The sequence below is a fragment of the Flavobacterium aquicola genome, assembly GCF_003385115.1.
Lineage (GTDB): Bacteria > Bacteroidota > Bacteroidia > Flavobacteriales > Flavobacteriaceae > Flavobacterium > Flavobacterium aquicola.
This window is the reverse complement of sequence record NZ_QUNI01000011.1, coordinates 1-176,307: the sequence shown is the minus strand read 5'-3', so window position 1 is coordinate 176,307 and position 176,307 is coordinate 1. Positions and strand designations below refer to the sequence as shown.

The 176,307-nt window shown below is 33.4% G+C and carries 149 protein-coding genes and 1 tRNA gene; 75 read left to right on the top strand and 75 right to left on the bottom strand.

The genetic code is table 11. The features are described 5' to 3' along the window. From C8P67_RS17185 to C8P67_RS17175, 3 genes are all read left to right on the top strand, one after another. Window positions 1–1,123, top strand: a 1,123-nt coding sequence (locus C8P67_RS17185; protein WP_211319926.1) for a thioesterase domain-containing protein, incomplete at its 5' end; no start/stop codon positions are given. A gap of 41 nt (window positions 1,124–1,164) precedes the next feature. After that, a complete protein-coding gene (locus C8P67_RS17180; protein ID WP_115814414.1) occupies window positions 1,165–2,205 on the top strand; it encodes a MupA/Atu3671 family FMN-dependent luciferase-like monooxygenase in 1,041 nt (346 codons plus the stop codon). 157 nt (window positions 2,206–2,362) lie between these two features. After that, complete coding sequence (locus C8P67_RS17175) at window positions 2,363–3,151, top strand: phytanoyl-CoA dioxygenase family protein (protein ID WP_115814413.1); 789 nt, start codon at window positions 2,363–2,365, stop codon at window positions 3,149–3,151. A gap of 445 nt (window positions 3,152–3,596) precedes the next feature. On the opposite strand, the gene C8P67_RS17170 is transcribed toward C8P67_RS17175, so the two are convergent. After that, on the bottom strand, window positions 3,597–4,058 hold the full coding sequence (locus tag C8P67_RS17170; RefSeq protein ID WP_115814412.1) for an Lrp/AsnC family transcriptional regulator: 462 nt from the start codon (window positions 4,056–4,058) through the stop codon (window positions 3,597–3,599). Window positions 4,059–4,243: 185 nt separating this feature from the next. On the opposite strand from C8P67_RS17170, the gene C8P67_RS17165 reads away from it, so the two are divergent. After that, on the top strand, window positions 4,244–5,236 hold the full coding sequence (locus C8P67_RS17165) for a bile acid:sodium symporter family protein (protein ID WP_115814411.1): 993 nt from the start codon (window positions 4,244–4,246) through the stop codon (window positions 5,234–5,236). 241 nt (window positions 5,237–5,477) lie between these two features. Here C8P67_RS17165 and C8P67_RS17160 read toward each other — a convergent pair whose 3' ends face one another. The 6 genes from C8P67_RS17160 to C8P67_RS22170 form a co-directional block, all read right to left on the bottom strand. After that, a complete protein-coding gene (locus C8P67_RS17160) occupies window positions 5,478–6,506 on the bottom strand; it encodes a methionine synthase (protein WP_115814410.1) in 1,029 nt (342 codons plus the stop codon). Between the two features lie 23 nt (window positions 6,507–6,529). After that, complete coding sequence (locus C8P67_RS17155) at window positions 6,530–7,537, bottom strand: DUF1852 domain-containing protein (protein ID WP_211319925.1); 1,008 nt, start codon at window positions 7,535–7,537, stop codon at window positions 6,530–6,532. 601 nt (window positions 7,538–8,138) lie between these two features. Then, complete coding sequence (locus C8P67_RS17150; RefSeq protein WP_115814409.1) at window positions 8,139–8,921, bottom strand: GLPGLI family protein; 783 nt, start codon at window positions 8,919–8,921, stop codon at window positions 8,139–8,141. A 4-nt stretch (window positions 8,922–8,925) separates the two neighbouring features. Beyond that, on the bottom strand, window positions 8,926–11,724 hold the full coding sequence (locus C8P67_RS17145) for an outer membrane beta-barrel family protein (protein WP_115814421.1): 2,799 nt from the start codon (window positions 11,722–11,724) through the stop codon (window positions 8,926–8,928). Window positions 11,725–12,664: 940 nt separating this feature from the next. After that, window positions 12,665–13,399 (bottom strand): TRADD-N-associated membrane domain-containing protein, encoded by a 735-nt coding sequence (locus tag C8P67_RS17140; RefSeq protein WP_115814408.1) that lies wholly within the window; start codon window positions 13,397–13,399, stop codon window positions 12,665–12,667. 110 nt (window positions 13,400–13,509) lie between these two features. Continuing rightward, window positions 13,510–13,650, bottom strand: a complete 141-nt coding sequence (locus C8P67_RS22170) for a hypothetical protein (RefSeq protein ID WP_211319924.1) — start codon at window positions 13,648–13,650, stop codon at window positions 13,510–13,512. A 734-nt stretch (window positions 13,651–14,384) separates the two neighbouring features. Here C8P67_RS22170 and C8P67_RS17135 point away from each other — a divergent pair. The 11 genes from C8P67_RS17135 to C8P67_RS17085 all read left to right on the top strand — a co-directional run bounded on the left by C8P67_RS17135 (window position 14,385) and on the right by C8P67_RS17085 (window position 25,064). Then, window positions 14,385–15,242, top strand: a complete 858-nt coding sequence (locus tag C8P67_RS17135) for a helix-turn-helix domain-containing protein (protein ID WP_115814407.1) — start codon at window positions 14,385–14,387, stop codon at window positions 15,240–15,242. Between the two features lie 18 nt (window positions 15,243–15,260). Next, a complete protein-coding gene (locus C8P67_RS17130) occupies window positions 15,261–16,316 on the top strand; it encodes a serine hydrolase domain-containing protein (RefSeq protein ID WP_115814406.1) in 1,056 nt (351 codons plus the stop codon). A gap of 53 nt (window positions 16,317–16,369) precedes the next feature. Beyond that, window positions 16,370–17,155, top strand: coding sequence for a subclass B1 metallo-beta-lactamase (gene bla, locus C8P67_RS17125; RefSeq protein ID WP_115814405.1), 786 nt, complete (start codon window positions 16,370–16,372; stop codon window positions 17,153–17,155). 38 nt (window positions 17,156–17,193) lie between these two features. Continuing rightward, the gene (locus C8P67_RS17120; protein ID WP_115814404.1) at window positions 17,194–18,036 is read left to right on the top strand and encodes a carboxylesterase family protein; all 843 of its coding nucleotides are present in this window, start codon (window positions 17,194–17,196) and stop codon (window positions 18,034–18,036) included. Window positions 18,037–18,279: 243 nt separating this feature from the next. Beyond that, the gene (locus C8P67_RS17115) at window positions 18,280–18,942 is read left to right on the top strand and encodes a dienelactone hydrolase family protein (RefSeq protein ID WP_115814403.1); all 663 of its coding nucleotides are present in this window, start codon (window positions 18,280–18,282) and stop codon (window positions 18,940–18,942) included. Window positions 18,943–19,434: 492 nt separating this feature from the next. After that, window positions 19,435–20,769 (top strand): phage integrase SAM-like domain-containing protein, encoded by a 1,335-nt coding sequence (locus tag C8P67_RS17110; protein WP_115814402.1) that lies wholly within the window; start codon window positions 19,435–19,437, stop codon window positions 20,767–20,769. Between the two features lie 77 nt (window positions 20,770–20,846). Next, complete coding sequence (locus C8P67_RS17105; protein ID WP_115814401.1) at window positions 20,847–21,629, top strand: hypothetical protein; 783 nt, start codon at window positions 20,847–20,849, stop codon at window positions 21,627–21,629. A gap of 105 nt (window positions 21,630–21,734) precedes the next feature. Further along, on the top strand, window positions 21,735–22,022 hold the full coding sequence (locus C8P67_RS17100) for a MerR family transcriptional regulator (protein WP_147298251.1): 288 nt from the start codon (window positions 21,735–21,737) through the stop codon (window positions 22,020–22,022). Window position 22,023: 1 nt separating this feature from the next. Then, entirely contained in the window at window positions 22,024–22,311 is a 288-nt protein-coding gene (locus C8P67_RS17095) for a hypothetical protein (RefSeq protein WP_115814399.1), read from the top strand. Further along, a complete protein-coding gene (locus tag C8P67_RS17090) occupies window positions 22,301–23,845 on the top strand; it encodes a DNA primase family protein (protein ID WP_115814398.1) in 1,545 nt (514 codons plus the stop codon). The genes C8P67_RS17095 and C8P67_RS17090 overlap by 11 nt, the downstream gene beginning before the upstream one ends. 127 nt (window positions 23,846–23,972) lie before the next feature. Further along, window positions 23,973–25,064 carry a DUF6371 domain-containing protein gene (locus C8P67_RS17085; RefSeq protein WP_115814397.1) on the top strand — a complete coding sequence of 364 codons (1,092 nt, stop codon included), beginning with the start codon at window positions 23,973–23,975 and terminating at the stop codon, window positions 25,062–25,064. A 15-nt stretch (window positions 25,065–25,079) separates the two neighbouring features. On the opposite strand, the gene C8P67_RS17080 is transcribed toward C8P67_RS17085, so the two are convergent. Then, window positions 25,080–25,544: a hypothetical protein gene (locus C8P67_RS17080; protein ID WP_115814396.1), complete on the bottom strand. Its 465-nt coding sequence runs from the start codon at window positions 25,542–25,544 to the stop codon at window positions 25,080–25,082. 90 nt (window positions 25,545–25,634) lie between these two features. On the opposite strand from C8P67_RS17080, the gene C8P67_RS17075 reads away from it, so the two are divergent. Continuing rightward, window positions 25,635–25,853: a helix-turn-helix domain-containing protein gene (locus C8P67_RS17075; RefSeq protein WP_115814395.1), complete on the top strand. Its 219-nt coding sequence runs from the start codon at window positions 25,635–25,637 to the stop codon at window positions 25,851–25,853. A gap of 377 nt (window positions 25,854–26,230) precedes the next feature. Here the strand turns inward: C8P67_RS17075 and C8P67_RS17070 are convergent. After that, window positions 26,231–26,304: transfer RNA gene (locus C8P67_RS17070), tRNA-Arg, on the bottom strand. A 95-nt stretch (window positions 26,305–26,399) separates the two neighbouring features. Here C8P67_RS17070 and C8P67_RS17065 point away from each other — a divergent pair. Beyond that, window positions 26,400–26,912 (top strand): adenine phosphoribosyltransferase, encoded by a 513-nt coding sequence (locus tag C8P67_RS17065; RefSeq protein ID WP_115814394.1) that lies wholly within the window; start codon window positions 26,400–26,402, stop codon window positions 26,910–26,912. Window positions 26,913–26,957: 45 nt separating this feature from the next. Here C8P67_RS17065 and C8P67_RS22370 read toward each other — a convergent pair whose 3' ends face one another. The 6 genes from C8P67_RS22370 to C8P67_RS17035 form a co-directional block, all read right to left on the bottom strand. Next, window positions 26,958–27,098: an SsrA-binding protein gene (locus tag C8P67_RS22370; protein ID WP_115814393.1), complete on the bottom strand. Its 141-nt coding sequence runs from the start codon at window positions 27,096–27,098 to the stop codon at window positions 26,958–26,960. A gap of 78 nt (window positions 27,099–27,176) precedes the next feature. After that, window positions 27,177–29,051, bottom strand: coding sequence for a M56 family metallopeptidase (locus C8P67_RS17055; protein ID WP_115814392.1), 1,875 nt, complete (start codon window positions 29,049–29,051; stop codon window positions 27,177–27,179). Between the two features lie 6 nt (window positions 29,052–29,057). Beyond that, window positions 29,058–29,417: a BlaI/MecI/CopY family transcriptional regulator gene (locus C8P67_RS17050; protein WP_115814391.1), complete on the bottom strand. Its 360-nt coding sequence runs from the start codon at window positions 29,415–29,417 to the stop codon at window positions 29,058–29,060. Between the two features lie 26 nt (window positions 29,418–29,443). Next, entirely contained in the window at window positions 29,444–31,246 is a 1,803-nt protein-coding gene (locus C8P67_RS17045) for a M56 family metallopeptidase (protein ID WP_115814390.1), read from the bottom strand. 9 nt (window positions 31,247–31,255) lie between these two features. Continuing rightward, window positions 31,256–31,615 carry a BlaI/MecI/CopY family transcriptional regulator gene (locus C8P67_RS17040; RefSeq protein WP_115814389.1) on the bottom strand — a complete coding sequence of 120 codons (360 nt, stop codon included), beginning with the start codon at window positions 31,613–31,615 and terminating at the stop codon, window positions 31,256–31,258. Between the two features lie 291 nt (window positions 31,616–31,906). Further along, window positions 31,907–33,118, bottom strand: a complete 1,212-nt coding sequence (locus tag C8P67_RS17035) for an MDR family MFS transporter (RefSeq protein ID WP_115814388.1) — start codon at window positions 33,116–33,118, stop codon at window positions 31,907–31,909. A gap of 144 nt (window positions 33,119–33,262) precedes the next feature. On the opposite strand from C8P67_RS17035, the gene C8P67_RS17030 reads away from it, so the two are divergent. The 5 genes from C8P67_RS17030 (at window position 33,263) to C8P67_RS17010 (ending at window position 37,178) form a co-directional block, all read left to right on the top strand. Next, complete coding sequence (locus C8P67_RS17030; RefSeq protein ID WP_115814387.1) at window positions 33,263–33,865, top strand: DUF1684 domain-containing protein; 603 nt, start codon at window positions 33,263–33,265, stop codon at window positions 33,863–33,865. Beyond that, window positions 33,865–34,521, top strand: a complete 657-nt coding sequence (locus C8P67_RS17025; protein ID WP_115814386.1) for a TatD family hydrolase — start codon at window positions 33,865–33,867, stop codon at window positions 34,519–34,521. Before C8P67_RS17030 ends, C8P67_RS17025 begins: the two co-directional genes overlap by 1 nt. Before the next feature lie 18 nt (window positions 34,522–34,539). After that, window positions 34,540–35,256 (top strand): tRNA threonylcarbamoyladenosine dehydratase, encoded by a 717-nt coding sequence (locus C8P67_RS17020; protein ID WP_115814385.1) that lies wholly within the window; start codon window positions 34,540–34,542, stop codon window positions 35,254–35,256. Window positions 35,257–35,323: 67 nt separating this feature from the next. Then, a complete protein-coding gene (locus C8P67_RS17015; RefSeq protein ID WP_115814384.1) occupies window positions 35,324–35,977 on the top strand; it encodes an HAD family hydrolase in 654 nt (217 codons plus the stop codon). Window positions 35,978–36,332: 355 nt separating this feature from the next. Further along, complete coding sequence (locus tag C8P67_RS17010; RefSeq protein ID WP_115814383.1) at window positions 36,333–37,178, top strand: DUF2911 domain-containing protein; 846 nt, start codon at window positions 36,333–36,335, stop codon at window positions 37,176–37,178. A 93-nt stretch (window positions 37,179–37,271) separates the two neighbouring features. On the opposite strand, the gene C8P67_RS17005 is transcribed toward C8P67_RS17010, so the two are convergent. Next, window positions 37,272–38,024, bottom strand: coding sequence for a DUF1349 domain-containing protein (locus C8P67_RS17005; protein ID WP_115814382.1), 753 nt, complete (start codon window positions 38,022–38,024; stop codon window positions 37,272–37,274). Window positions 38,025–38,127: 103 nt separating this feature from the next. Here C8P67_RS17005 and C8P67_RS17000 point away from each other — a divergent pair, with 103 nt between their 5' ends. Next, window positions 38,128–38,892 carry a response regulator transcription factor gene (locus tag C8P67_RS17000; protein ID WP_115814381.1) on the top strand — a complete coding sequence of 255 codons (765 nt, stop codon included), beginning with the start codon at window positions 38,128–38,130 and terminating at the stop codon, window positions 38,890–38,892. 171 nt (window positions 38,893–39,063) lie between these two features. On the opposite strand, the gene C8P67_RS16995 is transcribed toward C8P67_RS17000, so the two are convergent. Further along, window positions 39,064–40,797 (bottom strand): sodium:solute symporter family transporter, encoded by a 1,734-nt coding sequence (locus tag C8P67_RS16995; RefSeq protein ID WP_115814380.1) that lies wholly within the window; start codon window positions 40,795–40,797, stop codon window positions 39,064–39,066. Between the two features lie 112 nt (window positions 40,798–40,909). Beyond that, entirely contained in the window at window positions 40,910–43,441 is a 2,532-nt protein-coding gene (locus C8P67_RS16990) for a PIG-L family deacetylase (RefSeq protein ID WP_115814379.1), read from the bottom strand. A 283-nt stretch (window positions 43,442–43,724) separates the two neighbouring features. Between C8P67_RS16990 and C8P67_RS16985 the strand changes: the two genes are divergently transcribed. After that, the gene (locus tag C8P67_RS16985; RefSeq protein ID WP_115814378.1) at window positions 43,725–44,678 is read left to right on the top strand and encodes an alpha/beta hydrolase; all 954 of its coding nucleotides are present in this window, start codon (window positions 43,725–43,727) and stop codon (window positions 44,676–44,678) included. A gap of 41 nt (window positions 44,679–44,719) precedes the next feature. Here the strand turns inward: C8P67_RS16985 and C8P67_RS16980 are convergent, their stop codons facing one another. The 8 genes from C8P67_RS16980 to C8P67_RS16945 all read right to left on the bottom strand — a co-directional run bounded on the left by C8P67_RS16980 (window position 44,720) and on the right by C8P67_RS16945 (window position 52,000). Continuing rightward, window positions 44,720–46,537: a BamA/TamA family outer membrane protein gene (locus C8P67_RS16980; protein WP_115814377.1), complete on the bottom strand. Its 1,818-nt coding sequence runs from the start codon at window positions 46,535–46,537 to the stop codon at window positions 44,720–44,722. An 88-nt stretch (window positions 46,538–46,625) separates the two neighbouring features. Further along, a complete protein-coding gene (locus C8P67_RS16975) occupies window positions 46,626–47,723 on the bottom strand; it encodes an AI-2E family transporter (RefSeq protein WP_115814376.1) in 1,098 nt (365 codons plus the stop codon). Between the two features lie 226 nt (window positions 47,724–47,949). Next, on the bottom strand, window positions 47,950–48,495 hold the full coding sequence (locus C8P67_RS16970) for a hypothetical protein (RefSeq protein ID WP_115814375.1): 546 nt from the start codon (window positions 48,493–48,495) through the stop codon (window positions 47,950–47,952). A 43-nt stretch (window positions 48,496–48,538) separates the two neighbouring features. Beyond that, window positions 48,539–49,072: a mechanosensitive ion channel domain-containing protein gene (locus C8P67_RS16965; protein ID WP_115814374.1), complete on the bottom strand. Its 534-nt coding sequence runs from the start codon at window positions 49,070–49,072 to the stop codon at window positions 48,539–48,541. A gap of 6 nt (window positions 49,073–49,078) precedes the next feature. Next, window positions 49,079–49,660, bottom strand: coding sequence for a Maf-like protein (locus C8P67_RS16960; RefSeq protein WP_115814373.1), 582 nt, complete (start codon window positions 49,658–49,660; stop codon window positions 49,079–49,081). Then, window positions 49,653–50,579, bottom strand: coding sequence for a geranylgeranylglycerol-phosphate geranylgeranyltransferase (locus C8P67_RS16955; RefSeq protein WP_115814372.1), 927 nt, complete (start codon window positions 50,577–50,579; stop codon window positions 49,653–49,655). Before C8P67_RS16955 ends, C8P67_RS16960 begins: the two co-directional genes overlap by 8 nt. Before the next feature lie 148 nt (window positions 50,580–50,727). Beyond that, window positions 50,728–51,255 (bottom strand): KdsC family phosphatase, encoded by a 528-nt coding sequence (locus C8P67_RS16950; protein ID WP_115814371.1) that lies wholly within the window; start codon window positions 51,253–51,255, stop codon window positions 50,728–50,730. Further along, window positions 51,239–52,000 (bottom strand): Rossmann-like and DUF2520 domain-containing protein, encoded by a 762-nt coding sequence (locus C8P67_RS16945; protein WP_115814370.1) that lies wholly within the window; start codon window positions 51,998–52,000, stop codon window positions 51,239–51,241. Before C8P67_RS16945 ends, C8P67_RS16950 begins: the two co-directional genes overlap by 17 nt. A 222-nt stretch (window positions 52,001–52,222) precedes the next feature. Between C8P67_RS16945 and ccsA the strand changes: the two genes are divergently transcribed. Further along, a complete protein-coding gene (gene ccsA / locus C8P67_RS16940; RefSeq protein WP_115814369.1) occupies window positions 52,223–55,444 on the top strand; it encodes a cytochrome c biogenesis protein CcsA in 3,222 nt (1,073 codons plus the stop codon). An 863-nt stretch (window positions 55,445–56,307) separates the two neighbouring features. Beyond that, window positions 56,308–56,853 (top strand): glutathione peroxidase, encoded by a 546-nt coding sequence (locus tag C8P67_RS16935; protein WP_115814368.1) that lies wholly within the window; start codon window positions 56,308–56,310, stop codon window positions 56,851–56,853. Between the two features lie 82 nt (window positions 56,854–56,935). Here the strand turns inward: C8P67_RS16935 and C8P67_RS16930 are convergent, their stop codons facing one another. Further along, window positions 56,936–57,724 carry an anti-sigma factor gene (locus tag C8P67_RS16930; RefSeq protein WP_115814367.1) on the bottom strand — a complete coding sequence of 263 codons (789 nt, stop codon included), beginning with the start codon at window positions 57,722–57,724 and terminating at the stop codon, window positions 56,936–56,938. Next, window positions 57,724–58,254 (bottom strand): RNA polymerase sigma factor, encoded by a 531-nt coding sequence (locus C8P67_RS16925; RefSeq protein WP_115814366.1) that lies wholly within the window; start codon window positions 58,252–58,254, stop codon window positions 57,724–57,726. The genes C8P67_RS16930 and C8P67_RS16925 overlap by 1 nt, the downstream gene beginning before the upstream one ends. 228 nt (window positions 58,255–58,482) lie before the next feature. Here C8P67_RS16925 and C8P67_RS22425 point away from each other — a divergent pair, with 228 nt between their 5' ends. From C8P67_RS22425 to C8P67_RS16905, 4 genes are all read left to right on the top strand, one after another. After that, window positions 58,483–59,133 (top strand): DUF4331 family protein, encoded by a 651-nt coding sequence (locus C8P67_RS22425; protein ID WP_115814365.1) that lies wholly within the window; start codon window positions 58,483–58,485, stop codon window positions 59,131–59,133. A gap of 31 nt (window positions 59,134–59,164) precedes the next feature. Further along, a complete protein-coding gene (locus C8P67_RS22420) occupies window positions 59,165–59,722 on the top strand; it encodes a DUF4331 family protein (RefSeq protein ID WP_115814364.1) in 558 nt (185 codons plus the stop codon). A gap of 72 nt (window positions 59,723–59,794) precedes the next feature. Then, complete coding sequence (locus C8P67_RS16910) at window positions 59,795–61,090, top strand: tetratricopeptide repeat protein (RefSeq protein ID WP_115814363.1); 1,296 nt, start codon at window positions 59,795–59,797, stop codon at window positions 61,088–61,090. Window positions 61,091–61,099: 9 nt separating this feature from the next. After that, on the top strand, window positions 61,100–63,316 hold the full coding sequence (locus C8P67_RS16905; protein ID WP_115814362.1) for a TonB-dependent receptor: 2,217 nt from the start codon (window positions 61,100–61,102) through the stop codon (window positions 63,314–63,316). A 67-nt stretch (window positions 63,317–63,383) separates the two neighbouring features. Here the strand turns inward: C8P67_RS16905 and C8P67_RS16900 are convergent, their stop codons facing one another. The 3 genes from C8P67_RS16900 to C8P67_RS16890 all read right to left on the bottom strand — a co-directional run bounded on the left by C8P67_RS16900 (window position 63,384) and on the right by C8P67_RS16890 (window position 65,256). Then, on the bottom strand, window positions 63,384–63,578 hold the full coding sequence (locus C8P67_RS16900; RefSeq protein ID WP_115814361.1) for a hypothetical protein: 195 nt from the start codon (window positions 63,576–63,578) through the stop codon (window positions 63,384–63,386). Between the two features lie 100 nt (window positions 63,579–63,678). Continuing rightward, the gene (locus C8P67_RS16895; protein WP_115814360.1) at window positions 63,679–64,626 is read right to left on the bottom strand and encodes a tRNA dihydrouridine synthase; all 948 of its coding nucleotides are present in this window, start codon (window positions 64,624–64,626) and stop codon (window positions 63,679–63,681) included. A 129-nt stretch (window positions 64,627–64,755) separates the two neighbouring features. Next, window positions 64,756–65,256: a GNAT family N-acetyltransferase gene (locus C8P67_RS16890; protein ID WP_115814359.1), complete on the bottom strand. Its 501-nt coding sequence runs from the start codon at window positions 65,254–65,256 to the stop codon at window positions 64,756–64,758. A 138-nt stretch (window positions 65,257–65,394) separates the two neighbouring features. Between C8P67_RS16890 and menD the strand changes: the two genes are divergently transcribed. The 3 genes from menD to C8P67_RS16875 all read left to right on the top strand — a co-directional run bounded on the left by menD (window position 65,395) and on the right by C8P67_RS16875 (window position 68,557). Beyond that, window positions 65,395–67,056, top strand: a complete 1,662-nt coding sequence (gene menD / locus C8P67_RS16885; protein ID WP_115814358.1) for a 2-succinyl-5-enolpyruvyl-6-hydroxy-3-cyclohexene-1-carboxylic-acid synthase — start codon at window positions 65,395–65,397, stop codon at window positions 67,054–67,056. A 162-nt stretch (window positions 67,057–67,218) separates the two neighbouring features. Beyond that, the gene (locus C8P67_RS16880; RefSeq protein ID WP_115814357.1) at window positions 67,219–67,560 is read left to right on the top strand and encodes a DUF2853 family protein; all 342 of its coding nucleotides are present in this window, start codon (window positions 67,219–67,221) and stop codon (window positions 67,558–67,560) included. A 142-nt stretch (window positions 67,561–67,702) separates the two neighbouring features. After that, on the top strand, window positions 67,703–68,557 hold the full coding sequence (locus tag C8P67_RS16875; protein WP_115814356.1) for a CvfB family protein: 855 nt from the start codon (window positions 67,703–67,705) through the stop codon (window positions 68,555–68,557). Between the two features lie 45 nt (window positions 68,558–68,602). On the opposite strand, the gene C8P67_RS16870 is transcribed toward C8P67_RS16875, so the two are convergent. Continuing rightward, on the bottom strand, window positions 68,603–69,442 hold the full coding sequence (locus tag C8P67_RS16870) for a hypothetical protein (protein ID WP_115814355.1): 840 nt from the start codon (window positions 69,440–69,442) through the stop codon (window positions 68,603–68,605). Window positions 69,443–70,431: 989 nt separating this feature from the next. Next, entirely contained in the window at window positions 70,432–71,286 is an 855-nt protein-coding gene (locus tag C8P67_RS16865) for a DUF3943 domain-containing protein (RefSeq protein ID WP_211319923.1), read from the bottom strand. Between the two features lie 688 nt (window positions 71,287–71,974). Between C8P67_RS16865 and C8P67_RS16860 the strand changes: the two genes are divergently transcribed. The 6 genes from C8P67_RS16860 to C8P67_RS16835 all read left to right on the top strand — a co-directional run bounded on the left by C8P67_RS16860 (window position 71,975) and on the right by C8P67_RS16835 (window position 84,157). Beyond that, complete coding sequence (locus C8P67_RS16860; protein WP_115814354.1) at window positions 71,975–75,145, top strand: SusC/RagA family TonB-linked outer membrane protein; 3,171 nt, start codon at window positions 71,975–71,977, stop codon at window positions 75,143–75,145. A gap of 11 nt (window positions 75,146–75,156) precedes the next feature. After that, entirely contained in the window at window positions 75,157–76,791 is a 1,635-nt protein-coding gene (locus C8P67_RS16855) for a RagB/SusD family nutrient uptake outer membrane protein (RefSeq protein ID WP_115814353.1), read from the top strand. A gap of 17 nt (window positions 76,792–76,808) precedes the next feature. Beyond that, window positions 76,809–78,182, top strand: coding sequence for a glycan-binding surface protein (locus C8P67_RS16850; RefSeq protein ID WP_115814352.1), 1,374 nt, complete (start codon window positions 76,809–76,811; stop codon window positions 78,180–78,182). 65 nt (window positions 78,183–78,247) lie between these two features. Beyond that, window positions 78,248–80,440: an endo-1,4-beta-xylanase gene (locus C8P67_RS16845; RefSeq protein ID WP_115814351.1), complete on the top strand. Its 2,193-nt coding sequence runs from the start codon at window positions 78,248–78,250 to the stop codon at window positions 80,438–80,440. 120 nt (window positions 80,441–80,560) lie between these two features. After that, a complete protein-coding gene (locus C8P67_RS16840) occupies window positions 80,561–82,189 on the top strand; it encodes a GH35 family beta-galactosidase (protein WP_245980486.1) in 1,629 nt (542 codons plus the stop codon). A 42-nt stretch (window positions 82,190–82,231) separates the two neighbouring features. Then, window positions 82,232–84,157 (top strand): sialate O-acetylesterase, encoded by a 1,926-nt coding sequence (locus tag C8P67_RS16835; protein ID WP_115814350.1) that lies wholly within the window; start codon window positions 82,232–82,234, stop codon window positions 84,155–84,157. Between the two features lie 191 nt (window positions 84,158–84,348). Here C8P67_RS16835 and C8P67_RS16830 read toward each other — a convergent pair whose 3' ends face one another. From C8P67_RS16830 to C8P67_RS16820, 3 genes are all read right to left on the bottom strand, one after another. Then, window positions 84,349–86,970 (bottom strand): glycoside hydrolase family 3 C-terminal domain-containing protein, encoded by a 2,622-nt coding sequence (locus tag C8P67_RS16830; RefSeq protein WP_115814349.1) that lies wholly within the window; start codon window positions 86,968–86,970, stop codon window positions 84,349–84,351. 133 nt (window positions 86,971–87,103) lie between these two features. Continuing rightward, window positions 87,104–87,430, bottom strand: a complete 327-nt coding sequence (locus C8P67_RS16825) for a SemiSWEET family sugar transporter (protein ID WP_115814348.1) — start codon at window positions 87,428–87,430, stop codon at window positions 87,104–87,106. A 117-nt stretch (window positions 87,431–87,547) separates the two neighbouring features. Then, window positions 87,548–88,312 carry an XRE family transcriptional regulator gene (locus C8P67_RS16820; RefSeq protein ID WP_115814347.1) on the bottom strand — a complete coding sequence of 255 codons (765 nt, stop codon included), beginning with the start codon at window positions 88,310–88,312 and terminating at the stop codon, window positions 87,548–87,550. Window positions 88,313–88,449: 137 nt separating this feature from the next. Between C8P67_RS16820 and C8P67_RS16815 the strand changes: the two genes are divergently transcribed. The 3 genes from C8P67_RS16815 (at window position 88,450) to C8P67_RS16805 (ending at window position 91,406) form a co-directional block, all read left to right on the top strand. Beyond that, complete coding sequence (locus C8P67_RS16815; RefSeq protein WP_115814346.1) at window positions 88,450–89,814, top strand: exonuclease domain-containing protein; 1,365 nt, start codon at window positions 88,450–88,452, stop codon at window positions 89,812–89,814. A gap of 30 nt (window positions 89,815–89,844) precedes the next feature. Next, a complete protein-coding gene (locus tag C8P67_RS16810) occupies window positions 89,845–90,453 on the top strand; it encodes an alpha-ketoglutarate-dependent dioxygenase AlkB family protein (protein WP_115814345.1) in 609 nt (202 codons plus the stop codon). A gap of 95 nt (window positions 90,454–90,548) precedes the next feature. Continuing rightward, window positions 90,549–91,406 carry an esterase-like activity of phytase family protein gene (locus tag C8P67_RS16805; protein ID WP_115814344.1) on the top strand — a complete coding sequence of 286 codons (858 nt, stop codon included), beginning with the start codon at window positions 90,549–90,551 and terminating at the stop codon, window positions 91,404–91,406. Window positions 91,407–91,448: 42 nt separating this feature from the next. Here C8P67_RS16805 and C8P67_RS16800 read toward each other — a convergent pair whose 3' ends face one another. After that, on the bottom strand, window positions 91,449–95,183 hold the full coding sequence (locus tag C8P67_RS16800; RefSeq protein ID WP_115814343.1) for a metallophosphoesterase: 3,735 nt from the start codon (window positions 95,181–95,183) through the stop codon (window positions 91,449–91,451). A gap of 25 nt (window positions 95,184–95,208) precedes the next feature. On the opposite strand from C8P67_RS16800, the gene C8P67_RS16795 reads away from it, so the two are divergent. Continuing rightward, a complete protein-coding gene (locus C8P67_RS16795) occupies window positions 95,209–96,393 on the top strand; it encodes a Pycsar system effector family protein (RefSeq protein WP_115814342.1) in 1,185 nt (394 codons plus the stop codon). Window positions 96,394–96,508: 115 nt separating this feature from the next. Continuing rightward, window positions 96,509–96,940, top strand: a complete 432-nt coding sequence (locus C8P67_RS16790; RefSeq protein WP_115814341.1) for a glycine zipper family protein — start codon at window positions 96,509–96,511, stop codon at window positions 96,938–96,940. 71 nt (window positions 96,941–97,011) lie between these two features. Here C8P67_RS16790 and C8P67_RS22360 read toward each other — a convergent pair whose 3' ends face one another. The 3 genes from C8P67_RS22360 to C8P67_RS16775 all read right to left on the bottom strand — a co-directional run bounded on the left by C8P67_RS22360 (window position 97,012) and on the right by C8P67_RS16775 (window position 101,744). Beyond that, window positions 97,012–98,562 carry a hypothetical protein gene (locus tag C8P67_RS22360; protein WP_245980485.1) on the bottom strand — a complete coding sequence of 517 codons (1,551 nt, stop codon included), beginning with the start codon at window positions 98,560–98,562 and terminating at the stop codon, window positions 97,012–97,014. An 80-nt stretch (window positions 98,563–98,642) separates the two neighbouring features. Then, window positions 98,643–101,012 carry a GAF domain-containing protein gene (locus C8P67_RS16780; protein ID WP_115814340.1) on the bottom strand — a complete coding sequence of 790 codons (2,370 nt, stop codon included), beginning with the start codon at window positions 101,010–101,012 and terminating at the stop codon, window positions 98,643–98,645. Window positions 101,013–101,267: 255 nt separating this feature from the next. Further along, window positions 101,268–101,744 carry a hypothetical protein gene (locus C8P67_RS16775; protein WP_115814339.1) on the bottom strand — a complete coding sequence of 159 codons (477 nt, stop codon included), beginning with the start codon at window positions 101,742–101,744 and terminating at the stop codon, window positions 101,268–101,270. Between the two features lie 457 nt (window positions 101,745–102,201). Between C8P67_RS16775 and C8P67_RS16770 the strand changes: the two genes are divergently transcribed. Next, a complete protein-coding gene (locus C8P67_RS16770) occupies window positions 102,202–103,230 on the top strand; it encodes a rod shape-determining protein (RefSeq protein WP_115814338.1) in 1,029 nt (342 codons plus the stop codon). A 16-nt stretch (window positions 103,231–103,246) separates the two neighbouring features. Here C8P67_RS16770 and C8P67_RS16765 read toward each other — a convergent pair whose 3' ends face one another. Together C8P67_RS16765 and C8P67_RS16760 are read right to left on the bottom strand one after the other, a co-directional pair. Beyond that, the gene (locus C8P67_RS16765) at window positions 103,247–104,299 is read right to left on the bottom strand and encodes a glycoside hydrolase family 130 protein (RefSeq protein WP_115814337.1); all 1,053 of its coding nucleotides are present in this window, start codon (window positions 104,297–104,299) and stop codon (window positions 103,247–103,249) included. 244 nt (window positions 104,300–104,543) lie between these two features. Further along, complete coding sequence (locus C8P67_RS16760) at window positions 104,544–104,915, bottom strand: SpoIIAA family protein (RefSeq protein ID WP_115814336.1); 372 nt, start codon at window positions 104,913–104,915, stop codon at window positions 104,544–104,546. A gap of 223 nt (window positions 104,916–105,138) precedes the next feature. On the opposite strand from C8P67_RS16760, the gene C8P67_RS16755 reads away from it, so the two are divergent. Next, a complete protein-coding gene (locus tag C8P67_RS16755; RefSeq protein WP_115814335.1) occupies window positions 105,139–105,378 on the top strand; it encodes a hypothetical protein in 240 nt (79 codons plus the stop codon). Between the two features lie 113 nt (window positions 105,379–105,491). Here C8P67_RS16755 and C8P67_RS16750 read toward each other — a convergent pair whose 3' ends face one another. The 3 genes from C8P67_RS16750 to C8P67_RS16740 all read right to left on the bottom strand — a co-directional run bounded on the left by C8P67_RS16750 (window position 105,492) and on the right by C8P67_RS16740 (window position 108,036). Then, the gene (locus tag C8P67_RS16750; RefSeq protein WP_115814334.1) at window positions 105,492–105,932 is read right to left on the bottom strand and encodes a hypothetical protein; all 441 of its coding nucleotides are present in this window, start codon (window positions 105,930–105,932) and stop codon (window positions 105,492–105,494) included. A gap of 58 nt (window positions 105,933–105,990) precedes the next feature. Beyond that, window positions 105,991–107,757 (bottom strand): ATP-binding protein, encoded by a 1,767-nt coding sequence (locus C8P67_RS16745; RefSeq protein ID WP_115814333.1) that lies wholly within the window; start codon window positions 107,755–107,757, stop codon window positions 105,991–105,993. Window positions 107,758–107,880: 123 nt separating this feature from the next. Then, window positions 107,881–108,036: a Rieske 2Fe-2S domain-containing protein gene (locus C8P67_RS16740; protein WP_115814417.1), complete on the bottom strand. Its 156-nt coding sequence runs from the start codon at window positions 108,034–108,036 to the stop codon at window positions 107,881–107,883. A 189-nt stretch (window positions 108,037–108,225) separates the two neighbouring features. Between C8P67_RS16740 and ligD the strand changes: the two genes are divergently transcribed. The 3 genes from ligD to C8P67_RS16725 all read left to right on the top strand — a co-directional run bounded on the left by ligD (window position 108,226) and on the right by C8P67_RS16725 (window position 112,261). Next, window positions 108,226–110,784, top strand: coding sequence for a DNA ligase D (gene ligD, locus C8P67_RS16735; RefSeq protein ID WP_115814332.1), 2,559 nt, complete (start codon window positions 108,226–108,228; stop codon window positions 110,782–110,784). Window positions 110,785–110,876: 92 nt separating this feature from the next. Next, window positions 110,877–111,446 (top strand): Crp/Fnr family transcriptional regulator, encoded by a 570-nt coding sequence (locus tag C8P67_RS16730; protein ID WP_115814331.1) that lies wholly within the window; start codon window positions 110,877–110,879, stop codon window positions 111,444–111,446. A 77-nt stretch (window positions 111,447–111,523) separates the two neighbouring features. After that, on the top strand, window positions 111,524–112,261 hold the full coding sequence (locus C8P67_RS16725; protein ID WP_115814330.1) for an SDR family NAD(P)-dependent oxidoreductase: 738 nt from the start codon (window positions 111,524–111,526) through the stop codon (window positions 112,259–112,261). 96 nt (window positions 112,262–112,357) lie between these two features. Here the strand turns inward: C8P67_RS16725 and mnmE are convergent, their stop codons facing one another. Beyond that, window positions 112,358–113,767, bottom strand: a complete 1,410-nt coding sequence (gene mnmE / locus C8P67_RS16720) for a tRNA uridine-5-carboxymethylaminomethyl(34) synthesis GTPase MnmE (protein ID WP_115814329.1) — start codon at window positions 113,765–113,767, stop codon at window positions 112,358–112,360. Window positions 113,768–113,964: 197 nt separating this feature from the next. On the opposite strand from mnmE, the gene C8P67_RS16715 reads away from it, so the two are divergent. From C8P67_RS16715 to C8P67_RS16700, 4 genes are all read left to right on the top strand, one after another. Then, complete coding sequence (locus tag C8P67_RS16715) at window positions 113,965–114,792, top strand: universal stress protein (protein WP_115814328.1); 828 nt, start codon at window positions 113,965–113,967, stop codon at window positions 114,790–114,792. A 147-nt stretch (window positions 114,793–114,939) separates the two neighbouring features. Further along, complete coding sequence (locus tag C8P67_RS16710; RefSeq protein WP_115814327.1) at window positions 114,940–115,779, top strand: universal stress protein; 840 nt, start codon at window positions 114,940–114,942, stop codon at window positions 115,777–115,779. Between the two features lie 133 nt (window positions 115,780–115,912). Then, window positions 115,913–117,685: a MutS-related protein gene (locus C8P67_RS16705; RefSeq protein ID WP_115814326.1), complete on the top strand. Its 1,773-nt coding sequence runs from the start codon at window positions 115,913–115,915 to the stop codon at window positions 117,683–117,685. Window positions 117,686–117,893: 208 nt separating this feature from the next. Further along, complete coding sequence (locus C8P67_RS16700) at window positions 117,894–119,123, top strand: TMEM143 family protein (RefSeq protein WP_115814325.1); 1,230 nt, start codon at window positions 117,894–117,896, stop codon at window positions 119,121–119,123. 122 nt (window positions 119,124–119,245) lie between these two features. Here the strand turns inward: C8P67_RS16700 and dnaN are convergent, their stop codons facing one another. The 5 genes from dnaN to C8P67_RS16675 all read right to left on the bottom strand — a co-directional run bounded on the left by dnaN (window position 119,246) and on the right by C8P67_RS16675 (window position 124,231). Further along, window positions 119,246–120,364 carry a DNA polymerase III subunit beta gene (dnaN, locus tag C8P67_RS16695; protein ID WP_115814324.1) on the bottom strand — a complete coding sequence of 373 codons (1,119 nt, stop codon included), beginning with the start codon at window positions 120,362–120,364 and terminating at the stop codon, window positions 119,246–119,248. Between the two features lie 105 nt (window positions 120,365–120,469). Next, complete coding sequence (gldG, locus tag C8P67_RS16690; RefSeq protein WP_115814323.1) at window positions 120,470–122,155, bottom strand: gliding motility-associated ABC transporter substrate-binding protein GldG; 1,686 nt, start codon at window positions 122,153–122,155, stop codon at window positions 120,470–120,472. Beyond that, on the bottom strand, window positions 122,155–122,880 hold the full coding sequence (gene gldF, locus C8P67_RS16685; protein ID WP_115814322.1) for a gliding motility-associated ABC transporter permease subunit GldF: 726 nt from the start codon (window positions 122,878–122,880) through the stop codon (window positions 122,155–122,157). Before gldF ends, gldG begins: the two co-directional genes overlap by 1 nt. Before the next feature lie 110 nt (window positions 122,881–122,990). Continuing rightward, window positions 122,991–123,287 carry a putative quinol monooxygenase gene (locus tag C8P67_RS16680; protein WP_115814321.1) on the bottom strand — a complete coding sequence of 99 codons (297 nt, stop codon included), beginning with the start codon at window positions 123,285–123,287 and terminating at the stop codon, window positions 122,991–122,993. Window positions 123,288–123,400: 113 nt separating this feature from the next. After that, complete coding sequence (locus C8P67_RS16675) at window positions 123,401–124,231, bottom strand: SAM hydrolase/SAM-dependent halogenase family protein (protein ID WP_115814320.1); 831 nt, start codon at window positions 124,229–124,231, stop codon at window positions 123,401–123,403. Window positions 124,232–124,364: 133 nt separating this feature from the next. Here C8P67_RS16675 and C8P67_RS16670 point away from each other — a divergent pair, with 133 nt between their 5' ends. The 5 genes from C8P67_RS16670 to C8P67_RS16650 all read left to right on the top strand — a co-directional run bounded on the left by C8P67_RS16670 (window position 124,365) and on the right by C8P67_RS16650 (window position 129,074). Then, window positions 124,365–124,622, top strand: coding sequence for a hypothetical protein (locus C8P67_RS16670; RefSeq protein ID WP_115814319.1), 258 nt, complete (start codon window positions 124,365–124,367; stop codon window positions 124,620–124,622). 145 nt (window positions 124,623–124,767) lie between these two features. After that, window positions 124,768–125,721, top strand: a complete 954-nt coding sequence (locus C8P67_RS16665; protein ID WP_115814318.1) for a PhoH family protein — start codon at window positions 124,768–124,770, stop codon at window positions 125,719–125,721. A 261-nt stretch (window positions 125,722–125,982) separates the two neighbouring features. Continuing rightward, a complete protein-coding gene (locus tag C8P67_RS16660; protein WP_115814317.1) occupies window positions 125,983–126,822 on the top strand; it encodes a Cof-type HAD-IIB family hydrolase in 840 nt (279 codons plus the stop codon). Window positions 126,823–126,947: 125 nt separating this feature from the next. Next, window positions 126,948–127,904, top strand: coding sequence for a phosphoribosylaminoimidazolesuccinocarboxamide synthase (locus C8P67_RS16655; protein WP_115814316.1), 957 nt, complete (start codon window positions 126,948–126,950; stop codon window positions 127,902–127,904). A 30-nt stretch (window positions 127,905–127,934) separates the two neighbouring features. Continuing rightward, window positions 127,935–129,074, top strand: coding sequence for a glycoside hydrolase family 26 protein (locus C8P67_RS16650; protein WP_115814315.1), 1,140 nt, complete (start codon window positions 127,935–127,937; stop codon window positions 129,072–129,074). Window positions 129,075–129,174: 100 nt separating this feature from the next. On the opposite strand, the gene C8P67_RS16645 is transcribed toward C8P67_RS16650, so the two are convergent. From C8P67_RS16645 to porX, 6 genes are all read right to left on the bottom strand, one after another. Beyond that, complete coding sequence (locus C8P67_RS16645) at window positions 129,175–129,549, bottom strand: DUF4258 domain-containing protein (RefSeq protein WP_115814314.1); 375 nt, start codon at window positions 129,547–129,549, stop codon at window positions 129,175–129,177. A 36-nt stretch (window positions 129,550–129,585) separates the two neighbouring features. Further along, a complete protein-coding gene (locus tag C8P67_RS16640) occupies window positions 129,586–130,779 on the bottom strand; it encodes an alanine dehydrogenase (protein WP_115814313.1) in 1,194 nt (397 codons plus the stop codon). Window positions 130,780–130,870: 91 nt separating this feature from the next. Next, window positions 130,871–131,347: a GNAT family N-acetyltransferase gene (locus C8P67_RS16635; RefSeq protein ID WP_115814312.1), complete on the bottom strand. Its 477-nt coding sequence runs from the start codon at window positions 131,345–131,347 to the stop codon at window positions 130,871–130,873. A 9-nt stretch (window positions 131,348–131,356) separates the two neighbouring features. Further along, on the bottom strand, window positions 131,357–131,764 hold the full coding sequence (gene tsaE, locus C8P67_RS16630) for a tRNA (adenosine(37)-N6)-threonylcarbamoyltransferase complex ATPase subunit type 1 TsaE (RefSeq protein WP_115814311.1): 408 nt from the start codon (window positions 131,762–131,764) through the stop codon (window positions 131,357–131,359). Window positions 131,765–131,816: 52 nt separating this feature from the next. Next, a complete protein-coding gene (locus C8P67_RS16625; protein WP_115814310.1) occupies window positions 131,817–132,734 on the bottom strand; it encodes an alpha/beta hydrolase in 918 nt (305 codons plus the stop codon). A gap of 129 nt (window positions 132,735–132,863) precedes the next feature. Continuing rightward, window positions 132,864–134,417: a T9SS response regulator signal transducer PorX gene (gene porX, locus C8P67_RS16620; protein ID WP_115814309.1), complete on the bottom strand. Its 1,554-nt coding sequence runs from the start codon at window positions 134,415–134,417 to the stop codon at window positions 132,864–132,866. A 146-nt stretch (window positions 134,418–134,563) separates the two neighbouring features. Between porX and C8P67_RS16615 the strand changes: the two genes are divergently transcribed. Continuing rightward, window positions 134,564–135,418, top strand: coding sequence for a DMT family transporter (locus C8P67_RS16615; protein ID WP_115814308.1), 855 nt, complete (start codon window positions 134,564–134,566; stop codon window positions 135,416–135,418). Between the two features lie 146 nt (window positions 135,419–135,564). Here the strand turns inward: C8P67_RS16615 and C8P67_RS16610 are convergent, their stop codons facing one another. The 4 genes from C8P67_RS16610 to C8P67_RS16595 form a co-directional block, all read right to left on the bottom strand. Continuing rightward, entirely contained in the window at window positions 135,565–136,425 is an 861-nt protein-coding gene (locus C8P67_RS16610; RefSeq protein ID WP_170141479.1) for a nuclear transport factor 2 family protein, read from the bottom strand. A gap of 82 nt (window positions 136,426–136,507) precedes the next feature. Beyond that, complete coding sequence (locus tag C8P67_RS16605; RefSeq protein WP_115814307.1) at window positions 136,508–137,377, bottom strand: helix-turn-helix domain-containing protein; 870 nt, start codon at window positions 137,375–137,377, stop codon at window positions 136,508–136,510. A gap of 140 nt (window positions 137,378–137,517) precedes the next feature. After that, window positions 137,518–137,889 (bottom strand): DUF1801 domain-containing protein, encoded by a 372-nt coding sequence (locus C8P67_RS16600; protein ID WP_115814306.1) that lies wholly within the window; start codon window positions 137,887–137,889, stop codon window positions 137,518–137,520. Between the two features lie 7 nt (window positions 137,890–137,896). Continuing rightward, window positions 137,897–138,355 (bottom strand): GyrI-like domain-containing protein, encoded by a 459-nt coding sequence (locus C8P67_RS16595; RefSeq protein WP_115814305.1) that lies wholly within the window; start codon window positions 138,353–138,355, stop codon window positions 137,897–137,899. A 242-nt stretch (window positions 138,356–138,597) separates the two neighbouring features. Here C8P67_RS16595 and fabG point away from each other — a divergent pair, with 242 nt between their 5' ends. The 4 genes from fabG (at window position 138,598) to C8P67_RS16575 (ending at window position 143,441) form a co-directional block, all read left to right on the top strand. Beyond that, complete coding sequence (fabG, locus tag C8P67_RS16590; protein ID WP_115814304.1) at window positions 138,598–139,344, top strand: 3-oxoacyl-[acyl-carrier-protein] reductase; 747 nt, start codon at window positions 138,598–138,600, stop codon at window positions 139,342–139,344. 73 nt (window positions 139,345–139,417) lie between these two features. Beyond that, entirely contained in the window at window positions 139,418–141,445 is a 2,028-nt protein-coding gene (locus C8P67_RS16585; protein ID WP_115814303.1) for a hypothetical protein, read from the top strand. 62 nt (window positions 141,446–141,507) lie between these two features. Continuing rightward, complete coding sequence (locus C8P67_RS16580) at window positions 141,508–142,404, top strand: LysR family transcriptional regulator (protein WP_115814302.1); 897 nt, start codon at window positions 141,508–141,510, stop codon at window positions 142,402–142,404. Between the two features lie 71 nt (window positions 142,405–142,475). After that, window positions 142,476–143,441, top strand: coding sequence for a YeiH family protein (locus C8P67_RS16575; protein WP_115814301.1), 966 nt, complete (start codon window positions 142,476–142,478; stop codon window positions 143,439–143,441). Window positions 143,442–143,447: 6 nt separating this feature from the next. Here C8P67_RS16575 and C8P67_RS16570 read toward each other — a convergent pair whose 3' ends face one another. Beyond that, complete coding sequence (locus tag C8P67_RS16570) at window positions 143,448–144,401, bottom strand: hypothetical protein (RefSeq protein WP_115814300.1); 954 nt, start codon at window positions 144,399–144,401, stop codon at window positions 143,448–143,450. A 159-nt stretch (window positions 144,402–144,560) separates the two neighbouring features. Between C8P67_RS16570 and C8P67_RS16565 the strand changes: the two genes are divergently transcribed. After that, on the top strand, window positions 144,561–145,565 hold the full coding sequence (locus C8P67_RS16565; RefSeq protein WP_115814299.1) for a zinc dependent phospholipase C family protein: 1,005 nt from the start codon (window positions 144,561–144,563) through the stop codon (window positions 145,563–145,565). A 74-nt stretch (window positions 145,566–145,639) separates the two neighbouring features. On the opposite strand, the gene C8P67_RS16560 is transcribed toward C8P67_RS16565, so the two are convergent. Both C8P67_RS16560 and C8P67_RS16555 read right to left on the bottom strand, forming a co-directional pair. Beyond that, window positions 145,640–147,739, bottom strand: coding sequence for an LTA synthase family protein (locus tag C8P67_RS16560; protein WP_115814298.1), 2,100 nt, complete (start codon window positions 147,737–147,739; stop codon window positions 145,640–145,642). A 28-nt stretch (window positions 147,740–147,767) separates the two neighbouring features. After that, window positions 147,768–149,312, bottom strand: a complete 1,545-nt coding sequence (locus C8P67_RS16555) for a hypothetical protein (RefSeq protein ID WP_115814297.1) — start codon at window positions 149,310–149,312, stop codon at window positions 147,768–147,770. A 154-nt stretch (window positions 149,313–149,466) separates the two neighbouring features. Here C8P67_RS16555 and C8P67_RS16550 point away from each other — a divergent pair, with 154 nt between their 5' ends. From C8P67_RS16550 to C8P67_RS16510, 9 genes are all read left to right on the top strand, one after another. After that, complete coding sequence (locus C8P67_RS16550) at window positions 149,467–150,630, top strand: 2-isopropylmalate synthase (RefSeq protein WP_115814296.1); 1,164 nt, start codon at window positions 149,467–149,469, stop codon at window positions 150,628–150,630. A 35-nt stretch (window positions 150,631–150,665) separates the two neighbouring features. Next, window positions 150,666–151,781 carry a 3-isopropylmalate dehydrogenase gene (gene leuB / locus C8P67_RS16545; protein WP_115814295.1) on the top strand — a complete coding sequence of 372 codons (1,116 nt, stop codon included), beginning with the start codon at window positions 150,666–150,668 and terminating at the stop codon, window positions 151,779–151,781. 270 nt (window positions 151,782–152,051) lie between these two features. After that, entirely contained in the window at window positions 152,052–153,725 is a 1,674-nt protein-coding gene (gene ilvD / locus C8P67_RS16540) for a dihydroxy-acid dehydratase (RefSeq protein ID WP_115814294.1), read from the top strand. A gap of 69 nt (window positions 153,726–153,794) precedes the next feature. Then, complete coding sequence (gene ilvB / locus C8P67_RS16535) at window positions 153,795–155,483, top strand: biosynthetic-type acetolactate synthase large subunit (protein ID WP_115814293.1); 1,689 nt, start codon at window positions 153,795–153,797, stop codon at window positions 155,481–155,483. A gap of 6 nt (window positions 155,484–155,489) precedes the next feature. Continuing rightward, the gene (gene ilvN, locus C8P67_RS16530; RefSeq protein WP_115814292.1) at window positions 155,490–156,008 is read left to right on the top strand and encodes an acetolactate synthase small subunit; all 519 of its coding nucleotides are present in this window, start codon (window positions 155,490–155,492) and stop codon (window positions 156,006–156,008) included. A gap of 77 nt (window positions 156,009–156,085) precedes the next feature. Next, the gene (ilvC, locus tag C8P67_RS16525) at window positions 156,086–157,558 is read left to right on the top strand and encodes a ketol-acid reductoisomerase (RefSeq protein ID WP_115814291.1); all 1,473 of its coding nucleotides are present in this window, start codon (window positions 156,086–156,088) and stop codon (window positions 157,556–157,558) included. Window positions 157,559–157,984: 426 nt separating this feature from the next. After that, window positions 157,985–159,895: an acetate--CoA ligase gene (gene acs / locus C8P67_RS16520; protein WP_115814290.1), complete on the top strand. Its 1,911-nt coding sequence runs from the start codon at window positions 157,985–157,987 to the stop codon at window positions 159,893–159,895. 394 nt (window positions 159,896–160,289) lie between these two features. Then, window positions 160,290–160,667 (top strand): ankyrin repeat domain-containing protein, encoded by a 378-nt coding sequence (locus C8P67_RS16515; RefSeq protein WP_115814289.1) that lies wholly within the window; start codon window positions 160,290–160,292, stop codon window positions 160,665–160,667. 89 nt (window positions 160,668–160,756) lie between these two features. Further along, complete coding sequence (locus tag C8P67_RS16510; RefSeq protein WP_147298250.1) at window positions 160,757–161,293, top strand: hypothetical protein; 537 nt, start codon at window positions 160,757–160,759, stop codon at window positions 161,291–161,293. A gap of 85 nt (window positions 161,294–161,378) precedes the next feature. On the opposite strand, the gene C8P67_RS16505 is transcribed toward C8P67_RS16510, so the two are convergent. Further along, entirely contained in the window at window positions 161,379–161,981 is a 603-nt protein-coding gene (locus C8P67_RS16505; protein WP_115814287.1) for a DUF2238 domain-containing protein, read from the bottom strand. Window positions 161,982–162,211: 230 nt separating this feature from the next. Beyond that, window positions 162,212–162,859: an NAD(P)-dependent oxidoreductase gene (locus C8P67_RS16500; protein ID WP_115814286.1), complete on the bottom strand. Its 648-nt coding sequence runs from the start codon at window positions 162,857–162,859 to the stop codon at window positions 162,212–162,214. 135 nt (window positions 162,860–162,994) lie between these two features. Here C8P67_RS16500 and C8P67_RS16495 point away from each other — a divergent pair, with 135 nt between their 5' ends. Then, window positions 162,995–163,351, top strand: a complete 357-nt coding sequence (locus C8P67_RS16495) for a winged helix-turn-helix transcriptional regulator (RefSeq protein WP_115814285.1) — start codon at window positions 162,995–162,997, stop codon at window positions 163,349–163,351. A gap of 193 nt (window positions 163,352–163,544) precedes the next feature. Here the strand turns inward: C8P67_RS16495 and C8P67_RS16490 are convergent, their stop codons facing one another. The 9 genes from C8P67_RS16490 to C8P67_RS16450 all read right to left on the bottom strand — a co-directional run bounded on the left by C8P67_RS16490 (window position 163,545) and on the right by C8P67_RS16450 (window position 175,389). Continuing rightward, window positions 163,545–163,928 (bottom strand): hypothetical protein, encoded by a 384-nt coding sequence (locus tag C8P67_RS16490; RefSeq protein ID WP_147298249.1) that lies wholly within the window; start codon window positions 163,926–163,928, stop codon window positions 163,545–163,547. Between the two features lie 100 nt (window positions 163,929–164,028). After that, the gene (cydB, locus tag C8P67_RS16485) at window positions 164,029–165,066 is read right to left on the bottom strand and encodes a cytochrome d ubiquinol oxidase subunit II (protein WP_115814283.1); all 1,038 of its coding nucleotides are present in this window, start codon (window positions 165,064–165,066) and stop codon (window positions 164,029–164,031) included. Between the two features lie 10 nt (window positions 165,067–165,076). After that, window positions 165,077–166,429 (bottom strand): cytochrome ubiquinol oxidase subunit I, encoded by a 1,353-nt coding sequence (locus C8P67_RS16480; protein WP_115814282.1) that lies wholly within the window; start codon window positions 166,427–166,429, stop codon window positions 165,077–165,079. 234 nt (window positions 166,430–166,663) lie between these two features. Then, the gene (locus C8P67_RS16475; protein WP_115814281.1) at window positions 166,664–169,762 is read right to left on the bottom strand and encodes an efflux RND transporter permease subunit; all 3,099 of its coding nucleotides are present in this window, start codon (window positions 169,760–169,762) and stop codon (window positions 166,664–166,666) included. Window positions 169,763–169,765: 3 nt separating this feature from the next. Continuing rightward, a complete protein-coding gene (locus C8P67_RS16470; protein ID WP_115814280.1) occupies window positions 169,766–170,851 on the bottom strand; it encodes an efflux RND transporter periplasmic adaptor subunit in 1,086 nt (361 codons plus the stop codon). Between the two features lie 12 nt (window positions 170,852–170,863). Further along, the gene (locus C8P67_RS16465; RefSeq protein WP_115814279.1) at window positions 170,864–172,111 is read right to left on the bottom strand and encodes a TolC family protein; all 1,248 of its coding nucleotides are present in this window, start codon (window positions 172,109–172,111) and stop codon (window positions 170,864–170,866) included. A gap of 84 nt (window positions 172,112–172,195) precedes the next feature. Further along, window positions 172,196–173,557: a HAMP domain-containing sensor histidine kinase gene (locus C8P67_RS16460; protein ID WP_115814278.1), complete on the bottom strand. Its 1,362-nt coding sequence runs from the start codon at window positions 173,555–173,557 to the stop codon at window positions 172,196–172,198. Then, the gene (locus tag C8P67_RS16455) at window positions 173,554–174,234 is read right to left on the bottom strand and encodes a response regulator transcription factor (RefSeq protein WP_115814277.1); all 681 of its coding nucleotides are present in this window, start codon (window positions 174,232–174,234) and stop codon (window positions 173,554–173,556) included. The genes C8P67_RS16460 and C8P67_RS16455 overlap by 4 nt, the downstream gene beginning before the upstream one ends. A gap of 66 nt (window positions 174,235–174,300) precedes the next feature. Beyond that, entirely contained in the window at window positions 174,301–175,389 is a 1,089-nt protein-coding gene (locus C8P67_RS16450; protein WP_115814276.1) for a M42 family metallopeptidase, read from the bottom strand. A gap of 83 nt (window positions 175,390–175,472) precedes the next feature. Between C8P67_RS16450 and C8P67_RS16445 the strand changes: the two genes are divergently transcribed. Further along, window positions 175,473–176,132, top strand: coding sequence for a DUF4294 domain-containing protein (locus tag C8P67_RS16445; RefSeq protein ID WP_245980483.1), 660 nt, complete (start codon window positions 175,473–175,475; stop codon window positions 176,130–176,132). Window positions 176,133–176,307 lie beyond the last annotated feature (175 nt).

Below are 176,307 nucleotides of genomic sequence, written 5' to 3'. Positions count from 1 at the left end.
CAGTAATGGAAAACTGGATAAAAAGGCTTTACCGGATCCGGATGGTTCAGAATTATCCAGCAAAGAATATGCAGCACCCCGCAATGAAACGGAAGAGCAGTTAGCTGTTATCTGGCAGGAAATATTAGGAGTTGATAAAGTAGGAATTCATGATGACTTTTTTGAATTGGGGGGGCATAGTTTATTAGTTATAAAATTAGTTTCCTTTATTAATGAGGTATTCTCTACAGATATCAGTATTAATATGGTCTTTGAATACTCAACGATTTCTGAGTTTGTTGATAATATGAATTCAGTGAATCATTTCAAAGAAAGCCTTATGGTTCCTTTGCAAGAAAAAGGAACTCTAAACGCTATATATCTAACTCCACCAGGGAGCGGAACAGTTAATTGCTATATTGAACTGACAAAACTATTAGGAAAAGATCAACCTGTTTATGCATTTCAATGTTCAGGATTATATGGGGAAGCTCCAATTTTAAAATCTATTGAAGAAATGGCCTCAGGGTTTATTACAGAAATGCAAAAAAAGGATCCGCATGGCCCTTATCGACTTGGAGGATATTCATTTGGAGCAACCGTAGCTTATGAAATGGCAGTGCAATTACGAAATGGCGGATTTCACGTCGAAGAACTAGTGATTTTTGATGGAAGAGTTTCATTTGAAGATAATAGTAAAATTGATGAAGACCAATTATTTCGGGAATTTTTAGAAAACCAAACAGAGGTATTTGGGGACGACTTTAATTTTTCAGATTTAGCTCTTGAAGAAAAATCTAAAGAAGAACAACTCGAAGCAGTGAGTAAATTGCTAAGGGAGTCAGAATTTAAACTAAGAGAGAAGGAAGTAAAAGGACGTTTAGAAGTTAATTTCTACAATGAAAATTGTTCCTATTTATACAAGGTAGAAGAAAAACTAAATACACAAGTTATTTTGTTTAAAACAACATATGCAGATTTGGATGGAAAAATAGTTTTTAACGATGATGATGTTTATGGATTTGACTATGGGTGGAATAAATATACTAATAAAGAAGTAATAGTACATTCAATATCTACAACCCATGATGCAATTTTAAATAGAGAAAATGTTGAGCAAATCGCATGTATCTTAAAACAGTAAGTAATAATAATCAGGCAGATAATTTAAAAAAGTAAAAATACATGGAATTTGGAATTATGTTTTTCGCTAGTAGTGAAGATTCCTTATCGGGAAATATTTATGATTTGGTAAAAAAGTGCGCTATCTATGGTGATGAAAATAATTTCTCATCTATTTGGGTTCCAGAACGTCACTTTACAGAATTTGGAGGAATATTTAATAATCCGGCAGTACTTCAAGCAGCTCTAGCAAGTATAACAACAAGAATAAGACTAAATAGTGGAAGTGTAGTTATGGCACTTCACGACCCCATACGTGTGGCAGAAGAATGGGCAATGGTTGATAATTTATCTAATGGACGAGTTGGATTATCAGTAGCTTCAGGATGGAATCCAGATGATTTTGTTTTTTTCTCACAAAATTATAAAGACAAACATAAGGTAATGTATGAAGGAATATCTAAAGTTAAAAAATTATGGAGAGGAGAATCTATAGAGCGATTAAGTGGTAATGGGAAAAAGGTAGATATCAAAATATATCCATCTACAGTCCAAAAAGAAGTACCATTTTATCTAACGGTAAGCGCAAATTCTGAAGGATTTAAAAATGCAGGTAAATTAGGATTTAATATTCTGACTTCAGTTCTAGATCAAACGGTAGAAGAGTTGTCAGTGAAAATAGACCTTTATCGACAAGCACGTAGAGAAAACGGTTTTGATCCTAAAACAGGTAAAGTTACTTTGATGTTACACACATTTATTGGGTTAGATAATGAGATTATAAAAGAGGAAGCAAGAAAACCATACTGTAATTTTTTAAAACGAAATAAAAAATTATTTGAAGGAATGGCTTATAATAGAGATCGTGATTTTTCATTGGATTCTTTATCTGAAGAGGATCTAGATGATTTTTTGAATTTTTTATATGAAAGATTTGCTAATACAAAAGGATTGATAGGCAGTAAAGAATCTTGCATCGATCTAGTACGAAAAATAACAGGGGCCGGAGTGGATGAAATAGCCTGCTTACTTGATTTTGGTCCTTCGTCTGACCGAATATTCGAAAATTTAAAATACATAACTGAATTAAGGCAGTCCTTGTAATTGACTAAATACATATTAAAACCGGGATTCATCGAGTTTTTATAATGTGTTTAGTCAGTTTTAAATATGAAAAAAAAAACATTGAAAAATTATTAGGATTTTTATTAATTAATAATTTTATTTGTAAGTATAATATTGATTTTAAAAGTAAAAAGAAATGGATGAAAATCAAATCGAAAGTTATAATCGGAATGGTTATATCGTAATTGAGGATATGTTTACTTTAGAGGAAGTGAATGTATACAAGAATGAAGTATCTTATTTTGAAAGTAAAAAAAAATTACCAAATGTTATTTGTGAGGATAACAAGATTCGTTCTGTATTTGCTCCTCACATGCATTCACAGATATATGCAAATCTGTACAAGGATTTTCGATTATTGAACATAGTACAAAATTTAGTAAAAGAAAACTTATATTTGTATCAATATAAATTAAATCTTAAAGAGCCATTTTTAGGTAAATGGTGGGAGTGGCACCAAGATTATCCCTATTGGCACTTCGATGATGGTGTGTCAACTCCAGATATGATTTCAGCAATGATTTATTTAGATGATGCAAAGTCTTATCAAGGCCCTTTAATGGTTATTCCAGGATCACAAAAAGAAGGTATAGCTAAATTTAAGGATAAAGGGAATCTCGATAAAAATGATATATTAAATTCGCTTAGCTCCAACTTAAAATTTACTGTTGATGATACTATTGTTAAAACATATGCAGATCAAAACGGCATTCAGGTCTTAGAGCTTAGAGCCGGATCAGTTGTTTTTTTTCATCCCAACTTATTTCATGCTTCTACAGGTAATCTTTCTCCATATGAAAGAGACACTGTTATTATAACTTATAATAGTATTAATAACTTGCCGGTTTCGGAAAATAGTAGACCAGATTATATTTGTTCTAAGGATAATAGTGTTTTGACTGAAATTGAGAAAATTGTATTGTAAATTGTCCGCAAAAAGCGGATTAATTTAGTCAAAAAATAAGAGGGTATTTTTTCTAAGTTAAAAACTTATGTAAAAACTAAGAAGCATAAAAAAAAGCTAAATCGAAAGATTTAGCTTTTTTTGTGACCTTGATGGGACAAATTATGATAAATTTTATTGAAGATTTGAAGAGATTGGCCTATTAAAGGTAGAGGCTGTCTTTGAGTTGCTTCAGCAATTTGGTTTAGATGTCCCATTGGGAATTGATGGAAAAATTTTATCACTTAAATAATTTGACATTAATTGCAATTATCGGTGTTAAATGATTAAAAAATCAATAACTAATAATTTATAAAAGCACTTTATATAGTTGAAAAATTGTCCGCCTTTGTTTCTTTTAGATTTTGATTGTTTGAAGACCTGTTGCTGCTGATACAAACAGGACTTTTTTTATCGAGACAATACATTATAGACTTATATTATGCAGATTTTTTATTTCGGACATTACAAAAGTACTCTGCGTACTGCCGATACTTTCGACAGATCCTAATTTATTGAAAACGAAATTCTGGTATTGTTTCATGTCCTTTGCGAATACTTTTAGGATAAAATCATAATCTCCAGAAATGTTATAACACTCCACTACTTCGTCAATTTTCAGGATGTCCTCAACAAAACTGTTTCCGATATTTCGGTCATGCTGTTTGAGCTTTATATTGCAGAAAACGATAAAACCATGGCTAAATTTTTCATGATCAATTAGTGCAATATACTTTTTGATGTATCCATTATTTTCCAGTTTTTTTACCCGCTGTAAAACAGGAGTAGGTGAGAGGTTTACTTGTGCGGCCAGTTCCTTTATGGTATAGCTGGAATTGTTTCCCAGTATCTTCAGCAAAAGCAGATCGGTAGTATCGAGTTCTTCCATAGCAAAAAAATCTTTTTAAGTTTCAAAAATACATTTTTAAAAGTAAATAACACTTGTTTTGTGTGGTAATACAGCTGAATTCTCTTAAGTGAGAACATCGGCCAGCTTTTTTAGTTGTATAAGGTAACTTTGTATAGAGAATGAAGCTGAATAAAATTTCAGTAAAGTAATATAATAAGAGCACATTGAAAAAGTTATTGAACGTATTAAGTAAAGCAGGTTTCGACGGTTTCCTGTTAATGATAGCCACCATGATTCTGCTGGCTTATTTTTTGCCGCAACCAGGAATGATCAAAGAACCTGTTTCGCTGGAAGAGATTGCCAATGTAGGCGTGTCGTTTATTTTCTTGTTTTATGGCGTGAGGCTGAGTGTTGAGAAACTTAAAGCTGGGCTTGCCAACTGGAAAATGCACATTGTCGTTCAGCTGACAACCTTTTTATTTTTTCCGCTTATCGTTTTGGTATTTCGCCCTTTGTTTGTCAATGCTGGCTTCGAACTGCTTTGGTTAGGTGTGTTCTTTTTGGCAGCTTTACCGTCCACAGTTTCCTCTTCCGTGGTTATGGTTTCCATCGCCAAGGGTAATATTTCTGCAGCTATTTTCAATGCTAGTATTTCCAGTTTGATTGGAGTAGTGGTAACGCCACTCTGGGTTGGGCTGTTCATCGCTTCTGCAACAGGTGATTTTGATACCACTGATATCTTCATAAAGCTGCTACTTCAAGTCTTGCTGCCTGTTATTATCGGTATAAGCCTCAACTCCCGTTTTGGCGCTATTGCCGAAAAATATAAGAAACAGCTCAAATATTTCGATCAGGGAATTATCCTCACCATTATTTACACGTCGTTTTCCAAGTCATTCTCCGAACATCTTTTTGAAGGCTTCACTGCCCTTGAACTTGCCGGACTCGCAGTAGGAATGATGGCCTTGTTTTTTGCTGTATTTCTTTGTGTTGGACTGCTCAGCCGCTTGTTTGGCTTTTCAGAAGAAGATCGTATTACGGTATTATTCTGCGGATCTAAAAAGTCATTGGTACACGGCACCGTCATGTCAAAAGTACTCTTTCAGCACAGTACCATCACCGGTATCATATTGCTGCCATTAATGCTTTACCATGCCTTTCAATTGATTGCTGCCAGCATCATCGCTCAGCGTATGGCTCGACGAAAAGAAGTATAATTTTTTATTTATGGCAGTGTTCTTTCTTCTTTTTTGGTAAAGAATCTCAATGCGGAGGTTAGCCGTTTGCAGCTACTTTTAACTGTCTGCGATCACAGGATAGCGGTTTCTTGACACTTGATTGAAGTTTCTTTGTAGAATGTATTGAAGAAGCAATAGTCTCTAAATTATTTGACCGTCTGCAGAGTCGCTACGCTAAACTCCACAGACGGTCAAAAAGAATACTATTTATAAATTGGAATTACATCCCAAATTCTTTGCGTATAATTTCTGCTCCAGCGCTTAAAGCACTTAGCTTACCTCTTGCAACGTTTCGCGCCAAAGGAGCCATACCGCAGTTTGTACTAGGGTAAAGATTTTCGATATCTACAAATTTAAGAGTTTTACGCAGGGTATCAGCTACTTCTTCAGGTGTTTCGATACTATTTGTTGCTACATCGATAGCTCCGACCATTACTTTTTTGCCACGAACGAGTTCAATCAGATTAAGAGGCACCTTTGAGTTATGGCATTCTAAAGACACAATATCAATATTAGATTTTTGAATTTTCGGGAAAATTTCTTCGTATTGACGCCACTCTGAACCCAATGTTTTTTTCCAGTCATTATTAGCTTGTATTCCATAACCGTAGCAGATATGTACTGCAGTTTGGCACTTTAAACCTTCAATGGCTTTTTCTAATACTGCCATTCCCCAATCGTTAACTTCATCAAAGAACACATTAAATGCAGGTTCGTCAAACTGGATAATATCTACCCCTGCATCCTGCAGTTCTCTTGCTTCTTCATTTAGTGCTTTCGCAAATTCCCAAGCCAATTTTTCCCTGCTTTTATAATGGTTGTCGTATAACGTATCTACCATTGTCATTGGTCCAGGCAAAGCCCATTTTATTGGTTTTTTAGTCAGTGTACGTAAAAATTTAGCATCATCAACAAATACTGATTTTTGACGTGCAACCTCGTCTACAACCATAGGAACATTCGCATCGTAACGGTCACGAATTCTTACAGTTTTACGATTTTCAAAATCTACACCGCTTAAATGCTCGATAAAAGTGGTTACGAAATGCTGGCGTGTCTGTTCACCATCACTAATTATATCGACTCCTGCCAAATGCTGTTCCTGTAAAGAAATGCGCAAAGCATCTTGCTTCCCTTCAATTAACTGATCTCCTTCTAATTTCCAGGGCGACCAAAGTTTTTCGGGTGGTGCAAGCCAGGCAGGTTTGGGTAAACTTCCAACGATTGAGGTTGGTAAAAATTTCTTCATATAAATATTTTTAATGTGTTGTATTAATTAAGATCAAAATTGGCAGACCACTGTTCTAAGACACCTTTGTGAGGTTTAATAAATTGCTCTTCTGCATATTTACCCTGTTCAACAGCCAGTCGGCTGCGTTCTTCGCGGTCATAATCAACGCGGGTCAGTGAATAATCTTCGTGTTTAAGGTTAGGCTGATAGATTTTCCCAGCCACTGAATTTGCATTGTAAATTTCAGGGCGATAAATCTTCTGGAAAGTCTCCATCGTGCTGATTGAGCTGATTAGCCCAAGATCAGTATAATCAGCAAGCAGATCTCCGGAATGATAAAAAGCCATCGGCGCTACACTATTATGAGGCATGAAAAAACGAACTTTTAAGCCCATTTTAGAGAAATATTCATCAGTGAGGGAATACTGATCCTGCAGATATTCAAAACCCAGAACCGGGTGATGATACTCAGTTCGAGTATACGTTTTGTTGCTCGATACACTTAGACAAATGATCGGTGACATCTTAAAGTATTCTTTATAAGCAGTTGAATTTACAAAGCACTTATATAATTTTCCGTGCAAATCACCAAAGTTTTCAGGAATACAAAAATCAGATTTATTTTTATTGTACTCGATCAATAAAATACTGAAATCATAATCGCGTACGTAAGAAGAAAAATTATTCCCCGCAACACCTTCAATATGCTGGCCGGTTTTACGGTCAAAGATATTCGTTTTTAAAACTTCAATCAACGGCAGATTGTTACTACCATTCTTATCATCAATACTCATCGTTACTGTGATGATTTCAAGTTCTACAAGATAACGATCTGCTTTTGGATTATCCAAATGAGCCAATGCATTAAATCGATTGTTAATCATATTTAAGGCATTACGTAAGTTTTGCTGGCGATTAGCTCCTCTAGCCAGGTTTGCAAAATTGGTTGTCAGACGCGTTTCATTTGATGGGGAGTAGTTTTCATCTAAACAAGTGCTATTTAGCGTGAACGCAAAATCATAATTGATGGTATTTTGGGTAGTTTCCATATATTTCTTTTTCGTTTATACTGAATCTTCTAATATGACAGAATCATTTAATTGCTTGTAGTTATTTTATGTAGCAAATTTCAAAATAAAAGATTTATAAGTCAAGTTTGTCTTTTAAATAAGGTAATTACTCTGTTTTTTTGTGTTTTTAAGGGTAAATAATCTTTTTTGGAATATTAATAATAAAAAAAGAGATAATTTATCTTTAAAGAACTTAGATGTGATTGATTGAAGTACTTAAAAAAGATGCTAAATAAACTACTATGGAATAGAGAATAGTATAAAATTATCTACTATATCTATTTGTTGAAGAATATATGACTTAAAAAAGATGGTTTTATAGAAAAATATAGAGGTGTTGTAAATACTGAAAAAGTAGGGGACTACCTAATGTTTATTTGTAATTTTTGCTGCTCCTCAGGTTTTCGTATCGTCCCGTTAAAACTCATAAATTAGAAAGGAAAAGCATAAAAAAAACGTTAAAACAGAAGTTTTAACGTTTTAAGAGTGACCTCTACGGGACGGCTCCGTTGATATATTCTGGAAGTGTCGGGAACCATTTAGATTAGTCTTTGTGTAAGAAATAAGTTTTAACAGCTAGTTATAAAGAGTAGGCTTGTAATGTTTTTCTTGCCCATTTTCCCCAGTCTTTCAAAGCATCCAAAAGTATTTTGCTTAGTCCTTTATTGTCAACAGGTTTACCTTTAATTGGTGGGGCTAAATCTTTGTCAGAAACTGGAATTTCTGTAACTTTTGTAGCAAACCATGTCATATTTTCATGTGGCATGGCCAATCCTAGAATTGTTCCAGGTAATCCTGTAAACGACTCAGGGCCACCAGCAAATGGAATTTGAATAGTGTAATAGGCAACAACATAAACAGAATCGAGAACTATGGCATTTGCTCTGCGGCATTCATAACCTGCAATTTCTCTTGTTTCATCGGTAATTTTCCAATCAATTTTGCGTAAACTGTCTTTAACTAAGTATAAATCGTCATAAACATTTTTTTGTGTAATACTGGTTTTTGTATCAAGATCTGTGGCGATTACATTTTTTAAATTAGCCATTGCATCGTCACCAATCCAGCTGTTGTTTGCTGATTGATTTGTTTCATCCCATTTGTATAAACTCTTGTTTTTTGAAAAACTGAGAATGCTTTTTGTAGTTTTAAATTGTGGATTGGTTTTTTTATAACTTTCAAAAGCAGCTTGATAATAACTTTCAGTTTCTCCTTTTAGTTTTTTTGTAATCAAAGCATACATATTCGATTTTTTCTCATATTCGATTACGCCATTTTGCACAAAGTGTTGATTTTGTGCAAAAATATTGCAGCTTGTCAATGCAATTATTAAAATTAAGATTCGATTTATTATTGTTTTCATGGTTTTAGTTTTGTTTAATTTCTCCTCCGCCCATTTTGCTGAAATCCCAGCTTACAGAGAACATAAAGTATCTTTGAATAGTGGTATATGTACTTTGGTTAATGTTCCCATTATACGCTGTACGATTGAATCCTACATTTTGGTTCAAAAGATCTCTTCCCGTTATAGAAACTCTTAAATTATCCGTTTTTAAGAATTTTTTGGTGATAGATGCATTCCAGATAAAACGTTCAAAAGTTTCCTGAATCACCTGCGTTTTTCCATTATATTGATAATTACCATCTGTGCTGATTTCTAGTTTAAAAGGTAATTCAACACTGGTCCAGAAATCTCCATTAAAACCCCATCCATTACTATCACTATTTTCGTTGATGCTTGCAGTAGCAACGTTGTAAGCAGGCCCGAAGCTGGTATTGAAATTGTATTTTTTTTCTTTATACTTTGATAAGTTTAAATTAAAGGAATAACTAGAATTTTTAGTTTGATTCAGTTTTGTATTTATGTAATTATAGTCTACATTTTTGTTGGCGCTTAAACCAATTCCTGCTGTCATGTCTATAGCTTTGATTGTTTTGCCAAAATTACCATTCAAATAATAACTTGTTGCAGCTTTGTTTTCTAGGTTTACAAATTGAGAAATACTTTGTCCTCTATCATTTGTAATCACATTACTTATTATTGGATTTAGCGTAAAATTATATGATCCATTAACCGAAAAATATTGATTGCTGAGTACTTTATACGAATAATAATTTCCTCTAAAATTATTTTTAAAAGAAGGATCTAAATTTGGATTACCTACAATCGTATTTAATTGGTTTTGATTATTTCCTATCGGCTGTATTTGATCTAGTGTCGGCTGATCAGTGTTTCCGTTATACGAAAAACGCAGTACTTCTCTTTGTTTAAAATTGTATTGATAGTTTATCTGAGGCATGTAGTTGATAAATTTTTGCTTAAAAGAGCTATCTGTATAAACATCATATTGTTTAAAGTTTACACCACTAAATTTAGAACCAAAAGAAAAAATAGTTTTATCTTTTTTATAATTAAAAATCGCTCCCAGTTGATTTATCGTTTGGTCTAATTCATAATTATTACTAAAGATGGGATCCAAAGCATTATAATCGCCGTTTGGAGATTTATTAAAAGATTTACGATCAGCTTTTCCGCTACTAGCACTGAATCCATAATTAAGAACTGCTGTTAGACTTTTAGATAGGGGTTCGGTATAGATTAAATTTGATTTAAAAGCTGTATTGCTAATATTGTTGACTTTATTTTGATCGACTACTTTGGTGCTGTCTGGAGTAATTACGGATGGTGTAAAAAATTCAGCTCTAGAATTTAAATACCCATCACTTTTGCTGTCTGTATTTGATTGGCTTAAATTAAGAGATAATGTTCGGCCCGCTTTTTTAAGTCTTTTGGTTGCTAAAGCGTTTATATTAAATGTTTTATCATCAACATCGTTTGTAGTTGTCTGTTTCGAATTATTCAATTGGTTACCTTGTTCGTCAGTACCTTTTCGCATTTCTGCATCACTTGAATTACTTTTTTTAAATAATCCATCTACATTTAATTTTAAAGTTAAAGTAGTATCAATTTTAATTTCATAAGCTAGATCAAGTTTATTTTTAGTCATGTTTTTCTCAAAACTCTTGTCTGAAGTATTATAAATACTGCTGGAACTTAAATTTTGCTGGTTAATATCATTGCGGTCTCCTGAAAGTTTGATATCGCCAATTTTATAATTTATATTGATAGATTCTTTATCGCTGTTCCATTTATTGTCAAAATGTATCCCACCAGTTTGAGCTACTGGAATTCCTTCACCATTAAATTGTCCGTCCCAACTATCTAATTCATCATTTCCATTGTTTGAAAAATAAATACCTCCGTCATCAGTTACTTGATAACTGCTTTGGCCATATTTATCTTTATCTCCCCAACCTAATCCTACTTGTCCTGTGTTGCCAAAAATGCCATAAGCTGCTAATTTTTTCTTATCCCAAAATTTATTAATCATGGCTTGACCTTTGTAATAGTTATCAGTTCCTCCTCCGAGTTCTACTTTCCCAAAATGACCATTTTTTTTGTCTTCTTTAAGTTTAACATTTAGAGTTTTGGTTTTCTGACCATCATCAATTCCTGTAAAAGCGGCTTGATCACTTTTTTTGTCATACAATTGTACTTTATCAACCATGTCCGCACGTAGATTTTTTGTAACTAAAGTGGGATCATCGCCAAAAAATTCTTCACCATCAACCAAAACTTTAGTTACAGTTTCACCTTGGGCGGTAATTTTTCCATCCTTATCAATTTGTATTCCTGGGAATTGTTTTATCAGATCTTCCACCTTTGCATTGGGTTCTATTTTAAATGCTTTTGGATCAAATTCTAATGTATCGCCTTTGATTTTCATGGCGGCTCTATTGCCTTTTATAATTACTTCGGATAGTAATCTTCCTTTATCAGCCAAATTAATTTTGCCATAATCTTTGATTAACGTTGTGGAATCAACAGAAAATTGATCTACAAAATCAGCATATTTGGGATAAGAAACCAGTAAAATAAATTTACCGGCTTTAATATTATTCAGCTCAAAAGAACCATTTTCTTTAGCTCGTGTAAATTTTACTAAAATAGAATCTTTTGCTCTTAACAAAGAGACTGAGGCGTTGGTTAAAGCAGACTTGTTTATAGTATCTGTTATCTGACCTTTAACTGTTCCTGATATTTGTGCCTGTAAAGTATTTGATAAAAAAAGAAAGCAACATAATAATAGTATTGTTTGTCTCATTAATTGATATGGTTTTAAAAAAATAGGCATTATTATTCTATTCTATTTTTTGAGAAAAGGAAATAAAATGCAATTGTTGTGTGATTTGTTTTTGGATGAAGCAAGATTTTAGATTCTAAAATAATTGAAATAGAAATAGAATCTTTTGAGACAGGTTTGCTAAAGTAGAGTGATTTGATTTTACGAAATTCATGTTTTTTGTGAGGTTTTGATTGTTTTTGATGAGGATTTTAATGATTCTAGTTTATTGTTAGTATAGTTTGAAATTGATTAAAAATACTACAATATTAAAAATACTTTATTAATATTATCATAATTAAATATTAAAATTAATCGATCGCATGTACGAATAATTTTTATATTTAGTCGAAAAATTAATGCGGAAAATCATTACTATTCAAATTCTGTATATTCTGCTGGCAGTATATTTTAAGTTTAGGTTAGTTATCGAGATGTTGAAGAAATAATGAAGATTAGGGCGTGATTGTAAATCATGCTGCGATCCAGCAGTAGGTTTATAAATTTGTACTTTTGATTGAATTAGGGATGGGGAAGACAAAAGGTCAAAGTGATGGCAGGCTGGAAATTGGATAAAATCTATATCGAAGTAAAAAGTATTTTGTGCCTTTTATATAGGGTAGTAGATAAATTAGGTAATACGGCATGCTATCTTTTTAGGAACTGTTTCACTATACGTTCCAATCTTTTGTGCCGAACATCAGGTACAAAAGAGTATTTACTGGTACCGGGGCTAATAGGGTAGGACTGTTATTTTGTTGTAAATCAAAGCATCATTTTGTTTAGAATTTTTGATTTAAAAAAAAGCGTCAATTGAAAACAATTGACGCTGCTGTGGTGACCTCGACTGCAATGTTTTTAAGTTGTTAAGTATCGCGTAATCAATGCATTGTGTTTTTAAATAGGGTTTTATTGGGAAGTTTTATTTTTTAACTGTGTACAGATCAATTAGCTTTTTTGAAAGTTCAGCTTTTGTTTCTTCCTTTAATTGAAGGTGTGATTCATTTATTGTGTCAATAATTTGTACTGACATTCCAACTGCGTTAATGCGTTCTAAAACGGTCACATATTCTTTTGCCTGCTCCATCACCGATTTATATACAAACAAAAATGTTGCTCCAATAAAATTCACAATTAAACCAGCAATTGCAACAACAATAGAACCATTCAAATTTTTAGGCTCCTGAAATACCATTACGGATCCGTAAATAATCAATCCAAATCCTACAACCATTACAAAGACAGATAAGTTAAATATTGATGATACTTGACTTATATTCCTATTCAAATAACTTTCAAGTTTTATTCTGGCTAAATCCCATGCTAATTTAGGTTCTTTAGGATGTTGAGCTACTTTTCTTTCTTGTTCAAATATTAGTTTTTCATTTATTTCAATAGCAAAGTTCCGATTGTATGAAGACCCTCTAAATATTAAAAATATACCACATACTATTTGAAAAATTGATACAACATATAGAACTTTCTTTTGATTGTGGAATTCATCAGGAAACAGATTATCTGCAATAAAAATAAAAACTATACCAGATATTGTGGATATTATACCAACCAATAAATAAAATAATAAATTTCTATTATCATTCTTTTTAGTATTTTTAAATGAGTCTATTAACTTACGGGGAGTAGGTATTATTTCCATATTTATTCATTAGGTATATTATTAATTATCTCAATCAACCGCTCCACCAGTTCGCTATCCATATTACCGACCACAATATTCAATTCTTCTTCTTCCTGGTTATTTTTCATTTAGCATTTTTTTATAAAGTCAATTGTTTTTCCTTTTTGCAGGTATTTCAAAAATGCTTTGTAGCCTGGATCTAACTTTTGGTATTCTGAATTTGGTTCGTTTAATATTCCGTAATCACTTTCTTCTAGCATTTCATTCATCATGGAGGTTCTAATCTCTATTCATTGGCAAAATCACTTGGGCTATCCACTTTTTTTATTCTAATAGAATTGTAAAGGATTAAAAATATGAATTTAAGTCATACATAAGAATATTTTTCACAAAAAATTGTAAAATATGTGTTTTACTGTTGATAAAAAAAGGGTAGAGAAATACTATCAAAAAGGTATAAAAAAAAACGCTAAATCTTACGATTTAGCGTTTTTTAGTGACCTCGACGGGACAAATTTCAACATCTTTTTTGGATGATTTGAAGAAATTGGCTTTCTATATGTAGTGTCTGTCTTCCATTGGCTATGTAAATTTGGTTTAGATGTCCTGTTGGGGATCCATACAAAAAATATATAAACTCAATTTGTTTACCACATTAAACTATTATACAATTCTACAAATATTATGAAGGATTTGAACAGATTCTTATAGTTAATGTAGAATTGTCTTTCATTGTCTCTATGAATTACTGTTTCGGATTTAAGAATAAAGCTATTTGATTTTTTTTGGTTAGATAAGTCTTTCGTAATTTTTGTGGTAAAAATATCAGGGTTAATCATTAGAATATGTTACTTTCCTAAAAAATACGAAAAATCCTGTTTTTATATTAGCAGTTTATTATATTTGTTTTAAGCAACAGAAGTTTTTTCACAGACTAAAGTCGATAACAATCTCATTGAACCAATAGTAATTAAAACAACTCTTAAATTATAATAACAAGTTAATGAAAATAGCTTTTTACCAACCTAAAAATAGCATTCTAAGAAAATATATGGAAGGTTACTATTTTATGACTCCTGATGATTCTCATCAACCATTTCACTACCTCACTTTTCCAAATAATTTTTTTATTCTTTCTGTCGCAATTGGCAGTCAGATCATGACTGAAGATAACCAAATTATAATCTCCCATTCCGCTGAAAGCGAGATAATAGCAGATTTTCTGGCACGTTACACAAGACCAATTGAAATTCTATATAAAGATCCCGTACCAGAAATCACCATTTATTTTAAGCCTTCGGGCATCAATCATTTTATTAATAAGGCTTATCTGCTATTCGGGCAGAAAACGGCAATCAATTTCAATCCCTTTCCTGATTTTTATGAAACAATGAAGGGTATATTGGAACTGAATGATCGAACACTCCAAATAGAGCTGCTTGAAGAATACTGGCTTTCAAAATTTGAACAAAAAGACCTTCAATTGATCGAGGATATTTTACTGGATATAGAGTCAGATCTGAAAATTTCAGACATTGCTTCAAAGCATACTATTTCAAGGCAGCATCTTAATACTCTATTCACAAAAACAGTCGGAAAACCCTGTTCTGAATATAGAAAAATCTATCGTTTCAGGTCGACAATTGAAAAAAAGAAGGACACAAAAAAACTGACACAGCTTACATATGACAATCTATTTTATGATCAATCTCATATGATAAAAGATTTTAAAGACCTTACCAAGGTAAGTCCTCAATCTTTCTTTAAAAAAATAGATGTAGACAAAAAAAATATTTGGCTATATATATATAGACTTTACATTTTTACAATTTTCGCTGTCGTGATAAGACTACTTTCGTAATCTCATTAGGGGAAAAAAATGAAACAAAATTTCAAACTTGCATTTTTTACAATCATCATTTTATTTGCAAGTTGCAACTTATCGGCACAGCAAAAAGACAATTACTCAACAAAAATCGACAGTTTGCTGAAAACCAAAAATCCAAGAAATTTTAATGGAGCGGTTATTATTCAGCAAAAGGGAAAATTAAAATATGCAAAAGCGTTTGGGTTTGACGATTTCAAAAAAAAAACTTCGCTGAAAGTCGACGATAAATTCTCTACAATGTCGCTGGCAAAACAATTTACAGCAACACTTATTTTACAGCAAGTAGAAAAAGGAACGATTGATTTGCAAGCACCTATTCGTGAATATTTGCCAGATTTTAAATATTCCTGGGCAGACACGGTTACCGTTCATCAGCTGCTGAATAACAGTTCGGGTTTGTACAGCGAAAGTTTGGACAAACCCCTAAAGTTTAAACCTGGAACGGCCTTTAGTTATTCAAACGTTGGTTATTATGTGGCTGGATTGGTTTTGGAAAAGCAAAGCGGGAAAAATTTTGAAACATTAGTAAAAGCACTATTCAAAACATGCAAAATGAGGAACAGCTATTATCCGAATGAAACCAACAGCCAATTTTTGACGAAAGGACATTTAATAAAGAAAGATGGAACAATAAATCAATTTGATAAAATAAGCTTTACAATTGACCAGTATTGGGGAAGTCATTTAATTGTATCCGCACAAGATTTGGCAAAATGGAATGAATGTTTACACAACGGTAAATTATTAAAGTCAACTACTTATAAAATGATGACGGGTTATTCAATAACCAATACGCATATTCTTTTTAGCGAAAAACCAATTGGATATGGGTATGGATTACGTATAAACGATAAAGAAAATATACTTGAAATCGGACACACAGGCTTTCATCCAAGTGAAGGATTTACAGCGGTGAATTTATATTATCCTAAAACAGATACAAGTGTTATTGTTATGGAGAATCAGGCGAACGAAAATTTTGAGATTGCCTATTATTTTGAACAGCAAATTAGAAAAATTATAAAAAACAGTCAGCTTTTAAAATAATCCTAATTCATGACACTAGACAACTTTCACACTCAATAATCTTAAGAACAGATATGAATCAAATTTTTAGATTACCATTTCTTGGAATATCAATTCTATTTTTAAACAGTAATTCAACTTTGATTGTTATAAATCAAAATGGAAAACAATCCGATGAAAATGAATTGCCTAAAGTGATTTATAAATCAGGCGATTTTGTCATAACGCAATTAACTGAAAATGCATTTGAACATAAGTCTTTTCTGCAAACAAAGAGTTCCGGGAAAGTGCCTTGCAACGGAATGATAGTGAGAAACAGTGGTGAAGCAGTTATCTTTGATACAACATCCGACAGTCTTTCCTCTGCGAAATTGATTACTTGGGTAAAGGAAAAATTACACTGCAAAATAAACGCTATTGTGCCAACACATTTTCATATTGACAATTTGGGTGGGTTGAAAGCATTTGAACAAGCGGGAATTCAGTCATATGCTAATTTTAAAACCATTGAATTTGCAAAAGAACGAAATGAAAATTTACCACAAAATGGTTTTGCGGATTCGCTTGTAATAAAAGTTGGAAGCAAGAAAGTCATAGCAAAATTTTTTGGAGAAGGTCATACACGTGATAACATAGTTGGATATTTTCCTTATGAAGAAATATTATTCGGTGGCTGTTTAATAAAAGAGATCGATGCTACCAAAGGCAACCTTGCAGATGCAAATGAAAATGAATGGTCAAAAACGGTAGCAAAAATAAAAAAATCATATCCCAATATTAAATACGTAATTCCAGGGCACGGACAATATGGTAATCAAAAATTATTAGATTATACTATCGAATTATTTAAAAAACATTAAGAATATTCCACAATAAGACAACCTTATAAAAAAACACAATGGCAAAGAACTTTTTTATTTTATTCATTTCTACAATTTTATTAATAGGCTGTTCGACAAATAAAGAACAATTCGGAGAAAGTACTATTGAAAATGCTACCGGCACAGCTTTATCGAAAGATGAGTTTTCTAAAATCAGGAGTTTAAACAATGAGACTTTCGATACGGTAAATTTTGTAAGTAGAGAGAAAGTAGGACTCAAGTATCGCTTATATAAGCCCAAACAGCAAAAAATAAGTAAATCATTCCCATTAGTAATCGTGTATCCTGGTTCCGGGAGGCCCATTGGAACTGATAATAGTTCTCAATTGGGGGTTTTACCAAAACTATTTGCAAGTACAGAAATACAAAATAAATATCCAGCATATGTTTTAGCGCCGCAATTCTCTGAGCGGTCTTCAGACTATGAAACCGACAATAAAAGAAATCTGCTGTATTCAAAACCTAGAGCTTCCCTAAATTCAGTAATGCAGCTTATAGACTCGCTAAAATCAAATTTAAATATTGACAGTAAAAGAATTTACGTAGTTGGATATTCTATGGGCGGTTCGACTGCAATTAATTCATTGGCATCAAGACCGGATCTTTTTGCAGCAGGAATTAGTATTTCTGGCATACCGCAGTTTGATAAAACAGAAAAGCTGAAAACAATTCCCATTTGGCTTATTCATGGTCTTGATGACACAGAAAACCCGATCAACAGTGATGAGCAATTTTATAAAGAAATGAGCGCTAATATCCGTTTTTGGAAATTAAAGGGAACAACCCACGATAATGTATTTACCACTACGATTTTAGGAGAAACATTACCGGAATGGTTGTTCAAACAGCATAAGAAATAAAACTGCTGCTGATACCGATTTTGCAAAAATAAAAATTTCAAAAAATACCAGATATGATGTAGTTACGAATTTTAATCAGTTGAATTCCTCGAGGCTCTGCCTCGGGGTTGAAGAGGAAAGTTTGAAAACCTAAGGTTTTCATAAAACTAAAAATTTACTCTCTTCCGCTTGATACCTCGACGGCTCTGCCTCGGGGTAATTCATTAAAAAGATTTTATAAAACAAATTAAACAAAACTTACCTATGAAACAATTACCAAAGTTATTCTTTACCTTTTTACTTATTATGTTTTTTGGTTGTACTGGTTTTAGCCAAGAAAAAGCAATTGCCAGTGACCAACGTTATATTTTCTTTTTTCATAATGGTTTTATTGAGCAAAATGATCTTAGTGTAGCACATCCTGAATATGGAAAAGCAGAATACAATGAAATTTTAGATTCCTATAGAAAGGATAATTTTATTGTTTTTAGTGAAATTAGAAAGAAAGATACTGATGTTCATAAATATGCAAAAAAGGTAGTCAAACAAATTAAAGTATTACTAAAAAAAGGTGTTTCGCCAGGTAAAATAACCGTAATAGGAACTTCGAAAGGGGGGTACATTGCACAATACGTATCAACTTATCTGGCAAATCCAGAGGTGAATTTTGTTTTTATCGGATGTTTCAGGGATGTCGATATTGAAGAATGGCCTGATATTAATTTTTGTGGAAACATTCTAACTATATACGAACAATCAGATGTATTGGGCGTTTCAGCTATTAGAAGAAAAGAAACTTCGAAACTTAAAGTAAATCATTTTAAGGAAATAGAGTTATATACTAATCTTAAGCATGGCTTTTTATATAAAGCCTCAGACGGATGGATTGCACCTTCTAAAAAATGGGCAAATGGGAACTATGAATAGTGCACATAATTTGACAAACCTGTGGAAAAAAGTAAACAATTTTGGACTCAGTTGATCCGTAATTAATTAGGTACAAGTAGGAGAGTGGTTTATAAGATTATAGACCTTGAAAATTAGTTCAGCAAAATTTAGAAAAATGTTAGTCTTTGTTTTAACTCATTCAATGTTTTCGAATTCTTTTAAGTTATCTTATTTAAACGGAAAAATGATTTAAAGGTAATTTCTTTAGTAGTCGAAATAAAAAAATGGCGCCAATTGTCTTCAATTGACGCCATTTGGCTGTAGTGACCTCGACTGAACTACATTAATTGCAGTCTATTAAAATCATTTTCATTTTAAATATTGCAAACATACTCATATTCATAGTGTTTTGTTAGGGTTTGAGAATAATTAATTTGTTAAATTGATTGTTTTAAAATGTAACTAATTGCATTTAATCGTACGACTATCGTACAAATTAACTATTTTTGTATTGTTCAAAATATCAATACTATGGCAACAGTTAATTTTTTATATCGTTCTACAAAAGAGAAAGCAAATTTACACGTCCGTTTATTGTATCGTTTCAATGAAAATGATTTTGTTTTTGGAGCAAATACGAAATTTGAAACTACAAAATACTATTGGAGCAAAGAGCATAAACAAAGGAAGTTTAAAAAGACAAGTGATGTTGTTGAATCTAATAAAATTCAAGATATTAAAGCTAAACAAAACGAAGTTGATACCGAACTCAATAAAATTGAAAGCTATATCTTAAATGCGTTTAATACTGTTAATCCTGATGAAGTAAACAAAGAATGGTTGCAAAATCAAATTGACCATTATTACAATCCACCACTGGAAGCCGAACCCTTACCAAAAGGACTTTTAAAATACTTTGATTATTTTATTGAGTGCAAAAAAAACGAGATTACAAACGGGACATTAAAAAAATATAATGTTACTAAGCACTTATTACAACGCTATGAAAAGGATAATAAAACGGTAACTCAAATTATAGATGTTAATGAAAAATTCAAATTAGATTTTGAAAAATATTGTTTAAAGAATAATTACGCACCAAACACAATTTCAAAAGATTTAAGAACCTTAAAAACCGTTTGTAACCACGCCAAATATAACGGTATTAAAACGAGCCACCAATTAGATACAATTAAGACCCCGAACTATAAAACGGAAAAAATTTACTTAACATTTGATGAACTTCAAAAGATTGAAAATGTTGACAAAAGAAAATTAAACGATAATTATGACAATGCAAAAGACTGGCTAATTATTTCGTGTTATACTGGGCAAAGAATTAGTGATTTTATGCGTTTTACAAAAGATATGATACGTTATGAGAAAAACAAAGAGGGTGTTTTAAAGCCTTTTATTGAATTTACTCAAGTCAAGACTGACAAAATTATGACCGTAGCATTACACCCAAAAGTTATTGAGTTACTGAATAAAAGAAACGGTAATTTTCCAAAAGTTATTTCAGATCCAAAATATAATTTATTTATTAAGCAAGTTTGCAGAATTGCTAAAATTGACCAAAAAATAAAGGGTAGTAAATTAAATGACCTCAACAAAGAAGATGAAACAGAAAAGAAAACCAAAAACAAAGATGAGGTAAAACAATATCGTAAAGAATTGGGAATATTTCCAAAATGGGAATTAATAACCTCACACGTTGGAAGACGTTCTTTTGCTACAAATTTTTATGGTAAAATACCAACAACCTATTTAATGAATGTTACAGGGCACAGCACCGAGGTTATGTTTTTAAATTACATAGGCAAAAGCAATAAAGATTTAGCAATGGAATTAACCAATTATTTTTAATTTGCAAAAAATAAATCTTTTATTTTAGCTAGATACTTTACATAGTTTACATTTTTACAGGCAAAACAAAAATTCAAATGAAAGATGAAATTACCAAGTTTTTCGGGAACTTAGAAAATATTACTGATTTTTCAATTAGTAAACAGATACGAAAACAAACTAATAATTTAGATCCAAATGAATTTTGTAAGTTGAGTTTAGAATATAAAAAGTATTGTGGAAGTCGAGTATTTCACGAACAAATGTTACCAAAAAAAACAGATGAACTTTCAGCATTAGAAAAAATCACAAAAAATGATCCTGATTTTTTTTCAATTTTACCAGTAAAATATTATGTTTTTGAAAACGGTAAAATTCAACAAAAAATAGGAGCTATAAAACCAAACCCTAGATTTAACTTTAATTGTAAATATTTATATTATGAATTTGAAAGTTTTCAAAACATTATGCACGAATTATTTGAAATAATAAAATCAAAGGAAACAGCCACCGCCTCGCCTCAACAACCCAAAGACTTTAAAATTTATGCAGTTAAAAAACTTGAAGTAAAAGAAACAGTCGAACACCCAGAGTTTGACCCCAATTTATGGAATAAAGATTGTTTTGAATTATTCAAATATCTTTACGATCACTATTATAAAAAGTCTAAAAGAGAACTAACAAATATTTGGTTTTATTTAAAAGGTCATACAAATGATACTTTTGTTTTAAAAGCCACAAAAGATGAATACATAGAATTTATATTTGAAAGCTATCATAAAAAAATAACCAATTTTGATAAAGCAGAAAATAAATGGAATGAAAAAGAATTACCTACATTGAAAGATCATACCATAGATTTCAAAGATACTTTGAAATAAATTGCAGAAAACGCAAAAAACACTTAAAACACGTTTTTCAACTCTTTTTTGACCATACAAACCAAACCCACATTTGCAATGTTATTAATTTTAAACATTGTAAAAATGCAAAATTCAATTATTCTACAAAATTTAAGTCGTGAAGATTTAACGGACTTAATCGGAAACGTTTTTGATACAAAATTCAAAGACATTCAAAAAATCCAAAACACCCAAACCGAAAATAATGACCTGATGACTAGATCAGAGGTTTTGGAACTACTACAAATAAATGCATCAACATTATGGCATTATCAAAACAAAGGACGTATAACCGTTTATAAGATTGCTAATAAGTGTTTCTACAAAAGAAATGAGATAATGCAGTCTTTAATTGCCTTAAAAAAAATGTAGTATGAAAAAACAGGCAATTACACTGGAAAATCTTTTGAATAAAGCTAAAAAAGATTTCAAAATTATAATTATTGATTTTTTGAATTTTGCCCCATTTTCAAAACAAATGATCCCAAAACTTAGATTTATTCCCGAACCTTATTTATCGGAGTATTTCAAAGAATTATTAGAAGAAAAAAAGATTTTTGAAGTCGGAGTTTTTTATTGCAATGTTTCTAAAACCGAACAACCATTTTACGGAACTCAAAAAGTATTAACTATTTTTAAAAGTCTTCAAAATGGAAAATAATTTCAAACAAGTAGTTTCAAATGACATTGAAAACCTTGTAAACGGCTTAGAATCGAGTCAAAAAACAACTGATGACATTTTACAGGAACTTATAAAAAACATTGGTAAAATAGATTTTAAATTGCTGGCTTTTCCTGATAGTGAAGACGTTCAAAAGAAAATCAAAGTATTAGAATCAATTCTTTTAAAAAGCGGTGAGTTAACCGAAAAACAACAAACTGAATTTAACAGTTTAGACATTAAACTAAAAGGTTCAAAACTTACAAAAAATCATTATTTAATACTTTGTATTGAACAACTTCTTAAAATTGCTATTGCTAACAAATGGGGTTTGTGCAAAAAAAACGGCTTTATTTATTTGTACAATGGTAGTTACTGGAATGAGATAGACAAAGAGCGGTTTCAATTCTTTTTGGGTAATGCAGCTTTGCAAATGGGAGTTGAAAAATTCAAAGGAAAAATTCACACGTTCAAAGATGAGTTATTCAAACAGTTTTTAGCAGACTCTTATTTGCCTACACCAAAAACAAAAAGCAATAGTGTTTTAATCAATTTGCAAAACGGAACTTTCGAGATAACGCCAAAAAGTCAAAAATTAAGACCATTTGAACAAAAAGACTTTATTACACACCAATTGCCGTTTGAGTACGAACCCGAAGCAACCGCCCCACTATTTCAAAAGTACTTAGATGAGGTTTTGCCTGATCCTGACAAACAAAAAGTTTTTGGGGAATATTGCGGTTATATTTTCATTAAACCAAGTGTTTTAAAACTTGAAAAAATGCTTATTTTATACGGTTCTGGAGCAAATGGCAAAAGTGTTTTTTTTGAGATACTTAACGCCCTTTTGGGAAGCGAAAATATAAGTAACTATTCATTGCAAAACCTTACTAATGATAACGGTTATTTTCGTGCCAAAATAGGCAATAAATTAGTAAACTATGCAAGTGAGATAAACGGAAAACTAGAAACCGATATTTTTAAACAAATGGCAAGTGGCGAACCTATCGAAGCTCGTTTGCCTTATGGAGAGCCGTTTATATTAAATGAATATGCAAAATTAATATTCAATTGTAATGAACTACCTAAAGACGTAGAACACACCAACGCATATTTCAGACGGTTTTTAATTATTGGTTTTGATGTTACTATTCCTGAAGACAAACAGGACAAACAATTGCCTCAAAAAATTATCAAAAATGAATTATCGGGGGTTTTTAACTGGATTTTGCAAGGTTTAGATAGGGTACTGGAGCAAAAGAACTTCAGTAAATGTGAAGCGATAGACAACGCCCGAACCGATTACGAAAAGCAAAGTGATAGCGTTCAATTATTTATAAGCGAAAACGGATTTAATAAATCAACAAACGATTATATTTTAATTTCTCACTTATACCCACAGTATAAAAACTTTTGCTTTGAGGACGGTTACAGACCAGTAGGGAAAATAAAATTTATTCAAAGATTGAAACACTATAAAATCTCTATTGATCGCATTACGGTTGGTAATGTAGCCTACATTACTAATCAATAAGAAAAATAAATGTTTTTGTTTTGGCTACATACTTTACATACTTTTCATTAAATCAATTTTAAAAAATGCAAAGTATGTAAAGTATGCAACTGAAAAAACAATCTTTTTTTAACTAAAAACGGATAATTTGGAAATTTTTAAATACACACTCAGCAAAAAAGGGAAGTTTATTTGTCCTAATTGCCAACAAAAAACTTTTGTCAAATACATTGATATTGAAACAAAAAACTATTTAACTGATGACTTTGGTAAATGTGATAGGGAGCAAAACTGTAATTATCATAAAGCACCGCCCAAAGGTAAAAAGGCTTTTTGTATTCCTTTTTTATCATTGAAAAGTATTTCAGACAAAGCTATTAAATTGACCGATAAGAATGGCATAATTTCAATAATACCAAAGTCGCAATTACTGGAGCAAACAAAAAATGATTGTTGGATTTCAGAATGGTTTTTAAAAACCTTAACTATAAATTATTTGTCAAATGAAAATAAATATTTCAATTCTGATGAGGTGGGATTTATAAATCAGGTTATTGCCAAAGAACCAACGTCCGAAGTTTTACCAAGTTTTCACGGCTTGGAATTATTGAATAAAATGTATTTCAAAGAGCCAAAAGATGACAATTTAACCGAGTTCTTAAAAACAAAATTTTCTACTGATGAGGTTAAAAAAGCAATGCAAAATTATTTTATTTCAGGAACAAACCATTTTTGGAATAATTCAACAACCTTTTGGCAAATTGACGACAAAGAGAAAATTCACGGTTGTAAGATTATGCAGTACGATAGAGATACAGGCAAAAGAATAAAAAAACCTTACAATCGTATCAACTGGCTACATAATGCAGTCAAAGAGCCTAATTTTAATCTTTGTCAATGTTTATTTGGATTACACCGAGTTAATGAAGGCTATCAAAAAACAATTGCAATTGTAGAAAGCGAAAAGACGGCAATAATAATGAGTATTTTTATTCCTGATTACATTTGGTTAGCTACTGGAAGCAGACAGAATTTAAAATTAGATTTATTGAAACCTATCAAAAAAAAAAATATTGTTTTGTTTCCTGATAAAGGGGAGTTTGTAAATTGGCAAAAGAAAGCCAACGAATTAAAGGAAATAGGTTTTAAAATTGCAGTTAGTGAGTTGATCGAAAAAACCGATTTTGCAAACGGCTTTGATTTAGCAGATTATTATTTTAAACAAAAAGGCGAACCATAACGGAACGCCTTTTTTTTATTCAAACCATTTGACAACTTTTATAATATTTCCTAAAGTATCTTGTTGAATTACTACTTCTTGCTTTATTACCCCACCGAAACCATTTTTAGCAGTAAAAACTGTTTTGACTGATAGAAAATCGCCTGTATCTATATAGCTTGTTGTTATATGCTCATAACTTTCAGGATCGTTTAAACTTTCTTTAATTTTCTGTTCCAAAACAATATTTGAACCGTCCCACGGATGAAATAATTTTTCAATGTTTTGTTTATGAATTTCGGCTTTTGTAAGTTTTACTTCGGGTTCAGAATCACAAGTACATTTAAAGAGTAAAAATAGTAATGTAAGCAAAATTATTGGAACAATAATTTTTACTTTTTTACCGTCTTCTTTTACTTTTTGTTCTACTATTTTCTTCTTTTCCTCATCTGATAACTTATTAAATTTATTGATTTTTTCTAATTCTGTTTGGTTTTTCATTCTTAAGTTTTTTATAATTTATTACAAATATAATTAAAAAGACACATTTGTGTGTCAAGTTCTTTTGTAAGATTAACGCAATTTTAAATTGTGTTAGAAAATGACGAAATAAAATTGATTCAATCCATTGGGGAAAAAATAAGGAATAGAAGATTAGAAATAAATCTATCTCAAGAAACGCTTTGTTATGATGCTAACATACCTAGAAACCAAGTTGGGCGTATAGAAAGAGGTGAAATAAATACCACAATAGTTACCTTGCATAAAATATGTAAAGCACTAAAAATGGATATTAAAGAATTATTTTAAAAAATCCAGTTTTATATTAAAAAGGCGTTCCGTTTGTTTATATGGTTCGCCTTTTTGATTTAAATAGTAATTTTACAGTCAATTCAAAAGGTACGCACAAATATAACCAAAAGCTATCATTAGTGCGCACCAAATAATTTTAATCTATTTAGATGTTTTGGGGGATCTACGCACCGTAATTTGAAAAGCTCTAGGGAGAACCTATGACCTTTTTCAGAATGTAAAGTGTGTAATGTATGTAGTAGAAACAGAATATTTATTATTGTACAAATATCTCTTAAAATATAATTTTTACATCATCGTACGAAAATCGTACAAATATGTAAGTAAAAAATCCTTAAACTACTGATTAACAGTGTGTTTAAGGATTTTTAGAGTGACCTCGACTGGATTCAAACCAGTAACCTTCTGAGCCGTAATCAGATGCGCTATTCAGTTGCGCCACGAGGCCATTTTGCTTACTTGTTCTGTGAACGTGTTTGCGGGTGCAAATATAGGAATAAATATGTATCTTGCAAGCATGAATCTGTATAAAAAATAAAAAAAATGAGCTTGAAAAAATATATACGTGATATTCAGGACTTTCCAAAAGAAGGAATTGTGTTTAAAGACATCACTCCGCTGTTAATTGATCCAAAAGCGCGGAAAGAATGCCTGGAATTACTGGTTTCATCAGTAAAAGATAAAAAGATTGATAAGGTGATTGGGGCTGAAAGTCGTGGTTTTTTTTTCGGAATGCTTTTAGCAGAGGAACTAAATGCTGGTTTTGTTCCGGTAAGGAAACCTAATAAGCTGCCTTTTGAAACCATTTCTGCTTCCTATGATTTAGAATATGGTACTGATTCGCTGGAAATTCACACTGATGCCATCCAAAAAGGTGACAGAGTTCTTATTCACGACGATGTTTTGGCCACTGGCGGAACTGCAAAAGCTGTCTGTGAATTGGTAGAAAAATTGGGAGGCGTAATCGTTCAGTGCAATTTCCTGATGGAATTGACTTTTCTGAACGGAAGGGAAAAGATAGCCGGAAACGAGATTTTTGCAGCAATTAATTATTAGTATTAAGATCTCAGAACCCAGTTCGCAGATTATTGCAGACTGTATTTAATCAAGAGCTCTTTTCGTAACATAATAGCGATAGCCGATAATAGCCATTTGCCACTTTTTAGCTTTCGTGACGTCTAATCCTTGTTTAGTGAAACTTGGTAAAATAAGTCTGTTGATTCGGGCAAGAATTTTAAACATAGCGGTATATTTTTATCAAAGGTATAAAAAAAGACGATCTTGATGAGAGATCGTCTTTTTCGTTTTTTGTTAATAGAATTATTTATTATCTTTTTTATCGGCTAAATATTCTTCCATCTGTTTGTCAAAAGCCTTCATTTTTTCATTGAAAACTTCCATTTCTTTATTAAAAGGTTCCATTTGCTTATCAAATTCTGCCATTTGTTTGTCAAAAGCTTCCATTTGAGGTTCTAGCTTTTTCATTTTAGCATCATAGTCTTCCATTTTCTTTTCAAAGTCTTTCCATGCTTTTTTATCTCCGTTTATAGGATCTCCTTTCGGTGCTTTTGGAGCTTTGGGAAACACAGGGGCTACAGGCGTTTTAAATTTCATAACTGGAGCAGTAGGAGGAACTGGAGGAACTGGCATATTTTTGTCCTGATAATGTGTTCCGTTTTTGGTCGTAATTCTAATTGCTTTTTTTCCAAAACTATTAGTGACATCCATTCTTTCAATTGAGCCACTTTCTAATTGATCTAATTCATTTTGAGAAGCTTTATTTCCATTGATGTAAATCTCATTCATATCACCTATTGAATATTTACCAGTAATTATTCTGATTTCTTTTTTCTCACCATTTTTAGTAACATTCATGGTAGCAATTTCTTTAGGATCTAGTTTGTCCATTGCGGTTTTATCTGATTTCTCTTCATTAATATAAATTTGAGTATCAGCAGAAATAGGTGTATTAGACGAAACAACATTATTTGCAACAACTAACTTTTCAACAGATTTATCCTCTTCAATAAAATCAATACTAATTTTTCCATTCGAGTCTTTGGTGATAACTATGCCAAAAGGTTTTATGGCTTCAGAACTATTTACATTTCTGTTGTTAGAAATCTCAGTTCCTTTTCTTAATTCAACAGTTATAGCTGTGAGTTCATTATTTGCGTTTCTCTTTGTTGCCGAAAATTGAACTGCAATACCATAATTTTTAGAGATTGTTTCCGCTTTTTCTTTTAATTCAGCTTCTGTCGTATTCTTTGTGATTTTATATACATCAGCATCATTTGAAGCTGTTTGTTCAGCTTTTGGCTTCTGATTTTTCTCTTTAGCAATAACTTCCATTTGGAAAGAAAATACAAAGGCTGCCAATGCTGGAATAATCAAAGCATACTTCCATGAATTCCATTTTTTTGATTGATTTTTGTTTAACATAACGATTCGTTTTTTGATTAATGATTGATAAAAATGATTGGTAAGCACAACACAATTTTCGTGTGCTGTTATTTTTAAAAGCGTGAGCTGATACGCTTTCTTGTCTGAAATATTTTTGGAGGCTTCACTGTCGGCTATAAATTCCAAGTTTTGCAGAATTGCTTTTTTGTACAGCCAGATAAATGGATTGAACCAAAAAAGGATACAAAAGAAACGCGTGATCAAGACGTCTATCGTGTGATACTGTTCGCTGTGAATTTTTTCATGTTCCAATATGCTTTCCATTTCGGCTTCGCTGTATAGTGATGAGTTGTAAACGATGGTGTTGAAATAAGAAAAAGGAGCAATATTTTCTTTAAGATCAATGAATTTGTGGTCTGCCTGCTGTTGAGTGGTCTTACCTTTTAAAACGCGGTTAAGGTTATAAAAGTCTAATGCAAACTGCACTAAAAACAGTACTATTCCAATTATGTAAGCAACTGCAAGAACCAGATACCAGTTTATTTCAAAACTTTCCTCTTGAACTGCTGTCATAGGAATTTTTGACCAGTCAATGTCTGATGGTGTTGGATCTACCCAGACAATAGTGGTGAAAACTATCCATGGCAAAATAAGGGATGTGAATAAACCCGCTAATAAAAACCATCGATTTGCGGTAAAGAAAGTCTCTTTTCGCAGCAGGAAGTAATAAGCCAGAAAAAATAGGGCTATCAGCCCGCTGGATTTTGCTATATAGATGAATAGTGTTTCCATATTGAATTATTGTTTTTGTTCGATCATTGTAAGGATTTCACGTAATTCTTCTGCCGAAATTTTCTCTTCTTTGGCAAAAAAGGAAACCATGTTTTTGTATGAACTGTTGAAATAGTTATCAATAGCAGTACTCATAAAACCTTTTCGGTAATCTTCGATACTCACAATTGGAAAGTACTGATGCGTGTTTCCAAAAGCATTGTGATTGACATAACCTTTCTCTTCAAGGTTTCTAATAATAGTTGAAAGCGTATTGTAATGAGGCTGTTCTTCTGTTATTTCGGCCATGACTTCTTTTACGAATGCTTTTTTCAGCTTCCATAAAATATGCATGATTTCTTCTTCTTTGTTAGTTAACTTTTGCATGATATATAAGTTTAATAAGAATAGAATTAATTGTTTTTATATTTAACGTCGATAATTCCATTCAGGGCTTTTTTTCCATATTTATCTACAGCAATTTTTTTATTTTCTTCGGATGCATTTTTAATATCAGATTGCATTATCGATTCAATATTGTTAGGATTTATCTTTTCGAAAGTTTGATAATCGCTTAATTTACCATCGATTATAATTACTGCTTTTTTATAATCAATTTTTTTATCGTCAATAGTTCTTTCAATAATAGTTTTTGATCCATTGCTGCCATAACCCACTTTCCACGTACTATTTTGATTAGTCTCTGGAATTATTTTTTTTGTAACAATTTCAATTACATCATTTCCACCGACATTTCCATATTTAAGTACCGCCTGTGTGCTATTATAGACAGTCATACTTTCTATTTTAGCAGGGTTAATGTCGTCTAGACTTACATTGGCAGGAAGAACTGTTCCATTTACAATTATTATACTTTTCTTTATTAAATCATTTTTTGAGGTAGGATCATTAGCAGTTTGAGTTGTTTTTACGGTTGTGTTATCATCACCTATTTTGGGAAATTTTTTGGTAATTATTCGGATTTCTTGTTTGTCATTATTCTTGTTGACATTCATTGTGGCAATTTCTTTTGGATCCAACTTGTCCATATCTGCTTTGGTTGATTTTACACCATCAATATAAATGTCATTATCGATAATTTTAACTGTTTTGGTATGCTGGTTAGTATTTTTGGTAGTTACCAGCATCATTGGATTATTTGAATTTTTAATGATATCCATTTTGATAATATCATTGGAATTTAGTTTAGCTAAGTCGCCCTCACTTGATTTTTCTCCATCAATATAGATTTCTTTCCCTTTTGATACGTTAGCTAAATCGCGCTCCATTTTAAATGAAGTTAAATTGGTAGTTTCTGATTTAACTTCGCTTTCTACTTTTGTATTTGTTTTTTCCTGAGCGATCACTTTGACTTGGAAGAAAAATACAAAGGCGACTAATGCTGGAATTACTAAAGCATACTTCAAGGAATTTCTCTTGTTTGATTGATTTTTGTTTAACATAACGATTCGTTTTTTAATTAATGATTGATAAAAATGATTGGTAAGCGCAACATAATTTTCGTGTGTTGTTATTTTTAAAAGCGTGAGCTGATACGCTTTTTTGTCTGAAATATTTTTTGAAGCTTCGCTGTCTGCGATGAATTCAAGGTTTTGCAGTATGGCTTTTTTGTACAGCCAAATAAAGGGATTGAACCAAAATAGTATGCAGAAGAAACGTGTGATCAAGACGTCTATCGTGTGATATTGTTCACTGTGGATTTTTTCGTGTTCCAAAATACTTTCCATTTCGGTCTCGCTGTACATTGATGAATTGTAAACGATTGTATTGAAATAGGAAAAAGGAGCAATATTTTCGTTAAGGTCTATGAATTTATGATCTGCCTGCTGATGGGCGGTTTTTCCTTTTAAAATGCGTTTCAGGTTATAAAAATCCAATGCAAACTGGGCGAAAAACAGAATTATTCCAATTATATATGCAATTGCTGCAATAAGATACCAGTTGATTTCGAAACTTTCCTCTTGTACAGGTCTAATCGGAATTTTTGACCAGTCAAAATCGGTTGGCGTTGGTTCTACCCAAACAATTGTTGTAAAAACTATCCAAGGCAAAATTACGGATGTAAGTAAACCTGCTAAGAGAAACCAGCGGTTTGCTGTAAAGAAAGTCTCTTTTCGCAGCAGGAAGTAATAAGCCAGAAAAAACAAGGCTATCAGTCCGCTTGATTTTGCAATATATATGAATAGTGTTTCCATATTGATGAATTATTGTTTTTGTTCGATCATTGTAAGGATTTCGCGTAATTCGGCAGCCGAAATTTTCTCTTCTTTTGCAAAAAAAGAAACCATGTTTTTATAGGAGCTGTTAAAATAATTATCGATAGCGTTACTCATAAACCCTTTTCGGTAATCCTCGATACTCACAATTGGAAAGTACTGATGCGTGTTTCCAAAAGTATTGTGATTGACATAACCTTTCTCTTCAAGGTTTCTAATAATAGTTGAAAGCGTATTGTAATGAGGCTGTTCCTCGGTGATTTCGGCCATGACTTCTTTTACGAATGCTTTTTTCAGCTTCCATAAAATATGCATGATTTCTTCTTCTTTGTTCGTTAATTTTTGCATGATGATTTAATTTGAAACAAACATACAACTATATTTATAGTTTACAAACTATAAATATAGTTATTTAACTAATTTTTTAGTTTTTATTCTGTTTTGTTGAGTCCGGCAGCGGTTAGGACAAGGGGATTTCCCTTGAAAATACTGAATTTGTTGATAATTGTATTGCGTGAGTGATAAGAGTAAGCTGCCGAAGCAGCACGGATAGCACGACAGTATTAAGGAAAAGGGCCGTATAAACGTTCAGAATATCTTGGCCCTTTTTCTTAATAGTGGCACGCCCTAATTATTATTTTATTCGTTGTGTACCATTTTGTTAAGCCAAAAACAGCAGAGCAAAGAGAACGCGCCCAATGTTCCCATAATAAGCCAGTTGACTTGGTAGTTGTAATGTGCGATTATTTCCAGACCCGTCTTAGAACTAACAATATGCGCAAGGCTGAAACTCATGGTATAATAGCCCATGTATTGTCCTTCCTGACCTTTTGGCGCGCGGTTGAGGGCAACCGCATTAACGAATGGGAATGAAAAGATTTCTCCAAATGTGAGTAATATGATACTAATTACTAAAACTCCTACCCATGAATCAAGCAGCAAGATGTAATACCCAAGGGTTATGAATAAGGAACCAATGGCGATACTCTTGATTTTGTTCGTTTTTTTTCGTTCTAATCTGCTTACAATGGGCATTTCTAAAAGGAAAACCAATAGTCCGTTGATGGAAAGCAGCATTCCGGTCTGGAATTCACTTAGTCCAAATTTTTCATTGTGATACAAAGGCAAAGTCGAAAATATTTGCAGAAATACCATAAAAGTTACAAAACTGATAAAGAGCAGTAACCAGAAAGCTTTGTCTTTAAAAATTGATTTTGGAACACTTGATGCGACTGTATGATCGATAGCCTCCGGGATTTTCTTTTTTTCCTTAATACAAAGAGAAAATATCAATATTGCAATAATACAGGTACTTCCGTCAACCCAAAACAGTCCTTCGTATCCCATACCTATAATAATTAATCCTCCTAAAGCCGGGCCTGCTGTAAATCCTAAATTAACGGCCAAACGGACTAAAGAAAGTGCACGGACTCTGTTTTCGGGTTTGGCGTATACGCTTAAAGAGACAAACATGGCGGGGCGAAACATGTCGGAAATTGCCATGATAATAAACATACCAAAGCATAATCCCCAAAAAGTTGTAATGTACTGCAGCAGAATAAATAAAACGCCGCTGGTAAAAAGGCTGAAAATCATGATTTTATAAAAACCGATTTTGTCACTCAATTTGCCTCCAATCCAAGAGCCCAGCATGGAACCCAATCCAAAAGCAACCATAATCCATCCTACCTCACCGTATGTAAAATTCAAATCCTCTTTTAAATATTTGGATAAAAAGGGCAGCACCATAGTACCGGCTCTATTAATGAAAGTGATTAAAGCAAGTATCCAGACTTCGCGTGTGAAACCTTTAAAATTATTGATGTAGCGGCCAACGGCAGTTCTAAGCATGGGAAATAAATTCTGTGTACACAAATCTACAAAGTTTTTTGGAGCTTACTAATTTTATTAGACTGCGTTCGATATGCTGTTTATATAAGTCATAAACTTTGTGGCTTTGTAACTTTAGACTATTTTTGCATCAAATTTATAATTATGAGAGTTATAATAACTTTGATTTTAATAACAGCGTTCAATTTTACCTTTGCTCAAGAAAAATTTGATAAGACTATTGTCGAAAAATTTCAAAAAGAGCTTAACGCAGAATATGCTGACGCAAAGACCAGCCCGCTTACAGAAGAAGATTTGGCAAAATTCAAGTCATTAGATTTTTATCCAATAAATGAAAAAGCGTTCGTTAAAGCTCAGTTTATAAGGACAGAAAAAGAAAAACCATTTGGGATGCCAACTTCCACAGCTAGAAAACCAATGTATGTAAAGTACGGAGAAGTTCATTTTCAGCTGGAAGGGAAAGAGTTTAAACTGAATGTGTATAGAAATATTGAACTTTCTAAAAAGGAAGAGTTCAAGGATTATTTGTTTTTACCATTCTCAGATCTGACTTCGGGTAAAGAAAGTTACATTGGAGGCAAATACATCGATTTAAAGATTCCGGCCGGTAACACGATTGTTATTGATTTTAATTTGTCGTACAATCCATATTGTGCTTATAACCATAAATATTCGTGTCCAAAAGTGCCTTTGGAAAATGATTTGGAAATCGAAATCAAAGCTGGTGTAAAGAAGTTTCATGATTAATGAAGTTTTTCAATTTACATACTCATAAAGTTTCTAATCAGGAAACAGTTTTAGAGGTGGTAAATCAATATCCGCAGGAATTTGATGCTTCAATTCCATTTTATTCTATTGGAATTCATCCTTGGTATATTAACGAACAAAGACTTGAATCTGATCTGCAGATTATTGAAACTAAAATGCAGAAAAAAAATTGTCTCGCTCTTGGCGAATGTGGTCTGGACAAACGAATTGAAATGCCATTTGAACTACAGCAAAAAGTCTTTGAAGAACAATTGATATTGGCCCAAAAGTATAACAAACCAGTTATAATTCATTGTGTAGCCGCTTTTCAGGAAGTAATTGATGTAAAAAAAAGATTGAAAATAACAGTACCGATGCTGATTCATGGTTTTTCAAAAAACAGACAAGTTGCAAAAGGGCTAATAGATAATGGATTTTACATTTCATTTGGGAAATATTTGCTGCAGAATCCTAAACTGGAAACTGCTTTTCTAAGTGTTCCCAGCGATCGGATTTTTCTCGAAACTGATGCAACTGAGGAAAGAATAGAGGCAGTATACGCTTTGGCAGCCCGATATAAAAATATAGCAGAGGAAGATTTACAGCATATTATAAAAAATAATTTTGAACAGGTTTTTAAGAACTTTAAACCTTAAACTTTTAAACAAAAAAAAATGGCAGAGTGGACAGAAAGAGCCGAATTATTATTTAAAAAAGAAGGATTGCAAAAATTGCAGAATGCACACGTAATGGTTGTAGGTCTTGGAGGAGTTGGTTCCTTTGCGGCCGAATTTCTGGCTAGAGCAGGAGTAGGAACAATGACAATTGTAGATGGAGATGTTGTTGATATTACCAATATAAACAGGCAGTTGCCAGCTTTACATTCTACTGTGGGACAGCCAAAAGTGACTGTAGTAGGCGATCGTTTAATGGATATAAATCCAGAACTGAATTTGATACGAGTGAAAGAATTTCTATCGCCGGATCGGGCTTATGAAATTGTTACCAATGAATATGATTATGTTTTGGATTGTATTGACAGCGTTACTCCAAAATTGAATTTAATCATTTCTGCCAAAAGAAAAAAAGTCCGAATCGTAAGCAGTATGGGAGCTGGCGGTAAAATGGATGCTTCCAAAGTAAAAGTTACTGATATTAGCAAAACAGTTAACTGCCATTTAGCTAAAACTATCAGGAAACGATTGAAAAAAGAGAAAATCAATAAGGTAAAAGTGGTTTTTTCTTTTGAAATTCAAGACGAATGCAGTCTGCGCATGACCGATGGTTCAAATTTCAAAAAGTCATTTTATGGCACAAATAGTTATATGCCGGGACTATTCGGATTGTATGCTGCCGAAACTGTGATCCGATTTTTGCTTAAAAAAGAATAAATGGTTTAACTGTTTAATCGTTTAAACGGTTAAACAAATAACCCCTTAAACGATTAAATATTTTTTTATGATACAAACAGTAATTTTTGATATGGATGGTGTAATTGTAGATACCGAACTCGTACATCGCTATTCATATTATAAACAATTTGGTGAACTTAATATTGAAATTCCAGAGGAGATGTACACTTCATTTACAGGACTATCAACCCGTAACACCTTTCAAAAAATAAAAGATCATTTTCAGTTAGAGCAGGACGTTGAAGATTTGATTTTGAGAAAAAGATCTATTTTCAATGATGCCTTCGACAACAAGGAAGACTTGGCTTTGCTGGATGGTGTAGAAAATTTAATTAAAGATTTTCATCAAAATGGAATGCAGCTGATTGTAGCTTCCTCAGCTTCAAAAGTGACAATAAACAGGGTTTTTACACGTTTTAATCTGCATCAGTACTTTACACATATTGTAAGCGGTGAAGATTTTCCACAGTCAAAACCGCATCCGGCTATTTTCCTGCATGCAGCTTCTTTATCTGTCGCGCCTAAGGAAAACTGCATTGTGATTGAAGATAGTACCAATGGAGTAAAAGCAGCAAAAGCAGCATCTATTTTTTGTGTAGGCTATAACAGCTTTCATTCCAAAGATCAGGATTTGACATTGGCTGATGTTGTAATTAATCATTTCGACGAGCTGAATTTTGAAATAGTATCACAATATTAATTGTTCTTCTCAAAATTTATAAATTAAGAAGATATCGGATTTCGAAACAGTAATACATACTTTTATAAGTAAGATATTTTATTTTTTGGAGTAATATTTTGCGATTTTTCATAATAGTAATTTTTAATATGACTATTGTTCTAAAGAAATACTTATCGGTTTAGTTACATTACAAATTTAAATTTGAAAGCTTTTTTTGTCGTTATATAATTTTTATAAAAGTTTATATTATTTCTGATTTTGCAGTTTTTGCAGGCATAATTTATACGATAAAAACTAATTTTCAGTTAAGAAATAATTAACGTTTAAAGCTGTCTAAATTTGTAAATTTGGATGCAAACAAAAAAAAACACATATGAAAAAGATTCTTATTGCTTTTGCTTTTATAGTAGCACCTTTAATTGCTGAAGCTCAGTTAAAAACACCTCAGGCAAGTCCTAAATCTACAGTGTTCCAAACTGTAGGACTGACTGATGTAGAAATAGTATATTGCAGACCTGCAGCTAGAGGAAGAGCTGTTTTTGGCAACTTGGTTCCTTTTGGAAAAATTTGGAGAACAGGAGCTAATGAAAATACTATAATCTCTTTTAGCGAAGATGTTGTGATAGACGGGAAAACGCTGCCAAAAGGAAAATACGCCTTGTATACGGTTCCTAAAATTGAAAGCTGGGAGGTAATTTTTTATTCGACTATAAACAATTGGGGAAATCCTGAAGTTTGGAATGAAGCGAATGTTGTTTTGAGAACAACTGTAAAAGAAGAAGCATTGTCTAAACCAGTTGAATCCTTTACTATCGGTATTGGTAATCTTACATTAGACTCAGCGACTTTAGATATGGCTTGGGAAAACTCATCAGTTTCTATGAAATTTATAGTTCCTACTCAAAAAGAGGTTTTGGCAAATATTGAAAAAGTATTAGCTGGACCAACATCTGCTGATTATTTTTCTGCTGCACAATACATTTATCAGTCTAATGGTGATAATGCAAAAGCATTGAATTATATGGACAAAGCTATGGAATTGAGTACTGAAAAACCATATTGGTACACTCGTCAAAAATCATTGATTCAGGCAAGAGCAGGTGATAAAAAAGGAGCAATTGAAACAGCAACTCTTTCTCTTGCTGCTGCTGAAGCTGCTAAAAATCAGGATTATGTAAAAATGAACAGAGAAAGTATCTCTGATTGGAGTAAAAAATAATTCTATATTTCTTTTATAAAAAATCCCGTATCGTCTGCTAAAACGATACGGGATTTTTTATTACACCAAGTTATTATTCTGAATACTACCGTTTTAGATTCCTAAACGAAAGTCTGTTACACTTTTCTGCTCGAGGCTAATGTCTTCAAAATAACTTGTGGTTCCTTTATCCACAGGGCATTGGGCACTGATTCCTGTCCAGATTTCTGAAGGATAATTGTTTTTGTATAAACGAACCATCTGCCAGTTTTTATTATCAAGGGAATAGTAGCTTGCAACCGTTTTTGTATCTGATGAAATTTTCATGTAAACTGTTTTTCCCTGCACGACATCGTGATTGTTATCATCAGAAGTTCCTATTGTACGCACAGTCACAATTCTGTGATTACCTCTTTCATCCTGTTCGAAACAAAATTTTTGATAAAAACTGTCATTGGCGTACAAATATAATACTCCAGCATTGTACAACCCGCTTTCGGTAAACTCTGGACTTACTTTTGCTATTAGTGTAAATGGTTTTGTGTTATCGAGTTTAGACAAAAGGATTGGAGCGGTATTATTTGACAGTTTATTATTTGGATCTGAGAAATAGTCCTTTTTCTCTCCCACATGAAAAAGGATATTTCCTTTTGTATCTGGTTTTGCCAGTGTATCTGCACCATTAATTGCTTTGGTAAAATGAATACGGTCTAGTTTGATATCACATGGAATTCCGCGGACAATCGCAGAATCTTTTGTTTTAGAAGTAATGCTTTCTGCAGTATTGTTTTCTTTGCTGCTATTGTTGCAGCCAGACAGTAAAATAATTTCGAAAATACAGCAATAGATTAGGAATTTAGATTTCATAAATTTTTTGTTTAAAGAATAAATAGTATATTTTAGTTTTCAAATTTACTTTCCGTTTCCAATAACGGCAATAGCTAAAATTAACCATTTTTTTAAAACCGTTATGACCAATATTTCTATAGAAGATCAATTAACTTCCACATTGTTAAAGCAGACATTTTTAGATGGAGAAACGCAGGATATAGAAGATTATAAAAAGCTGGCTGCTTCCTATGTTTCTATTGAGCAGTGTGTAGCCGTACTTTCAGATTTTCAGGCTGACTGCAGTTATATTTATGCTGGCAATTTTGGTAAATTTTTTGGACTTCCGTCAGAGGATTTGTTTATCGATTCAGCTTTTGAAGACTGTATATTCAATAAACTGCATTCGGATGATGTGACTGAACGGCATGCTTTGGAACTTCATTTTTTTCAATACCTTAAAAATCTGCCCGAAGAGGAATATCGTAATTACAGTACTTTTAGCCGTCTGCGAACGTTAAATGGAGAAAATTATATTAATCATCGAACCATGTACCTCAAAAAATCGCCTAATGGAAGTATTTTAGTTGCCCTGTGTTTGTATGCTCCATCAGCTAATCTAGAATTTAGAACCGGTATCGATGGTAAAATTGTAAACATTCAGACAGGAGAAACCATAACAGCAGAAAAATATAAACCTTATGTACAAACACTTCTTTCAAAAAGGGAATTGGAAATTTTGAAATTTGTTGCAAAGGGAAGCAATAGTGATCAAATTGCTGCTATTTTGAATATTTCTGTTTACACAGTTCGCCGTCACAGACAGAATATAATTCAAAAAATGCAGGTTGCTAACACGACAGAAGCTTTAAGAACAGCCTTTGTCATGGGATTAATAAGTATATAGATTTATAAAAACAAGAAAGTCTTTATAAGTGTCATTTAAATTTTTCTAGTTTTAAAGAAGGTAAATGGTAGAATTTCACTATCATATAATTCAAAACGCACTAATTTTCGATTTTCATTTGATATAGGTACATGCAAAGTTTATTGTTAGCAAAAGAACCGTCAGTTTTCATTAGTTTACTTGTAATTCATTTTGTTCTTCATCCTTAAATATTGTCGTTTGAAACAGATATGACAAGACGATAGTGAGTAATGCTCCAATAAAATTAAGCCACAAATATCCAAGTTTTTCTGACCCGCTTGGGTATATTAAGTTAGTAAAATAGTATATCACAAAAATCGCTGTCTGACTGATTACAGCACTGTAAAAGATGGATTTTCCGCCTATTTTTTTAATGTAAAAACCAACAAGAAAAATTCCTAAAACTGTGCCATAAAAAATAGAACCAATAATGTTTACGAGCTGAATTAAGTTCTCAAAAAGGGTTGCAATACAGGCAAATCCTATGGCTATAATTCCCCACATAAGCGTGAATAACTTAGATACATTTAGGTAATGTTTTTCACTTTTTTCTACTTTAATATTACGTTTATAAATATCAATAGCAGTTGTAGAAGCTAATGCATTAAGACCAGAAGCTGTCGATGACATAGCGGCCGAGATTATTACCGCCAGTAACAAACCTATAAGTCCTTTTGGTAAATAATGCAGAATAAAATAGAAAAAAACATAATCCTTATCGTTTGTTTCTGCTTTATTATCTGCTTTAGAAATAATTTCACGGGCTTGTGCTCTTAGCTCTTTTTCTTTTAAAGCCAAATCCACTAATTCTTTTCGAAGGGTAGGATTGTCAAAATCTTGATTTAGCTGGTCGATATATAGTAAATTGACTACTTTTTCATCTTCGGATAGTTTATCTAAATCCTTTTGCAGTTTTTGGTATTCTTGTCTGTATTTTGAGTTTTCAACAGTAACCTTATTGTTTGGATTGAAATTTAAAGGAGTTCCGTTGAATTGAAAAAACACAAAAACCATTACGCCGGTAAGCAATATCAAAAACTGCATAGGCACTTTCAAAAGCCCGTTCATAATTAACCCCATTTGGCTTTCGCGAACAGATTTTCCTGAGAGATAGCGCCCTACTTGTGATTGATCTGTGCCAAAATAGGCCAGTGCCAGAAAAAAACCGCCGGTAATACCGCTCCAAAAAGTATATTTTTCATCAAGATCAAAGGAAAAATTTACAATATTCATTTTTTGATTAGCACCAGCAATATGCAGTGCGTTGTCAAAAGTCATATCATTTGGCAGATAATCTAGAATAAGAAAGAATGTAATCACCATTCCGGACAAAATCACAAACATCTGCTGTTTTTGAGTAACGTTTACCGCTTTGGTTCCTCCCGAAAAAGTATAAATAATAACCAAAATACCAATAATGATATTCATATACGTAAGATCCCAGCCAAGTAATGCTGATAAAATGATAGAAGGCGCATAAATAGTAATTCCGGTTCCAAGTCCTCTCTGAACCAAAAATAAAATAGCAGCTAATGAACGCGTTTTGAGGTCAAATCTTTTTTCTAAATATTCGTAAGCAGTATATACTTTGTATTTATGATAAATTGGAATAAAAGTGACGCAGATTACAACCATGGCAATAGGTAATCCAAAGTAAAACTGTACAAATCCCATTCCGTCATGATAGGCTTGTCCTGGTGTTGAAAGGAAAGTAATAGCACTCGCCTGAGTTGCCATCACCGAAAGCCCGACAGTAAACCACGGAGTTTCATTGCTGCCCAGAATATAATCTTCAACATTCTTGCTGCCCCGTGTTTTCCAAGCACCATAAATTACGATAAATAATAGTGTTATTATCAGTACAATCCAGTCAAATAATTGCATAGCTTAAGAGTATAATTTCATAATTAAATAGAAAATAATGATAAACAAGGCATTGGCAATCAGAACTAATGTGTAGCTTTTTGACCAAATTTTAGGATTCTTCAAGTCCATATTATTGTTTTATTTTTTGGTTAGGAATACTTACCGATGATTTGATTGAAATTAAATTGGATAATAATTTATAAGCGCCGGGAACACCTTCCGGCAATTCTCTAAAAAAGCTTAATCCTGTGTAAATATAATTCCCTTTTCCATAAGGAGCAATCAGCAAAGCACCATCTTTTGGACTTTCTCCTTTATCATTTGATGATAGAATAGGAGTAAAGGCTTTGTCAAATTCTTTTGGATAATATAATCCCTGCTCTTGTTTCCAGCCTTTGAAATCATTTTGGGTAATCGTATTAGGGTAATTCAAAACGGGATGATTGGGCGCTAGAAAACGTACTTCGGCATTTTCTTCGGTTACACGGTCATTAGAAAGTTTTAGCGGATATGGAGCTATTTTTGAGGTAACTAATTCGCCATTGGTATTGTATTGTACGATCATTGTTTTGCCGTTTTTTACAAAATCAAATAAAATATCCTGTTTGTAGGCCAATGATTTTACAGTGTTGTAGGCGCGTATTCCTGTCATAACAACATCAAATGATTCTAATTTTTCAGGAGTTATTTCTTCTGGTTTAATGATTGTTACATGGTATCCCATTTGTGTTAAACTCTGAGGTACTTCATCACCAGCTCCCATAATATAGGCAATTTTTTCATGATTGGTTTTCAAATCAGTTCGAATGCATTTTACTTCGGCGGTTTTTAGAACTTGTTGTTTTGTAATGTGATCATAATTAATGATAATCTGTTCTTTGTCATAAGAAACATTGTCGATTACAGCGATGCTTTTAGCAACAGCTTCACTCACTTGTGCAGGCGGCGTAACTTCAAAATAAAACGTTTGCTCCATTCCTTTTTTGTCAAGCTGAAAAGGAATTGTTTCAGGTGATATTTTCCAGTCTTTTGGTAAATCCAGCTTTAAATTTCCTTTGACAGCATCTTTTCCAGATTTTAAAGTTATGCCCACATATTTTGGCTGTGTATTTGGAAAAAGCAATACTTTATCTTGAATAGTACTAGTTATTTCGGGAACAATATCTAAGAAATTATACATTTCTCCTTTTACGCCATCATTGTATTTGTAAACTACAGTACGCTCAAAAGGGATTTCGACATTATTAATTTTTACATTAAAAATTACTTTTACTTCTCTAATAATATCTGGAATCCCAATGTTTTTTTGATCTTCAACGGTGTAAAGACCGACAGTTCCTTTTTCTTTTAGCCAATACGGCTGCGTATAATTGATAGATTGCGGTAATTGCAGATCCAGAGCATTGTTTTGGAGAATATTATTTTTTAAATTAATATTCAAAACCGTAGTTTTTTGTTCTGGCAGAGCAGTGACGCTTAATAATTGCATGTCTACTGGGCTTCGGTTTATAGCTTCTAGATTAAGTTTTACAACACTTCCAGGAGTTGTTTCCTGAGTGTTAGAAACCGCTTCTAAAAATAGACCGGAACAGTCAGCAATTATTTTTTTTATTTCTTCGGATTTTATTGCTTTCCAATGAGTTTCATTTAATGCTTGAATCATTCCATACGCTTTAACTAAATCAGCAATGCTGGCAGATGGATTCTTAAAATCATATTGAGCGGCAATAGTGCTGATCAATTCACCAATAGGTTTTCCGCCTTTTACTCGATTCCAGCTGGTATCAATTCCTTCAAAAATGGAGGCTTTATTTTGTAAAGGCTCACCTTTTAGATATTCCAGATATTCAGTGTCTTCACCACGGGATCCTGTACTTCCAAATCCCTGAGACTTATGACTGCTGCGGCTTAATGCAGCTATTTCTTGATTTGAATTTCCTAAAACAGGGTAATAAACGCCTGTCTGAATAGATAATAAATTGGTTTTATTTGCTGCATCAAATTTTTCTTTACTGCCATAAAACCACCAAGAGGTATTAAAAAAAACTCTTTTTGGCTGCCATGGATGTTCTAATTGTAACTGCTCTGGATACGCTTTAGGATTATTAGCTAAATCAAATCCTTCCATGCTCAGCATAGCAGATGATGTATGATGACCGTGCGTGGTGCCTGGCGATCTATGATCAAACCTATTAATGATTACATCTGGCTGAAATTTTCTAATTACCCAAACTAAGTCGGCCAATACTTTTTCTTTATCCCAAATCTGCAGCGTTTCATCTGGATTTTTAGAATAGCCAAAATCATTGGCTCTGGAAAAAAACTGTTCTCCGCCATCAATTTTTCTGGCTTCAAGAAGTTCCTGTGTTCGGATGACACCTAATAGCTCTCTCAATTGCGGTCCAATTAAATTTTGGCCGCCATCGCCTCTTGTTAAGGATAGATAACCAGTTCTGGCATGAACATTATTGGCCATATAGGAAATTAAGCGAGTATTTTCATCATCGGGATGAGCGGCGATATAGAGTACTGAGCCTAGAAAATTAAGTTTTTGAATCTGATTATATATTGCTGCTGAACTTGGTTTTTGCGGTTTTTGGGCATTTGTTATTTGTACAGAAAGGAAAAAGAGCAAAAATGATTTAAAAAAAAGCTTTCGCATATAACAGGTTTTATAAATTTTCTAAGTAAACGGATAGATTAGTTCAAGTCCAAAAATACTAATTAAATAATGGGAATATTTGTGTGTAATTCTGAAAGTTATGTTAATATTTTAAAATTTCGCCAGCCTAGCTGTAATCGTATTCGTTTTTATATTTAGAAAATCAATAAAAAATTGTGCTTTTTTATGTTAATTAATTAAAATAGAATGCTAAATTTGAGAACATGGTTACTTGAATTTTTAGAATCAATTTCCCCCTTTTCTACAATTTAAACTGGCTGCAATGAAAGTATATTACAAAGAGGATGTTTTAAAAAATGGTTTTAAACAAGCAGTAATTACACAGCAAGATGATTATGAAGGGAATGTTGTAATTACACTGATTAGAAAATCCACCAAAATAAAGTCAGCTAAGTGTATTTTATATATTCATGGTTTTAATGATTATTTTTTTCAAGAAACGGCTGCCGAAGAATTCTTGAAGAAAGGCTATAATTTTTATGCTTTGGATTTAAGAAAATATGGACGGTCTATTTTACGAAATCAAAAGCCAAATAACGCAAAGCATTTGTCAGAATATTATGAAGATATTGACCAAGCGCTGCATGTGATTAGAGATGAAGGTAATACACAAGTAGTTCTTTTTGGACATTCTACCGGCGGTCTCATTATAACATTATACGCGGCCGTTCGAAAACAGTTTCCGCTTTTTGATGCATTAATCTGCAATAGTCCTTTTTATGACTTTAATGTACCTTGGATTCAAAAGAAAACCGTAATTCCTATTCTTTCCTTTTTAGGAAGACAAAATCCTAATTTGGCATTGCCAATTGGTTTTTCAAAGTTTTACGGCAAAAGCCTTCACACAAGTGATTATGGTGAGTGGGATTATAATTTACAATGGAAACCACACACAGCTCCCTCTATAAATGCAGGATGGATAAATGCTATACATGAAGGCCATTTGCTAATTTCAAGAGGGATTTCTATAAATAAACCAATTTTAATACTTCATTCCGAGCGTTCCGTTTATCCTTCAAAATGGAGTGAGGAAATGTTTGAAGGTGATGCTATTTTGAATGTGAAAGATATTATAGAAAAGTCCAAATTAATTGACTCGCCCTCTAAAGAAGTAGTTGGTTTTAAGTCAGCTATGCATGATTTGGTTTTGTCAAAACTCCCCATCAGGAATTTAGTATTTAAAACTATTTTTGAGTGGCTGGAGAAAAGTTTATAAGAGTTTTTATTTAAGTGAAATCAAAAATAAACTTTGAAGAACTAGTTGTATTCAACGATTCTAGGCTTAGCCAATTCAAAACTTTGCAGGCCATAATCTGAAGTTTCAAAAGTATTTGTTTTAATGACATTGTTTCCCTGCAAAGGAATATTTGGATAATAAGAAAATGATAACTGGAAAGAGCTAAATACCAAGTAATCATTGCTGATTAGCAGTCCGATAGTTAATTTGGAATACGCTTTATTTCTAGTCATAGAATTATTTGCGTCTCCCAATACAGCAATTGAATAATTAAAAAAAGGATTTAGGCGAAATCCCCAAACGGCGTTTGGAGCATACGTCTGTGTCTGCAGTGATAAAATCATTTTATTTGTTCCGTATACCGCAGCGTTAAAACCTGCTAAACCATATTCTTCGTTTATAGTAAGTTTATCACCAATAATATCTTCGTGATTAATGCCTATAACTACTTTTGGGTTAACAAATTGACGCAGTTTCCAATTCCCGATACTATGCAGTTTTGTAAAATAATTGGCTTCAAATAGAAATGACGATTGATACGTTTTAGATTTCTGAAAAAAAGTTCCTGCTTCAAAATTCATGCTTAAGAAACCCAGCCTGTAATAATTTCCAAAAGAAAACTGACCGCCTAAATAAGGTCTCCAAGCAGTATTTTTGTACTGATAACCGCATGTTAATCCATAAATTTTACCAATTGGAACATCTTCAGTCATTCCGTTTCTAAAAATATAACTATCTTTTATAAATTTACGCTTATTGATTCCAACGCCGCTTAAAAAGAGTTTTTCATCAGAATAAAATTGGTTTGGATCATACACATCAGTGGGGCTTTCTATATAGTCGACATTTAAAAAACGGCCTGTAACAATCAGATTTGTTATTTCACTTTTTTCGTCTTTAAATATTTTAACTGATTTTCCTCCCCAAAAATCTTGAGAATTATATTTAAAATTTTGGGAGCTATAGGATAAATCGGGTGCCTGTAAAGTATCTCTTCTAAATTCTTGTCCGACAAATATACCGCCTGCCCATTTTGTTAACGGAGAATAAAAAGCGCGTTCAACATCGATACTTTTAGAATAATTTTCATCTACATCCATTTTATAATGTAATACCGTGCTTATGAAAGAGTTTTTAATATTTGGAACAGAATAGGTCACTTCGTTACCATTCTGGCCATCATCAAAACGATTTGTAAAACGGTAATCAAGCTGCTGGCCGGTCCCAAAGAAATCTTTTTCTTTTACGCCGACAGAAACCTTATCAGCTGATATGGAAAAGCGAGGAATCGTACTCCAGGAATCTAAAACACGAATGGTGACATCTACAGAGTCAGCGTTTTTGCCAGCTAATTCCTTTGATATTCTTACGGCGCTGATATATTTTTGAGAACGAATGATACGTTCCGATTCCTGAGTTTTAAAATCATTATAAGGAGTATTTTTTGCAATGAGCAATAAATTATAAATTGCAATTTTTTTTGTTTTTAAATGCAGTCTGTTTCCGGCTCTTTCTCCCCAAAATTTTGGTATTGCAGTGGTATCTGCAACTGAGTGTCCGAAAGGATCCAAAGTTACAATATTTATTTTTCTGATGATTTTTCCATCGTAGTTTATTGTGTCATTTTGTACTAACAAATCTGCTTTTTTCTTTGGTTTTCTGGATTTAAAGAAAAGTTTATGAAGTGTTTTTGTAAAATTATTTTTTTTTGAATAGTTCCGGATTTTGGCGTATACTTCTTCCGTGCTATCCTTTTTTTTCTGAGCCGTCTGAGCGTAATTGCTTTGAATGCAAAAGCACAAAAAGATTAAAACGATTGTTTTTTTTGTTAAAGACATTCAGGTAGTTTTTTGCTCGAATTAAAGGATAAATTTCTTAGTGAGATTTAATTTATTTATTAAAAAATACTGTCGCAATCTACATGATTTAATTTTCTAATTTAGTTTTTCGAGTTTTCCACATGAATCTTTTGGGCATATGATTTCCCATCAGATAGCCCCAAGGTTCTAAAGATTCTATTCTGTCAAAAATAATTTTTAAAATTGCTAAAAACGGTATGGCTAAGAACATTCCTGAAATTCCTGCTGCGGTCCCGCCAACAATAATTCCTATAATGGACACAAAGGCATTAATCTCTACTTTAGAATTAATGATTAAAGGAACAAGAATATTATTGTCTATTAGCTGGACTACAATGTTTACAATTAAAATTCCCAGAACTAAAGATGTTTCTGCTGTGCCAGTTAGTGATGCTAATAGTGTAATCACTCCTGCTATTAAAATACCGATGTAAGGAATTAGATTTAAAATACCCGTTATAAGTCCCAATAGAATAAAATATTTTACACCAATTATCCAAAGTCCTAAACTCGTTAAAACCGAAACGATAATCATTTCAAAAAGTAAGCTTACAATATATTTATTTATTGAAATTTTTATTTGTGACAAAATATCTTTTAAAATCAGATGATTTTCCTGAGCTGTTAATTTTGAAAGAAAAAGAATGAAATGATCTTTATACAATAAGAATAAAAATGTATAAATCGGAATGATCGTGCTGTCTAAGAGAAGATCACTGATGGATATTATTGCAGACCCAATTGAACTGGTTCCGTTGCTTACAGTATCTTTAGCAGCATCTTTTATATACTTTTTTTGTTCCCAAATACTTATATTAAAACTGTCTTTTATAAATTTATGAATATCAACTATAAATGAATTTACATTTTTTTTAATAGTCTCAAAATCATTTGCCATGTCTGTAACTTGATAAGAAATGAAAACGAGAACACTTATAATAACTGATACAAAAAGAAGAACACAGATTATTGATGCAAGATGTCGGGGAAATTTTAATCTGACATTTAAAAACGAGAAAACAGGAAGCAGTAAAATAGCAAAGAGGAAAGCCATCAAAATTGGAGTAATGATGTCTTTTCCAATGTAAAAAATAAATGCAAAACATATTAGACTTAAAAGTATACAGGTCAGTCTAGCAGAGAAAGGCAGTTTTAGCGCATCCATAGATATGTTTAAAAATGTAAAGAAGAGATTAAAAATTCATCATCAAAATTGATCATTTCTTAAATAAATTATGCTGCAGTTTTTTTTTATTAATTTACAAAATTTCCATTCAAAAAAGTAAAACCTTTTGGTAAAATTATCGGTGGTATCTCCGTTTATTCTTTGATGAAATTAAAAACAAAAAGAGCACCTCATTTGATGCTCTTTTGTTTTTTATAAAGGGTTTTTATTTGTGTTTTCCTTTTCCATGTTCTTTACCGCCGTGATTTCCATTATCATGATGGTCATGGTGATCGTCATGATCGTGATTGCCGTTATCATGATTTCTGTGATAGTCATTGTGTGAATAGTAATCTCTTCTGTTTTTTTGAGGTTTTCCTTTGTATCCTTTGTAGTATTTAACTTTGTGAGAATTGAAATATACGTAAGGAGCATTACCATGATAATCAGTTAAAACAACTTTATAACCATTATATAAATTGTAATTTCTGTAATGGGATGGCAATCTTTGAGAACGAATCCATTTTCCGCCGCCAAAATAAATGTACTGCGCTAATCTTATGTCATAGTACATTTGAATGTCAGGAAGATAATAGTATTCCATATTATCATATCCTACAGGTCCCCATTCAGGAGGAGAGGCAACTACCACTCTTGGTGATGCAACTACAACAGGAGGAGGTGTCCCGATGTTTACATTTACAGACACTTGTGCCTGTGCCGAACTCACTGATAAAAAGAGTCCGATAATTATTAATTTCATTGTTTTCATAGTATTTAAATTTAGAGTTGGGTTTAATAAAAATAATTAGGAGTTAATCAACAAACTCGCTGTTTGTATGTAATGGTTTCTTAATAATTGAAATTCCTTTTTGAAAAAACAGATTATTAGGATAGATGACTATTTCTCCTTCCTTGGATCGCAGTGTTACATGAAAGGCACCAATATCTTCAATTTCGCCTTCTACTAAGTAATCTTTATCGTGAATTAATATTGCATCTCCAATTTTAAAGGGAAATGAGAAAAACAAAATAATACCTGATGTAATATTACTTAGGATAGACCATTGTGCAAACATTGCTACCCCAATTACCGTTGCTATTGATGATATTGTGATAAAAATATCTTTGGCCTGAACCCCCCAAATTAAGATAAGGGTAATAAAGAACAAAATGGTAATAAGAACGTTAATATATTTTATAACTAAGTTGGTTCTTCTTTCAATAATTTCGCTTGTCTTAGCGTATCTTCTTATTATTTTGGAAACAAACGCACGAGACAAAAAGACCACCAGTATCAGTATGCCTGTACTGATTTCCTCTTTGATGTAATGATTAAAAAAATCCATTTCTTTTTATAAATTGCTTAAATAATTATATACTTTATCTGTCGGCATTCCCATTACATTGGCATATGATCCTTCAACTTTTGCAACGCCGATAAAACCAATCCATTCCTGTATTCCATAGGCTCCCGCTTTATCATAAGGTTTATAATTTTCTAAATAATAAAGGATCGATTCGTCACTTAACGCATTAAATGTAACTTTTGTTGTTTCATGTATTAAATTAAAAGATGTTTTTGTCTTAAAACAAACCGAAGTTATTACTTCATGAGTCGTATCCGATAATGATTTTAAGATTTCAAAAGCATCTTGATGATCCTTTGGTTTACCTAAAGCGCAATTTTTGTGCCAAACAATAGTGTCGCTTGTAATTAATATGTCATTATGCTGTAGTTCTCCTTCAAAAGCATTGGCTTTCAGTACTGCTAGATAGTTTGTAATTTCTTCAGCTTTTAATTCGGGAGGGAAGATTTCTTCGATTTCTTTTAATCGGATTTCAAAATCCAAGTCTAAATCTTTAAAAATCTGCTGTCTTCTTGGTGACCCCGAAGCAAGTATAAGTTTATAGTTTTTTAGTTTTTCTTTAAGCATGATGAAGAATATTATAAGTGACAATTGCAATCGAGAATAATCCAGATAAAATAATGAGTTTTAAAACAGTACTTAAATGATGAAAGTCCTGGCTTTTTTTTGCATCGGCCATTTTTACTGCAAAATAGATTAATGGAGCAACTATAAATATCAGAGCATATAATGTGGCGAAATAAAGATCGTTCGCAAAAATGTAGGTTTTAATATAAAATATAACCATCACCAAGGGAATTATACTTAAACCTAAAACCACTTTTGAAGTACGCTGTATACCCAAAGCAATAGGTAAAGTATTCATTCCCTGATTGTAATCTCCGTTAACATCTTCCAGATCTTTTACAATTTCTCTAATAAAATTAATTACAAAAGCAAAGATGGCATAATCCAGAAGTATAGAAAATAAGTCGGCCATAACGATTTTATTTTCTGGATTGATAACAGGCAAAAGATCAAAAACTCCAATGATTATGACACTGAAAGCAAGTAAAAGAGCGACAACAAAATTTCCAACAAGCAGCATCTGTTTTAAGCTTGTGGCATAAAGATATAATGTTGCAGAAATAACAATAAAGATTGCTGCAAATCCTGGCTTTGCAATGACATTCGATAAATAAAAACCAGTGCTCACTCCTAGAACAGTCACAAAAAAATATACATTGTAGGCTGTGACTTCAGATATGCTTTTACCAACTACAACCTGATTAGGCTTGTTATCATTGTCAGTCGCCTGATCCATAATATTATTAATTACATAGCCGCCAGCCGCTATCATGACCGTTGCTAATACTAACAAAAGATACTGCCAATCATTAAGTGCCAAAGGAATACTTTGAAAATTTAAAAAACCATATCTAAATAGCAGCTGCATTAAAGCCAGCATCAGCAGGTTTTGGTAACGTATTAATTTGAGGTATTTCATTTTTAATTGTAAATGATTAATTGTAAATGATTAATTGTAAATTATAAATGATGAATTATAAATGATGAATTATAAATGATGAATTAAATTAATTAACCATTGACAATCAATAATTAACCATCAATCATTAATCATTAATCATTAATAATTAATCAAGTTTTCCATCAAAATGAGTAGACCATTTGCCTTGTACTTTCATTACCTGTTCAATAACATCACGAACAGCGCCTTTACCGCCTTTAATGTGTGAAATATATTTTGAAATTGATTTAATTTCGGGAGCTGAATCTTGCGGGCAAGTTGGTAAGCCAACTAATTTCATAACGTGGTAATCTGGAATATCGTCTCCCATATACAAAACCTGTTCTGAATTGATATTGTTAGCATCAGTGTATTCTTTGAATGTTTTTACTTTGTCCGGAGTTCCTAAATGAATATCAGTAATCCCAAGATTTCTTAACCGTACTCGAACCCCTTCGTTGCTTCCGCCCGAAATGATACATACGTTATAACCGCTTTCAACAGCTGCTTTCAAAGCATAGCCATCACGGATATTCATTGTTCTCAGCATTTCTCCATCATTAGTAACAAAGACAGAACCGTCAGTAAGTACGCCATCTACGTCAAAAATAAACGTAGTAATATCATTCATTATTTCTTTATAGCTTTTTGCCATGATTTTGTATTGATTGTGTTAGTATTTTATAAATTGCTGATTGATTTTCATTGGATAAAAAAGATTCATGTGCCGCAATTGTCGAAATGTCGTTGCGTTTTGCAGGGCCAGTCTGGGCATCTTTAGGCGAAAGTGTCAATAATTTTTCGGCAGTTTCAAGAATCAAAGGTTTTAAAATATCAAAAGAGACATGGTTTTCCTGACAGATATCGTTTCCTAATTGGTACAGATAATTAGTGAAATTATTAACAAAGACTGCTGCTACATGCAATGCTTTCCGCTGATGAGAGTCAATGGATTTCACATTGTCAGATATAGAAACTGCTGCTTTTTCCAGCACAGTATAGTCGTTTTCAGACTCCGTTTCCAAGCAAAACGGAACTGTTTTAAAATCAATTGGTTTTCCTTTTGTAAAAGTCTGTAAAGGATAAAACACACCTTTTCTATTTTTACTGTTTAGTGCTGCGAGCGGTGCACTGCCGGATGTATGAACAACCAGACGGTTTTCAAAAGGCAATTGCGAAGAAACATCTGTAATGGCATCGTCTGAAACTGATATTATGTACAAATCGGCTTCTGCCAAAGCGTTCCAATCATTGGTAATTTTGCTCGAATCGAGATTAGGAATAACTTGTTTTGGGTTTCTCGAAAATACCTGAATGATTTCAACCGCATCGCTTTTTGCGAAAGCCTCAATCAGGTGCTGCGCCACATTTCCAGAACCGATAATTGTAATTTTAATCATTTGGCAAAATTAACAAAAAAAATGAAGAGTTGAATCCCTAATTTAGCTACTTTGGAACAACCGCTAATTCGCAAATTTTTAAAAAATTACAATGCTGCAGTCTGTGAATTTGTGTATAAATAAATACCGTATTTTTGGTTTAAATTAACAATTGAGTCTTCAAACAAATGGACATTTTTAAGTATTTTTGCGACACTTTATACAAACGAAATTTATTCCCAAATGGATAAAAAATTATTCTCTGTACTATTCTCAACTCGATTAATGGCCATATTGTTCTTAACCTTTGCAATTGCAATGGGAACCGGAACTTTTATCGAAAGCAAATACAATACCGATACTGCTAGAATCTTAGTTTACAATACTTGGTGGTTTGAAGCTATTATGGGGTTCTTTATGATCAATTTCCTTGGAAACATCAAGCGTTATAATTTATTAAGAAAAGAAAAGTGGGCGACTTTACTGCTTCATTTGGCTTTTATATTCATAATTGCCGGTGCTTTTATTACCCGTTACATCAGTTTTGAAGGTATGATGCCAATCCGCGAAAATGCGGCCGAAAATCAATTTTATTCAGATAAAATGTTCCTAACACTTTTTGTTGATGGAGAGCACCAAGGAGAAATGAAACGCAGGGTTTTTGAAAAAGCGGTTTTGCTTTCACCTGTTACCAATAATGATTTTACAATGAAAGGTGATTTCTCGGGGAATAATTTTGAGGTACGTTACCAAAATTTTATTATGGGTGCCAAAGAATATGTAAAACCTGATCCAAAAGGGACTTTGTATTTGAAGTTAGTTGAAGCAGGTGATGGAGGCAGAGAGGAACATTTCTTAAAATCGGGTGAGGTTCAAAATATACACAATGTTCTTTTTGCATTAAATAAACAAACTGAGGGTGCTATAAATATTATAACTACTGATGGTGAGTATAAAATTCAAATGCCTTTTGAAGGGAATTTTATGCGAATGGCTGATAAATTACAGGGAAAAGTTACTAAAGATATTGTACAGCCACTGATGATGCGCTCATTGTACAGTATTGGAGATATCCGTTTTGTTTTTCCGGATCCAGCTGTGACAGGGATAATTGACTATGAAACCAAAAATGATTTTAAAGAAAAAAATCATGATGATGCTTTAGTTGTAAAACTGATTGCCGATGGTAAAGAAGAGTTGGTAACATTATTAGGTTCTAAAGGTAAAGTTGGAGATTCTAAAACCGTTAAAATTGGGAAAACTGAATATTCTTTTTTCTATGGAAGCAAGGCATATGTGCTGCCATTCAAAATAAAACTAAATGATTTTATTGCCAGTAAATATCCAGGTACAGAGAAAAGTTATTCATCATTTGAAAGCCAGGTGACTGTTCAGGATTCGGTTAAACCATTTGATGCCAGAATTTATATGAATCACGTTTTAGATCATGAAGGTTATCGTTTTTTTCAATCTTCATTTGATCCAGACGAAAAAGGAACTGTATTATCTGTCAACCATGATTATTGTGGAACGACGATTACTTATATTGGTTATTTTTTATTGTTTTTTAGTATGATGGCTATTATGTTTGTCAAAAATTCCCGTTTTGCCGATTTGAAAAGAAAATTAGAAGCTGTGAAAAAGAAAAAAGCAAATCTTATCACGATTTTAGTTCTGTTTTTAAGCATTTCAGGATTTGCTCAAGAACACAATCATGATCATGAACACGACCACGATCACAACCATACAGCTGAAAAGGCAGGGGAGGCACATTCTGAAAGCACAGTTCATGTGCGGGTAAAACCTACGCAGAAACAATTAGACTCTGTATTGACGTCATTTACTGTTACACCGGAACATGCTGCAAAATTTGGAAGACTGATTATTCAGGACGCTGGCGGAAGAATGAAGCCTATTAATACTTTCTCATCAGAATTGCTTCGAAAAGTAAGTCATTCCAATACTTATAAAGGGATGAACTCCGATCAAGTATTTTTATCAATGACACAAAGCGCGCAATTGTGGATCGAAATTCCGCTTATTTATATTAAGTCAGGAAATGATAGTATTCGTAAAATTATCGGAATTGATTCCAAAGATCAATTTGCTCCTTTTATCGCTTTCTTTGATGAAAAAGGAAATTATAAATTATCACCTTATTTAGATGCTGCCTACAAAGCAGGAAATCCAAATCAGTTTGAAAAGGATTTTGTTGAAACTGATAAGAAAGTAAATTTGATGGAATCGGCTTTGAGCGGAAGCATTTTACGAATTTTCCCTGTGCCAAATGATCCAGGAAATAAATGGATATCCTATCTCGAACTGGAACATGCCGGTTTAAAAGGAATGGATTCTACATATACCAAAAGTATTCTGCCTCTTTATTTTGGAACGCTGAGTCACGCAATCGAATCAAAGAATTATAAAACTGCAAATGAACTGCTGGAAAGTATTAACGGTTTTCAAAAGAAATTTGGAAGCAAAGTAAGACCGAGCGAGGAAAAAATAGACTTAGAAATTGCATACAATAAATATGATCTTCTTCAGAAACTGCCTTTTGCTTATCTATTTGCAGCAATTTTGATGTTAGCATTTACGATTATTCAAATTTTTAAAGATTCAAAGCTAATACGTATTTTAGTTAACTCAATGCACATTATTATTGCAGTATTTTTTCTGCTTCATACTATAACATTAATAGCACGCTGGTATATTTCGGGACATGCGCCATGGAGTAATGCTTATGAGGCGATTGTGTATGTGGCTTGGGCAACAATGTTTTTTGGTTTAGCATTTGATATAAAATCAAAATTAACCGTTGCTTCGGCAGCATTTGTTACAGCGATGATACTTGCGGCGGCTTATGCCAACTGGATTGATCCGGAAATAGCTAATCTGCAGCCAGTTCTTAATTCCTATTGGTTAATGATTCACGTGGCTGTTATTGTGGCTAGTTATGGACCATTTGCTTTAGGAATGATTCTAGGTTTTGTATCGCTTCTTTTGATCTTTTTTACCAATGAAAATAACAAAGCTAAAATGGCATTGAATATTAAAGAAATCACCTATATTAATGAAATGGCATTAACAATCGGCTTGATAATGCTGACTATTGGAAACTTTCTTGGCGGACAATGGGCAAATGAAAGCTGGGGACGCTATTGGGGATGGGATCCTAAAGAAACCTGGGCCTTAATTAGTATTATGGTATATGCTTTTGTAATTCATGCCAGATTTGTCCCTTCATTAAGAGGAAAGTGGATTTTCAATTTAATGAGTATGTTTGCCTTTATATCAATTCTATTCACCTATTATGGAGTTAATTTTCATTTAGTAGGACTGCATTCTTATGCTAGCGGCGAAGCACATTCTTTGAGCTGGATATGGTATTCGCTGGGGACAATTTCTGTCATAGGAGCTGCAACTTATCCAAAATATAAAAAGTTTTACAGTAAGAATAAATAATTATAAAAATTAATTTAAATTTTAAAAAGGCCAATCTATGATTGGTCTTTTTTATTTGAAGACAATATTAAAAAGAAGGTTAAAGCTTACTATTTATTTAATTTAATGTTTTTAAGCGATATAATATTAGTTTTTATAGATTAATGGCACGATAATTGAAATGTCTGATTACAGATAATATTATGAGTAACATATCTTTAAAAGTTAGTAGGTTATTTTCATGGTTTTTTACAGTTAGTTAGATTAAGGTTGAATACTTATAAAATTATCCATTTTGTTTGTTAAGATGCTCCACTTTGGAGCATCTTTTTTTTGTAAATCTTAGAACAAAATTATTCAGAATTTGGAACATCGAAATGAATCAAATGAGCAAATTTAATTAGCATCGTGTAAATGTGGTATTAAAAACAGTATCCTTATAACCTTTTTTGTGTTATATCTTTCTTGTTTTTAGATACTTATGCGATTTGTTTGATTTGTAAATAGCTAATTTTACTTACAAATTATATTGTTTTTTGTGTTGATAGACTATTTTTTATTAGGATTAAGATTATATTTAAATAAATAATATGTATTTTATCGATAAAATATGCTTTTTAAATTAAGCAGTTATTTTAAATTGTATATTTGGTCATCTATTCAAAAAAAGATAATTTTTATAGATTTGTAATTTTTTATAGATTTAGTAGGTTAGGTTTAGGGAAACAAATTACATGGGGGAATCTTATAAAAATTATCGATTAAAAGAGGTTTTTCTTTTAAACCTCTTTTTTTTATGCCCGACAATTTCTGTTCCTAACTCAATTTTAAAATAGTGGCTAATAATAGATATATTTGTTTAATTTTATATCAAAATAAAAACCATGAAAAAAATAATAGCTGCTTTCTGTGTAATGTTCCTTTTTAATATTCAAATTCAGGCACAAGTGAAACAAAATATTTATCAATTTAAAGTAGAAGATCTTAATGGCAAAACTTTTGATTTCGCCACTTTAAAAGGGAAAAAGGTAATGATCGTCAATACTGCTTCAAAATGCGGATTGACACCTCAGTATAAAGATCTGGAAGCTTTATATAAAGAATATGCTTCCAAAGGTTTTGTGATTGTTGGTTTTCCAGCCAATAATTTTGCTTCACAGGAGCCGGGGACCAATGAAGAAATTGCTAGTTTTTGTCAGTTAAACTATGGAGTTACCTTTCCTATGATGGATAAGGTTTCAGTAAAAGGGGACGATATGTGTGCCGTTTATCAGTTTTTGACTCAAAAATCTAAAAATGGATTGGAAGATTCTGAAGTAAAATGGAATTTTCAAAAGTACCTTATCAATGAAAAAGGAGAATTAGTAAAAGTAATTTCGCCAAAAACATTACCAACAGACCCAGAAGTGGTGAATTGGATTAAGGCTTAATTTGTTGTTCTTATCGATTAAAATAAAAAAGGTTCAATTATTTGAACCTTTTTTATTTGTGTTAGAAAAAAATATTCTTCTTTTAAACTTTTCCTAAAGTATATAACTGCTCCATTGTTGGTGAAGGACTTCCGCCTTCTGGTTCTAATGTTATTCCAAAAGCTTCGGCAAAACCAGTATCGCTGACTTCGAATATTTTTTGGTCGTTAGCATCGAAATTTGCCAGTAATCCAATGCTTGTAGGTGTTAAAACTGGTGCTAATTTCAAAGCCCATACTTGGTAAACCTTTCCTTTTGGTGGTTTCGGCAGACCCGATGCATCTACATATACAGCTTTGGTTTCTTTATTCCAGTATATTTTTGCGAATGAAGCAGGGGAGACAGTCTGCCCGCCCAAGCTTACTACAGTATTTTTTGGATCACGAATGACAGCCAGACTCGTTTCGATAGTTTTGTTTTTTATACCTAATGAATCTACTGTTTTAATCAGATTTTCTTTTTCAGAATTTATTTCAACTACTTGATTGTTGGTCTCATTGAGCTGCTGATATTGATAGCCAATGCCTAATAATAAAACTACAGCGGCAGCCCAGCCGATATAAGTATATTTTGATTTTGGCGGAGTCATTTCGACTATTTTCCCATGTTTCAGTTCTAATTTGGCTTTAATTTTTTCATAATTAGCAACCGAATGAAATGGAGAAAAAGTCGAAGATAAGGCCACAATAGCTTTCTCGATTGAAATAATTTCATCGTTTATTTCACTGTACTCTTTTGCCAAAGCAGCAATCTCTATATTTTCTGTTTCGCTAAGCAAACCATAAACATAAAGCTCTAAAATTCCGGAGTCTATATATTTTTTTGTATCCATTATAATTTTAAATAAAGTCGTAAATCGTTAATGCAATTTCTGTTTTGTGTTTTAACAGTTCCCAAAGGAATTTCTAATTCTTCCGAAGCTTCTTGCTGTGTATATCCTTTAAAAAATAACAGATCGATAATCTGTATACACTTGGGTTTAAGTTTTTTTACAAATTCCTGAATTCCGATAGCGTCAATCTTATGAGACAGTTTATTGCTGTCGTCTAATAGATTTACGAAATTATCCGAAGAAAGGTTTTTTTGACTGTTATTAAAATTTTTGGAACGAAGTTTATCTATAGATGTATTGCGTGCAATATTAATTATCCAAGTGTAAAAACGCCCTTTGCTTTCGTGATATGAATCGATATTCTTCCAGATTTTAACAAAAACTTCCTGTAAAACATCTTCGGCTTCTTCTCGATTTTTGACTAAAGTATTGATGACTGCAAACAAACTTTTAGAATACATATCGTATAAATGCGTAAAAGCTTTTTCATCCTTACTGTAAATTAAAACTAATAATTCTTCTTGCGTCATGGTGTATGGATTTGTGAATTACAAACATATACAAATCATTTCAATTCCTGACATTTTTAATAATTATCGAAAATAAATAAATCTGATTTTAAAATTTAATATTTTTTAAAATTTTAAAACGATGATAATCAATCGGTTGAAATTTATTTTAACTTTTTTTTTGATTTTTTAAAACCAAAAGCAAGCCAATTGCGTAAATGCTTTTATAACCTTTTAAATTATAATAAAATGAAAAAATCAAAATTAGTATTAGGACTTTCATTCTTGGCTGTGTCAGGATTAGTTCTAATTGCGGCGGATCACATTGATGCGCCTTCAGTGACCGGTAATGCGGCAGACATTACAGACATGTTCACTTTTCAGGGGCAGGATACCAATAATTTAGTTTTTGCTGTTAATACCCAAGGATTGTTATCTCCTAACAAAACAGCTGAAGCCGTATTTAATGAAAATGTGATGATCGAAGTCAATATTGACAATACAGGCGATAATGTTGAAGATCTAGTAATTCAGGCTATAAAAAGAGGTGATAAAATGTATTTCTTCGGACCTTATAAACCTTCGATGACAGGGAAAAGCAGTTCAATAGATGTAAGTAAAGCTTCTGGAGACGTTGCAATTTCTACTTATAAAATGAATCCGGTAACAGCTTCTAAAAACGGAATGAAGTTTTTTGCAGGACCAAGAGACGATCCATTTTTCTTTGATTTAGGTCAATTCCAGAAAATTTTAGGAGGAACTGCAACTGGATTCAATAATCCGGGCATAGACACTTTTGCAGGTACAAATGTTTTGTCGGTTGTTGTTGAAGTGCCAAAAGCAATGCTGGGAGGTTCAGGAACTTTGAACGTTTGGGCTGAAACTAAGAAAAAACAATAAGAAATAGTATTAAAAACTAAAAGATAATAGTATGAAAACGAATAAATTAAAAATGATGACAATCGCACTTGCAGTAGCATTGGTTTCTGCAAATTGTGATAATAACGATGACAATAATACTAATACAGGAAACGAAATGATGGATTTTTCCGGAACATATGTACAGCAGGATCAAATGGCCAGGCCAGCAATAAACACTGTTTTTATTGCATCTGGACAGCCAAAAGATGATTTTAATGCCGCTATTCCATCCGCTATGGGGAGCAAATATCAATCGATTTTTCAATCGAGACTGATGGCTTTGAATCCAGCTTATGATATGAATGCTTTGGGACAATCAGCTGCTGCGTTTACAGGACTTTTGGCTACAGATGTACTGAATGTATCTACGACTAAAAAGACCACTTTTTTTGATGGGACAAATGTTCTAACAGGAAGAGCTTTGGCTGATGATGTAATTGATGTTGAATTGTTATTGATTTTTGGCGGTTCAGCCGGAACTTCAAATCCTCAATTGACTTCAGATCACGTTGATGCTAATGATATAGCATTTGGAACCAATTTTCCATATTTAGCAACAGCTTGGTAATTTTATTAAAAACAGAACAGGTTCCTACTGCTTGTTCTGTTTTTATTTTCAACAACAAACAAATAAGTTATTATGAAAACAGTCAAAAACATTTTGGTATTGTTACTTGTTATAGCGCTAGCAAGCTGTAGTAATAAACCAAGTGATCAAATTACAAATGCTGACGATTATGATCAATATTTGAATTTAATAGATAATAAATCACTTGATTTAGCTCACAAAGAAATTGTTTTTTGGGAAGATAAATTAGATAGAGCTCCAAATCAAAGTACTTATTTGGGACAATTAGCAACCAATTATGCTACAATTTTTGAATATACTGGAGCCATTGAAAATTTGTATAAAACAGAAGCGCTTCTAGAAGAAGCCAATAAAGCCAATAATTACGGCAGAGTAGGAACTTTGCGTTCTTTGGCCAGAAATTATATTTCACAGCATCGTTTTAAAGAAGCTTTAGTTTTGGCTAATAAGGCTTTTGCAATTGGTGAAGGAAAAAAAGAAACTCAAAAATTACTTTTTGATGTGCATATGGAGCTGGGAAATTACGATGAAGCAGTCAAAAATCTTGAAGCGATCAAAGACTTTAATGATTATGATTATTTAATTCGGATTGCTAAATGGAACGATCACAAAGGCGATTTACCAACAGCCATACAATTTATGGAGAAAGCCAGAACGATTGCCGAAAAAGAAGACAATAAAACACTGCGAATTTGGTCTTACTCTAATTTGGGCGATTTTTATGGTCACGCAGGGCGTATTCAAGACTCTTATAATAGTTATTTACAGACATTGAAATTAGATCCAAATTATTTCTATGCGTTAAAAGGAATTGCATGGATTGTTTTTTCGCACGAAAGAAATACTGCCGAAGCAAAAAGAATAATTGAAACAATTTCCAAAACACATAACACGCCCGATTTTTATCTGCTGAAAGCCCAGATTGCGCAGTATGAAGGGAATTCTGCCGAAGAAAATATAAATACAGCTGCGTATTTTGCAATGCTGAAAACTAATAATTACGGTGCTATGTACAACAAATACAATGTTTTATTATTCGCAGATAAAAAAGAAACAGCTCCAAAAGCATTAGAAATTGCTAAAATAGAAGTGGATCACAGACCAACACCAGATTCGTATGATTTATTAGCATGGTCGTATTATAATGTTGGAAATGTTAAAAAAGCGCTGGAAATTGCTCAAAGCCATGTGGCTGGGAAATCCTTTGAGCCCAGAGTGCAATACCACTTAGCAGCTATTTATAAATCGAATAATTTTAGCGAAAAAATTCCGTCTATTAAGAAAGAACTTCTAAAGAGTACTTACGAATTAGGTCCGAATTTTGAAACTAAAATTATTCAATTATAAAATTCCCCTATGAAAAAAACGCTGTTGATTCTAATCGCTTTTATTGGCTTGTATTCTCACGCCCAAACTGTAAATGGAAAAATTATTGATGCTTTCGGGCACCCAATAGAAAATGCGTATGTACTAAATACCACCTCTGAAAGTCATGCGCATACTAATGAGTTGGGTGTCTTTAGCATCGAAAAAACAACTGCCGAAAATATTTTGAAAATCAGTGCTTTGGGTTATAAAAAGACAACTTATACAATAACCAATGATACGGTTTTGATTACTCTTGAAGCGGATAGTTTTCAATTATCAGAAGTTATCATCCAGCCAAAATTGTCGGCTATGAATGTGATTACCAAGATTGATTTGGAAACTTCGCCTGTCAATTCCACACAGGAAATATTGCGTAAAGTTCCTGGTTTGTTTATAGGTCAGCATGCGGGCGGAGGCAAAGCGGAGCAGATGTTTTTGAGAGGATTTGATGTGGATCATGGAACTGATGTAGCACTTTCGGTTGATGGAATACCAGTAAATATGGTTTCTCATGCGCACGGGCAAGGCTATTCGGATTTGCATTTTGTAATTCCGGAAACTGTCGACAAAATAGATTTCGGAAAGGGAACGTATTATGCCACTAAGGGTGATTTTAACACGGCGGGTTATGTTGATTTTAAAACCAAGGATAAACTGGAAAACAGTAGTATTGGTGTTGAAATTGGTCAGTTCAATACTTTTAGAACCATCGGTTTATTTGATTTATTGGGTAAGCAAAAAATGCAGAGTGCTTATTTGGCAACCGAATATATTATGACTGACGGTCCGTTTGATTCGCCTCAAAATTTTAACCGAATTAATATTTTAGGTAAATATTCTGCTGTTTTGGATGATAATAGTACTGTTTCTATTTTAGGTTCGCGCTTTTCAAGCAAATGGGATGCTTCCGGACAAATTCCACAGCGATTGGTTGATGAAGGGACAATTTCTAGATTTGGCTCGGTTGATGATACCGAAGGAGGAAATACTTCCCGAACTAATTTTAATGTCGCGATAAATAAATCAATAGATGCAAATACTTTCTTGAAAGCGAATACTTTTTACAGCAATTATCAATTTGAACTGTACTCGAATTTTACATTTTTCTTGGAAGATCCAATAAATGGCGACCAAATTCGTCAAAAAGAAGACAGGAATATTTATGGGATAAATGCTGAATTGAATAACAAGCATCTTTATGGTGAAACCGAAGTTTTATACCAAGTTGGTGTTGGTGTCCGCAACGATCAGACAAAAGATACCGAATTATCACACACAGTAAACCGAAATACCACTTTGGAACAAATAAAATTAGGCGATATCGATCAATCGAATATGTTTACTTATTTGAATACCGAAATTACTTTGGGCAAGCTGATTATAAATCCTGCGGTTCGATTGGATTATTTTAAATTCAATTATTTGGACAAACTACAGGTTAATTATGAACCACAAACTCAGGATAAGGTAAAAATTTCTCCCAAGTTAAATTTCATTTATTCTGAAAATAACGATTTACAGTTTTTTGTAAAATCAGGGATGGGATTTCACTCCAATGATACCAGAGTTGTGGTTGCGAATAGCGGAGAGGAAATTTTGCCAACTGCTATAGGCACTGATGTTGGTACGATTTGGAAGCCTTTTCCAAAATTGATCGTTAATTCGGCTTTATGGTATTTGTATTTACAGCAAGAGTTTGTGTATGTTGGCGATGCCGGAATTGTTGAGACTAGCGGGAAAACCAAAAGAATGGGGCTGGATTTAGGTTTGCGTTACCAATTGAATGACTTTTTGTTTTTTGATTTTGATGGAAATTATACTCACGCCAGAAGCATTGACGCCCCAAAAGGAGAGAATTATATTCCGCTGGCACCAGCATTTACAACTACAGGCGGAATCAGTTTACAGAATTGGAAAAACTTTTCGGGTGGAATCCGTTATCGTTATATGGATGACAGACCTGCAAACGAAGACAATTCGATAGTTGCAAAAGGCTATTTTGTTGCTGATTGCAATCTAAATTATACCTACAATAAAAAGATAATATTTGGTATTTCGATTCAAAATTTATTCAATACCAAATGGAATGAAACCCAGTTTGCCACCGAATCACGATTACAGAATGAACCTGCACCTGTCGAAGAAATTCATTTTACGCCAGGAACCCCTTTTTACCTCAAAGGAATGATTACCTATAACTTTTAAATCTCAGAATTTAATTTGTTTGTTGTGGAGTCTGTTGTTGCTAGCGACAGACTCCTTTTTTATTTTTTTACGATTCGTCCTTGGTTGTTCGCACCAAACTTATTCCCGAAGTAAAAAATACAATTCCTAAGATTCCGTAAATAATTAATGATTTAACATCTCTTGTTCCGCCTGATGTATCTGCAAATATTACTGCTGTGTAAATAAGCCCTGCTATACCAAGAATAGTAAGCAATCCTCCGAAAAATCTTTTTAGGTTCATGACGATTTTGTTTAAGATTATATGCAAATTTATTAGCATAGTCACTCAAAGGCGTTACATATTTATTGCAGAAACTTATAAGATTTAAGGATTGGTGCGGTTACTTTTCCTTGGCAATAATTTCCTTAACTGTAGCTTCGTAATTTCGAATGCTTTTTGCTTTTTTGATGTTTTTGTGGACTTTATGAGGATTCGAAAAGATAACCGAAAAGTACTCCCACAGATGGTGCATTTTCAACAAAATATGAGTTTGCCCCGATAAAGATTCGCTATAACCTTCATATAAAGTATCGTGAAAGGCACTGAATAATTCCATTTTATTCTTAGGGTATTCAGTAGTATTATTTTTTATCATGCTAGGCAAAAACGGATCAGCAATTAATCCTCGGCCAATCATCCAGTGGTCTATCGAAGGAAAACGCTCCTGCATTTCATGAAATTTAGCCACCGAAGTGATATCGCCGTTATAATACAGTTTGTGTTTAGTGTTGTCAATGCATTGCTGAAATGCATCTAAATGAACACCGCCCTTGTACAACTGCTTGCCTATACGGGCGTGAATAGCAATATTTTTTATTGGATACCTATCCAAAATTGGTAAAACATCTAGAATTTCTTCGGTAGTATCGTATCCCAGACGCATTTTCATAGAAACGATAATATCTGTTTCGGAATGTGCTCTATCCAGAATGTTATTGATTTGTTCAGTATTTTTAATCAATCCAGAACCCATTCCAGATTTGGTTACCATTGGATAAGGACAGCCCAGATTCCAGTTCAATTCTTTGTATCCCAATTCTCTAACATATTTGGAAACAAATAAAAACTCCTCGGCATCATTGGTAATAACCTGCGGAATTACTTCTAAAGTGTTATTGTTTTCAAGTAGCAGATCACGTTCATAAGATGATTTAATAACCAGTTTTCCGTTCAATCGGATGTAAGGAGAATAGAAAGTGTCTATTCCTCCGAAATATTTATTTTGAGCATTTCTAAAACGAAAATCGGTAAATCCCTGCAGGGGTGAAGAAAGCAGTGTGAAACTCATAGTGTTTTATAAAAGTTGCAAAGATACTATAAAGTTGCATGTCATAAAGTCCAAAGTTGAAAGTCATAAAGTCAAAGCTAATGTCGCAATAAGAAGACTTTGCAACTTTCGACTTTAAGACTTTTGACTTTAAGACTCCAATATCAACTGCATAAAAACCGAATGTAACCAGCGGTCAAATTTATAAGCAGAATCTTTAATTACTCCAACGGTTTTGAATCCAAATTTCTCATGAAAATCGATACTGCTTTGGTTTTCTTCGTCGATTACGGCAATCATTGTGTGCAGGTTTTGTTTTTTTGCCAATTCGATAAGTTCCTGCAATAATAATTTGCCAATTCCTTTTCCGTGAAAATCATTGTCCACATAAACAGAATGTTCAACGGTATATTTATACGCTTCCCGAAATCGGAATTCACCATACATTCCAAAACCAGCGACTTTACCGTCTGTTTCGGCAACAATTACGGGGAAGTTCTTCTTGATTTTATCGTCCAAAAAAGATTTCTGCAGTTCATAACTTCGAATGTTATAATCATATATGGCAGTCGAATGCAGAATGTTATAATTGATAATGTCTAATATCGCTTGCGTATCCTCAGTTTGATAAGGTCTGATGGTAATTTTCATGGAAGTTTTATTTGTCGTTCAAAATTATGAAAACTATGACCAAAATCAGCAGAAAAGCTTCAGCAACTTTGTAACTTTGCAAAACAATTTTAGAAGTTTTCTTTAAACTTTTAAACATTAAACTTTTAAACCTTTTAAATGATTTATCCCAAAATACCATTAGCACAAAGCATTCTTCAAATATTTTTAGCCAAAGAAATCACCAACATTATCATATCTCCCGGTTCTAGAAATGCACCTCTCACGATAGGTTTTGCCAGTAATCCCGCTTTTCAGTGTTACAGCATCGCCGATGAGCGTGCCGCCGCCTTTTTTGCTTTGGGAATTGCCCAGCAGACCCGTAAACCTACAGTGGTGGTTTGTACGTCGGGTTCGGCATTACTGAACTATTATCCAGCTTTTGCGGAAGCGTTCTACAGCGAGATTCCGCTTATTGTTATTTCGGCAGACAGACCGCAAAGCAAGATTGATATTGGTGACGGACAGACCATTCGTCAGCAGAATGTTTTTGAGAATCATTCGCTGTACAATGCTAATTTACTCGAAGACGCTTCAGAAGAAAACGACATAAAAATAAATGAAGCGATTAATACTGCGATCGACAAAAAAGGACCGGTACACATCAATGCTCCATTTGAAGAACCTTTATATGAAACTGTTTCAGATTTAAGTGTCAATAGTAAAGTTTTCGCTTCCGCAAATGAACCGCAGACTGTTGATTTGGAAGATTTAAAAAAGTATGCTGATATTTGGAACAAAACTTCCCGAAAATTAGTTTTGATAGGTGTTAACGAACCTAATTCAATTTCGGAAGCAACTATTGAAGCTTTGGCTCAAAAGGAATCAGTGGCGGTTATGACGGAGAATACTTCGAATGTGCATCACGAAAGCTTCATTACCAGTATCGATACAATCATTACACCTTTTACAGCTGAAGATTTTGAGGCATTTCGTCCAGAAATTTTGATCACTTTTGGCGGAATGGTTGTTTCCAAACGTATTAAAGCTTTCTTGAGAAAATACCAGCCAAAACACCATTGGCACATTGACACATTAAGAGCGTATGATACTTTTGGCTGTCTGACAAAGCATTTCGAATTGGATCCTAATACTTTTTTTAATGCTTTTTTGCCATTGACATCAAAAGTGGAGAGTGATTATTTTTCCCGATTTGATACTCTTAGAAAATTCCGTAAAGAAAAACATGACAGTTATTTGTCCAAAATTCCTTTTACAGATTTCAAGGTTTTTGAGAAAGTAATTGAGAGTCTTCCTAAAAACAGTCAGCTGCAGATAAGTAACAGTTCAGCTATACGTTATGCGCAGTTAATTCCGATAGATTCATCGATTGAAGTATTCTGCAACAGAGGAACCAGCGGGATTGACGGAAGCACTTCGACAGCAATTGGAGCTGCGGTTGCAAATGGTAAACCAACCGTTTTTATCACTGGCGATATTGGGTTTTTATATGACAGTAATGCGCTTTGGAATAATTATATCCCCAAAGACTTTAAAATCATCCTGATTAATAATGGAGGAGGAGGGATTTTTAGAATTTTGCCTGGTCACTCAGAAACTCCTGTTTTTAATACTTTTTTTGAAACATTCCATCATCTGACGGCTGAACATTTGGCAAAAATGTTTGGTCTGAATTATTTTACGGCAAATGATGAAGAGAGTATGATAAATGGATTGGATTCCCTGTATGCTCAAAATGACAGACCAAGCCTGCTGGAATTTTTTACTCCAACATTAGAAAATAATAATATTTTATTGCAGTATTTTAAGGAGTTAATGTAATTGTAGTAATAAGGCTTAAATATTGTGTAAGAACAATTCTCGATATAAAAAAACGTTTAAAATCATTTTATGAAAAAATAATGAATAAAAATCGCACACATAAATAAATAAATTATTAAATTTGAGATAGTTATATATTCTAACCAACTTAATTTTATTATTATGAGTGCAAAAGATGTATTAATTGTAAAATATGCCACTGACTTAAAAGAAAAATGTGGAATTAATCCAGACATGGAACTATTAACAAAAGTGACGATAGGCTGTGGCCCGTCTATTTATAATCCTGATTCGTCGATAATAGCAGGCACGCTGCAATCAGAAATAGTAACAGTAAAGAAAAATTTTTTAATAAAAAAATTAGGTTTGCCCGATGGACCAGCTCTTAAAGCAGGAATTGATACTGTATTAGAACAATATGGAAAATCAAATAAAAATAAGTACCGTGCAGTTGTTTACTATTTACTAACGCTGCATTTTCAAAGAGAAAGTGCTTACAATTAAATTCAAGTGTATTATTTGCAAAAGCGTCTATAATAAGACGCTTTTTTTATTAAAAATGTTTTATAAATCACGTTTTCAAACTTCGTATCTTTGCGCTTTATAAAATAGTCCGTTAAAAAAGACGGCAAAGAATTTTAAGATAATGATTGAAATAGGAAAATACAATACACTTACTATATTACGTGATACCAAAGTTGGTCTATTTTTGGGAAATCCAGAAAAAGACCCAGAAGGAATACATGATATACTGCTGCCTAATAAATATGTGCCAAATGAATTTGAAATAGGTGAGGAGCTTATTGTTTTTGCGTACTTGGATCACGAACAGCGCCCAGTTGCGACAACTTTAGAACCTTATATTTTTCTGAATGAGTTTGCTCTTTTACGAGTAAATTACATTAACCAAATTGGAGCATTTATGGATTGGGGAATGGAGAAGGATATTCTGGTGCCATTCAAGGAGCAGGCGCGGCCTATGGAGAAAGGCAAGCGTTATTTAGTTTATTTATTTTTAGATGAAAAAACCAATCGTTTAGTAGCCTCCAGTAAATTAAACCAATTTTTAAAGAACGATCACCTCACTGTTGAAAAAGGTGAAGAGGTTGATTTAATTGTATCGCACATTACAGAATTGGGCATCAATGTTATCATCAATGAAAAACACAAAGGACTGCTTTATAAAGATGAAGTGTATGATGATGCTATACGTACCGGAGATCGTATGCGCGGCTACATAAAAACTATCAGACCTGATAATAAGATTGATGTAGCACTACAAATTCAAGGGTATCAAAGCATAGAACCGAATGCTGAAAAAATCATGGATGAATTAAGGGCAAGCAGAGGTTTCCTGCGGTTAACTGATAATTCACATCCAGAGGATATTAAAACAGTGCTAAAAATGAGTAAAAAAACCTTTAAAAAGGCAATTGGCGCTTTATATAAAGAAAAGCTAATTGAGATCAAAGAAGATGGAATTTACTTGGTTTCTGAGTAAACAAAAAAGCTAATCACTGCGATTAGCTTTTTTTTTGAAAAAAAGTCATTTGTTTTTATTTACACTTTCAGATTTTAGGATTATGCTCTTTATGACGGTATCCAATTCTTCGCCGGAAATAATTATATTATCTAAAAAAAATATTTTTTCATCTTCGGTTATAGGAGTGTTTTTTAAAAGTTCGGCAATAGCCAGTAAGCGTGATAGCGGTGCTCTGACTACATGCGACTGTATCCAGGTTATTTCTTGTAATAAATTGTTTTGGTTTTCTATTTTTTGAGTATAAACAATACTTTCTCTAAGACTGTCATCCAGACCAGTGAACAGTTTAGGTATTAATATACATACTAAAAAACTAAGGAAAATCAAGTTTGAAAAAACGGCAAATAGTACATTTATATTAGAGTCTTTGTCCGGAATTGTTATGAAATTATAAGAGTATAAGATAATATATGTAATAGAAATAAAAAGATTTAATAGTGCTGGTATATATTTGTTTTTAAAAGAATATATAAAAACCGACAGAAAGCAGGAAGCAAGTAAATAAAGTGTACTGTTGATACCCACATAGTATAGCAGAAAAAAGCTAAGAATGTAGGTGTTGGCTATAAATAGCAGTTTTCGGTGTTTTATCTGAATCCCTTTTTTGAATCCAACTACAGCAATATTAGAAACACAAAGCAGGTCAATAATTGTCATTACGTAGTGACCAGAATCGATTGCCCATATAACAGACGGTATTAGGGCAATTAAACTTAGCGGCATGATGTAAATGATAATATTAGAGAACATATCATCCCGCCAATATTTAAAATCTTTGTTTTGATTTAAAGAATTAAAGATAGTAGTCTTAATAACCGATGTATATTTTTCCCAAATGACCATTGTTTTTGTCTAGTAAGTTAATAACCAAAGGATAAGCAACTTGTACTGATAAGTAAATATAATTAAATTATACTAAAAGTTGTAATAAAAAAAACAAGCTTTTGTAAGTATTATTTACTTATTGAATTTGGATAGATATTTTTTCAACTATTTCAAAAATAAGCAGATGAGGCAGAATATCAAAATTATCAATTTCATTGATAAAAAAGTAGTCAAAGTAAGCGACTCTTCAAAAAAAACGATTTGTAATTTCCAGAGATGATTTTTGCGGTTCTTGAATAAAAAAAGAAAGACTAGTTAATTTTAACTAGTCTTTCTCTTCTTATTTTTATTTATGCCGTATAGACTTAAATAAAAATAAAACTCTTTTGTACATTTTCAAAAGTATGTTTAACCACATTTAATACTATAGGTATATGTATACCAGTATTTACAGCTCGTAAATCACTTTATTAAATGGATTGTCTATAAATCAAAGTATCGTTATAATTGTCAAGGTATAAATTTCACATTACGACCATTGGTTTATCTATACATTGAAAGTTTACATTCTTTATACAATTTCTTGTTATACCGCAAAATTATTGGATTGTAAATCTTTTACTTAACCCCTAGGTGTTACTTTTTATCAATTGTAATTTTTAACAAATACTTTATTTATCGGCTTATGATTTAAAATGGTTTTTGATAAAATTATATAATTTAAAACCATAAAAACTAAAGCGACAATAATTTTAAATTCACTCAAAAAAAATCATTTTTAAAGGTTAATAAATTAGTGAACAATCAGTGCTAATCTGAATTAATAATCAACTTGGTTTTCATTATAAAGTATTGATTAGCAGTAGATAAATGTAGTAATTATTTTTTATTACAAATGTTAAAATCTGCATTTATTTTAAAATTTTAGTGCTTTATTCTGCTTTTAAATTCATATGAAAGAAACGATTTAATAAAATGATTTTCAGTGTCTTAAAAATTCCGTTTTATTAAAATTGCATATTTAAGTTTACTCCCCAAATGGTTCTGTTTGTTCCTTGGTCAAAACCTACCGGAGCAACATTCATTTGTGTTTTAATTTTTTCTTTATAACCGAAACTGTCCAGCAGCGTATTGAATGGATCCATAAGCAATAAAGAAGTATATCCTAAGAATCTGGATTTTAAAACCCGGCGGTCATGTCTTAAAATGTTTTTTTTAGCATAGAAAAAACCTTCCCCAACAACAGATCCTAACACTGGTGTGATGATAAGATCTTGTTTGGACGGAATTTCTGCAAAAGCTTCAATTCCATATTCCCAGAAACAAGTAGACATAAATGCTGAATATAAAAAGGATTCAAAAATAGTAAAACCGCTGCTTCTTGCGGTCATATAATACACTCCTCCAGAATATGGGTGTGTAATCCAGTTTAGAACCCAGTCATCCTCATCCCAAACGGGACCAGCTTTAACATTTTCCTTCCATTTCCATAAAACCCCTTTTTCTTTGATTTCTTCTTTGTCCCAATTGCTGACACTTTCGGGCATAACCCAAAGTAATCCAAAAGCAAGTGTGGCGGTTCCTGCATACATGGCACTGGCATATCCTAATCTTCTATAATCTCTTTTGGCTGGAGGATATGCAGTTCCATTTTTCAGCATTAGCGTGGTATCTCCCAGAGTAAGCATTTTATAATTGTATGCTTTTTCTATTTGAGAGTCAGAATAGGCAATTGAATTTGTAGTTAGAAATGGAGGAAGCTGATTCTGATTTGTTGGAGTGTCTTCTACTAGTTGAGCAAAAACTGTATTTTGAGAAAGTAAAATTATGAAGGCGTATAAAACGTGTTTAAATAGTTTCATTGGGGGTTCAAAAATTAAATGTTTTGTTAGTCAATCTAACCATTCTGCATACAAATAGGATAGTTTTAAGACGGCGCAAATATAAATTATTTAATTAAGAAACATAGGAATTTTGACAGCATAATCTTAAATCATATATCAAGCGTAATTTTATGCTTGACAGCAATAAATGAAGCGGTTTTTTGAACAGACTCCCAAAGCTTTTTTTACTTAATTATTGATTTTTTTTAAATATTTATGCTTGATAATTGTTTGTTTTATGCTTTCTATTATAAGTTATGAATTTGCACAATCGATTTTGTTATTTTAGGAATCTTTGATATAAAAAGGCGTTTGTATTCATAACTGCTTAAAAATAAGTGACATTTATAGTTTTTTATAAGTTTTAAATATTTTGAAGTAAAACGAGTTAATCATTGTTTTTTTTCTGCCTAATTATTTTAAATAACTTCTATTTTTGATAATTATTTTATTATTTGTGCATATTAAAATATTTTAAGTATTTTTTTATTTAGTTTTTTTTGTATTATTTAAAAAAAATTAAACACAACCGATTGCGTGATATTGTTTTTTGTTTATATTTGTTTTTTAGATTGTCTGATCAAATGATAGAATTAAAAAAATGTAATCCTATAATAAGTAAGAAATAAAAACCTAAACCATCTATTAACTATTAAAACAATTATTTATGACTAACTTTTTAATTACTAAAAGCAAATCAAAATACTTTAAAAACTTAGGTTATCTGTTCCTGATTTTGGTGTTTTCTGCTGCAGTAAATGCTCAAACAACTGTTACAGGGACAGTCTCTGACAGTAGTGGACCAATCCCTGGTGTAAATATTATTGTGAAGGGAACAAAAACGAGTGCAGTAACCGATTTTGACGGAGGTTATTCTTTAAAAGGAGTTCCCGCTAACGGAGTTTTAGTTTTTAGCTTTGTTGGCTATAAAACCAAAGAAATTGTAGTCAGCGACAAAAGAAAAATTGATGTAATCCTGCAGGAAAACTCAAATGACCTTAAAGAGGTTGTGGTAGTTGGATACGGGACGATGAAAAGAGGAGATTTAACGGGATCTGTCTCTACCGTTACAAGTAAAGCAGTTAGCCAAACTGTTACTACATCGATTGAGCAGGTTTTACAAGGGCGTGCTGCTGGGGTACAAGTATCGCAAAATAGTGGGGCACCAGGTGCTTCATCTTCGGTTAATATTAGGGGGATTAGCAGTATTAATGGAGCAACCCAACCTATTTATGTAATCGATGGAGTGATAATTGATGGGAATAATGGTACTCTAAATGGTAATCCGCTTTCAGTAATTAACCCTTCGGATATTATTTCTATTGATATTTTGAAAGATGCTTCTGCAACTGCAATTTATGGATCTCGTGCCTCAGGCGGAGTAATTCAGGTGACTACTAAACGAGGAAAAAAAGGAGATTTATCTTTAAATTTTGATAGTTATGTTGGTTGGCAGGAAATACCAAAAAAATTACAGGTACTTAATCTTCAAGAATATGCTTATTTAAAAAACACACGTTCGGATTTAGGAATTGTTGAAAAAGACGCGAATTTTATTCGTCCCGATTTGTTGGGAGAAGGTACAGATTGGCAAAATGAACTGTTTAATCAGGCATTGATGCAAAATTACAATTTATCAGCGTCAGGCGGTTCAGATAAAAGTACTTATTATATGGGAATTGGTTATATGGATCAAGAAGGAATTGCTGCAGGTTCTATGTTTAACCGTTTTAATTTGACAGCTAATTTAGATTCTCAGGTAAAAGATTATTTTAAAGTAGGTGTTAATTTTGGTTTGAGCAATACCCAGCAAAACACTACAATAAATGATGGGGCATTAATTCTTACAGCATTAAAACAAACTCCAAATGTACCTGTACGTAATGCTGATGGAACTTTTGATGGTCCTGATACTGATCAGTTTGTTCAAAATAATCCAGTAGGGCTGGCTTCGATAAGAGACAATTATAACGAAGGGGTAGGTATGAGAGCAAATACCTATGCTGAGATAACCTTTACAAAAGGGTTAACATTCAAAACGCAATATTCTTTGGATTATGGTTTTACGAGTGCATATACTTTTGAGCCTTCATATACTTTTGGTCAAATTAAAAATGATATACGCGAAGGGACACGAACAAAAAGTAATAGTAAAAACTGGATCTGGAATAATGTTTTAAATTATACTAATAGTTTTGGAAAACATTCCATAAATGCTATGGCAGGGCTGGAAGCACAAGAAAATCATTGGGAAAGTTTATACGGATATGTTTCAGGCTATTTAACCAACACTTCGACAGATTTATCTATGGGAGATCCTACAACTGCTAGAGTGACAAATGGCAGTGGTACTAATTCGCTAAGTTCATATTTCAGTAGATTATTTTATTCTTATAATGATAAATATTTATTAACAGCAACGATACGTCGTGACGGCTCTTCTAAATTCGCAGAAGACAACCGTTGGGGCTGGTTTCCTTCAGCGGCTTTTGCTTGGAAAGCTTCAAATGAAGATTTTTTAAAAGAGAATAGAGTTATAAATAACCTTAAACTTCGATTAGGCTGGGGAGCCGTTGGTAATGATAAAGTACCTCTTTACGCTTATACTTCAACTTATTCTTCAAGTGCTACCGCTAACTGGGGAACTGGATTATTAGCTTCTAATACTGCAAATGAGAAACTGAAATGGGAAACTACATATGCTTCAAATATTGGTATAGATTTAGGACTTTTTAACAACCGTATCGAGTTAATTGCTGATGTATATTATAAGAAAACAGATGATTTAATAAATATATTGTCGTTGCCACAGTATGCTGGTGTATCTGGGCAAGGATCAACTTCGGCACCTTGGTACAATATTGGATCACTAGAAAATAAAGGAATTGAAATTGCTTTGAATACTATTAACATTCAGAATAAAGAGTTTAGCTGGACTTCCAATTTTATTTTTTCATTGAATAAAAATAAAGTGCTGGCATTAAATACAGATACAGGTCATTATGATGGAACTGTTCAACAAGGCTCAGATGTTACTGTAGTAACCCGCACAGCAGTGGGACAGCCTATTAGTCAATTTTATGGATATAAAGTAATTGGACGTTTTGAAAAAGCAACTGATTTTTATTATAAAGATGCCTCAGGAAATGTAATGCCGACTGCTTTGCCAAAAGATATGAAAATTGGCGAAAATGGTGTCTGGATAGGTGATTATATGTTTGATGATGCGAATAAAGATGGTGTAATTGATGATAAAGACCTGCAGTATATTGGGAATCCATTACCTGAATTTACTTTTGGTATAACCAACACATTTTCATACAAAGGTTTTGATATGAGCATTTTTCTAGATGGTTCTTACGGAAATGATGTAATGAATTATCAGCGTCGCTGGTTAGAAAATCCTCGAGAAAACACTAATTTATTAGATACAGCTTTAGGGTATGCTCAATTAGGTTTAATAGATCCTAATGGGCCAAATGATTATCGTAATGTTCAAATTGTAGGAGGAGATCCTTACATGCCTCGTATTGCGGCATCATCTGCATCATCTGCATCAAATTTTCGTAATAGTGACCGTTTTGTAGAAGACGGATCTTTTGTACGTCTAAAGAATATTTCGGTAGCATATAATTTACCAAGCTCTTTTGTTTCCAAAATTGGAGTAGCAGGAATTAAGGTCTATTCGAATATGCAAAATATACTCACATTTACTAAATATTCAGGATACGATCCGGAAGTAGGTACATTAAATAATAGTGCACTTTATTCGGGTATCGATAACGGACGTTATCCTTCACCGCGTATTACTACGTTTGGAGTAAATGTTAAATTTTAAACATAAAAAATATGAAAAAGATACATATTAAACGCATTTTTCTTTTTGTTGCTTTATCTTTTTTGGGAACAAGTTGCAGTGATGACTTTCTTAACCAAGAACCGAATAATATGATAACCAAAGAAAATTTCTTTAAGACAGAAGATGATTTTAAAGCGGCTACCGCTCCCTTATATAACAAAGTATGGTTTGATTTTAACGATAAATTTTATTATGGATTAGGAGATGGACGCGCATACAATTTATACGCTCCTTACTCTGATTATATTTATCCGTTTGCCGATTTGACTGAAACAGGATTAACAGGACCATTAGTATCTGCTTGGGGGTCTTTGTATAATGTGGTACAGCAGTCAAATAATGTTATTATCGGAATTGAAGGAAGCAGTGTAGATGCAAATACTAAAAATAAATACATTGCTGAGGCTCGTTTTATGAGAGGAACAGCTTATTGGTATTTAGCTTCTTTATGGGGGAATGTAATTATTTCTACAGATCCGAGAGACTTAGTGCAGAATCCTATAGTGAATACTAATCCAACAAAAGATGTATATGAATTTGCAATCCGTGATATGGAATTTGCAGCAAAATATCTTCCAGAAGCTGCGCCACAAACAGGACGGTTAACGAAGTATAGTGCATTTGGAATGTTATCCCGTTTGTATTTGTCAGTTTCGGGTTTGAGTGATAATCCTAATTCAGGAACTAGAAGTCAGGCTTATCTTGATTTGGCTAAAAAAGCGGCCGAAAAAGCAGTCAGCGGACCTTATTCTTTATTAGCTAATTATGCTGATTTATTTAAAGTCGATAATAATAATAATGTTGAATCTATGTTTGCATTGCAATGGGTGCCTAACGGCAGTTATGGTGTAACAAATACGCAACAGGCTTATTTTGCTTTAGGTTCAGATATTACTGGCGACGATGCGGCTTGGGGGTACTGGACAAGAGCTTCTAATGATATTTTGTATGAATATGAGCCAAAAGACAAGAGGCGTCACGCTACTTGGATGGCAGATGAAGATTTTTATCCAGAAATTAATATTTCAAACGGCGGCTATACCGTTGATCATGCAAATACTTTTGTAAATGTCAAAAAAGGAGTTGTAGGATCAAACAAAGATAACAGCAAAATTTCTAAGCAAAATTCAGCTTTGAACACCTATATGCTACGTACTGCAGAAGTGCTTCTTAATTATGCAGAAGCGACTTTAGGAAATAGTGCCAGTACTTCAGATGCAAATGCTTTGACTTTTGTCAATGTTCTAAGAGCAAGAGCTGGACTAGATGCTAAAACAACACTTACTTTTCAGGATCTTATGCACGAACGCAGAGTTGAGCTGTGCATGGAAGGACAGTATTGGTATGATTTGGTAAGAAGATCTTATTACAAACAGCAGGAAGTTGTTAATTATATTACAGGTCAGTCAAGAGGAGTTATTGTTCCTATTACTTATGACGCAGCTACTAATACCGTTTCAGTAGATGCTACAAGGGATAATTCATCAAGAGCTATTGGAGCAATAGATACTTCAATTTTTTTATTGCCTTATCCAGAATCAGAAGTAATTCAGAATCCATTATTAAGTCAGGCACCTGTTCCTTATGACTTCAAGGATGAAAAAATAACTGATTTATTTAATTAAAACTGAAAATACAAAATATGAAAAATTATATTTTAAATAGAAAGTATTGTACTGTTGTCACTATCATTTTTATGATGTTTGTCTCTTTGTTATTCAATGCTTGTGATAACAATGATAATGAGGGTGGAGCTATAACTATAAGCAAAGTTTATTTGGAGGATGTAAATTCATCCGTACTTGACAGACAGGTTACATTTGCACGTTTAGGGCAGTTAATCCGTGTAGAAGGAGCTGGTTTTGAGGGATTAAAAAAAGTATATATTAATGGTTTTGAAACCTATTTTAATGTAGTATATGTTTCAAGAACGTCTATGTTAGTTAGTATCTCTGCAGATACGCCAACTATTGATGCGGATCCTGCAGTTCGTAACACTATTCGTTTTGTAAATGATTCGAATGAAGTGATATTTCCATTTGAAATTCGTTCAGGAGCTCCTGTAATTACTTCTATTTCGAATACATTGCCAAAGGCAGGCGAAATGATTACCGTGTTTGGTTCTGGTTTAACTGAAATAGAAAAAGTGGTTTTCCCAGGAAATATTGCTGTTACTAGCGGAATAACATCTGATGAAGATGGAGAATTTTTTACAGTAACTGTACCAGCTGGAGTTTCAACAAATGGAGGTTCTTTATTAGTTGAAGGTGCCAACGGAGGTGCTTATTCACCAGCTTATTTTAATTTCAAAAAAGGGGTTATTCTGGATTTTGATGGAAATGGTACTCATGGCTTTTGGGGTTCTGATGTTGGTATGATCAAAGATGCCGATTTAGAATCTGCGGCTATCGGAATGCAAAATATTTCTCAGGGAAAATATGTTCCGCATCGTCCATCACGTATCGCATCTTTTGCTGCAGGAGCCAACCGTTGTTCCGAAGCATGGACTGCTGGAACCGGAACAGATAATTGGAGAGGACAATTAACTCCTTACATTCCTGCTTCAACTCCATTAGATCAGGTGGCTTTTCAATTTGATATTTATGTTCCGCAGGACTGGACAAATACAGGATATCTGAAAATATGTCTGATAAATAATTTTAACGGGGGAGCCTGGACTGGAGGACTATATAACTTTGTGCCTTGGTTAACAGATGAGGGTAAAGTCGTTCCTTTTAAAACAGCCGGATGGCAGACTGTAACTGTTCCATTGACTAAGTTTTATAGTTTTTCTAAAGGAGATTTTACATTTGAGGATGTACTTGCATTTAGAGAAGCTGCAACTTATCAAAACTTCGGTGTATGGTTTGAAAACTCGAATGTTAAATGGAGTAACGTATCTGGTGAGAGCAGCGAACTTGAGTTCCCTTCTTCTGCAACTTCAGTAAGCGTTTACACGGATAATTGGAGAATTGTTTCGTTAAACACTCCAGTTTACAGTGATTTTTCTAACTAATAAATAAATTTTAGTATTGTTTTCAATTATGAACAATCAATTTGTTTAACCCAAAAAAAATTAAAATGAAATACACTAAAATATTACCGGCAATTGCATTATCATGTATGCTTTTTACATCCTGCGATGATAATTTAATGGAATGGGGAAAAGATCCTTCTCATGGCGAGATTACTTCAGCAGAACTTCCTTTGGAATTAGTCGAAAAAATCAGCCGTTACGAACCTTTAAAAAACTATACTGATTTCAAACTTGGTTCAGGAGTTGGTCTGGATTTATACATGAGCGATGATGTGTATCGCAACCTCGTAAACGAAAATTTTGATGAAGTAACAATAGGTTATGAGATGAAACACGCACCAATGGTAAGTGCCAATGGCGATATCAAATTTGATAAAGTGGATGCTTTTATAGCCAAAGCAAAAGAAGCAGGTTTATCTACTTATGGTCATACTCTGGTGTGGCATTCCAATCAAAATGCCAGTTATCTTAATAGTATAATTGCTCCAACAGTTATCCCAGGATCAAGTGGTTCTAATTCGCTTAATACTGCAGGATTAAAGAATGCAACCTTTAGCGGTTGGGCAAGGAATAATCCCGGAGCCGGAATCTCAATTGTTGATGGAGCTGGTTTGTCAAGTTCTTCAAAAGCAATTAAATTAATCGCAAGCGGAACATCATCGGCTCCTTACAATTTGCAGTTAACTTCCCCGGACATACCAACAGTAAGCGGTCATAAATATGAAATTTCATTCTTTATTAAGTCTGATCAGGCAGGTAAAGGACGTGTTTCTTTCAGCGGATTGGGTAATAATTACCCATGGAAGGATTGGTACTCTACTGGCGGTTCCTGGACAGAAGCTTTTGCGACTACATCACAATGGCAGCAGGTAAAAATCACAGTGAACGACGTTTCCGGAACTACTTTTAAATTGAATCTGGATTTAGGATATTTGCCAAACGTAGCTTATCATATAGATGTTGATAATTTTACAGTTGTAGATTTAGATGCTGCACCAACTGTAGTTAATCTAATAAGTAACAGTGATTTCGAAAGTGGAGCTCTTTCTCCTTGGTCTGGCTACGGAAATGGTTCTACAAGAGCTATCTCTTCAAATGGTGGTGGCTATGGCGGAACTGGTTATGCCATGGTATTAACAAATCCTGTTGCGGCAAATAATTATAGTGCACAGCAAGTATATACTTTTAGTGCACCATTGGTAAAAGACAAAGAATATACTTGTACTTTTTGGGTAAAATCTGATGTGCCTGCTGCTTTACAGATCGAAATTCAGAGTGCAGATTATAGCGCTAATTATTATGGAGGTATCAATGTTACCAGCACCTGGACTCAGGTAGTAAAAACTGTAAAACCCAGTACAGCAGACAGAACTAAATTAATCTTTGATTTTGGAGCAACTGCAGCTACATTTACCATTGATGATATTGTACTTACACCAGTTGAAGCTAGTGGAGGTGGAGGAACAGGTCCGGTTATTGTAGAAAAAACTGAAGCTGAAAAAACACAGATAATTGGTGTAGCAATGGAAAACTGGATTACCAAAATGGTGGGGCATTACAAAAACGATGTTCATGCTTGGGATGTAGTAAATGAACCAATGAAGGAAGGCGGCAGTCTGCGTGACGGAAATGTAACAGAATTAGCCACCGATGAATTCTATTGGGTAAAATATCTTGGTAAAGATTATGCAGTAACTGCTTTCAAATTAGCCCGTCAATATGGAAATGCTACTGATAAATTGTTTATTAATGATTATAATTTAGAATCAAGTTTAGCGAAATGCGATGGTCTGATTGAGTACGTAAAATATATTGAAAGCAAAGGAGCAACAGTTGACGGTATTGGTACTCAAATGCATATTTCTTTAAACACAAGTAAAGATCAAATTGTTGAGATGTTCAAAAAATTAGCTGCTACAGGTAAGCTTGTAAAAGTTTCGGAACTGGATGTAAGGTTAGGTACAAAATCACCTACTTTACAGCAATTGGCAGATCAGTCTGCAATGTATCAGTTTGTGATTGATTCTTACCGTAATAATATTCCAAAAGCACAACAATACGGAATTACAATCTGGGGTGTTTCTGATAATGAAGCCGAACACAAAAACTGGCTGCCAGACGAAGCTCCAAATGTTTGGGATGCAAACTACAAGCGTAAACATGCTTATAAAGGAGTTGCTGATGGTTTAGCAGGAAAAGATGTAAGTACAGACTTTTCAGGAGAGTTACAAAAATAATTTTGACTATTTTTAATAATTATTAATCCATAGTATGAATCCTTAATAGGTATACTATGGATTATTTTTTTTAAATTTTTTTCGGTTCTATTTTTCATTTTTAATATTAAAATAAAAAGGATGTTTAATTCTATAAACTGCAGATTTCTTTTAGTTTTATTATTAGTGGCTCAATTTGGATTCTGCCAAAATTCACTACCAAGTCTTCAAAAAAAAGGCGATAAAACACAATTAATAGTCAATGTCAAACCATTTATTATACTAGGCGGTGAGTTAGGTAACTCCTCCGCTACCAGTATGGAAAGTATGGAGCCCATTTGGTCAAAACTGACCGATATGAATCTTAATACTGTTCTGACGCCCATTTATTGGGAACTTATAGAAGAGGAAGAAGGTAAATTTAATTTTTCTTTGGTTGATAATTTGATTCTTAAAGCTAGAAAAGAAAATCTGAAACTGGTTTTTCTTTGGTTCGGATCTTGGAAAAACAGTATGTCCAGCCATGCTCCGGCTTGGGTAAAACTAAATCAGAAAATATATCCGAGGATCAAAGATGACAAAAATAAAAGTCATGAGATTTTAACGCCTTTTAGTGAAAATAATTTAAAAGCAGATCTAAATGCTTTTCAAAAACTAATGGCTCATATAAAAGATTTTGATCGAAAAGATCAAACTGTCATAATGATTCAGGTGGAGAATGAAATAGGAATGCTGCCAACAGCAAGAGATTATCATCCATTGGCAAACGAAGCTTTCAAAAAAGAAGTACCTAAAGAATTATTGCAGTACATGCAGAAAAACAAAGAAAAACTGGTACCTGAGTTTTTAGAACTATGGAAAATAAATGGTTTTAAAACCTCTGGAAACTGGGAAGAAGTTTTTGGTAAAGGACTGCAGACAGATGAAATTTTTATGGCTTGGTTTTTTGCAAAATTTACTAATGCTGTAGCCAAAGCAGGAAAAGACAGTTATGCAATTCCTATGTATGTAAACGCTGCCCTGAATGCTTCTGGAAAAAAACCGGGTGAATACCCGAGTGCCGGTCCGCTCCCGCATGTAATGGATGTTTGGAAAGCAGCAGGAAATACAATAGATTTTCTGGCACCGGATTTTTATAATCCTTCCTTTAAACAATGGAATGATTTATTTACCCGTCAGGGAGATCCATTATTTATACCAGAACATAAGTTTGATGCTACCGCTCCATTCAAGGGATTGTACGCAATTGGTCATTATGAAGCTATTGGTTTTTCTCCATTTTCTATTGAATCGGTTGAAGATGGTAAAAAAGAACCTTTGGGCAAAATATATGATCTGGTTAGACAGTTAACTCCAGTTATAGAAAAATACAAAGGACTTGGCAAGATTGACGGAGTACTTTTGGACAAAGAAAATGCATCACAAATTATCACATTGGGTAATTATGAATTTACTTTTAAACACGATTATACTTTAAATTGGTCTGATGGTGCCAAAGAAAATGTTTGGCCAATGTCCAGTGCGATTATTATAGAAACCGCACCAGACGAATTTTATATTGCCGGCTCCGGAATTGTGGTGACTTTTAAATCTTTAAAAAATAAAGATTTAAATGCTGGGATTTTAAAAGTTGATCAAGGCAGATTTGACGGAGATGTCTGGAGAACAATCCGCCATTTTAACGGCGATCAGACGCATCAGGGAAGACATCTTAGAATTTCTGTTGGTGATTATGAAATTCAAAAACTAAAATTATATATCTACGAATAGTTGATTTCTGTAGAAGGAAGAACTATAAAATAAAAATATCAAATGAAAAAAACAGCATTGTTTATTGCACTGTTTTTATGTGCAGGCCTTTATTCCCAAATAAAATTACCCCGTTTAATAAGTGACGGAATGATTTTACAGCGTGATGTTAAGGTCAATATTTGGGGCTGGGCTTCGCCAAAGGAAAAAGTGGAACTTGATTTTAATCATAAAAAATATACTGCAGTTACTGCCGAAGACGGAAAATGGCTGATTACACTGCCTTCTCAAAAAGCAGGCGGACCTTATGAAATGACTTTGAAAGCCAGTAATACAATTGTGCTAAAGAATATTCTTTTTGGAGATGTTTGGCTTTGTTCCGGGCAGTCTAATATGGAACTTCCGATGGAACGCTTGAAGTACAAATACAAAGATGTTATTGCAAAAGCAGATAATCCGAAAATCAGACAGTTTTTGGTGCCGGATAAATATTTTTTTGATAAAGAAAATTCGGATTTTGATTCTGGGATATGGATAGAAGCAAACCCAGTTACAGTTTTGCAGTTTTCGGGCGTTGGGTATTTTTTTGCTAGTGAAATCTATAATAAATATAAAATTCCGATTGGATTAATCAATTCGGCTTTGGGAGGATCTCCCGCTGAATCCTGGATTAATGCTGAAGGAATTAAAAAATTTCCAGAATATTATCAGGAATATCTCAAATACAAAGACGGAACATTAGAAAAACAAATTGATGAAAATGACCGCAAGATAAGCAGTAACTGGTATCAGTTATTGAATACAACAGATATTGGATTAAAAAACAAATGGGAGTCACCAGACTTCGATGATTCCGATTGGAAAGCAATGAATATTCCTGGTTATTGGGCAGATAATGAACTTGGAAATCAAAATGGAGCAGTTTGGTTCAGAAAAGAATTTGCTGTTTCAAAAGTGAATGCCACTACAGCAAAATTGGTTTTAGGACGAATTGTAGATGCTGATTCAGTATATGTAAACGGGTATTTTGTTGGGACAACTTCGTATCAGTATCCTCCGAGAATTTATTTTTTTAATGCCAATATTTTAAAAGAAGGGAAAAATGAAATTGCCATCAGGGTTATCAATAATTCAGGGAAAGGCGGTTTTGTAACCGATAAACCATATGAGCTTACATTTGGGAACGATACAGTTGATTTAAAAGGATCTTGGAAATATAAATTGGGAGCAAGAATGCTTCCATTGCCTGGGCAGACATTTGTACGGTGGAAACCTGTAGGATTGTACAACGCGATGATTGCCCCTTTAAAAAATTATTCAATCAAAGGAGTATTATGGTATCAGGGTGAATCAAATACTAAAAATCCATCTGAATATGCAGCATTGATGGAAACATTAATTGCTAATTGGAGAGAACAGTGGCATCAGGAGAAACTGCCATTTATATTGGTGCAGCTCGCTAATTATATGGAACCAAATTCACAGCCAACAGAAAGTGACTGGGCAGCATTAAGACAGCAGCAGACAAATACGTTAAGAATTCCTAATACTGGAATGGCAGTAACCATAGATTTAGGGGAATGGAACGATATTCATCCTTTAAATAAATATGATGTAGGTAAAAGATTGGCACTGCAGGCAGAAAAGTTAGTTTATGGAGAAAAGAATTTAACAGCTTCCGGACCGCTTTTTAAATCAATTGTATTGAAAGGGAATAAACTTGTTTTAAGTTTTTCGGATTCGGAGAAAGGTTTAGCTGCTAAAGGCGGGAATGCGCTAAAAGGTTTTGCAATTGCCGGTTCTGATGGCAAGTTTGTTTGGGCTGAGGCTGTTATTGAGAACAATAAAGTTGTGGTTTCGAGTATGACTATTCAAAATCCTGTAAAAGTGAGATATGCGTGGGCAAATAATCCGGAAGGAGCAAATTTATACAACAAAGAAAATTTACCAGCTTCTCCTTTTGAGGTGACGGTTTTTTCTGGAAAATAGTAGATAAGAAAAATATTCTGTTATAACTGAAGGTTCTTTCTGCCCAGGATAGAAACGGAAAGCCCGAAAGGGAAGAGCCCTTAAAAAACAAAACCCAAAAGAGCGACCAGCGGAAGCTCCTTTTGGGTTTATGTTTTTTTGGGCGATGACCGCGGACTTGCAGTGTATAGCCTGAATTGGCAGCCTAATGATTATTTAATAGTTATTGTTGCTTTAATTAATCCGCTGCTTGATAGGTTATGTTCGTCAGGCTGATGACCGCCTACGGCAATTTCTACTTTGCCATCAAGCTGCTGTAGTTTGCCTTCAGCTGTAACATACGATAGATCCTGCGGAGTCAAAGTAAAAGTTATCGTTTTGCTTTGTCCTGGATTAAGAGAAACTCTTTCAAAACCTTTCAAGGCTTTTATGGCAGTTTTTATTTTTTTGCCTTGGTCAAGGACATATAATTGTGCTACTTCTTCACCTGCAAGTTTGCCTGTATTTGTAATAGTTACCGATACTGATACATTTTTATTTTTTTCAATTTGAACAGGTATTTCTAATTTGCTGTATTTGAAAGAAGTATAGCTCAGTCCGAATCCGAAACCATATTGCGGCACACCTTTGAAATATCTATAGGTTCGGTTTTCCATATTATAGTCATTGAAAGATGCCAAGTCGCTGTCACCTTTGTAAAATGTAACAGGCAGACGGCCGGATGGATTATAATCGCCAAATAAAATATCTGCAACTGCGGTTCCAGCTGACTGGCCTCCATACCATGCATTTAAAATTGCAGGAATGTTTTCGGACTCCCATGGTGCAGCGATCGCACTTCCTGTCATCATAACAAATATTACAGGTTTACCAGTTGATTTTAAGGCTTTCATAAGTTCTGTCTGTACAGCAGGCAGCATTATTGAGGTACGGTCTCCGCCATCAAATCCGGGGTCGCTTACTTTCATTTCTTCGCCTTCAAGCTGTGGAGATATTCCTCCTGTAAAGATAAAGGCATCGGCATCTTTAAAGCGGTCTGCAAGCTGATTATAATCTGTTTTAACATAACTGCCCGCATTCATTTTGATATAAGCGCTTCCTTCGCCCTGCCAGTATTCTACAGTTAAGGTATAGTGAGAGTCTTTTTTTACTGCAAGTTCATAGGTTTTTGATTCCGATTGGTTGTTTTTCCATGAATCAATTACTACTGTACCGTTTACAATAAAACGGTAGCCTTCATCGCCTTGGAGTTCAAAAGTTATGTTTGCGTCTTTTTCAGCTTTAAAATCGGCAGTATATCTGGCTGAGAAATTATTGGCTCTTATCGTGCCGGTTACTGCTTGGCCTTCCTGCCAGATATTGTCAACTTTGGCCTCACGGGTTACTACTGGTGTGCCTTCAAGGTCTTTGTTATTGTAATATTCAGCTTTAAATCCCTGTTTTCCTTCATAAGAATACTGCTGGGATAAATCCTGATACTGTAAAAGATTGTTATTGGTGAAGTTGACCGCTTTTTCATAAATAACTTCGGTAGCTGTGCCAACTTTATCTTTTATACCCTGCAGTACGGTTTTCAGCGTAGAAGGTGTCCCGTTATAATTCCCTAAAATGGCTATATCATTATCCGCGTTTGGTCCTAGCACGACAATTTTTTTCAGTTTTTTGCTTAATGGGAGGGTTTGTTTTTCATTTTTTAGCAATACCATTGATTGCTGTGCCATTTTTAAAGCATGTGCAGCATGTTCTTTGCTTTCTAGAACATTATCAAGCGTTTGTGAATATTTAACCATTGAAACGAGATCAAACATACCCAAACGGAAACGAACTATGAACAGTCGTTTTACCGAAACATCTATCTGTGCCTCAGTAATTTTTCCTTGTTTTACTGCCTGAACTAAAGCTTTATAGGCATCGGTACCGCAATCTATGTCCGTTCCATGAAATACTGCATCTGCAGAAGCTGACGCAGCATCAGGATGTGTTTTATGGTTCTTAAAAAAGTCATCAATTGCCCAGCAGTCGGAGGTTACATAACCATCGAATTTCCACTGGTTTCTTAATATGTCTGTCATCAAAATGTCGCTGGCACAGCATGGCTGCGTCCTGAAAGCATTATAAGCGCACATAACTCCGACAACATGAGATTCGGTAACTAATTTTTGAAAAGCAGGAAGGTAAGTGTCCCAAAGGTCGTATGCGCTTACATCTACATCAAAAACGTGTCTTGAAGGTTCTGGACCGCTATGTACCGCATAATGTTTGGCGCAGGCTGCTGCTTTAATGTATTTTGGGTCATCGCCCTGAAGTCCTCTTACAAAGGCATCACCCAGCATGGCTGTTAGGTATGGATCTTCTCCATAAGTTTCCTGTCCGCGTCCCCAGCGCGGATCACGGAAAATATTAATGTTTGGTGTCCAATAGGTAAGTCCCAAGTATCGCTCATTTGTACGGCCGGAAGCGACCGCTTTATTGTAAATGGCTCGCCCCTCCGTTGCAGAATAGTCGGCCATGGTAAATAATGAATTTTTATCAAATGTTGCTGCCATAGCGATAGCCTGTGGGTAAACAGTCACTTTAAAAGGAGTTCGGGCTACTCCATGAAGTGTTTCGTTCCACCAGTCATAAGCAGGTATTCCCAAACGTTCTATTGCCGGAGTGGAATTAAGCATTTGAGATACTTTTTCTTCGAGAGTTAAGTGACCAACTAAGTCATTTACCCTTTCTTCAAAAGTTAAATTATAATCTTGAAAACGATATTTATTTTGTGCATTACACTTGATACTGCTGCAGGTAAAAGCAATAATTAGAATTATAAATTTTCGATTTATTTTCATTGCAAATTTTATTTTAGCTGGATAGAGATTGATGTTTTATAACTTGAGATTATAAGAGTTAACTCAAATGATAATCCTTTTCGCTAAGATATAAAAAAATAAAATTTGAATGAGTAAAGCTGTGACTCAATGATTATTCCTGTTTTGTTTTTTCAGCTTCTTTTTTGATTTTTTCAGGCAATACTGCGCGATGAATTTTTCCAATTACTTTTTTGGAAGAAAAATTGAGAATTATAATTATGATGCTTGTAATACTCGTCACAGCATTGGTTACAATGAGAGGCCAGTCTTCTTTCATAATTCCATAACTTACCCATAGTAAAGTTCCCGTGAGCAGAATAATATAAGTAGTTACGGAGATATGTTCAGTTGATTGTTCCCGTATTATAACATAGGCTTGAGGAATATTGGCAGCTGTAGTAAATACGGCGGCAAGTATTCCGATAATATTAATATCCATTACAGTCAGTTTTTGAAATTATGCTTGTCAAATTTAAGCTGCCTGACAAATTACTCTGTTATAGATATTTATCCAGATATTATATGATTACGGTTTTTAGAATCGAATGTCTGAGGATTATTTTTTTTGTTTTATTTCATGAATATCTCTTTTCAGTTCTAAGAACATTTCTTTTACAGTATCAGTTTCTGATGTTAAATGTTTAGTATCATCTCTGCCTATGTGGCATACATATTCCCAAATTTCCAAGATATCAGAAAGTTTGATCTCATAAGGACTGTAAATAATATTATCTGAAACTACAGTCAGCGAATTATCATTTGCAGCACCGAGCCGTTTATAAGTAATTCCTTCGCTGGATGTAATGAATATATAGGTTTTATTCTGTTTTATTTCTCCAAGATTATCAACATATTTTCCAACTACAAAAGATTTATTTGTATGAGGTGGCATCGAATCACCATTTATTGGAAAAGCCCTCATTTTGCCAGACCCCAAAAAGGGTAATGCTATCTGCTGCAGATTTTCTATATACTCCGCATCAGCATAACCGCTCAGATAGCCCGCTTGAGCTTTGTGCGGTATAATTTCTATGAGATTGTTCCCATCTGAATCAACAGTTATGGGTAAAACAATTCGATTGTCTTCTAATTGCAGCAGATTATCAATAGAAATTTTCCGTAAATCAATCGTTAAAAGCAAATCGATACTAATGTGGTAATAGCGCGAAATAATCACCAATGTTTCGGCAGGAGGCGTGTTTTTGCCATATTCATATTTCTTATAACGGTCTAGGGGCAGAATCATTCCGTCTGCTACTTCTTGTTGAGAAAAATTCCGCCTGCTTCGGAGCCATTTTAGATTGTCAGAAATATATAACATACGTTAAAGGGATTTTAAGTCACTACAAATATAATTATTAAAGTGATTTTAAGTCCTAATTTTGTAAAATATTTTATTATTTAAAATTTAAATAACAGATAGTTACAAGAACACGAATACTATTCACAAGAAAAACTATGAAAAAGCAGGAATACGCCATAGTAGATATAGAAACCACTGGAGGCAATGCCAGAGGAAGCCGTATTACAGAAATAGCTATTGTTATCCATGATGGGACCAAAGTAATTGACCGCTGGGAAACTCTTGTAAATCCTCAAAAGGAAATACCGCTTCCTATTTTTGCGCTGACAGGAATCGATAATGAAATGGTGTGCGATGCTCCCATTTTTGATGATATTTCGGGAAAAGTATTTGAGATGCTTACCGATCGTATTTTTGTAGCACATAATGTAAATTTTGATTATTCTTTTGTCCGCCATCAGCTGGAAGAATCGGGTTTTAAATGGACGGCAAGAAAGCTTTGTACCGTTAGAGCGGCTAGAAAAATCAAATCAGGATTAAGTTCCTACAGCTTAGGAAATCTTTGCAGTTCATTAGATATAAATATAGAAAACCGCCATCGTGCTGGAGGTGATGCTGATGCAACAACGATATTATTTTCCAAATTACTCGAATGGGATACTGAAGGTGAGATGGAAAAAATGATTAAAAAAACATCGCAGGATCAGCGTCTCCCGCCAAATTTGCCCCCTGAGGATTTTGAACAGCTGCCTGAGAAGATAGGAGTGTATTATTTTTATAACCAAGTTAATAAAGTGATTTATGTAGGGAAAGCGGTTAACTTAAAAAAGCGTGTAGCTTCTCATTTCAGCGGTCATAATGTGAACGCACAAAGACAAAATTTCTTAAAAGACATCTACGGCATTTCTTTTGAAGTATGCGGTACCGAGCTCATGGCGTTATTGCTCGAATGTGACGAAATTAAGAGGCTGTGGCCAATGTATAATCGGGCATTAAAGCGTTTTGAACCTAAATTTGGATTGTATGAATATGAAGCCCGAAACGGTTATAAGTATTTGGCAATTGGAAAACTAACCAAATTTCAGAAGTGTATTCAGGAGTTTAATAGCCAGTATGATGGTATAACAGTACTGCAAAACCTCTCACAACAGTTTAAAATTGATAATAGATTCTGCCAATACGGTATGTCGATAGTTGGAGAATTTTTTCAAAAGAATGATACTGCAAATTGGCCTGATGTAGAGAATCACAACAGACAAATCGAAAAGGCCATTGACTGTTTGCTAGAAAGTAGACCCAGTTTTGTTATTATTGATAAAGGGAAAAATATAGAAGAACACAGCTGTATCTGGGTAGAAAACGGACAATTCTATGGAATGGGTTATTTCTCGTCAGATGCGGGTTTTATGGAACCTTCGGAAATAAAAGACTGTGTCACTCTTTACCGAAGCAATCAATATAGTATGCATTTAATTTATGCGTATGTGGAGAAATATCCAGGAAAAGTGAAACGCTTCTAAGCGCAAATATGCCTCAAAAAAATAATAATTATGATTCTCTTTGATGATACTGAAATGTTCTCATCTGGTACAGCTGGCAAAATTGTATTCGATGCTCCAGATGTTGATCTAATGCTGATCGATAGATTTTTTACTAAAGAAGAATCAGATAATTATTATACTATTTTATTAAACAATACAGTATGGCGTGAATACGAAATGCCTATGTATGACAAAATAGTGACAGCGCCCCGTATGATTGCGTGGTATGATGAGAGAGATAATAATTCTGGAAAATCTTATTGGCCTAAAGAGTTAAGAACAATTAAAGCCAGAGTAGAAAATGAGATTCAAATGAATTTTAATGCTGTTTTACTTAATCTTTATAGAAATGGTAAAGACGGTGTTTCATGGCATAGCGACAAGACACAAAGTGAGAATAAAGATATGAACATTGCATCGGTTACATTTGGAGAAACCCGTATGTTTCGATTGCGTCACAAATTCCTGAAACATCAGCCACAGATTGAGATTCCTTTGCATCACGGTTCATTCCTATTGATGGCAGGAAAAACAAACAGTTTTTGGGAACATCAAGTACCCAAAACGGGCAGGGAAGTACTCCCTAGAATTAACCTTACTTTTAGACAGGTTCATTAGACTAAGTTTCCAAAGAATTTTAGTAATCAAAAGAAAATTATAATTCTGGCGTATTCACAAATTATGTGTTATTTTTGAGTCTATTCGAGAAGACTATGAAAAATTTTATTTCGATTTCAGCTGCATTTATTTTGTTAGCATGCCAAAATGGTTCTGATACACTTGTAACACGTTTCAGTCTGCCTAAAAAGCTAAAAGAAGTTTCCGGAATTACTTATTTTTCCGAAACAAATTTGATTTATACAATTGAAGACAGCGGAAATGCCAATTCAATATATGTTTTAAATACGCATGGAAAGATTGATAAAACTGTTACGATTACAAATGCACTAAATGTAGATTGGGAAGATATCACTAAAGATAAAAAAGGTAATATTTACATTGGAGATTTTGGAAACAATGATAGTGAACGCAAAGATTTATGTATATATAAAGTTTCCAAAGGTGAACTAAATAAAGAAAATGCAGTTTCAGAATATAAAGTTTCGTTTTCATATCCTGAACAGACTGAATTTCCTCCAAAGAAAAAAGAACTATTCTATGATGTCGAAAGTTTTTTTGAGTACCAAAATTACTTCTATCTTTTTACAAAAAACAGAAGCAAAGGTTTTGACGGAACAGCTTTCATTTATAAAATTAAAAATGCACCGGGAACTCAAAAAGCAATAAAAATTGGTAAATTTAAGACCTGTGATAATTACAATCATTGCGTTCTGACAAGTGCAGCGATCAGCCCTGATGGGAAAAAAGTCGCTTTGTTAAGTCATGATAAAATTGTTTTATTCCAAAATTTCAAAGGAGATTTGTTTCATAAAGGTTCTCAAACCGAATTAAAACTGAATCACTTTTCGCAAAAAGAAGCCATGGTTTTCAAAGACAATAACACTATTTTAATTGCCGACGAAAAAACAAATAAGGTAGGAGGCAAGGTTTATGAGTTTAAGTTGAAGTAACTGAGTTTCTAAGTTATTGTCTTAGAAACTTAGAAACTCCCCCTAAAAACTATATGCCGCTCCAAAAATAACTCTGCCGGTTTCTTCAGGAGATTTAAAATAGGAAATGCGTGCTGTTATAGTATTGACGGCATTTAACCAGAGTCCGCCACCATAATCATTGTGCCATTTTCTGGAATTTTCGTCTTCAAGCCATATTCTTCCATAATCGAAACCGCCCAAAATTCCGTATGTCATCGGAACAATTGTACGCTGGATTTTGCCAATACTAAGTCGTAAATCAGTGCTTTGAGAAAAATAGGAATTTCCTAAAAATCGCTCGTTTCTATACCCGCGTAAATCTTTGTCACCGCCTAAAACAGCGCCTTGGTAAAACTCATAATTATCATTGAAAATTGTTTTCCCTTTAATATAAGTAGCCAAAATTAATTTTCCGTTTTTGTCAATTTTATGGGTAAAACCTAATAAGCTTTCGAGTGAAGGGAAGTTTTGTTTAGTGTCTTCTAAATTAGCAGTCCAGCTGGCTTCGATGGCAAAAGCCATTCCTAAATTGGGTTTTGCCTTAAAATCAGAATTTTTAAAATTATATCTGATTCGGGCACCGCCAAAAGTCTGATTATTAAAAACATCAGAATTAATACCGTCAAGAGTGTTTATAAATCGTCCTTCGGTATCTTCTACTTTCATCTTTTCTAAAAATGGCTGAAAATAAAATTCACTTCCGTAACGGCCTACATGGCGGATAGCGCCAGCAGCTTTTAACTGCTGGATGCGGACTCTGTTATAATCCATTCCCGTTTCCTTATCATAATTTTGAGTTTCGTTTCCGTATCCAAAATAGTTTATTGCAAAATTGGGTGTAGTATATTGTGATTCCACATCGATAACCCATTTTCCCAACAAGCCTGGAAAATGTGCAACATAATTAAATTCAAGACCGCCAGTTGCAAAGTAGTAAAAGGCATTTAAAACATGTCTTTGGGTATAGGGATTCTGCTTGAAATTATTAACGGTATAATTGATATTCACCCCCATTTTAACACCATCATCAGGATTATAACCAATGTTGGGAAGACCCGAAATGACATTGTATTTTGGTCTTTCATAATTGTATGAATTGACATCGTAATCGTCAGTCAGCTGTTTTTGTGTTTTAGAATCCAGATTATAGGTATTTTCTTTGGATTTAAAATCATATACAATTATTCTTTTTCCATTGCTAATGTTATAAGTGTCATTATTTTGCCCGCCGATCAACCTAATTTTTATATTCGATTTGTGGTTACCAATAACTTCAAAAATATCATTATCATCCAAACCATAAATCCATAGATTTTCAGTTTTGGCATCGGTTACATTTTTGGTGTAAATTAATTCATCGCTTTCTTTTTTGGTTCTAAAAACCTGAATTTCGATATTTTTATCAGCGTTATGATTAATAATGAATTTGTCTTTTTTATCGGTTCCCGCTATCATTACGGTATGACATAAAACATTAAAATATTCCGAGGCATATTTCTGCAGTTCTTTTTTTCTGTTTTTTAATTTGGCCTTAATATCTTCAATGGTTTCATCCTGAACCTCTTTTGGAAGTGATTTAAAAGCATTGTCAATATCCTTATCGGTTAAATTCTCTTGGATATATTTGGCTTGGGCCAACCAATCTTTTTCCTCAGAAGTTCTAAGAAAAGCCAAGTCTAGCGGATAAGGTTCTCTATTAAGCCATTTTACGTTATCAATTTCATTTTTAAAAGTCCTCATGTGACGAAGTGCCGGAATATTCATTAACAGAGAAAGTAAAGTTCCGTCATATTTTGAAAAAGCCTGATCGCGGTCACGCGGAATTGGTTTGTAAATTACTTTTCCATCTTTTTTATATTCGCCCCAGCGCCATTGGTCACTGTGCCTGTCCCAATCGCCAATCAGCATGTCAAATAAACGTGCTTTTATATATTCTTTTTCATCAACCGAATATTTTTCGTCTTTGTGAAGGTTCTGCATCAAATCATCTGTGCCAATGATATTAGTCGGGTTGCCAAAATTTTTCGCATCCAAATGATTGTCCGCAGGACGCTCTTCAACCATATATAAACCATCACCGAAATTTGAGTTAAATTCTTCTAAAGCTTTTTGTTTCGGAACATAATATAAAAAAGGATTTGTATGAGCCAAACCAATTTTATCTGCCATATTACCAACAGCAAATGGCGTGTAAGGATGAGATGTTGTGTAAAAATCAAGCAGAAAATCTTCGGCATAAGTGTCGTGGAAATCATTTACAATATACTGATCTTTAAAAGCAACTGCCTGTAAAAACTGTGTGGCACTTTTTTTCATAGCACGTATTACGTATTCTCTTCCTTTCGAATCAGCTAATCGAAGTGAAATAGACTGATGACCGCCGCCTTCGCGAATGGGTTTCAAACCTCCAAAAAGAGTATCTAAAGTGACAGTTTTAGCATCAATTGGCATGCTGTAATATTTTCTATAATGATTTCCGAATAAAAATTTATGAACCAGACTTTTTTGCGTCATTTCTGGTGTATAAATCGAAGTCTTGAAACTTGGAGGAAAATTATTTGAAGTATTAGCAGCCCAATTAATTTCTTTGGCTTTTATGATTTCATGTTCAAAGAGCAGTTTTTCTTGATTGTTTTCATTTCCAAAATAAGTCACTTTTGCATCACCGCTTTTAAATAAAGTAAGCACGGCATAACCGTTTCCGCCATACGAAAAATCACTTGGGTTAACCGCTCTTGCTGCTTCGGATTTGGAACCGGCACCGCTAATAATCTGCGGGATATTTTCTTTGTAGATATATTGCAGGTTATGATCGTGTCCCGAAACTACAATTACATTTTTCTGCTTTTGCAAAAGTGTTTTAATTCGCTTGGCATAAATAGTGTATTGCTTGTTCTGTAGATCCTGCGGACTAATTCCAGATGTTTTTCGCAATAAATTAATAAAAGAACCTATTACAGGAAGCGGGATTTTTTGTTCCAAAGGATATAATTGTTTTTCCCATGAAAATTGTCCTCCATGAGTTCCATTGCTTAATAAAGGATGATGAATGGCCAGAACAACTGTTTTTTCCTGATTTTTATTCAGCAGACTTTCCAATTCATCAAAAAAACCTTCTCTGGTTTTGATGTCGCAATTGTCGTTTATTGTTGGATGATTATCCCAATCTTCAAGGAACCATTCGCTGTCAATAGTTATCAAAGTGGTAATGCTGTCAATTTTTACATCTTCGATCGGACAGCTTTTTCTTGGCATAAAGGCTTTTTTGTCATTTAAATATTTCGTTACAAAATCAGCCTGAAGTTCAAGTCCTTTGATACCATTATACCAATCATGATTTCCTGGAATTACAATCGTTTTTCCTTTAAAACCTTCAGCTAGTTTTAATTGATTCGTCAGTTTTTTTTCTGCCAATGTTTTCTCTGACGTATTGTTATCGCTGGGAAAACCTTTTGGATAAATATTATCGCCTAAAAAAAGAAGAGTGGCTTTTTTATTTGATTTTTTTAGTTTTTTATGCAATAATTCAAGCGTTTGCTGTGCTTGTTCTTCATCGGCATTTCCGGCATCTCCAACCAAATAAAAGGTGTGTGCAATTTTTATGGTATCAGTTGCGTTTTCGTTTTCATTGGTGCTCACATTTTTACCATATTGTGGTTTATGCACAGCGCAGGAACTTAGAATAAAAAGTAAAACGATAAAACGGAAACATTTATTATTTGTAGTAATAAAATGATTATCCAAAAACAATTTCATAATTTAGTAAGATTAAAATATTTTTATGAATCTCGTAGAACAATCTGAAGATTTCGTCAGCAAATTACTCAAAGATAAACTATCTAAGTTATATTCTTACCATAATATCTTTCATACTTCCAATGTAGTTGGCGCGGTTAATAAACTTTGCAGTAAGGAGAATGTTGACAGCACAGAAAAAGAAAAGCTTTTGGTTGCTGCATGGTTTCATGATGCTGGTTATGTTAATGGGGCAGAAGACCATGAAAATGAAAGCGTGAAAATTGCCGTTGCTTTTTTGAGGGAACTAGGACAGTCGGAGGTGTTTATTGCCGAAGTATCGAAACTGATCTTGGCAACCGCCAAATATTATGTACCGCAAAATCAATTGGAAAAGATTATAAAAGATGCCGATTTTGTTCATATTACCAGTTTAGAATACAATTCGACTTGTGAATTATTGCGTTCTGAACTGCAGAACACGATGAATCTTTCTTTCGATAATCTTGAATGGGCAAAAGAGAATTTAGATTTTTTAGTGAATAAACATCAATTTTATACGGCTTATGCTTTGAAAAAATGGCAGCCTTTAAAAGAGAAGAATATAGCAATGGTTCAAAAAAAACTTAATAAACAGGAATTGAAAAAAGTCAAAGAAATCGAAGAAGAAGAAAAAAAGAAAACCAAAGAAGATAAACCAGACCGGGGTATCGATACATTATTTAGAGTTACCTTGGGAAATCACACCCGTTTGAGCGGTATTGCAGACAGCAAAGCCAATATTTTACTCTCAGTAAATGCTATTATTATCTCGATTGCCCTTTCTACATTAATTCCGAAATTAGACAGCCCAAAAAATGCTCATTTGGTTATTCCAACTTTCATAATGCTGATGTCTAGTGTAATTACTATAATTTTTGCTATTCTTTCTACACGGCCAAAAGTGACCAAAGGTGTTTTTACCAAAAAAGATATTGAGGACAGGAATACAAACCTTTTGTTTTTTGGTAATTTTTATAAAATGCCTTTGAAAGACTATCAGTGGGCAATGAATGAAATGATGAAAGACCGCGAATATCTCTATAATTCATTAATTAAGGATTTGTATTTTTTAGGAATCGTTTTGGAGAAAAAATATCGTTTGCTCCGAATCGCTTATAATATTTTCATGATTGGAATTGTACTTTCAGTGATTGCTTTTATAATTGCTTTCAAAACTATTAGTCTTTAATTTTGGATAATCATCGTTTTTTATTCCTTTAAATTTTGAAAAAAAGCATCATAATTATGTAATTCATTTTACAGATTTTGGTTTTTACTTTGTACTAAACTTAAATTTTGTAATTATGAAATCTTTATCAATAATATTGTTGGTATTCGTTTTTGGTGCATGCCAAAAACAGCAAAATGAAGAAATCAGTAGAGCAAAGCAAGCTAGTATTGATTCTATGAAAACCGAAATTAATAGACAAAAAGTCATTGACTCAATGAAGTTAGAAATGGCAAAAATTGAAGAAAAAGAAGAAAAGGAACGTGCTCAGCATGTAACTGTTGTAAATCAGCCAGTAGCGGTAGCGGCTGCACCTGCTAAAAAGAAAGGATGGAGCGGCGCAGCAAAAGGAGCGGTAATAGGTGCTGGAGTTGGTGCTGCAACTGGTGCCATTGTTAGTAAGAAAAAAGGGCAGGGTGCTGTAATAGGCGGTATAGTAGGAGCAGGTGTAGGTGCCGGCACAGGTGCTATTATTGATGACAGTACCAAAAATAAAGACAAAAAATAATAAGTGTTTTTTATAATAAGGAGTCTTTGAATTTCATTTGAGATCAAAGACTCTTTTTTATGTCCGCACTTTTATATCAGGATTTTTTTTAGAGATTCGGCTATGCTTCGCCATAAAAAATTATAAAACGATTTCTCCTGTATTCGATCCAATTCTATTTTTGCTTCTTTTGATCTGCCATTTGAATCATTTTTTAGAATCAAATTAGCAACAGCACTTTTTACTTTGGCTTTTTTATCGGGGTCATTTTTTTTATAAAGAGTAACATCTAAATCTTTGTATTCTAAATTTGCATAACCATGTGCATTTTTATCATTGCCGGTAATATTAAATGAGTATGATTTAAAAACACCGTCAAAAGAGGCGTTTATGTAGGGTTTGGTAAACTGGTACATGGCCTTAATGTCAAAATTTTGAATAGTTCCTTTTATTGTAAAACGATCTTTTAGGTTAAGAACATTGAATGTCCAATGTACTTTCAATTGTGAATCTTTCATAAAACGGCAATTGATATTGATATCCACATCGGCAGTTTTTTTTATGCCATAACCGCTTTTAATGTGAGCAGCTTTCAGATTAAAATGGTCGAACGTTAATTTGGCTGGTCCTTTTTTAAAATCAATTTCTTCTTCATAAACTAATTTGGAACGTTTTACAAGGAGCGTATCAACCTGCAGCGGAAATTTGATACTGCGAAGCAATTCGTTATACAGCGGCTTTTTTGTTAGATCATCTTTGGGAATTTTATTGCGGTAAATGTTAGCGTTAACTCCATCAAGAACCAAAGATTTGGCTTTAAAGAAAAAAACTTCATCCTTAAATCCCCAATCCATTGAATTAATGTCCAATGAAGAGGCTTTAATTGTAAAAATATCTCTTTCTTTCTGCATCTTTTTCACAAATTCAGTTCGGGAATATTGAGGTAAATATTCGAAGTTTTTAATGTGAAGCGTATGATTTGCAGTTCTTATTTCGTGCGCTTTGATGGTATAAAAATCATTTGGTTTGTAGTATAAACTATCACAGTCCACAATGTATTTATCGAATAAAAAAGGAATGGGGCGTTCTAATATATCATCAGTAAGGACAATATCTTCGATGGTCGCCGTGATATTTTGAGTACTGATTATAGTTTCGTTATCCTGAACTGCGGTAACAGCTAATTTTCCTTTTAGAATATAAATATTAGATACTGCAATTATTTTATCGAATGGCTCAGTAACCTCTTTCCGAATATTTTTGGTGTTTTTGTCTTTTTTGTATAAAACAACATCAGGTTGATCAACAGTGATACTTTTTGCTTTAATAATATTATCAAAAAGTAAACTCCAAATACTAAAATTGGTTATAGTAATCGACTTAGTTTTGGCATAAACACCGATTTTAGCATCACTGTTTTTTGGTTTTATTTTAGGAAAAACAGTAATATCGGTAATTTGAATATTGCTCGGAAGCAAATCTACTTTTAACTTGTTATAAGAGATATTGTAAGGTGTCTCGTTTTTTTGTTTTATAACATTTGGAAGCTGGGTGTTCAGCCAAAGATTCAAACCAAAATTAATTAAAATCAATAATGTTAATAAAGCAATGGTTCCAAAAATGATTTTTTTAGTTAACGACATAAGGATTGGCTTTAAAACTATAAATCTAAAGTTTTAAAGCCAATCCTTATTTATATAATTAAAGGTAAGTTTTATAAGTTTTAATTTTGTTCGTTGATTAAATCCTGATATGTATTGGTATGTACCTCATCAGTAAGATTAGTATTGATGACTTTCACCCGAATGGCCCGCAAGCCTGACACACCCTGAAGTTCTTCAACTTCAAATTGTTCAATAGCAGGTTCCAGTATTTTTTTGAACTGCAGGTATTTGATGTATTTTAGATATTCGTTTTGTTCCGAGTTGTGAGAATATACAATAGTGATCTTTTCTTTTTGTGTAATTCTTTCTTTAGTGCCTTTTATGGTTGCTTTGTCAATGCGTTTTTTTACTACTTCATAGCGAGCGTTGTAAGTTCCATCGACATCAAAGCGTTTCTCATCCATCCTAAAACGAATAGAAATAGGGGAACTGAATACTAAAATCAGTGATGTAACATCTAGTTCATACGGCAAAGTAGCTTTGAGCTGATGGTGTTCCAGTTCCATTTCGCATAATGTCTGCAACTGCCACAGTCTTAAATTATTTAAATACAAATTATCAAATGGTTTTGCCGGGGCAATAGATGCGCCAATATAAAGATTATGCTCTACACCATCAGTTTTAAAACGTTCATAGTAATGCGGATAAATCTGCTGTGCTTCTATTTGTTTTTGGTCTAAAATAACAGCCAACTTTTTGTTGATAATTGACATGGTATTATCAAACTTCTTTCGTGAATGATAGAACATTCCTGTTTTTTCATCGAGGCTTTCAAAATAGTTTTGTTTTGCAGTTTCATCTTCAGTATCCATCGTTGTGTTTCTTAGGATAGGATGAATTTCGGTTTCAATATAATTCTGGATCTGCTGTTCTGTATCTGCTTTTAAAGAGGTATCGAGTTCGGCATTGAATGATTGTAATTCAAATATTCTTTGTTCCAGCAAAACAAAACTTTCATTAGATTTTTGACTTTCAAAGAGATTGATAAGAGTTTCTAATTGATTTTTCAGATCCTCTTTTACCGTTTTATTACGATGTTCTGATGAACCTTTTATATCAATCTGCCCGTATAAAGGATAGACTTCTTTAAAAATGATTTCTTTAAAAATATAATCTTTAGTTGGAGAGTTGGACTCAAAATATTTTAGTGCTTCACGCTTGAATTTCCAATATACACTGGAGTGAATAGCAGTATATTCCCTTTGTATAATGGCTTCAATCTGGTTTTGTTTATCGGTTTTATAACCTTCTAGATTATCGACCAGGTAAGGTAAAAATAAATCTAAATTGATAGCATTAATACTGTTTAAAGCGGTAGGCTGTGAGGAAACCAATTCTATAATTCCGAGAAGAGTATCGTCCTTTATAACGGGTGCAAAAATGCAGCTGCGGATGTTTTGCTGCAGCAGATGATTTCCTAGTTTTTCATTTTCTGGAATTGAAGCAAATTGTTCTACATCAGAAATGATTATGTTTTTTTTATCTTCTAAAACAGCTGTAAAACAATGACCGTAAATGCCGTTTTTACATTTCATTTCGTCAATACCGTTAAGCAGATAGCTTTTGGTCACCTTGTCATTATAAGGCGGAATGGTAAATTTTTCTTCTTCCTCATCATATAAAATGAAACCAACTCCCAAATCAGGGATTTTAAAAATAGATTTGAAAATTGATTCAAAACTTACACTTGATTGAGGCTGAGTAGATTTTACTCTCAAAAGATTACTTTTTAAATCAGAAACCGAACTTTCTCGGGTTACATCAAAAAGGCTTACTATACCGAAACCTTTTAAAATCCAGCTTCCCTGCGGAAATTTTTCTTTCCATAGATCGATATTATCAAAGTTATTCATCAAAAGAGTGATATCCTCCTGAGTAATTAACGGAGTATTTTGGGTTGGAATAATTTCAATAAAATCGGCATTATATAAAATTCTGTAATGATACATAATGCCGGCTGCTGTCGGGATATCATAGAATAAAGGTTTGTTGAAATCAAAATTCTGACCATAGCATGCGTTCAAAATCAGAATGCAATTGAGAATATAAAATTGATCTTCTTCAAAATCACGTATTTCTATGTCAAATGTCATTCCTGCATTTTGAAGAATTTTTTTAAATCTTTCGGTATAATTAAAAGTTACATTTTGAAACGGAATAGTAACCGCTTTTATCTCATTATGAGTTAAGGCAGTAGGGAAGAGGTCTGCCAGTAAATTGTGAATTAGTTCTTCGTGCTTTTTTATAAAACTAAAATCGGTAATTCCGTCTTTAAACTCTGGATAGGGTTCTATTTCTTTTAGCAATGCTTTGGCATAATTAGAGCGGTAATCCACATTGGTTGCAGCAATTTCCTCTAAGTTTTCGATCAGTTTATGAAAGGAAATCAGCGTTTGGAATGGGCTTTTTGTAAAAGGAGTAGTATTCATGATGAGCAAAGATGTCAGAAAACAAAAATACGAATTGTTTTTTATTGGCTGATTTTTTTTTGCGAATGCTCAGGGCAATCGCTTTTAAAAGTTTCCGCCACAAATTCACTAATGAATCACGAATTATAACGTGTTAATTACTCGAATTATTAAAGCTGATAGAATTCGTCTAATTCGATTTCAATTTCTATGAGAATTAGTGACAATTGGTGTAATTCGTGGCTAATTTTTTTTAAAAGCAGCTAATTGAGTCTCTTAAATCTTCTTTTTGGTTATTCCTGTCCGAGGGAAAAACACTGCCATATCATCGATTTTTCTTTCGTAGCCATGCTCAGAAGCAAACCTGTTTTTGTATTTAGCATATTGATAATCCCTCAGGGCATCGGTATAATTGTCGTAATCGCCCACTATTTTAATATTTATGAGCTGGTTTTCGATCGATTTTATTTTGAACAGCATTTGCGAAGCTTGGAAACGATTGTTATAATCACGATTAAATTCCTCCCAGTCCACCTCGGTAGAGCTCAATTGAGGGACATTATCATGGTAGTTTTTTACCTTGTCGATCAGTAATTTGTTCTTCTCTTTTACTCTTCCATATTTTCGATGCTCTGCCGGAGTAAGATTTACAGACATGTCCTCTAAAGCTGTAGTCAAAACGGCCAAGGCCTGGTTTATATCGTGAATCTGTTTGTCCGAAAAATGAACTTTACCTAAATTGTCTATTGGCATACGGTATTTTATTTGAATATTTTATCTAAAATTAAGCAAATTGTTTAAAATTTTAAGTATTTGATTCAAAATTTTATTTCATATAATTAAAATTTTAATAATGCTCATTAAAATTTATTATTTATTATTTAAAAGTTTAAACTTTTTGTTTAAAATTTTAATAAACATTATTAAAAATTTAGTGTTTTATATTAAATTTTTAATGAGTATTTGTATTATTTTAATACTACTATTTAAAACATGGCGGTGTCTTGACAGCATAGCTTCAAATCATCTTAAGAGTGTTTAGCAAAGGCAGCGTTCGCAGGGTATACTATTGGGTATGTAAAAATCTTCTGAATTTTAAAAACATAAAATTTCCGCTATTAGATATATATCATGCGGGATTGCCTTGAATTTGGTTTTTTATCAGAATAAAACAGTAACAACAACGTTCCTTATATAAACAAAACTATATATGGGGGCATTTAATTTTATGACGGCGGAGATAGCTATGGATTTGGGAACAGCAAATACGTTAATATATTATGATGGAAAAATCGTAGTCGACAGTCCGTCGATTGTAGCAAGAGATATTAGAAATGGGAAAATTATTGCAGTAGGAAAAGAGGCCAATTTAATGCAGGGCAAGACACATGAAAACATTCGAACAATCAGGCCGTTGAAAGATGGAGTTATTGCAGATTTTGATGCATCAGAGAAAATGATTAATTGGTTTATAAAAAGCATACCTGAATTAAAGAGAAGTTTTTTTACTCCCGCGCTCCGGATGGTAGTGTGCATTCCCAGCGGCATTACTGAGGTTGAAATGAGAGCAGTAAAAGAATCATGCGAACGCGTAAACGGTAAAGAAGTGTTTTTGATTCATGAACCTATGGCAGCTGCTATCGGAATTGGAATCGATGTCATGCAGCCAAAAGGCCATATCATTGTAGATATTGGAGGAGGTACCACAGAAATTGCTGTTATTGCTCTGGGAGGAATAAATTGTGATAAATCGATAAAAATTGCTGGTGATGTTTTTACAAATGATATAGTATATTATATGAGGACACATCATAATCTGTATGTTGGAGAAGCGACTGCCGAGGCCATAAAAATTGATGTTGGTGCTGCCACAGAAGATCTTGAAGATGCGCCAGATGATATTACAGTCCGAGGAAGGGATTTGCTTACCGGGAAACCAAAGGAGGTCATCGTAAGTTTTAGGGAAATTGCAAAAGCTCTGGATAAATCTATACAACGAATAGAAGATGCTATTATGGTCACTCTTTCATTGACGCCCCCAGAATTGGCTGCTGACATTTACAATACAGGATTGTATCTTGCAGGAGGAGGAGCAATGCTTCGCGGTCTTGACCAAAGGATCTCAAAGAAGACCGAACTGCCTGTTTTTATCGCGCAGGATCCTTTAAGAGCAGTTGTTATTGGGACTGGTATTGTCTTAAAAGATATAGATAAGTATAAAAGCGTACTGATAAAATAATAGGTCTGTATACTAATTACACTATTGAAAGTCCAGATAAAATCTCAGCAATCGAAAAATGAGCACCGCAGACAAATTCATCGGCGGCTCCGTAATATATTGTTAGTAAATCCCCATTCACAATATGACCGTTTGTAAAAACTACATAACCAAAAAAACCGCTGAGCTCGTAGTTTTCCTTGGGCATCATTATTGGATCGAGCGAGCGGGCAATTACCTGGGAAGGGTTTTCCAGATCCATAAGGAATGCTCCCAGACAATATCTATTGTCAGCATCTGCACCGTGGTAAATTTCCAGCCATCCTTTTTCAGTTCGTATTGGTGCTGCGCCGGCACCCACTCTGGCGCTGTCCCATTGTCCTTGGCGTGTTTTTATAATGCACTTATGGTTTCCCCAATGAATACCGTCGTGAGATTCAGCAAGCCAAATATAATTACCGCCAATCTGCGGACTTGAAGGACGGTGCAAAGCATAATATTTGCCATTAATAAGCTCTTCAAAAATTGCACAGTCCTTATTATGAGGCGGCAGAATCATTCCTGCTGATTCAAAATGCTGCCAGTTTTTGGTAGTACGTAATCCCACACCGACACCATTTTCTGAAACGGCGGTGTAGGTGAGATAATAGGTTTCTCCAATTTTACTTACTCGGCAGTCTTCAATACCAAACTGCTCTAGAATTCCGGAACCCATTATAATTTCTGTATTTTCGGGTTCATGAAAATTTACTCCATCTGTACTGCAGACTAATCTCAAGTGTGAGATAGTAGTTAGGTAATCAAGCCCTTTGTAATTAATTACCCTAACATCATTTGCTATTAAATCTGGGTCATTAAGCGGTATTTCTATGATTTCTATTTTCCCTAATTTATTGACAATTGGAAAAAAGACAACGCCTTCCTTTTGAGCAACCGATTCGGCCACCCTTACCAATAGCCAGATTTTATTTTCAAATTGAAATACGCCAGGGTTGAGCAGGCTGATAATCTGCATTTCAGCGGTACTTGACTTTAAGTCTTTTGGCATTAATAAAGGATTCTCTGGAAAACGGCGGGCGATATCGCTCATAAATGTTTTTTTTAGTTATTAAAATTTAATAGCTGTCCTTCACTTTTTGGATAGTTCTAATAAAGTAAAACAATTAAAACGGATAACGTTTTATGAATTTTAAATCGAATTTTACAAAATTCCCATCGAGGATTATTTATAGACTGTATGCAACAGAATAAAGAAAAGTCTAAACTTATTGCTCCTATAAAAATGGTGCAGCTGTAACATATGCAGCTACACCATCTGATTTAAATAATTTTCTTTAAAGAGTTTCTTCTGAAACCCAGGTTACGGCTTCGTTATATTGTTCTTTTTTAAAACCTTTAAATTCTCCCGGAACAAAATAACTGAATCCATTGGTAAAAGTTATAGCAGTATCGGAGTCAGTTACGATTGCTGCCCGATTCCATTTGGCAATATTTTTCAGTCCTAATAAAGCGTCCTGAACCCAAGCGCCCGCAGTAAAATTTTCTATCGCTGTATCGAGATATAATAGAAAATTAATATGGCCGATGGATGATATAACACGCTCGACTTCTGGTATTACTACATTTTCGTAGTCTTCTTTTGTTACTTCTCCTGTTGCTCGGAATGCAGCAACATTACTTGGAGTATTACTTTCTAACTGTATCATAATTAAAGTATTTAGTTTTGAATAAATGTAAGTACTGTATAGTATTAAGGAATTATATAATTCTCGAGAAATTTAATAGAATTCGTTCCTAATACTATTTTAAATATCTAAAAATCAATTAATAATCCTGTTGAATTATATAAAATAAACAGGAAAATCTGCAGCTTTTCTTATAGGAAGGCTTATACATTTGGATTATACATTAATTTAAAAAAATGAAATCATGAAAACAGTATTCAAATCAAAATTAGCAGCGATTGCGCTTATAGCTTCATTTCTATTTGCTTGTAAATCCAATACAGCTGCAAACACAGATGACCTGATGATTGAGTCAGATACAACAGCAGTAATTTCAGGAACAAATAAAAACGCTTCTGATACCATAACTTCAGGGACTGACAGCAACAGCGGTACGCAGCAGAATGATCCAATAGTAGATACTACAAAAACATCAAATAAGTAAATTAAAAAAACGATTTTATGATGATATGTTCTGTCTATTTTGAAGTCCTTTAGGCATAAGTTCTAGAGGACTTTTGTTTTTTGGCGACAGAATAAATATGGTCATTTTTAGGTTTATTGTAAGTTTAAACTTTGCTGATATCTAATCTGGATTAATGACTTCTCTATTCCTTCTAGCTGGTTTTGAAGCAGTAATGAAAGTGCTGCATCAAGTTTAATTTCATGCAGTGCCAATTTATAGTTCTGAATGAGTTTTTCCTCTGCTTCAATGCATGCTGGAAAAAATAATTGAAGACTGAAAACTTCTTCCAGATTATCAGATGATTTTTTCGTCAGAGATTCTTCGGGATCAAGGTTAGCCCGCTTCACCAAATTTTCAATTTCATGCTGCAGCTGGAGCTGATAAAATGACCGTTCACGCGAGTAAATCAGCAATGATTCCTTTATGGAAATATATTCTTCGCTTGCCGATGCTAGGTTATATTTCGAAGTACAGTTCTGAAGATTACTCAAAAGATCCTTTAATATTACGATTACTTTATCAACATTTTCCATATTTTTTATTTGTTATCCAACAGTTATTCCTTTAAAATCATCTGTAATAAACTGTTTGCTACACAGGTAAAAACACATGAAAAACTGCACCATTATTTGTTAGTCCTTCAGCAGAAATGGTTCCTTTATGATTATCAACTATTTTTTTGCATATAGCAAGACCAATGCCTGTACCAGTATATTTGCTTTCGTCATGAAGACGGCTAAATATGGTGAAAATACTTTCGGCATATTGCTGATCGAATCCTATACCGTTGTCTGTAAAAGATATTTGATAGTATTTCAATGTTCTATTTCTAAGTTTTGGAATTTCGTCCCCAGAAACTATTTTGGTCGAAATAGAAATTACCAGCGGTATATTTTCTTTGGCATATTTTAATGAATTACTTATTATGTTATTAAAAAGCTGCTGCATTTGAAAAGGAATAGCATCAACTGTAGGCAGTATTCCTCCAATTATATCAGTTTTCTTTTCTTTTAGTAATTCATCAAAATCCTGAATAGTATTTTTTAGAATGTCATTTAAATCTGTTTTTATAAATTCTTTATCCAGTTTATTAGAACGGGAAAATACAAGCAGATCATTGATTAATCTTTCCATTCTTTTTGTCGCGGCTTCTATTCTGCTGAATGACTGTTTTAAACCTGCTGGAAATAAATCGTAATGCTCTGTTCTGATTCGGGAGACAAACAATTGTACTTTGCGCAGAGGTTCTTGTAAATCATGGCTTGCCACATAGTTGAATGCAGACAATTCCTTGTTTGAAATTTCTAGGTCGAAGACTTTCTCTTCAAGCTCCTTGGCTTTTTTCAGCTCATCGGTTATATCTACGTAAATTCCCATCAGAATTGTTTCTTTGAACAAATCTGAAATCGTTTTTGCAGTAACTTTTATATACCGTAATTGTCCATCCTTTCTAATAATTCTGAAATAATAAATAAAAGCGTTTTGTCCCTCTATTATTTTTTGCTGCATTTCTTTTACCAAATGGCGGTCATCAGGATGCACGAAATCAATAAATTTTGATAAAGAAGGAAATTCTTCAAAAGAACTTCCAAGCATTTTATAGCTGTTTTTTGAAAAATATATTTTGTCTGAAAGGACATTGGTATAAAAATGGCTCAGCTGACCAATTTCTTCAGAATATTCATAGATTATTTTATTGGTAATTAATTGATTATTTGTTTTTTTTAGGTTTTTATATCCAGTTTGGATTTTCCAATACGCACCGCTGATTATTAAAACAGTTAGGAACGATGTCCATAAAAAGAAAAGCGGAGGGAGTGTCTTGTCATATTTATGGCTTGCCTGAACTGTGGCTAATTTAAAAATCCCCATGCCTTTCATCATATTTATATGCAGTAACAATACGGTAAGTACATTCTTGTTCTTTTCAGTATTAAGTTTAAATTTTTCAATACTATACTGTTCGATTGGCACTGCCAGCGGGGGAAATTTTTTATTTATGTATTCATTTAGAATACTAATATTTTTTTTCTGCGAAAAATCATCTTTAAGCTTTAGTTCTAAATTTCTATATGAATTTTGAAGTTTTATCAAGGTGCTGTTATAATGAGCGGCAGTTAAACTGTCTTTTTCAGTTATAAAATCACGCTGTTTAATTTCGACTTCATTGATATTAGAAACTAATTCAATGATAGCTAAATGTACATTATAAGACTGCATTATCTTATTTTCACTTTCAGTAGTCGCTTTAATTTTTTGATAAAAAACAGCAATTAGCACAGATAATATAATAAGAGCAATTACAAACAAAAATGTAAGCACTGTTTCTTTTTTATTATTAATGTAGAAATTATTCATTTACAATATTTTTTCATGGGTTAACTTTTTACTCACTTGAAATGATTTTCATCATATTGGTCATCAGTCAAAAATTATTTATATGGTTTTAGAGATTTAGTTATATTTTGTGAACGTCAGATTTTATTTGATATTAATTTTAGATAGATTTTTCACAGCGGGACCATTCTTCACTGTTCCATCAGCTACGAATCTGGATTCGTGACAAGGACAGTCAAAGGTTTTTTCATCTGTATTCCATTTAACAACACAGCCTAAATGCTTTCCATAAGTTTTGATTTAAGCGAAAAATAATTTTAAAATATTTTTATCAAAATTACTTAAAGCCTTAAAAAAGAAGCTTACAACTTTAATATGAAACCTTATAGGATTGCCATAAAGTGCTGAATATTATAAACTCAATATATAATTATGTAAATTATTGTAGTGGTGACATTCTAAATTTGGTACGTAATAAACAGAAAAGGTATGTCACTTCAAAAGTATAATCAAAAACGCAATTTCACTGCTACCGATGAACCTCAGGGTAAAGTGGACAGATCAGAATCTGAATTAATTTTCGTGGTGCAGAAGCACGCAGCGTCTCATCTGCATTATGATTTTCGGTTGGAAATGGAGGGAGTTTTAAAGAGTTGGGCCGTTCCAAAAGGTCCCTCATTAGATCCCGAAATAAAACGTTTGGCAATGATGGTCGAAGATCATCCTTACAGCTATAAAGATTTTGAAGGAAACATTCCCGAAGGCAATTATGGTGCGGGAAATGTAATTGTCTGGGATAATGGAATCTATCTTCCGTCTGATGAAGATTTCAAAGGAACTGCCGAAAATAAACTATTAGCAGATTTAGCAAAAGGACATTTGAGCTTTACGCTAAAAGGTAAAAAACTGAAAGGTGATTTCTCATTGGTCAAATTAAAAGGCAAACAGGAAAATGCTTGGCTTCTTATCAAAAAAGAAGACAAATATGTTTCTAAGGACGATATTCTTGTTAAAGACAAATCGGTTATTTCAAAACTCAGTCTTGACATTCTAGAAAAGCAGAAAGCAAAAAATGTGAAAGAAAAAATTGTTGGTAAAAAACAGTTAAATGATGCCAAAGCTGGAGTTGACATAAAAAATAATTCTTCAAAAGAAGCACTTGTTTTTCATAAACCAATGTTAGCAGGTCTGGTTGAAAAACCTTTTGACAATGCCGATTGGGTTTTTGAAAACAAATACGACGGCTATCGCACTCTTGCTGTTATTAATGATGAAAATGTACAGCTCTTCAGCAGAAATGAGATTTCATTCACCAAAAATTTTAAGGCTGTTGCCGATGATCTTCAAAAACTGAATCATCGGGTGATTTTGGATGGAGAAGTGGTAGTAGAGGATGAATCTGGCCGTTCTAATTTTCAATTACTGCAGAATTATCTGAAAACCGGAAAAGGGAAAATCAAATATTATGTCTTTGATATTTTAAACCTTGATGGCAGCGACACCACCCAATTGACTTTATTGGAACGGAAAGAACTGCTGCAACTGCTTTTGGCAAAGTTTAAATTCTCGGCCGTTTTTTATTCTGATCATATTCACGAAAAAGGGATAGATTTTTTAGCGCTTGCCGCCAAAAAGGAAAGCGAGGGAATCATCGCCAAAAAGGCTGACAGTGTTTACAGCATAGGAAAACGAACTGGTGATTGGCTCAAAATAAAATTATCCCAGCAGGAAGAAGCCGTCATTATAGGAATTACTGAACCTAAAAACTCACGCAGCTATTTTGGCGCACTGTTGCTGGGGCAATATGAAAACGGTATATTAAAATTTATTGGCAAATGCGGCACTGGTTTTACACAAGAAACGCTCAAAGAACTACACGCCAAATTCGCTCCTCATTTTATTAAGGAATCGCCACTGGAAGAAAAAGTACCGCTTCGGGACAAGATTCAGTGGATAAAACCAAAATTCATCTGCCAAGTAAAATTTGCCGAATGGACGCAGGATAATCATCTGCGCCAGCCAGTATATTTAGGATTGCGGATTGATAAAAAAGCCAAAGAAGTGTCTTTTGCAGGAAAAAATAAAGAAACTGTTATGGAACAAAATAAAGAAGAAATGGAAAAGAAAGAATCAGCCGAAACGGAAAATGATTACGATTTAAAAGTCGGTAAAACAACGCTTCATTTGACCAATCAGAACAAAATTTATTTTCCGGATGACGCTGTTACAAAAGGAGATGTAGTAAACTATTACAGCGAAATTTCAGATTTAATTCTACCATATTTAAAAGACCGGCCACAGTCGATGTATCGTTTTCCCAGCGGTATAAACCAAACTGGTTTTTATCAGAAAGATGTTGATCTGGACAAAATTCCTTCTTGGCTTAAAACCGAGAAGATTTTTTCGGAGTCTAATAATGCAGCGATTGATTATCTAATCTGTAATGATAAAGCGACTTTATTGTTTATGGCAAATCTAGGCTGTATTGATATTAATCCCTGGAATTCAACAATCAGACATATAGACAATCCAGATTGGGTTGTAATCGATATCGATCCTGAAAAAGATGATTTTAAAGAAGTCGTAAAAACAGCCCTCGCAGTCAAGGAAGTTATGGACAGCTTTGAAACAGAATGTTATTGTAAGACTTCAGGTGCTTCTGGGCTTCATGTTTATATACCGCTGGGAGGCAAATATGATTATGATTCGGTGAAATTATTTGCCGAGCTTATTGCCCGCGTAGTCAATTCAAAACTGCCGGAAACAACCACATTGGAACGAAGCATCAAGAAACGAAATCACAAAATATATATCGACTATCTGCAAAATAGAAAAGGGCAGACGCTTGTTGCTCCATATTCGGTACGGCCAAAGCCTGGCGCAACAGTTTCAACACCGCTGGAATGGAGTGAGGTCAATGCTAAACTGTCGCCTTCGCAGTTTACGATCAAAAATGTAATAAAACGTTTTGAGAAAAAAGGCGATTTATGGAAACCCGTTTTAGGAAAAGGTGCCGATATTAAGGCTGTAATCGAGAATATTTCTTAAGTAATTAAACACTCTTTTCAGTTATGTGCTGAACTTGAATTTTTTTGCCATATGGCAAATTGTCAATAAAAAGTTATTCCTAACTTTCCCGTATGAAAGAATTGGTAAATTTTATTTTGCAGTATGGTAATTTAAACCAGCAGCAAATCGAGTTAATTACAGGAAAAGCAACAGAATTAGAGATTCGTAAAGACGATTATTTTTCTGAGGCTGGTAAAATTTCTACACAGGTTGGCTTTGTTTTAGACGGCGTCATGAGAGTTTGTTATTATGACAATAAAGGCGAGGAAATCACCAAATATTTTATTGATGAAAACAATCTTGTGGTAGATTTAGAAAGTTTTCAAAATAGTATTTGTTCGTCGGCGTATGTTCAGGCCGTTACCGATTGTAAACTTATCGTATTTTCGAAATCAGATTGGGAGGAACTGCTAAACACCATTGTGGGCTGGGATGCCATAGTGCACAAAATTATTGCACGAGCTCTGATGCAGAAAATTGACAGAAGAAGTCCGCTGGTTTCAGAAGATGCTACGACCCGTTATTTGTCTTTCATGGAAAAATACCCCAAAATTCTAAATCGTATTCCGCTTTCGTATCTAGCTTCTTACCTCGGAATCACGCAATCTTCTTTGAGTAGAATAAGAAAAAATATTCGTTAAACTGCTTTTTGCCAAATGACAAATGTTTTCAGTTTTTATCGACGGAGCTTTGTAAAATAAATTTTAAATGATAAAAAATGAAAACAGCATTAATTACTGGAGCAAATAGAAGCATTGGTTTAGAAACAGCCAAACAGCTTTCAAAAAAAGGGTTATTCGTTTATTTAGGAGCCCGTGACCTTCAAAAAGGAGAAGAAGCAGTAAAAGATTTAACTCAAAATGGGTTTAGTAATATCAAGGCCATTCAGATTGATGTTACCAATGAAGAGAGTATTTTGGTGGCCAAAGATATCATTGAAAAGGAGCGGGGCAAATTAGATATTCTAATAAATAACGCTGGAGTTTTAGGAGACGTTCCTCAGGATGCTTCAACAACTGCTGTCGAAAGCATTCAAAAAACATTCGATACCAACTTTTTTGGCGTTATTCGGGTTACTCAGATATTTCTTGAATTGCTAAAGAAATCAGATACTCCAAGAATCAGCAACATAACTTCCGGTCTTGGTTCACTTACTTTACACAGTGATCCTGCATGGAAATATTATGCTATAAAAGCAGTTTCTTATGTTTCATCTAAAACAGCTTTAAATGCTTTTACAGTCACATTGGCCTATGAATTAAGAGATCTGCCTTTTGCAGTGAATGCAATTGATCCAGGTTATACGGCAACAGATTTTAATCATTTTAGCGGTCCAGGAAGTGTAGAAAGTGCCGCAGGTTTTATAATCAAGCATACCTATATTGACGAAAACGGACCAACAGGAAAATTTTTCAGTAATGATATTGAAGATGAAAGCGAAGAAAGTCCTTGGTAATTAATGTTTTGCTCTGTAATTCAGCCAAAAAGCTATAAAGCAAAAAGCCACTTCTATAGTGGCTTTTTGCTTTATATCGAAGGTTATATTTTTTAGTTACTTCCCAATGCAGAAATTAGCAAAAATATTCCCCAGCAGTTCATCATTAGAAACCTGACCCGTAATCAACCCAAATTGATACAAAGCTTCCTTGATATCTAAGGCAATTAAATCACTGGAAAGATTTGTTTCTAAACCAAATTTTACTTTCTGGATTTCGTCTAGAGCCTTTAATAAAGAATCGTAATGTCTTGTGTTAGTTACGATGGTTTCATTATTACGTAAAGCACCAGTGTTGACAAAAGACAGCAACTCATTCTTTAAATCATCGACACCAATTTTTTGTTTTGCAGAAATAAATAATGTTGACAGCTGATTGTTCTCGGTTGTTAGTTCTTGGTGAAAATTATTAATCATTTCTTCAGGAATAATATCTTTTTTGTTGATGATTACCACTAAAGGTTTTAAAGGATATTTGTTTTTTATTTTCTCAATTTCAATTTTTATTGGCGCTAAACCATCAACGATCAGCTTAGAACCATCAACCAATAATAAAACAACCTGAGCCTGTTCAATTTTTTCGAAAGTTTTCTTGATTCCAATGCTTTCCACGACATCTTGTGTTTCTCGAATTCCTGCTGTGTCAATAAATCTAAAACCAATTCCGCCTATTACTAATTCATCTTCAATAGTGTCGCGGGTAGTTCCGGCAATCTCCGAAACGATGGCACGTTCTTCGTTTAATAATGCGTTCAATAAAGTCGATTTTCCTACATTTGGTTCACCGACAATAGCGACTGGGATTCCGTTTTTAATTACATTTCCAACAGCAAATGAATCGATTAGACGTTTAAGTACAAATTCAATTCGGTTTAATAATTCATGGAATTGTGTTCTGTCGGCAAATTCTACATCTTCTTCGGCAAAGTCTAATTCAAGTTCAATTAAGGAAGCAAAATTCAATAATTCCTCGCGTAGTTTGGCAATTTCGTTAGAGAAACCGCCTCGCATTTGCTGCATTGCAATTTGGTGTGACGCTTCGTTATCTGACGAAATTAAATCTGCTACAGCTTCTGCTTGAGATAAATCAAGTTTTCCATTTAGGAATGCTCTTAAGGTAAATTCGCCTGCATCAGCCATTCTACAGCCTTTTCTCAGTAATAATTGAATGATTTGCTGCTGAATATAAGTAGAACCATGACAAGAAATCTCGATGGTGTTTTCGCCTGTATATGAATTTGGACCTTTAAAAACGGAAATCAAAACCTCGTCCAATGTTTTTTGGCCTTCAATTATATGGCCCAAATGTAATGTATGAGATTTCTGTTTAGTCAAATCCTTGTTTTTTATGGATCTAAAAACCGAATTACCTATAGCGATGGCGTTTTCGCCCGAAATACGTATGATGGCAATGGCACCAGCTCCAGAAGGAGTGGCTAAGGCAACTATGGAATCGTTTTGAATCATAACAGGAAATTTATGCAAAAGTAAGCATTATTAGTGATTGACAATAGTAATAGAAACTCCAAAATATCAAACTACTCTAAACAGCAAACTCGAAGCATATCGTCAAATTATATAAATCTAATTGATAATTATCATACTTTATCTGTATGAAATTTTGTAAATTTATGAATTATTGACAATCAGTAAATTAGATAGATATGAAGAAGATATTATTTCCAACTGATTTTTCAGACGTGTCCAAAAACGCATTTATTTATGCATTGAAACTAGCCGATGCGGTTGATGCCGAGATTATAACTTTGCATGTTTATGCATTGGATTCGCCGGCATTTTTGGATGTTTCTATTTATTTACAGGAAATTTACGAGTATGAGGAACTGAGCGAATTCGAAAACTATAAGGATGAAATTCCTATTTTGAGAAACATTGCTCAAGCAAATGATTTGGGACATATACCAATCCGTAATGTGCTTATTCAGGGGAATCTGGTTACCGAAATGCTTAAGATTTCTGATGATGAGAATATCGATTTTATTGTCTTGGGAACAAAAGGAGCGACTCATTTAAGGCAGATATTTTTAGGTACCACACTTACCAAAATAATGGATGAATCCAAAGTTACAGTTTTAGGCGTGCCTGAAAACTGTCAGTTTGCTCCAATTAACAAAATACTTTTTACGACAAAATACCATTTTAACGATATAGAGGCCTTGCAAAAAACGAAAAATCTGGCTAAAATACTGAATTCCCACATCGATTGTCTTAACATAAAACCGCCTCATAAAGTACACAATGATGATTATGTAACCGATTTTAAAAATATTTTTAAAGATTCTGGCGTAGACTTTAATTCCGTTTTGAGCGATGATGTCGAAGGGTCAATTTTAAATTTTATTCAGCAAAATAATATCAACATGCTGGCTATACATATTATTCACAAAGGATTTTTTGAAAAATTATTTCAAGTAAGCCTTTCCAAAAAATTGGCCGTCAATATTAATATTCCAATTCTATCTGTTAAATAAACAGCATTTAAATTTCCTCAGGCTTATAGTTCCGCTATGGCGATTGATTCTATATCTGACGCATTCGTTCTAAACATCATTTGTTAATAAAGAAAAAAATATACAAACAGAATTATACTGTGATACTTAAACCTAAATTCATACAAAATGAAAAAGATTTTATTTCCAACCGATTTTTCCGAAGTGGCAAATAATGCTTTTATCCACGCTTTGGAATTTGCAAAAATTGTCAATGGTGAACTCGTATTATTGCATACTTTCGAGTTGCCCATTGTTGAAAGTTCATTCACTCCCGACAATTATTACACACTTTTTGATTCCATGCAATTGGCACAATATGATATGTTTAAAGGGCAGATTCCAAAACTTCGCGAGATAGCTCATAAACAGCATTTGGAGAGCATCAGGCTGAACCATAAAATCATGGAAGGTGATTTGATTTACAGCATCAAAAAAGCTATCAGGGAAGAACATATAGATTTTGTTGTCATGGGTACTGCAGGTGCTACCGGCTGGGAAGCCTTTTTTATGGGTTCCAATACTGGTGCAGTTCTTACTGCTGTTGATGTTCCGGTACTTAGCGTACCTGTTGAAACTGAATATATCCCAATTAAAACGATTGGTTTCACCACGCGTTTTAGAGACAAAGACAAAGGTGCATTAAAACAAGTGCTGAAAATTGCCAAAAAATCGAATGCAGTTGTGAAATGCCTCTACGTAAAAACTGAAAAATCAGATGTAACCGAAGAAACAATCAGTCAATGGAGGAAAGAATTCGAGTTGGAATCGGTGGAATTTATAATAACAAATAGCGATTACGTCAAAGAAACCATCTTGGATTTTGTTTCCCACAAAAACATTGATATGCTGGCAATGGTGACTCACAAAAGGAATTTCTTTTCAGAGCTGTTTCAGCCCAGCCTTACCCAGAAATTTTCAAATATTTCCCCGGTGCCTGTTTTGGCACTGCATGAAGAAGGGATTTAGATTTCAGAATTTAGATTTTAAAAATTTAGAATTTTTTATTGCCACTGCCATTGATTTTTGCTATTGTCATTGTAATTGATTTTTGCCATTGCCATTGTCATTCCTTACATTTGTTTTTCATTAAAATAGGAATATGGAAATATATAAAAGCAATAGCCAAAACTATTCACAAGAGTTAAAAGCGATTAATACCAAATATAATACTATTAGTTTTTTAAGATTTGTTAGTATTTTACTTTTTCTGGCAAGTTTATTTTATTACATAAAAACCAGCGAGTCGGTATTTGCGATAACAGCAATTGCACTATTCGCTGGTTTTCTTTTTTTGATGCGGATTCATTCAAAATTATCATTTCAAAAAAAGATAAAAATCGTATTGGTTCAAATAAATGATAATGAAAAAAACTATTTAGACCGAAAAACAATCCCTTTTGAAAATGGTGCCGAATTCAATGATTTCCATCATCCGTATGCTTATGATCTGGATATTTTCGGAGAGCATTCGTTGTTTCAAAATCTAAATAGAACAGCTACTTTTATTGGAAAAAAAACGTTAGCAAAACAATTATTAACACTTTTGCCAAACGATGAAATAGTAAAGAATCATCAAGCTGTTCAAGAATTAAGCAAGAAGCTAAATTGGCGCCAGGAGTTTTTGGCTTTCGCCAAAGTAGGGCAGGACAATGAAACATTTTATAAAACTTTGCTGCAATGGAGAGTATACAATAGCAAACCGCTCTCTAAAGGTGCTGTGGTAATTTCATATTTATTTCCTGCACTTTTTGTGTGCTGTCTTATAGCTTATCTGGTGACTTCTAACACGGTTTTCTTGACCTATTCCTCTTTCATGTTTGTAATTAATTTAGGTGTTTTGGGCAATTTTACAAAGAGAATCCAGATGGAAATTGCACAATCCGAAAACATTAATACAATAATCAGTCAATATAGTTTATTGGTTCAAAAAATTGAAAATGAAAGTTTTGAATCTGAAAAGCTTAAGAATTTACAGCAAAAATTAAATTTTAAAGGCCAAAAAGCAAGTGCACATCTTCAAAAATTGGCAGAGTTGTTTTCTAATATGGAAACCATTGGGAATTTTGTAACCGCTTTATTATTTAACGGAACATTTCTTTTTAATCTTCATATTTTAAAATCAATGATTGCCTGGAAAAAAGAGCATGCTGAAGTTTTAGAAGAATGGCTGGAAGTCATTGGTGAATTTGAAATGCTAAATAGTTTAGCCAACTTTGCTTATAATAACCCTGATTTTACGTACCCAAAGCTGAATTCTAATTATGAAATTTCTTTTTCGAATTTAAGTCATCCTTTGTTAAATCCAGCAAGTAGGGTAGGTAATGAGGTAGAGTTTCAGCCACAGTCCTTTATGATATTGACAGGGTCTAACATGTCGGGCAAGAGTACTTTTCTGCGTAGTTTAGGAATTAATATGGTGCTTTCGGGGATGGGTTCGCCTGTTTGTGCAAGCAGTGCCAATGTACATCCTTTGCCTGTTTTAGTTTCCATGCGACTTTCAGATTCATTGTCTGACAGTGAGTCTTATTTCTTTGCCGAAATCAAACGCTTGAAGCAAATTATGGATGAATTGGAGGAAAATCCTGCCTTTGTGCTTTTGGATGAAATTCTGAGAGGTACCAACTCAGATGATAAACGCAACGGAACTATTGAAGTGGTCAAAAAAGTAATAGCCAAAAAAGCTGTCGGGGCTATTGCCACACATGATATTGAAGTTTGTTTAACCACTAATCAATATCCAGATATCTTAACCAATAAATGTTTTGAAGTCGAAATCAGTAATGATGAACTGCACTTTGATTACAAACTTCGTGATGGTATCTGCAAAAATAAAAGTGCTACTTTCCTAATGAAAAAAATGGGAGTTATTTAAAAGGTAGTTGATAGTTGATGGTTGGAGGTGTTCAGTTTTAGTGTTGAGTTATATATTCTATAATCTGTTTTCTGAAATCTATTTTCTGTTCTTCGCAATCTGTAAACTGTTTTTTAGTAAACCTTTAATATAAAATCGTTTAATAATTGCATTGCGAGTATTATTTTTGCATTGTGAACACTTCCAAAATTAAATCCCCAAATTTAATATGACACGAGACCATTATATTCCCTTCAATAAGGAATTCTTACTCGAACAGCAACTGACAGCTTTCTCAGATGATTCTCAAAAGACTGAAGATTTTAAAAAGCTGTTCGATATCGTTGAGCATTATTACCACTACGAAGCTTTTAATCTTAATAGGAATTTAAAGCAGCATTACGCCTTATTCGACCCAGATTTAAGCAAGCACGAAAAAGAGGGCTTTATAGGTAAAAGTGATTTTTTAGTTTTTAAAGAAACGCTTAAAAAAGTGCTGGATCATAGCAATTACAATCGGGTAAGCCAGGAAACTTTAGATGTTGCTTTCAAGAATTCTGATTTGATTGGTTTGGATTTAGCTATAGACTTTAATGCTTTTAAAGATTATGAGGTGTATGTTCGCGGGGAGCATAAGGCCAAGGAAAAGGTCAAGAAATATTTTTTTTGGAAGAAAGAAATAGAGATTGAGTACTACGACCGTGTTATGATTTACCTCAATTATAACGACGCTGACTATCTGAAAAAGAAGAAAGTAAAATTAAAAGGAATTCCCGTTGAGCCTAGTTCGATAGTTCTAAAAATATTCAAGCGAGTTCCTAAAAATGATTTGGAAACCATATTTCCAAATGCAATCCCGATGATGTCAACTACTGATAAACTGCTTTTATGGGTACCTGCAATTTTTGGTGGAGTTTCATTATTAAGTGCCAAAGTAATTCCAGCATTGATTGGTATGTACGGTGCTTATCAATCGGGTGAAACTATTGATTTTTTGAATAGTAAAACCTCCTTGAATCAGGGTTTGATTGCTCTGGGGATTTTAGGAGCCTATTTATTTCGGCAGTATAATAATTATGTAAATAAGAAGATTAGATATTCCAAAATGCTTTCGGACAGTCTTTATTTCAAAAATTTAGGAAACAATAGCGGTGCATTTTATTCATTATTAAATTCTTCGGAAGAAGAAGTGCTTAAAGAAACTATTTTGGCGTATGCTTTTTTAAGCAGAAGTAAAACTCCATTATCAGCAGAAGAACTGGACCATCAAATTGAGTCTTGGTTTTCATCAGAATTAAATACAAATCTTGATTTTGATGTAAAAGATGCTTTGCTCAAACTAAAGAATACTGGGCTTGGTTTAGAAACCAATGGCAAATGGGAAGTTCTTTCTTTGGAAAAATCGCTTATCCAGATTGATGCATTATGGGACGGTGTTTTTGATTATAATCAGCAATAGTTTCACTCCCTCTCTTCTGGAGAGGGTGGGGTGAGGTCAAAAAAAAACCAAAGCTCTGGTTAGTGAGTTTTGGTCTTTTCAAATATAAAAATGGTTTTGGTTAGTTTTGTATTTTAAGGTAACTAGCTGTTTAGCATTACAGGCATCACAAGCATGGTTACGGTTTCGCCTTCTTCCAGTCCATCAATAGGAGTAAGTATTCCGGCTCTGTTTGGTAAAGACATTTCAAGCATTATCATGTCTGATTGCAGGTTGTTCAGCATTTCAGTCAGGAAACGGGAGTTGAAACCTATCTGCATATCGTCACCTTGATAATCACAAGTTAATCTTTCTTCAGCTTTGTTTGAGTAATCAATATCTTCCGCAGAAATGTTTAATTCGGCACCAGCCACTTTTAAACGGATTTGGTGTGTTGTTTTGTTAGAGAAAATCGCAACACGACGTACAGAACTCAAAAATTGAGAACGATCCATCATTAATTTGTTTGGATTTTCTTTTGGGATAACAGCTTCATAATTTGGATATTTTCCATCGATTAAACGACATAATAAAATGTAGTTGTCAAAAGAAAAAGTAGCATTCGAATCGTTATATTCTATTTTTACTTCAGCATCAGAGGATCCTAAAATACTTTTTAAGATATTCAAAGGTTTTTTAGGCATGATAAATTCAGCCACTTGAGATGCTTTCACATCTGATCGAGCGTATTTTACCAATTTGTGAGCATCCGTTGCCACAAAAATCAAACCTTCTGGAGAAAACTGAAAGAAAACCCCAGACATTACTGGACGTAAATCATCATTTCCAGCTGCAAAAATAGTTTTGCTGACAGCAGTTGCTAAAACGTCTGCAGGTACTAATGTTACTGATGGTTCATCTAAGTTTACTGATTTTGGAAATTCTTCTCCTGGAGCATATGCCAGAGCATATTTACCTGAATTGGAACTGATTTCTATAGTGCTGTTTTCTTCAACAGTGAATGTTAGCGGCTGTTCTGGAAAAGTTTTAAGGATTTCCAATAATAACTTTGCTGGAACCGCAACACTTCCTTTGCTTTTAGAGTCAATGGTCAATGTAGCTGACATAGTAGTCTCTAAATCTGAAGCCGAAACAGTTAGTGCGTCATTATTTAATTCAAATAAAAAGTTGTCTAAGATAGGCAAAGTATTGTTGCTGTTGATAACACTTCCTAGAACTTGTAATTGTTTTAATAAGTACGAACTCGATACTATAAATTTCATCTGTAATGTTTTGTTTTAATGGTGTACTTTTTTTAAATAAAATTTGTAATACACTTTACAAATATATTGTAAACTATTCTAGTATTACAATTTTTTTATTAACATCTATTTGCTATATTTTCTTTTTCTAAGATATATAAATAGTATACCAAACAGGCCTAAAAATACAATTGGAATACCGATAGTTAGGAATTGTGTGAAAGTATAATTTTCATAAACCTTTTCTTTATCCAATAAAGGTAAATCAAGATCTTTGCTTCGAATGTTAATAAGTCCTGTGTCGTCCAATAGGTAATTGACACAATTCATCATGAAATCTTTGTTGTCGTATAAATTGCCAGATCTTTGATCATAACCCAATTCTATTGGCTGTCCAGACTTGTCTAATTGATTTTTTATAAGATCTCCATCCGAAATCACGATCATTTTGCTTTCTTTTCCTTTGTTTAAAAAGGATTTATCATCAAATGGCAATATACGATTCTCAAACATCGAATGAAAAGAACCTTCTAATAAAACGGCCATCGGAATATTTCCTTTGTTTAGGTAATCAGCTGGTGACGTTTGTTCCGAAACCATATTTAAACTGATTGGCACTGGGGTTCCTATTTTTTTTGAATAAGGAGAAGATTGTAATAATACCGTTTTTTTAATACCGTTTTTCAACGTGTCTATTGCATTGGCAAAATCAAATTTGATTCCTCCCAGATTTTTAACAATAGGATGTTTGCTGATTGGATATACTTGTGGCGCAAATTTCCAGTTGAAATCCTGATAAGTTGTTGCGCTTCCTTGCTCGCCACTAGCCAATTTTATAGGACTTCCTTGTTCGTCTTTTACTAAATCGGGATTGATACGAACTCCATATTTGAAGAATAAGTCGTTTAGATTTAAGTCTTTTGGGAATGCCAATGTTGCGCCAGTTGGATTATAAAGACTGTCCATTTCGGCATTGACTTGTTCTACCAGCCACAAAGTTTTTCCACCATTGATTATGAATTGATCAAGAACCAGTTTTTCTTCATCGGTAAAAGCTTCGGTTGGTTTGGCAATGACAGCCAAATCATAATTCTGCAAAGATTTTAAAGTTCCTGTTGGATTTTTGGCAACCGAATCCAATGTAAATGGACCAATAAAATAACTTTCACGAACCTGCATCAGGAATTTGGCAATATGTCTTTCCTGAAGTTCTCCATTTCCTTTTATTATAGCAACTTTCTTTTGCTTTCCTTTAGAAATTTTATTGATTCCATCAGAAATAGAATATTCAAGATGCTGAACAGAACCAATCACTTTTTGGGTTGTATTGGTTCCCATAATGTTTTTTAACAATGGAATATTGACTTCCTTATTATTGTAAACTGCAATTGCCCAAGGAAAAACCATCGATTGGGATTGTTTTCCCTTATCGTCAACAGTGATGTTTATTGGTGTAAGCCCTTTTCTATATAGCTCTTTGATTTTATCCATGCTTTCGTCCTTGTTTTCCAGAGGATCTACAAATTCGATGATAATGTTTGAGTTATAAGCCTGAAATTCTTCTAAAAGCTGTCTGGATTCCAGCTGTAATCGCTTGAATTCAGCAGGTAATTCTCCCTGCAGATAGACTTTTATAGATAAAGGCGCTTTTACTTCTTTAATGATTCTTAAAGTTGTAGGCGAAAGCGTATAGCGTTGATCCTGCGTTAAATCAAAACGATGGAAAAAATAATTGCTTATAATGTTCACGAGGAATACTGCTGCGACAGTAATCAATAATGATTTGGCGTTTTTTATATTGAATGCTTTCATTACGACTTGATAGATTTTAAATTATAAACAGTGAACGAAAGAAACAAAATGGCTATACTTGCAAAATAGATGACATCTCGAGTATCAATAACGCCTCGGCTCATGCTTTTATAATGATCCTGCATTCCGAAGTAAGCAATAATTGATGAAAAACTTGGCAGAATTGAAGCCAGTGCTTCAAACCCAAAATAGAATAAGAAACATACGAATACAGCAATAATAAAGGATATAATCTGATTCTCTGAAATCGAAGAAGTAAATATCCCAATTGCAGAATAAGCTGCAATTAAAAATAATAACCCAAAATAGGATCCAATTGTGCTTCCCATGTCAATATTTCCTTCTGGAGAACCCAGATTCCAGATTACCAATACGTAGATGAATGTTGGAATGATGGCAATTACAATTAATAGAAAAGCACCTAAGAATTTTCCGTTTACAATTTCCCAAAGTGTAATAGGTTTGGTAAGCAGTAATTCAAGTGTGCCTTGTTTTTTTTCATCAGAGAAACTTCGCATTGTTACCGCTGGAATTAAGAAAATTAAAATCCATGGTGCCAAAGTAAAAAAGGGAGTCAAATCGGCAAAACCAGTATTCAAAATATTATAATCACTTTCAAAGACCCAAAGAAATAAGCCGTTCCCAATTAAGAACAGCGCAATTACTAAATACCCGATTGGTGAACCAAAGAAGGATTTTATTTCGCGAAATACGATTGACTTCATTTTGTGTTAATTCGTTTATTGTTTAATCTTTTATTTGTCACAAAGAGGCGCAAATATACTAAGTTTTTTAATCTGAATTTGCAGTATGAAAGCTGAAATCTGCTAGTTGGTTACTGCAGACTTACTAATTTATCAACACTCCAGGCTTCAGGTTTTGCATTGAATAATTTCTTGGTGTATTCCCATACATTATAAAAAAGTTCAGAATTTCTATAGTTTTCTAAATCAGCTTCTGTTTCCCAATAACTATAGGTGAAGAATATGCTTTTGTTTTCTTTGTCCTGATACAATTCTAGAAAGCGGTTTCCAGGTGCATTTCGTATTTTGTCTTTCATTAATTCGAAGTTTTCCAAAAAAGCAGGAATATTTTCCTCGTGAAAACTCAGTTTTACAATTCGTACAAGCATATTTATATTCTATTTAGTGAAAAATAAAAAACAATTTCAAAATTCAATTTTCTCTTGTCAATATTCTTTTTTCTAAAATCTTAAATCGAAAATCGTTAATCCTCAATCTTAAATCAGTTTTTAAATGTTATAGAAACCAAATCCCTGTAATTTAGACCGAGTAATGTACTCGCAGATCCCACTGTTAACGGATTGCTCCTGAAAATTGCTATTTCCAAAAAGCCAGCCTCATTAAAAATAGCCATTTTTTCTCCTTCATAATATTTTACAGGATATTTATCAGAAGTGGCAATCGCCGAATAATAGGGTAGAATAGTTTTTATAACAGTTCTTTTAAAAGTAATTTCATAAGCTCTTCCTTTGGAATATTCTAAAAACTGTTTTTTTGAAATATTAGTAACTACATTCCCAAGATGGTCAATATATATAACATTCCCTTTTAATTCGGTAGCATCCTCAGATACTATCACCTGCAGATCGGTTACCTGTTTTAAACTATTGATTTCTTTGCCAATTACGCTTAGTGCACCGCCTTTTGCAATATGACAAGCGACTTTTACAAAAACATCAAGATCAGTGGCTTCACTGTGTAAACGATCATGAATCGTTATAGTGACAATTTTTTGCGGAATAATCTTTTGCGAAAGCATGCTCAATATGCCATTATCTGCTGCAATAAAGAAATGATCGTTCCACTGCATGACAATATGCTGATTTTCTTTGTTTGCTTCCAAATCGACTCCTATAATATGAACTGTTCCTTTAGGAAAGCTGTTGTATGAAGCCGAAACGATGTAACTGGCTTCGGCAGTGTTGAATGGATCAATGTAATGTGAAATGTCAACAATTACAGCGTCAGAATACTCAGATAATATTTTCCCTTTCAAAGCACCGACAAAGTGGTCTTTCAAGCCGTAATCGGTAGTAAGGGTAATTATTGACATAAAATTGTTTATAACTATTGAGTTTTGAAGCGGCCGAAACTTATTTTTTCTTAAATTTGAAAAATGCAAAGCTAAAGTATTTTATACTTTATTTAAACACAAATTCATTTGAATTAAAACAAATACCACAACCATGTCAAAGTCTATTTTTATTTTATTACTTTTAGTTAGTAGTGTGAATTTATTTAGTCAAGAAAATATTTCGAAAAATAAAATAACTAAGTCAGATATTTTAGATAAAAAGACTAAAATAAAAAAAGCAAAAATTGGAGTACTAAATGAAGCAGAGATTGATTTACTGCTTAACAACAATCTTTGTGAAATTTTGTCCATTAAACCTTCGGACTTACTGAATGAAGAAATGTTGAAAAAGTTAAGAGCTAACGTATAATTAAAAACTAGAATTTCCCAAATTCTAGAGAAGATGTTTTTTAGTGTTATTTACCGATTTAGAAATTAAAACTGTGATTTAATAATTGCAGCGTAAAGATTGATATTAGTTTAATCTCAATTAATTAACTTAAAAACTTCTTATTTTGAACGAAAGAATAATAGAGCTCATAGATATTGCTCCCAAAGATTTTTGGGGTACGCACGACTCGCATTTAGAGTCAATTAAAAAATATTATCCAAAACTAAAAATTGTAGCGAGAGGCACGACGCTAAAGGCATTTGGCGACAAAGATGTTTTAGATGAATTTGAAATGCGGTTCCAGCGTTTGATGTTGCACTTTACCAGATATAATACAATTGACGATAATGTAATCGAACGAGTGATTTCAAGTGACTCCAAAGAAGAATCCCGTATATTTGGTCATGACAAAATTTTAGTTCATGGTGTAGGCGGAAAAATTATCAAAGCCATGACTCCCAATCAGCAGTTGCTGGTTGACACTATGGAGAAAAATGATATGGTTTTTGCAGTTGGTCCTGCCGGTACTGGAAAAACATATACAGGAGTTGCGATGGCTGTAAAAGCATTAAAGGAAAAACAAGTCAAGCGTATTATCCTAACCAGACCTGCTGTCGAAGCTGGAGAAAATCTTGGTTTTCTTCCTGGTGATATGAAAGAAAAACTTGATCCATACATGCAGCCGTTATATGACGCATTACGCGATATGCTTCCTAATGAAAAACTCGAAGATTATATATTAAAGGGAATCATACAAATTGCGCCTTTGGCCTTCATGAGAGGAAGAACTTTAGATCATGCCTTTGTAATTTTGGATGAAGCGCAAAATACGACGCATTCCCAGATGAAAATGTTTTTGACGCGTATGGGTAAAAGTGCTAAGTTTATGATTACGGGCGATCCTGGCCAAGTTGATTTACCTCGACGAACTATTTCCGGTCTAAAGGAAGCTTTATTAGTTTTAAAAGATGTAGACGGCATTGGTATTATTTACCTTGATGATAAAGATATAGTACGTCATAGATTAGTCAAAAAAGTGATTGATGCATATAAGCAAATTGAGAACAATGATTATTAAGCTGAAAAGACTCAGTAATTTAATTATATAGATGTCATAATAATTATAAGAGAGAAACTCGATTGATGGGTTTCTCTCTTTTTTTGTTAGATATATTTAGTCTTTTATGGGTTTTGTAATTTAATTAAGTTTGATCTGAAAATTTAAGTTAACAGATGTATATAATTAAGTTAAATGCATTCCATAAGAATTACAACCTTTTGGCTATATTATTGAAAAGCAATAAATTTGCAATGATTAAAATGAAATTGAAATTTTAAAATGTCGAAACAAAAAATTAAAGTAGTAATCAGCGATTTAGACGGAACATTACTCAACTCAGATCATACTATATCAGATTATACCAAATCTGTTTTCCAAGAACTTCACAAACAGAATTATTTAATTATTGTTGCCACGGGACGTCATCACATGGATGCAATGGCAATTATTAATACTTTGGGTTTTCCTGTTTATTTAGTGACTTCAAATGGAGCCCGAATCCATTCGCCGCAAAAAGAACTTTTGTATTCTTTTGATATGAATGGAGATTCGGTTAAATCTGTTTTGGCACTCGATATTGATCCAGAAATTACAACTGTTTTATTTAAAGAAACGGTTTGGCAGACTTCAAAAAATAATAGTAAGCTCAACGCTTTTCAAAAAGATTTAGCTTATCCTCCTCAAGTAGTGAATTTTGCTGAACTGGAAGATTTCAATGCTATAAAAATATTTTTTACTCATGATAATCATCAAAAATTGGTGGATTTAAAAGAGAAAATTCTTGAAAGCCATTTAGATGTTTTCAGTCATGCTTTTAGTCTGCCTATTTGTTTAGAATTTATGGATAAGTCTGTGGATAAATCTGTGGCAATTTCTAAAATATTAGAAAAAGAAGGTTTTTCATTTGAGGAAGCAATCACATTTGGCGATGGTTTCAATGATGAAAAAATGCTGACTTCTGCAGGAATTGGATTGATTATGGGGAATGCGCCCGAAAATTTAAAAGAAAAATTGCATCATTTACAAGTTATTTCAACAAACAACGAAGATGGGGTAGCAAGTTATCTGTCTTTAAATTTAGAAAATATCGGGAAAAAACATAAGAAAACAAAGGCTTAAGGAAATTGTAATAATAGGCAGAAATAAAGTTTTGAACTGGAAACAGAACTTTTGGTTTTCCTTGCGTTCTCTATTAATTAGTTTTAAATTTGCCTAGATATAAATAATAACACAACACACTACTAATGAGCAATACAATTACCACTACCGATTTTAATTTTCCTAACCAGAAGTCTGTTTATCGAGGAAAAGTAAGAGAAGTTTACAATATAAATGATGATTTACTTGTAATGATTGCTACTGACAGGCTTTCGGCATTTGATGTAGTTTTGCCAAAAGGTATTCCGTATAAAGGTCAGATTCTAAATCAGATTGCTACAAAGTTCATGGAATTAACTCAGGATATTGTACCAAATTGGTTAATTGCTACTCCAGACCCGAGTGTTGCTGTTGGGCATTTGTGTGAGCCTTTTAAAGTTGAAATGGTAATTCGCGGTTATGTTTCAGGACATGCTGCACGTGAATATGCTCTTGGTAAAAGACAGATTTGTGGCGTAACCATGGCTGAAGGTTTAAAAGAAAATGATAAATTTCCAGAACCGATTATTACGCCAACTACCAAAGCAGATAACGGTTCTCATGATGAAGATATTTCTCGTGAAGACATTTTAGCTAAAGGTATCGTTACTGAAGAAGATTATTTAGTTTTAGAGAAATATACACGTGCCTTGTTTCAAAGAGGAACTGAAATCGCAGCTAGCCGTGGCTTGATTTTGGTAGATACCAAATATGAATTTGGAAAAACCAAAGACGGTGTAATTGTTTTGATTGATGAAATTCACACTCCTGATTCTTCCCGTTATTTTTATTCAGAAGGATATCAGGAAAGACAAGATAAAGGTGAAGAACAAAAACAATTGTCAAAAGAATTTGTTAGACGCTGGTTAATTCAAAATGGTTTTCAAGGCTTGGAAGGACAGCAGATTCCTGATATGACTGACGAGTATATTGAAACAGTTTCGGAAAGATATATAGAATTATACGAAAACATTATTGGTGAAAAGTTTGTAAAAGCTGATATTGACAATATAGTTGAACGTATTGACAAAAACGTATTAGCTTACCTTGATTCTAAAGTTTAATTTTCGCGGTTTAAACTAATTTTTTAAACCATGAATTTTATACCAAATATAAAAAATGCCTTACTATTTATAATTTTAATAGCAGGGCATTTTCTTTTTGCACAGGTTGACAAAAATACAACAAGTGAAACGATAAATTTATATAATAATTTAAAGGAAATATCAAAAAAGAATATTCTTTTTGGACATCAGCATGCTCTTGAATATGGTCATGGCTGGTCAAATGAAACTGATAGATCAGATGTAAAGTCTGTTACGGGTTCACATCCGGCCGTAATTGGAATCGATTTTAGCGGTTTTTCCGGTCAGTCAAAGGATGAAATTGAAAAAACAAAAGAAGTTCTAAGAAAGAATGTTGTTGCTACTTATGAGCGAGGCGGGATTACAACTGTTTCCTGGCATTTTATAAATCCAGCATCTGGAGGAGGTTTTTATTGGAAAGACTCAATTTCTGTACCAGCAATGTCTTTGATAAAAGCAGGTGGTTCTCATCATGAACAATACAAAGAAATTTTAAAAACAATTGCTGATTTCGCTCATTCTGTAAAAGGAAAGAACGGAACTTTAGCGCCAATGATTTTCAGGCCTTATCATGAGTTTGATGGTGATTGGTTTTGGTGGGGAAAAAAATATACTTCTCGTGAAGATTTTATTGCTGTTTGGCAGTTTACAGTATCTTATTTGAAAGATACATTAGGTGTTCACAATTTTATATACGCTTTTTCACCAGACAATAGATTTAATTCCGAAACTGAGTATTTAGAGCGGTATCCCGGTGATGATTTTGTAGATCTTTTTGGTATGGACGATTATGGAGATTTTGGTCGAGATGGGAAGTATGATCTTAAAGCTGGGGTTAAAAAGCTCAAAATAATCTCTGACACAGCTATAAAAAAAGACAAATTAGCTGCTTTTACAGAAACAGGTTTGGAATCGATTACAAATAAAACTTGGTGGACAGAAACACTGCTGAAAACTTTAAAGAGCGAAAATTTGAAATTGGCTTATGTTCTGGTTTGGAGAAACGATGCTTCAAGTCCGACACATTATTATGCTCCATTTCCAGAACAAATAAGTGTTCCGGATTTTATGAAATTTTACAATAATTCATTTACTTTATTTGAAAATAATTTAGAAAATATTTATACTAAAAAATTTAAAATTAAATAGTGTACTGATTCTGAAATACAAAAAAGTGCAATTGAGTTTTCTTGATATATTTTCTACCATAAAAAAAAAACTCTTCTGAGGGGAAGAGTTTTTTATAAAATTATTTTTTGATTATATCTTCAAGAACAGCTTTGTTTTCATAATTAATTATCTTAATTGTGATTTGCTGATTTTTTTTTGTTTTGCCATCAATTATATAAAGTTTTCCTTTTTTATAAGGAACGTTGCTTTGATCGAAATCAACGTCTCCAAGTTTTAAAGTAGTTTTAATATCTGTAGTATCTATCCATTTTTCTGATAAAATAGCGGATGCTTTGTCTGAATAGAAAAAGGGCTTGGTGCTTAAATCGTTCAAAACTCTGGCATTTGGAAAATAATTACAGCGGGTATCTTTTCCGCTAAAAAAAGCAGCAACAATAAATCCTCCCATTATTAAACCTATTAAATAGTAAGCAAAACGTTGTACAAAACTCATATTTTAATTTTTCGGCAAAGGTATGGGAAAGTTTAGTTAAAAAACAATTAAATTAATATCGTTATCAGGTAAGTCAAACCAATCGCCAATTGCCTTGTTGGTTAGAATTCCATGATATAGATACACACCGTTTTTTAATCCTGAATTGCAGCGTATGGCACTTTCGATACCGCCGTCTTCTGCAATTTGTAATAAGTATGGTGTAATGATATTACTTATAGAAAGTGACGCAGTTTTTGAATATCTCGAAGGAATATTCGGTACACAATAGTGCAAAACATTACTCTTAAGAAAGGTTGGTTTTTCGTGAGTAGTGACCTCTGAAGTTTCAAAACAGCCTCCTGTATCGATACTGATATCAACAATTACTGCTCCTTTTTTCATATGTTCGACCATCGTTTCGCTCACTACAACAGGACATCGCTCTTTTCCTCTCATAGCACCAATGGCAACATCGCAGCGTCTAAGTGCTTTCAGTAAAGATTTTTGTTGAATAGTTGAAGTAAAAATACGCTGGCTCAGATTGTTCTGCAGTCTGCGAAGCTTCGTTATTGAATTATCAAAAACTTTGACACTTGCCCCAAGACCAATAGCAGTTTTTGCAGCAAATTCGCCTGCAGTTCCTGCTCCAAGAATAACTACTTCAGTAGGAGCAACTCCAGTAATATTTCCAAAAAGAAGTCCTTTTCCAAATTCGTTTGTAATCATTAATTCGGCAGCAATCAATATAGAAGCAGTTCCAGCAATTTCGCTTAATGAGCGTACAGCAGGGTAGGAGCCGTCTTCATCTTTTAAATATTCAAAAGCTAATGAAGTTATTTTTTTTCGGGACAAAGCTTCAAAATAGGCTTTTTTTCTTGTTTTTAACTGAATAGCTGAAATAAGGATGGTTTTTGAATTCATCATTTCAATTTCGGCAATGGTAGGCGGTTCTACTTTTAAAATCATTGGACAGCCAAAGACTTTTTTGGTGTCCTGGCTAATTTCGGCACCAGCATCAGAATATTCTTTGTCACTGTAACTGGAACTCATTCCGGCTCCAGCCTCAATCATTACCCGATGTCCTTGATAGGTAAGGGAATTCACGGCATCTGGAGTAAGGCAAATGCGTCTTTCCTGGTAACTATTCTCTTTTGGAATCCCTATAAAAAGTTGGCTTTTATGTCTGGCTATTTCTAGTTTTTCTTCTTGAGGCAGTAATTGTTCTTTTGTAAATGGGCTTAAAGACATTGATGTAATGGAATTAGTGGTACAATTTACAAAAAAGATTCAAAGTATACTGTTTTAAAATGTCTAATTACAAATACAAAAGGGATTAAATTTAGCATAAATTTCTTTCCATTTTGATATCGGCTCTTTCGTAAATACCTTCTTCGACTGGAATTTCTTTGAAGCCAAAGCTTTCGTATAAATGTATTGCGGGCAGTAATTTTCGATTGGAATACAGAATTAGTTTTTGAATTCCTTTAGCTTTAGCCTTATTCAGACAATGTTCTAATAGTTTTTTACCAATTCCTAATCCTTGATTTCCATCAGAAACTGCCATTTTCGATAATTCAAAAGTCGCATTGTCAATTTTTAATAAAGAAACTGTGCCTACAATTTTGTTATCGTATTGCGCATAAAAAATCATTCCTCCTTTGTCTATTATTTCAGCCTGAGGATTAGATAATGTCTTTTCATCTTTGGGTTCAACCCTGAAATACTTTTGAAGCCATTCAAAATTTAAGGTTTTAATGTGCTCCTTTAATTCGGCTGAAAAAGGAATAATTTCGACTTTATTGGCATCTGAAACCATAATTTCAATCTATTTTAACTCTAATAATCGTTCGCCAGTAGGTAATAATTCAATATTTATTACAGTATGTTCCAGCGGAATCAAATTTGCAATTTTTTCTGACCATTCGATAAAACACCAATTGCCAGAATACAAATAATCATCCACGCCCATATCCAAGGCTTCAGTTTCCTTATTTAACCGATAAAAATCAAAGTGATAAACGGTTTGATTGTTTGTAGTTTGATATTCATTTACCAGCGAAAAAGTGGGACTGCTGGTTGCGTCATTTACGCCCAATGTTTTACAAAGCTGTTTGATTAATGTCGTTTTACCAACGCCCATATCCCCATTGAAAAGGATTACTTTATTTGGGTTTTGATCTAAAATTTGTTGAGCAACTTCTGCAAGTTGGTCTATGGAAAATGTAATTGTCATTTTTTTATTCAGTTATGTGTTTCAATTTTAAGTTACTGTGCTATGTGGGTATTTATTTTTTTAGCCAGTTCACTAAATTATTTATGAAAGCATCTTGTTGGTCTACAAATAAATAATGCGAACAATTATCTATCAAGGAAAAATTGGGTTCACCAACAATTTCTTTAATTTCATTTATTTGTGATTCTCCAAAAATCCTATCTTGTTTTCCATAAACTGCATATATTTTGATTTGGTTTTTTATCTTTTTTAAGTTGTATTTAGTTTCAATATTTTTTAAAGATTCATTTTTATAAAACATAATTGGCGCATTTTGATTTCTAATATTATTTTCGAAAATATTATTTTTATAATCTTCTCTTAATTTTTCAGATATTTTTGTTGGCTTTGGCATCTTAAAAAAATTATTTTCACTTGCCAGCTCAAAACATTTTGCTCTATATTCTGCCGAATTATTGTCAAGTTTTTTTACTTCATTAATTTGATTCAGCTTTAAGGTGTCATTATTATTTATGTAAATTTCATTTACAGATTTTAATATGTTATTATATGTTTCCTGTTGTGAAAACAAAGCACCAGCAAGAATTAATGATTCAACTTTTTGAGGATATTTTTCTGAAAAAAGGGTTGCTACTAATCCTCCAAAACTGTGCCCGATAATATTTGCTTTTTCAATATTGTATTTTTTGTAAATATCATTTAAATCTTTAAAATATTCCTGATAAGTAAATGTTGCCAAAGAATCAATTGATCTTCCTTCTCCTCGTCTGTCATAAATGATTACATAAAATCCTTTTTCAGCAAGTTTTTCAGCAGTTGTGTATTCAAAAAGTGTTGAATTTCCACTAGGTCCGCCGTGAATAAATATGATGGCTTTATTTTTTAAGTTTCCAAATGCTTTCGAATAGATATTTTGCCCTCTTGAATAAAATGTTGTTAAAAGTAAAAATAGCAATAATATTTGTTTCATTTTTTTGGCTTGTATTTCTATTCTGCTTGGGGAAAATGATCCATAACGAACAAATATAATAAATCAGTTTCTAAATTTCTTCTTCAGTATAAAAACTGCCAACTAAAATCTGAAAACTGACCACTTTTTTTACTTCGGATTAAAAACCAGAAAAGGAATAATCATTTCTTCCAATGAAATACCACCGTGCTGATAGGTGTTTTTGTAATAACTCACATAATGATTGTAGTTGTTTACATAGGCCAAAAACAAATCATTTTTTGCAAAAATATAAGAACTGCTCATATTTATTGCAGGCAGACCGATAAGTTTTGGCTCTTTTACAGCATAAACGTCCTTTTGTTCATACGTTAAACTGCGTCCTGTTTTGTAACGTAAATTCAAACTGGTGTTTTTGTCACCCACAACTTTTGATGGGTTTTTGACATTAATCGTGCCGTGATCTGTGGTTAAAATTAATTTGAATCCCAATTTTTGTGCCTGCTGAATAATTTCCAATAAAGGTGAGTTTTTAAACCAGCTCAATGTCAGGGAACGATATGCTTTGTCATCTGAAGCTAGTTCTTTTACAACATCCATTTCGGTTTTGGCGTGCGAAAGCATATCAACAAAATTATAAACTACAGTTACAAGGTCGTTGTCTTTTAAAGATTTAAAACTTTCAGCGAGTTTTTTCCCTCCCGCTAAATTGGTTATTTTGAAATAATCTTCTTTTATATCTAGTCTTAAACGTTTGATTTGCGCCGTAAGAAATTCAGCTTCGTACAGGTTTTTTCCGCCTTCTTCTGGGTCGTTTTTCCAGTATTGAGGAAATTGTTTTTCCATATCAAGTGGCATTAATCCAGAAAAAATGGCATTTCGTGCGTACTGAGTAGCGGTAGGAAGTATAGAGAAATATGGAACTTCTTTTTCGAGTTTGTAATAATTTCCAACGACATTTTCGAATGCTTTCCATTGGTCGTAACGCAGATTGTCAATTACAACAAAAAGCACTGGTTTGTCTTTCTTCTGAATTTCCGGTACAACCAATTCTTTGAAAAGATTGTGCGATTGAATCGGTTTGTCTGCTTTTGGTGCAAACCAATCTTCATAATTGCGTTCAATGTATTTTCCAAATTGAGAATTCGCTTCGACTTTTTGAGATTCCAGAATTTCAATCATTCCCTGGTCATCAATATTTTCAAGTTCCAGTTCCCAGAATATTAGCTTTTTATATAGTTCTACCCAATCTTCATAAGAGTTGACCATTGCCATTTCCATGGTGATTTTTCGGAACTCTTTTTGGTAATCCAAAGTCGTTTTCTGAGAAATCAATCGGGAATTGTCTAAGTTTTTCTTTAAACTCAATAAAATCTGATTTGGATTTACTGGTTTGATTAGGTAATCAGCAATTTTGGAACCAATGGCTTCTTCCATAATATACTCTTCCTCACTTTTGGTAATCATAATCATCGGGATGGAAGATTTTTTTTCTTTCATTTCAGACAATGTTTCCAAACCGCTCATTCCAGGCATATTTTCATCAAGAAAAACAATGTCAAAATTATTTTCGTCAAAAATATCTATAGCATCGCGCCCGTTATTGCAGGTGGTAACGCTATAATTTTTTTTCTCAAGAAATAAAATATGTGGTTTTAACAAATCGATTTCATCATCAACCCAAAGTATTTTTATCGTATCCATTTTAATTTATTTTTAGTGCAATTTAGTTGTATAGAACTTAAATAATATTAAAAATAGTATAAAGTTGATTAAAAATAAAATGATACTAATAGATTTAATGCGGTTCATGGTTTAAATAGTATTTTTGCCTGCAAAAAAAATTAACTATGTTATTTCTTATTCTGTCTATTATCTGCAGTGTAACCGTTGGTGTGATTTTCAAAATTTCACGCCGTTATAAAGTTTCTGCCACACATATTGTTGCTTTTAATTATGTGTTTGCCTTATTGCTATGTTATGTGGTTTTTAGTCCTGATTTATCGGTTTTAGACGTTTCTTCACCTTGGGAAATTTTAATTCCTTTGGGGGTTTTATTGCCTGTAGTTTTTCTTTTTCTGGCAGCTTCCATAAAACACATGGGCATTGTAAAAACAGATGCAGCACAGCGATTGTCGCTGATTATTTCTATTCTGGGAGCTTGGCTGTTTTTTGGGGAGCAATTCAGTGGACTGAAGTTGACTGCTCTTTTGTTTGCTTTTCCGGCAATCATCCTTATTTTGAATAAACCCACCAAAATCAATGGGAACAAATGGATTTACCCAACGCTTGTATTGGTTGGTTTTGGTGTGATTGACCTTCTTTTTAAGCAAATTGCAATGACTTCTGTACTGCCTTTTACGACTTCGTTATTTGTTCTTTTTTCGATAGCACTCATAATAATGATACTTTTCAATGGCTATGAAGTATTTTTTCAAAAAGTAAAAATAGATTTCAAAAGTTTCATTTTTGGAGGCTTGGTTGGGATTTTTAATTTTGGGAACATACTTTTTTATCTTAAAGCGCATCAGGCTTTTGCAAAAAATCCTTCGACCGTTTTTGCAGGAATGAATATGGGAGTTATCATTATTGGAACTCTTGTTGGAGTCTTTGTTTTTAAAGAAAAAATAACTAAAATGAATATTGCAGGTCTGTTTTTGGCATTAATCGCAATTGTTTTTATTGTGGTTTCTCAGTTGAATTGAGGTGATATTTCAAATTTAGCTAATGTGCTTTTAGAGTATTTATTCTTTGGTTTCAAAAAAGTTGCGACAAATTGCATAAATTAATTTCTGCAATTTGTCGCAAATAAAAGCTTAATAATCCATTATAGGACGATTCATATGTGGGTTTAGAATTTTCCGTTGTTGTTTTTCCAGTTTTCTTTTGGCGTGATTGGTTCAATTACATCCCAATGCTCAGCAATTTTACCATTCTCTACACGGAATAAATCATAAAATGAATTATGGTTTTTGCCAAAATGCCCTTCACTCACAACTAAAACAAAATTTCCTTCGCCTAGTACTCTATGAATTTTGTCGTATTTCAAAAATATGCCTTGTTTGGCCAATTCACCTAATGTTGCTCCAAGACCTGAAAGTTGGTCTGGAATGTTTGGATTGTGTTGAATATAATTGTCACCATTAAAGTAACCTGCCAGTTTTTCCATTTTACCGTTTACTAAAATATCGTCCACAAAATTTCTTACCAGAGCTTTGTTTGCTTCAGTTTTATCAAGGTCTTTAATTTCAGTTGCTCCATCAATCATTGAGTGACCGCTTGGGTTGGGCTTTGCTGTTTCCTGTAAATTGTCCCAATGTTCAACAATTTTTCCATCTTCAAAGCGGAAAATATCAAATCCGATTTTTGGTCCAAAAAAATTATAATCTGTATGTGTGAAAACAAAATCTCCGTCTTGAAAAGAACGAACTGTATTCACTTTTGCAGAATTTGGAGGTAGTGATTGTAACAAGGCACCAAAACCAGCAAGCCCGTCGGCAACTCCTAAATTGTGCTGTATATATTTATTTGGATTAATGTATCCAACAGGTTCAGAAGCTCCTGTTTCAATTGCTTTCAATAGACTTACTACTTTTTGTTTGTTTTCCATTTTTTCTGTTTTTTTAGTTTTTGAAATTGCTTTACTCTGTGAATATGCAGTAGATAATCCAAATCCTAGAATTATCGTTGCACTTAGAATTATTTTGTTCATTTTGCTATGTTTTAATTACTATGCAAAGTTGCAATGAACCCTAAAAAATGAAAAGGTAGGAATATGCCTTTGAATGATACTTTTACGCCAATGAATGTTTTTCTCTAAACTCAATTGGTGTTGTGGAGGAATGCTTTTTGAAATATTTGATAAAATTAGTAGGTTCTTCAAATCCTAATTTGAAGCTGATTTCTTTTACGCTTTCATTTGTGTGTGCTAATATTCTTTTTGCTTCTAATAGTATTCTGTTGTCAATTATTTCTTTGGGAGTTTTGCCTAAGACCTTTGTGGTGGCTTGGTTTAAACGTTTTTCTGTAATGATAATTTGTTTAGCATAATAATTTACTTGCTTTTGGTTTTTGTAGCTTTTCTCTAAAAGATCTTTAAACAATATTACATAATCAAGGTCTGAACTTTTCTTAATTTTGGTAAAATCTTGCTTTCTCCTTTCTCTTTCCGAATATAAAAGGAAATTGTGTAATAGGTTTTGTAAAATATCCGATTTGGAATCATCCTTTGAGTTTTGGAGCTCATCTGTCATTAATTGCAACAAATTTGTAAATAATTTCGATTCCTGTATCTGAATTTGAGAAACTGAAAATAAATCATTGAATAAAATAGTACTTCTTAAAAACTTGGTGTCGGTTTCAGTCTTACAGAAAAAACTATCTGTAAATAAAATTGCTTTTCCGCCAAATTTGGTTTTATTGTCAAAACGCTGGACAGTATCCTTATTTAGAAAAAGGATTGTGTTTGGTTTAATGTTAATTGGATTAAAGTCAACTAAGTGTGCTGGGGTACCATTTTGAAACCAAATAATGTGATAAAAACCTGTTCGATGGATTGTGGTTAAAGTATCTTTAAATTCTTTGTAAAGTGTTGCAATATCTACAATTTCAAATTCTTGAGGAAGTCCTGCCTTAAAATCATAATTAATAATATCTGTTGTCATTTTATAAGTTTCTTTACAATTTCTAACGGCAGTATGTGAAAAAGAACTCCGTTTGTTTTATCAAATATAACAAAAAGGTTGTGTCAAACTGAAATTTTCGTGTTTTAGAAAATCTACTAAAAGTGGAATTTTTCTATCAGTTATTCTTTGATTTTAATTATTTCTTCTCTGTATAAATCCAACGCTTTTTGTAAAATGCTTTTAATTGTCTTTATGGGTAAATCCTTGTTTGGATTAACCCTGAGAATCTTCATTCGGGAACGATCGCCTTCTTCCAGTTCGGGATGGTCAAGATATTTGCCTTCTACCATAAGAATATAAGGTTTGTGCGTTTTTTTATCTATCCATAAATAACAAAACATTTTCTTTTTATAGCAAAAGCAGGGTATTCCCCACTTTTGCGTTTCAGTAATATTTGTGTCTTGATCAATGATAATACTTCGCAATGCAAGCAGGCAACTCTTGTTTGGTTCTTCCTTTTTCAGATAGAAATTATGAAGTTCTTCTAACATTCGTTTTCTATTTTATGGCAATTAAAAAGTCAATCTCTGCATCTGTAGGATTTTGGGATTTTTCTCCAAAAACTTCAAAGTCTGTGGTGAATGTTCGGGCTAAATCCATTTCCCAAATTTCAGTCCATTTGTTTATTATCAGTCCTTTCATTAAATCTCCTTTGGCAGATAATTTCATGTAATTTCCGCCATCAAATGATTTGCCTATCATTCCGTTAGGAATTTCATTCAGGTTTTCTACTCTGCAGCCCAAAATTACTGTATATGGCTTTGTATGGTCGCTTTCATAATCGGTGTATATCGAGTACACTGTATTATCAATTTTATTGGGAATGGTTTCCAAAATTTGTTCATTCATAAACCTGCTCCACAAATCTACAATTTCTTTTGCAGCCTGTCCGTTTTCGTTAGTGGTTCTTACCGAAATTCCGATTACCTTAAAAGGTTCAATTTTTACTTTTTCCATTTTGATTTTTTGTTATTAAACTACAAAACTAAAATGAGTTGTGACAACAGTGTGTCAGTAGCTTTAAAAATATTTTCAAATATAGAAAAATAGCAATAAACCTTTCAACAGTAAAAACGGTGGAATTGAAATTGTAATTTTTTTCATTCCGCATTTTTATTATATATTTGACGAATGTTATCACGCTTATTTGCGTCAGATTGCAAAGGATAACAGTCTAATAAAATAAATATTAACTGAATATGAAATTACTAGAAGGAAAAGTAGCCATTATTACTGGCGCAAGTCGTGGAATTGGAAAAGGAATTGCTGAAGTTTTTGCTAAAAATGGTGCCAATGTTGCCTTTACTTATAGCTCATCTGCAGAATCTGCACAGGCATTAGAAAATGAATTGAATGCTTTGGGAATTAAAGCAAAAGGATACAAATCCAATGCAGCAGATTTTAATGAAGCACAAACTTTTGTAGATGCTGTTTTGGCTGAATTTGGTACTGTAGATATCTTGATAAACAATGCAGGAATTACGAAAGATAATTTATTAATGCGTATGTCAGAAGCTGATTTTGACCAAGTTATCGATGTTAACTTGAAGTCGGTTTTTAATATGACTAAAGCGATTCAGAAAACATTTTTGAAACAGCGTGCAGGTTCTATTATCAATATTAGTTCTGTAGTTGGTGTTTCTGGAAATGCAGGTCAAACGAATTATGCAGCTTCTAAAGCTGGTGCAATTGGTTTTACTAAATCGGTAGCTTTGGAGTTAGGTTCACGTAATATTCGTTGCAACGCAATTGCTCCTGGTTTTATTGAAACTGAAATGACTGCAAAATTAAGTGAAGATGTTGTAAAAGGATGGAGAGAAGGTATTCCATTGAAACGTGGTGGTTCTACTGAAGATGTTGCCAATGCCTGTTTGTTTTTAGCCTCTGACTTGAGTGCTTATATCACAGGACAAGTTCTTAATGTTTGTGGAGGAATGCTTACTTAAAATAATTATGAATTATAAATTATAAATGATGAATGAGAAAAATTTCAAAATTTATCATTTAAAATAAAAAAGAATGACAGCAAGCACGATTCTATTACTTCTACTTTCTTTATTAATAGCGGGTGGTTTGTCGTTTTTTCAATATTTATACAAGGTCAAAAGCAAATCGAAAGTCGGTTTGTTTTTGGCTTTTTTGCGTTTTTTAAGTATTTTTTTAATTCTGCTGCTTCTGATTAATCCAATTATCACAACAAGTAAACTGGAGATTATAAAAACACCGCTGCCTATTGTGGTTGATAATTCAAGCTCTATTTCTTTTTTAAAGGCTAAAGAAAAAGCGTTAGAACTTACTCAAAAACTAACTTCAAACAGTGCTATTCTAGACAAGTTTGAAGTGCAGTCTTATCTTTTTGACAGTGATTTTAGGCAATCAGACAGTCTTAGTTTCAATGGAACTCAAACTAATTTGGATTTGGTTGCCAAAAACTTAAAAAGCATCTATAAAAATGCATTTTATCCAACTGTAATTATAACCGATGGGAATCAGACTTCGGGAAATGATTATGTTTACAGCTTTAGTGAAAACAATAAAGTGTATCCTGTAGTTTTGGGAGATACTGCCAAAGTTTTAGATTTAAAAATCAATCAGCTGAATGTAAACAGATACGCATTTCTAAAGAATAAATTTCCTGCAGAAGTGTTTCTACAGTATTCAGGAGATAAAAACATTACGGCTAATTTCAGTATTACTCAAGGGAATGAAGTTTTGAGCAAACAAAGTGTTTCCTTCTCATCATCCAAAAGAACGGCAACGGTTAATGTGCTTTTGCCTGCGAATAAAGTTGGGTTACAAGTTTTCAAGGCTAAAATTGAATCTAATATAAGCGAAAAAAACACCTTTAATAATAGTAAGAATTTTGCTATTGAAGTGATTGACCAAAAAACAGCTGTTGCCATTATTTCGGCTATAGATCATCCCGATATTGCAGCTTTAAAAAGAGCGGTTGAATCAAACCTGCAGCATAAGGTAATATTAATTAATCCTAGCGAAGTGAAATCACTGCAGGATTATAATGTCCTGATTTTATATCAGCCGACTGCTGCTTTTAAATCAGTGTTTGAGGCGAATAAAAAAGCAAATCTGAATACATTCATTATAACTGGAACTGCCACCGATTTTTCATTTTTGAATCAGGAACAAAATAATTTTGTTTTTAAAATGAGCGGTCAGGAGGAAGATTATTTGGCTCGTTTTGATTCGCAGTTCAATCTTTTTGCAGTTGATAATTTAGGATTTGAAAATTTCCCGCCACTGCAGAATAAGTATGGTCCAATTACTGTAAATGGCGAAGTCAATGTGTTACTTTCTGCAAAAATCATAAATATTGACACTAACGCACCTTTATTATCTTTTGCAGAAAATCAAGGAAAAAGAACTGCTTTCTTATTTGGAGAAAACAGCTGGAAATGGCGTCTGCAAAGCCATGTAGATAATCAGTCTTTTAGTAAATATGATATTTTTATCAATAAGATTATCCAATATTTAGCTTCAAATAATGCTAAGAAATCATTAGTTGTTAGTCACGAAAGCTTTTACAATACTGGCGAGGCAATCGAAATTACTGCTCAATATTTCAATAAAAATTATGATTTTGATGAAAAAGCACGTTTGACAATTGCCGTAACCAATACCAAAACGAAACAGACCAAAAACTATGATCTTTTAAAAGGAAACAGCAGTTATAAAGTAAATTTGGACGGACTTACGGCTGGCAGTTATAATTTTTCGGTAAAAGAATTGAATTCTAATAACACTTATTCCAGTCATTTTGAGATTTTGGATTTTGATATTGAAAAGCAGTTTGTAAATCCAGATCTTCAAAAGCTTAAACAGTTAGCAAATCAAACCAAAGGGACAGTTTTTTATCCAAATCAAATCGATACGCTGATAAAAACACTTTTGGAAAGCGAGGAATATAAAGCTGTTCAGAAAGATGTTGTAACCAAATCGCCTTTGATTGACTGGAAATGGCTGTTAGTTTTAATTGCTCTTTTGCTTTCTACAGAATGGTTTGTAAGGAAGTATAATGGGATGTTGTAATGATTGTTAATTGTGGATTTTTAGTTTCGTTTTGACTAATATTTCACTGCAAATAGTACAGAATGGATTTTAGACTAAAAGTATTTTTTACTGTTGCAACCCGCTTGAGTTTTACCAAAGCGGCGTCGGAACTATTCATTACGCAGCCCGCCATTTCTAAGCACATTCAGGAATTAGAAGAAGAATACAAAACCAAGCTTTTTGAAAGAAACGGTTCGAAGATTGCATTGACAAATGCAGGTGATACTTTATTGAAGCACACTAAAAATATCTTTGAAATTTACAGGGAAATCGATTTTGATTTAAGTACTTTTAGTAATGAGCGCAAAGGTTTGCTGCGTTTAGGTGCAAGCACAACGATTGCGCAATACATTATTTCACCGCTTTTGGCGCGTTTTCATCAAAAGCTTGAAGCTGTGAAAGTCAATTTGCTTAACGGAAATACAGAACAGATTGAAAATGCTTTACTGAACAAAGAAATTGAAATCGGAATTGTAGAAGGTCAGTCCAAGAATCCGTCCATAAAATACACGCAGTTCATTAGGGATGAGCTGGTTTTGGTTTGCAATTCCAGTAATCCGCTGGTTAAGAGAAAAGAAATTGCTCCATTGGACCTTAAATCACTCCGTTTTCTTGTACGTGAGCAAGGTTCTGGAACACTTGAAGTTATTGAATATGCCTTAAAACCTTTCAATATCAAAATTGATCAGTTGCAGATTGAAATGCAGTTAGGCAGCACCGAAAGCATAAAATCATATTTGCTGAATTCAGATTGTGTTGCTTTTATGTCAATACATGCAGTGTCTAAAGAATTGAAAAATAAAGAGCTACAGATAATTGATATCGATAATCTTACTATTGAACGTTATTTTTACATCATTACACTACAAGGAAAATCAGATCCTCTTTCTGAATTATTCATAAAAAATATTTCGAGTTATTATAACCTAAAGTTATAGTGGATTATTTTTAACGATTGGTGTTCTATTCGTTTTATGGTGACATTTGTAATATCAAAATGCTCCACAAAATGAAAACTGAAAGCATTAATGCTCCAATTTTACTAAGAATCAATACAACAGCACAGCAGCTAATTTTTGTTTTGCTGTTACTTCTTTGCTTGTTTCCAATTATTTCTCCTCCGATAGCTTTATTATTAGGCTTAATAGTTGCTAATCTTTCGGGGCATCCTTTTTTACATTTAAATCATAAGGTAACAACTGTGTTATTACAGGTTTCGGTAGTGGGGCTAGGGTTTGGCATGAATGTTCACAGCGCAGTTGCAGCAGGAAGGGAAGGTTTTCTTTTTACAATTGGCTCTATTACAGTAACTATAATTTTAGGAACTTTATTGGGAAAATGGTTTAGAATTGAGAAAAAAACTTCTCATCTTATTTCCTGTGGAACAGCTATTTGTGGCGGAAGCGCCATTGCTGCAATCGCTCCAGTAATAAAATCAGATGAAAAGCAGACATCTGTTGCTCTGGGAGTGATTTTTATACTGAACTCTATTGCGTTATTTGCATTTCCAGTAATCGGGCATTGGCTGCATATGTCACAGAATGATTTTGGCTTGTGGTGTGCCATTGCGATTCATGACACTAGTTCTGTAGTTGGTGCTGCAAATAAATATGGAGCGGAAGCTTTGCAGGTAGCCACTACGATAAAACTGGCCAGAGCTTTGTGGATTATTCCTGTTGCTTTGATCACTGCTGTTGTTTTTAAAAATAAAGCCAGTAAAGTGAAAATCCCTTACTTTATTGGATTATTTATTCTGGCAATGGTTTGTAATACTTATTTTTCTCCTATTGCCAGTTTTGCTCCGCATTTAGTTTCTGTTGCCAAAACTGGTCTTGTTGTTACTTTGTTTTTAATTGGAGCGGGATTAAATCGTTCTGTTTTAAAATCGGTGGGATTGCTGCCTTTACTGCAGGGTACGCTGCTTTGGGTAAGTATTGCAGGATTGGGATTAGCATCTATTATTTTTCTTAAATAGATGATATTATTTAATATTTGAAAACTTTACTATTGGTTTGCCAATAAGATTGTAACGCTTTCCATTAAAAGTAAAACGTCTTTCAATTTCAAAATCAAATTGTTTTTTTGTCTTAGTCATTGGAGCTATTTCTTCAGGATAATTAACTTTAAATTCATCATTATGTTGAGTGGTTTTATTGAAATTGCCATTAGTCTTGATGATAATATCTCTGAAATATTTTTTATTTGTGTTTTTAGAAACTGTATATGTGCTGGACCATGCCGAACTTCCAGAATTTGTTAGCAGATAATTTGGAACTTCCATGATAGACTGATATTTCCCGTCAAGTCCAACAATAAGATACAAATAACCATCATAAGGACCGCCAGCCCCTCCATTTGCATGCACTATTGTGAGAGCATATTGGTCTTCACCAATTTGTAAAAGCTTTGGTTTTGGACATTGAGAGAAAGCTCCAAAAGCAGCTACTGCAGGTTGAAAAGACTTCATCTGCCATGAATTGCCGCTTTTAGCAAATTTTGCCAAACCTAATAATCCACCCGTAAAACGGCTGGTCTGTAAACCATCTTCATCATAAAAAGAATGGTTAAATGCAAAAATCTTAAATTGGTTTCCTTTAGAATCCGAATAATCAATATTAGCAAGAAGTCTTGTTGCTACTCCTTCTTTATATGGGAATAATTGATCGCCTTCTGTACCGTTTGCATCAATATAATTTTTTGGTTTGCAGTTTTTGCAGTTCCAGCTTATAAGAACATTTTGATCTTCCAGATTATATGGTTTTCCAGGAAACAATTTTTGCATCGTTTTTAAGGCGTCAATCGGGTCGTCTACTTTAAGTGTTCGGTTTGTATTTAGAATTGTATCACTAACATTCTTCAATTGAACTTGAGGATTTTGAGCAAGACTAAAAGTTATAAATAGAATATAAACGGCACTTGAATAAATAAATCGCATAAATAATTATGGTATTAAAAGTAGTACAAAAGTAGATTGTTATTTTAAATTTAGATAAAAAACTGTCTTTTTTATCTAAAAATATAACATAATCTTAATGGGCTTTCTTTTAAATTATCTATAAAAAAAATACTTTTGCAATTCAATAAAATAAAAATAATGAAAAACTTTAAATTCAAAAAAGCAGCACTTATTTTTTCTGCAGTTGGTGTGGCATTTGTTGTGTTGTCTTGGGGTGTTTTTGGCCATGAACACATCAATAATGCGGCAGTTATGGCTTTGCCAAAGCCAGTGCAGACTTTTTTTTACAATCATCTTGATTTTATAACGCAGGAATCATCAGTTCCAGATTTGCGTAAATACACGTTACGTGATAAAGCAGAAAATCCGAGGCATTATATTGACATGGAAAATTTTGGAGCTGTAGAATCTATTCCGTTGCCATTTGAAGAAGCTAAGAAAAAGTATGACGAGAAATTTTTAGCGGATAATGGTATTCTTCCTTGGTATATTCAGGAAACGATGACGAAGCTGACTAAGGCTTTTAAAGACAAAAGAAAGAATGAAATTTTGTTTTTGGCGGGTGATTTGGCACATTATATAGGTGATGCAAATATGCCTCTGCATACATCAGCTAATCATGACGGACAGCTTACCAATCAAAAAGGAATTCATGCTATGTGGGAGTCACGTATTCCAAAAATGTTTGGCAGAGATTATAATTTTTATACTGGAGAAGCGAAGTATATAGAGAATGTTGAAAAAGCGACGTGGGATATGATAAAAGATTCGCACAGTCAAGTAGAGCCTCTTTTGTTGATTGATAGAAATCTGCGAGCAAAATTTACGCCTGAGACTATGTACGAGCATGATGCAGATGGTAAAATTGCTAAAGGGAAGTTTGGCGATATATTATATACCAAAGAATATGTAACTCAGCTTAACACTGCTTTAAACGGAATGGTGGAGAGCCAGATGAGAAAAGCAATTGTTGCAACAGCTAATTTTTGGTACACGGCTTGGGTAAATGCAGGGAAGCCAGATTTGGATGGTTTGGATTCAAAAGAATTGACCAGCCGAAATAAAAAGAATTTGAAGAATGATTTGAAGCTTTGGAAAAGCGGAAAGCTTTTTGGTTTGGAAGCTGAAAATGATTTTGATTAGTTAATATAAAAAGTAAATAATAAAGCCTGTAAATGTTGAGTTTACAGGCTTTTTTTGTGTTTTATAGATTGTATTTATTCAACCTTTTGATAATTCTTTTTCTTCAAAATATCCGAAGCTGTCTGATAATACGAAATCGTTTCGTTTACAAGATCGGTTCTTTCTGTTTTTAAAGGAACCTGATCGTAATAAATCTGGAATTCAGGAGCTGTTTTTTGATCTGGTTTTAATGTCAATTGAAATTGTTTTACCGCTTGTTTCGGAGAAATAATGGTCAAAACATTGTCTTTTATTAATCCTAAATCCTGATACGTTGCGATTAATGCTCTTGGTTTATAATCTGCTTTTAAAACGTCCTGACCGTAGAATTTACTTTGGTAATTAAAATTCAGCAAGCCAAAAAGAGTTGGCATAACATCAATTTGTGACATCAAATTAGTGTATTTATGTGGCTGAATAAATCCTGGGCTGTAAATCATGGCTGGAATTCGGTATTTATCGGCTGGAAGTTCAGTTTTACCCGCACTTGATGCACAGTGATCAGCAAGAATTACAAATACGGTATTTTTGAACCAAGGCTGTTTGCTTGCCATGTCAAAGAATTTTCTCAATGCATAATCAGTGTATTTTACGCCACCTTCACGAGATTTTGAATCTCCTGGAATATCAATTTTGTCATTTGGATACGTAAATGGGCGGTGATTGCTCACAGTCATCCAGTGATTGAAGAAAGGTTTGCCTTCTTTTGCTTCTGCATTCATTGTTTTTATGGCTTTATTTGCCATATCTTCATCACAAACTCCCCAAATATTAGCAAAAGTAATTTCTTCTGGAGTGAATGTTTTTTTATCTACAATATCATAACCGTTTCCAATAAAAAAGTCTTCCATATTATCGAAAAAAGCATCACCTCCGTACAGGTATTTCACGTTGTATCCTTTTTGCTTAAAAATAGAACCCGTAGAAAATTTATTTTTATTGTCTTTTCGTTTTACTACACTTTCGCCGGCAGTTGGAGGAAAACATAAAGTTACCGCTTCAAGACCGCGAACAGTTCTGTTTCCAACGGCATATAAATTGGTAAATAGTAAACTTTTTGATGCTAAATCATCCAAGAATGGAGTGATATTTTGGTTATCGCCATACGCTTTCATGAAATCGGCGCTGTAACTTTCGATAGTGATTAAAACTACGTTTTTTGGAGTTTCGGGAACATCACTTTTAATTGTTCGCAAAGTAGTTACACCTGAAATGGATGGAATTTGTTTACCTAATAAAGCGAATGCTTCTTTTTCTGGTAAAGTTTTGTAGAATTTAAAATAATCCAATTCGCTGTTCATAAAAGCTAGGTAGAATCGATACATTCCATTTGCCTGCAGTTCATTGGTGAAAACATTTTGAGAGTTTTCTTTTTTAGCTAAATATGGAACAGCTAATAAAGAAACGCCTAATAAAGCCAGATAAATTCCTGATATTTTTAATTTTTCTGTAAAAGTTGGAATTTCGTCAATATAATTTCGGGTTCTTTTGACAATGAAGTAAGTCACAATTCCAGCTATTAAAAACAAAGCCGAAAACAAAGGAATTACAGGATAAGATTCCATAATATTCCCGATTACTTCATTGGTGTAAACCAAATAGTTTACGGCTATAAAGTTGTATTTAACTCCAAATTCATTCCAGAAAAAATATTCGCTGATTCCGTTTTGAAGAATAAGAACAACATACAAAAACATCACAAAAGTGAACAGCCAAAATCTGATTTTATCTCTGTGTTTTGGTAAAAACAGAAGAAGTCCAAATAATAGTGTTTTAAGACCAACGAAAATCATTCCGATTTTTGGTAAAGCACCACCATATTCGTTCAGAATCGTTTTTCCCGAAGCGATATACAGTAATAGTGCTATGAAAAATCCAAAAATAATATAACCCCAAGGTTTGTAGTATTTTGAATTGGATATGAAAATGAGGTATAGATATAAAAAAGCAGAAGCTATTACAAACACAAATGCATCTGAAACCAATCCAATGAAGAAAATTTTCATAGTATCCAGAAAAACAAAATTTGTCTGTGTGATAGGATGAAATATCAAGACAATGCGCAAAACAAAACTTACTACGATGTAGAAAAGCGCCAGATTATAAAAAGGAGAAAACTTTTTTAGAAAATTCATATTATATTTTTTTGATGATTTTGGGTGTTTACCTGTTAATAAGTTTTGCTTTTTCTTTTATGATGTCACTTATTTTTCGGTTCTCAATTTTGCTTTCAAGCCAAGAAATAATATCAAGATAGAGGAAAGCTCTTTTTTCGTAAGTGCTTTTCTCTAATTCAATGAAACGTTCCCTCATTTTGATAAACTCTTTCTTAATGTCACTTGGGTATAAGTTGCTTAAGTTTTTCAGGAACCGAATAATTTCTTTCTGCACCTCATGTAAGTCATTCATTTTGATTAAGAATTTATAAGTGCTTAACAGCTGACTTTCTAAATTAAAATCTTTACCTGATTCATAATGAGCGATTAAACACAATAAACGTGCAAAACAAGCCAAATCTTCCCGAACATACAGGTTTTTGTTATTGATAATTTTCTCTAAATAAACGATGCATTCCTGGTATTTTTCATTTCCAAAATAAATACTGGCAATTTTGTAATAGAACATCATTTCGTGATGCTCGTCCAAATGCTCGTTGTGAATTTTAATTTTTTTCAGAATTTCAGGAATAAGATATTCGCTTTCGGCAAAAGTCCCTTCCAGAATATGATAGTTTAATTTGTTGTTATAAATATATAGGAATGAAAGTGAGGCAATATTATCATTGACAGGGAATCGAGGATCACTGATGGTTTCTTCTAAAAGATTTAAATATTTTTTAAAATTGGTTTTGTATTTCAGCATGAATAATGACTCAAGCAGATAATGATTCCCTTTCAGAAAAAATACTGGATTTAGGAAAATCATATTTTTATTATCGTAGAATAAAGTCACCCATTTTGTCGCAAACTTATAACAGGAAAGGAAATCCTGCACCAAGAAGCTTCTCCATAGATTGGCATTATAAAACCAATATTTTTCTCTAAAACCAAATTTTGACTGATCCAAACGCGCAATATGCTTAACAAAATAATCATCGATATATTTATATTCGGCATCGCTTTTTACATATCCTGTTTTAAGCATTGTTCCGTATAGCTGAAGCGATAAATTGGATAATTTGCTCGAAATGGTATTGCGGTAATTCAGTTCTTTGGCTTGTATAACCAATTCGTCAGCCCGTCCTTGAATACTTCTGGTAATGTACTGTGACTCGATTAGTTTTTCAAATTCAACAATTTCAAAAGCCATGTATTTTTCGTCATTTTCGATGGCCTGCTGTTTGGTTTTATCCAATATTTTTAAACTTTGTTTGTAAAGTCCTTTATTGTAAAGGATTACTGCAAAATCAATCTGTTCGCGAAGCTGGTAACGGATGTTCTGACTTGGAATATTTAAGCGGATGCTTACTAAAATTTGCTTGTACAGGTACGATTTGAGGTTCGACAGCTGTACTTTTTTAATCAAGCCATTCTTTAATATTAGTTTTTCATCATACGCTTCCGACTTGTCTAGAATATTGAATAATTCGATGAACTTAGTATTTGAACTTGTCTCTAAGCGGCTGGCAAAAATTTTAAATTGTCTTTTTTCAGATTTGGAAAGGGATTTTATTAATACAAATAAAAAATCTTTTTGATGGTTAGCCATTGTATTATAAAAGTATTTAACTTGCTGATTTTCAGCTTTTTGATTTGTTATTTTTTACGTTACAAATAGTATATTTACCTAAAAGTAGGTTTAGTTTTGAGTAAATGAAAACTATTTTTGTTTTAAGATGTGAAATTACATTAAATAAATTAAAATGAATAGAGAGAAAGTCCAAATTTTTGATACCACTTTAAGAGACGGTGAACAGGTCCCAGGATGTAAATTAGACACCAATCAAAAACTCGTTATAGCCAACAGACTTGACGAAATGGGAGTAGACATCATCGAAGCTGGTTTTCCTGTTTCTAGTCCAGGTGATTTTTTATCTGTTTCAGAAATATGTAAAATTGTAAAAAACGCAACTGTCTGTGGTCTTACCAGAGCAGTAGAAAATGATATTGATGTAGCTGCGCAGGCTTTGAAACATGCGGTTAGACCTAGGATTCATACTGGAATTGGAACTTCTGATTCGCATATTATCCACAAATTGCAAACTACACCAGAGGATGTGATTGCTAGAGCTAAACATGCCGTTGCTCACGCAAAAAAATATGTTGAAGATGTAGAGTTTTATGCAGAAGATGCAGGTAGAACTGATAATGCATTTTTGGCAAAAGTTTGTGAAGAAGTAATCAAATCTGGGGCTACAGTTCTTAATATTCCTGATACTACAGGATATTGTCTGCCAGAAGAGTACGGAGCAAAAATAAAGTACCTTAAAGAGAATGTAAAAGGAATTGACAATGTTACTATTTCCTGTCATTGTCATAATGATTTAGGAATGGCAACTGCTAATTCTATTGCAGGGGCTGTAAATGGTGCCCGCCAGATTGAATGTACTATTAATGGAATAGGAGAGAGAGCTGGAAATACAGCACTTGAAGAAGTGGTTATGATTTTCAAACAACATCCTTATTTGAATTTATATACTGATATTGACAGTAAGCAGTTGAACGAAATGAGCCGATTGGTTTCTGAAAGTATGGGAATGATCGTTCAGCCGAATAAAGCAATTGTTGGAGCTAATGCTTTTGCTCACAGTTCTGGGATTCATCAGGATGGTGTTATCAAGAACAGAGCTACTTATGAAATCATGGATCCATTGGATGTTGGTGTTAATGAGTCATCTATTATTCTTACTGCAAGAAGCGGTAGAGCAGCTTTGGCATACAGAGCTAAAAAAGTTGGTTATGAGCTTACAAAAACACAATTAGATATCGTGTATGTTGAGTTTTTGAAGTTTGCTGATATTAAAAAAGAAGTCTTGGATAATGATATTCATCAGATTATTGAAGCCACTAAGATTTACGTCCACTAATTTTTAGAAAAAAAAACTTTTAAAATAAATAATTTATGAACTTAAAAATAGCTGTACTTGCGGGAGATGGAATTGGACCAGAGGTTATTTTGCAGGCAAAAAAAGCTTTGTATGCTATTAGTGTTGCCTATGATCATGAGTTTATTTTTGAAGATGCTTTAATTGGTGCTGTTGCAATAGAAAAAACTAGAAATCCTTTGCCAGAGCAGACTTTAAATCTTTGTTTAAACACAGATGCAGTATTGTTTGGGGCAATTGGAAATCCTAAATATGATAACAATCCCGAAGCTAAAGTGCGTCCGGAACAGGGATTGTTGAAGTTAAGACAGGAATTGGGCCTTTTTGCAAATATTAGACCTATAAGACCGTTTAAAAATCTTTTAGATGCTTCTCCAATAAAAAGAGAAGTAATTGAAAACGTTGATTTTGTAATTTACAGAGAATTAACAGGAGGATCGTATTATGGCGATAAAGTCATAAACGACGAAGGAACTTTTGCTTCGGATATATGTGAATATTCAGAAAATGAAATTAATCGCATTACGCATCAGGCTTTTAAAGCTGCTCAAGGCAGAAGAAAAAAAGTGACATTGGTTGATAAAGCTAATGTGTTGGAAACATCCAGATTGTGGAGAAAATTGGTTAAAGAAATTGCTAAGCAGTATCCGGATGTGAAATTAGAATGTCAGTATATTGATAATGTTGCTATGCAGATTATTACTGATCCTAAACAATATGACGTAATCTTAACAGAGAATTTATTTGGTGATATTTTATCAGATGAAGCTTGTGCGATTATGGGATCTATAGGTTTGATGGCGTCTACGTCAGTTGGAGAAAGCAAAGCTCTTTTTGAACCAATACATGGTTCTTATCCACAGGCAAAAGGGAAGAATATTGCTAACCCGATTGCTTCAATATTATCCGCTGCAATGCTGTTGGAACATTTCGGTCTGCAGAAAGAAGCGAGAAAAGTTTATGAAGCTGTCGAAAAAGCTATTGAATATAAAGTGGTTACTATTGATTTGAATCCAGGTTCAAGATTTGGTACAAATGATGTTGGAGATTTTATTTCAAATGTCATATTGAGCAAAGATGATTTATATTTTAAAAATGATAATGTTCAAATTGGACAGTCAACTATCGTTTAATTAATAAAAATCATAAAAGATTGCGTTTTATCACTAATTACCGTTAGTTTGTTGGTAAAAAGTTTTTTATTTTAGATTTGTTTTGTACTTTTGCAAAGTCAAAAAAACAAAAATGAAACACATTATCAACGTCCTTGTAGTAGTAAGTGTCATTGTGATTATCACATATGAAAAGGGATTGTTATAGATATAAGTGAAAATATATTTAAAACCTCCCATAACTTGGGAGGTTTTTTTTTAAAATAAAATTAAATACACAATAATAATAGAATGGAATTAAATAAATACAGCAAGACAATCACGCAAGACGAAACACAACCAGCTTCGCAGGCCATGTTCTACGGAATTGGTTTGACAGAAGAGGATCTTAAAAAAGCGCAGGTAGGAATTGTAAGTATGGGTTACGATGGGAATCCTTGTAACATGCACTTAAATGACTTGGCTAAAGATATTAAGACTGGGGTCTGGAAAGAGGATTTGGTCGGCTTGATTTTTAATACTATTGGTGTAAGTGATGGTATTTCTAATGGTAATGATGGAATGCGTTTTTCTTTGGTTTCCCGTGATGTAATTGCAGATTCTATCGAAACAGTTATGGGGGCTCAATGGTATGACGGTTTGATCGCTGTACCGGGCTGTGATAAAAATATGCCGGGAGCTTTAATGGCTATGGGGAGAGTAAACCGTCCATCTATCATGGTTTACGGTGGATCAATTCACCCAGGAAAATGGAAAGGCGAAGATTTAAATATCGTTTCTGCTTTTGAAGCATTAGGTAAAAAAATTAAAAATACAATTACTCCAGAGGATTTCAAAGGAGTAATTCAGAATGCTTGTCCAGGTGCAGGTGCCTGCGGTGGAATGTACACTGCGAACACGATGTCATCTGCGATTGAAGCATTAGGGATGAGTTTACCATACAGTTCTTCTAATCCTGCTTTGAGTCAGGAAAAGAAACAAGAATGTATAGATGCCGGTAAAGCGATTAGAGTTTTATTGGAAAAAGATATTAAGCCTAGAGATATCATGACTCGTAAAGCATTCGAAAATGCAATTACGATGGTAGCTGTTTTAGGAGGTTCTACAAATGCGGTTATGCACTTAATTGCAATGGCTCACTCTGTAGGTATAGAATTGACATTAAAAGATTTCCAAGATATTAGTGATAAAACTCCATTGTTGGCCGACTTGAAACCAAGTGGTAAGTACTTAATGGAAGATTTACATAATGTAGGAGGTGTTCCGGGGGTAATGAAATATTTATTAAAAGAAGGTTTATTGCACGGAGACTGTTTGACAGTAACAGGAAAAACAATTGCTGAGAATTTAGCTTCAGTTCCTGATTTACACGATGGTCAAGAGGTTGTTTTTGAAATTGCAAAAGCATTAAAAGCAACTGGAAATATTCAGATTCTTTATGGAAATATTGCAACAGAAGGCTGTGTCGCTAAAATCAGCGGAAAAGAAGGGGAGTTTTTTGAAGGTACAGCTGTAGTTTTTGAAGGAGAGAAAGATGTAATCAGAGGAATTCAGGCAGGTGAAGTGAAACCTGGGAATGTTGTAATCATTCGTTACTGCGGTCCAAAAGGTGGTCCAGGTATGTCTGAAATGCTGAAACCAACCTCTGCTATTATGGGAGCTGGTTTAGGAAATTCGGTAGCTTTAATTACTGATGGACGTTTCTCCGGAGGTTCTCACGGTTTCGTAGTGGGCCACGTTACTCCAGAAGCTTATGAAGGCGGAGGAATAGCGTTAATAGAAAATGGTGACGTAATCACAATTGATGCTGTAAAAAACACTATCGATATGAAAATTTCTGAGGAAGAATTGGCTAAACGTAAAGCCAATTGGAAAAGACCAGAATCAGCAATCAAACAAGGAGTTTTACTTAAATATATGCGTTCGGTCTCCAGTGCCTCTGAGGGATGTGTTACCGACAAATAATTTAATAAAAAACAACAAGCCTTTAAATCAAAAAATAAAAAGATTTATTGGTGAAAAATATAAAATAAAATGAAAATATCAGGGGCAGAAGCCGTTATCAGATGTTTATTAGCAGAAGGTGTAGACTTAGTATATGGTTATCCAGGTGGAGCTATTATGCCCGTTTACGATGAAATATATAAGTTTCAGGATCAATTGCATCATGTATTGGTGCGTCACGAACAAGGTGCGGCTCATGCAGCACAAGGTTTTGCAAGAGCGACTGGTAAGGTAGGTGTCGCTATTGCAACTTCAGGACCTGGAGCAACAAATTTAGTAACTGGTATTGCAGATGCTCAAATTGATTCAACTCCATTAGTATGTATTACAGGTCAGGTTGGAAAACATTTGCTGGGTTCTGATGCATTTCAGGAAACGGATATTATTGGAATTTCAACTCCTGTAACTAAATGGAATTACCAGATTACTGAAGCTCATGAAATTCCTGAAATTATAGCTAAAGCTTTTTATATCGCACGTTCTGGCCGTCCAGGTCCAGTTTTAATAGATATAACTAAAAATGCTCAGTTTGATGAATTGGATTTTAGTTACGAAAAATGTACTGGAATTAGAAGTTATCATCCTAAACCAGATTTGAATCTTCAAAAAGTGCAAGAAGCTGCCGATTTAATTAATAATGCAAAAAAACCCTATATTATTTTTGGTCAAGGAATTATATTGAGTGAAGCAGAAGAGCAATTAAAAAGATTTGTTGAAAAATCAGGCATTCCAGCAGCTTGGACTATTTTAGGTCTTTCAGCTTTGCCAACTGATCACCCTTTAAATGTTGGGATGGTAGGTATGCACGGTAATTATGGTCCAAATCTTTTGACCAATGAATGCGATGTATTAATTGCTTTAGGAATGCGTTTTGATGACCGTGTTACTGGTAATTTAGCAACGTATGCCAAACAGGCCAAAGTAATTCATTTTGAAATTGATCCAGCAGAGGTTGATAAAAATGTAAAAACAGATGTGGCAGTTCTAGCTGACGTAAAAGAAGCATTAACAGCCTTGATTCCATTAATTGATAAAAAAGCTCATGATTCATGGCACAATGAATTCAAAGAAAAGTACAAAATTGAATTCGATTCAGTTATCAATGAAGAGTTAAACCCAACTAATGGAAAAGGAATTTCGATGGGTGAAACTATGGAAATGATAAATAAGCATTCAAAAGGTGATGCAATTATTGTTTCGGATGTTGGCCAGCATCAGATGTTTGCCTGCAGATATGCTAAATTCAATTCAACTAAAAGTAACGTCACTTCTGGAGGTCTAGGAACAATGGGATTTGCACTGCCTGCAGCTATAGGTGCCAAAATGGGAAAACCTGATCGCGAAGTTGTGGCAATTATAGGTGATGGAGGTTTTCAAATGAATATTCAGGAGTTAGGAACCATTTTTCAATCACAAGTTCCTGTTAAAATCGTGGTATTAAATAATGAATTTTTGGGAATGGTACGCCAGTGGCAGGAATTGTTTTTTGACAATCGCTATGCTTCTACTAATATGATTAATCCAAATTTCATTGCTATTGCACAAGGTTATCATATTAAATCCAGAAAAGTTACCGAAAGGGAGGATCTGGATGCTGCTGTTGAAGAAATGATGGCTTCAAAAGATTCTTATTTCTTAGAAGTAATGGTAGAGAAAGAAAATAATGTATTCCCAATGATTCCTACAGGAGCTTCGGTTTCTGATATGAGATTAAGCTAAAAAATTATGGAAAATAAAATGTTCACTATTTCTGTTTATTCAGAAAATAACGTTGGCTTATTGAATAGGATATCGGGTATATTCTTAAAACGCCATATAAATATACTAAGTCTAAATGTTTCCGAGTCTGAAATTGAAAATGTTTCAAGATTTGTAATAGTTGTTAACACCACTGAAAAATGGGTGCAGAACATTGTTGGACAAATAGAAAAACAAATTGAAGTTATCAAAGCTTTTTATCATGTTGATGAAGAGACTATCTTTTTGGAAAGCGCAATATTCAAAATAGCATCAAATTTACTTTTTGACGAAAGACAGATTCAAAATATCATAAAAGACAGTAAATCTGAAATTGTTACGGTATCAAGAGAGTTTTTTGTGATTTCAAAATCTGGTAAACGTTCTGAAATTGAGGAATTATATGCAAAGCTTAAACCTTTCGGAATTATGCAGTTTGTTCGTTCCGGAAGAATATCGGTTTCAAAAGAAAAAATGCAAATATCATCATTATTAGAAGTGTTATAATATAATCTGTTAAATTATAATTAACACAGATTACAATTCAATTATTAAATTTTACATTCATTAAATATTAAAAAAAAATGGCAAATTATTTCAATTCATTACCACTTAGATTACAGTTAGAACAATTAGGAGTTTGCGAATTCATGGATCAATCAGAATTTGCAAATGGGATAGATGCATTAGCAGGAAAAAAAGTAGTCATTGTTGGTTGTGGAGCTCAAGGTTTAAATCAAGGTTTGAACATGAGAGATTCAGGTTTAGATATTTCTTATGCATTACGTGCTGATGCTATTGCAGAGAAAAGAGCTTCTTTTAAAAATGCTACTGATAATGGTTTCAAAGTGGGAACATATGAAGAATTAATCCCAACAGCAGATTTAGTTTGTAATCTTACGCCAGATAAACAACATACAGCTGTAGTTGCAGCAATCATGCCATTGATGAAACAAGGAGCTACATTGGCTTATTCTCATGGATTTAATATTGTTGAAGAAGGAATGCAGATTCGTAAAGACTTAACAGTTATTATGTGTGCTCCTAAATGCCCGGGTTCTGAAGTGCGTGAAGAATATAAAAGAGGTTTTGGTGTACCGACTCTTATCGCTGTTCACCCAGAAAATGACCCTAATGGTTTTGGTTTAGATCAGGCAAAAGCATATGCAGTTGCAACTGGCGGTAACAGAGCAGGAGTATTACGTTCTTCTTTTGTTGCGGAAGTAAAATCAGATTTAATGGGAGAGCAGACAATCTTATGTGGATTATTGCAGACTGGTTCTATTTTATGTTTTGACAAAATGGTTGCTGAAGGTGTAGATGCAGGATATGCTTCTAAATTAATCCAATACGGCTGGGAAACTATCACTGAGGCTTTGAAATACGGAGGTATTACTAATATGATGGATAGATTATCTAATCCAGCTAAAATTGAAGCATTTAAAGTTTCTGAAGAATTAAAAGATATTATGCGTCCACTATTCAGAAAACATATGGATGATATTATTTCTGGTGAATTCTCTAAAACAATGATGGCTGACTGGGCTAACAACGATGTTAACTTGTTAACTTGGAGAGCAGCAACAGGAGAAACTAATTTCGAAAAAACTCCGGCTGGTAATGTTGAAATTTCAGAGCAGGAATATTTTGATAATGGTGTATTGATGGTTGCAATGGTAAGAGCAGGTGTTGAGTTAGCTTTCGAAGCAATGACAGATTCAGGAATTATTGAAGAATCAGCATACTATGAATCATTACACGAAACGCCACTTATTGCTAACACAATTGCAAGAAAAAAATTATTTGAAATGAACCGTGTAATCTCTGATACCGCTGAATACGGATGTTATTTGTTTGATCACGCTTGTAAGCCATTAATTACTGAGTATGTTAAAAATGCACCAAGTAACTTGGTAGGACGTCCTTTCAATAACGGAAGTAACGGAGTTGATAACAAAGAATTAATTGAAATTAATTCAATTATCAGAAATCACCCTGTTGAGGAAGTAGGAGCTTGGCTGAGAGAATCAATGACTGCAATGAAAAAAATTGTATAATAAAAATTAAAAATTAGGAATTACCATGCCATGAGGGTGTGCTGGGATTTGCATAATATCATAAAGGTTTAAATATTTTGAATTAGTAAGCACTTATTGGACAATTGAAAGATATTTATGCATAATTACATTCACTTAACTTCGACATAATGTAAGTTAAGTGAAGTAATCCCTAGTTGTTTTTGAAAATTCTTTTGTGATAAAAAGAAGAATAAAATTGTTGTTAAATATTGTTAATAAAAGGGCATTTTAGTTTCTAAATATGCCCTTTTTTTGTTTTAATTTCGGTGATAATTCTAAAACGTTATGAAAAAAGCATCAAAAATTAAATAAGAGCGATTTTTTATTATTATTTTAGAACATTTTACAAATTAATAGTTTTGAAAATCGAACAGATTTAATACTTTTATAAAAAATTTAAAAAAGATGAGTTATTTTAAAATTGATAGTTTAGAACAATACTTTAAACATTATAATAAATCGATACGTGAGCCTCGTAAATTTTGGGGAAAAATAGCCGAGGAGAACTTCACATGGTATCAGTACTGGGACAAAGTTGTCGATTTTAATATGGCTGATGCCGAAGTTAAATGGTTTGTTGATGCAAAAGTTAACATCACAAAAAATTGTATTGATAGACATTTGGCTAAGAAAGGAGATAAAACCGCTATAATTTTTGAACCAAATGATCCCTCTGAACAAGCGTTGCATATTAGCTACAATGAGCTTTATGAGCGTGTTTCTAAAATGGCAAATGTGCTAAGAGAGCAAGGAATAAATAAAGGTGACCGTGTCTGTATTTATCTGCCAATGATACCAGAATTGGCAGTCGCCGTTTTGGCTTGTGCTAGAATTGGAGCTATACATTCTGTTGTATTTGCAGGTTTCTCAGCATCGGCTGTTGCTTCAAGAATAAATGACAGTCAATGTAAAATGGTAATTACTTCTGATGGCGGATATCGCGGAAATAAAACCATTGATTTAAAGGGGATAGTTGATGAAGCTTTGCAAAACTGCCCGAGTGTTACTTCTGTTTTAGTTGCTAAAAGAACAAATGCCGAAATCCAGATGAAAGCTGGTCGTGACCAATGGTTAGCCCCACTTCTTGATAATGCTCTTAACAACAGTGTTGCAGAAATTATGGATGCTGAAGATCCGCTGTTTATATTATACACATCAGGTTCTACGGGAAAACCTAAAGGAATGGTTCATACTACCGCAGGATATATGGTTTATACTGCTTATACTTTTAAGAATGTCTTCAATTACGAAGAGAATGATATATTTTGGTGTACAGCAGATATTGGCTGGATTACAGGTCACTCCTACATTTTATACGGTCCATTATTGAATGGAGCCACGACTGTTATCTATGAAGGAATTCCTTCTTATCCAGATTTTAGCCGTTTCTGGGAGACTATCGAGAAGCATAAAGTGACTCAATTTTATACAGCACCGACAGCTATACGTGCTTTGGCAAAAGAAAATTTATCTTATGTTCAAAGATTCCCGCTAAAATCATTGAAAGTGATTGGTTCAGTTGGAGAACCAATTAATGAGGAAGCATGGCACTGGTATAATGACCACGTAGGAGGAAAGCGCTGTCCGGTAGTTGATACTTGGTGGCAGACAGAAACGGGCGGAATTATGATTGCTCCGTTAGCATTTACAACCCCAACAAAACCAACTTATGCTACATTGCCATTACCTGGAATTCAGCCAGTCTTGATGGATGACAAACGCAATGAAATAGAAGGTAATCAGGTAGTAGGCAGTTTGTGTATCAAGTTTCCATGGCCGGGTATTGCAAGAACTATTTGGGGAGATCATCAAAGATATAAGGATACATATTTTTCCACTTTTCCAGGTAAATATTTTACTGGGGATGGAGCTCTTCGTGACGAAGTAGGATATTATAGGATTACAGGACGTGTTGATGATGTAGTTATTGTTTCCGGACATAATTTAGGTACTGCGCCAATTGAAGATGCTATTAATGAGCATCCGGCAGTCGCTGAATCTGCAATTGTTGGATTCCCGCACGATATTAAAGGAAATGCATTATATGGATATGTTATACTTAAAGAATCTGGTGAATATAGAGACCGAGATAACCTATCAAAAGAAATTAATCAGCATATTGCAGACCACATTGGTCCAATTGCCAAATTAGACAAAATTCAATACGTAACTGGATTGCCAAAAACAAGATCGGGAAAAATTATGCGTCGTATTTTGAGAAAAATTGCTGAAGGTGATTATTCGAATTTTGGAGATATTACAACTCTCTTAAATCCTGAAATTGTTGAGGAGATTGTAAAAGGAAGAATAGTATAACATTATTTTTTAATCTTAATATTTAAACTGCTTCATTTTATGAAGCAGTTTTTTTTTACCCTAAAAAGAGATAGTATATCGTTTTGTACGTAAAATTGTGTGTGAGCAGTTATGTTTTTTAATGTTAAATCTTTATTAATTACCGTAACATTTTTTTTAATTTCCAGTCTATTGATAAAAGTATTTATTGAAAAAAGCTCTTTTGTGTTTTTTTACGCTAAATCGCTAAAAGGCTGAGACTAATTTTTTCAGTAAAAACGTTTAATAAGTTAATATAAAGTTAAAATTTAATACCATGCAATACATAATACCTTTTTTAAGACATATATTTGCATAGAATATTATTATATGAATATTAATTAATTAATCAATCATCAATCAAAAATCAATTATTATGAAAAAATCAATCGTTTATTTAGGAGTAGCTTTAGTAGCTTTTGCAAATGTTTCTTTAGCTTCAAATGTGAATTTATTTTCAAATACCTCTCACAAAATTGAATTTTATGATACAGTTTCGCCTTTAGGGAATGCCGTATTTAAAGGAGATTTAGAAACCGTAAAAAAGTTTGTAGAGTATGGTGCAGATGTTAATGAAAAATCAGACGGAATGAGTCCGTTAATGATTGCTGCTCGTTACAATAAAGTGGAAATTATTAAATATTTATTGTCAAAAGGAGCCGATCTCAATAAAAAAGATGAAAATGGATTTACAGCTTTAAAATACGCTGAATTATCTAATGCAAATGAAGCTATTCAACTTTTAAAAAAATAAATAAAAAATTAAAATGAGACATCATCTAAGTGATGTCTCATTTAAAAAAATCAATCAAAAATCAATCAAAAATCAATCAAAAAATAATCATGAAAAAATCAATTTTGCTCTCAGGAATTGCACTAGTCTTATTTTCAAATATTAGTAATGCAAAAAATATAAATAATGTATCGAGTGGTTTATTTCAAAATATTATTTCATCAGATCATAATGTAGAAAAACAAAATGATTTGGCAGCGCAAATGGATAAAAGTTCTTTGACAGACGAAGCAGATATTTTTAATCCAGAAACGGTTATCACTTTTAATCAAAAAACAGTAAAAGAAATAATTGCTGAGGGAGATAAAATCACAGAGAATAATAACTCAGGTGATATGGAATACACTGCATTTGAAGAATCCATGAAAGAAATAATAATTCAATCGGATCTAATTATTGAAAACTCGGTATCAAATGAAAGATATCCTCTATATGTGGAAAGAACTATAGAAGACGAAATAGCAGCACTAGAATTGATTATTGAAAGTACAGAGGTGAATAAGGTTAGTCCTTTGAATTTTAAAAAGATCAATAGTTCTATTATTCATAATTCATTCAATTCCAATAGATTTATCGGAATGAATTAAAACATTTTCTCCGAATTGCTACATACAATGAAAGCTGTTAGAGCTTTATAAGAAAGCACCATTAAAGAGTATAATGATGCTTTTTTTATGCGTAGATTTTTGCCAGTTTCTGATCTTGCATTTTTGAAAATAATAAAAGAGCCGTAATAGCACCAATCGTTGCAAATAACATATCTGACTGCGTATCCCAAACATATCCTTGTGTTCCCAAGAAAGCATCTCCGCCATCTCCTGTGGCAATAGAAACAAACCATTCAATCCATTCATAAGCTGCACTAATAGCTAAACAGATGGAAACAATTATGAAATTGAAAAAGCATTGATTAGCAATAACTTTTTTTCGAATAAACAGTTCTCTAATAATCATTGCAGGCACAAAGCCCTGTGCAAAATGACCAACTTTATCATAATTATTACGGCTTTGATGAAATAGCTCTTTGATATAATCAAAAAAAGGAACCTCTGCGTAAGTATAATGACCGCCAACAAAGAGAATAATACAATGAATTAAAATCAGCGTATAAGTAAAATTGGTAAATCTGAATTTTTTAAAAGTAAAAACTAAAATTAAAAGCCCAATTATTGCTGGAATAATTTCTAAAAAGCAGGTAAATCCTTCTTTCGGATTAATGATTGACCAAAGTAAAGCTGCTGTAAACAATGACAATAAAAGATAGATGTATTTCATATTTGAAATATACAAAATTTACTTATATGGTTTTGGGTATTGGCGAAGTTGGGGTATTTAAAGTACAAATGTTCATTAGAATTCCAATGCTCAAAATATAGCACTTCTGCCCCGATTTTGCCAATACCTTGTTACAGGTAGCATTTTTCTTCGTATGCTCTAAAAATTCAAAAACATGTTCGCCATTTTATAGTGCCAAACATGTTTAAATATTCATTAAAACGTTTTATTTAATAAGCTGCTGTAAAATGTTGTTTATGATGTTTTTGATTTTCTATCTCGTCTACAATAACAACAGCCAAATCTTCAACAGAAAGCATACTTATATTTTCATCGTTAAATAGGGCAAAATCTTTTCCTAAACGATATTTTCCTGTTCTCCCAGTTTTTATATGTGGATGCATCTCAAATGGAGGACTGAAAAATGCCCAATCTAATTCCATTTCATTTTTCAGTATGTTTAAATAATCTCTGGATGCTCTTGCACCTGCTCTAAATTCTTCTGGTACTTCTGGTGTGTCAACTGCCTGAATTCCTTCGGCAACATACAAACTGCCAGCTCCACCAATTACAATAAAACGATTAACACCTGCAAGTTTTACTGCTTCCTGAATTGCATTGGAACCCGCAAGAAAGTCATTGTAAATATTAGGGTTTTCCCAGCCTGCATTAAAAGCACTAACAACAATATCGTTGCCATTTAATATCTCAGTAAGTTTTTTTACGTCTGTAACATCTACCGAAACAATTGTTAAATTCGGGTTGTCTGTTGTTTTAATGTTTCTTGAAATTCCTGTAACGCTGTGGTTACGGTTTGTTAATTCGTTTGTGATACTTGTTCCCACAAAACCTGTTGTTCCAATTACTGCTATTTTCATTTTTTTTATTGTTTAAAATTATTTTACAAAAATATTTATTATAGTTACACAAAATATAACAGATACCTTTTGGTAAGTAGTTTCGTTTTGGTAAGTAGCATCCTTTTTTGTAATTAGTTTTATAACTTTGTGACTATGAAAAAGGAAAAATCACAACTTACAGATATTTGTCAGTTACAACTTCAAGGAGTCAAAGACACACAGGATTTGTTAAGTGGAAAATGGAAAACTGTCATTGTAGCTGCACTTTACTATAACGGAAAATTCCGTTTTATGAATTTAAGCCGACATATTGAAGGCATCGCACCAAAGGTATTGTCAAAAGAGTTGAAGGACTTAGAAATGAATCAACTTGTAAAAAGGACAGTCATAGATACAATGCCAATTACTGTTGAATACGAACTTACATCTCAAGGCAAAAGTTTGAACAAAGTTATTGAAGCAATGGGAGAATGGGGAGTCAATTACAGAAAATCAATTTTAAAAAAATAGGACTGTCCGATAATCGTGTGGGGCGTTTTAATATTGCCAGTAACGCTCTGGTACTACAGCGGGTTTGGGACTAAATTGAGCCCATTCTTTGGACTTGCCAAATCATCTCAAATACAAAACCATCTTTCCATTAAGCCTATTGCCCAAATCCGTTGTAGTAGCTGTTACCAGCAGTTGTTCTTTACCATTATATTTATCTTTCTTCAAGTGAGATAGCCTCAATGTTTATTTCTTGACCGTCTTTTAACTTTTCTTTAGTGAATGGTTCTGCAAAACTTTCTGAACCATAGAAACCTTTTTTATTAAGCATAAATCTATACCCATCAGTACTGTCAATTTTAATTTTAACCGAACCCATAGAATCTGTAATATATTCTCCAACTTTTGGATAAGTTCTCATTAAGTATCCCATACCCTCCTTTCTAACTTCAATGGTGTCAAACGTATTAATTCTACGTTGTTTAGTTTTGCTATCAACTGAAGTTATTGTTATAGTAATTTGGTTTTCTAAATCAGTTTTTCTACCACAATTTGAAATTAATAAAGCTATTATAGAAATACTTATCACTATTTTCATTTTGGAAATCTTTGATTGCATAATCTATTATATTTATTTGCGAGTTGCTTTCACATAAAATTGCGTTAGATTCTCCATTTTGCGCCACAATTGCTGGTAACTAATAGCTAGTGTCATCCAGTTTCACTTTTCCATTGAATGTTCTGTACAAAAAGAAAAAATAGGCTCCTAATAAAGGTGCGCCAATGGCAACAATCGTCAGCATTATTCCTAACGATTTTTGAGAGGAAGCTGCATTGTAAATTGTCACATTAAACTTGGGATTAATTGTAGAGATTAACAAAGTTGGATACAATTGCAATGCTACAAGTATCAGTAAAAAAGCCATCGTTAATGACGAAAAGATCAATGCCCGCATGTATTGTTTTTTTGAAACCAGACGTGGAACATTGGCTACTGCCAAAAAAGATATTACTGGAACAACAAAATATACTGGATTTGCTCTGAAGTTAGCTGTAACTTCTGGAATAAAAACTAATGTGTAAAGAGTTGTGATTCCAAAGCTGATAATAAAGAATATCATTCCTTTCTGAAGTAAAAATGTCAATCTTTCATGTAATCTTCCTTCGGTTTTTAATAAAAGATAAATTGCGCCTTGTGTCATAAAAATAGAAAGTGTCGTAAATCCAACCATTATGGCGTAAGGATTTAAGAAAGAAAAAAACACACCGCCATGATAAGTGAAATTTTCCCCTAAAGCAAAACCTTGCAAAATATTGGCTAATACCACACCAAGCAAAAAGGCAATCATTATACTAGAAGTACTGTAAATAATGTCCCAGCTTTTTCTCCACCACGTCATTTCTTCGACACTTCGAAATTTAATGGCAGCAGCCCGAAGTACATTTAGCATTAAAAAAAGCATAAACGGAACATACATAGCTGATAACATTGTGGCATACATAACAGGAAATCCAGCAAATAATGCTCCTCCGCCAATAATCAGCCAGACTTGGTTTGCATCCCAAACAGGGGCAATAGCGTTTATTGCAATTCTTCGGCTTAAATCTTTTCTGAAGAATAAATGCCAGGCACCAGCACCAAAATCAAAACCTTCTAATATTGCATAACCCGAAAATAACAGTCCAATTACTAAATACCATAATGTAGGATAGTCGATCCCTAAAAAAGTTTCCATACTATAAAGATTAAAAGGATTTGAATGTTACTTGTGTTTCAGCTTCATCATATGGACCATGTTTTATTTTTTTATTTACGGTATATAGAAATAAAGCCAGCAATAATGAATAAACTATAGTGAACATAACCAAGGAAAAAACAATCTGCTGTGAAGAAACTTCTTGTGAAAATGCTTTGCTGGTTCTTAACTGCCCGTAAACAACCCAAGGCTGTCTCCCCATTTCGGCAGTGAACCATCCAACTTGATTGGCTATTTGAGGAAGAATTACCGAAAACGAAAAAATCCATAACAGCCATTTATTTTCAAATAATCGCCCTTTCCACCATAAAAAACTGGAGTATAATGTGAGTCCAATTAAAAACATTCCAATTATAACCATAATATGATAGAATTGAAAAACAGCGTTTATCTGGCTGGGCCTGTCTTCAACTGGAAAATTATTCAATCCTTTTATAGGAGCATTAAAATCTTGATGGACAAGAAAAGATAATCCGCCTGGAATTCCAATTCCTGTTACTTTTTGGTTTTCTTTATCAACCCATCCGAGAAGATATAAATCGGCAGGTTTATCTTTTTCAAAATGGCCTTCCATAGTAGCGAGTTTTGCAGGCTGGTTTACTGCAACTCCGTCAGCCGTGCTATGACCTGAAATCAATTGAGTAAGTGAAAAAATTGTAGCAACTACTAAAGAAATTTTGAATGCCTTTTTTGATATTTCGACATAACGACCTTTCCTAATGTAATAAGCATGTACACTTAAAACTAAAAAAGCTCCTGCTAAAATTGCCCCCTGCCAAGTATGAATAATTCTATCCACACTTGAAGGATTGAAAACCATTGCCCAAAAATCGGTTACTTCGGCACGGGCATGCAAGCCTATACCGACAATATGATAGCCGGCTGGTGTTTGCTGCCACGAATTTGCAACTACAATCCAAACTGCAGAGAACATTGATCCTAAAAAAACGCCCAAAGCCGATACAAAATGAACCCAAGGTTTCACTCGGTTCCATCCAAAAAGCAGCACTCCCAGAAAAGTGCTTTCCAGCCCGAAAGCAAATAATCCTTCGGCAGCTAAGGCACTTCCAAAAATATCACCAACATACCGTGAATAAATTGCCCAATTGGTTCCAAATTCAAACTCCATGATAATTCCGGTTGCAACGCCAATTCCGAAAGTTATTGCGAATATTTTAATCCAAAAACGAGTCAGAATTTCGTACTCTTTATTTCCGGTTTTAAGATAAAGTCCTTCCATAATGACCATAATCAATCCTATTCCAATGCTTAATGGGGGATAGATATAATGAAAGGCGATTGTGAAAGCAAATTGTATGCGGGCAAGTATTTCAACATCCATAAGGAAAGTATTTTGTTTAAAAGTATGTGTAAATTTACGACAGAAAGCTAACTTTATTAGGCTTAAAAATTAATTTTATTTCTGTTTTTTGATATTCTTTCATTCCTATAAAAGAAAATGTTTTTATGTAAAAAAGAATCACAATATTTAAGAAGATTGCAAAAAAAAAGCACCATTTAAAAAATGATGCTTTTGTCGAAAAAATATTTAACCAATTAACTTATTTCAAAACTCCTACTCAATTCTAGCATGTTTTTTACGGTTGAATACCCAGAATATAATCGGGAAAACTAATAATGTCAGTATCGTTGCAGTAACTAAACCTCCAATTATGACGATTGCCAAAGGTTTTTGAGACTCTGAACCAATTCCGGTGGAAATTGCAGCAGGCAGTAAACCTATAGAAGCCATTAAAGCGGTCATTATTACAGCTCTTGTTCTGGCTTTCACTCCCATGAAAATCGATTCTTCGAGTGAGAATTTTGCCTTCAGATTATGATGAAATTCCGATATCAGGATTACTCCATTTTGAATACAAATTCCTAGTAATGCTATAAAACCTACACCTGCCGAAATCCCAAAATTCATTCCTGTAATATGCAATGCTAAAATGCCACCGATGATTGCAAAAGGCACATTGGCTAAAACAAGCAAAGAATCTTTAATGTTTCCGAATAAAATAAACAGTAATACAAATATTCCCAATAAACTTATCGGTACAACCTGCGCCAGACGCGCACTGGCTCGAACCTGATTTTCAAATTCTCCTGTCCATCCTGTTGTGTAACCTGCAGGCATTTTTATTTCGGCCACTTTTTGTTGTGCTTCGGCAATTGTACTTCCTAAATCGCGGTCACGAACAGAGAATTTTACACCAATAAAACGTTTGGTATTATCTCTGTAAATGAAAGCCGGCCCAGTAACTGTTTTAAGGTCGCAAATTTCTTTTAGCGGAATTTTGGCTCCACTGATTGTTGGAACTTTTAGCTCTGCCAAATCCTCTTCATCTTTTCGATATTCTTTAGAGAAACGAACCCTTACATCAAATTTTTTCTCATCTTCATACTTTTGAGTGGCTGTTTTTCCTCCAAAAGCCAGTTCCAAAACAGCCTGTGCATCGCTTAATGTTACGCCATAAGCGGCCATTTTTTCGCGGTCTAAGAGCACACTGATTTCCGGCTGTCCAACATTTCTAAGAATTCCGGCATCTTTGATACCAGGGATGTTTTTGATTTTTGCTAAAACTTCGTTCGAAAGTTCATCCAGTTTATCCAAATCATCACCATAAATTTTTACTGCATTGGAAGCTTTAAACCCAGCTACCGATTCGGCTACGTTATCAATTACAGGCTGTGAATAGTTATAAGTAATTCCCTGATGCACTTTTAATTTAGTATCCATTTCGTTAATTAAATCATCCATTGAAATTTTTCGGATCCATTCAGATTTTGGTTTTAAATCAACCTGAAGCTGAATAAACCCAAAACCGTTCGGGTCTGTTCCGTCGTTGCTTCGACCGGTTTGAGACAATACCTTTTTTACTTCGGGAAAACTTTCCAGATCTTTTCGGATTATTGCTGCGGTCTGCACACTTTCTGGTAGCGATGTACTCATTGGCAATTCGGCCGTTACCCATAAAGCTCCTTCGTTTAATTGTGGTAAAAACTCCGTTCCTAAAAATGTTGCCGAAAAGAAAACCGTTACTAATATCGCAACCGAAGCTATCAATGTTTTTATTTTATGTTTGAATGTCCACGCAAAACCTTTACTTACTATTCGGTCCCAAAAGTTTACAAACGGATTGTTTTTTTCTTTTACATTTTTATTTAAAAGGATATGCGATAAAACCGGAACTAATGTCAAAGTGAAAAGTAATGCTCCCATTAACGCAAAACCAAGTGTGTAGGCGAGAGGCGAAAACATTTTTCCTTCTACTTTTTGGAATGCGAATATTGGCAATAGAGCAGTTATGATAATTAATTTAGAAAAGAAAATAGCTTTACCCATTTCGGTTCCCGTTTTTTTAATCAGGCTTCCTTTCGCAATTTTGTTATACGCTGTCATTCCCAGCTGATGCGCCCGATGATCCAATACGACAAATAATCCCTCGACCATGACGACTGCACCGTCAATAATAATACCGAAATCGACTGCTCCCAAACTCAGCAGGTTGGCACTCATTCCCATCAGTTTCAAACATAAAAACGCAAACAATAAGGAAAGCGGAATAACAATCGAAACCGTAAAAGTTGTTCTCCAGTCGGCCATGAAAAGAAAAACTACGCAGGTAACCAGAATAATTCCTTCGAATAAATTATGCATTACCGTTTCGGTCGTGAAATTCATTAGATTATCACGATCATAAAAGGTTTCTATTTTAATGTCTTTTGGAAGAACATTGTCATTCAGATCTTTGATTTTTTCTTTGATCAGAGCTAATGTTTCCTGAGCGTTTTCGCCCTTGCGCATTACAACAATTCCTTCAACGGCATCGTCATTTTTTCCAATTCCGGTTTGTCCAACCCTTGGCATTGAGCTTTCGTAAACCGAAGCTACATTTTTAACTAAAATTGGATTTCCTCCGGCAACATCAACAATAATATTTTCAATGTCCGGAATCGATTTTAAAAGTCCAACTCCGCGAACCACAAACGCCTGACCGTTTTTTTCGATAATATCCCCGCCAACATTTAAGTTTCCTGCATTTACGGCGTTGTAAACCTGCAATGGAGTGATGTTGTATTTGGCCAATTTGATTGGATCAACACCTACTTCATACGTTTTTGTCTGACCTCCAAAAACATTCAAATCGGCAACACCCGGAACAGCACGAAGCTGTTTGTCGATTACCCAGTTTTGATAGGTTAATAATTCTCTGGAATCTCTGCTGTTGCTTTTTACAATATATCTGAATATTTCGCCCGTTGGTCCATACGGTGGTTGTACATCGGGTTCAACATCTTCGGGAAGTGAAACATTTTTCAATAAATTATTGACCTGCAGACGGGCAAAAGTGTCATCGACTCCATCGTCAAAAATAATTTTGATAACCGATAGTCCAAACATCGTAATACTGCGAACACTGGTCTTTTTCTGCACCGAGTTCATTGAAATTTCGATTGGAGACGTTACAAAACGTTCTACTTCCTCAGCACTTTTACCATTCCACTGTGTAATGATGATGATTTGAGTATTGGTTACATCCGGAAAAGCGTCAATTGGCATATTTTTGAAAGAAATAAATCCTGCAACTGCCAATATTCCCACCCAAAAAAAGGTAAATGCTTTATTCTTGAGCGAAAAAGCAATAATATTTCTGATGAATTTGTTCATGTCTTAATCGTTTAGGGAGCGATAAATAAATAACTGATTGTTGGTAATAACTTTTTCATTTTCTTTCAAACCGCTTGAAATGTAGGTGGTGTCACCTACGACTCTATATACTTGAACTTCTCTGGTCTCAATATTATGGCGGTCTTTAAAAATCATGACAAAGTTTTTGCTTTTGTCAAAAACAATGGCATTGCTAGGAATAGCAATCATCGATTTGTCTTCGTTAAAAGATAATTTGATATTTGCATTCATGTCGGGTTTCAGTAAATAACCCGGATTTTGCAGTTTAATTCTTGCCTGCATCGCTTTGGTTTCCGGGTCGATAACATTGAAAATTTTATCCACTTTTCCTTTAAAGGTTTTATCGGGATAACTCAATGTTGTTACATCGGCGTCGATTCCTAATTTTACTTTATTAATATCAATTTCGTTGATGTTTGCCATAGCCCAAACTTCACTGATTTCGGCAATATCAAATATGTTTTCTGAACGGTCTGAACGCAGTAGCATATCCTGATTGATACTTTTTTGAATGATAAAACCACTGATTGGAGCCGTTACTTCATAAATAGACCCCGCTTTGATATTATAAATTTTATAAGTCTCCTGAATTTTGCTCAATTGGGATTGCGCTTTCGCAACTTCTGATTTTGCCTGAAGCACATCACTTTCAGAATTCAATTTACCGTCAAATAGTTCCTGGGCAACTTTCAAATTGTTTTTGGCAACCAGTAAATCACTTTTCGCATCGAGCGATTGTTTTTCAAAATCGGCAATATCAGTACTCTTTATGGTGGCTAAAACCTGTCCTTTTTTAACATAATCGCCAAGTTCAACATTTACCTTGACTACATTTCCGCCTACAAGAGGGTACACGTCAATCATTTTATTGTTATCGGCTGTTATTTTTCCATAAAAACTTAATTCGTTTTTTACCTTTTGCGTTTGTGCTATAGCGGTTGTAGTAGTTTTTAACATCATATCGCTTAACGCAAAAGAAGTATTGGTCTGCAGATTTTCGGCTTCCTTTTTACAGCTTGTAACAGTTAAACTTACAAGTGCAATTCCTATAATTAGTGTATGTTTCATTAGTATTTAGTTTTAAAATAAGTCTTTGTTGATTGTGCTGTTTAATTCTTCGGCAGAAAGTGCCAGCTTTTTCTTTAGCTCATTGACCTGAATAGTTGCCTGATTGTAACTTTCCATGAAATCGGTGAATTCTAATAAGCTGACATTTCTTTTTTGGAAATTCGTCAGCATTCCATTATAGACGGCTTCAAAATCGGAATTAACGGTTGGTTTTATGACTGTGTAGTTTTTGCGGGATTCATCCCATTTATTCCATGCCGAAGTAATTTCGGTTTGCAATTGAAGTTCAAAATTTTGCTTTTCAACTTTAGATTGTTCCAAAACTGTTTTGGCATATTTGATATTTCCTTTGTTTTTGTTCCAAAGAGGAAGCGGAATTCCAATGGTTACATTTGCTTCTTTTTCAAAAGCACCACTTCTTTGATCGTAATTTGCTCCCAACGTAAGGTCCGGAATTGCAAGTGATTTTTGCCATTTTACATTTAGTTCATTTGCCTCGATTTCTTTTTGTTTGGCTAAATAATCGGGTCTGTTGACAATAGCTTCATTTTCAAAAGATTTTAAATCAAAATCAATAGTTTTTAGGTATTTATTGAATTCCTCTTTAGAAACTTCCGGAATCACATTCTCAGTAGAATTAAGCAGTAGTTTTAAATTGCCCTGCTCCTCAATATTATTATTTACAACTTCCATTCGCTCGTTTTTAAAATTGAGATAAAGCGATTGCAAACGGACAACGTCTTTTAAAGGAATATTGCCTTTTTGAGCCTGAATAGAGTAGGAACTGATCAGATCTTCGATATGAGAAAGCTGTTCATCGGTGGTTTCAAGGCTTTTTGTATTGTAATAAACCGTATAGAAACTCTTGCGTAATTGCAATTTTAAGGTTCGCAAAAGATCATTAAACTGCAGTTCGGCCAGTTGTTCATTGGTTTGAGATAATTGTATTTCGTTGCGTTTTTTTCCGCCTAAATAAATCAACTGTTCAATACCAAAAGCTTTTTGACCGTCTTTTCCAATATCAAAATATTGATTTCTTTCAGGATTATAAGCGTTTAATTGTGCTGTAATTGTCGGGTTATCCCAAATTCGGGCTTGAATGGTCAGTGCTTTCGAAGCATCAATATTGTATTGAGAAGCCAGCAAAAAAAGATTGTTTTTAAGAAACTGGCTTTCACAATCCTGAAGTGTGACTGTTTTTTGAGCTAAACTCACCTGATTTATTAAAATCAGAAATAGTAGTGCAGATAACTTTTTCATTGTATCGGTTTTATTTGATACAAATATGCTATCGCCGGACTTTAAGAGACCTTAAGATCTACCTTAAAAAGAGCTTAAAAATGACTATTGATTAAAAAACAACCGAAATAAATTGGTATTTTTTTCAGGAACACTGTAGGTGATGGTGCAGTCATGCAGTGTGAGTATGCGCTGTACGATGCGTAATCCTAAGCCGAAACCCGAAGTTCCTTTGGCATTTGTACCACGCATAAAAGGCTGAAAAAGATTCTCCTGTTCCATTTCACTCAAAGTTTCCCCGGTATTGTAAACAGAAATGACAAGATGATTGTTGTGGGTGCTGATTTTTACTTTGGCTTGTTTGTTATCGGAGTAAACACAGGCATTTTTTAAAACATTGCCCAAAGCAATTTCTAAAAGATTTTTATTTCCTTTAATTTCCAATGCCGAATCCAAACTGTCGCTTTCTTCCATTTCAAAATGAATTACAAAATCCGGAAAGCTCTTGTTCTGGTTTTCAATGGCCGAAAACAGAATTTCATCCATTCTATGCACTTCGCTATTTTCACGATCTTTGTTGTCGATTTTTGAAAGGATCAATAAGGAATGTATCAACTGTGTCAGCTGATTTACGTCTGATAAAATCACTTTCAAAAAAGACTTTCCCTTGTCGGATGTCGCAGAATCCGAAACCACATTTTCTATTTGAGAAGTGATTCTGGACAGCGGAGTTCGAAGTTCGTGTGAAGCATGAGCCGTGAATTCTTTTTGTTTTTGATAGGAAATCTCGATTCGGTCCATCATGAAATTAAATTCATTGGCAATCAAATCAATTTCGTTTTTATTGTCTTTTAAACTGACTCTGGTGTCGAGATTATTCTCATTTATGTTTTTTATTTTTTGGTGAAAAATACTTAAAGGATTCATCGCTTTTTTTACCATAAAGGAGGTTAAAACCCAGCAAATACAAGTAAAAAACACATAGGAGATAATTAAAGTATATCTTAAAAAGAGCAGTTTTCGCTTGCCGTAATCATCTTTGGCAGAAATTAACGCATAAAAATCTCTGTCTTTGGTATCATAAAAAACACCATACACTTCATAATTGCCTTGTTGTTTAAAAAAAGTTTTATGTTTTTTGAGGTACTTTAAATCATTAATAGACCAGTTAATTTTGGCATCGTCAATACTGCTGTATATCAATTTGTAATTGGAATCGAATACTAATGTTTTTTCGTCATACAATTTGTTAATCGAGTTCTGATCAATCATTTTCAAAAGCTGATCATCAACTTCTTTTACATTGACTAATAGTTTAATATTAGAAAGTGCTTTTATTTCCAATCGGTCGCGAAATTCTTCTTTTCTAAAATTGGAATATAAAACAAATATCAATGTTGAAGCCAGTCCAAAGAGGATTGTAAAAAGCAGGCTGACTAAAAGTGATATTCTGTTTTTTAAGGTCATTCCTGATCGTTTAAATAATATCCGTAACCAATTTTGGTATGAAGCAGTTTTATATCGTGGTCTTTATCGATTTTTTTTCTCAAAAAATTAATATACACTTCAATTGTATTTTGGTTGGTTTCTATATGATAATCCCAAAGTTTTTCGGCTATAAACTGTTTAGAAACTACTTTCCCTTTGGCATGAGCCAAAATCAAAATCAATTTGAATTCTTTAGGAGTTAATTTGATTTCAATGCCGGAGCGATAAATTTTCATTTCATCTTCCAGAATTTCTAAATCCTGAATAGTGATTTTTTGCTGTGTTTGCTGAGGAATTTCTTTCCGTCTTAATAAAGATAAAATGCGGGCAAAAAGTTCTTCAAAGTGAAAAGGTTTCACCAAGTAATCATCGGCTCCATTATCAAAAGAAGCTAATTTATCTTCAATTTCGCTAAACGCGGTTAGCATTAAAATAGGAGTTTTTTTATCAATCTCTCGAATGCCTTTGCAGACATCGATTCCATTTTTTCCTGGAACATTAATATCAAGAACTATTAAATCATATTCGTATGGTGAATACTTTTTTAATAATAATGCCCCATCATAATAAGGAAAACACTCGAATTCTTTTGATCTAAAGAATGCTGAGATTTCTTTAGATAAAGTAAAATCGTCTTCGAGTAATAAAATTTTCATAGAGCATGGATAATATACATTCGGCTATTAAAACAAATAGCCGAATGTATGTTTTGTATTCTTCAATTATTTAAAATAAGAGAAGGTTTCATTGTTTTCAATCTTCAATAACGTTTCATAGATCAATTTGATTACGTTTTCAACATCTTCACGATGAACCATTTCGACAGTTGTGTGCATGTATCTCAACGGAAGCGAAATCAAAGCCGAAGCTACTCCGCCATTACTATACGCAAATGCATCAGTATCTGTACCGGTAACTCTTGAAGAAGCCAAACGCTGAAACGGAATGTTTTTTTCTACGGCTGTGTTCAGAATCAACTCTCTCAAATTATTTTGTACCGCTGGAGCATAAGTAACAACAGGCCCTTTACCAATTTTAGTGTCTCCTTCAATTTTCTTATCAATCATTGGAGTTGTAGAATCGTGACAAACATCAGTAACAATGGCAACATTTGGTTTTATGGTTTGGGTAATCATTTCGGCACCTCTAAGACCGACTTCTTCCTGAACAGCATTAGTAATATACAAACCAAAAGGCAGTTTGATATTATTTTCATGCAACAAACGAGCAACTTCAGCAATCATAAAACCTCCCATTCGATTATCGATAGCGCGACAAACAAATTTGTTCTCGTTCATAATTATGAATTCATCAGGATACGTAATCACACAACCTACATGAACTCCTAATTTTTCAACCTGTTCTTTGGTTTCGCAACCCAAATCAATGAAAATATTACTAATTTTTGGATTTTCTTCCTTGTCTCTGTTTCGGGTATGAATGGCAGGCCATCCAAACACTCCTTTTACGATTCCGTTTTTGGTATGGATGTTAACACGCTTTGATGGTGCAATTTGATGATCAGATCCACCGTTTCGTATTACATAAACTAGTCCATCATCGGTAATATAATTCACATACCACGCAATTTCATCAGCATGACCTTCTATGACAACTTTGTATGGAGCATCAGGATTAATCACTCCCACAGCAGTTCCATAGGTGTCGGTAATAAAAGTATCCACGTATGGTTTTAAATAATCCATCCATATTTTTTGACCTTCGCTTTCAAAGCCAGTAGGGGATGCATTGTTCAGATATTTCTCTAAAAAGGTAATAGATGATGCATTCAATATTGATTCAGTACTCATATAAAATAATTTTTCGCTAAATTAAATATTTGTCTTTATAGTTCTATATTTAATGTATAATTTTGTGTTAAAAATAATTCCCCATGAAGCTTTATAAAATTTTATTTTTCTGTTTTTTGACATCACTATCTGTTCATGCCCAAGACCCAAAAAATGATAATATTCCAATGGGTTATGTTTTAACAGAAGCCGATAGTATTTTTGGAGACACTATTGTGCTTCCCGAACTGGTAATCGAAACACACAAGATGAGTGAAGAGGACAAAAAACAGTTTTTACTACTCCAAAGAAGAGTTTATGCTACTTATCCATATGCAAGAATCGCTTCCGAAAGGCTGACTTCATTAAATAAAGGCATGCAGAAGTTTACTAATAAAAGAGATCAAAAGAGGTATTTCAAAATAGTTGAAGATTATTTAAGTAATGAGTTTGAAGCTCGTTTAAAAAAACTTTCCAGAAAGCAGGGCCAAATTTTGGTCAAATTAATTGATAGACAAACAGGATTCACTACATACGAATTAATAAAAAATCTCAAAAGTGGTTTTAAAGCATTTGTGTCCAATACTACCGCCAGCATGTTCAATATTGATTTAAAAATGAAATATCAGCCTTTCGAGGTCAATGAGGATTATTTAATTGAAACTATTTTAGTCAGGGGATTCGAATCCGGCAGGCTCCGAAAGCAGGAAGCAGCAAAGCCAATAGATTATGAAAAGCTGGACGAAGCTTGGATTAAAAAATAAAAACGGACAGTTTGTAATAAAGAGATGATTACTAAGGTAATTGTCTCTTTTTTTTGCAATTATATTTTTAAGAGCCAAAACCTGCTATCCGTTACAATCTCCCCGGCCGAACCCCGGCCAGGGAGGATTTCCACTGCACACGAGCGAAGCGAACTGGCGAAGTAATCAGGGCTAG

Excerpts from the sequence above, each read along its gene's own strand:
- C8P67_RS16985 (WP_115814378.1), top strand. The coding sequence starts at position 43,725 with ATGAAAGTATATTACAAAGAGGATGTTTTAAAAAATGGTTTTAAACAA.
- C8P67_RS16465 (WP_115814279.1), bottom strand. The coding sequence starts at position 172,111 with ATGAAAAAGTTATCTGCACTACTATTTCTGATTTTAATAAATCAGGTG.
- C8P67_RS17000 (WP_115814381.1), top strand. The coding sequence starts at position 38,128 with ATGACCAATATTTCTATAGAAGATCAATTAACTTCCACATTGTTAAAG.
- C8P67_RS16900 (WP_115814361.1), bottom strand. The coding sequence starts at position 63,578 with ATGAACCTAAAAAGATTTTTCGGAGGATTGCTTACTATTCTTGGTATA.
- C8P67_RS16855 (WP_115814353.1), top strand. The coding sequence starts at position 75,157 with ATGAAAAAGATACATATTAAACGCATTTTTCTTTTTGTTGCTTTATCT.
- C8P67_RS16505 (WP_115814287.1), bottom strand. The coding sequence starts at position 161,981 with ATGAAATACATCTATCTTTTATTGTCATTGTTTACAGCAGCTTTACTT.
- C8P67_RS16625 (WP_115814310.1), bottom strand. The coding sequence starts at position 132,734 with ATGAAACAAATATTATTGCTATTTTTACTTTTAACAACATTTTATTCA.
- C8P67_RS16950 (WP_115814371.1), bottom strand. The coding sequence starts at position 51,255 with ATGGCAAAAAGCTATAAAGAAATAATGAATGATATTACTACGTTTATT.
- C8P67_RS16495 (WP_115814285.1), top strand. The coding sequence starts at position 162,995 with ATGAAAAAGGAAAAATCACAACTTACAGATATTTGTCAGTTACAACTT.
- tsaE (WP_115814311.1), bottom strand. The coding sequence starts at position 131,764 with ATGACAATTACATTTTCCATAGACCAACTTGCAGAAGTTGCTCAACAA.
- C8P67_RS17140 (WP_115814408.1), bottom strand. The coding sequence starts at position 13,399 with ATGGAAATAATACCTACTCCCCGTAAGTTAATAGACTCATTTAAAAAT.
- porX (WP_115814309.1), bottom strand. The coding sequence starts at position 134,417 with ATGGATACGATAAAAATACTTTGGGTTGATGATGAAATCGATTTGTTA.
- C8P67_RS16745 (WP_115814333.1), bottom strand. The coding sequence starts at position 107,757 with ATGAATAATTTCTACATTAATAATAAAAAAGAAACAGTGCTTACATTT.
- C8P67_RS17035 (WP_115814388.1), bottom strand. The coding sequence starts at position 33,118 with ATGCTTAGAACTGCCGTTGGCCGCTACATCAATAATTTTAAAGGTTTC.
- C8P67_RS16780 (WP_115814340.1), bottom strand. The coding sequence starts at position 101,012 with ATGAATACTACTCCTTTTACAAAAAGCCCATTCCAAACGCTGATTTCC.
- C8P67_RS16880 (WP_115814357.1), top strand. The coding sequence starts at position 67,219 with ATGAGTGCAAAAGATGTATTAATTGTAAAATATGCCACTGACTTAAAA.
- C8P67_RS16980 (WP_115814377.1), bottom strand. The coding sequence starts at position 46,537 with ATGTCTTTAACAAAAAAAACAATCGTTTTAATCTTTTTGTGCTTTTGC.
- C8P67_RS16610 (WP_170141479.1), bottom strand. The coding sequence starts at position 136,425 with ATGAACAAAATAATTCTAAGTGCAACGATAATTCTAGGATTTGGATTA.
- C8P67_RS17065 (WP_115814394.1), top strand. The coding sequence starts at position 26,400 with ATGAGCTTGAAAAAATATATACGTGATATTCAGGACTTTCCAAAAGAA.
- ilvD (WP_115814294.1), top strand. The coding sequence starts at position 152,052 with ATGGAATTAAATAAATACAGCAAGACAATCACGCAAGACGAAACACAA.
- C8P67_RS17155 (WP_211319925.1), bottom strand. The coding sequence starts at position 7,537 with ATGGAAACTACCCAAAATACCATCAATTATGATTTTGCGTTCACGCTA.
- C8P67_RS16605 (WP_115814307.1), bottom strand. The coding sequence starts at position 137,377 with ATGACAACAGATATTATTAATTATGATTTTAAGGCAGGACTTCCTCAA.
- C8P67_RS22170 (WP_211319924.1), bottom strand. The coding sequence starts at position 13,650 with ATGAATGAAATGCTAGAAGAAAGTGATTACGGAATATTAAACGAACCA.
- C8P67_RS16500 (WP_115814286.1), bottom strand. The coding sequence starts at position 162,859 with ATGAAAATAGCAGTAATTGGAACAACAGGTTTTGTGGGAACAAGTATC.
- C8P67_RS16570 (WP_115814300.1), bottom strand. The coding sequence starts at position 144,401 with ATGCGATTTATTTATTCAAGTGCCGTTTATATTCTATTTATAACTTTT.
- C8P67_RS16635 (WP_115814312.1), bottom strand. The coding sequence starts at position 131,347 with ATGGTTTCAGATGCCAATAAAGTCGAAATTATTCCTTTTTCAGCCGAA.
- C8P67_RS17180 (WP_115814414.1), top strand. The coding sequence starts at position 1,165 with ATGGAATTTGGAATTATGTTTTTCGCTAGTAGTGAAGATTCCTTATCG.
- C8P67_RS16550 (WP_115814296.1), top strand. The coding sequence starts at position 149,467 with ATGAATAGAGAGAAAGTCCAAATTTTTGATACCACTTTAAGAGACGGT.
- C8P67_RS16615 (WP_115814308.1), top strand. The coding sequence starts at position 134,564 with ATGTTATTTCTTATTCTGTCTATTATCTGCAGTGTAACCGTTGGTGTG.
- C8P67_RS17030 (WP_115814387.1), top strand. The coding sequence starts at position 33,263 with ATGAGAGTTATAATAACTTTGATTTTAATAACAGCGTTCAATTTTACC.
- C8P67_RS16975 (WP_115814376.1), bottom strand. The coding sequence starts at position 47,723 with ATGGATGCGCTAAAACTGCCTTTCTCTGCTAGACTGACCTGTATACTT.
- acs (WP_115814290.1), top strand. The coding sequence starts at position 157,985 with ATGAGTTATTTTAAAATTGATAGTTTAGAACAATACTTTAAACATTAT.
- bla (WP_115814405.1), top strand. The coding sequence starts at position 16,370 with ATGAATCAAATTTTTAGATTACCATTTCTTGGAATATCAATTCTATTT.
- C8P67_RS17045 (WP_115814390.1), bottom strand. The coding sequence starts at position 31,246 with ATGGAAACACTATTCATATATATTGCAAAATCAAGCGGACTGATAGCC.
- C8P67_RS16450 (WP_115814276.1), bottom strand. The coding sequence starts at position 175,389 with ATGAGTACTGAATCAATATTGAATGCATCATCTATTACCTTTTTAGAG.
- ilvN (WP_115814292.1), top strand. The coding sequence starts at position 155,490 with ATGGAAAATAAAATGTTCACTATTTCTGTTTATTCAGAAAATAACGTT.
- C8P67_RS16575 (WP_115814301.1), top strand. The coding sequence starts at position 142,476 with ATGAAAACTGAAAGCATTAATGCTCCAATTTTACTAAGAATCAATACA.
- C8P67_RS17025 (WP_115814386.1), top strand. The coding sequence starts at position 33,865 with ATGAAGTTTTTCAATTTACATACTCATAAAGTTTCTAATCAGGAAACA.
- C8P67_RS17170 (WP_115814412.1), bottom strand. The coding sequence starts at position 4,058 with ATGGAAGAACTCGATACTACCGATCTGCTTTTGCTGAAGATACTGGGA.
- C8P67_RS16935 (WP_115814368.1), top strand. The coding sequence starts at position 56,308 with ATGAAAAAAATAATAGCTGCTTTCTGTGTAATGTTCCTTTTTAATATT.
- C8P67_RS16470 (WP_115814280.1), bottom strand. The coding sequence starts at position 170,851 with ATGAAACATACACTAATTATAGGAATTGCACTTGTAAGTTTAACTGTT.
- C8P67_RS17120 (WP_115814404.1), top strand. The coding sequence starts at position 17,194 with ATGGCAAAGAACTTTTTTATTTTATTCATTTCTACAATTTTATTAATA.
- C8P67_RS17160 (WP_115814410.1), bottom strand. The coding sequence starts at position 6,506 with ATGAAGAAATTTTTACCAACCTCAATCGTTGGAAGTTTACCCAAACCT.
- C8P67_RS16650 (WP_115814315.1), top strand. The coding sequence starts at position 127,935 with ATGAATTTTATACCAAATATAAAAAATGCCTTACTATTTATAATTTTA.
- C8P67_RS16800 (WP_115814343.1), bottom strand. The coding sequence starts at position 95,183 with ATGAAATTGTTTTTGGATAATCATTTTATTACTACAAATAATAAATGT.
- C8P67_RS16930 (WP_115814367.1), bottom strand. The coding sequence starts at position 57,724 with ATGGATACAAAAAAATATATAGACTCCGGAATTTTAGAGCTTTATGTT.
- C8P67_RS22360 (WP_245980485.1), bottom strand. The coding sequence starts at position 98,562 with ATGTCGTTAACTAAAAAAATCATTTTTGGAACCATTGCTTTATTAACA.
- C8P67_RS16510 (WP_147298250.1), top strand. The coding sequence starts at position 160,757 with ATGAAAAAATCAATTTTGCTCTCAGGAATTGCACTAGTCTTATTTTCA.
- ligD (WP_115814332.1), top strand. The coding sequence starts at position 108,226 with ATGTCACTTCAAAAGTATAATCAAAAACGCAATTTCACTGCTACCGAT.
- C8P67_RS16710 (WP_115814327.1), top strand. The coding sequence starts at position 114,940 with ATGAAAAAGATTTTATTTCCAACCGATTTTTCCGAAGTGGCAAATAAT.
- leuB (WP_115814295.1), top strand. The coding sequence starts at position 150,666 with ATGAACTTAAAAATAGCTGTACTTGCGGGAGATGGAATTGGACCAGAG.
- gldG (WP_115814323.1), bottom strand. The coding sequence starts at position 122,155 with ATGAAAGCATTCAATATAAAAAACGCCAAATCATTATTGATTACTGTC.
- C8P67_RS16850 (WP_115814352.1), top strand. The coding sequence starts at position 76,809 with ATGAAAAATTATATTTTAAATAGAAAGTATTGTACTGTTGTCACTATC.
- C8P67_RS16970 (WP_115814375.1), bottom strand. The coding sequence starts at position 48,495 with ATGAAAACAATGAAATTAATAATTATCGGACTCTTTTTATCAGTGAGT.
- C8P67_RS17040 (WP_115814389.1), bottom strand. The coding sequence starts at position 31,615 with ATGCAAAAATTAACGAACAAAGAAGAAGAAATCATGCATATTTTATGG.
- C8P67_RS16815 (WP_115814346.1), top strand. The coding sequence starts at position 88,450 with ATGAAAAAGCAGGAATACGCCATAGTAGATATAGAAACCACTGGAGGC.
- C8P67_RS16835 (WP_115814350.1), top strand. The coding sequence starts at position 82,232 with ATGAAAAAAACAGCATTGTTTATTGCACTGTTTTTATGTGCAGGCCTT.
- C8P67_RS16965 (WP_115814374.1), bottom strand. The coding sequence starts at position 49,072 with ATGGATTTTTTTAATCATTACATCAAAGAGGAAATCAGTACAGGCATA.
- C8P67_RS16910 (WP_115814363.1), top strand. The coding sequence starts at position 59,795 with ATGAAAACAGTCAAAAACATTTTGGTATTGTTACTTGTTATAGCGCTA.
- C8P67_RS16705 (WP_115814326.1), top strand. The coding sequence starts at position 115,913 with ATGGAAATATATAAAAGCAATAGCCAAAACTATTCACAAGAGTTAAAA.
- C8P67_RS16860 (WP_115814354.1), top strand. The coding sequence starts at position 71,975 with ATGACTAACTTTTTAATTACTAAAAGCAAATCAAAATACTTTAAAAAC.
- C8P67_RS17100 (WP_147298251.1), top strand. The coding sequence starts at position 21,735 with ATGCAAAATTCAATTATTCTACAAAATTTAAGTCGTGAAGATTTAACG.
- C8P67_RS16925 (WP_115814366.1), bottom strand. The coding sequence starts at position 58,254 with ATGACGCAAGAAGAATTATTAGTTTTAATTTACAGTAAGGATGAAAAA.
- C8P67_RS16480 (WP_115814282.1), bottom strand. The coding sequence starts at position 166,429 with ATGGATGTTGAAATACTTGCCCGCATACAATTTGCTTTCACAATCGCC.
- C8P67_RS16645 (WP_115814314.1), bottom strand. The coding sequence starts at position 129,549 with ATGAGTTTTGTACAACGTTTTGCTTACTATTTAATAGGTTTAATAATG.
- C8P67_RS17105 (WP_115814401.1), top strand. The coding sequence starts at position 20,847 with ATGAAAGATGAAATTACCAAGTTTTTCGGGAACTTAGAAAATATTACT.
- C8P67_RS17020 (WP_115814385.1), top strand. The coding sequence starts at position 34,540 with ATGGCAGAGTGGACAGAAAGAGCCGAATTATTATTTAAAAAAGAAGGA.
- C8P67_RS16595 (WP_115814305.1), bottom strand. The coding sequence starts at position 138,355 with ATGGAAAAAGTAAAAATTGAACCTTTTAAGGTAATCGGAATTTCGGTA.
- C8P67_RS22420 (WP_115814364.1), top strand. The coding sequence starts at position 59,165 with ATGAAAACGAATAAATTAAAAATGATGACAATCGCACTTGCAGTAGCA.
- C8P67_RS16865 (WP_211319923.1), bottom strand. The coding sequence starts at position 71,286 with ATGAAACTATTTAAACACGTTTTATACGCCTTCATAATTTTACTTTCT.
- C8P67_RS16560 (WP_115814298.1), bottom strand. The coding sequence starts at position 147,739 with ATGAATTTTCTAAAAAAGTTTTCTCCTTTTTATAATCTGGCGCTTTTC.
- C8P67_RS16760 (WP_115814336.1), bottom strand. The coding sequence starts at position 104,915 with ATGATACAGTTAGAAAGTAATACTCCAAGTAATGTTGCTGCATTCCGA.
- cydB (WP_115814283.1), bottom strand. The coding sequence starts at position 165,066 with ATGGAAACTTTTTTAGGGATCGACTATCCTACATTATGGTATTTAGTA.
- C8P67_RS17005 (WP_115814382.1), bottom strand. The coding sequence starts at position 38,024 with ATGAAATCTAAATTCCTAATCTATTGCTGTATTTTCGAAATTATTTTA.
- C8P67_RS17115 (WP_115814403.1), top strand. The coding sequence starts at position 18,280 with ATGAAACAATTACCAAAGTTATTCTTTACCTTTTTACTTATTATGTTT.
- C8P67_RS16585 (WP_115814303.1), top strand. The coding sequence starts at position 139,418 with ATGACAGCAAGCACGATTCTATTACTTCTACTTTCTTTATTAATAGCG.
- C8P67_RS16700 (WP_115814325.1), top strand. The coding sequence starts at position 117,894 with ATGACACGAGACCATTATATTCCCTTCAATAAGGAATTCTTACTCGAA.
- C8P67_RS16845 (WP_115814351.1), top strand. The coding sequence starts at position 78,248 with ATGAAATACACTAAAATATTACCGGCAATTGCATTATCATGTATGCTT.
- C8P67_RS17130 (WP_115814406.1), top strand. The coding sequence starts at position 15,261 with ATGAAACAAAATTTCAAACTTGCATTTTTTACAATCATCATTTTATTT.
- C8P67_RS16460 (WP_115814278.1), bottom strand. The coding sequence starts at position 173,557 with ATGACCTTAAAAAACAGAATATCACTTTTAGTCAGCCTGCTTTTTACA.
- C8P67_RS16810 (WP_115814345.1), top strand. The coding sequence starts at position 89,845 with ATGATTCTCTTTGATGATACTGAAATGTTCTCATCTGGTACAGCTGGC.
- C8P67_RS16580 (WP_115814302.1), top strand. The coding sequence starts at position 141,508 with ATGGATTTTAGACTAAAAGTATTTTTTACTGTTGCAACCCGCTTGAGT.
- C8P67_RS16655 (WP_115814316.1), top strand. The coding sequence starts at position 126,948 with ATGAGCAATACAATTACCACTACCGATTTTAATTTTCCTAACCAGAAG.
- C8P67_RS17110 (WP_115814402.1), top strand. The coding sequence starts at position 19,435 with ATGGCAACAGTTAATTTTTTATATCGTTCTACAAAAGAGAAAGCAAAT.
- C8P67_RS17135 (WP_115814407.1), top strand. The coding sequence starts at position 14,385 with ATGAAAATAGCTTTTTACCAACCTAAAAATAGCATTCTAAGAAAATAT.
- dnaN (WP_115814324.1), bottom strand. The coding sequence starts at position 120,364 with ATGAAATTTATAGTATCGAGTTCGTACTTATTAAAACAATTACAAGTT.
- C8P67_RS16555 (WP_115814297.1), bottom strand. The coding sequence starts at position 149,312 with ATGGCTAACCATCAAAAAGATTTTTTATTTGTATTAATAAAATCCCTT.
- C8P67_RS16660 (WP_115814317.1), top strand. The coding sequence starts at position 125,983 with ATGTCGAAACAAAAAATTAAAGTAGTAATCAGCGATTTAGACGGAACA.
- ccsA (WP_115814369.1), top strand. The coding sequence starts at position 52,223 with ATGGATAAAAAATTATTCTCTGTACTATTCTCAACTCGATTAATGGCC.
- C8P67_RS16770 (WP_115814338.1), top strand. The coding sequence starts at position 102,202 with ATGGGGGCATTTAATTTTATGACGGCGGAGATAGCTATGGATTTGGGA.
- C8P67_RS22425 (WP_115814365.1), top strand. The coding sequence starts at position 58,483 with ATGAAAAAATCAAAATTAGTATTAGGACTTTCATTCTTGGCTGTGTCA.
- C8P67_RS17015 (WP_115814384.1), top strand. The coding sequence starts at position 35,324 with ATGATACAAACAGTAATTTTTGATATGGATGGTGTAATTGTAGATACC.
- C8P67_RS16445 (WP_245980483.1), top strand. The coding sequence starts at position 175,473 with ATGAAGCTTTATAAAATTTTATTTTTCTGTTTTTTGACATCACTATCT.
- C8P67_RS17050 (WP_115814391.1), bottom strand. The coding sequence starts at position 29,417 with ATGCAAAAGTTAACTAACAAAGAAGAAGAAATCATGCATATTTTATGG.
- C8P67_RS16895 (WP_115814360.1), bottom strand. The coding sequence starts at position 64,626 with ATGAGTTTCACACTGCTTTCTTCACCCCTGCAGGGATTTACCGATTTT.
- C8P67_RS17055 (WP_115814392.1), bottom strand. The coding sequence starts at position 29,051 with ATGGAAACACTATTCATCTATATAGCAAAATCCAGCGGGCTGATAGCC.
- C8P67_RS17150 (WP_115814409.1), bottom strand. The coding sequence starts at position 8,921 with ATGAAAACAATAATAAATCGAATCTTAATTTTAATAATTGCATTGACA.
- C8P67_RS16715 (WP_115814328.1), top strand. The coding sequence starts at position 113,965 with ATGAAGAAGATATTATTTCCAACTGATTTTTCAGACGTGTCCAAAAAC.
- C8P67_RS16565 (WP_115814299.1), top strand. The coding sequence starts at position 144,561 with ATGAAAAACTTTAAATTCAAAAAAGCAGCACTTATTTTTTCTGCAGTT.
- C8P67_RS16730 (WP_115814331.1), top strand. The coding sequence starts at position 110,877 with ATGAAAGAATTGGTAAATTTTATTTTGCAGTATGGTAATTTAAACCAG.
- C8P67_RS16515 (WP_115814289.1), top strand. The coding sequence starts at position 160,290 with ATGAAAAAATCAATCGTTTATTTAGGAGTAGCTTTAGTAGCTTTTGCA.
- C8P67_RS16675 (WP_115814320.1), bottom strand. The coding sequence starts at position 124,231 with ATGTCAATAATTACCCTTACTACCGATTACGGCTTGAAAGACCACTTT.
- C8P67_RS16725 (WP_115814330.1), top strand. The coding sequence starts at position 111,524 with ATGAAAACAGCATTAATTACTGGAGCAAATAGAAGCATTGGTTTAGAA.
- C8P67_RS16825 (WP_115814348.1), bottom strand. The coding sequence starts at position 87,430 with ATGGATATTAATATTATCGGAATACTTGCCGCCGTATTTACTACAGCT.
- C8P67_RS16840 (WP_245980486.1), top strand. The coding sequence starts at position 80,561 with ATGTTTAATTCTATAAACTGCAGATTTCTTTTAGTTTTATTATTAGTG.
- fabG (WP_115814304.1), top strand. The coding sequence starts at position 138,598 with ATGAAATTACTAGAAGGAAAAGTAGCCATTATTACTGGCGCAAGTCGT.
- C8P67_RS16805 (WP_115814344.1), top strand. The coding sequence starts at position 90,549 with ATGAAAAATTTTATTTCGATTTCAGCTGCATTTATTTTGTTAGCATGC.
- C8P67_RS17010 (WP_115814383.1), top strand. The coding sequence starts at position 36,333 with ATGAAAAAGATTCTTATTGCTTTTGCTTTTATAGTAGCACCTTTAATT.
- C8P67_RS16990 (WP_115814379.1), bottom strand. The coding sequence starts at position 43,441 with ATGCGAAAGCTTTTTTTTAAATCATTTTTGCTCTTTTTCCTTTCTGTA.
- C8P67_RS16960 (WP_115814373.1), bottom strand. The coding sequence starts at position 49,660 with ATGCTTAAAGAAAAACTAAAAAACTATAAACTTATACTTGCTTCGGGG.
- C8P67_RS16765 (WP_115814337.1), bottom strand. The coding sequence starts at position 104,299 with ATGAGCGATATCGCCCGCCGTTTTCCAGAGAATCCTTTATTAATGCCA.
- C8P67_RS17090 (WP_115814398.1), top strand. The coding sequence starts at position 22,301 with ATGGAAAATAATTTCAAACAAGTAGTTTCAAATGACATTGAAAACCTT.
- C8P67_RS22370 (WP_115814393.1), bottom strand. The coding sequence starts at position 27,098 with ATGTTTAAAATTCTTGCCCGAATCAACAGACTTATTTTACCAAGTTTC.
- gldF (WP_115814322.1), bottom strand. The coding sequence starts at position 122,880 with ATGAAGTCAATCGTATTTCGCGAAATAAAATCCTTCTTTGGTTCACCA.
- C8P67_RS16775 (WP_115814339.1), bottom strand. The coding sequence starts at position 101,744 with ATGCCAATAGACAATTTAGGTAAAGTTCATTTTTCGGACAAACAGATT.
- C8P67_RS16680 (WP_115814321.1), bottom strand. The coding sequence starts at position 123,287 with ATGCTTGTACGAATTGTAAAACTGAGTTTTCACGAGGAAAATATTCCT.
- C8P67_RS16755 (WP_115814335.1), top strand. The coding sequence starts at position 105,139 with ATGAAAACAGTATTCAAATCAAAATTAGCAGCGATTGCGCTTATAGCT.
- C8P67_RS16600 (WP_115814306.1), bottom strand. The coding sequence starts at position 137,889 with ATGTTAGAAGAACTTCATAATTTCTATCTGAAAAAGGAAGAACCAAAC.
- C8P67_RS16640 (WP_115814313.1), bottom strand. The coding sequence starts at position 130,779 with ATGTCTTTAAGCCCATTTACAAAAGAACAATTACTGCCTCAAGAAGAA.
- C8P67_RS16820 (WP_115814347.1), bottom strand. The coding sequence starts at position 88,312 with ATGTTATATATTTCTGACAATCTAAAATGGCTCCGAAGCAGGCGGAAT.
- C8P67_RS16955 (WP_115814372.1), bottom strand. The coding sequence starts at position 50,579 with ATGAAATACCTCAAATTAATACGTTACCAAAACCTGCTGATGCTGGCT.
- C8P67_RS17175 (WP_115814413.1), top strand. The coding sequence starts at position 2,363 with ATGGATGAAAATCAAATCGAAAGTTATAATCGGAATGGTTATATCGTA.
- C8P67_RS17145 (WP_115814421.1), bottom strand. The coding sequence starts at position 11,724 with ATGAGACAAACAATACTATTATTATGTTGCTTTCTTTTTTTATCAAAT.
- C8P67_RS16455 (WP_115814277.1), bottom strand. The coding sequence starts at position 174,234 with ATGAAAATTTTATTACTCGAAGACGATTTTACTTTATCTAAAGAAATC.
- C8P67_RS16945 (WP_115814370.1), bottom strand. The coding sequence starts at position 52,000 with ATGATTAAAATTACAATTATCGGTTCTGGAAATGTGGCGCAGCACCTG.
- menD (WP_115814358.1), top strand. The coding sequence starts at position 65,395 with ATGATTTATCCCAAAATACCATTAGCACAAAGCATTCTTCAAATATTT.
- C8P67_RS16790 (WP_115814341.1), top strand. The coding sequence starts at position 96,509 with ATGAAATCTTTATCAATAATATTGTTGGTATTCGTTTTTGGTGCATGC.
- ilvB (WP_115814293.1), top strand. The coding sequence starts at position 153,795 with ATGAAAATATCAGGGGCAGAAGCCGTTATCAGATGTTTATTAGCAGAA.
- C8P67_RS16890 (WP_115814359.1), bottom strand. The coding sequence starts at position 65,256 with ATGAAAATTACCATCAGACCTTATCAAACTGAGGATACGCAAGCGATA.
- C8P67_RS17095 (WP_115814399.1), top strand. The coding sequence starts at position 22,024 with ATGAAAAAACAGGCAATTACACTGGAAAATCTTTTGAATAAAGCTAAA.
- C8P67_RS16875 (WP_115814356.1), top strand. The coding sequence starts at position 67,703 with ATGATTGAAATAGGAAAATACAATACACTTACTATATTACGTGATACC.
- ilvC (WP_115814291.1), top strand. The coding sequence starts at position 156,086 with ATGGCAAATTATTTCAATTCATTACCACTTAGATTACAGTTAGAACAA.
- C8P67_RS16475 (WP_115814281.1), bottom strand. The coding sequence starts at position 169,762 with ATGAACAAATTCATCAGAAATATTATTGCTTTTTCGCTCAAGAATAAA.
- C8P67_RS16995 (WP_115814380.1), bottom strand. The coding sequence starts at position 40,797 with ATGCAATTATTTGACTGGATTGTACTGATAATAACACTATTATTTATC.
- C8P67_RS16490 (WP_147298249.1), bottom strand. The coding sequence starts at position 163,928 with ATGAAAATAGTGATAAGTATTTCTATAATAGCTTTATTAATTTCAAAT.
- C8P67_RS16670 (WP_115814319.1), top strand. The coding sequence starts at position 124,365 with ATGTCAAAGTCTATTTTTATTTTATTACTTTTAGTTAGTAGTGTGAAT.
- C8P67_RS16870 (WP_115814355.1), bottom strand. The coding sequence starts at position 69,442 with ATGGTCATTTGGGAAAAATATACATCGGTTATTAAGACTACTATCTTT.
- C8P67_RS16905 (WP_115814362.1), top strand. The coding sequence starts at position 61,100 with ATGAAAAAAACGCTGTTGATTCTAATCGCTTTTATTGGCTTGTATTCT.
- C8P67_RS16750 (WP_115814334.1), bottom strand. The coding sequence starts at position 105,932 with ATGGAAAATGTTGATAAAGTAATCGTAATATTAAAGGATCTTTTGAGT.
- C8P67_RS16795 (WP_115814342.1), top strand. The coding sequence starts at position 95,209 with ATGAATCTCGTAGAACAATCTGAAGATTTCGTCAGCAAATTACTCAAA.
- C8P67_RS17080 (WP_115814396.1), bottom strand. The coding sequence starts at position 25,544 with ATGAAAAACCAAACAGAATTAGAAAAAATCAATAAATTTAATAAGTTA.
- mnmE (WP_115814329.1), bottom strand. The coding sequence starts at position 113,767 with ATGATTCAAAACGATTCCATAGTTGCCTTAGCCACTCCTTCTGGAGCT.
- C8P67_RS16830 (WP_115814349.1), bottom strand. The coding sequence starts at position 86,970 with ATGAAAATAAATCGAAAATTTATAATTCTAATTATTGCTTTTACCTGC.